This is a genomic window from Xanthomonas sp. CFBP 8151 (genome assembly GCF_011761885.1).
GTDB lineage: Bacteria > Pseudomonadota > Gammaproteobacteria > Xanthomonadales > Xanthomonadaceae > Xanthomonas > Xanthomonas arboricola_B.
Genome location: NZ_JAASQZ010000001.1, coordinates 1555005 through 1785690, shown reverse-complemented (window position 1 = coordinate 1785690; position 230686 = coordinate 1555005). Strand labels below are relative to the sequence as shown.

The 230686-nt window shown below is 65.6% G+C and carries 197 protein-coding genes, 7 tRNA genes, 1 other RNA gene and 3 pseudogenes (2 of these 208 only partly in view); 86 read left to right on the top strand and 122 right to left on the bottom strand.

Annotated features, from left to right (window positions below; all coding sequences use genetic code 11):
* The 3 genes from pgl to FHT08_RS07540 form a co-directional block, all read left to right on the top strand.
* Nucleotides 1-658, top strand: the 3' portion of a protein-coding gene (gene pgl, locus FHT08_RS07550) for a 6-phosphogluconolactonase (protein ID WP_104537308.1). The gene continues 62 nt to the left of window position 1, outside the view; 658 of the gene's 720 nt are visible here — the last part of the coding sequence; its start codon lies beyond the left edge, outside the window; it ends in the stop codon at nt 656-658.
* 171 nt (nt 659-829) lie between these two features.
* Nucleotides 830-2746, top strand: coding sequence for a phosphogluconate dehydratase (edd, locus tag FHT08_RS07545; protein WP_166774714.1), 1917 nt, complete (start codon nt 830-832; stop codon nt 2744-2746).
* 52 nt (nt 2747-2798) lie between these two features.
* Nucleotides 2799-3458 (top strand): bifunctional 4-hydroxy-2-oxoglutarate aldolase/2-dehydro-3-deoxy-phosphogluconate aldolase, encoded by a 660-nt coding sequence (locus FHT08_RS07540; RefSeq protein ID WP_016902600.1) that lies wholly within the window; start codon nt 2799-2801, stop codon nt 3456-3458.
* Nucleotides 3459-4379: 921 nt separating this feature from the next.
* Here FHT08_RS07540 and FHT08_RS07535 read toward each other — a convergent pair.
* From FHT08_RS07535 to FHT08_RS07525, 3 genes are read right to left on the bottom strand one after another with little or no spacing between them, the layout of a single operon-like run.
* Complete coding sequence (locus FHT08_RS07535) at nt 4380-7466, bottom strand: efflux RND transporter permease subunit (protein ID WP_104537305.1); 3087 nt, start codon at nt 7464-7466, stop codon at nt 4380-4382.
* On the bottom strand, nt 7463-10975 hold the full coding sequence (locus FHT08_RS07530) for an efflux RND transporter permease subunit (protein ID WP_166774713.1): 3513 nt from the start codon (nt 10973-10975) through the stop codon (nt 7463-7465). The genes FHT08_RS07535 and FHT08_RS07530 overlap by 4 nt, the downstream gene beginning before the upstream one ends.
* The gene (locus tag FHT08_RS07525; protein WP_166774712.1) at nt 10972-12105 is read right to left on the bottom strand and encodes an efflux RND transporter periplasmic adaptor subunit; all 1134 of its coding nucleotides are present in this window, start codon (nt 12103-12105) and stop codon (nt 10972-10974) included. The genes FHT08_RS07530 and FHT08_RS07525 overlap by 4 nt, the downstream gene beginning before the upstream one ends.
* A gap of 204 nt (nt 12106-12309) precedes the next feature.
* On the opposite strand from FHT08_RS07525, the gene FHT08_RS07520 reads away from it, so the two are divergent.
* The 6 genes from FHT08_RS07520 to FHT08_RS07495 all read left to right on the top strand — a co-directional run bounded on the left by FHT08_RS07520 (nt 12310) and on the right by FHT08_RS07495 (nt 14180).
* Entirely contained in the window at nt 12310-12702 is a 393-nt protein-coding gene (locus tag FHT08_RS07520) for a cytochrome c (RefSeq protein ID WP_166774711.1), read from the top strand.
* A gap of 8 nt (nt 12703-12710) precedes the next feature.
* A complete protein-coding gene (locus FHT08_RS07515) occupies nt 12711-13172 on the top strand; it encodes a cytochrome c (protein WP_104604681.1) in 462 nt (153 codons plus the stop codon).
* Between the two features lie 104 nt (nt 13173-13276).
* Nucleotides 13277-13352, top strand: a tRNA-Ala gene (locus tag FHT08_RS07510).
* Nucleotides 13353-13397: 45 nt separating this feature from the next.
* A tRNA-Glu gene (locus tag FHT08_RS07505) sits at nt 13398-13473 on the top strand.
* Nucleotides 13474-13980: 507 nt separating this feature from the next.
* A tRNA-Ala gene (locus tag FHT08_RS07500) sits at nt 13981-14056 on the top strand.
* A 48-nt stretch (nt 14057-14104) separates the two neighbouring features.
* A tRNA-Glu gene (locus tag FHT08_RS07495) sits at nt 14105-14180 on the top strand.
* 206 nt (nt 14181-14386) lie between these two features.
* On the opposite strand, the gene FHT08_RS07490 is transcribed toward FHT08_RS07495, so the two are convergent.
* Both FHT08_RS07490 and FHT08_RS07485 read right to left on the bottom strand, forming a co-directional pair.
* Nucleotides 14387-14563, bottom strand: a complete 177-nt coding sequence (locus tag FHT08_RS07490; protein WP_043909075.1) for a hypothetical protein — start codon at nt 14561-14563, stop codon at nt 14387-14389.
* 300 nt (nt 14564-14863) lie between these two features.
* Nucleotides 14864-14950: transfer RNA gene (locus tag FHT08_RS07485), tRNA-Leu, on the bottom strand.
* Nucleotides 14951-15089: 139 nt separating this feature from the next.
* Here FHT08_RS07485 and FHT08_RS07480 point away from each other — a divergent pair.
* The 3 genes and pseudogenes from FHT08_RS07480 to FHT08_RS07475 all read left to right on the top strand — a co-directional run bounded on the left by FHT08_RS07480 (nt 15090) and on the right by FHT08_RS07475 (nt 19447).
* The gene (locus FHT08_RS07480) at nt 15090-15470 is read left to right on the top strand and encodes a response regulator (protein ID WP_104537243.1); all 381 of its coding nucleotides are present in this window, start codon (nt 15090-15092) and stop codon (nt 15468-15470) included.
* A 203-nt stretch (nt 15471-15673) separates the two neighbouring features.
* Nucleotides 15674-16057: pseudogene (locus FHT08_RS20205) on the top strand (histidine kinase); the annotation flags it as partial.
* Complete coding sequence (locus tag FHT08_RS07475; protein WP_343204137.1) at nt 16046-19447, top strand: PAS domain S-box protein; 3402 nt, start codon at nt 16046-16048, stop codon at nt 19445-19447. The pseudogene FHT08_RS20205 and the gene FHT08_RS07475, both read left to right, overlap by 12 nt.
* Nucleotides 19448-19835: 388 nt before the next feature.
* Here FHT08_RS07475 and FHT08_RS07470 read toward each other — a convergent pair whose 3' ends face one another.
* Entirely contained in the window at nt 19836-22202 is a 2367-nt protein-coding gene (locus FHT08_RS07470) for a Tex family protein (RefSeq protein WP_166774709.1), read from the bottom strand.
* Nucleotides 22203-22452: 250 nt separating this feature from the next.
* Nucleotides 22453-22680 carry a hypothetical protein gene (locus FHT08_RS07465; RefSeq protein WP_016904406.1) on the bottom strand — a complete coding sequence of 76 codons (228 nt, stop codon included), beginning with the start codon at nt 22678-22680 and terminating at the stop codon, nt 22453-22455.
* 192 nt (nt 22681-22872) lie between these two features.
* On the opposite strand from FHT08_RS07465, the gene FHT08_RS07460 reads away from it, so the two are divergent.
* Nucleotides 22873-24084: an FAD-dependent oxidoreductase gene (locus FHT08_RS07460; protein WP_166774708.1), complete on the top strand. Its 1212-nt coding sequence runs from the start codon at nt 22873-22875 to the stop codon at nt 24082-24084.
* Here the strand turns inward: FHT08_RS07460 and FHT08_RS07455 are convergent.
* The 5 genes from FHT08_RS07455 to FHT08_RS07435 all read right to left on the bottom strand — a co-directional run bounded on the left by FHT08_RS07455 (nt 24042) and on the right by FHT08_RS07435 (nt 27770).
* Complete coding sequence (locus tag FHT08_RS07455) at nt 24042-24557, bottom strand: hypothetical protein (protein ID WP_104537238.1); 516 nt, start codon at nt 24555-24557, stop codon at nt 24042-24044. The two genes, FHT08_RS07460 and FHT08_RS07455, sit on opposite strands and share 43 nt — an antisense overlap.
* Nucleotides 24527-24727 (bottom strand): PspC domain-containing protein, encoded by a 201-nt coding sequence (locus tag FHT08_RS07450; RefSeq protein ID WP_104537237.1) that lies wholly within the window; start codon nt 24725-24727, stop codon nt 24527-24529. The genes FHT08_RS07455 and FHT08_RS07450 overlap by 31 nt, the downstream gene beginning before the upstream one ends.
* A 103-nt stretch (nt 24728-24830) precedes the next feature.
* The gene (locus FHT08_RS07445) at nt 24831-25907 is read right to left on the bottom strand and encodes a class III poly(R)-hydroxyalkanoic acid synthase subunit PhaC (RefSeq protein WP_104604689.1); all 1077 of its coding nucleotides are present in this window, start codon (nt 25905-25907) and stop codon (nt 24831-24833) included.
* Nucleotides 25904-27052, bottom strand: coding sequence for a class III poly(R)-hydroxyalkanoic acid synthase subunit PhaE (phaE, locus tag FHT08_RS07440; protein WP_166774792.1), 1149 nt, complete (start codon nt 27050-27052; stop codon nt 25904-25906). The genes FHT08_RS07445 and phaE overlap by 4 nt, the downstream gene beginning before the upstream one ends.
* Before the next feature lie 55 nt (nt 27053-27107).
* Entirely contained in the window at nt 27108-27770 is a 663-nt protein-coding gene (locus FHT08_RS07435; RefSeq protein ID WP_181126269.1) for a CDP-alcohol phosphatidyltransferase family protein, read from the bottom strand.
* An 82-nt stretch (nt 27771-27852) separates the two neighbouring features.
* Here FHT08_RS07435 and FHT08_RS07430 point away from each other — a divergent pair, with 82 nt between their 5' ends.
* Nucleotides 27853-28614 carry a 3-hydroxybutyrate dehydrogenase gene (locus FHT08_RS07430; RefSeq protein WP_104537880.1) on the top strand — a complete coding sequence of 254 codons (762 nt, stop codon included), beginning with the start codon at nt 27853-27855 and terminating at the stop codon, nt 28612-28614.
* Between the two features lie 323 nt (nt 28615-28937).
* Here the strand turns inward: FHT08_RS07430 and FHT08_RS07425 are convergent, their stop codons facing one another.
* From FHT08_RS07425 to FHT08_RS07415, 3 genes are all read right to left on the bottom strand, one after another.
* On the bottom strand, nt 28938-29426 hold the full coding sequence (locus tag FHT08_RS07425; RefSeq protein WP_104537234.1) for an 8-oxo-dGTP diphosphatase: 489 nt from the start codon (nt 29424-29426) through the stop codon (nt 28938-28940).
* Nucleotides 29427-29490: 64 nt separating this feature from the next.
* A complete protein-coding gene (locus tag FHT08_RS07420; RefSeq protein ID WP_104537233.1) occupies nt 29491-30000 on the bottom strand; it encodes a DUF1249 domain-containing protein in 510 nt (169 codons plus the stop codon).
* 198 nt (nt 30001-30198) lie between these two features.
* Nucleotides 30199-31020, bottom strand: coding sequence for a pyruvate, water dikinase regulatory protein (locus FHT08_RS07415; RefSeq protein ID WP_104537232.1), 822 nt, complete (start codon nt 31018-31020; stop codon nt 30199-30201).
* 142 nt (nt 31021-31162) lie between these two features.
* Here FHT08_RS07415 and ppsA point away from each other — a divergent pair, with 142 nt between their 5' ends.
* Together ppsA and FHT08_RS07405 are read left to right on the top strand one after the other, a co-directional pair.
* Nucleotides 31163-33541 (top strand): phosphoenolpyruvate synthase, encoded by a 2379-nt coding sequence (ppsA, locus tag FHT08_RS07410; RefSeq protein WP_104537231.1) that lies wholly within the window; start codon nt 31163-31165, stop codon nt 33539-33541.
* Nucleotides 33541-34506, top strand: a complete 966-nt coding sequence (locus tag FHT08_RS07405; protein ID WP_104537230.1) for a mechanosensitive ion channel domain-containing protein — start codon at nt 33541-33543, stop codon at nt 34504-34506. Before ppsA ends, FHT08_RS07405 begins: the two co-directional genes overlap by 1 nt.
* A gap of 196 nt (nt 34507-34702) precedes the next feature.
* Here the strand turns inward: FHT08_RS07405 and orn are convergent, their stop codons facing one another.
* The 3 genes from orn to mntR form a co-directional block, all read right to left on the bottom strand.
* Nucleotides 34703-35287, bottom strand: coding sequence for an oligoribonuclease (orn, locus tag FHT08_RS07400; RefSeq protein WP_104537879.1), 585 nt, complete (start codon nt 35285-35287; stop codon nt 34703-34705).
* A gap of 70 nt (nt 35288-35357) precedes the next feature.
* Nucleotides 35358-35873, bottom strand: coding sequence for a tRNA adenosine(34) deaminase TadA (gene tadA, locus FHT08_RS07395; RefSeq protein ID WP_166774706.1), 516 nt, complete (start codon nt 35871-35873; stop codon nt 35358-35360).
* Nucleotides 35870-36337 (bottom strand): manganese-binding transcriptional regulator MntR, encoded by a 468-nt coding sequence (gene mntR / locus FHT08_RS07390; protein WP_024939187.1) that lies wholly within the window; start codon nt 36335-36337, stop codon nt 35870-35872. The genes tadA and mntR overlap by 4 nt, the downstream gene beginning before the upstream one ends.
* 145 nt (nt 36338-36482) lie before the next feature.
* Between mntR and FHT08_RS07385 the strand changes: the two genes are divergently transcribed.
* Entirely contained in the window at nt 36483-37829 is a 1347-nt protein-coding gene (locus FHT08_RS07385) for an Nramp family divalent metal transporter (RefSeq protein ID WP_166774705.1), read from the top strand.
* 402 nt (nt 37830-38231) lie between these two features.
* Here the strand turns inward: FHT08_RS07385 and FHT08_RS07380 are convergent, their stop codons facing one another.
* From FHT08_RS07380 to folD, 17 genes are all read right to left on the bottom strand, one after another.
* Nucleotides 38232-40001 carry a hypothetical protein gene (locus tag FHT08_RS07380; RefSeq protein ID WP_166774704.1) on the bottom strand — a complete coding sequence of 590 codons (1770 nt, stop codon included), beginning with the start codon at nt 39999-40001 and terminating at the stop codon, nt 38232-38234.
* A gap of 123 nt (nt 40002-40124) precedes the next feature.
* On the bottom strand, nt 40125-43247 hold the full coding sequence (locus tag FHT08_RS07375; protein WP_166774703.1) for a hypothetical protein: 3123 nt from the start codon (nt 43245-43247) through the stop codon (nt 40125-40127).
* A 123-nt stretch (nt 43248-43370) separates the two neighbouring features.
* Nucleotides 43371-44879, bottom strand: a complete 1509-nt coding sequence (locus FHT08_RS07370) for a hypothetical protein (protein ID WP_343204134.1) — start codon at nt 44877-44879, stop codon at nt 43371-43373.
* 13 nt (nt 44880-44892) lie between these two features.
* Nucleotides 44893-46311 (bottom strand): UvrD-helicase domain-containing protein, encoded by a 1419-nt coding sequence (locus tag FHT08_RS07365; RefSeq protein ID WP_166774702.1) that lies wholly within the window; start codon nt 46309-46311, stop codon nt 44893-44895.
* Nucleotides 46298-48028 (bottom strand): ATP-binding protein, encoded by a 1731-nt coding sequence (locus tag FHT08_RS07360; RefSeq protein WP_166774701.1) that lies wholly within the window; start codon nt 48026-48028, stop codon nt 46298-46300. Before FHT08_RS07360 ends, FHT08_RS07365 begins: the two co-directional genes overlap by 14 nt.
* A 166-nt stretch (nt 48029-48194) precedes the next feature.
* The gene (locus FHT08_RS07355; RefSeq protein WP_166774700.1) at nt 48195-48908 is read right to left on the bottom strand and encodes a TIGR02391 family protein; all 714 of its coding nucleotides are present in this window, start codon (nt 48906-48908) and stop codon (nt 48195-48197) included.
* A 96-nt stretch (nt 48909-49004) separates the two neighbouring features.
* Entirely contained in the window at nt 49005-49910 is a 906-nt protein-coding gene (locus FHT08_RS07350) for a hypothetical protein (protein ID WP_166774699.1), read from the bottom strand.
* An 85-nt stretch (nt 49911-49995) separates the two neighbouring features.
* Entirely contained in the window at nt 49996-52995 is a 3000-nt protein-coding gene (locus FHT08_RS07345) for a DEAD/DEAH box helicase (protein ID WP_166774698.1), read from the bottom strand.
* Between the two features lie 8 nt (nt 52996-53003).
* Nucleotides 53004-53900, bottom strand: a complete 897-nt coding sequence (locus FHT08_RS07340) for a nucleotidyl transferase AbiEii/AbiGii toxin family protein (protein WP_166774697.1) — start codon at nt 53898-53900, stop codon at nt 53004-53006.
* Nucleotides 53900-55000, bottom strand: coding sequence for a hypothetical protein (locus FHT08_RS19975; RefSeq protein WP_166774696.1), 1101 nt, complete (start codon nt 54998-55000; stop codon nt 53900-53902). Before FHT08_RS19975 ends, FHT08_RS07340 begins: the two co-directional genes overlap by 1 nt.
* A gap of 176 nt (nt 55001-55176) precedes the next feature.
* On the bottom strand, nt 55177-55392 hold the full coding sequence (locus FHT08_RS07330) for a DUF2274 domain-containing protein (RefSeq protein ID WP_166774695.1): 216 nt from the start codon (nt 55390-55392) through the stop codon (nt 55177-55179).
* Nucleotides 55389-56681 (bottom strand): TrbI/VirB10 family protein, encoded by a 1293-nt coding sequence (locus tag FHT08_RS07325; RefSeq protein WP_166774694.1) that lies wholly within the window; start codon nt 56679-56681, stop codon nt 55389-55391. Before FHT08_RS07325 ends, FHT08_RS07330 begins: the two co-directional genes overlap by 4 nt.
* Nucleotides 56682-56683: 2 nt before the next feature.
* Nucleotides 56684-57673 (bottom strand): P-type conjugative transfer protein TrbG, encoded by a 990-nt coding sequence (trbG, locus tag FHT08_RS07320; protein ID WP_166774693.1) that lies wholly within the window; start codon nt 57671-57673, stop codon nt 56684-56686.
* Complete coding sequence (gene trbF, locus FHT08_RS20125) at nt 57670-58701, bottom strand: conjugal transfer protein TrbF (RefSeq protein WP_166774692.1); 1032 nt, start codon at nt 58699-58701, stop codon at nt 57670-57672. The genes trbG and trbF overlap by 4 nt, the downstream gene beginning before the upstream one ends.
* 301 nt (nt 58702-59002) lie before the next feature.
* Nucleotides 59003-60568: a glutamine-hydrolyzing GMP synthase gene (gene guaA, locus FHT08_RS07310; RefSeq protein WP_166774691.1), complete on the bottom strand. Its 1566-nt coding sequence runs from the start codon at nt 60566-60568 to the stop codon at nt 59003-59005.
* A 100-nt stretch (nt 60569-60668) separates the two neighbouring features.
* The gene (gene guaB, locus FHT08_RS07305; protein WP_104537180.1) at nt 60669-62126 is read right to left on the bottom strand and encodes an IMP dehydrogenase; all 1458 of its coding nucleotides are present in this window, start codon (nt 62124-62126) and stop codon (nt 60669-60671) included.
* Nucleotides 62127-62216: 90 nt separating this feature from the next.
* Nucleotides 62217-63101 carry a bifunctional methylenetetrahydrofolate dehydrogenase/methenyltetrahydrofolate cyclohydrolase FolD gene (folD, locus tag FHT08_RS07300; RefSeq protein ID WP_166774690.1) on the bottom strand — a complete coding sequence of 295 codons (885 nt, stop codon included), beginning with the start codon at nt 63099-63101 and terminating at the stop codon, nt 62217-62219.
* Nucleotides 63102-63150: 49 nt separating this feature from the next.
* Between folD and FHT08_RS07295 the strand changes: the two genes are divergently transcribed.
* Nucleotides 63151-63471, top strand: coding sequence for a DUF1244 domain-containing protein (locus FHT08_RS07295; protein WP_104537178.1), 321 nt, complete (start codon nt 63151-63153; stop codon nt 63469-63471).
* Here FHT08_RS07295 and FHT08_RS07290 read toward each other — a convergent pair.
* The 9 genes from FHT08_RS07290 to cmk form a co-directional block, all read right to left on the bottom strand.
* On the bottom strand, nt 63453-63623 hold the full coding sequence (locus FHT08_RS07290; RefSeq protein ID WP_166774689.1) for a hypothetical protein: 171 nt from the start codon (nt 63621-63623) through the stop codon (nt 63453-63455). The genes FHT08_RS07295 and FHT08_RS07290 overlap by 19 nt on opposite strands.
* 94 nt (nt 63624-63717) lie before the next feature.
* Nucleotides 63718-64611 carry a UTP--glucose-1-phosphate uridylyltransferase GalU gene (gene galU, locus FHT08_RS07285; RefSeq protein ID WP_104537176.1) on the bottom strand — a complete coding sequence of 298 codons (894 nt, stop codon included), beginning with the start codon at nt 64609-64611 and terminating at the stop codon, nt 63718-63720.
* Complete coding sequence (locus FHT08_RS07280; protein WP_166774688.1) at nt 64611-66518, bottom strand: nucleoside-diphosphate sugar epimerase/dehydratase; 1908 nt, start codon at nt 66516-66518, stop codon at nt 64611-64613. The genes galU and FHT08_RS07280 overlap by 1 nt, the downstream gene beginning before the upstream one ends.
* A 13-nt stretch (nt 66519-66531) precedes the next feature.
* Nucleotides 66532-67509 (bottom strand): glycosyltransferase family 4 protein, encoded by a 978-nt coding sequence (locus FHT08_RS07275; protein WP_166774687.1) that lies wholly within the window; start codon nt 67507-67509, stop codon nt 66532-66534.
* The gene (lapB, locus tag FHT08_RS07270; protein ID WP_104537174.1) at nt 67509-68687 is read right to left on the bottom strand and encodes a lipopolysaccharide assembly protein LapB; all 1179 of its coding nucleotides are present in this window, start codon (nt 68685-68687) and stop codon (nt 67509-67511) included. Before lapB ends, FHT08_RS07275 begins: the two co-directional genes overlap by 1 nt.
* 6 nt (nt 68688-68693) lie before the next feature.
* Complete coding sequence (locus FHT08_RS07265; RefSeq protein WP_104537173.1) at nt 68694-68999, bottom strand: LapA family protein; 306 nt, start codon at nt 68997-68999, stop codon at nt 68694-68696.
* A 65-nt stretch (nt 69000-69064) separates the two neighbouring features.
* Nucleotides 69065-69376, bottom strand: a complete 312-nt coding sequence (locus tag FHT08_RS07260) for an integration host factor subunit beta (RefSeq protein ID WP_104537172.1) — start codon at nt 69374-69376, stop codon at nt 69065-69067.
* 88 nt (nt 69377-69464) lie between these two features.
* Nucleotides 69465-71150: a 30S ribosomal protein S1 gene (gene rpsA, locus FHT08_RS07255; RefSeq protein WP_016903550.1), complete on the bottom strand. Its 1686-nt coding sequence runs from the start codon at nt 71148-71150 to the stop codon at nt 69465-69467.
* A gap of 183 nt (nt 71151-71333) precedes the next feature.
* Nucleotides 71334-72017, bottom strand: a complete 684-nt coding sequence (cmk, locus tag FHT08_RS07250; protein ID WP_104537171.1) for a (d)CMP kinase — start codon at nt 72015-72017, stop codon at nt 71334-71336.
* 172 nt (nt 72018-72189) lie between these two features.
* Between cmk and ykgO the strand changes: the two genes are divergently transcribed.
* The 6 genes and pseudogenes from ykgO (at nt 72190) to FHT08_RS07220 (ending at nt 76504) form a co-directional block, all read left to right on the top strand.
* Nucleotides 72190-72315, top strand: coding sequence for a type B 50S ribosomal protein L36 (gene ykgO / locus FHT08_RS07245; protein WP_005913193.1), 126 nt, complete (start codon nt 72190-72192; stop codon nt 72313-72315).
* Nucleotides 72316-72555: 240 nt separating this feature from the next.
* On the top strand, nt 72556-72885 hold the full coding sequence (locus FHT08_RS07240; RefSeq protein ID WP_166774686.1) for a hypothetical protein: 330 nt from the start codon (nt 72556-72558) through the stop codon (nt 72883-72885).
* Between the two features lie 233 nt (nt 72886-73118).
* Entirely contained in the window at nt 73119-74153 is a 1035-nt protein-coding gene (locus FHT08_RS07235; RefSeq protein WP_166774685.1) for an agmatine deiminase family protein, read from the top strand.
* A gap of 80 nt (nt 74154-74233) precedes the next feature.
* Nucleotides 74234-75118, top strand: a complete 885-nt coding sequence (locus FHT08_RS07230; RefSeq protein WP_104537168.1) for a carbon-nitrogen hydrolase — start codon at nt 74234-74236, stop codon at nt 75116-75118.
* A 52-nt stretch (nt 75119-75170) separates the two neighbouring features.
* Nucleotides 75171-75279, top strand: a pseudogene (locus FHT08_RS07225) (phosphinothricin acetyltransferase); the annotation flags it as partial.
* Between the two features lie 4 nt (nt 75280-75283).
* Nucleotides 75284-76504 carry a TraB/GumN family protein gene (locus tag FHT08_RS07220; protein ID WP_016904716.1) on the top strand — a complete coding sequence of 407 codons (1221 nt, stop codon included), beginning with the start codon at nt 75284-75286 and terminating at the stop codon, nt 76502-76504.
* A gap of 121 nt (nt 76505-76625) precedes the next feature.
* Here FHT08_RS07220 and FHT08_RS07215 read toward each other — a convergent pair whose 3' ends face one another.
* From FHT08_RS07215 to FHT08_RS07170, 10 genes are all read right to left on the bottom strand, one after another.
* Complete coding sequence (locus FHT08_RS07215) at nt 76626-77540, bottom strand: endonuclease/exonuclease/phosphatase family protein (RefSeq protein WP_166774684.1); 915 nt, start codon at nt 77538-77540, stop codon at nt 76626-76628.
* Nucleotides 77541-77599: 59 nt separating this feature from the next.
* Nucleotides 77600-80737: a discoidin domain-containing protein gene (locus FHT08_RS07210; protein WP_166774683.1), complete on the bottom strand. Its 3138-nt coding sequence runs from the start codon at nt 80735-80737 to the stop codon at nt 77600-77602.
* A gap of 26 nt (nt 80738-80763) precedes the next feature.
* On the bottom strand, nt 80764-81600 hold the full coding sequence (locus FHT08_RS07205) for a carbohydrate ABC transporter permease (RefSeq protein ID WP_016904891.1): 837 nt from the start codon (nt 81598-81600) through the stop codon (nt 80764-80766).
* Nucleotides 81597-82481, bottom strand: a complete 885-nt coding sequence (locus FHT08_RS07200) for a sugar ABC transporter permease (RefSeq protein ID WP_104604716.1) — start codon at nt 82479-82481, stop codon at nt 81597-81599. The genes FHT08_RS07205 and FHT08_RS07200 overlap by 4 nt, the downstream gene beginning before the upstream one ends.
* On the bottom strand, nt 82478-83836 hold the full coding sequence (locus FHT08_RS07195) for a sugar ABC transporter substrate-binding protein (RefSeq protein WP_166774682.1): 1359 nt from the start codon (nt 83834-83836) through the stop codon (nt 82478-82480). Before FHT08_RS07195 ends, FHT08_RS07200 begins: the two co-directional genes overlap by 4 nt.
* Nucleotides 83837-83839: 3 nt before the next feature.
* Entirely contained in the window at nt 83840-85459 is a 1620-nt protein-coding gene (locus tag FHT08_RS07190; RefSeq protein WP_053045120.1) for a glucoamylase family protein, read from the bottom strand.
* A gap of 101 nt (nt 85460-85560) precedes the next feature.
* Nucleotides 85561-88548: a TonB-dependent receptor gene (locus tag FHT08_RS07185; RefSeq protein WP_166774681.1), complete on the bottom strand. Its 2988-nt coding sequence runs from the start codon at nt 88546-88548 to the stop codon at nt 85561-85563.
* Between the two features lie 121 nt (nt 88549-88669).
* Complete coding sequence (locus FHT08_RS07180) at nt 88670-89692, bottom strand: LacI family DNA-binding transcriptional regulator (protein WP_166774680.1); 1023 nt, start codon at nt 89690-89692, stop codon at nt 88670-88672.
* A gap of 330 nt (nt 89693-90022) precedes the next feature.
* Nucleotides 90023-90292, bottom strand: coding sequence for a BolA family protein (locus tag FHT08_RS07175; RefSeq protein ID WP_016904540.1), 270 nt, complete (start codon nt 90290-90292; stop codon nt 90023-90025).
* Nucleotides 90289-90588, bottom strand: coding sequence for a YciI family protein (locus FHT08_RS07170; protein ID WP_166774679.1), 300 nt, complete (start codon nt 90586-90588; stop codon nt 90289-90291). The genes FHT08_RS07175 and FHT08_RS07170 overlap by 4 nt, the downstream gene beginning before the upstream one ends.
* A 350-nt stretch (nt 90589-90938) precedes the next feature.
* Between FHT08_RS07170 and FHT08_RS07165 the strand changes: the two genes are divergently transcribed.
* Genes FHT08_RS07165 through FHT08_RS07155 form a run of 3 tightly spaced genes read left to right on the top strand, consistent with a single transcriptional unit; the run spans nt 90939 to nt 94660 of the window.
* Nucleotides 90939-91844 carry a ScpA family protein gene (locus tag FHT08_RS07165; protein WP_104604726.1) on the top strand — a complete coding sequence of 302 codons (906 nt, stop codon included), beginning with the start codon at nt 90939-90941 and terminating at the stop codon, nt 91842-91844.
* Nucleotides 91822-93033, top strand: coding sequence for an SMC-Scp complex subunit ScpB (gene scpB, locus FHT08_RS07160; protein WP_208408841.1), 1212 nt, complete (start codon nt 91822-91824; stop codon nt 93031-93033). The genes FHT08_RS07165 and scpB overlap by 23 nt, the downstream gene beginning before the upstream one ends.
* Nucleotides 93026-94660, top strand: coding sequence for a pseudouridine synthase (locus tag FHT08_RS07155; protein ID WP_104537157.1), 1635 nt, complete (start codon nt 93026-93028; stop codon nt 94658-94660). The genes scpB and FHT08_RS07155 overlap by 8 nt, the downstream gene beginning before the upstream one ends.
* 221 nt (nt 94661-94881) lie before the next feature.
* Here the strand turns inward: FHT08_RS07155 and FHT08_RS07150 are convergent, their stop codons facing one another.
* Complete coding sequence (locus tag FHT08_RS07150; protein WP_010372925.1) at nt 94882-95319, bottom strand: hypothetical protein; 438 nt, start codon at nt 95317-95319, stop codon at nt 94882-94884.
* Nucleotides 95320-95484: 165 nt separating this feature from the next.
* On the opposite strand from FHT08_RS07150, the gene FHT08_RS07145 reads away from it, so the two are divergent.
* Nucleotides 95485-96255 carry a glutaminyl-peptide cyclotransferase gene (locus FHT08_RS07145; RefSeq protein WP_104604730.1) on the top strand — a complete coding sequence of 257 codons (771 nt, stop codon included), beginning with the start codon at nt 95485-95487 and terminating at the stop codon, nt 96253-96255.
* Between the two features lie 94 nt (nt 96256-96349).
* Here FHT08_RS07145 and FHT08_RS07140 read toward each other — a convergent pair whose 3' ends face one another.
* Together FHT08_RS07140 and FHT08_RS07135 are read right to left on the bottom strand one after the other, a co-directional pair.
* On the bottom strand, nt 96350-97150 hold the full coding sequence (locus FHT08_RS07140) for an amidohydrolase (RefSeq protein ID WP_166774677.1): 801 nt from the start codon (nt 97148-97150) through the stop codon (nt 96350-96352).
* Nucleotides 97151-97357: 207 nt separating this feature from the next.
* The gene (locus FHT08_RS07135) at nt 97358-98506 is read right to left on the bottom strand and encodes a pyridoxal phosphate-dependent aminotransferase (RefSeq protein ID WP_166774676.1); all 1149 of its coding nucleotides are present in this window, start codon (nt 98504-98506) and stop codon (nt 97358-97360) included.
* 198 nt (nt 98507-98704) lie between these two features.
* On the opposite strand from FHT08_RS07135, the gene ccmA reads away from it, so the two are divergent.
* The 11 genes from ccmA to FHT08_RS07080 all read left to right on the top strand — a co-directional run bounded on the left by ccmA (nt 98705) and on the right by FHT08_RS07080 (nt 107948).
* Entirely contained in the window at nt 98705-99349 is a 645-nt protein-coding gene (gene ccmA / locus FHT08_RS07130; protein ID WP_104537153.1) for a heme ABC exporter ATP-binding protein CcmA, read from the top strand.
* Entirely contained in the window at nt 99346-100041 is a 696-nt protein-coding gene (gene ccmB, locus FHT08_RS07125) for a heme exporter protein CcmB (protein WP_166774675.1), read from the top strand. Before ccmA ends, ccmB begins: the two co-directional genes overlap by 4 nt.
* A gap of 94 nt (nt 100042-100135) precedes the next feature.
* Complete coding sequence (gene ccmC, locus FHT08_RS07120) at nt 100136-100888, top strand: heme ABC transporter permease CcmC (protein ID WP_166774674.1); 753 nt, start codon at nt 100136-100138, stop codon at nt 100886-100888.
* Complete coding sequence (locus tag FHT08_RS19970) at nt 100885-101055, top strand: heme exporter protein CcmD (protein WP_104604736.1); 171 nt, start codon at nt 100885-100887, stop codon at nt 101053-101055. The genes ccmC and FHT08_RS19970 overlap by 4 nt, the downstream gene beginning before the upstream one ends.
* The gene (gene ccmE / locus FHT08_RS07110; protein ID WP_016904034.1) at nt 101052-101522 is read left to right on the top strand and encodes a cytochrome c maturation protein CcmE; all 471 of its coding nucleotides are present in this window, start codon (nt 101052-101054) and stop codon (nt 101520-101522) included. The genes FHT08_RS19970 and ccmE overlap by 4 nt, the downstream gene beginning before the upstream one ends.
* A gap of 171 nt (nt 101523-101693) precedes the next feature.
* Nucleotides 101694-103631: a heme lyase CcmF/NrfE family subunit gene (locus tag FHT08_RS07105; protein ID WP_166774673.1), complete on the top strand. Its 1938-nt coding sequence runs from the start codon at nt 101694-101696 to the stop codon at nt 103629-103631.
* Complete coding sequence (locus tag FHT08_RS07100) at nt 103624-104226, top strand: DsbE family thiol:disulfide interchange protein (RefSeq protein WP_104604742.1); 603 nt, start codon at nt 103624-103626, stop codon at nt 104224-104226. The genes FHT08_RS07105 and FHT08_RS07100 overlap by 8 nt, the downstream gene beginning before the upstream one ends.
* Nucleotides 104223-104657: a cytochrome c-type biogenesis protein gene (locus FHT08_RS07095; protein WP_166774672.1), complete on the top strand. Its 435-nt coding sequence runs from the start codon at nt 104223-104225 to the stop codon at nt 104655-104657. The genes FHT08_RS07100 and FHT08_RS07095 overlap by 4 nt, the downstream gene beginning before the upstream one ends.
* Nucleotides 104657-105670, top strand: coding sequence for a tetratricopeptide repeat protein (locus tag FHT08_RS07090; RefSeq protein WP_166774671.1), 1014 nt, complete (start codon nt 104657-104659; stop codon nt 105668-105670). Before FHT08_RS07095 ends, FHT08_RS07090 begins: the two co-directional genes overlap by 1 nt.
* Before the next feature lie 659 nt (nt 105671-106329).
* Nucleotides 106330-107532, top strand: a complete 1203-nt coding sequence (locus tag FHT08_RS07085) for a homoserine O-acetyltransferase (RefSeq protein WP_104604744.1) — start codon at nt 106330-106332, stop codon at nt 107530-107532.
* On the top strand, nt 107526-107948 hold the full coding sequence (locus FHT08_RS07080) for a DUF1294 domain-containing protein (protein ID WP_166774670.1): 423 nt from the start codon (nt 107526-107528) through the stop codon (nt 107946-107948). Before FHT08_RS07085 ends, FHT08_RS07080 begins: the two co-directional genes overlap by 7 nt.
* Before the next feature lie 74 nt (nt 107949-108022).
* Here the strand turns inward: FHT08_RS07080 and FHT08_RS07075 are convergent, their stop codons facing one another.
* From FHT08_RS07075 to cydD, 3 genes are all read right to left on the bottom strand, one after another.
* Nucleotides 108023-108784, bottom strand: a complete 762-nt coding sequence (locus FHT08_RS07075; protein ID WP_166774669.1) for a hypothetical protein — start codon at nt 108782-108784, stop codon at nt 108023-108025.
* A gap of 64 nt (nt 108785-108848) precedes the next feature.
* Nucleotides 108849-110525 (bottom strand): thiol reductant ABC exporter subunit CydC, encoded by a 1677-nt coding sequence (gene cydC / locus FHT08_RS07070; protein ID WP_166774668.1) that lies wholly within the window; start codon nt 110523-110525, stop codon nt 108849-108851.
* A complete protein-coding gene (gene cydD, locus FHT08_RS07065; RefSeq protein ID WP_166774790.1) occupies nt 110522-112267 on the bottom strand; it encodes a thiol reductant ABC exporter subunit CydD in 1746 nt (581 codons plus the stop codon). Before cydD ends, cydC begins: the two co-directional genes overlap by 4 nt.
* 148 nt (nt 112268-112415) lie before the next feature.
* Here cydD and FHT08_RS07060 point away from each other — a divergent pair, with 148 nt between their 5' ends.
* From FHT08_RS07060 to FHT08_RS07040, 5 genes are all read left to right on the top strand, one after another.
* The gene (locus FHT08_RS07060; protein ID WP_104537869.1) at nt 112416-114038 is read left to right on the top strand and encodes a cytochrome ubiquinol oxidase subunit I; all 1623 of its coding nucleotides are present in this window, start codon (nt 112416-112418) and stop codon (nt 114036-114038) included.
* Between the two features lie 16 nt (nt 114039-114054).
* Nucleotides 114055-115206 carry a cytochrome d ubiquinol oxidase subunit II gene (gene cydB, locus FHT08_RS07055; protein WP_166774667.1) on the top strand — a complete coding sequence of 384 codons (1152 nt, stop codon included), beginning with the start codon at nt 114055-114057 and terminating at the stop codon, nt 115204-115206.
* Between the two features lie 93 nt (nt 115207-115299).
* Nucleotides 115300-115410, top strand: coding sequence for a cytochrome bd-I oxidase subunit CydX (gene cydX / locus FHT08_RS07050; protein ID WP_104604747.1), 111 nt, complete (start codon nt 115300-115302; stop codon nt 115408-115410).
* A 59-nt stretch (nt 115411-115469) separates the two neighbouring features.
* Nucleotides 115470-115546 (top strand) — tRNA-Pro (locus FHT08_RS07045).
* Between the two features lie 123 nt (nt 115547-115669).
* Nucleotides 115670-116896, top strand: coding sequence for an MFS transporter (locus tag FHT08_RS07040; RefSeq protein ID WP_166774789.1), 1227 nt, complete (start codon nt 115670-115672; stop codon nt 116894-116896).
* On the opposite strand, the gene FHT08_RS07035 is transcribed toward FHT08_RS07040, so the two are convergent.
* The 13 genes from FHT08_RS07035 to FHT08_RS06975 form a co-directional block, all read right to left on the bottom strand.
* Nucleotides 116877-118790 carry a CocE/NonD family hydrolase gene (locus tag FHT08_RS07035; protein WP_166774666.1) on the bottom strand — a complete coding sequence of 638 codons (1914 nt, stop codon included), beginning with the start codon at nt 118788-118790 and terminating at the stop codon, nt 116877-116879. The genes FHT08_RS07040 and FHT08_RS07035 overlap by 20 nt on opposite strands.
* Nucleotides 118791-119004: 214 nt before the next feature.
* Nucleotides 119005-120249: a glutamate-5-semialdehyde dehydrogenase gene (locus FHT08_RS07030; RefSeq protein ID WP_166774665.1), complete on the bottom strand. Its 1245-nt coding sequence runs from the start codon at nt 120247-120249 to the stop codon at nt 119005-119007.
* Between the two features lie 130 nt (nt 120250-120379).
* Entirely contained in the window at nt 120380-121534 is a 1155-nt protein-coding gene (gene proB / locus FHT08_RS07025; protein WP_104537139.1) for a glutamate 5-kinase, read from the bottom strand.
* Between the two features lie 13 nt (nt 121535-121547).
* Nucleotides 121548-121808, bottom strand: a complete 261-nt coding sequence (locus FHT08_RS07020; RefSeq protein ID WP_104537138.1) for a YciI family protein — start codon at nt 121806-121808, stop codon at nt 121548-121550.
* Nucleotides 121808-122161, bottom strand: coding sequence for a cupin domain-containing protein (locus FHT08_RS07015; RefSeq protein ID WP_166774664.1), 354 nt, complete (start codon nt 122159-122161; stop codon nt 121808-121810). The genes FHT08_RS07020 and FHT08_RS07015 overlap by 1 nt, the downstream gene beginning before the upstream one ends.
* Nucleotides 122161-123456 (bottom strand): argininosuccinate lyase, encoded by a 1296-nt coding sequence (locus FHT08_RS07010; RefSeq protein ID WP_166774663.1) that lies wholly within the window; start codon nt 123454-123456, stop codon nt 122161-122163. Before FHT08_RS07010 ends, FHT08_RS07015 begins: the two co-directional genes overlap by 1 nt.
* Nucleotides 123457-123534: 78 nt before the next feature.
* Nucleotides 123535-124485: an N-acetyl-gamma-glutamyl-phosphate reductase gene (gene argC / locus FHT08_RS07005; RefSeq protein WP_166774662.1), complete on the bottom strand. Its 951-nt coding sequence runs from the start codon at nt 124483-124485 to the stop codon at nt 123535-123537.
* Nucleotides 124482-125093 carry a GNAT family N-acetyltransferase gene (locus tag FHT08_RS07000; RefSeq protein WP_166774661.1) on the bottom strand — a complete coding sequence of 204 codons (612 nt, stop codon included), beginning with the start codon at nt 125091-125093 and terminating at the stop codon, nt 124482-124484. Before FHT08_RS07000 ends, argC begins: the two co-directional genes overlap by 4 nt.
* A gap of 5 nt (nt 125094-125098) precedes the next feature.
* Nucleotides 125099-126442 (bottom strand): acetylglutamate kinase, encoded by a 1344-nt coding sequence (locus FHT08_RS06995; protein WP_104604759.1) that lies wholly within the window; start codon nt 126440-126442, stop codon nt 125099-125101.
* A 49-nt stretch (nt 126443-126491) separates the two neighbouring features.
* On the bottom strand, nt 126492-127592 hold the full coding sequence (locus FHT08_RS06990; protein ID WP_104604761.1) for an acetylornithine deacetylase: 1101 nt from the start codon (nt 127590-127592) through the stop codon (nt 126492-126494).
* 277 nt (nt 127593-127869) lie between these two features.
* Nucleotides 127870-129111, bottom strand: a complete 1242-nt coding sequence (locus FHT08_RS06985; RefSeq protein ID WP_208408839.1) for an argininosuccinate synthase — start codon at nt 129109-129111, stop codon at nt 127870-127872.
* Nucleotides 129112-129163: 52 nt separating this feature from the next.
* A complete protein-coding gene (locus FHT08_RS06980) occupies nt 129164-130195 on the bottom strand; it encodes an N-acetylornithine carbamoyltransferase (protein WP_039526969.1) in 1032 nt (343 codons plus the stop codon).
* Nucleotides 130196-130506: 311 nt separating this feature from the next.
* Nucleotides 130507-131004, bottom strand: a complete 498-nt coding sequence (locus FHT08_RS06975; protein WP_166774788.1) for a hypothetical protein — start codon at nt 131002-131004, stop codon at nt 130507-130509.
* A gap of 186 nt (nt 131005-131190) precedes the next feature.
* Between FHT08_RS06975 and cysS the strand changes: the two genes are divergently transcribed.
* The 3 genes from cysS to FHT08_RS06960 all read left to right on the top strand — a co-directional run bounded on the left by cysS (nt 131191) and on the right by FHT08_RS06960 (nt 134520).
* The gene (gene cysS / locus FHT08_RS06970; RefSeq protein WP_166774659.1) at nt 131191-132615 is read left to right on the top strand and encodes a cysteine--tRNA ligase; all 1425 of its coding nucleotides are present in this window, start codon (nt 131191-131193) and stop codon (nt 132613-132615) included.
* A 220-nt stretch (nt 132616-132835) separates the two neighbouring features.
* Nucleotides 132836-133273 (top strand): SufE family protein, encoded by a 438-nt coding sequence (locus FHT08_RS06965; protein WP_104537127.1) that lies wholly within the window; start codon nt 132836-132838, stop codon nt 133271-133273.
* Nucleotides 133270-134520, top strand: coding sequence for an MFS transporter (locus FHT08_RS06960; RefSeq protein ID WP_166774658.1), 1251 nt, complete (start codon nt 133270-133272; stop codon nt 134518-134520). The genes FHT08_RS06965 and FHT08_RS06960 overlap by 4 nt, the downstream gene beginning before the upstream one ends.
* Before the next feature lie 308 nt (nt 134521-134828).
* Here FHT08_RS06960 and dksA read toward each other — a convergent pair whose 3' ends face one another.
* On the bottom strand, nt 134829-135872 hold the full coding sequence (dksA, locus tag FHT08_RS20200) for an RNA polymerase-binding protein DksA (protein WP_166774657.1): 1044 nt from the start codon (nt 135870-135872) through the stop codon (nt 134829-134831).
* 90 nt (nt 135873-135962) lie between these two features.
* Between dksA and yidD the strand changes: the two genes are divergently transcribed.
* From yidD to eutC, 6 genes are all read left to right on the top strand, one after another.
* Nucleotides 135963-136256: a membrane protein insertion efficiency factor YidD gene (gene yidD / locus FHT08_RS06950; RefSeq protein WP_166774656.1), complete on the top strand. Its 294-nt coding sequence runs from the start codon at nt 135963-135965 to the stop codon at nt 136254-136256.
* Complete coding sequence (locus FHT08_RS06945) at nt 136253-137602, top strand: dihydroorotase (protein WP_166774655.1); 1350 nt, start codon at nt 136253-136255, stop codon at nt 137600-137602. Before yidD ends, FHT08_RS06945 begins: the two co-directional genes overlap by 4 nt.
* Complete coding sequence (locus FHT08_RS06940) at nt 137602-138441, top strand: M23 family metallopeptidase (RefSeq protein WP_166774654.1); 840 nt, start codon at nt 137602-137604, stop codon at nt 138439-138441. The genes FHT08_RS06945 and FHT08_RS06940 overlap by 1 nt, the downstream gene beginning before the upstream one ends.
* A 208-nt stretch (nt 138442-138649) precedes the next feature.
* Nucleotides 138650-140014 (top strand): ethanolamine permease, encoded by a 1365-nt coding sequence (eat, locus tag FHT08_RS06935; RefSeq protein WP_166774653.1) that lies wholly within the window; start codon nt 138650-138652, stop codon nt 140012-140014.
* Nucleotides 140011-141420, top strand: coding sequence for an ethanolamine ammonia-lyase subunit EutB (locus FHT08_RS06930; protein ID WP_166774652.1), 1410 nt, complete (start codon nt 140011-140013; stop codon nt 141418-141420). Before eat ends, FHT08_RS06930 begins: the two co-directional genes overlap by 4 nt.
* Nucleotides 141417-142265: an ethanolamine ammonia-lyase subunit EutC gene (gene eutC / locus FHT08_RS06925; RefSeq protein WP_166774651.1), complete on the top strand. Its 849-nt coding sequence runs from the start codon at nt 141417-141419 to the stop codon at nt 142263-142265. The genes FHT08_RS06930 and eutC overlap by 4 nt, the downstream gene beginning before the upstream one ends.
* Nucleotides 142266-142274: 9 nt before the next feature.
* Here eutC and FHT08_RS06920 read toward each other — a convergent pair whose 3' ends face one another.
* From FHT08_RS06920 to efp, 8 genes are all read right to left on the bottom strand, one after another.
* Nucleotides 142275-142565 carry a hypothetical protein gene (locus tag FHT08_RS06920; RefSeq protein ID WP_166774650.1) on the bottom strand — a complete coding sequence of 97 codons (291 nt, stop codon included), beginning with the start codon at nt 142563-142565 and terminating at the stop codon, nt 142275-142277.
* A 176-nt stretch (nt 142566-142741) separates the two neighbouring features.
* Entirely contained in the window at nt 142742-143230 is a 489-nt protein-coding gene (locus tag FHT08_RS06915) for a pyridoxamine 5'-phosphate oxidase family protein (protein WP_104537117.1), read from the bottom strand.
* A 386-nt stretch (nt 143231-143616) separates the two neighbouring features.
* The gene (locus FHT08_RS06910) at nt 143617-144306 is read right to left on the bottom strand and encodes a phytoene/squalene synthase family protein (RefSeq protein WP_166774649.1); all 690 of its coding nucleotides are present in this window, start codon (nt 144304-144306) and stop codon (nt 143617-143619) included.
* A 28-nt stretch (nt 144307-144334) separates the two neighbouring features.
* Nucleotides 144335-145060 carry a phosphoglycolate phosphatase gene (locus FHT08_RS06905; protein WP_104604789.1) on the bottom strand — a complete coding sequence of 242 codons (726 nt, stop codon included), beginning with the start codon at nt 145058-145060 and terminating at the stop codon, nt 144335-144337.
* Nucleotides 145061-145112: 52 nt separating this feature from the next.
* Nucleotides 145113-145832: a bifunctional 2-polyprenyl-6-hydroxyphenol methylase/3-demethylubiquinol 3-O-methyltransferase UbiG gene (gene ubiG / locus FHT08_RS06900; protein WP_104537866.1), complete on the bottom strand. Its 720-nt coding sequence runs from the start codon at nt 145830-145832 to the stop codon at nt 145113-145115.
* A 29-nt stretch (nt 145833-145861) separates the two neighbouring features.
* Nucleotides 145862-147199, bottom strand: coding sequence for a TRZ/ATZ family hydrolase (locus FHT08_RS06895; protein WP_166774648.1), 1338 nt, complete (start codon nt 147197-147199; stop codon nt 145862-145864).
* An 18-nt stretch (nt 147200-147217) separates the two neighbouring features.
* Complete coding sequence (locus FHT08_RS06890) at nt 147218-148066, bottom strand: hypothetical protein (RefSeq protein ID WP_166774647.1); 849 nt, start codon at nt 148064-148066, stop codon at nt 147218-147220.
* Between the two features lie 4 nt (nt 148067-148070).
* The gene (efp, locus tag FHT08_RS06885) at nt 148071-148637 is read right to left on the bottom strand and encodes an elongation factor P (RefSeq protein WP_002802373.1); all 567 of its coding nucleotides are present in this window, start codon (nt 148635-148637) and stop codon (nt 148071-148073) included.
* A 103-nt stretch (nt 148638-148740) separates the two neighbouring features.
* Between efp and epmB the strand changes: the two genes are divergently transcribed.
* Entirely contained in the window at nt 148741-149769 is a 1029-nt protein-coding gene (gene epmB, locus FHT08_RS06880) for an EF-P beta-lysylation protein EpmB (protein ID WP_166774646.1), read from the top strand.
* 99 nt (nt 149770-149868) lie between these two features.
* On the opposite strand, the gene FHT08_RS06875 is transcribed toward epmB, so the two are convergent.
* The 3 genes from FHT08_RS06875 to FHT08_RS06865 are packed head-to-tail and all read right to left on the bottom strand — an operon-like array spanning nt 149869 to nt 153731.
* Nucleotides 149869-151986 (bottom strand): EAL domain-containing protein, encoded by a 2118-nt coding sequence (locus FHT08_RS06875; RefSeq protein ID WP_047125239.1) that lies wholly within the window; start codon nt 151984-151986, stop codon nt 149869-149871.
* Nucleotides 151983-152912: a phosphate/phosphite/phosphonate ABC transporter substrate-binding protein gene (locus FHT08_RS06870; RefSeq protein ID WP_166774645.1), complete on the bottom strand. Its 930-nt coding sequence runs from the start codon at nt 152910-152912 to the stop codon at nt 151983-151985. The genes FHT08_RS06875 and FHT08_RS06870 overlap by 4 nt, the downstream gene beginning before the upstream one ends.
* Nucleotides 152913-152963: 51 nt before the next feature.
* Nucleotides 152964-153731: an RNA methyltransferase gene (locus tag FHT08_RS06865; protein WP_104537112.1), complete on the bottom strand. Its 768-nt coding sequence runs from the start codon at nt 153729-153731 to the stop codon at nt 152964-152966.
* A 116-nt stretch (nt 153732-153847) separates the two neighbouring features.
* Between FHT08_RS06865 and FHT08_RS06860 the strand changes: the two genes are divergently transcribed.
* Entirely contained in the window at nt 153848-154681 is an 834-nt protein-coding gene (locus FHT08_RS06860) for an inositol monophosphatase family protein (RefSeq protein WP_016905058.1), read from the top strand.
* A gap of 211 nt (nt 154682-154892) precedes the next feature.
* On the opposite strand, the gene FHT08_RS06855 is transcribed toward FHT08_RS06860, so the two are convergent.
* Nucleotides 154893-155504, bottom strand: a complete 612-nt coding sequence (locus FHT08_RS06855) for a superoxide dismutase (RefSeq protein ID WP_016904847.1) — start codon at nt 155502-155504, stop codon at nt 154893-154895.
* 257 nt (nt 155505-155761) lie between these two features.
* On the opposite strand from FHT08_RS06855, the gene FHT08_RS06850 reads away from it, so the two are divergent.
* The gene (locus FHT08_RS06850; RefSeq protein ID WP_166774644.1) at nt 155762-156211 is read left to right on the top strand and encodes a ribonuclease; all 450 of its coding nucleotides are present in this window, start codon (nt 155762-155764) and stop codon (nt 156209-156211) included.
* Nucleotides 156208-156633, top strand: a complete 426-nt coding sequence (locus tag FHT08_RS06845; protein ID WP_166774643.1) for a barstar family protein — start codon at nt 156208-156210, stop codon at nt 156631-156633. The genes FHT08_RS06850 and FHT08_RS06845 overlap by 4 nt, the downstream gene beginning before the upstream one ends.
* A 221-nt stretch (nt 156634-156854) precedes the next feature.
* Here FHT08_RS06845 and FHT08_RS06840 read toward each other — a convergent pair whose 3' ends face one another.
* The gene (locus tag FHT08_RS06840; RefSeq protein ID WP_166774642.1) at nt 156855-158747 is read right to left on the bottom strand and encodes an ATP-binding cassette domain-containing protein; all 1893 of its coding nucleotides are present in this window, start codon (nt 158745-158747) and stop codon (nt 156855-156857) included.
* 135 nt (nt 158748-158882) lie between these two features.
* Between FHT08_RS06840 and dbpA the strand changes: the two genes are divergently transcribed.
* Nucleotides 158883-160259 (top strand): ATP-dependent RNA helicase DbpA, encoded by a 1377-nt coding sequence (gene dbpA, locus FHT08_RS06835; RefSeq protein WP_024939307.1) that lies wholly within the window; start codon nt 158883-158885, stop codon nt 160257-160259.
* Nucleotides 160260-160388: 129 nt separating this feature from the next.
* Here the strand turns inward: dbpA and FHT08_RS06830 are convergent, their stop codons facing one another.
* Both FHT08_RS06830 and FHT08_RS06825 read right to left on the bottom strand, forming a co-directional pair.
* Nucleotides 160389-160949, bottom strand: a complete 561-nt coding sequence (locus FHT08_RS06830) for an adenine phosphoribosyltransferase (protein ID WP_104537865.1) — start codon at nt 160947-160949, stop codon at nt 160389-160391.
* Nucleotides 160950-161042: 93 nt separating this feature from the next.
* On the bottom strand, nt 161043-162599 hold the full coding sequence (locus FHT08_RS06825) for a YdiU family protein (protein ID WP_104537108.1): 1557 nt from the start codon (nt 162597-162599) through the stop codon (nt 161043-161045).
* Nucleotides 162600-162768: 169 nt separating this feature from the next.
* Here FHT08_RS06825 and FHT08_RS06820 point away from each other — a divergent pair, with 169 nt between their 5' ends.
* On the top strand, nt 162769-163647 hold the full coding sequence (locus FHT08_RS06820; protein ID WP_166774641.1) for an alpha/beta hydrolase: 879 nt from the start codon (nt 162769-162771) through the stop codon (nt 163645-163647).
* Between the two features lie 140 nt (nt 163648-163787).
* Here the strand turns inward: FHT08_RS06820 and FHT08_RS06815 are convergent, their stop codons facing one another.
* Complete coding sequence (locus tag FHT08_RS06815; protein ID WP_104604909.1) at nt 163788-164486, bottom strand: glutathione S-transferase; 699 nt, start codon at nt 164484-164486, stop codon at nt 163788-163790.
* Nucleotides 164487-164662: 176 nt separating this feature from the next.
* On the bottom strand, nt 164663-164872 hold the full coding sequence (locus tag FHT08_RS06810; RefSeq protein WP_006451993.1) for a cold-shock protein: 210 nt from the start codon (nt 164870-164872) through the stop codon (nt 164663-164665).
* Between the two features lie 267 nt (nt 164873-165139).
* On the opposite strand from FHT08_RS06810, the pseudogene FHT08_RS20195 reads away from it, so the two are divergent.
* From FHT08_RS20195 to FHT08_RS06790, 4 genes and pseudogenes are all read left to right on the top strand, one after another.
* Nucleotides 165140-165220: pseudogene (locus tag FHT08_RS20195) on the top strand (YaiI/YqxD family protein); the annotation flags it as partial.
* Between the two features lie 79 nt (nt 165221-165299).
* Complete coding sequence (locus FHT08_RS06800) at nt 165300-165848, top strand: YaeQ family protein (RefSeq protein WP_024939301.1); 549 nt, start codon at nt 165300-165302, stop codon at nt 165846-165848.
* A complete protein-coding gene (locus tag FHT08_RS06795) occupies nt 165845-167026 on the top strand; it encodes an NAD(P)/FAD-dependent oxidoreductase (RefSeq protein WP_166774640.1) in 1182 nt (393 codons plus the stop codon). The genes FHT08_RS06800 and FHT08_RS06795 overlap by 4 nt, the downstream gene beginning before the upstream one ends.
* Nucleotides 167027-167144: 118 nt before the next feature.
* Complete coding sequence (locus tag FHT08_RS06790) at nt 167145-169214, top strand: EAL domain-containing protein (RefSeq protein WP_104537104.1); 2070 nt, start codon at nt 167145-167147, stop codon at nt 169212-169214.
* A gap of 120 nt (nt 169215-169334) precedes the next feature.
* Here FHT08_RS06790 and htpX read toward each other — a convergent pair whose 3' ends face one another.
* Nucleotides 169335-170213: a protease HtpX gene (gene htpX / locus FHT08_RS06785; protein WP_166774639.1), complete on the bottom strand. Its 879-nt coding sequence runs from the start codon at nt 170211-170213 to the stop codon at nt 169335-169337.
* Nucleotides 170214-170310: 97 nt separating this feature from the next.
* On the opposite strand from htpX, the gene gluQRS reads away from it, so the two are divergent.
* From gluQRS to phaR, 3 genes are all read left to right on the top strand, one after another.
* The gene (gene gluQRS / locus FHT08_RS06780) at nt 170311-171210 is read left to right on the top strand and encodes a tRNA glutamyl-Q(34) synthetase GluQRS (RefSeq protein ID WP_166774638.1); all 900 of its coding nucleotides are present in this window, start codon (nt 170311-170313) and stop codon (nt 171208-171210) included.
* An 84-nt stretch (nt 171211-171294) separates the two neighbouring features.
* Complete coding sequence (locus FHT08_RS06775; protein WP_104604811.1) at nt 171295-172035, top strand: beta-ketoacyl-ACP reductase; 741 nt, start codon at nt 171295-171297, stop codon at nt 172033-172035.
* Nucleotides 172036-172195: 160 nt separating this feature from the next.
* Nucleotides 172196-172762: a polyhydroxyalkanoate synthesis repressor PhaR gene (phaR, locus tag FHT08_RS06770; RefSeq protein WP_166774637.1), complete on the top strand. Its 567-nt coding sequence runs from the start codon at nt 172196-172198 to the stop codon at nt 172760-172762.
* A gap of 46 nt (nt 172763-172808) precedes the next feature.
* Here the strand turns inward: phaR and FHT08_RS06765 are convergent, their stop codons facing one another.
* The 6 genes from FHT08_RS06765 to FHT08_RS06740 all read right to left on the bottom strand — a co-directional run bounded on the left by FHT08_RS06765 (nt 172809) and on the right by FHT08_RS06740 (nt 180450).
* Nucleotides 172809-173774, bottom strand: a complete 966-nt coding sequence (locus FHT08_RS06765) for a TraB/GumN family protein (RefSeq protein ID WP_166774636.1) — start codon at nt 173772-173774, stop codon at nt 172809-172811.
* Between the two features lie 15 nt (nt 173775-173789).
* The gene (locus FHT08_RS06760; protein ID WP_166774635.1) at nt 173790-174728 is read right to left on the bottom strand and encodes a DUF1684 domain-containing protein; all 939 of its coding nucleotides are present in this window, start codon (nt 174726-174728) and stop codon (nt 173790-173792) included.
* Nucleotides 174728-176584: a DNA mismatch repair endonuclease MutL gene (mutL, locus tag FHT08_RS06755; protein ID WP_166774634.1), complete on the bottom strand. Its 1857-nt coding sequence runs from the start codon at nt 176582-176584 to the stop codon at nt 174728-174730. Before mutL ends, FHT08_RS06760 begins: the two co-directional genes overlap by 1 nt.
* Before the next feature lie 137 nt (nt 176585-176721).
* Nucleotides 176722-178395: an N-acetylmuramoyl-L-alanine amidase gene (locus FHT08_RS06750; RefSeq protein ID WP_166774633.1), complete on the bottom strand. Its 1674-nt coding sequence runs from the start codon at nt 178393-178395 to the stop codon at nt 176722-176724.
* Nucleotides 178396-178465: 70 nt separating this feature from the next.
* On the bottom strand, nt 178466-178966 hold the full coding sequence (tsaE, locus tag FHT08_RS06745) for a tRNA (adenosine(37)-N6)-threonylcarbamoyltransferase complex ATPase subunit type 1 TsaE (protein WP_166774632.1): 501 nt from the start codon (nt 178964-178966) through the stop codon (nt 178466-178468).
* Nucleotides 178963-180450: an NAD(P)H-hydrate dehydratase gene (locus FHT08_RS06740; RefSeq protein WP_166774631.1), complete on the bottom strand. Its 1488-nt coding sequence runs from the start codon at nt 180448-180450 to the stop codon at nt 178963-178965. The genes tsaE and FHT08_RS06740 overlap by 4 nt, the downstream gene beginning before the upstream one ends.
* 24 nt (nt 180451-180474) lie before the next feature.
* Here FHT08_RS06740 and queG point away from each other — a divergent pair, with 24 nt between their 5' ends.
* Nucleotides 180475-181542, top strand: a complete 1068-nt coding sequence (gene queG, locus FHT08_RS06735; protein WP_166774630.1) for a tRNA epoxyqueuosine(34) reductase QueG — start codon at nt 180475-180477, stop codon at nt 181540-181542.
* A 53-nt stretch (nt 181543-181595) separates the two neighbouring features.
* The gene (gene xseA / locus FHT08_RS06730; RefSeq protein ID WP_166774629.1) at nt 181596-182936 is read left to right on the top strand and encodes an exodeoxyribonuclease VII large subunit; all 1341 of its coding nucleotides are present in this window, start codon (nt 181596-181598) and stop codon (nt 182934-182936) included.
* Between the two features lie 233 nt (nt 182937-183169).
* Here xseA and FHT08_RS06725 read toward each other — a convergent pair whose 3' ends face one another.
* Together FHT08_RS06725 and FHT08_RS06720 are read right to left on the bottom strand one after the other, a co-directional pair.
* Nucleotides 183170-184417, bottom strand: coding sequence for an AcvB/VirJ family lysyl-phosphatidylglycerol hydrolase (locus FHT08_RS06725; protein ID WP_166774628.1), 1248 nt, complete (start codon nt 184415-184417; stop codon nt 183170-183172).
* 253 nt (nt 184418-184670) lie between these two features.
* The gene (locus FHT08_RS06720; RefSeq protein ID WP_166774627.1) at nt 184671-186533 is read right to left on the bottom strand and encodes a formylglycine-generating enzyme family protein; all 1863 of its coding nucleotides are present in this window, start codon (nt 186531-186533) and stop codon (nt 184671-184673) included.
* A 97-nt stretch (nt 186534-186630) separates the two neighbouring features.
* On the opposite strand from FHT08_RS06720, the gene rnd reads away from it, so the two are divergent.
* From rnd to FHT08_RS06695, 5 genes are all read left to right on the top strand, one after another.
* Nucleotides 186631-187725: a ribonuclease D gene (gene rnd, locus FHT08_RS06715; RefSeq protein ID WP_166774626.1), complete on the top strand. Its 1095-nt coding sequence runs from the start codon at nt 186631-186633 to the stop codon at nt 187723-187725.
* A gap of 452 nt (nt 187726-188177) precedes the next feature.
* On the top strand, nt 188178-188579 hold the full coding sequence (locus FHT08_RS06710) for an H-NS family nucleoid-associated regulatory protein (RefSeq protein ID WP_047125217.1): 402 nt from the start codon (nt 188178-188180) through the stop codon (nt 188577-188579).
* A gap of 75 nt (nt 188580-188654) precedes the next feature.
* A tRNA-Ala gene (locus tag FHT08_RS06705) sits at nt 188655-188730 on the top strand.
* Between the two features lie 172 nt (nt 188731-188902).
* The gene (locus tag FHT08_RS06700) at nt 188903-189079 is read left to right on the top strand and encodes a hypothetical protein (protein WP_166774625.1); all 177 of its coding nucleotides are present in this window, start codon (nt 188903-188905) and stop codon (nt 189077-189079) included.
* Nucleotides 189080-189284: 205 nt separating this feature from the next.
* Nucleotides 189285-190364: a sensor domain-containing diguanylate cyclase gene (locus FHT08_RS06695; protein ID WP_166774624.1), complete on the top strand. Its 1080-nt coding sequence runs from the start codon at nt 189285-189287 to the stop codon at nt 190362-190364.
* Between the two features lie 219 nt (nt 190365-190583).
* Here FHT08_RS06695 and FHT08_RS06690 read toward each other — a convergent pair whose 3' ends face one another.
* Nucleotides 190584-191093 (bottom strand): chemotaxis protein CheW, encoded by a 510-nt coding sequence (locus FHT08_RS06690; protein WP_047125215.1) that lies wholly within the window; start codon nt 191091-191093, stop codon nt 190584-190586.
* Between the two features lie 11 nt (nt 191094-191104).
* On the bottom strand, nt 191105-192763 hold the full coding sequence (locus FHT08_RS06685; RefSeq protein WP_166774623.1) for a methyl-accepting chemotaxis protein: 1659 nt from the start codon (nt 192761-192763) through the stop codon (nt 191105-191107).
* A 301-nt stretch (nt 192764-193064) separates the two neighbouring features.
* Here FHT08_RS06685 and FHT08_RS06680 point away from each other — a divergent pair, with 301 nt between their 5' ends.
* Nucleotides 193065-193685, top strand: a complete 621-nt coding sequence (locus tag FHT08_RS06680) for a DNA-3-methyladenine glycosylase (protein ID WP_166774622.1) — start codon at nt 193065-193067, stop codon at nt 193683-193685.
* On the opposite strand, the gene FHT08_RS06675 is transcribed toward FHT08_RS06680, so the two are convergent.
* Complete coding sequence (locus FHT08_RS06675) at nt 193625-198019, bottom strand: DEAD/DEAH box helicase (protein WP_166774621.1); 4395 nt, start codon at nt 198017-198019, stop codon at nt 193625-193627. The two genes, FHT08_RS06680 and FHT08_RS06675, sit on opposite strands and share 61 nt — an antisense overlap.
* A 312-nt stretch (nt 198020-198331) precedes the next feature.
* Between FHT08_RS06675 and FHT08_RS06670 the strand changes: the two genes are divergently transcribed.
* Complete coding sequence (locus FHT08_RS06670) at nt 198332-198712, top strand: DUF3301 domain-containing protein (protein WP_047125211.1); 381 nt, start codon at nt 198332-198334, stop codon at nt 198710-198712.
* Between the two features lie 206 nt (nt 198713-198918).
* Here FHT08_RS06670 and FHT08_RS06665 read toward each other — a convergent pair whose 3' ends face one another.
* From FHT08_RS06665 to FHT08_RS06635, 7 genes are all read right to left on the bottom strand, one after another.
* Nucleotides 198919-199362: a ClpXP protease specificity-enhancing factor gene (locus tag FHT08_RS06665; protein ID WP_104537093.1), complete on the bottom strand. Its 444-nt coding sequence runs from the start codon at nt 199360-199362 to the stop codon at nt 198919-198921.
* Between the two features lie 78 nt (nt 199363-199440).
* Nucleotides 199441-200076, bottom strand: coding sequence for a glutathione S-transferase N-terminal domain-containing protein (locus FHT08_RS06660; protein ID WP_024939278.1), 636 nt, complete (start codon nt 200074-200076; stop codon nt 199441-199443).
* 525 nt (nt 200077-200601) lie between these two features.
* Nucleotides 200602-201360 carry a cytochrome c1 gene (locus FHT08_RS06655; RefSeq protein ID WP_208408836.1) on the bottom strand — a complete coding sequence of 253 codons (759 nt, stop codon included), beginning with the start codon at nt 201358-201360 and terminating at the stop codon, nt 200602-200604.
* Nucleotides 201353-202612 carry a cytochrome bc complex cytochrome b subunit gene (locus FHT08_RS06650; protein ID WP_024939276.1) on the bottom strand — a complete coding sequence of 420 codons (1260 nt, stop codon included), beginning with the start codon at nt 202610-202612 and terminating at the stop codon, nt 201353-201355. The genes FHT08_RS06655 and FHT08_RS06650 overlap by 8 nt, the downstream gene beginning before the upstream one ends.
* Nucleotides 202612-203256, bottom strand: coding sequence for a ubiquinol-cytochrome c reductase iron-sulfur subunit (petA, locus tag FHT08_RS06645; protein ID WP_104537089.1), 645 nt, complete (start codon nt 203254-203256; stop codon nt 202612-202614). The genes FHT08_RS06650 and petA overlap by 1 nt, the downstream gene beginning before the upstream one ends.
* 376 nt (nt 203257-203632) lie before the next feature.
* A complete protein-coding gene (locus tag FHT08_RS06640) occupies nt 203633-204619 on the bottom strand; it encodes a lytic transglycosylase domain-containing protein (RefSeq protein ID WP_166774620.1) in 987 nt (328 codons plus the stop codon).
* A 49-nt stretch (nt 204620-204668) separates the two neighbouring features.
* Nucleotides 204669-205637 (bottom strand): WYL domain-containing protein, encoded by a 969-nt coding sequence (locus FHT08_RS06635; protein WP_166774619.1) that lies wholly within the window; start codon nt 205635-205637, stop codon nt 204669-204671.
* A 99-nt stretch (nt 205638-205736) separates the two neighbouring features.
* On the opposite strand from FHT08_RS06635, the gene FHT08_RS06630 reads away from it, so the two are divergent.
* The 9 genes from FHT08_RS06630 to FHT08_RS06590 all read left to right on the top strand — a co-directional run bounded on the left by FHT08_RS06630 (nt 205737) and on the right by FHT08_RS06590 (nt 214444).
* Nucleotides 205737-206351, top strand: a complete 615-nt coding sequence (locus FHT08_RS06630) for a glutathione S-transferase family protein (protein ID WP_104537083.1) — start codon at nt 205737-205739, stop codon at nt 206349-206351.
* Between the two features lie 69 nt (nt 206352-206420).
* Nucleotides 206421-207875 carry a tRNA (N6-isopentenyl adenosine(37)-C2)-methylthiotransferase MiaB gene (miaB, locus tag FHT08_RS06625; RefSeq protein ID WP_166774618.1) on the top strand — a complete coding sequence of 485 codons (1455 nt, stop codon included), beginning with the start codon at nt 206421-206423 and terminating at the stop codon, nt 207873-207875.
* 744 nt (nt 207876-208619) lie between these two features.
* A complete protein-coding gene (locus FHT08_RS06620) occupies nt 208620-209609 on the top strand; it encodes a PhoH family protein (protein WP_104604916.1) in 990 nt (329 codons plus the stop codon).
* Nucleotides 209606-210160 carry a hypothetical protein gene (locus FHT08_RS06615; RefSeq protein WP_166774617.1) on the top strand — a complete coding sequence of 185 codons (555 nt, stop codon included), beginning with the start codon at nt 209606-209608 and terminating at the stop codon, nt 210158-210160. The genes FHT08_RS06620 and FHT08_RS06615 overlap by 4 nt, the downstream gene beginning before the upstream one ends.
* A gap of 24 nt (nt 210161-210184) precedes the next feature.
* On the top strand, nt 210185-210670 hold the full coding sequence (ybeY, locus tag FHT08_RS06610) for an rRNA maturation RNase YbeY (RefSeq protein ID WP_104537077.1): 486 nt from the start codon (nt 210185-210187) through the stop codon (nt 210668-210670).
* Nucleotides 210670-211188 (top strand): hypothetical protein, encoded by a 519-nt coding sequence (locus tag FHT08_RS06605; protein WP_104537075.1) that lies wholly within the window; start codon nt 210670-210672, stop codon nt 211186-211188. Before ybeY ends, FHT08_RS06605 begins: the two co-directional genes overlap by 1 nt.
* A gap of 96 nt (nt 211189-211284) precedes the next feature.
* Nucleotides 211285-212163 (top strand): transporter associated domain-containing protein, encoded by an 879-nt coding sequence (locus tag FHT08_RS06600; RefSeq protein ID WP_104537073.1) that lies wholly within the window; start codon nt 211285-211287, stop codon nt 212161-212163.
* A gap of 59 nt (nt 212164-212222) precedes the next feature.
* Nucleotides 212223-213428 carry a DUF4105 domain-containing protein gene (locus tag FHT08_RS06595; RefSeq protein ID WP_343204133.1) on the top strand — a complete coding sequence of 402 codons (1206 nt, stop codon included), beginning with the start codon at nt 212223-212225 and terminating at the stop codon, nt 213426-213428.
* Between the two features lie 14 nt (nt 213429-213442).
* Nucleotides 213443-214444 carry a magnesium and cobalt transport protein CorA gene (locus FHT08_RS06590; protein ID WP_104537069.1) on the top strand — a complete coding sequence of 334 codons (1002 nt, stop codon included), beginning with the start codon at nt 213443-213445 and terminating at the stop codon, nt 214442-214444.
* A 177-nt stretch (nt 214445-214621) separates the two neighbouring features.
* On the opposite strand, the gene FHT08_RS06585 is transcribed toward FHT08_RS06590, so the two are convergent.
* Nucleotides 214622-215986, bottom strand: a complete 1365-nt coding sequence (locus tag FHT08_RS06585) for an NAD-dependent succinate-semialdehyde dehydrogenase (protein ID WP_104537067.1) — start codon at nt 215984-215986, stop codon at nt 214622-214624.
* Between the two features lie 270 nt (nt 215987-216256).
* On the opposite strand from FHT08_RS06585, the gene FHT08_RS06580 reads away from it, so the two are divergent.
* Entirely contained in the window at nt 216257-216679 is a 423-nt protein-coding gene (locus FHT08_RS06580) for a hypothetical protein (protein WP_166774615.1), read from the top strand.
* Between the two features lie 156 nt (nt 216680-216835).
* Here the strand turns inward: FHT08_RS06580 and FHT08_RS06575 are convergent, their stop codons facing one another.
* From FHT08_RS06575 to FHT08_RS06525, 11 genes are all read right to left on the bottom strand, one after another.
* Entirely contained in the window at nt 216836-217684 is an 849-nt protein-coding gene (locus tag FHT08_RS06575; protein ID WP_166774614.1) for an ABC transporter permease subunit, read from the bottom strand.
* Nucleotides 217681-218589 carry an ABC transporter permease subunit gene (locus FHT08_RS06570; RefSeq protein WP_166774613.1) on the bottom strand — a complete coding sequence of 303 codons (909 nt, stop codon included), beginning with the start codon at nt 218587-218589 and terminating at the stop codon, nt 217681-217683. The genes FHT08_RS06575 and FHT08_RS06570 overlap by 4 nt, the downstream gene beginning before the upstream one ends.
* On the bottom strand, nt 218586-219716 hold the full coding sequence (gene potA / locus FHT08_RS06565) for a polyamine ABC transporter ATP-binding protein (RefSeq protein ID WP_104537059.1): 1131 nt from the start codon (nt 219714-219716) through the stop codon (nt 218586-218588). The genes FHT08_RS06570 and potA overlap by 4 nt, the downstream gene beginning before the upstream one ends.
* Nucleotides 219717-219965: 249 nt before the next feature.
* A complete protein-coding gene (locus FHT08_RS06560; protein ID WP_166774612.1) occupies nt 219966-221456 on the bottom strand; it encodes an efflux transporter outer membrane subunit in 1491 nt (496 codons plus the stop codon).
* Nucleotides 221457-221460: 4 nt separating this feature from the next.
* Nucleotides 221461-223047, bottom strand: a complete 1587-nt coding sequence (locus FHT08_RS06555; protein ID WP_166774611.1) for an MDR family MFS transporter — start codon at nt 223045-223047, stop codon at nt 221461-221463.
* Nucleotides 223044-224246, bottom strand: coding sequence for an HlyD family secretion protein (locus FHT08_RS06550; RefSeq protein ID WP_166774610.1), 1203 nt, complete (start codon nt 224244-224246; stop codon nt 223044-223046). Before FHT08_RS06550 ends, FHT08_RS06555 begins: the two co-directional genes overlap by 4 nt.
* A gap of 147 nt (nt 224247-224393) precedes the next feature.
* A non-coding RNA gene (locus FHT08_RS06545) (sX9 sRNA) lies at nt 224394-224466 on the bottom strand.
* Nucleotides 224467-224582: 116 nt separating this feature from the next.
* Nucleotides 224583-225698 carry a polyamine ABC transporter substrate-binding protein gene (locus FHT08_RS06540; protein WP_166774609.1) on the bottom strand — a complete coding sequence of 372 codons (1116 nt, stop codon included), beginning with the start codon at nt 225696-225698 and terminating at the stop codon, nt 224583-224585.
* Nucleotides 225699-225904: 206 nt separating this feature from the next.
* A complete protein-coding gene (locus FHT08_RS06535; protein WP_166774608.1) occupies nt 225905-227281 on the bottom strand; it encodes an aspartate aminotransferase family protein in 1377 nt (458 codons plus the stop codon).
* 201 nt (nt 227282-227482) lie between these two features.
* Complete coding sequence (locus tag FHT08_RS06530; protein ID WP_166774607.1) at nt 227483-228868, bottom strand: glutamine synthetase family protein; 1386 nt, start codon at nt 228866-228868, stop codon at nt 227483-227485.
* A 6-nt stretch (nt 228869-228874) separates the two neighbouring features.
* Complete coding sequence (locus FHT08_RS06525; protein WP_104537047.1) at nt 228875-229630, bottom strand: gamma-glutamyl-gamma-aminobutyrate hydrolase family protein; 756 nt, start codon at nt 229628-229630, stop codon at nt 228875-228877.
* 289 nt (nt 229631-229919) lie between these two features.
* Here FHT08_RS06525 and FHT08_RS06520 point away from each other — a divergent pair, with 289 nt between their 5' ends.
* Nucleotides 229920-230686, top strand: the 5' portion of a protein-coding gene (locus FHT08_RS06520) for a glutamine synthetase family protein (protein WP_166774606.1). It continues 613 nt past the right edge of the window; only the first 767 of its 1380 coding nucleotides appear in the window; the start codon lies at nt 229920-229922; its stop codon lies off the right edge, out of view.

Here is a 230686-nt window from a genome sequence, read left to right as displayed (position 1 = left end):
CGAGGCGGTCGCCAGCGAGATGGCCGACCTGCTGGAACAGGAGATTTCGCGCCGCGGCCAGGCGCGCATGCTGCTGTCCGGCGGCACCACGCCGGCGCCGGTGTACGAATCCCTCGCCCACCGTCCGCTGGATTGGGCGCGGGTGGAAGTGGGCTTGGTCGATGAGCGTTGGCTCTCCCCGCAGGATCAGGACAGCAACGCCTGGCTGGTGAATCACAGTTTTTTGACCCATGCACCCGCCGCGACCTTCATTCCGCTGGTGCGTCCGGGCAAGCAGCTGCCCGAGTGCGTGCACACCGCGAACCTACAGGCCACGCATGCCGAACCCGCGTGTCTGGCGGTGCTGGGCATGGGCGGCGACGGACACACCGCCTCGCTGTTCCCGGGCTCGACCGATCTGAGCAAGGCGCTGTCCAGCCCGCAGCCGTACGCGTCGCTGGATGCCACCGGCTGCCCCGGCTCGAATCAGTGGCCGCTGCGGATCACGCTGACACCGGTCGGGCTGGCCGCCATCCCGACCCGCCTGCTGTTGTTGCGCGGCAAGCAGAAGCTCGACGTGCTGCAGGCTGCATTGGCCGGTGACGATGTCAGCCAGTACCCGATCCGGGTGGCGCTGCAGCAACCTGGCCCGAAATTGCGGGTTCACTGGTGCGCTTGAATGCGAGTCCTTCGCAACAGCCCACACATCCGTGTGCGGGGATTCAAACGTGCGAGTCCCTCGCGATAGCCGATGTTGTGCGAGTCCTTTGCAAGAGCCCGCACATCCGTGTGCGGGTATCAAAAAGAGCGTGCTTACTTTCTTCCCCCCGTTTCTCATAGCCGGTAGCCAATGAGCCTGCATCCGAACATCCAAGCCGTCACCGACCGTATCCGCAAGCGCAGCGCGCCGTCGCGCGCGGCGTATCTTGCCGGTCTCGATGCCGCCCTGCGCGAGGGTCCGTTCCGTAGCCGTCTGAGCTGCGGCAACCTGGCGCATGGTTTCGCCGCGTCCGAGCCGACCGACAAGTCGCGCCTGCGCGGTGCGGCCACACCCAACCTGGGCATCGTCACCGCCTACAACGACATGTTGTCGGCACATCAGCCGTTCGAGCATTACCCGCAGCTGATCCGCGACACCGCGCGTACGCTCGGCGCCACCGCGCAGGTCGCCGGTGGCGTGCCGGCGATGTGCGACGGCGTGACCCAGGGCCGCGCCGGCATGGAGTTGTCGCTGTTCTCGCGCGACAACATCGCCCAGGCCGCGGCGATCGGCCTGAGCCACGACATGTTCGACAGCGTGGTGTACCTGGGCGTGTGCGACAAGATCGTGCCGGGCCTGCTGATCGGCGCGTTGGCGTTCGGGCATCTGCCGGCGCTGTTCATGCCGGCCGGCCCGATGACGCCGGGCATTCCGAACAAGCAGAAGGCCGAAGTGCGCGAGCGCTACGCCGCCGGCGAAGCCACCCGCGCCGAACTGCTGGAAGCCGAGTCGTCCTCGTATCACTCGGCCGGTACCTGCACCTTCTACGGCACCGCCAACTCCAACCAGGTGTTGCTCGAAGCGATGGGCGTGCAGCTGCCCGGCGCCTCGTTTGTCAACCCGGAACTGCAGTTGCGCGATGCGCTGACCCGTGAGGGCACCGCGCGTGCGCTGGCGATCTCCGCGCTGGGCCAGGACTTCCGTCCATTCGGTCGCGTGATCGACGAGCGCGCCATCGTCAATGCCGTGGTGGCGCTGATGGCCACCGGCGGTTCGACCAATCACACCATCCACTGGATTGCGGTGGCGCGTGCGGCCGGCATCGTGCTGACCTGGGACGACATGGATCTGATCTCGCAGACCGTGCCGCTACTGACCCGCATCTACCCCAACGGCGAAGCCGACGTGAACCGCTTCCAGGCCGCAGGCGGCACCGCCTTCGTGTTCCGCGAACTGATGGACGCCGGGCTGATGCACGACGACCTGCCCACCGTGGTCGAAGGCGGCATGCGCGCCTACGCCAACGAGCCGCGCCTGCAGGACGGCAAGGCCGTCTACGTGCCCGGCACTGCGACCACCGCCGACGACAGCGTGGCGCGGCCGGTCAGCGCCGCTTTCGAATCGCAGGGCGGCCTGCGCCTGCTGCGCGGCAACCTGGGCCGTTCGCTGATCAAGTTGTCGGCAGTCAAGCCGCAGCACCGCACGATCCAAGCGCCAGCGGTGGTGATCGATACGCCGCAGGTACTCAACAAGCTGCATGCAGCCGGCGTGCTGCCACACGATTTCGTGGTGGTCCTGCGCTACCAGGGCCCGCGTGCCAACGGCATGCCGGAACTGCATTCGATGGCGCCGTTGCTGGGCCTGTTGCAGAACCAGGGCCGGCGCGTGGCGCTGGTCACCGACGGTCGTCTGTCCGGTGCGTCGGGCAAGTTCCCGGCGGCGATCCATATGACGCCCGAGGCCGCGCGCGGCGGTCCGATCGGGCGCGTGCGCGAAGGCGACATCGTGCGCCTGGACGGCGAAGCCGGCACGCTGGAAGTGCTGGTCTCGGCCGAAGAGTGGGCATCGCGCGAGGTCGCACCCAACACCTCGGTGGCGGGCAACGACTTGGGGCGCAACCTGTTCGCCATCAACCGCCAGGTGGTTGGCCCGGCCGACCAGGGCGCCATCTCGATTTCCTGCGGCCCCACCCGTCCGGACGGCGCGCTGTGGAGCTACGACGCCGAGTACGAACTCGGTGCCGATGCAGCGGCCGCCGCCGCACCGCACGAGTCCAAGGACGCCTGATTCCCCTTTCCTCTGCGCGACCGCCCGGCGGTCGCCGTCTAACGGAGTTGCAATGACGATTGCCCAGACCCAGAACACCGCCGAACAGCTGCTGCGCGACGCCGGCATCCTGCCGGTGGTCACCGTGGACACGCTGGACCAGGCGCGCCGCGTCGCCGATGCGCTGCTCGAAGGCGGCCTGCCCGCGATCGAACTGACCCTGCGCACCCCGGTCGCGATCGAAGCGCTGGCCATGCTCAAGCGCGAGCTGCCCAATATCGTGATCGGCGCCGGCACCGTGCTGAGCGAGCTGCAACTGCGTCAGTCGGTGGATGCCGGTGCCGACTTCCTGGTCACCCCCGGCACGCCGGCGCCGCTGGCGCGCCTGCTTGCCGATGCGCCGATCCCCGCCGTGCCCGGCGCGGCCACGCCGACCGAGCTGCTGACCCTGATGGGCCTGGGCTTCCGCGTCTGCAAGCTGTTCCCGGCCACCGCGGTGGGTGGCTTGCAGATGCTCAAGGGCCTGGCCGGCCCGCTGTCCGAACTCAAGCTCTGCCCCACCGGCGGCATCAGCGAGGCCAACGCGGCCGAGTTCCTGTCGCAGCCGAACGTGCTGTGCATCGGCGGCTCGTGGATGGTGCCCAAGGACTGGCTGGCACAGGGCCAGTGGGACAAGGTCAAGGAAAGCTCGGCCAAGGCGGCGGCGATCGTTCGGCAGGTACGCGCGGGCTGATTTCTGGCCGACGTATCCAGCGGCTCGGAACCCAGGTTGCTGGGAAAGCTGGATAGCTGAGGAAAGCTGATCAGCTGGCGCTTTGGTTTTGAATGCGGAAAGCCCGGTTAGCTGGCGCTTTGCTTTTGGTTGAGGAAAGGCTGCTGGCGGGCGCCTTTGTTTCATGCGCGGGAGCGGTCCGCGGGCGCCGGGGCAGGACACGCCGTGAACCCATTCATGGGGGCTCTTTCGTGTAAGCGCCCCGGCGCCCGCGGACCACTCTTCGACTGTTCCTGTGTTGGCGGAACGGAGAGCAGCCACCGCCGCAGGGCATGCCCGACCTAGCTTTGGTCGTTGCCCCGCCTAATGAGGCAGGGGCCTCTTCGCATCCCTCTTGAAGGCGGCGGATTGAGAGCGCTGGGAACCGTGCACTTCTGAGTAGTTGGCATCTGGGCGGTTTGTCTGGGAGCTACGAAGTCGAAGGTCCAGAAGACGTGCGGCGACCTTGGCAGATGATTGGCATGCACCAAAATCGACCACTGAATCGGCTGCCGTTTTTCGTCGCTCAACGTCGCGGAAACGACTCGCCGAGGCGGCAGCGTGGCCGGGGATTGGCGGAGAGCGGCACAGGGATGTGCCGCGGCGGCGAGTCAGACAGGATGTCTGACCGAGCCGAGGAGCCAGTCCGCGGACACGCTGTCGCCCTCACCGAAGCCAGCGAATGGCAGCCGTGTACTGAGCAGTACCCAGACAACCCGTATCCTCACCTCGCTCCGCGCCCCGGCCCATGCTTGCGGCGCGGTCGCTCCAAGGCACGCGCGTCCATGGCGCGCAAGCCGTGCCTCCTCGCCCCACCGGGAGAGGGGCTTTGCGCCTTGTCACCCAGGGCCTCAGTGCGCTGGTGAATGCCTTAGGCCGGGGAAACTTCAGCAGTGTTGGCGCTCACGATTCCAGCGCGACGCTTGTCGGCGGCGTCTTCGACACGCCACGCGCACGTCGTACCAGCGCGGCTGCGCCGTTGCTCATGTCATCGAGAATTGCGTAGATCGTCGGCAGGAACAGCAGGCTCACCACCGTCGAGAACGCCAGCCCGCCGGCGATCGCGCGGGCCATCGGGAAGTACGGCGGGCCGTCGCTGAACATCGTGGTGCTGGTCAGCGAGATCGGCACCATCGCCAGGATGGCGGTGCCCATCGTCATCATGATCGGCCGCAAGCGCTCGCGCGAGCCTTCCACCAGTGCCTGGGTACGCCCCATGCCACGGCGGCGCAGGTTGTTGATGTGCTCGATCATCACGATGCCGTTGTTCACCACCACGCCCATCAGCACCAGGATGCCGATGAAGGACATGATCCCGAACGAGGTGCCGGTGATCCAGAACAACCAGAACACCCCGAAGATCGAAAACACCACGCCGCTCATGATCGCCGCAGGAAACAGCAGCGACTCGAACACCGCCGCCATCACCACGTAGATCATCACCAGCGCGATCACCAGGTTGAACACCATCTGCCCCATCGCTTCGCCGTCGTTCTGGTAATCGCCGCCGTCGAAGGTATAGCTGTAACCGGCCGGGAAACGCATCGCCTTGAGCGGCTTCTCCATTGCCGCGCGTGCTTCCGGTGCGGTGACCTTGCTGGCCAGATTGGCCTTGATGGTCAGCGTGGTCTGGCGGTTGGTGCGGCCGATCTGGGTGGCGGCCGGGCGAATCTGTACATCCACCAGACTGAGCAACGGCACGCTGCGACCATCCTTGGTACGCACCGTGAAGCTGGCCAAGTCTTCCGGCTTGCTCTGTTCGGCACCGGCAAACCGCACCCACACCGGCACCTCGTTGTCGCCGCGGCGGAACTCGCGCAACGGCGTGCCGCGCAATGCCAGGCCGACGAAGCTCGCCACCTGCTCGGCACTGAATCCGAAGGCTGCCGCACGCTCGCGGTCGACCCGGATCGCCAACTCGCTGGTGCGGTCGCCGGTGTCCACATGCACGTCGCGCAGTTCCTTGCGCTGCGCCAGCAGCGGGATCACATCGTCCGCCAGGGCCTGCAGGGCCTGGGTCGAGTCGCCGACCAACTGCACCTGCACGCCTTGATTGCCGCTACCGCCATCGCCCTGATTGCCGATGCTGTAGTCCGCCCGCGCCGAGCGCGGCAATGCCTTGCGGATCTGTTCCAGCAACGGCGGCAGGTCCTTGACCTTGCTCGCGTCGAAGGTCACCGTGGTGCTGCTGCCTTCCGCTTCGCTGAACCACGAATAGATTTGGGTGATGTGGTACTTGGCGCGATTGGCTTGCAGGTAATGCTCGACCCGCCCCACCTCCTCACCCATCTGCTCATGCGTGTACGAGCCTTTCCACTGATACTGGATGAAGGCCTCGTTGCCGCCGTCGCCGCCGAACATGTCGACCTTGGTCAGTTTCATCGGCACCAGGCTGATTGCACTGACCAACACGATGCCGGCCACGCTCCAGCCGCGATGGGCCAGCGTCCATGTCAGCAGCTTGGCGTAACGGCGCTGCAGCCGTGCGATCACGCCGCGCTCTGAACTCACCATCGGCGGTGTCCTCATGCGCGCCGACAACATCGGAATCAGGCTGATCGCCACCAGCCACGAGGCCAGCAACGAGACCGAAATGGTGATGGCGATCTGCGCCATGAAGATGCTGATGTTGTTGGTCTCGCCGAACAGGTTCGGCACGAATACGATGCAATGGCACAAGGTGCCGGCGCTGAGCGCGATCGCCACGCTGCGCGTGCCGAGCAAGGCTGCCAGCTGTGGCTGACCGGGCATGCGCTCGCGCTCCTGGTAAATGCTTTCCACCACCACCACCGCATTGTCGACCAGCATGCCGACCGCCAGCAGCAGGCCCATCATGGTCAGGATGTTGAGCGTGACGCCGACGAAATACATGAAGCCCAGCGTGATCGCAAAGCAGATCGGAATCGCCAGCGTCACCATCAGCGTCGATGGCCAGTGGCGCAGGAAGAAGAACAGTACCGTGATCGACAACAGCAAGCCCACTGCGCCGGCCTCTGCCAGTTCCGCCAGCGACGAGGTCACTGCCTTGCCCTGGTTGTCGATCACCTTGATCTGCACATCGCGCATCGCAGGTTCGGCGCGAATGTCCTCGACCTCCTTCAACGCCGCCTTGGACACATCCACCAGGTTGGCGCTGCGCTCCTTGTAGATATCCAGCCCGATCGCCGGACGTCCGTCCAGGCGGCGGCCGTAATTCATCCGCGTCGGCTTCAGCCGCACCTGCGCGATGTCGGCCAGCCGCAGCCCCTTGGCATTGAGCACCAGATCGCGCAACTCCTGCAGATCGCGCAATTCGCCGATCGGCTGTACCCGAATGCGCTGGCCGTTGTCGTCGATCTGGCCTGCAGACACCGAGAAATTCAGCTTGCCCAAACGCTCGCTCAAATCATTGAGGCTGAGGTCGTGCGCGGTGAGCCGGTCCGGGGCGATGGCGATCTCCACTTCGTTCGGTGGTGCGCCGGAGATCTCCACCTTGGCCACGCCGGGAATCCGTTCGATGCGTCGCTTGAACTCGCGGTCGAGCATGTCGTACGCGCCGGTCAGATCGGTCTGGCTGGCCAGGCGCACCTTCAGCACCGGTTCGTCGCTGCTGGACCATTTATAGATGTGGAAGCGCTGCAGATCTTCCGGAAAATCGTCGCGGATGGCATCCAGCCGCTCGCGCGCATCCGATGCGGCGATGGCGATGTCGCGATCCCAATCGGAGAACTCGATGAAGATATTGGCGCCATCGGCGGTGGCGGTCGAGCGCATGCGCTTGATGCCGGTCATCGTCGCCAGCGCCTCTTCGGCCGGCCGCACCAGGTTGCGTTCCACCTCGTCCGGGGTGGAGCCGGTGTACGGCAACTGCACGAACAGGAACGGTGCGGAAATGTCCGGCAGCGCTTCCAGCGGCAGCCGGAACGCGGCAATCAGCCCCACCACCACCAGCGAGACGAAGCACATGATGGTGGTGACCGGGCGACGGATGCTGAAGGCGGCAACACTCATAGCGCCTCCAGCCCGTCGGCGTTCCCGGTCGCCTGCGCTCGTTGGCCGGCCATGCGCCGGCCACGCACCAGGTAGTACGCATCGGCGCGGCGATCCAGCAGGTCGTACACCACCGGGATCACCAGCAGGGTCAACAGCGTGGACACCAGCAACCCGCCGATCACGGTGATCGCCATCGGTGCGCGCACTTCGGCACCCTCGCCCATCGCCACCGCCAGCGGCAGGAAGCCGAACAAGGTGCACAGCGTGGTCATCACGATCGGCCGCAGGCGCGAACGCGCGCCTTCGATCAAGGCCTCGCGCTTGGGAACTCCTTCCTCGCGCAGCTGGTTGACCTTGTCGATCAGGATGATCGCGTTCTTGGTCACCAGCCCCACCAGCAGGATCAAGCCGATGAACACCACCACCGACACCGGCTTGCCGGTCATCAGCAAGGCCAGCACCGCGCCGACCATCGCCAGCGGAATGGTGAACAGGATGACGAACGGATGCAGCAGCGATTCGAACTGCGAGGCCATCACCAGATAGACCAGGAAGATCGCCAGACCGAACGCGAACAACAGCGACCTGACCGATTGCGCCAGCTCCTCGCCCTGCCCGCCGATATGCATGCCCACGCCGGCGGCCAGCGGATCGTTGTGCACCATCGACTCGACCTCGCGCACCGCGCCGCCCAGATCCATGTCATGCAGGCTGGCCGAGACGATCGCCACGCGGGTCTGATCGGCGCGATGGATCTCGCTCGGTCCGGTCGTCGCCACGACCTCTGCCACCGCCGCCAGACGCACCGGTCGGCTGCTGCCCGGGTTGACGATCAGCTGCCGGATCGCATCCACACTGGCGCGGTCGCTGTGCTGCGCACGCACCAGCACGTCGATCTTGCGATCGCGAAAGCTGTAGCGCGTGGCCACATCGCCGCGCACTTTCTTGACGATGACATCGGCGATCTGGCGGGTGGTCAGGCCAAGCGCACCGGCACGTTCCTGATCGAAGCGGATCTGGATTTCCGGGAAGCCCTCTTCCACCGTCGACTTGACGTCGGCGTAGTGGCCATTGGCCCGCAGCATTGCCGCCAACTTCTGCCCGGCACGTTCCAGTTCGCCCAGATCCTGCCCGCGCAACTCCACTTCCAGTGGCGTGGAGAAGCTGAACAATGCCGGCCGTGCGAAATCCACCTGGGCCCCCGGATGCCCGGCCATGCTGCTGCGCAGCCGCCTGGTGGCCGCCGCTTCCACTGCAGGGCTACCGCCGCCGGCCATCACTACGGTGAGCTTGCCGATGTTCTCGCCGCTCTCGGTGGGATTGGCATCCAGCCGCGTGCCGCTGCCGCTGACGCCGTACAGCGAGGCGATGCCCGGATCCTTGTCGTGCGCCAGCTGCAATTCGCGCACCAATGCATCGGTCTGCGCCAATGGCGTGCCGGAAGGCAGCTTTACCGTCATTTCGAAGCGGTCCTGCGCCAGTTGCGGAATCAGATCCGCACCCAGCATCGGCACCAGGAACACGGTGCCGATAAACGCGGCAGCCGCCAATCCCAGCACCAGGCCGGGCCGCCGCAATGCCGCCGGCAGCACCGCCAGATAACCACGCTCGGCGCGGGCATATGGCGCCATCGCCAGGTCGCTGGCCTTGCGCATCACCGGCGACACCACCCGCGCGATGCCGCGCCACAGCTTGACCACCGCCCACGCCACACCGAAGACCGCATAGTGCATGCTCGCGCCGGCCCCGCGCCGGCCGGCGGCCACCGGTTTGAGCCAGCGCTGCCGCGGCTGCCACTGCGGCCGGCTTGGCTCGTCCGGGAATGCCATTGGCGGTGCACCCTTGAGCGAACTCAACATCGGGATCAGCGTCATCGACACCACTAGCGAAATCGCGATCGCGATCGCCACGGTCATCGCCTGGTCGCGGAACAACTGCCCGGCGATGCCGTCGACGAACACCAGCGGCAGGAACACCGCGATCGTGGTCAACGTGGACGCCATCACCGCCATGCTGACTTCGCGGGTGCCGGCGATTGCCGCATCCAGCACGCTCAGGCCACGTTCGCGCGCCTTGGCGATGCTTTCCAGCACCACGATCGAATCGTCCACCACCAGCCCGGTGGCCAGCGCCAACCCGCCCAGCGACATCACGTTGAGGCTCAGCCCCAACTGGCCCATGAAGAAGAACGTGGTGATGATCGACACCGGCAACGACAGGCTGATCACGAAGGTGCTCCAGCCATCGCGCAGGAACAGGAAGATGATCAGGATCGCCAGCACGCCGCCGATCACCGCATCCTTCTTGACGTCGCTGATCGCGTGCTCGATGAAGTGCGATTGATCCTCGATGGTGGTGATCTCCACATCGCCCGGCACCGTGGCCTTGAGTTGCTCCAAACGTGTGCGCAGCGCCGCGGCGGTGGACACGGTATTGGCATCGCCTTCCTTGTAGATCGCCAGCTCCACCGCTTCCTTGCCGCCCAGGCGGATGATCGCCTCGCGCTCCTTGTAGCCCTGGCGCACCTGGGCCACATCCTTCAATCGCACCGGCATGCCGCCGGCAATGCTGCTGCTGGCTGCCGACGAGGTGCTCTGCACTTCGGCCGCTGCCGCCAGCGCCGCCTGCGAGCCGGTGGACGCGGCGATCGCATACATCTGCTGCATCGCCGCGTCCGCAGCGCTGCCGCTGCTGCTTTGCGTGGTCACCAACATGTTGCGGATCTCGTCCAGATCCACGAACTGGTTGACCGTGCGCACCAGATACCGCTGCGAGCCTTCTTCCAGGCGGCCGCCGGAGATGTTGACGTTCTCTTCCTTGAGCCGGGTGATCACGTTGTCGATCGGCAGATTGAGCTGGGCGAGTTTCTGCTGATCGATATCGACCTGGATCTCGTCTTCCAGCCCGCCGCCGACCTTGACCGCAGCTACGCCGGCCACCGGCTCGAGCTTCTTCTTCAAATCCTCATCGGCATAGCGACGCAAGCCGGTGAGCTGGCGGATCGCATCGTTGTCGGATGCCGGCGCCTGTTTGGGCGACAGCGCAAGCCGCATGATCGGCTCGGTCGAGGGATTGAAGCGCAGCAATACCGGCGGTTTGGTTTCCAGTGGCAGCGACAGGGCTTCCATCTTGTCGCGCACTTCCAGGCCGGCCTGGTCCATGTTGGTGCCCCAGGCGAACTCCAGCACCACATCGCTTTGCCCGGTGCGCGAGATCGACTTGAGCTTGCGCAGGTTCTTGACCACGCCGACCGCTTCTTCCACCGGCTCGGTCACCAGCGTCTCGATTTCCGCTGGCGCCGCACCGGTGTACTCGGTGCGCACGGTCAGCGTGGGATAGCTCAGATCCGGCAATAGATTGACCTTGAGACTGCGCAGGGCGATCAGCCCGAACAGCAGCATGGTCACGGTGATCATCGCGATGGTCACCCGACGCCGTGTGGCGAAGGCCACCAAGCCACCGCCACCTCCGTGCAAAGGCGCATGCGGGTCGTGCACGGGGCCGTGCGCGTTGCCGTGATCGCTCATGAGCGTTTCCCGTCGCTTCCGGTTGCCGGTGCCGCAGCCGCAACCGGCTTGCGATCGGGCTGGCCGATGACCTGCACCGCCGTGCCATCGCGCAGCGCCACCTTGCCGGCGGTCACCACCTGGTCGCCTTCCTTCAGGCCTTGCCGCACTTCCAGCCACGGCCCTTCGGCATAACCGAGTTTCACCGGTACCCGGCTGGCCTTGCCGTTGCGTACCACGAACACCGCCGGCTCGCCGTCGTCCAGCAGCGCCAGGCGCGGGATCACCAATGCGTCCTTGCGCTGGTCGTAATCGATACGGATGCGCCCGAACATGCCCGGCTGCAGCGCTTCGGCGCCCTGGCCGAACGCACAGATCACCCGGAAGGTGCCGCTGCCCGAATCCACCACCGGCGCGATGCGGTCGACCTTGCCGATGAACTGCTGACCGGGCAAGGCGTCGGCCAGCAGGGTCACCGGCTGGCCGGATTTGAGCGTGGCCAGTTCGCGCTCGGGCACATTGAGCGTGGCTTCCAGCTGCGAATCGTCGACGATGCGGAAGATCGGCGTATTGATCTGCACGAAGTTGCCGGTCTTGATCGAGCGCGAGGCGATCACCCCGGAAATTGGCGCCTGCACGGTGGTGTAGGACAGCTCCAGCGATGCCAGGCGGTGCTGCGCGCGGCTGTTCTCGACATCGAACTTGAGCTGATCGACATCGGCGGCACTGACCAGCTGCTGCCCCACCAACTGGGTGGCACGGCGATAACTGTTCTCCAGTTTGCGCAACTGCGCTTCGCTTTGCGCCACCGCCAGATGCGCGCGGTCCGGATCCAGGCGGACCAGTGCCTGGCCAGCGGCCACCTTCTGCCCCTCTTCCACCATCACAGCCAGTGCCACGCCGGAGGTCTTTGCCACCACCTGCGCTTCGGCACGCGGCTCCAGGGCGGCGGTGCCGGTATAGCTGGCCGCCACTGCACGGCGTGCGGCCTTGGCAGTTTCCACCGGCACCGCATCGACGGTTTTCTTTTCCTCGGCGGCCTTGGCCTCGCCATCTCCCGCCTTGCAGCCGCCCAACAACAGGCTCGTGGTGATCAACAATGCAGCGGCGCAGGTTCCGCTGCGGCCGGGCAGGAAGGAGAGTGGCGACATCGTCGTGTCCTAGTGGATGCGTGAACAGGTGTTGTAGGCAAGTAGACCACCCGAACGATCATGTCGCCAATGCGCCAAAGGTCATGGTCTGTTCAAGTTCGCGTATTCACCCCGTTTGCGCCGCGCCAAATCGCAGGCATACTCGGACCGGTTCCGCCACGCCCCCACGTGCGGACGTTCAATCAGTCTTCCGGATACGAAACCATGCGCCCGCAGCCGCTCGCCGCTTGCCTCGCTCTGGTCGTCTTCCTGCCGTTTGGGGGCGCATCAGCGACACCGTCAGTCACGCCAGCGGCACCCGCCGCCCCCGCGCCCACCCCGGCGGTGGCCACGCCCGCAGCGCCCGCCGGCAACCCGTCCAACGGACGTTTGCTGGCCTATACCTGCCAGGGCTGCCACGGCGTCACCGGCTACAAGAACGCCTATCCCAGTTATCGCGTGCCCAAGATCGGCGGCCAGTCCAGCCAGTATCTGACCCAGGCGCTGACCGAGTACCGCCAGGGCAAACGCAAGCATCCCACCATGCAAGCGCAGGCGCAGAGCTTTTCCGAGCAGGACATCGCCGATATCTCCGCCTACCTGTCCACCCTCAAATAAGCGCCCACATGCCGAACGCCCTGCACGCTCCGCGTCTAGCCATCGCCCTGGTCGCTGCCCTGATGTTGGCGGCCTGCTCCCAATCCCAGGTTGAGTCCCCCGACCATTCCGCCGGCGATGCCGGCCACGCCAGTGGCGAACATGGCTCCGGCTCGTCAGCCGGCCTGCCGAACGGACGCGCCGAGGCTGGCGACAAGCTGGCGCACGCCAAGGGCAAGGCGACCGGTCAGAGCTGCATCGATTGCCATGGTGCCGACGGCAATGCGCCCATCGACCCCAGCTATCCCAAGCTCGGCGGACAGTACGGCGATTATCTTGCGCACGCCTTGCAAGCCTATCGCAGTGGCGATCGTCAGCACCCGCTGATGACGGCCCAAGCCACCGCGCTGAGCGACCAGGACATCGCCGACCTGGCCGCCTATTTCGGTGCACGGCAGACGCAGCTGCGCGACCTGCACGGCGTCAAGTGAGGGGCTGTCGCACAGCGTGCCGCACGCACGCTGCGTCTCATCCGGAATGAAAAAGCACTTGCACGAGCATTAACAGGCCGCTATCATTTCGTTCTCAGTTTCGTGGGGCCATAGCTCAGCTGGGAGAGCGCCTGCATGGCATGCAGGAGGTCGGCGGTTCGATCCCGCCTGGCTCCACCATTCCTGGCTTAGGCCGTCAGGATGGCAACTCAGGTTTTGATACGCGTCCCCATCGTCTAGAGGCCTAGGACACCACCCTTTCACGGTGGACACCGGGGTTCGAATCCCCGTGGGGACGCCAATCATCTGAAAGCCCCGGCACTGCCGGGGCTTTTTTTTGCGTGCTTTTTTCAGCATCGATTGCGTGCGCAGCTATCTGCACGCGGTGCTCGTAGTGTGGCGTGTCATCTGTCGATATCGATGATGCAACAGCTCCACATCAGCGTAGTGCGACCTGGACCTTTGCACCTCACCTGCTGCGGTTGCCGGCACGGCTACGCAGACGGCGGTGCAAGCAAACGCAGGATGCTGCGATGCTGATCGAATGTTGTGCGCAGACTGTTGCACATGACCGACGTGCAAAAGATGCCACGGCGACTGCATCGCCACACCCTACGCAATCAGACACTCGTGCATGCAGACGACATCAAGGTCGGTCAGTCTGCGGGGCGCGCACTCATCGATTCCTCGCGAAGCCACGTCTCACGTTGATCCCCCGCCGCGTGCGAATCGGTCGCGCAAAACTTTTTGCACAGACCACTTCCCAAGCGTCATCGATGTCGCTATGATTGCCGGCTCGCAGCATCGTGGGGCCATAGCTCAGCTGGGAGAGCGCCTGCATGGCATGCAGGAGGTCGGCGGTTCGATCCCGCCTGGCTCCACCAAATTCCCGACATAGGCCGTCTGGAATCTACAACCAGGTTTTGATACGCGTCCCCATCGTCTAGAGGCCTAGGACACCACCCTTTCACGGTGGACACCGGGGTTCGAATCCCCGTGGGGACGCCAATCATCTGAAAGCCTCGGCATTGCCGGGGCTTTTTTTTGCCTGAAATTCAGGCCACTCCACTCCACCGCATGCAGTCGGTGGCGGCACGATACGCGCACGTGTAACTCCATCCACACTCACGCACACGCGTATCGACGGGGGAACGTACGCGCCCGATGAAGCACTTGCACCGCTCGCGAATCGAACGAATTGGCGCAACGACGGATCAGGTCTGGCCGTCATCCAGCGCCTTGCGGCCTTCGTGGGTGAGATCGATATCGCCGTCCTCGGCCTGTGTCGCATAGCCGGCGCGCACCGCCCAGTTGGCCTCTTCGTCGGCGACCGGCGTGGTGTCGTGGATGTCGCGCAAAATGCGCAGTTGCTGCGAAGAATCGAAATCCATGGAAGCCACCTGCTTGAAAGAGTTCTCCAAGGTACGCACCGCGCGTGATGGTTGCGTGCCTGCAAGCACCTGGCGGCAAACCGAACTCGTCTCGCCGGAATTTTTCAGCGGCCACGCATGAGCGGTGCGCCGCAGTGGGACACGCCGCCATGCGAAGAAGGTGACGCTGCCCTGACGGCATGGCTCAGGCGCGGCGATGCAAAAAGCGGCAGGCATTCACCCGCTCCGGCGGCAGCCGAGCGCACAAAAGAAAAGCCCCTCTGGATATGCCAGAAGGGCTCTACTTGTGCTGCTACATCTTGGTGCCGAAGGTGGGACTCGAACCCACACGCTTTTAAGGGCGGCGGATTTTGAATCCGCTGCGTCTACCGATTCCGCCACTTCGGCGTGGCCGCGCAGTATAGCGGCTTGTGTATGAAACGAACAGTGTCAGACCGCGCCTGACGAATTCAGGTGCAAGCGGAGCCATCAGCGCCGCGGTGGAGCGGTGTCGATATACTGACCCACTTAGATGAAGGAGTAAGCAATGTCGGTGTTGCGTGGAGTTCGGGTGCTGGTGGTCGAGAACGACCAGATGAATGCCATGCTGCTCGACCTGCAGCTCGTCCAGGCTGGCGCGGTCGTGCTGGGTCCGGTCGGAGAAGTTGCACAAGCGCTGGCGCTGATCCAGGCCGAGGCGCCGGAGATCGCAGTGCTCGACTACCGGCTCGGCAACGGCGAGACCAGCGAGCCGGTCGCCCGACTGCTGGCGGAGCTCGGGATTCCGTTCGTGCTGGCTACCGGTGTTGCCAGTGGCACCATCCCCCGCGGCTTCGAACGCGGCGTGATCCTGACCAAGCCCTACCTGTCCGACGAACTGATCGGCGCTCTGTCCAGGGCGCGGCAACTGAGCGGTGCCGCCAGCTGAGGGCGACAGCACAGCCGGTGCGTCACCAGCATGCGGGCGCGGCCGACGTTTGACGCTCTCCATTGCCAGCCGCCTCTGCTGGCTGCGCGCCTGCCGCGCTTGACGCAAGCCATTCCCGCGGTCGTGCCGGTTGCCGCCACGCTCGATCGCTGCCCGCTTGCCACTAGAATCGTGCATCCAGGCATGATGGGGTAGGTCACCGAATGGATATCGCCGTGTCGCCGTTTGCCGGCCTGTTGCCGGAAACGTGCGAGACAGCCGGATTGTTGCTGGCGTCGTCCGCGTGCGCCGCCGATCCGCTGCTGCGCGACAGCCAGGCGCTGCGGACGACGCTGTCAGTGTGCCTGCACGCGCAGGTTCCGATGCTGCTGGTCTGGGGCAAGCCGTCGCGCTGCATCTATAACGATGCCTGCATCGCGCTGCTGGGCGAACGCCACCCGGCAGCATTCGGCCAGCCATTGGCAGAGCTTGCAGACAGCGCGGAAGCCGACCGCACCTCTGCCGGGGCGCGTGCGGCATTGACGCTGTCGGCGTGGTCCTGCAGCCCGGTGCTGCATGCCGGCGAACATGTGGGCATGTTGTATGTCGCCAGCACCCCCGCCCCTGCTGCTGGGCCGACCCGTCGCGAGGCCGTGCCCGCGGCGGTTGCCCCCACACTCGATGAGTCATCGGCCTTCATGGCGGTGCTGCGTGGGCCCAGCTACATCGTCGAAAGCGCGAGTCAACGCTTCCACGAGCTGATCGGCCAGCGTCCGTTGCTGGGCCATCCATTACTCGAGGCGATGCCGGAAATCGCCGACAAGGGCTATCTCGAGCTGCTCGATGAGGTGAGACGCAGCGGCCGTCCTGTCATCGGCGAGTCGATGACCGCCCATCTGCAGCGTATGCCCGGCGATGCACTCGATCAGACCTTCGTGGATTTCCTGTATCAGCCGATGCGCGAGCGCGATGGCCGCCTCGATGCAATCCTGGTGCACGGACTCTCCGTCACCCAGCAACGCAGCATGGCAAGTCGCGACAGCTTCCTGCTGATGCTTGAAGACGCGTTGCAAAACGTTTCCGATCCGCGTCAGATCATCGATACCAGTGTGCGATTGCTGGGCGAACATCTGCAGGTCAATCGCTGCGCATTCGGCCTGGCGGCGGCCGACGGCAAAACCATGCACGTGATCAGTGACCATGTGCAGGACATGCCAAGCCTGCAAGGCGATTTTCCGCTGGAAGTGGCGCAAGGCCTGCGCGACGCCTTGTTGGAAAACCGCCCCTGGTTCACTACCGATGCGATGGCGCCCGGTGCACCGGACTATGTGGCGCAGCAGTACCGACGCTCCGGCCTACGCGCGTCGCTGGCGATTCCGCTGCACAAACACGGCCGCCTGGTTGCGGCCATCGGCGTGCATCAGCGCGCACCGCGGCGCTGGTTGCCCACCGAGATCGAAGTGGTCCGCCTGGTTGCGGCGCGCTGCTGGGAGTCCATGCAACGCGCCAAGGCGCAGCAACAACTGGCCGCCAACGAGGCACGGCTGCGCCGACTGGCCGACACACTGCCGCAGATCATCTTCATCGCCGACCCGGAGGGTCAGCCGCATTACTTCAATCGGCGCTGGTACGAATACACCGGACTGGATCCTGCCGACAGCCAGAGCGCTGCGTGGCATCGGGCGCACACCACCGATGGCCTGCAGCACTCCGCGCAGGCCTGGGCGTTGGCCATCGAGGGCGAGCGCGCCTACGAAATGGAGTGCGAACTGCAATGCCACGACGGCCAGCGGCGCTGGCATCTGGCGCGCGCCCTGCCCGTGCGCGGCGACGACGGCAGCATCAGCGAGTGGATCGGTACCTACACCGATATCCATGACCGGCGTGCATTCGAGCAACAGCTGCGCGAAAGCGAAGTGCGCTTCCGTGCCTTGTGCGAGACGGTGCCGGCGATGATCTGGATGGCCGATGCCCAGGGCGACTGCGTGTACTGGAATCCGCGCTGGTATCACTTCACCGGGCAGGCCGAAGACCAGGCGATGGACCAGGGCTGGTGGGATGTGATGCATCCCGACGATGCCGTGCGCGTACGCGACGCATTCGGACAGGCATTGGCGCAGCATGGCGAGTTCCTGGCCGAGTACCGCGTGCGTCGTCATGACGGGCAATACCGTTGGTGCATCGATACCGCATCGCCGCACTTCGCCAGCGACGGACGTTTTCTCGGCCACATCGGTTCGCTGACCGATATCTCCGAACGCAAGCACATCGAAGATGCCACCGCCTCCGACCGCGCCATCCTGAGCCTGATCACCACCGGCGCACCGCTACCGGCAGTGCTTGACGCCATTGCATCGAGCGTGGAAGCGCGTGGCGAGATTGCGCTGTATTGCGCGGTGATGGTGCTGGATGAAGTGCGCAAAACGCTGAGCTTCGGTTCTGCGCCGCATTTTCCGATCGAGTACCGCGGGCATTTCGAGGCCTCGCCGATCGGGCCGAACGGACCGCCCTGCGCGCGCTCGGCCTACCTCGGCCAGCAGGTGATCTGCGAAAACATCCAGGCAGACCCCAACTTCAGCGACCACCATGCGATTTCGGCGGCACTGGGCATCGTCGCCTGCTGCGTGACGCCCATCCTGGACAGCAACGGTCAGGTGCTGGGGACGCTCAACATCTACTACGACCGCGCTCACCTGCCCTCGCTGCGCGAGCAGGCGATGGCGCGCTCTGCCTCGCATCTGGCCGGCATCGTCATCGAACGCACGCACGTGGATGTCAAGCTCAAGCAATCGCTGCAAGCCGAGACCGCCGCACGCAGCCAGGCCGAGCACGCCAGCCGGGTCAAGGACGAGTTTCTGGCCACGCTCAGCCATGAATTGCGCACGCCGCTCAATGCCATCCTGGGCTGGTCGCGGCTGATGCAGTCGGAGCTGTTCGAGCCGGCCAATCTGGGCAAGGGGCTGATCATCATCGAACGCAGCGCACGCGCGCAGACGCAGATCATCGACGACCTGCTCGATATGAGCGCGATCCTGTCCGGCAAAATCCGCCTGCAGGCAGAGCACTTCGATATCGCAGGACTGATGCGCAGCACGGTGGAGTTGATGCAGCCGTCGGCATCGGCGCGCGACATCGCGCTGGAGCTGGATGCGCCCGGCGAAGGCGAGCTGTGGTTCTTCGGCGATGCCGGGCGCCTGCAGCAGGTGCTGTCCAACCTGCTCGGCAATGCACTGAAGTTCACCTCACCCGGAGGAACGGTGCGGGTGGGGCTGGACATCGAGGACGACCGGCTGCGGCTGTGCGTGCAGGACACCGGCATCGGGATCGCGGCCGAATTCCTGCCGCATGTATTCGACCGCTTTCGGCAGGCCGATGCCGGCACCACGCGGCGCGTGGGTGGGCTGGGGCTAGGCTTGTCGATCTCCCGTCAGTTGATCGATCTGCACGGCGGCAGCCTGGGGGCATCCAGTGCGGGCGAAGGCAAGGGCTCGACCTTCACCATCGTGCTGCCGTTCCAGCACGGGGTCAGCGATCTGCGCCCGGCGTCGGCCGAGTCGCTGCAGGTCGGTCCGCTGCCGCGCGATTGCCTCGGACGCCTGGATGGCGTGCGCCTGTTGCTGGTCGACGACGACCAGGATTCGCGCGAGGCGGTGGTGCAGTTCCTGACGCTTGCCGGCGCGCAGGTGCATGCGGCCGGCTCGGTGGAGGCGGCCGAGCAATGCCTTGCGGAGGCACCCTTCGACGTGCTGGTCAGCGATATTGCGATGCCGGCGCGCGACGGCTACGACCTGATCCGCACGGTACGCTCCGGTCGCGCGGACCTGCCCCGGCACATCCCCGCCATCGCTCTGACCGCCTACGTGCGCGAAGAAGACCGCGACCGCGCGGTACTTGCAGGATTCGATGCGCATATGGGCAAGCCGGTGGAGCCACCTGGTCTGGTCGACCTGATCGAGCGCCTGATCTTGCCGACGCGCACGGTACGCAGCGAGGCGTGAGATCGCCTGGAAACGCAGTAAAACAGCGTGGTCAACCGAGTACTGCTTGCAGCACACACACCGACCATCCCGACTGGTCCTTGCCCGCCCACCGTCGCGGGACCTTATGCGGCATGGATGCCGCGCAAGCGCCTACACGGACGTCCTTGCGGCGTGTCCTGCGACGGTGGGCGGGCAAGGGCCCTGCAGCAATGCCTCAGATCAGTCGCTTGACGACTGATCGTATCTGCATAAGCGCACCGCGATGGTCGGAGTGCACGGACCCCGCGGCCAAGTTGTAGATCAGCCTGCCCAAGCGCGATCCAATCGCAGCAGCGGACCCGCCGCCTTGCGAACGGGTCTATCTACACTGCCCAGCCACGCCAGGGCAGCCGCCTGGCACGCTGGCTCAGCTGCGCTTGGCGCGTGCGAACGCCGCGGCCAGCGCGTTGTCGGCCGGCGGCGCAGTGGTACGCGGCTTGCCGTTGCCCTGCGCCGGGCCACGCCCACCGCCACCATCGCGCCGGCCCTGCCCCGGGCCGCCGTTGCCGCGCTGATCGCGCGATTGGGCCGCGCCATCGGCTGGCGGTGGCGTATCGGACAGACGGCAGGTCAGTGCGATGCGTTTGCGCGCCACGTCCACTTCCAGCACCTTGACCTTGACGATGTCGCCGGCCTTGACCACATCGCGCGGATCCTTGACGAAGGTGTCCGACAACGCGGAGATGTGCACCAGACCATCCTGATGCACGCCGATATCGACGAACGCACCGAATGCGGCCACATTGCTGACCACGCCTTCGAGCACCATGCCGGGCGTGAGGTGCTTGATGTCCTCGATACCTTCGGCGAACTGTGCCGCCTTGAACTCGGGGCGCGGATCGCGGCCGGGTTTTTCCAGCTCCTTGAGGATGTCGCGCACGGTCGGTACACCGAACTGTTCGTCGGTGAACAGCTCCGGCTTGAGTCCGCGCAGAAAGCCACCGTCGCCCAGCAAGGCCTTGATCGGCCTGCCGGTGCTGCCGACGATGCGCTCGACCACCGGATAGGCTTCCGGATGCACCGCCGACACATCCAGCGGCTCGTCGCCATCGGCGATGCGCAGGAAACCGGCGCATTGCTCGAAGGTCTTGTCGCCCAGACGCGGCACCTTGAGCAGGTCCTTGCGGCGCTTGAACGGACCGTTGTCGTCGCGATGGCGCACGATGTTCTCCGCCACCGTGCTCGACAGCCCCGACACGCGCGACAGCAGCGCTGCCGACGCGGTATTGACGTACACGCCGACCGCATTGACGCAGTCTTCCACGCGCGCCTCCAGCGCCTTGGCCAACCGATACTGGTCCACATCGTGCTGGTACTGGCCCACACCGATCGCCTTGGGCTCGATCTTGACCAGTTCGGCCAGCGGATCCTGCAGGCGCCTTGCGATCGACACCGCACCGCGCAGCGACACGTCCAGGTTGGGGAACTCCCTGGCGGCGAACTCGGACGCCGAATACACCGACGCACCGGCTTCGCTGACCACGATCTTCTGCAACTTGCTCGCCCCGCACAGCGCGATCGCCTCCCCGGCGAGCTTGTCGGTCTCGCGGCTGGCGGTGCCATTGCCGATCGCGATCAGCTCCACGTTGTGCTGCAGGCACAGCTTCCTGATCGTCTGCAGCGACTGGTCCCATTGCCGCTTGGGCTCATGCGGGTAGATCGTCTCGGTGGCCACCAGCTTGCCGGTGGCATCGACCACGGCGATCTTGCAGCCGGTGCGGATACCGGGGTCGAGCCCCAGCACCACGCGTGGGCCGGCCGGCGCGGCCAGCATCAGGTCCTTGAGGTTGTCGCCGAACACGGCGATCGCCTCGGCCTCGGCCTTCTCGCGCGCCTGGTTGAACAGATCCAGCAGCAGATGCATGTGCAGCTTGGCGCGCCAGGTCAGACGGCAGGCATCCAGCAACCAGCGATCGGCCGGGCGGTTCTGGTTGGAGATGCCGGCATTGCGCGCCACACGGCCCTCGGCGTATTGATGGCCGGCCTCGGCATCGTTGCCCGGCTCCAGATCCAGATACAGGAATTCCTCGCGGCGCGCGCGAAACAGCGCCAACAAGCGGTGCGAGGGAATCTTGGACAGCGACTCGGCATGATCGAAGTAATCGCGGTACTTGGCGCCGGCCTCCTCCTTGCCCTCGGCAACGCGCGCGCGGATCACGCCGTTGTCGTTCAACCAGCTGCGCAGCTCGCCCACCAAGGCGGCATCTTCGCCCCAGCGCTCCATCAGGATGGCGCGTGCGCCCTCCAGCGCCGCCTTGATGTCGGCCACGCCCTTGTCTGCATCAATGTACGGTGCAGCAGCGACTTCCGGCGCCTGGTTCGGGTCGGCCAGCAGGCCGTCGGCCAGCGGCTCCAGGCCGGCCTCGCGCGCAATCTGCGCACGCGTGCGGCGTTTGGGCTTGTAAGGCAGGTACAGGTCTTCCAGCCGCGACTTGGTGTCGGCCGCCACGATCTCCCCGCGCAATTCGTCGTTGAGTTTGCCCTGCTCGCCGATGCTGGACAGGATCGCGGCGCGGCGCTCTTCCAGCTCGCGCAGATAGGTCAGGCGCGTTTCCAGATTGCGGAGCTGAGTATCGTCCAGCCCGCCGGTGACTTCCTTGCGGTAGCGCGCAATGAATGGAACGCTGGCGCCTTCGTCGAGAAGGGCGATGGCGGCACGCGCCTGGGCGGGTTGGGCACCGATCTCGTCGGCGATGGTGCGGGCGATTTGCTGGGCAAGCTGGCTGTCGTGCATGGCGGCGCGGCCGGAGCCGCTTCACTGAAAAAAGCATTTTCGCAGTGCTGGGCCGCTGCGGGAACCCGTTGACAGGATCGCCCTAAGCCTATGCCGACGCGTCTTTCGACATGTACAGACCCAACGGACGGTCGTCAGGCACGCAGGCGTGGATGGTGCGGAGGAATCTGAGTCCAGGAACGGTACATCCGGTACCGGATGCCTGGCACGCCCAGCTGGCAACAGGCGCAGCCCTCTGAGTGGCCGCTCTTTAGCTGGCGCGACCTGCGTAATGGGTCGCCGCGCGCTCGACCAGGATGCTTTCGTGCAGGGATTCCAACGCCATCACACGGATCTTTCCGACGTCCTTCAACGGCACCATGCGCTCGACATAGATCTCCGGGCCGGCGTCGGTCATCGCACGCGACTTGCTGAACCCGTAAGGCACAACGCCTTTGTCGCCATCTTTGCTGCCACCGACGTACAGAACGATCGACATGCCCACACCCTCGTTAACAACTGTGACTACGTTAGTGGCGCGAGCATAACGACCGTGCCGTGAGGAGCTTTCCACGCACGTTAACGCCGGCTGTTTGCGGTTTGGTGACGGCTGGATCCCCTCGCCGGTCTGCACGACCGCTTCACCCCGCCTGCCCGTCCAATTGCGCTCCGCCCGCACCTACGAAACCGCATGGACCTCAAAAGTGGCTACCCGTTCTGGTCGATCCGCAACGGTTTGATGCGCGCCTATCCGCGTCTGGAGCAGGACACCGATTGCGAGGTGGCCATCGTCGGTGGCGGTGTCACCGCCGCCCTGATCGCGCACGAGCTGCTCAAGCACGGGCACGAGGTGGTGGTGGTCGAGCAACGCGAGATCGGCTGGGGCAGCACCTCGGCCAGCACTGCCCTGCTGCAGTACGAAATCGACACGCCGATGATCGATCTGGCCAATCAATACGGCATGCCGGCCGCCGCGCTGGCATACGCCGCGTGCGCGCAAGCCATCCTCGACCTGCAAGGCCTTTGCAATACGCTGGGCGGCTGCGACTTCAGCCGTCAGGACAGTCTCTACTACGCCAGCCGGTCGCGGGATCTCGACGACCTGCGCGGCGAACTGGACATGCGAAAAGCCCACGGTCTTCCGGTCGAATGGATCGGGCGCGCGCCGTTGTGGCAGAACTACGGCGTGCGCTCCGAGGGCGCGATCCTCAGCCGTCTGGCCGCCAGCGTCGACCCCTATCGGCTGTGCTACCGCTTGTTTGCAGAAGGCGAACAATACGGTGCGCGCATCTACGATCGCACCACGATCGCCACCCTCACACCCCACGACCGGCATGTCGAGTTGCGTACCCGGGACGGGGTCGCGCTGCGCGCCCGGCATGTCGTCATGGCCGCAGGCTACGGAAACCAACAGTGGCTGTCGCAGCGCGTGGCACGCAATCGCAGCAGCTACGCATTCGTGACCGATCCCCTGCACGACGGCGAGATGGGCGCGCTCAAGCACACCATGATGTGGGAAACCGCGCGCCCCTATCTCTACCTGCGCAGCACGCCGGATGGACGCGTGGTGGCTGGCGGCGAAGACGACAATATCGATCTCCCCGCACGTCGCGATGCACGTGTCACGAGCAAGCTTAAGACGCTGCTGAAGAAGATCCACCAGACGATGCCGGACATATGCCTGCGTCCGGCATTCGCCTGGGGCGGCACCTTCGCCGAAACCGCCGATGGACTACCGTTCTTCGGCCCACATCCCGAACATGGGCCGCGGGTGTCGTTCGCGATGGCTTACGGCGGCAACGGCATCACCTACAGCGCGATCGGCGCGGGGCTGCTGCGCGCGCAACTGGAAGGCAGGCCTCACCCGTTGTCGGAACTGTTCGGTTTTTCGCGATTACGCTGAAGTCCCCACGGCCACCAGCCGTGGCCATGCATCGCATACGCATCGGCGGCCCGTTCCAGCGGGTTGCGTACATGGATGCCGCCGCACAGGAAATACACCGGCAAGAACAGCGGGCCAAGCAGCATGTACTGGTAGACATGCGCACGCTCGTGGTCGCCCAGGCGCACCGGCGGGTGCCGACAACGCCCGGCGGCATGCGCATACGTGCTGCATTGCAGATCGAGCGAGGCGCCCTTGAGCAGGATCACGTTGCCCAGCGTCATCGCCCCGCCCGGTCCCCATGGCCAGGCATGGAACACCAAGGCGAGTTCCTCACCGGACCAGCGCGGACGCGCGCCAAAGCAGCTTCCCGTGGCACCGATCGCAAGACCGAGCAAGGTGTTGGGCAGCGTCCACAACGCGCCCAGCACCTGCACGGCAGACCACCGGCGCCGGCCGGGCGTCAATCGGCCTGGTTGGGGATCAGCAGCCACAGGATCAGATAGACCAGGATGCCGGGAAACGCGGCCGAAGCGATCGACACGATCACGAACAGGATCCGTAACAGCGTGGAGCTCCAGCCGAACCGGCGCGCGATGCCGCCGATAACGCCGGCGATCATGCGATCGTTGAGGGAACGGGACAATGCGGTGGTCGTGGCCATGGAAGGCTCCTTCGAACGTGATGCCCAGTCTAAAAAGCGCAGCGACAGCGCGTCGTGATGGCTGCGGCTGCTTGTCCCAGGTGCAGCGCAACGCGAAGTCGCATTACGCGTTGCCGCCACGCTCCTGCAACCAGCGGTGGATCGCCACCGGCACCTCGCGCTGCGCACGTCCGGAAACATAGATGCCGATATGCCCGCCGCGGAAACTCAGCTCGGTGTAGTCGTCGCTGCCGACCAAACCGCGCAATGCACGCGAGGCGTCGGGCGGTACCAGATGATCGTGTTCGGCGTAGATGTTGAGCACCGGCATGTCCACCGCCCGCAGATCGACCGCCTCCCCGCCGATGCGCACCTGCCCGCTCACCAGCCCATTGCGCTGATAGAACTGGGTGACGAACTCGCGGAAGGCCTCGCCGGCCAGATCGGGCGAATCAAAGATCCACTTCTCCATGCGCAGGAAATCTTCCAGTGCCTGCTTGTCGTCGAGGATGTCGAGCAAGCCCACGTACTTCTGCAGGTTCAGCCGGAACGGCTTGAGCATCAGGTAACTGGCGTTCATCAGATCCGCCGGCACGTTGCCCATGGTGTCCACGAACAGATCCACATCGACCATGCGCGCCCAGTTGGAGAGCATGTTGTCGGGGGTGTGGAAATCCACCGGCGTCACCATGGTGATCAGGTTGCGTACCTTCGGCCGCTGCAGCGCCGCATAGCACAGCGCAAACGTGCCGCCTTGGCAGATGCCGAGCACATCGACCGCCTCCAGCCCGGACTGCGCGCGCAGGTGATCCACCGCGCCATCGATGTAACGCAGCAGATAGTCCTCCAACGTGAGGTAACGCTCGGAACGGTCCGGGTAGCCCCAATCCAGCACGTAGACGTCCTGGCCGTGGCCCAGCAGGCCCTTGACCAGCGAGCGGTCGGCCTGCAGATCGACCATGTAGGGGCGGTTGACCAGCGCGTAGACGATCAGCAGCGGCGTCCTGGCCACCGGCGCCTGCTCGCCGACAAAGCGGTACAGCACCACCTTGCCGTCGCGCCAGATTTCCTCGCGCTCGGTCACGCCGTAATCCACGTCTTCCACGCCGGGCAGCAGCTTGAGCCCTTCGCGCAGCTTGCGCTGCATCGACAAGGTTTCCTGCATCAGGTCTTCGGCGCTGAATCCCAACGGGCCTTTCATGCCTGCGCTCCACGTGACTTGCGTGCGGCCGGCGTGCCGGCGGATGTGCCGGCGGATGGCCTGGAGGCGGCGCCTTTGGCCGCCTTTGTGTTCTTGGCTGGGGCGGTTTTCGCTGACGGTTTCCTGGCCGACTTGGTCGCCGCTGGCGGCTTGGACGCGGCCTCCGCCCTGGCGGCCGGCGCAACCGGATCAGCCGCCGCCGCGGGCTTGCCGGACGGGCTGGTGGCGGCGCGCAGCATGCGCCGCACCGCACGCTCCAGCTCGGCAATGCGGCGGTGCGCGGCGTCCATCTCCGAACGCGTCGGCATCCCGAAACGCTCGCTCAACTGCTCCACCTCTTCCTGCAGCGCGGCGCGCAAGCGCATATGCGCGTTGGCGAAGCCGCCGTAGACCTCGCGAAACTGATCGGACAAGGCGACATCGGCATACGACTCCTCGGCGGCCTCGATCCACAGGTCGAACAAGGCACGCGCACTGGTCAACTGACTACCGCTGCTTTCGTGCTCGCCCAGCTTGGAGGCAAACCGCCCGAACGCCTGTTCGATGGCCGACTTGAGTTGTTCGCCATAGGCCTGCGACTGCACCTGGTAGTCCTGCTGCGCACGGGCCAGCGTCTGCAGGCGGGCCTGGTGATTGCGGTTCACGCCGAACGCCGGCATGTCCAGCCACGGCGCGTTTTCTTCCCGCCACTTCGCCAAGGCCTGCGCGGCGTCCTGCAGCCACGGGTCGAAGCCGCCCGGGCTGCCGCCACGCAGCGAGCCCAGCGTCCACTGCATCAGCTGCTCACCCTGCCCCTGCACGGCACGCCGCCAGGCCTCGGAGACTTCGTTGGCCGAAGTGTCGCGCCCGGCAAACTGCGCGGCCACCTGCTGCATGGTGCCGAACCAGTCGCCGGCCTGATGACGGAAGCGGTCGATCGCCTCCTGCGCCTGCGGTGCGGCCTGGGTGGGCAGCAGTTGCGACCACCAGTCCATCGCCTTGCGCCAATCCTGCGGTGGCTCGGTGCCCGGCCCCGTCCCGGGAACGGCGCCAGGCTGCGCAGCGTGGCCGGATTGGCCGTGGCGCAAGGCATCTCCCCAGGCGCTCCAGTACTGGCGCGCCTTGTCTTCGAAGTTGCCGTTGTCCGAACCGCTGGTTGCCATGATCCCCTTCCCGTGACTGTCCGCCAGCCATCCTACCGCGTGTGCCCGGCTGTACCGCTCAGGGTTTGGGGATGCGCAGCGTCTTGCTGATCATCAGCGAGCCGGACACCGCAAACAGCAGCACCAACGGATGAAACTGCCACGGTCCGAGCTGCCACTGCCCCCACCACAAGTTCTGGCCGATATGGCCGCTGCTGGCGGCCACCGCCAGCAGGATCACCAGCAGCAGACTGGTGGGAATCGGGGTGCCTTCGAAATACGGCACCTTGTCGGCTGCGCCGGCGATCTCTTCGGCGGTCACGTTGTAGCGCGCCAGCCGGCTGACGCCGCAGCAGACGAAATAGCTCAGCACCAGCCAGTCCCAGCCGCCACGCATGCCGCAGGCATAGCCCAGCGCTGCCGGCGCCACCCCGAACGAGATCACATCGGCCAGCGAATCCAGCTCGCGGCCCAGGGTCGAGGACGCCTTGCGCCAGCGCGCCACGTGCCCGTCCAGCGCATCGAACACGAACGCCAGCGGGATCAGCGCCATGCCCAGCAGCAGGTCGCCGCGATAGCCCTCCTGCAGGAAGCGCATCGACGCAAACACCGCGCCGGTGCCGCAGAAGGCGTTGGCCAGGGTGAACCAGTCCGCGAGTTGGAAATCGCGCAGCATCGAGAAATGGCGTTTCATGCGCAGCCTGAGGTGATCGAGGCGCAAAGGGTAACGCGCGCACGCCATGCAGGCGACCGTTTCGCGCTATCGGCTAGGCTGGCGATCAGCGTGGCCGCTCCGGCCGGGCACGATCGACGACGAGGACGGCATGAAGCGCAGCATCCTGATCACCGGCGCAGGCAGTGGCATCGGCGCCGGCGTCGCCACCGAACTGGCTGCCGACGGCCACCATCTGATTGTCAGCGATATGGACCTGGCGGCAGCCGAACGCACGGCGCAGAGCCTGCGCGACGCCGGTTGCTCGGCCGAAGCGCTGGCGCTGGACGTGACCGATGACCACAGCATCGCGCAGGCCTTGGTGCGGGCAACGCGTGCGCCGCAGGTGCTGGTCAACAACGCCGGGCTGCAGCAGGTTGCCGCGCTGGAAGATTTCCCGATGCAGCGCTGGGCCTTGCTGGTGGACGTGATGCTGACCGGCGCCGCCCGGCTTAGCCGTGCGGTCCTGCCCGGCATGCGCGCGGCCGGCTATGGGCGCATCGTCAACATCGGCAGCATCCACTCGCTGGTCGCCAGCCCTTACAAGAGTGCGTATGTCGCCGCCAAGCACGGCCTGGTCGGCCTGGCCAAGGTCATCGCACTGGAAACCGCCGACTGCGACATCACCGCCAACACGCTATGCCCCAGCTATGTGCGCACTCCGCTGGTGGAGCGCCAGATCGCCGACCAGGCGCGCACGCGCGGCATTGCCGAAGAGGCGGTGATCCACGATGTGATGCTCAAGCCGATGCCCAAGGGCGTCTTCATCGACTACGACGAACTCGCCGGCACGGTCGCGTTCCTGATCTCGCATGCCGCGCGCAACATCACCGGGCAGGCGATCGCCATCGATGGCGGCTGGACTGCGCAATAAGCACGGCTGGCGAAATTTTCACCAGCCGACGTGACCGCCTTGCGCCGTAAGGCGCGCGCGCAGTTGTCCACAGACTTGCGCAGGATTCATCCACAGCGGGTGTGGAGAAATGCACGAAGCAGAATGCAGCCGGCATGCCGCCACAGCGTGCAGCGCCGGCTTGCGCTTGCGCTGGCTAATCCGACCGCGTGCGCATTGCCGGCAGCAGACCGAACGCGATCAGCGACGGGAGGCAAAGCGGAAGTTTGCTACTTCGGTGATCGCGCCAGCCAGCAGCAACAGCCGCGCTCGCCTGGGCGGCGGCGCAGTCCCTCAATCCCCGCTCAGATGCGCGAATACGTCCACGATTGCATGCGCCCGTCGCGATACGGCATCACGCCATGAAACGGACGCGGGTCGCCATCAAAGACCAGAGGCAGGAAATTGCGGTCGCCCTCCCACATCGGCACCTGGTCCATGCGGTCGATTGCCACCCATTCCAGCGTGCCTTCCGGGTTGGAGGCCTGCGGCTCGCCTTTGAAGCTGCGGATCAGGAACACGAAGCCCAGCCAGTCCTCGCCGTGCTTGCCGAAGCCCGGCCAGCTGATGGTGCCGCGCAGTTGCATGTCGCCACACTCCACGCCGGCCTCTTCGCGAATCTCGCGGCGCATGCCGGCCAGCACGTCTTCGTCCGCTTCCACCTTGCCGCCGAGCCCGTTGTACTTGCCCAGGTGCTGATCGCCGGGGCGGGCATTGCGATGGATCATCAATACCTGCGTGCCGTCGGGCGACAACAGGTAACCGAGCGTGGCGACGATGGGGGTGTAGGGCATGGCGGGCGCGCTAGAATCGAGCGCATCAGTATGACCGATGCCGCGCAAACGACGCGACGCAGCCTCAGCCGACGGCGGCGTGCGAGCCGGGGCGCGGTGGCGCGACGTTGTCGGTATCCAAACGCAAGGTGGCCACGCCATGACCGCGCTCGGCCAGATAGTCCAACCACTTGCCCAGGAATGTGTTCATGCGCATGCGGTGGCTGATCAGTTCGGCCGGCGGCGGGAACATGCCCATCACGTCCTGCCAGCGACGGCCGACGTAGCAATGGGTGGTCTCGGCTTGGCGGGCATCGCGGTACAGGCGCACATAGGCCGACGGGTCCGGCTCGCCGGTCACCGGGTCGCACAGGTCGTAGGTCAGCCGCAGCTCGACCGTGTAACGGTGACATTCGATCACGTCCAGACGCAGGTCCAGGCCATCGCCGATCGACGACACATAGGAGCCGGGAGCGAGGTCGGCCGGTGCGAACAGCCGCGTCAGGTGCTGGAAGTTCTCTGCGTACAAGCCCATCAGCCAGCCGAACCGGCTCAACTTGGGGATGCGTTCGAGTTTACTCAGTGCTTGCGCCATGAACCGATCCTACACGCTGCGCTGCCACACGGGCAGCATTGACGACCAGCCATGGGCAGGCCTAACTTGGCGGAGCACTGCTCCGCCCGCTTTGTTTGCCTGAAGCTTGCCAACGGACCGCAGGACCTCACGGCCACCCGGATCCTGAACGCGCCATGCGCGTGTGCAATCCCCAATCCCGCCACACCAATCCCCACCTCAAAACATCTCGCGCTGCAGCCCCAGGGTGGACAACACCTTGCTGGAAATTTCCTCGATCGAGGTATTGGTGGTGCTCAGGGTCGGAATGCGCTCCATCTGGAACATGCGCTCGGCGGTGGACACCTCGCGCCGGCAGGTCTCTGCCGCGCTGTAACGCGAATTGGCGCGCCGCTCCTGGCGGATCTGCTGCAGCCGCTCAGGATCGATGGTCAGGCCGAACAACTTGCTGCGGTAATTTCGCAGGCGCGGCGGCAGACGCTCGCTTTCCAGGTCTTCCTCGGTCAACGGATAGTTGGCGGCGCGGATGCCGTAATGCAAGGCCAGGTAGATGCAGGTCGGCGTCTTGCCGGCACGCGATACCGCCACCAGGATCACGTCGGCCTCGTCGTAACTGAGTGCGATGCCGTCATCGTGGCTCAGCGCGAAATTCATTGCGTTGATGCGGCGGTGGTAGGTCTCGAAGTCCACCATGCCGTGCGCACGCCCTACGCGCGAATGCCGCGGCGCGTTGAGCTCGCGCTCCAACGGTTCGATGAAGGGCGCGAACACATCCAGCATCAAGGCGCCGCTTTCGGCGAGGATCATGCTCAACTGGGGATCGACGCAGGAATTGACCACCACCGGGCGCACCTGGTACCGCTCGCCTGCCGCGCGCACCCGAAGTGCCGCATCGCGTGCTTTTTCTGCATCGTCAATGAACGACATGCGGTCAGTCACGAAGTTGAACCCGCTGAACTGCGTGAGCAGGCTATGCCCAATCGTTTCAGCGGTGATACCGGTTCCATCGGAGACGTAGAACACCGGTCGAATTGTTGACATCAAGACCACCTCTTTGAACTGGTGTCCAAAACTTACGGGTTCATGCTTGTGCAGATTCCGCTGTGCACTGCATCATAGCGGCTTCTTCCTACGGACGCGGCCATCCAGCCCGCTCGGGCGATGGCCATACGGAGCATCGCGCTTGAACGAGAATATCCTGTGGTTGCATGAGCTACGCCTGGCCGACCTGGCCCGCGTAGGCGGTAAGAATTCCTCGCTCGGCGAGATGATCGGCAACCTGGCCGGACTTGGCGTCTCGGTTCCCGGTGGATATGCGACCACTGCCGAAGCTTTCAAGGACTTCATCGCGCATAACGATCTGTCCAAGCGCATCTTCGACAAGCTGGCAACGCTGGACGTCGAAGATGTCACCGCCCTCACCGTGGCCGGCAAGGAGATCCGCGACTGGGTGATCGATGCGCCGCTGCATCCGGAACTGGACCGCGATATCCGCACCGCGTATGCGCAGCTGTGCGCGGAAAACGGTGGGGGCGAGGTGGCCGTGGCGGTGCGTTCTTCCGCAACCGCCGAAGACCTACCCGATGCCTCGTTCGCCGGCCAGCAGGAAACCTTCCTCAATGTGACCGGTGCCGACGATGTCGTGCACAAGGTCAAGGAAGTGTTCGCCAGCCTCTACAACGACCGCGCGATCGCCTACCGCGTGCATCATGGCTTCAAGCACGAAGACGTGTTCCTGTCGGCCGGCGTGCAGTTGATGGTGCGCTCGGGCGTCGGTGCGGCCGGCGTGCTGTTCACGCTGGACACCGAATCGGGCTTCCGCGACGTGGTGTTTGTCACCTCCAGCTTCGGCCTGGGGGAGATGGTCGTGCAGGGCGCGGTCAACCCGGACGAGTTCTACGTCTACAAGCCCACGCTGACCGCAGGCAAGCCGGCGATCCTGCGCCGCTCGCTCGGCAGCAAGGCGATCCGCATGGTGTACTCGGATGTGCCCGGCGAACGCGTGCGCACCGAGGACACCCCGGTGGAACTACGCAGCACCTTCTCGATCAGCGACGAAGATGTGCAAGAGCTTTCCAAGCAGGCGCTGGTGATCGAAAAGCATTACGGCCGCCCGATGGATATCGAGTGGGCCAAGGACGGTGTCAGCGGCAAGCTGTTCATCGTGCAGGCGCGTCCGGAAACCGTGAAGTCGCGCAGCCATGCCACCCAGATCGAGCGGTTCTCGCTGGAAGCCAAGGACGCCAAGATCCTGGTCGAAGGCCGTGCGGTGGGCGCCAAGATCGGCAGCGGTGTGGCACGCGTGGTGCGCTCGCTGGACGACATGAATCGCGTGCAGGCCGGCGACGTGTTGATCGCCGACATGACCGATCCCGATTGGGAGCCGGTGATGAAGCGTGCCTCGGCCATCGTCACCAACCGCGGCGGCCGCACCTGCCACGCGGCGATCATCGCGCGCGAACTCGGCGTACCGGCCGTGGTCGGCTCGGGCAATGCCACCGATGTGATCAGCGATGGCCAGGAAGTGACGGTAAGCTGCGCCGAAGGCGACACCGGCTTCATCTACGATGGTCTGCTGCCATTCGAGCGCACCACCACCGACCTGGGCAACATGCCGCCTGCCCCGCTCAAGATCATGATGAATGTGGCCAACCCGGAGCGTGCGTTCGACTTCGGCCAGCTGCCCAACGCCGGCATCGGCCTGGCGCGTCTGGAAATGATCATCGCCGCGCATATCGGCATCCATCCAAACGCGTTGCTGGAATACGACAAACAGGACGCCGACGTCCGCAAGAAGATCGACGCCAAGACCGCCGGCTACGGCGATCCGGTGAGCTTCTACGTCAATCGCCTGGCCGAAGGCATCGCGACGCTGACCGCCTCGGTGGCGCCGAATACGGTGATCGTGCGCCTGTCGGACTTCAAGTCCAACGAGTACGCCAACCTGATCGGCGGCTCGCGTTACGAGCCACATGAAGAGAACCCGATGATCGGCTTTCGCGGCGCCAGCCGCTATGTCGATCCGTCCTTCACCAAGGCCTTCTCGCTGGAGTGCAAGGCGGTGCTGAAGGTGCGCAACGAGATGGGCCTGGACAACCTTTGGGTGATGATCCCGTTCGTACGCACGCTGGAAGAAGGCCGCAAGGTGATCGAGGTGCTGGAGCAGAACGGACTCAAGCAGGGCGAGAACGGCCTGAAGATCATCATGATGTGCGAACTGCCGTCCAATGCGCTGCTGGCCGACGAATTCCTGGAGATCTTCGACGGCTTCTCGATCGGCTCCAACGATTTGACCCAGCTGACCCTGGGCCTGGACCGCGATTCGTCGATCGTGGCGCACCTGTTCGACGAGCGGAATCCGGCGGTCAAGAAGCTGCTGTCGATGGCGATCAAGTCGGCGCGCGCCAAGGGCAAGTATGTGGGTATCTGTGGCCAGGGTCCTTCGGATCATCCGGAACTGGCCGAGTGGCTGATGCAGGAAGGGATCGAGTCGGTGTCGCTGAATCCTGACACCGTGGTCGACACCTGGCTGCGTCTGGCCAAGTTGAAGAGCGAGAGCTGATGGGCATGTTGGGGGCGGTGTCGGCGGCGGCTGCGGGAGCAGTCGCCGCAAGGCCGGTGGTGGCCAAGGCCACGGAACCGGCGTTCAACTGGGCCAACATCCCGTGGGCGCAATACGCGCTCAACTGGGGGTTGGCCCTGCTGATCCTGGTGGTCGGCATGTGGCTGGCCAAGCAACTCAGCCAGTGGCTGCACCGTGCGCTGACCCGCGCCCGCGTCGAGATCACCCTGACCAACTTCCTGCGCAACGTGTTGTATGCGTTGTTGCTGGTGCTGGTCTTCGTCAGTGCGTTGAGCAAGATCGGCGTGCCGCCGACCTCGCTGATCGCAGTGCTGGGTGCGGCCGGTCTGGCAGTCGGTCTGGCGTTGAAGGATTCGCTGTCCAACATCGCTGCAGGCGTGATGCTGATCGTGCTGCGGCCGATGCGTGATGGTGACCATGTGGTGATTGCCGGCCAGGAAGGCATTGTGGATGAAATCCGGATCTTCCAGACCCGGATCCGCTCGTTCGACGAACGCATGATCACCTTGCCCAACAGCACCATCACCACCTCACCGATCGTCAACTACAGCACCCTGCCCAACCGGCGCCTGGAAGTGACGGTGGGTGTGGGCTACGAAGACGACCTGAAGAAAGCCCAGCAACTACTGCTGCAGATTGCCAAGGACAATCCCAACATCCTGGAGTCGCCGGCGCCGTTTGTGCAGGTCACCAATCTGGGCGAGAGCACGGTCGATCTGATGTTGTTTGCCTATGCGACCAACGGCAATTTCGGCGCAGCCAAGAGCACCACGCTGGAACAGATCCGCAATCAGCTACTCGAAAACGGACTCAATATTCCGTATCCGCAGCGCGACCTGCACGTGTATCACCACGATGCCGACGGCAAGCCCATTTCGGATCTGTTGCTGAAAGGCATCGCCGACGATGGCGATTTGAGCAAGGGACCGCCGTTGGCGCGCTGATGCACTCAATGGCGTGATGGAAAAGCAGAAGGCCGCATCGAACGATGCGGCCTTTTTTTTGGATGCGTTGCCACCGAGTGGCGTCTAGCCTGCGCGGTCGGCGGCCATTGTTGCCTGATGCACGCCTTCGCCTCGTACGCGACTGGACGCCGGCGACACGCCTACGGCGTGCAATGCCGCCGTAACCGACCAGCACTCAACCCTGCACGTCGGCCTGGGAATCGCCGCCCAACGCGCCCATGAACTGACGGTAGTGGCGCAGCTCGTCGATCGAATCGCGCACATCGCTCAAGGCGGTGTGGGCCGAGCTCTTGGCAAAACCGCTGGCCACCGTCGGCGCCCAACGCCGTGCCAGCTCCTTGATGGTGGACACGTCCAGGTTGCGGTAGTGGAAGTAGCGCTCCAGGCGCGACATCTGGCGGTGCAGGAAGCGGCGGTCCTGGCAGATCGAGTTGCCGCACATCGGCGAGGCGCCGGCGCGGATCCACTCGCTCAGGAAGGCTACCGTCTGCGCTTCGGCCTGGGCGTGGGTGACCTGGCTGTCGAGCACGCGCTGCCACAGCCCCGAACGGCGGTGTTGATTGCGGTTCCACTCGTCCATGGCTTCCAGCGTGGCCAGCGGGTGGGCGATGGCCAGTTCCGGCCCTTCGGCAAGCACGTTCAACTGCGCATCGGTCACGATGGTGGCGATCTCGATGATGGAATCGCGATCGGTATCCAGGCCGGTCATTTCCAGATCGATCCAGATCAGTCGGTCGTTGCCTGCAAGGGTGTCTGCCATGTCGCCGTCCTGTGGAGGGCCGTCGCCGGCCGGATGCTGAAGGGCGCGCATCATACCGCGGCCGCGCCGCTCAGGGCGCAAGGGGTGGCTTGCCGCGCTTGGCCCTGAAGTAATTGGTCAGCCGCAGACCCGCCTCGGCGGCCAGTACGCCACCGCTGACCTGCACGCGGTGGTTGTGGCGCGGATCGGCGGGCAGGTCGAACACGCTGCCGCAGGCGCCGGTCTTGGGGTCGCTGGCGGCGAACACCACCCGCGCGATGCGTGCGTGGACCATCGCCATCGCGCACATCGCGCACGGCTCCAGCGTGACATACAGCGTGCAGCCGAGCAGCCGGTGGTTGGCCAGGCGGCGGCCGCCTTCACGCATGGCCATGATCTCGGCATGTGCGCTGGGATCGTGGCTGGCGATATTGAAGTTCCAGCCCTCGCCCAGCACCGTGCCTCCGGCATCGATCAGCAGCGCGCCGACCGGGATCTCGTCAAAGTCGCGTTCGGCACGCTCGGCCAGTTGCAGGGCGCGTTGCATCCACTGTTGGTCGATAAGCGCCTGCGCCGCGTCGACCGCGGTCTCCACCGGCATGCTCACGCGGCGCTGCCGCCCTGGCGATCCAGGAACGCGGCGAATGCCGCCACGGTGGCTTCGCTGACATGGTGCTCGATGCCTTCGGCGTCGCGGCGCGCGGTGGCCTCGTCGATGCCCAGGGCGAGCAGGAAACGTTCGACGATCTGATGGCGCTGCCGGCTGGACGCCGCCAGCGCCTCGCCGGCCGGGGTCAGGAACACCCCGCGGTACGGGCGCTGCACCACCCAGCCGTCGCGCACCAGCCGCTTGAGCATCTTGGCCACGGTCGGCTGCGCCACGCCCAGGCGCGCGGCGATATCGACCTGACGCGCCTCGCCGCCGTCGACCAGCAGGTCGGAGATCAGCTCCACATAGTCCTCGACCAGCTCGGCGCGGCGCGCTTCGCGCACTTGACGGAAGCTCTCCATATGCACCTGTGCGTCGATCAGCGCCGGCGCGGCTGCTTCCAGCTTTTCGCTCTTGCCCACCCTCATCCTCGTCATCACGTCCGGCGCGACTGCCGGGATGCGTAGTTTGAAGCACGCAGCCGATCATTACGATTTAGATTGCCAATGCTCAACAGCATAGCAGTTGCTATATCATCGGTACGAACCTCAGCCAGCCTGCTTCCGCATGTCCGTCGATTTCCATCCTCACGCAGCCTCGCCCCTCCCCTCGCCGGCCGCGGCCATTGGCGGGCTGGGCGATCACCACGCCAGCATCGCCGTGCCCAAGGGCGGCCCCTGGTGGTTCCGGCTGCTGGCGTTTCTGGGTCCGGGCTACATGGTGTCGGTCGGGTACATGGACCCGGGCAACTGGGCCACGGACCTGGCCGGCGGCTCGCAGTTCGGCTATCTGCTGCTGTCGGTGATCCTGCTGTCCAACCTGATGGCGATCGTGCTGCAGAGCCTGTCGGCGCGGCTGGGCATCGCGACCGGGCTGGACCTGGCACAGGCCTGCCAGGCACGTTACCCGCGCGGGGTGAACCGGGCGCTGTGGGGCATCTGCGAACTGGCCATCATCGCCTGCGATCTGGCCGAAGTGATCGGCACCGCCATCGCATTGAAGCTGTTGTTCGGCATTCCGCTGACCATGGGCGCCATCATCACCGCGGTGGATGTGGTGCTGGTGCTGTTGCTGATGAACCGCGGCTTCCGCGCGCTGGAAGCGTTCGTAATCGCACTGCTGTTGATCATCTCCGTGTGCTTCGGCATCCAGATCGCGCTGGCGGCACCGCCGATCGCAGCCGTGCTGGGCGGCTTCATTCCGCGTGCGCAGGTGGTCACCGACCCGCATGCGCTGTATCTGGCGATCGGCATCATCGGTGCGACGGTGATGCCGCATAACCTGTACCTGCATTCGTCGATCGTGCAGACACGTGCGTACCCCCGCACCGATGTGGGTCGCAGGTCGGCACTGCGCTGGGCAGTGACCGACAGCACCGTGGCGTTGATGTTCGCGCTGTTCATCAACGCCTCGATCCTGATCCTGGCGGCGGCGGTGTTCCATGCGCAGGGCCGCACCGACGTGCAGGAAATCGAACAAGCCCATGCCCTGCTCGCGCCGATGCTGGGCATGGGCCTGGCATCGACGTTGTTTGCGGTGGCGCTGCTGGCCTCCGGCATCAATTCCACCGTCACTGCCACGCTGGCCGGGCAGATCGTGATGGAAGGCTTTCTGCAGCTGCGGCTGCCGCCGTGGCTGCGCCGTCTGCTGACGCGCGGCATCGCGATCGTGCCGGTGGTGATCGTGACCGGGCTGTATGGCGAGGCCGGTACCGCGCGGTTGTTGGTACTGAGCCAGGTGGTGCTGTCGATGCAGCTGCCGTTTGCGGTAATCCCGTTGGTGCGCTTCGTGTCGGATCGCGACTTGATGGGTGCACTGGTGGCACCGCCATGGCTGGTGCGCATCGCCTGGGTCATCGCGGCGGTGATCGTCGGCTTGAACCTGAAGCTGCTGTGGGATATCGCGCTGCATTGACGCGATGCAAGGAGCGAGGCCATGTCCGCTGAACTCCGTTCGCCAACCGACGCGCTGCGCGAACGCGAGGCGCTGGTACTGCAGGAGCGTCCGGCTCGTTCAACGTCACCGAAATGCACCACCCCTGCATCAACAGCGCCTTGCGGCGCCGTTGTCGTTCAACTCACTCCCACTCGATCATCAACAAGCCACGCAGACCCGCGTGGCTTAAGGGATTTTCAGTGATCGACATGAGCCTCTACCGTCGCTCTTACCGTCAGAAGCGCAGTTCTTTTGCTGGCGCGGGAGATGGAGCGATTTTTTGCGGGGCGACGACTCTAGGCAACGGCATCATCGATCACGTAGCAAGAATACAGGAGACGGCGAGGCCTTGTCCCCTCCCCTGATTTTTTGCCGGTCAGCCTACACTCGCCTTAACAACTTCTCGATAGCGGCGGCCACTGCTCCCAAGGCGTTGATGACGCCGTCCAACACGAAATCGAGTGCCCGTCCGTAGCCTGCGTTGACGTTAGCTGTATCGAAGCCAAGCCGCCGCAAGGTCGTCAAGCACTGCTCCACTGCCTCGTGCGCATCGGCGATTCTGAGATCGTTGTTCAAGAACAAGGGGGCTATGGCTTCATTGCGATCGTTCCAACCCTCTGGTTCTTTGCCTGAGGCAAAGGCATCGCCCGCCTCCTCGTGAGCATTCAGCCTTTCGATGATGTTCAGAAGAGCCTGCAGCAACCGAACGCTTCCCAGCTCCTTGACAGCTCCCTTCGGACACCCAGTTCGCTCCAACAATGACTTGAGGTGGCCGTTTGGAACGCGCTGCCACACCTCGTGCAAGCCTTTGCAGCGAGCGAGGAACATCTGCTGCGTCATGCTCAGCGGAGCAACCTGGGCCAACCGACCGAGCGCCGGATAGGCCAGCCAACCATTAGCTGCCACCTCTGCACGATCAAAGCCGGTCAGCTCTACTGCTGACTTGTTCAATCCCACGGTTGCACCGAGCGCGGAAAGGCCATCGCCCAATCGTAGAAGCACATCGAGCAGCCGCTGCACCTTGGCGACCACATGCTCTTCTTCCAGATCCACGTGCGCCAAGTCGGCCGGATCGATCGCAAATGATCGAGCATGCACGATTTCGCGATCTGGCTTTGGCTTATACAACTCGCGCATCGGCACTTGAATGAGATTTCTTCCGACTCGCCGGCATTCAGTAAAACTCCACTGCCCCCGGTACGATGGGCTACAGGACCATCTATCCCAGACATGAGCTGGCGTCGAGTCGTAGAAAACACTCTGTTCGTACTTCTCGAGAAACCGATCGTTAAGATAGACCGGGTCGTGTCCCACCAAGGCGTTCGCGCGCGCGTGAGTCATGGGCTCAGCATCGCCAGGCCACTGAATGCCTTCAGCGGTCTGCTCTGGACAGAGATCTGGCATCACCGCCTCGACCGAAGCCCATAGCTGAAGCAGAAGCCTGCCCCTGTGCTCGCGGATGTCCAATTCATGCCAAGCGACCCCTTCGGCGGGCTTGCGAACTACATGAGACTCTCCTCCCATGATTGCGCGGACTTCCGGGACGTCTGGTAGTAAGGCTGAGTAGTAGAAGATCCGCACGCCCCGAGCGACACGCAGCCAAAGGTAGCGACGAAGGTACTCATTCGACATGCGCCAACTGACTGATCTCTTCAAGCTCCAGTGATAGTCACTGGACACCTCTCCCTCTGCCACACCAATCTCTGGGAGGCCCAGGTCGTCGTAGACCAGACGTTGCTGATCATTCCCGACACAACGGGGTGTCAATCCAAGCGTCATCCAGACTTTCTCAGCTAGATTGAAGGTGTAGAAAGAGCCATTACCCCACGCCGCAACAATGTAGTCATACCCCGATATTGACGGAGAAAAATTGGCGGAGCAGCCACGCTTATCACCTGCAGGAACGGAATATTCGACTACACCATTGGCGGCTTCAGATGGAACTTCTATGGGCCCCTCATCCAGCCCGGGAACCACTGCCATTAGCAGATGTAGGTGTTCGGCTTGCTCCCCATGTGGATCGGATTCGTGCATGGAGGCCACCTCCACGACTTGGTCTGGCGACAGGCCGACAGGCTCCAGCAGGCCGCGCAGCCTTGGGGGCAGTACGTGAGCCGGGATGGGAAATGCTGCTAGATAGTCGAACGGCATGATTCTTCTTGGGAGGTCCCGATAGTGGTCAAGAAATAGAAGCTTTGCTGTCGTGGTTCCTCGCCCGCCGGCAACATGACATCACGTCACCGAAGCCCCATCGTTAGGCAACGGCACAACGGGTCATTCATTCCTGTCACTCAAGTCAATCGGCTCAAGAATCTTTGCAGCCGGTACAGACTGACGGGGAAAGTCGTGCCGCAGTTGGCGTGCAAGCTCGCCAACTGCATCACCGCGATCCAACGCATGGTGGACCAGCAAAGAAGCAACCTGCCGCGCCTGCGCCTTTGCGCCAGGCTCACGACTGTTCTCCCGACCGCGAAGCGCGTCACGCCAGCCCAGCTTTGCCCTTTTTACATCGATTTGATCTAGCACCCGAGTTAGGCCACTAGCCTCAACCTGCGCGAGAAGGCGTAGAAACAATAGTCCTTCATTGTAGAAAGTGGGGCTGGGCTGCGACAACGCCTCCGCCAACCCACCGTAGTGCGGTTCGAGTAAAGCGGAAACTAGTGTTGGCTCCGACTGAACCATCCTCGCTAGGACTAATGCTCCCAGTTGCCAATCGACGTGGCCCCAATGGCAGAGCGCAATGCGCTTGCCCGCCGCTATATGACGTAGCGCGCTAGCAGGAGCGATCGCTGCGAGATGTGTCGACATGCTGACGATACGCGGTTCATTGCATGTAACCATCGCTTGGATTGCGAGTCTCGCCGCAGGTACGGCGTACGCGACCCCGAGCAGCATTCTTGCATCGCCAATATTTTCCGCCCAATCTGGGCCTATCGCTTGGTCGATCTCGCCCCAATCGAGTGCTAATACCGTCGCCTCGAACTGCTTTGGCGATGCCCTATGCATGAAGCTAAGAAGCCCTGCGGCTGCCTGGAAGTTTCGTTGCGTGCTGCGAGACAAACTGATTGCGAGATCCTTCGGCGTCCAGCACCCGCAGATCTTTCGCCCTACCTGCCGCATTCGCCGAGAAGGTGCCAACTTGCCTACATAGATGTGAAGCGGATCGTAGAGCCGCAACGCGTTCCACACGATATCGCGCAGTTCGCCGAACGCGTCTTGCGGAGCGGCACGTAGTCGATCGGCGATGGCCGGGATCAGTGCTTCGATCAGCGTGAACCCGAATTCTGGTTCGAAGTAGCAGAAATGCTCGCAAAAATCGGCGACGACCGACAGGTAGGCGTCCTGCGGCCAGGTTGACACGATACGATGGCACGCGTCGTGGTCGACGTGTTCAAGATAGCGGGCCTTCCACACACCATCCCTGCCAGCACCCATCGTCGAAAGCAAATCGGCGATCTCACCAGCATGCAACGGGGCTGCGACACTAATCGCCGTCGCCAATGTGCGTGGATCGGCTAGCGCGACGATGCTTTCGCCAAGTGCCCTATTGGTATTGAGCACATGATTAATCACGCGGCCAATCGCATAGCATGCGCCTTCGGGCGCCGCCTGTATCCACTCTGCAAGAGTTTCCTTGTGATCGGCAATCACGTTCATCTCTTCGGGCAGATAGCCATGCAAGTTGCTGAGTAACCAACAGGCATGCCGAATGCCGAGTGGTTCTGTCGCTACCCAGCAGCGTTCTAGAACGGGAGTAAGCCATGCCGGCTGCACAAGACGACGCCACATACCGTATTCGCCAGCAGACGAAAGTTCGCCAAGCAGCACGCTCAGGCCGCCGAGCGGCATCTCAACGTCGGCGAGCACTGTTCTGAGCATAGTGGCAATCGTCTGGCGCTCTTCGGCTGTCTGACCGTCCAGAATACGTGCAAGGAGGACGCTAGCGAGACGCTGATGTGGACAGCGAAGATCATCGACACTTAGTAAAAATCGTTGCGCTACAAGCCAAGCAATCGCGGCATTGCCATCAGAGTTCGGCAACGCGTCCCCGACTAATTGCAGCAACGCTTCGCGCGAACAGTGCGCATCACGTGCCGCCAACTGGCGAATTGCCGCAGCGGCGAGCACCAAGTCCGCTCTTGCTGCACGCGCAGAACTTGCCAATGCACTCGCTCGCCGCCATCCTCCTCCGAGGATGAAACAAAATTGCCACGGATAGAGCGCTTGCTCTGCAGCCTGCTCAAGGCGCAGATCGAGCAGCTCATCTCCTGGACGATCGCCGACCCGATCATCGGCGCGACGAACAGCGGCAAGCGTCGCTTCGGGGGAAGCCCGCAAACCCTCCGCAATAACCCGGACCGCGCGCTTAGCATCAAGCTGGATGGCGCCCGGAAAGCCGCCCTTGTCTTCGGAAATCGTGTACGCGCTCAACACCCATCGCGATGCGGTGGCCCGCTCTTCCAACTCACTAAGCAATGCGGGGCGAGTCAGATGTGCGTCATCAACGATGTAGAGGGTCGGTTTTGGGCTCTCGTCAAAAGGTGGCACCTTTCCAATCGGGTCAGCTAATCGTAGAACCCGCCAGCCGCGACCATGCATTTGGCGTGCCACTTGAAGGATTGAGATTGATTTCCCAGCTCCAGGCACACCCGCCAGTCGAGCAGATCCGGCGCGCTCCAAGTCAGCAGTCAGCAGAGCTACCTCCGGAAGGGTGGGACAAGCCGCGACATCTGCGGGCCCGAGTGAACGCCCCATCAGTGCAGGCCCAAGATCACGTGCCGTTTCGAACTGAACCTCGGACCACGCAGACGCCTCAATATCGACTGCTGCTGACCGTGGCGCGAACGCAATGAGGCTCCGTCGGATCTGATCGAGTTCGTCGGCTCCCGGTAGCGCACGCAGCGCTGCCATGATTTTTGGCAAATCGCCTGCATGCTCGGGATAGATTTCTTCGACCACTGCCTGATGACTGGACAGCAGCGCTTGAATCGTGTCCCATCCAATAGCAACGACGGGGAATTTCCCTTCCTTCACGCGCTGCTCGGACACGAGTCGAGCATGTTCTTGGATTCGTGCGTCGTTGGGCGCTGTGGTAGCAAACGTCCAATGCCCAAGCGTTGGTTTGAACTTCTCCGCCTTGGCGAGTTCTGCATTGAACTCCAGGATAGTCGCTTTGGCTCCGTAGCCTTCGTTCTTCCCTTTGCACTGCACGCCAAAATTTTTGCCGGGTGTAGCCTCCGGCGTTCCATAGACATCAACACCGTGCTGTTGTTGGCCAGACCGGCCGTTCTTTTGCGCGAGGGGCGTCCTCCACACTGCGGCAAACAGTGCGCGAGTCAAATCTTCGAATTTCTCCCACGACTTTGGCGGGGGAATCTGCTTGTCAATAAAGTCCATTGCACAGGTCACTCTGTTGGTGCTCTGAAGGAAATCGCTGCGTCACTGCAGTCGATTCTTCGACTACATGTTCGTGTAGCTCGGCACCCTACCTTGCCCGCTTACATAGGTTGATATGAGCCCTCAAGCAGTACCTTTCTTCGCTGCCAGTCTTGCCACAAGCAGACGATAGGCAGGCTTCTCATCAACCTTAAACAAATTTGGTTCGTTCTTAAGGAGATCAGCGAGCACCGGGGTCACAGCATCGAACAGAGCTGTCAGTAGCGCTTCACCGACTGCGCGCGGCTCCGCAAGATCCTCTAGCAGCCCTGACATCTCGCCATGCGCGAGCTTGTTGCGCCCTTCGCGATAAACAGTATTGACTGCAGCATCAACGGTGAGCTTCCCATCAGGCGCAGAGTCATCGATCGGTTTGAGGGCTGCCTCGGCGAAGGCGGTCATGTCCTTGGCGCTCCCCCCGGCGCCGGAAAGTCCATCGGCGGCGCAGCCATAGTCCACAACGGCCATGAAGTCGGAAGCCTCGCGACGAGCTTCACCGACCCAGTACAGCGCATTGGCCCAGCGTTCGACGAGATGGAGCGCATGTCCGGTTCGTCGTCCAACGACGTAGTGCTGCAAGATGCACCCGGCGGCATCCAGGAAGGATTGTTCGCCCACCATCTTGGCAGCCAGCGCGCCGGGGCGTCCGCCAAGGCCAGGCATCTGTACGCTCGACCCACGCAATATTCGTCCGTCCAGCGTGGTCGCGAACCGGTCCTCTGCAAAAAGATGCTGCCGGCCGGCTTTCGTAAATCGTCGCGCATCCTCGACCTGGAACCTCAGTCCGATTGCGTCAATCGCAAGTCCCACAACCACCGACGCTTTGAAATGCGACCGCGCATGCTCATGCCCTTCCATCCGGATGGTAGCTACCCAGCTGTAATGGCGCAGCGTACGCAAAACATCCAACGCATGTGATGCACAGCGCTCACCCTCGGCTGCAGCTGATCGAGCGGTCAACTCCTCCATGTCCAGTTCACGAGCCTCGACCTGGCGGATGAGCTCGCGGACCTCCGAGTCCTTGACAAAGGAATCGAGCCATTCCACTCTCGGCAGGAATCGCACCGGCCCCACGGAGAATGCCAGCACGGCCTGATCCGAGTGAAACAGATGGCAAGGGATATGCCGGTCGACGTCGGGACTCGCGCTGGCGGCCAACTGCTGCAGGCGCGCTTGGTAGTCGTCGGCGAGCACCGCATAAAAATCGTCACCGAGCAGCACGTCGTGTTCATTCTGGCCATCCGGTACTGTTGGAAGGCGCGATTGGCAGTCACGAAGCGTGTCCCCGATGGCCTGGAACGAAAGCTTCATGAAGGCCTCCCGATCAATCGTCTGGCGCAAGGCTTCGCGTGATTTCCAGCTTTGCTGTGACAGCAAGTGAGCTGCGTCCACGCCAGCGTGCGTGACCCGATACTGCCCGCCTTGCGACACCGGAATGGCAAGCGGAACCAAGGGGTTCGCGCTGAGGGCATGCCACTGTGCAAAGGTCATCGCCTTCGCCGTGATCACGTCCTCGACGATGGTCTCCATGAGCTTACCCACGGGCGTCTCTTTTGCACCGTCCGAGCTTGCAAACTTGTTCTCTCTTGCCACTTTCCCCTCCTACTTAGCCCAATATGGGGCTGGCGCTACACACAACCAGCTTCATTGATCCGCGGGTCATGGCCACATACAAGTGCTGTGCGCTCATGCCCTCCGTATTGAGCACTACCGCCACTTCTGCCTCCAGCCCTTTGAGCAGCAGCGTGCTGCCGACCGCACGCTTGGGCAACGGGCGGCCCAACAATCGGTTCTCTTCGCGCACGCGCCTCGCAGCCTCCGCAAGCGGGACGTTTCCTGCCGAGGCCCCACGCAGCGCCTTGAGTACGCCGTAAAGAATGGCGGGCCGATGTACTCGCACGTTCGGCATTTCGCGCAACTCCGACAACAGTGTTGCGGCTGCGGCGATGGACGGGCCGCGCTGGAACGCCAAGGCACTGCTCTCCGCTGTGGACGGCGGATTCCTCGCGGTTCCTCGGGCCAACGACTCCAGACGCCGTGTCAGCTCTGCGACACCCACGTTGGTCATGACGCTTTGCGCCAGCGCCAGCAACTGCCCCATGGCCCCAGCAGACGCAACATCGAAACTGTTGCCGAAGGCGATGAGGTCTTGCAAATCGACTGCCTCGACGGTCGAGGCCCCTGGCGTCTGGCTTGCAAAGTTCTGCTGGCTCGAACGGTTACGGCTGTCGGCGATGATCAGCACGCGCCCGTCTGCGGTGGGCGGCAGTGTCCGCGCGGCAGCCAGTCGCTGCGGGTGGTCGTTGGGCGGGATGGTCTGAATCCACGTCACATGTGCTGGTGGTCCGGTGCGCAGATCCACCGACTGACCGGCCACCAACAGGCGGCGAACCTCCAGCAGCCATTGTCCGAGTGCTTCCGCACCAGCATTGCGCCAACGCCATGGCGTGGCTAGTTCCGCCACGACCGGGAAATGCGCGCACACTTGCTGCTCCCAGTTAGCCAAGGCGTTGCCACCGAACCCGAAGATGCCCTGCATCGGATCGCCAAGCACGCAGGTCGGCAGGATCAGCGAGAGAAAGTAGACGAGATAGTGCTGAGGCACCGAACAGTCCTGGTACTCGTCAACAATGAGATGCGCATAGGACGCTTTCAGTACATCGCTGACGTGCCCGGCCTGCAACAGCTTCCAGGCGAATTCGCGGATCGCCGGGTAGTCCCGCGCAGGCGTGGCGAGCCGCAGGATGTCCGGATCATGACCGCTGCGACCCGGAAAGCTCGCAATCAACCGAATGGCCCAGCCGTCGATGGTGCCCAATCGATAAGCACTGTGTGGCACACCGGCACGGTCCAGCCGGCCACGAAGTGCCGCCACGCCAGCGTTCGTGTGCGTGAGAACGAGGATGGGTTTGCGACCTCCGTGAGCGGCCAGGGCGTGGGCAATCAACTGCGTCTTGCCGCACCCGGCCGGTGCCGTAACCGTGCCGCGGGCAATCGCGCGCAGGTCGATTTCACCGGGGCCCATGGGCAGCCCACACAGATACCTGGTCCACCAGTGCCTTGAAGCCTGGATCGCATAGCGGCAAGTCCGGCGCCACGATGGTCCTTGCTACGTCCTCCATCCAGGAGATGGACTTGAACCAACCGGCCTTGCGGATGCGAGCCGCCTGCCCGAGCATGGCTCGGTTTGGCACTGACAGTGCTTGCGTGTTCTGGATTTCATCCCAGACGGCCTGAACGGTCAGTGTGTTGTTAGAGGCGGTGCGCAGATGTTCGTAAATCAGGTCGCCATGCAGGTCGTGGGCATATTTGATCAAGTGCTGGCAGGCCACTGGCGTAAGGCTGCCAAACAGTTCGTCCTCCAATGCGCGGCCTGCGCGGTACGCGACGACCGCGCCACCGGCCTGCAGGAATGCCTGTTCGATGACAGGCGTAGGCTTCTTGTCGTCATCCCGCACCACCATCACCCTGTAGCCTAACGACTGGAAGGCGGCCGCGCGGGAATAGGGCCGGTCGGGCTCGCCACCGCCACAGTCGACCATGGCAATGCCCTGTGCTGCCAGAGACACGCCGCCAAGTTCGACCCGGTGCAAGTCCAGACCACGCAGGAGTCCGATCTCGCTGGCTCCTTCGCACACGATCACGGAGCCAGCCAGAAAGGCCTCGGGATAGAGGCGAATGGTGCTCTGCGTGTCGTTATCGGTGCCTACCATGCGGGCCTCGTGACCGTCGAGACTGCGGCGCAGCACGAAAAGCTGCCCGCCCGACAACTCCCTGAGCGCCACTGGCGAATGCGTGGTGAGGAATGCTTGCAGCGGTGCCGCTTCCTTCGCTCCGAGAGAGCCGAGAAACCGAGCGATGCGGTGCGGCTCTAGGCCGTACTCCAGTTCGTCCGAAAGAACGATCGACGCTTGGCTGGCCGCCTTGCGCTGCAGACCGGCAACCAGCAGGCGTGTGGACCCAACGCCGAGACTGCGAAGCGGGATGCCACCTTCGTTGTGCAGGGAAATGGTCCCGCCGCCGAACGACACGGAATGCGAGTCGAGCAGTGCCCTCGCCTTCGCGCCAATGTGGACGCCGAGTTCCTGCGCGGTCGCGGCGACGATCCCAAGCGCTTCTCCCAATTGCTGCTCGGCCTGGTCGCCAAAGGTGCCGCGCGCATCCCGTGCAGCCTTCACGAGTGCCGCCGAAGCATCAGCGCGTTCCTCCGAGATGCGGTTCAGGACCGAGCCCCGTTGCCAGGCCAAGTTGTAGTCAGCGAGCGCACCGATCCGCGTCGGCGCCAAGGCCAGACGGTCCTTCCACGCGAGTGTCTTCACCAGCCCTTGCTGGGTGGCGCGGTCGGAGATGAGAGTCCAGGATGGCTCCAGGTCGCTGGCGACCGTCAAATTGAGGCAAAGAACCACTTCTGCACCGGCGGACGGCTCGTCTTCGACGACGCCCGTGGCGGCGCGATAGCCGAGCAGAAAGGCACCGAAGCTTTCCAGCGTACTCATGCTGTCATCCAGCGCGCCCAGTGTCAGCGTGATGCTGATTGGAGCGGTAATGTCCAAGCCGAAAAAGTCAGCGTCGGAAATCTGCACATTGCGCCTGGCGCCCAAGCACAGATCGATCGCATCCAGCACCGTGGATTTTCCGCTGTCGCCCGTGCCGATCAGGCAATTGATGCCAGGCGATGGACACCACACCAATTGCTTGATGCCACGGAAATTGGCGATCTCGATCTTTCTTATTCTTGCCATTGGGTCCCCCTGTGATGGTGTGCGGCCTGTTCCGCTTTAGAAATCCCTGATGCAAAAGCACATTGCGAAGCTCGACTCTTTGCGCTACCTGCATTCCTTCATAGACATCGCCTGACTTCCAGTGACTTGCGGTCGGATCGAGAACCACCGATGCAACTGGCGCGCCTCAGGTCTTCGGAGCGTCTTTCGCTTCGTAGATCCGTCGGGCTAGTAGGCTGGCGAAGATCAGATACTGCGCGGCCTTCTCCGGGTCGAGATCATGATTTAGCGAATGCGCCTTGGGATTGCGAATGCCAAGGTAAGTGCCGACCAAAATTTGCATGAACCCCTTCTGGTCATTTCTGCCCGACTCCGTGTCGAGTTCGCTGAGGATCAAGTGCGGCTTTTCCAAGCTCAACACTTGTGTCGCCAGAGCCGCGCCATCGAGATCCAGGCCAGTGCGCTCTCGCATCAAATCAAAGATCGCAACGACGGAGTTCAACACGGCATCGCGGTAGTGTCCGTCCACATAGTGCCGGAAGGCATGCGCGAAGATAACGGGGTGCAGCAGCTCCTCGAAGCCCATGCTCGGCTTGGTACCTGTCGCTTCGCGCACATGCGCTTCCGCCCTCACTTCTACCTGGGGAAGATCGCGCGCAAGGATATCGTTGTAGTCATTGGCGTCGCCAAATCCGATATGCCTGCCAAGATTTCCCATGTCTTGCTCAGGGAACCCTGCACCGGTCCACAGCTTGCGCAGCAGTTGATAGTCGGCTTTCAAATAGCCATTGATCAACTTGGCCCCTGCTTTATCGTCGCTCGCAAGGAAGCCTTGTGCATCGACCGCTTTCTGACGCATTGCCCGAAAGAGGGCATTTACCTCCAAGTACCATTCAAGCATTGCGCCTCTCCCCGGTTGATCTTTTCAATTCCACAAGGCATCGCAAACCCGCATGAGCGATCGCCGTTATCGCGCAACGTGCGGGCTTTTGCACTTTTACTTTTTCCTCAGCATCAGCTGAATCATGGCGAACAGGCGGTGGAACAGATAGTCGACCTGGTCCACATCGATCACCGGCACCTGGCTGATCTCCGAATGCCGAATGAGGTGACTGTTTCCAATGGAGTTCAGTTCTGCCGCTTCTGTCTCCAATCTCTCTCGCAGCGACGGCACGGAGGTAACTGCATCGAGGATGATCTTGACCGAGCGCTTCTTGTCGCTCGGGTCAGCCAGTGACTTGAGCCGCTCCCATGCGTCCCACAACCGCTCCAGCGCTTCACGACGCACCAACGGATTGCGGTCCGAAAACTTGGCTCGGCACTCGTCGAGCATGTTGTCGAGCGTGCGATCTCCCGTATTGAAAAGCGTTCGTTTCAGTTCTTCACCAAGCACCGGCGGGAGCACTCGTTCAATTCGGCCATTGGGCAGCATCTCGAACGCAACCCCGTTGCGCGCGAATATGCGATTAACGGTCATTCGGAAGTCTTCCTGCCCCGCCTCCTGATCGAAAGTCAGGTGGTGATGACTGAAGTAGTCGTGATACTTCCCTGAGATCGGCTTAGCCACTGATGCGTGAACGAACTCGATGAAATCCAAGACGAGCAAGGTGTCCGGCGCGAACGGCTGGCGTTCAGCAAAGTAGCCCTCCCCATCAATGGAGGCTGTCTCCAACGGCCAAGCCAGACCCGGCATTTCTGCGCTTACGGAAGCCGCAAAGGCGACAGCATCGCCGCCGCAAGTGGCTTGCCCATCCGGGCAGCGTTCGGGAAAACGCAGGCCGAATGCGCCGCTATTGATCAACGCCTGTACCGTTGCCACGAGGCCTGCCCAGACCGTGGGAGAAATCACCTGCTCGGTGCGTGCGCGCGGACCGTTCTGACGATCGCTGAAGTAGTCGCTCATCACGTTGACTCCGTTCGCGGCCACGACGCCATGGTGGCGACGTGTCTATCCAATAATTTCATTCCCCTGCGCAGGACCATGGTGTTCATGCTTTTGGCCTCAGCAGCGATGCGCTAGTTGGACCAATGCATGCTTCTAGCCGCTCGCCGCTCAAGTCGTTCACGGCTTCCGGCGTCAAGCATCCGGCGTTGAAGAGCCCGAGGTATTGCCCCCTAGTCAGGGCAAGCGGCAAGTTTGTGAGCGGCAGCGCACCGGCCGGAAGGCCGAATTCGAGTCGTTGCAGAACTTCGTCGAGTCCCGCCAGGAACGTGGGCTGGTCCGGGAAGAGCGCCGACAGGATTTGGTGCGTCGAGCGCAGGTGAAAGCGGGTTGCGTCGGCAATTCCGATGATGTTTCCGTATCCGACAGCGCCTCCGAAGGGCGTGGTCGAGAACCGCTTCTCCAACACGTCGACGGGGGTGCCCTCGATCCAGTCGTACAAGAGCGCCGCGCGCTTGCATCGGCACCAGAACTCAATCTCGTCCCGGCAATATCGCTGCAGTGCCTGCGTCATCGCATGCCCATAACGCTGCGCCACGTCATTGGCGCGCACGCTCTCCGATCGCCCCCGCTTCATGACCGGTGTGTAGATCGCATCCATTTCGTCGAGGACCTGCACCATCGCCAGCACCTGGGTGGGCGATGTTTGTGCGGCGTTCAGTTGTTTCATCAACTCGACCAGCCGCAGGCTCGACTCAAACGACAAAGACGAAGCGCCGCAGGCGCGTCCGAGCAAGGTCAGGTGGATCAACTCGCCCTCGCGCTCGGCCAGCCCGGCCTGCAGCAGGCGCTCGACCAACGCGGTGACTTCATGCTCCACGATCGCGATCCATTGCGGGTTTGCGCGTGATGCAGAGTAGCCGCCGAACGTGTTGACCAGGAGGCCAGGAATTTCGGTGGCTCGCACGCCCCGAACCTGGCTAAGCAAGCGCAATGTCCAGGTTGGCAGGTCGCGCTGCTGGAAGGATGACTTCACGTCTTCAGGCACGCCGAGCACGTACTTCTGGAACAGTTGCGCGCGTTCCATCGGCGTGTCGGCAAGGATGATGGCCTTGCCGGTCTCGTTGTATCCGAGCCGTCCTGCCCGTCCTGCCATGTTCTTGTACTCGGCGACGGTGAATGGGCGGCCGTCCTCACCGACGAACTCGTTCTCGGCCAGGATCACCGTCGATGCCGGCGTGTTGATACCGGCAGCTAGCGTTGTGGTGGCCACCAGCGCATGGATACCGCCGCCAGCGTTGCGATAACCTTTCTCGACGGCTTCGCGCTCCGCGCGCAAGAGGTTGGTGTTGTGGAACGCGGTGCCCCCCGCAAGGCATTCCCGCAGATCCTGCGAGGCGCCGGTCAGATCCTGAGTTGGCAGCACGTCCAGGACGGTCGTCGCAGGACCCAGGCCCAATTCCTTGGACAAGTATTTGGCGCACCCCTGTGCCGGACCACGCATGTTGCGGAAGACCAGCAACTTCTCGCCCTGTGCTACCAGTTGCTGAACCAATGGCACGATCACGTCTTGCGAGCTGGGCTTGTCGCGACGCTGCACGATGCGATGCGCAGGCAACAGGGCTTCGGTCTTGGTGGTGCCGTCCACATCGACGAACTGGAACGTCCCGCGCCGATCGAGCACGCCCTCGACCAGGGGCACAGGCCGCTCGCGGGACATCAATAAGGGCAGGTCGAGCCAGCGATCGAAGCTGTTGAGGTTGCCAATGACCGCCGACAAGATCACCAGTTGCGGCTCGATGCCGCGCTGACGCGCCCGCAGCAGAAGCGCGAAAATCAACTCGACCGTAATGCCTCGATTCGGGTCCGTGATGAATTGGCCCTCGTCAAGCACGACGAGGCCGAGCTGGTTGAGCAGGCGCGGCGAACCGAGCGCCAGATTGAGAAAGGTTTCGTAGGTGAAGAAACCCAGGTCATAGCGACCGCCCAACACGGGGCCAATGCCATCCGTTGCATCACCGCTGCACCGAACGACGCGCAGGCCCGCAGGTCCGTATCGCTTGCTGAACTCCTCGAACTTCTCGTTGACCAGCGCCCGATATGGCAGCAGAAACGCCGCTTTCTTGCCGGCTGTGACCGCCTGAATCGCAGCCAGTTCGCCGATCATGGTCTTACCCGAGCTGGTCGGCGCGACCACCAGCAGCGATCTGCCGGCCAGTACGCCATGTTCGTTGACGGCCTTGAGTTGCAGCGCGTTGAGGCCTCGCGGGAAGTCCGTCGTCCACTGATCGACGATTTCCGGCGGAAAGCCGTGCGCGGAAAATTCCGCAAATGATCCCGACATTTTCTGGACCGCTCTGGCCGGGAACGCAGCGGCGTAGTTGTCACCACGCTTGAGGGCTGGAAACACAAGGCCACCCTGGACGTTGCCCAGGAATACAGGCGTCTGTGTCACGCTGATGCGCTCGGCCTCGACACGCGCCAGCCGGATGATCTCGCCGGCGATTTCCGGGAAGCTGACCAAGTCGCCGACCGCACCCGTCAACGCCTCTATCACGGCATGCGTAAGCAGTCCGTGTCCGGTGCCCGGCTGCTCCCAGGCAGATTCGTTGGTTGCGCAGGCGGCAAGCAGAATGCGCCCTTCGCCGTAAATCCCAGTCAACGCAAATGCGCTTCGCGGGCGCGGTGCAGCCTCCAGTACGCGAGCAGGCGCCTGCCCGCTGAAGCAGCAGTCAAGCACGCACAGCACCGCACGCGCCTTCGTCGCCTTGAAGGCATCGGCCAAGCCCGCCATCGACAGGCCTGTGCTGGAAAGATCGGCTGCGTTGGTATCGAACAGGACCAAGTTTCCATCGGGAGAGCCGTGCCCAGCGAATGTGATGACGACCACGTCGTCCTGGCCCGCGGTCGACAGCGTTCCGAGGATGGCCTGCGACACCTCTGCATGCGTGGCGGCCTCATCGGCAAGCAGTCGGCCAGCCAAGCCTTCGACAGTGTCGGTGAACAGCGCCCACAACGCCGTAGCATCGCGGCGGGCCCCGCCCAGCTCGGGGATCGTCGCGTCGAGGTGTTTGTTGATGCCCACGAAAATTGCTTTGATCGCCACGCCGCCCCCTATCCGATTCGCGCCAAGAGTTGTTCGATTACGTCGCTAGCTTGGCGCTGACGCAACGCCCTCGCCTCGCGTTGCTCGGGCTCGTCACCCTCGCCCAGTTCAAATTTGGCGATGGACACCGGGCCGTCCTTGCGATACCCCTCCGTCTTGTCGTCGTACACAAAGCGACTACGCAGGATCGCCAGGCAAGCCTGAATCACGGCGCCATGCGTGCCATCGCTTTCCTTGCGGAAAGCCTCGGCAACGGCGTCCATGCCATCGGGCGCGTGTTCAATGCAATAGATCAGGTCGTGCGCATCCTTGCGTTCAAACCGTTGGTCGAAGGCGAACGCCTTCAGGCACGTAAAGCTCACCAAGTTGGCGTGCTTGATTTTCTCTGTCGCGACGCCGTTGTCGCCTAACAGTTCCGCTTGGATCTCGGTGACTTGGTAGAGATCGAATACGATGGACGAGTGCGGGATATTCAGCGCCGAGATCGTTCCTTCGGTAGGCAACGGCTGCACCTTGCCGCCGGCGATCTGCGGCGCGTCGGCCAACAGCTCCAACACCATCAAGGCACCGTGTTCGGTGCGGGTCTGCCAACGCCACGAGAGCTTTTGCTTCTTTTCGTTCTCGGCGCGCTCAAAGCCCATCTTCTTGAAGTTGTCCTCCAGCGTGTGGTACGCCTCAGTGTCGGCCAGCATCTGCAAGTCGATCACGATGTCCACGTCCAGCGTGCCGGCGTGCGCAGGTATTAGTGGCGGACGGGCGGCCACTAGGTATCGGGGAGTCAGGCCACCGACCAGGTAGACCGAATCCTTCCATGGACCTAGCCCACGCAACAGCGTCACGAGAACACGCTCGCAGTCGAGGGTGTATTGATCGCTGTAGCCGTCGAGGGTCGCGGGCTTGGTCATCAAAAACCAATCCTGTCTCTGCGCAGATGCTCGGCCATTTCCTTGGCTCGCCCCTCGCCCCCCAGCAAGTCGAGGTAGACCTGAATTGGGCTTGCCAACCAGACATCGCCGACGCGCTCGCGAAATAGCAGGTCGCCCAGTGATTTGGCTTCGATGACCGTCAGATTGGCACCTTCGTTGACGGCCCTTGCACCCAACTCGTCGATGGCGGCGTCGGCTGCGGGCCCGACCAGCAACCGGCAACGAACCTGAGACACGTTGGAAAGGAACGGCGCATAGCGTTGCGCGGCCGCTTCATGGGTGATCGCGTAGCCAACCTGGTGGTACCCGAACACATGGCCTGCATGCTCGACCAATTGATCCGCCTTGAGGGCGGGCACGTAGTAGCGCCGCAGTACGGGGGCGCGCATCGATGCAAGCTGCTTCAGCCAGGCGTCCAGCATCGCGCCAGGCTCTTTGAGATGCCGTTCTTTGCTCGGGCCCTGGCCGCGCGTAGCCAGCCAATCGAAACGTTCCAGTTCCGTCAGCACCTGCGAAGTGGTCGCCGGGGACACCTGCGCTTGTTCGGCTAGTTCCTTGACGCTGAACCAGTCCTGGTGTCGAACCAACAAGGCGTGCAGCACCTGCGCGCGGCGACCCGCAAAGAGCGATCGGACAGATTTAGCCAACGTCTTGGGCGGCGGCCTGTCGATGTAGAGATAGGCACCATGCGCAGGTAAGAACAGGCTGCCGCCGCTGTCGAAATACCCGACGCGCTCGGTTCTGAGTAGGTCCTTGGCTCCCGGAGAGATCGACTCAGCAACCAGCAATGGCAAAGCCTCGTCGGCGCTCTTCCCCATAGACTGGCTGCGGCCATAGTCCCGGAACTGCCAGAGAACTTCGCGCACATCCCTGGGATAGACCGCCTTTTTCGCCTCGATCAGCAGCGTGAACGACCTACCAGCAACATGGAGTTCGATCTGGGCGTCGTGCCGAGGCTCGTCCGGCGATCCAACGGACTCCCAGCGACCCAGATTCGCATGCACTTCCGGCAGCCCCTGGAGTGTTTCCAGGAACTGCTCGATCAGTTGCCACTCGTTCGTCGGGGACTCAAGCACCATGGTTTTGGGTTCTTTACTGCGCAGTGAATATGGCTATTCTACCGAATATTCGGCAAAAGCTCAATATTTACTGCGCAGCGAAGATCATGGCTTCCGCCGCTCCGACGCCTCCGCCAAGGCTGCGACGGCGTCTACTGGCCGAGCGTCCGTGAGAAAGCCCCCCGACTCGATATGCCCTACCCGCCCTGCTTGAATCCCCGATCGCGGGACATGAACGCCTCCAGCATGTAAGGGATGAGGGTCGCCGCGTCGACATTTTCACCATAAGTGCGGCCATGAAGGGCCGCATAGCGGTCGAGGTCTGCCTTCAGCGCGACCGGACACACGAAGGTCAGCTTGACGCTCTCGGTCTTGGGCAACGGGCCCAGTCGCAGCTTGCGCGTCGTGCTCATCGTGAAGTTCCCCGGTTGAAGAACAACGGTTGGTAGGGACGCAGCACAAGGTCGCGGTTGACGATAATGCGCACCGGCAGGCCTGGCCGCTCTGTCAGCGTTGGCTGGATGTTGAGATTGCGCCGGGTTATCTCCTGCCCGGCCTGGTTCACGCTGTCCTGCAGGCTGTCGCGGCCGGCGATGATGACGCGATCGCCGCCCTGGCGGTTCTCCGGCGCGGCCAGCTCGGCACCGACACCCAGTAGCGTCGTCAGTGCGGCGCCAGCGAAGATGCGATCCCAATGCCAATCGACGCCATCCTCCAGGCCGGCGTAGCCGGCCGGATCGGTGCCGGCCAGGTTGTCGAGCGTGAGCGAGGACGTGTCGGGCAGGATGATCCGGTTCCAGACGACTTGAACGCGGCTCTGCCCGTAGCTGACCTGACTGTTGTAGCGGCCGAGGATGCGCGAACCTTGCGGAATCAGCAGGAAGCGCCCGGTGGCCGTGTCATAGACCGGCTCCGTCACTGTGGCGATCACGTCGCCGGGCAAGTCCGACTTGATGCCCGTAACCAGCGCCCCGGCGACCACCGTTCCGGCCATCACCTGATACGGCGATGCGGGCATTTGCAGGTTGCCGGAATTACGGGCTTCCGTGGTTCCGGCTTGCTGGAACGCCTCCTTCTGGTCTTGCCTGTTCTGCACGGCCGTCGGGTCGGCGGGCTGGGCCGCCGTCGAAGCCGGCCCGGCCGCCATCGGGTCGAAGGCCGCATTGGCGGCGAAGCCCGGCGCGGTGGCCACCTGCGACTGCGCCACCGGCGCGGCTTGCTGGGTGCCGGTGCGGAAAAATACCGACGATGCAGCCGCTTCCTCGGCCTCCTTCAAGCGGGCCAGGCGTTCCGTCTCGGCCGGGTCGTGACCGGGTGTGGCGTAGGCGGCCACGGCCGGCTGCTGCGAATTCACGATGGCCGGCCCAAGGTCGCCCGGCAGCGGCGGCCCCAGCTCGGGCACGTCGGGGGGCAAGGTCGGCGGCAGCTTGGAATAGTTGGCCGGAAGCTGGTCGAGTCCTTCGGAGCGTGAAACGCGATCCACGTTGTAAAGCTCGGTCTGCTCGTTGGCCGCGCGCCGCTGCGGTTGCAACGACCACATCAGCGCGCCGAGCACGGCGACCGACAGGCCGCCGGCGAGGATGGCCAGCGTGCGCCGGTTCAGCCGTGTGACCGGACGCGGCTGGGCGCGCAGCGCCACCGCTTCGGGTTCGACCTTGCCCGCCTGCGGCACGGCAACGTCGGGAGTGTCATCCTGGCTCATGGTCAGTTCCTCCGCGTGCCATCCGTGCGCTCGATGCGCACTACGTCGCCCCCGTCCCCGCCCAGGCGCAGTTCAGCCGCACCGAACAGCCGATCGACGATGTAGTACGGCGGGCGGAAGCGGTAGTTCACCAGTTGCCCGTCGCCCTGCGCACCGATGACGAACAGCGGCGGCAGCTCGCCCTGGGCGATGCCCGCGGGGAACTGGATATAGACCTTCTCGCCATCGTCGAAAAGGCGCAGCGGCTTCCACGGCGGATTGCTGCCGCTGATCGCGTAGCGGAAGCGGATGCGCTCAAGCGACAGGCCGGTATCGACCGGCGCGGTCGCCTGCGCGGCCTGCGCCTGGCGCTGCAAGGCCAGCATCCGATCTCTCGGGTAATCCCAGGACACCGAGGCCATCCAGGCGCGTTCGGTCGAAGTCAGTTCCAGCAGGTACGTCCGGCGGCTGGTGGTGATGACCAGGTTCGTCTTCAACTCGGAACGGATCGGCTTGACCAGCACATTGATGCGCAGCTCGTCGCCGCTGCCGCTGGACGTGTCGCCGACGATCCAGCGCACGGTATCGCCGGCGGCAACCGTCACAAGCTCTTCGCCGGGCTGCAAGGAAATGACAGTGACGCGCCCCGGCGCGGCATAGACCTGATACAGCGCGCCATCGGTGAAGGGCCAGACCTGGATCGCATTGACGTAGCCCTCGCGCGACGGTGCGATGCGCGCCTCGGCGTTGGCGCGCGACACCCGCACGGTTTCGTCGGCCGGCTCCGGCGCCGGCGGCGCTTCGTCCACCTCGGGCAGCGGTTTCAACTGCGCCGGCATCGGCAGCACCGTTGGCACCTCCACCACTTCGACCGGCTTGGGCGGTTCAGGTAACGGCTGGGCCTGCACGGGTTCATCGAGCGAAATGGTCGGCGGCGGCTTGCCCTGCGTGGCGCAGCCCGCCAGGACAAGAAGCATCAACGGCAAAGCGTAAAAGCGGAAAGGCAGGTTCATGGCTTGGCTCCTTCGGAAGAATCCAGATCGCGGCTCCACGACAGGCCATTGACGTAGATGCCAAGCGGGTTGCGGCGCAGGCGTTCTTCGGTGCGAGGTGTTTGCTGCACGATGGACACCACTGCCGTCCACCGCTCCAGCCCTGCGGCGGCGCCATTGACGTAGCGGCGCTCCGTCCAGCGCACGTTGAAAGACGTGTCGCTGGCGCGCACGACGCTGCTGATCTGCACCGTCACCGACTCGCGGCCGATGCGGGCGAACGGGTCATTGCTGCGGGCGTAGTCGTTGAGCACGGCCGCGCCCCTGTCTGTGGTGTAGTCGTAGGCGTCCAGCCAGTTCTGCCGCACCACGATGGGGTCGATGGACAGCGATCGAACCAGCGTGATGAAGCGCGCGATGTGGTGCGCCGTCTGCGCGTCGTTGGGCTGGTACGGCGTGACCGCCTCGCCCACGGCGCGTACCTGGCCGGCGTTGTCCACTTCCACGACATAAGGCGTGACGATGGACTGCGCCGAGCGCTGCTTCACGATGTCGCGAATCTGGACGGCCGTGGCCGGCGCCCCACGCTCCTTGACCTTATTGCACAAGGCTCGCAGGTCCTCGGCCTGGATCTCGGTCAGCAGGCGATTGCGGAACACCGGCAGGATGTCCCGGTCGATGATGTGCTTGCGCATGGCGCGGGTGCTGTCGGCCAACCGTGCATTGGCCAGCCATGCTTCCATCGCCGCGCCGAAAGTTTTGATGGCGACCACCCGCCGCTTCTCGCGTTGCTTTTCAAGCGCGGGGGATATGCCTGCCTGAACGGATTTGCGCGCCTCCATGAGCAGTTCGCGCGCCATCGCCAGCGAGATACCACCCGGGCCATAGCGTCCCAGGGTCAGCGTCTCGCGGCGGCCGTGGAGCCGGTAGTCGTAGCGGAAGGTGACGGTACCGCTGGGCGATACCGTCACGTACATCCCGTCTCGGTCAGAAGCCTTATAAATCTTGGACTTAGGCTTCAGATTTCGCAGTGCAGTGTCGGTCAGCATCGAGGTTTTCCTCCGGTTTTTCGACGGCTTTTACCGTCAGGGACCTGGAGGCCTGCTGATGCCCGGAAAGCCGCGTAAAACAAGCTTTCCCGAGAAGATTTTTACCGTCAAAGACGGTAAAAGTCTCAATAGTGAACGAGAGTGTCTTAATCCGGCCTCGATTCTTACCGCCCGCGCCACCGTCAACTTGTTTTGCTAGCCGGTGATAGCCACCGATAGATGCCGTGACGTATTTACCTATTAAATCAATACGTTACGACGATTTTTCGATAGCTGGCGATAGTCTTCGAAGGACGTCAAATCACTCCCACTCGATCGTCGCAGGCGGCTTGCCGGAGATGTCGTAGACCACGCGCGAAACGCCGCGTAGTTCGTTGATGATGCGGTTGCTCACCGTGCCGAGGAAATCGTACGGAAGGTGCGCCCAGTGCGCGGTCATGAAGTCGATGGTCTCCACCGCGCGCAGCGCGATCACCCATTCGTAGGCGCGTGCATCGCCGACCACGCCGACCGACCTGACCGGCAGAAACACCGCGAACGCCTGGCTGGTCTTGTCGTAGAGGTCGGCCTTGCGCAGTTCGTCGATGAAGATCGCATCGGCCTTGGCCAGCAGTTCGGCGTACTCGCGCTTCACTTCGCCCAGGATGCGCACGCCCAGACCGGGGCCCGGGAACGGATGGCGGTACACCATCGTGCGCGGCAGGCCGAGCTCGACACCGAGGCGGCGCACTTCGTCCTTGAACAACTCGCGCAGCGGCTCGACCAGGCCCAGCTTCATGTGCTCGGGCAGGCCACCGACGTTGTGGTGACTCTTGATCACGTGCGCCTTGCCGGTCTTGCTGCCGGCCGACTCGATCACGTCCGGATAGATCGTGCCCTGCGCCAGCCACCTGGCATTGGCCAGCTTGCTGGATTCTTCGTCGAAGATCTCCACGAACAGGTTGCCGATGATCTTGCGCTTGGCTTCCGGGTCGCTCACGCCTTCGAGCTTGGCGAAGTAACGATCGGCCGCGTTGACGCGGATCACCTTCACGCCCATGTGCTCGGCGAACATCGCCATCACCTGGTCGCCTTCCTGCCAGCGCAGCAGGCCGGTATCGACGAACACGCAGGTCAGCTTGTCGCCGATCGCCTTGTGCAACAGCGCGGCGACCACCGACGAATCGACGCCGCCGGACAAACCGAGGATGACGTCGTCATCACCCACCTGCTCGCGTACGCGCGCGATCTGGTCGTCGATGATGTTGGCCGCCGTCCACAGCGTCTGGCAGCCGCAGACATCGACCACGAAGCGGCGCAGCAAGGTCTGGCCCTGCAGCGTGTGGGTGACTTCGGGGTGGAACTGCACGCCGTACCAGCGCTTGTCCTCGTTGGACATCGCCGCCACCGGAATGCGGTCGGTCACCGCGGTGACGGTGAAGCCCGGCGGCACCTGCGACACGTGGTCGCCGTGGCTCATCCACACGTTCAGGCGCGACGCGCCGGCATGATCGGTCAGCCCAGCGAACAAGGCATCGGCGGCCACCACCTCGACTTCGGCATGGCCGAATTCGCGCTGATCCGCCGCTTCCGTAGCGCCACCCAGCTGCGCAGCCAGCGTCTGCATGCCGTAGCAGATACCGAACACCGGCACGCCGCTGTCGAACACTTGTTGCGGCGCAACCGGCGCACCCGGCAAGGTGGTCGACTCGGGACCACCGGACAGGATGATGCCCTTGGCGCCGAAACCGGCGATCTCCGACGGGTCATGATCCCAGGCCCAGATCTCGCAATACACCCCGATCTCGCGAATACGCCGCGCAATCAGCTGGGTGTACTGCGCGCCGAAGTCGAGGATGAGGATCTTGTCGCTATGGATGTTGGTCATTGGCGCCGGGAATCGGGAACGGGGAATCGGGAATGGGCAAAGCGGCGCAGACGCTGGTTCATCGATTCCCGACTCCCGATTCCCCATTCACGCATGGGCATCAGCCCATGCGGTAATTCGGCGGTTCCTTGGTGATCTGCACGTCATGGACATGGCTTTCGCGCTGGCCGGCACCGGTGATGACGACGAACTTCGGCTTGGTGCGCATCTCCTCGATGGTCGCGCAGCCCACGTAACCCATCGTCGCGCGCAGGCCGCCGATCAACTGATGGACGATGCCACCGACCGGGCCGCGATACGGCACGCGCCCTTCGATGCCTTCGGGCACCAGCTTGTCGGCATCGCTGGAATCCTGGAAATAACGGTCCTTGGACCCCTTCTCCATCGCGCCCAGGCTGCCCATGCCGCGGTAGCTCTTGTAGCTACGGCCCTGGAACAGCTCGACCTCGCCGGGCGCTTCCTCGGTGCCGGCGAACAGGCCGCCGACCATTACCGTGGAGGCGCCGGCGACGAGCGCCTTGCCGATGTCGCCGGAGTAGCGGATGCCGCCATCGGCGATCAGCGGGATACGGTCCTGCAACGCCTCGGCGACCATGTCCACCGCGGTGATCTGCGGCACGCCGACACCGGCGACCACGCGCGTGGTGCAGATCGACCCGGGGCCCACGCCGACCTTGACCGCATCGGCGCCGGCGTCCATCAGCGCCAGCGCGGCATCACCGGTGACGATGTTGCCGCCGATCACCTGCAGCTGCGGATACGCCTTCTTGACCCAGGCCACGCGATCGATCACGCCCTGCGAATGGCCATGTGCGGTATCGACGATGACCACGTCCACGCCGGCCGCCGCCAGCAGTTCGATGCGCTGCTCGGTGTCGCCGCCTACGCCGACCGCTGCACCGACCAGCAGGCGCGTGGACCCGTCCTTGGCAGCGTTGGGGTTGTCGGTCTTCTTCTGGATGTCCTTGACCGTGATCAGGCCGCGCAGCTCGAAGCTGTCGTTGACCACCAGGATCTTTTCGATGCGGTTGCGGTGCAGCAGCTCCAGCACTTCCTCGTCACTGGCGCCTTCGCGCACGGTGATCAGGCGATCCTTCTTGGTCATGATGTGGCGGACCGGATCGTCGAGCTTCTTCTCGAAGCGCATGTCGCGGCTGGTGACGATGCCGACCAGTTCGCTGCCATCCACCACCGGCACACCGGAGATGTTGCGCGCACGGGTCAGCTTGAGCACCTCGCCGATGGTCGTGTCCGGGCTCACCGTGAACGGCTCGGTGATCACGCCGGATTCGAACTTCTTGACCCGGGCGACTTCGCCGGCCTGCTGCGCGGGGGTCAGATTCTTGTGGATGATGCCGATGCCGCCCAGCTGGGCCATGGCCACCGCCAGGCGGTGTTCGGTCACTGTGTCCATCGCGGCCGAGAGAATCGGCAGTTTCAGGCGCAGATCGCGGGTCAGCCGGGTTTCCAGGCTGACGTCCTTGGGCAGGACGATCGAATGAGCGGGGACGAGGGAAACGTCGTCGTAGGTGAGAGCTTCAGCCTGGATGCGGAGCATCGGCGGACCCGAGTTTGGGGAAGCGCGGCATTTTACCCTGAAAGCCTTCACGAAGACACAACGCGACTGCAATGCAGCGTTACGCGCGCCTCAGCCAGCCGCGTCGGCCGCTTCCAGCGTGTTCTGCATCAGCGTGGCGACCGTCATCGGCCCGACTCCACCAGGCACCGGCGTGATCCAGGCCGCACGTCGCACCGCCGCGTCGAAACCGACGTCGCCGACCAGGCGGCCATCGTCCAGGCGATTGATGCCGACATCGATCACCACTGCGCCCGGCTTGACCCATTCGCCCGGAATCAGGCCTGGCCGACCCACCGCCACCACCAGGATGTCGGCGTTGCGCACGCTGGCTTCCAGCACCTCGGGCGGGGTGAACTTGTGGCAGCTGGTGACCGTGCAACCGGCGATCAGCAGCTCCAGGCCCATCGGCCGGCCGACGTGATTGCTCACGCCCACGATGGTCGCGTTGCGGCCACGCACCGGCTGATCGGTGTGCCCCAGCAAGGTCACAATGCCACGCGGCGTGCACGGACGCAGGCCGAATTCGCGCAGCGCCAGGTGCCCGACATTCTGCGGATGGAAGCCGTCGACGTCCTTACGCGGATCGATGCGCTGGATCAGGCGGTTGGCATCGGGAATCCCCGGCAACGGTAGCTGGATCAGGATGCCGTGGATCTTGGGGTCGGCATTGAGCTGGTCGATCAGCAGCGCCAGTTCGGCCTCGCTGGTGCCCTGCGGCAAGTCGTAATCGAAGGCTTCGATGCCGACCTTTTCGGCCGCACGCCGCTTGTTGCGCACATACACCGACGAGGCCGGATCACCGCCGACCAGCACCACCGCCAGCCCAGGGCGCGCCTTGCCGGCCGCCAGGCGCGCATCCACGCGCAGCTTCAGCCCGTCGAGCAGTTCCTCGGCGATGCGGCGACCATCGAGAAGGCGGGCCGGAGCAGAGGCAGCTGGCGCGGAAACGGTCATGGGGCGTCAGGTGTAGAGTCGAAGGCCGTCTATTGTCCCCGATTCCGTCATGACCGACACCACCTCGACACCCGATTCCATCGCCACGTCCATCGAAGCGGCCGCATTTCGCCGTCTGTTGCAGCATCTCAACCAGCAGCGCCCGGATGTGCAGAACATCGATCTGATGATCCTGGCCGGCTTCTGCCGCAATTGCCTGGGCGACTGGTACCGCGAAGCCGCCGAAGCGCATGGCCAGCCGATGAGCAAGGAGCAGGCACGCGAAGCGGTGTACGGCATGCCGTTTGCCGACTGGAAACAGCGGCACCAGAAAGACGCCACGCCTGCGCAGCTGGAAGCCTTCGCGGCCGCTCAACGCCGGCACGGCTGAACGCTTTTGTGACCCTGCAGCCAGGCGACATCGCCAGGCTCGGCCAGCTGCCCTAGCACCGCCGTGGAGGTCGGCACGACGCCGGACACGGCGACGAATGCCAGCGGCGGCGTGACGCCGAGCAACACGCCGATGCCGGTCAGCACCAGCACGCGGACCGCGACCTGGAGGGCCCGCAGGCGGAAGATCTCAACGACGAACGACGCCAGATGGCGTCGTTCGTGGATGCAGCCGATGGCCAGACGATCAGCCGCGCGCGTCGGCCTCGGCCAATGCAGTGCGCAGGATTTCCTTGGCCGGCCCGCCGTGCTTCTCGTGCTCGAGCGCGAAATGCACGGTCGCCTCGATCAAGCCGATGTGCGCACCACAATCGAAACGACGGCCTTCGAAGCGATAGGCGTCCACGGTCTGCTGCTGCAGCAGTCCGGCGATCGCATCGGTCAGCTGAATTTCGCCCCCAGCACCGGCACCGGTCTGTTCGAGCAGCTCGAAGATCTTCGGGCTGAGCACATAACGACCGACTACCGCCAGATTGCTCGGTGCCACTTCCGGCTTGGGCTTTTCCACAATGGCGTTGATGCGCCCCTTGCGGCCATCGAACGCATCGGTGGCCACGATGCCGTAACTGGCGGTCTTGTCGTGCGGCACATCCTCGACGGCGATGACGCTGCCGCCCGAGGCCTCGGCCACATCCGCCATCTGGGTCAGCGCACCGTCACCACGGTTCCAGATCAGGTCGTCCGGCAGCAATACCGCAAACGGCTCATCGCCAACCACGGCCTTGGCACATAACACGGCGTGACCCAGGCCAAGCGCCTCGGCCTGGGTCACGAAAATGGCACGCACGCCCTCCGGCAAAGCATGGCGCACCAGCTCCAACTGTTCGAGCTTGCCGGCGCGCTCGAGCTTTTGCTCCAGCTCGTAGGCCTTGTCGAAGTAGTCGGCGATCGAGTGCTTGTAGCGATTGGTCACGAAGATCAGCGTGTCGCAACCAGCCTGGATGGCTTCGTCGACGGCGTACTGGATCAGCGGTTTGTCGATGATTGGCAGCATTTCCTTCGGCACCGTCTTGGTTGCCGGAAGAAAGCGGGTCCCAAGACCTGCGACGGGGAATACGGCCTTGCGAATACGCTTGCTCATTAAAGTCTTCTGACCTCACGTGCGGGGAATGGAACGACCGTATCAGATCGCGCGTCGACTTTCCGTCGAGCAGCCGCAAAATCCGGCATCAGACTGCCCAGCACAGTTTCCATCGCCTTGATGTCATAGCGGTTGACCGCCTCACGCAAGCGCGTCACCAGCTGCAATACCTGCTCGTGCGAGAACTCGCGCACACCGGCTTCCAGAATCTTGGGATGCGCGGTGGGGCGATAGTGCTCGTCGGAATAGAACAGGGTTTCGTGCAGCTTCTCGCCCGGACGCAAGCCGGTATAGAGGATGGCCACATCCTTACCGGGCTGTTTGCCGGCAAGACGGATCATCTGTTCGGCGAGCAGGCGAATCGGCACCGGCTCGCCCATGTCCAATGTATAGATCGCGCCATGCGAGGCGGAGGCCGCAGCCTGCACCACCAGCTGGCAGGCTTCCGGAATGGTCATGAAGTAACGGGTCACATCCGGATGCGTCACCGTGACCGGGCCGCCCTGCCGGATCTGCTCACGGAACAACGGCACCACGCTGCCGGCCGAATCCAGCACGTTGCCGAAGCGCACGGTGATGAAACGCGTCGGCGCATCGCGCGCGTCAAGACTCTGGCAGACCATCTCTGCGTAGCGCTTGCTCGCGCCCAGCACGTTGACCGGCTCGACCGCCTTGTCGGTGGAGATGAAGACGAAGGTCTCGATGCGTGCACGCTGACAGGCGCGCGCCACGTTTTCGGTGGCCAGCACATTGTTGCGTACCGCCTCGCGCAATTGTTCTTCCAGCAACGGCACCTGTTTGTAGGCGGCCGCATGGAACACCGCATCCGGCGGGGCGGTATGCAAGGCATGCGCAACCACGGCCGGGTCGCCGCAATCGCCAAGCACACGCACCACTTCGATATCGGGAAACAACCGACGCAGATCCGAATCGATCGTCAGCAATGCCAGCTCATCGATTTCCAGCAGCACGATACGCCGCGCACCGTGACGGGCGCACTGGCGGCACACTTCCGAACCGATCGAGCCACCCGCGCCGGTCACCATGACCGTCTTGTTGGTCAACCAGTCGCGAATCAGGCGCCAATCCGGCGTGACCGGTTTGCGATTGAGCAGGTCCTCGATCGCGACTTCCTTCAACTCGCCGGGCAACGAGCGCCCTTCCAGCACGTTGATCAGCTTGGGCACCATACGGAACGGCAGCCCGGTGCTTTCGCAGATGGCCACCACGCGCTGCATGCCCGAGGCGTCCAGCGACGGAATCGCGATGACCAGCAGTTTGGCTGCCGTCTCCTTGGCGATGGCTGCGGCCTGGTCCAGGTTGCCCAGCACGTTGAGGCCCTGAATCTTGGCGCCATGCAGATTGTTGGCATCGTCCAGATACCCGACCGGCACGAATGCACCGGTGCGGCGCAGATCACGGACAAGACCCTCGGCAGCGCGACCCGCGCCGAGGATCAACACCCGTTGCGCCGCATCGCCGGAGTGCGCGATCTGGTAATCCTTCCAGGCGCGATACAGCAGCCGCGGGGTACCCAGCAATGCCGACAGGGCAAACGGGTAGACCACCAACACCGACAGCGGCACCCCATCCAGGCGGTCGTAGGACAGCGCCAGCACGATCGCGACCAGACCCAGAAAACTCGACTTGAAGATGTTCCACAAGTCCGGCACCGAGGCGAAGCGCCACAGCCCGCGATACAGGCCCATCTTCCAGAACACCAGGCCTTGTGCCACCAGGACCACGGCGGTGCGCCAATCCCACAACGGCAGATCGGGAGCCTCGCGCAGCATGGAGTAGCGGCCGGCATGCAACAGCTGCCAGCACACCCACACCATCAACAGGTCATGCAGCACCACCGCAGCCTGCGGCAGGGCCTTGGTCAAATGGTCACGCCAGGAAATCATAAACGTCCATTACTCAGCAATTGCGCAGTCCGTCGCGCAGAAAATGCCAGATTGCGGTGGCACCTAGACCCCATACCAAGGCTCCAGAGACCTGCAGCCAATTTGCATCATGACGAATTAACACATACAAGCAGACAGCAGCGACGCTGAAAGCGAAATAAATAGCGCTTACCGGAACGTGCGTCTCAAGCCTGCGTGCCAGCCGCTGATAGAGATGTTGGGCATGCGGCTCCCACCACCGTTGCCCGGCGAGCATGCGAGACAGCAGCGTGAAGCCGGCGTCTACGAGAAACGCGGTCAGCGGCAACCAGCTGATCCACCAACTCACTTGCTCGCTGGCCACCGTCAGCGCCAGCAATGCAGCCAGTACATATCCCAATGCACCACTGCCGCCGTCGCCCAGAAAGATGCGCGCACGCGGAAAGTTGAACGGCAAAAATCCCAGGCAGGATGCAGCGACGGCAAGACCCGCCCACGCCCATGCGGCAGGCACGACCGCAGCAAACGCCAGTGCGGCCAGCGCCGCCTGGCTGCTGGCCAGGCCGTTGATGCCGTCCATGAAGTTCCAGACATTGATCAATATCACCGATGCCATGGCGGTGAGCACGCCATCCCAGAGCTGGCCCGTGTAACGGCTGACCAGCCAACCCAGCATGGCCGACGCCAGCAGATGGATCGCGAACCGCAGCCTGGCCGAGAGCGGACGATGGTCGTCCCACCAACCTACCCCGGCCACCAGCACCAGCCCGGCAGCGAACCAATAGATGACAGAGCCTGCCGCCGGCCAGAACACGCTTGCCGTCAGGCACCCGGACAGCAGCGCGGCAACGATTGCCATGCCACCGCCACGCGGAGTGGCGACCACATGGCTGCGACGTTCGCCCGGATGATCGAGCAGACGCCGATGCAGCGCGTAGCGTCGCAGCAACCAGGTCCCCACTGCCGCGACCGTCAGGTGCAACAGACACCACCACAGCCAGACCTGCGGCATCAGACCACCGCGTAGTTCAACAGCGGCTTGACCGTTCCCCATTCCTTGCAGCTCGGGCACTGCCAGTGGTGCGTCTTCGCGCCGAAGCCGCAGCGGGTGCAGCGGTAGCTCGGGTTGCGCACCAACAACTGGTCGGTGATGTGCTTGAGATCCTGCAAGGTGCCCACCGGGTCGCTGCCTTCGGCCAGGGTCAGGTCGATCAACGCCGACTCGCCGCGGACCGATGGTCGGTCCTTGAGCTGACGGCCCAGGTAAGCCAGCGCAGGGGCCACGCCGTCCTGCGCTTCCATCAGCTGCGTCAATGCCAGCACCGGGGCGATGCCGCGGTAGTGCTCGGTCATCTCCGACAGGAAATTACGCGCACCGGCGATATCGCCGACCCGGCGATAGGCCGCCATCAACGCAGGGATGATTTCAGGCAGGTACTCCGGATCATGCCGGGCGGCGCGTTCGAATGCGCGCACGGCCGCTTCATCGTGTCCACGCTCGGCTTCGATGCGTCCTTCCAGAATGCCGGCGCGTACCGAAGTGCCATCGGCCTGATACGCGCGCGCGATCGCCTGCAACGCTTCGTCGGGCTTGCTCAGGCCACGATAGCGATCGGCCAGCTCGCACTCGAATTGCGCAATCAGCTTGCCCATCGGCTCGCCGGTGACTTCTTCGTAACGGGTGGCGTTGTCGATCGCCTTTTCCCAATCGCGCTCGGCCTGATAGATGCCGATCAGATGACGCAGTGCCTGTGGGGCACGCTGATCCAGTTGCGCCAGTTCGGTGAACACGGTCTCGGCACGATCCAGCAGGCCGGACTTCATATAGTCCTCGCCCAGCGCCAGCAAGGCCTGCACGCGCTGTTGATCGGTCAGGTCGGCACGTTGCACCAGACCCTGGTGCAGCCGGATCGCGCGATCGACTTCACCGCGACGGCGGAACAGATGCCCCAACGCGACCTGGGTCTCGAAGGTCTCCTTGTCCAGTTCGGCGATATGCAGAAATAGTTCGATCGCCTTGTCCGGCTGCTCGTTGAGCAGATAGTTCAGACCGCGAAAGTAGGTGCTGGATAGGCGACTGACCTGGGTATCGCCGTGGCGTTGACCACCGCGGCGGCCAACGATCCAGCCCCCCAACGCTGCCAACGGCACGAACAGGAAGAACCAGATCCACTCGGTCAGAAAGTCCATACGCGCTTACAGTCCATCAAAGGGGCGCGGCTCGACTGCGGCAGGCGCAATGGGCCTGGCGTCGGTGCGACTGACTGCAACAGCCTTGTTGGCCTGGCGCAGTTTGGAATAGAGGGGAATCACCACACTGACCAGCACCATGCCGGCACCGATCAACACGCCGACCAGCAGCGCGACGATGATCGCGATCCCGGAGGTCGTGCGCACACTGGAGAAGAGGAAGTCGAGAGTGACGTCCTGGGAATTGACCGCACCGATGATCAGACCGACCAGCAGGAAGGCCAGCATCACCAGCAAACGAAACACCTTCATGGCCAGACTCCGTCGAAAGAGGCTTAGCTTAACCGAGCCGACATAAACACAGCGGCAGAACGACTTTAGTCAGCCGCATCCAGCAGATCGACCGGGACCACGGAGCTGACACGCTCACGCAATTCCTTGCCGGGCTTGAAATGCGGAACATGCTTGCCAGGCAACGCGACCGACTCGCCGGTCTTCGGATTACGGCCAAGACGTGGCGGGCGGTAATGCAGCGAGAAGCTGCCAAACCCGCGGATTTCGATCCGATCACCATCGGAGAGCGCCTGCCCCATCATTTCCAGCAGCGATTTGACTGCCAGATCCACGTCGTCCGCCTTCAGATGCGCTTGACGTTGCGCCAGGATTTCAATCAATTCGGACTTGGTCATGGGAAGACTTGCTTTTTTCGACTGACACATCGGAATCGGCCCGGGCAAGCCCGGGCCGATCCATCACGCTCTTGCGAGCGCTACGCGCTTACTCGGACTTGTTGCTGTTCAACTGTGCACGCAGCAGCGCGCCCAGCTGAGTCATGCCACCGGATGCGGCCGAAGACTGGTATTCCTCCAGCGTTTCGCGCATTTCGGCATCGTCCTTGGCCTTGATCGACAGCTGCAGGGTGCGGCCCTTGCGGTCCATGCCCACGAACTTGGCTTCAATCTTGTCGCCGACCTTCAGGTGCTGGGTCGCATCGTCCACACGCTCGTTGGCGATGTCGCGTGCAGCAACGTAGCCTTCGATGCCATCGGCCAGGTCGATCGTGGCGCCCTTGGCATCCACTTCACGCACCACGCCCTCGACCTTCGAACCCTTCGGGTTGGAAGCCATGTACTGGCCGAACGGATCCTGCTCCAGCTGCTTGACGCCCAGGCTGATGCGCTCACGCTCCGGATCGACTGCCAGCACAACGGCTTCCAGCGTGTCGCCCTTCTTGTAGTTGCGCACGACATCTTCGCCGGTGGTGTTCCAGCTGATGTCGGACAGGTGGACCAGGCCGTCGATGCCGCCGTCCAGACCGATGAAGATGCCGAAGTCGGTGATCGACTTGATCTGACCGGACACCTTGTCGTTCTTCTTGTGGGTGGCGGCGAAGGTTTCCCACGGATTGGCGGCAACCTGCTTCATGCCCAGCGAGATGCGGCGACGCTCCTCGTCGACATCCAGCACCATCACTTCGACTTCGTCACCAACCTGCACAACCTTGGACGGGTTGACGTTCTTGTTGGTCCAATCCATCTCGGAGACGTGCACCAGACCTTCGACGCCCGGCTCGATCTCGACGAATGCGCCGTAATCGGTGACGTTGGAGACCTTGCCGAACACGCGGCTGTTGGCCGGGTAACGACGTGCGATGTTGTCCCACGGATCTTCACCCAGCTGCTTCAGGCCGAGGCTGACGCGGTTACGCTCGCGATCGAACTTCAGCACGCGCACGTCCAGCTCGTCGCCGACATTGACGACTTCGGACGGATGGCGCACGCGCTTCCAGGCCATGTCGGTGATGTGCAGCAGACCGTCGATACCGCCCAGGTCCACGAACGCGCCGTAATCGGTCAGGTTCTTGACCACGCCCTTCAGGATCGCGCCTTCCTGCAGCTTGTCCATCAGCTGCTCGCGCTCTTCCGAGTGCTCGCTCTCGACCACGGCACGACGCGAGACCACCACGTTGTTGCGCTTGCGGTCCAGCTTGATCAGCTTGAACTCGAGCTCCTTGCCTTCCAGGTAGGCCGGGTCGCGCACCGGGCGCACATCCACCAGCGAACCAGGCAGGAACGCGCGGACATCCTTGATGTCCACGGTGAAACCACCCTTGACCTTGCCGCTGATGCGGCCGGTGATGGTTTCGTTCTTTTCCAACGCCTCTTCCAGCTCGTCCCACACCATTGCGCGCTTGGCCTTCTCGCGCGACAGCACGGTCTCACCGAAGCCGTTCTCGATGGAGTCGAGGGCAACCTTGACCTGGTCGCCGACGCCGACATCGATCTCGCCAGCGTCATTACGGAACTGCTCGATCGGCACGATGCCTTCGGACTTCAGGCCAGCGTTGATCACCACCACGTCGCCGCGCACTTCCACGACGGTACCGGTGACGATCGAGCCCGGCTTCAGTTTCGCCAGATTGGCTTGACTGGCTTCGAACAGTTCAGCAAAAGATTCTGTCATTTGAATTTTACTCAGTTGAACACACGGGCGTTGATCGTCGAGTACGACAGATGCCAAGCGCCCAGCCTGTTGGTCGACTCCGGACAGCGAGTCGGTTAAGTAGTAGTAGAACCGCCACACGGGATGTGCGACGGAGCCTTGGAACGCCTTACGGTCGGCGGGACATGCCCGCTTGCGGAACGCTTACGACGACGTGCGAACGGCTAACAACCCGACCACACGCTGGACGACATCCTCGATCCCCATTCCGCTGGTATCGATCAGCACGGCGTCTTCGGCCGGCCGCAATGGCGCCACCACCCGCTGCGCATCACGGGCATCTCGAGCCATGATCTCGCGCAGCAGGTCGTCAAAGATAACCGAAACACCCTTTTCCATCAACTGTTTATGGCGACGGCCCGCACGTTCTTCAGCACTGGCGGTCAGAAACACCTTGTAGGCAGCATCGGGGAAGATCACCGTACCCATGTCGCGCCCGTCTGCGACCAGGCCGGGCGCCCGCCTGAATGCGCGTTGCCGCTCTTTCAGTGCGCTACGCACCTCAGGGATGGCGGCAATCGCCGAAGCCAGCGCACCGGTCGTCTCAAGGCGCAGTTCGCCGGTGGCATCCACCCCGTTGACCAGTACCCGCAGCCCCGCCTCGCCGGCGTCGTCGAACTCTACCTTGGTGTCGAAGGTGCAGCGCACCAGCGCGGCCGGGTCGGAAACGTCCAGATCGGCCCAGCTCGCCGCCACGCCCACCGCGCGGTACAGCGCACCCGAATCGAGGTAATGCCAGCCCAGCCGTGCGGCCACGATCCGGCTCACGGTGCCCTTGCCGGCGCCGGAGGGACCATCGATGGTGAGAACGGGCGAAAGGTCGGTCATTCAGGTTTCCGGAAGGTCATCAGGCGGTAGTGTAGCGCCGCTGATTGGAATTCGGATGCAACCACTTGAAAGCACGACGAAAAGCCGGTTAGAATTGCCGGCTTAATTCCGGGTGCACCCTCGATTGCGGGCACTCTTCCATCGAATCCAACCGTTTACGCCGAGGTGTGCCATGAAAGTCCTGTCCTCCCTGAAGTCTGCGAAGACCCGTCACCGCGACTGCAAGGTGGTCCGCCGCCGCGGCAAGGTCTTCGTGATCTGCAAGTCGAACCCGCGTTTCAAGGCGCGTCAGCGCTAAGCCTTTGCCGCGCGCGCAAGACCCGAGAAAGCCGCCTCCGGGCGGTTTTTTCTTGGCCGGTGCTTCAGGTCGGTGGTTGCGACATGCCGGCTGCACTGTCTCGGGTCTTGGCCGGCTCCGCGTAACGGTGGAGCTGGCAGGCATCCGGCGCGGCGTTGGGTGACACTGCTCTGCAAGCACGCCCGTCCTGGTTTTTGCTGTAATCACCATCCGAATCTTGTCCACTGGGGAGTAGATGACATGCGCAACCGTTTGTTTGGCCTGCCGTTGATCGCGTTGATGGGGATCAGTGCCGTTGCCTGGGCCGATACGCTACTGGTCGACCGTGCACAGCAAAAGCCTGCCGCTGCCCTGCCCTTGCGCGGCGACAGCATGAGTCAGGTCCAAGGCCGTTACGGCGCGCCGCAGGAAAAGCTGCAGCCGCGCGGTGGCCAGAAGCGCCAGTGGCCGACGATCCATCGCTGGGTGTATCCGGCCTTTACCGTGTATTTCGAAAAGAGCCGGGTGATCGACGTGGTGGCCAATCAGGCCAATGCCAACGAGATCGGGCCCAAACCGCCGATCAGGTGATCGCGGGTTGTTCGGGCTCCAGCGGATGGAGACTGCAACAGTGGCTTGATCCGATGATGCAAAAAGCGATCACCGTGGATCGCCAAGGCGAATCCTTCGAAAGGAGCGATTTGACGTCAATCCCTCGCAAGAGCCGATTTAACGCGAGTCCCTCGCAAGAGCCCGCACGTCCATGTGCGGGGATTGAATTAACGGCCCGGCGTTGCCTGGCATTGATTAGGTAGTTGCAAGTTATGACCGATAGCGTTCGCTTTCCTGCCGAGTGGGAACCTCAGTCCGCCGTGTTGATTGCGTGGCCGCACGCGGGCACCGACTGGGCCGAGCGTCTTGCCGAGGTGGAGGAGACCTATATCGCGCTGGTCGCGGCGATTTCCCGTTTCGAGCCGGTGATCGTGTGCGTGGCCGATGACGATCTGCAGATCTATGCGGAAGCGCGGCTGCGCTCGGCACGGGTGGATATGGCGCGGGTGCGCTTCGTGATTGCGGCTTACAACGACACCTGGCTACGCGATTCCGGCCCGATCACGCTGCGCCAGGATGGCGGTTTCCGCCTGATGGATTTCCGCTTCACCGGCTGGGGCGGCAAGTTCGAGGCCAGCCTGGACGATCAACTGGTCACCTCGCTGGACGCGGCCCGGGTGTTCGTATCCTCGCAGGTGCAGACGGTCGACTTTGCATTGGAAGGCGGTGCAATCGAGACCGATGGTGCGGGCACCTTGCTGACCACCTGGAAATGCCTGCACGAGCGGCATCCGCAGCGCACGCGCGATTCGCTGAGTGCCGATCTTGCCGCGTGGCTGGCGCAGGACCGCGTGCTGTGGCTGGATCACGGCTATCTGGAAGGCGACGACACCGACGCGCATATCGATACGCTGGCGCGCTTCGCCGGCCCGGATGCGATCGTCTACCAGGGCTGCGATGTGGCCAGCGATTCGCATTACACCGAACTGCAGGCGATGGGCACCGAACTGGCTGCATTGCGCAAGGCCGATGGGCAGCCGTATCGCCTGTTCGTATTGCCCTGGGCAGAGCCGATCCTGGATCAAGGCCGGCGCCTGGCCGCCTCCTACGCCAATTTCCTGATCGTCAACGGTGCGGTGCTGATGCCGGCTTACGGCGACAAGGCCGACGCGAGCGCGCAAGCAGTGCTGGCCGAGGCGTTTCCGCAGCACGCTATCGTGCCGGTGCCGTGCCGCCCATTGATCTGGCAGAACGGCAGCCTGCACTGTCTGACCATGCAACTGCCCGCCGGTCTGCTGGCCGCCTGAGTCACTCCTGTTCCGGCCGGCAGGCCGGTGTTACACCATCGCGCGCTACCTTAGTGCGTCACTTAGCCGGACCAATCGCCATGACCCGTCATCTCCTTCCCGTCGCGCTGATCCAGGAGCGCAACCACGGCGACGCCGCGGCCAATCTGGCCATCATCGAATCGCGCGTGGCCGAAGCTGCCGCACAGGGCGCCAGGCTGGTGCTGCTGCAGGAACTGCACAACGGTGCGTATTTCTGCCAGCACGAGTCGGTGGACGAATTCGACCTGGCCGAGCCGATCCCCGGCCCCAGCACCGAGCGGCTGGGAGCGCTGGCCAAGCAACACGGCGTGGTGCTGGTGGCCTCGTTGTTCGAGCGCCGCGCAGCCGGGCTGTATCACAACACCGCCGTGGTGTTCGAAAAGGACGGCCGCCTGCTCGGCAAGTACCGCAAGATGCATATCCCGGACGATCCGGGCTTCTATGAAAAGTTCTATTTCACCCCGGGCGATCTGGGCTTTGCGCCGATCGACACCTCGGTCGGCCGGCTCGGCGTGCTGGTGTGCTGGGACCAGTGGTACCCCGAAGCGGCGCGCCTGATGGCGCTGGCCGGTGCGGAGCTGCTGCTCTACCCCACCGCGATCGGCTGGGATCCGGATGACCAGCAACCCGAGCAGGAGCGCCAGCGCGATGCCTGGGTGCTCAGCCATCGCGGCCATGCGGTCGCCAACGGGGTGCCGGTGCTGTCGTGCAACCGCGTCGGCCATGAGCCCTCGCCGTTGGGCGCGTCGGGTATCCAGTTCTGGGGCAACAGCCATGTGCTGGGGCCGCAGGGCGAGTTCATCGCCGAAGCCGGACAGGACCCGACCGTGCTGGTGTGCGACGTCGACCTGCAGCGCAGCGAACACGTGCGCCGCATCTGGCCGTTCCTGCGCGATCGCCGCATCGATGCGTATGGCGACCTGCTCAAGCGCTACATCGACTGACCGCATGCCTGTCGAGTTGCGCAATGTCCGCGACGCGGACATCCCGGCAATCACGGTCGGAGTGTTCACCGGTATCGGCCGCAAGCATGGTCGCTGGCTGGACGGCGTGCAGATGCAGCGCGCTCGGCTCCGGTGACACCGCCCCTCCTTCTGATGAATGACCCCATGACTGAGCAAACCACCCACGTTCTGGACGATGCGTTGTCCGGCCAGCCGCATCGCATCGTCGAACGCGATGGCGTGCGCTATACGTTGCTAGGTACCGCGCACGTGTCACTGGCCAGCGTGGCCGCAGTGCAGCGGGCGATCGGCAGCGGCCGCTACGACGCGGTGGCGGTGGAGCTGGATGCGCAGCGCCTGCAGGCGCTCAGCGATCCGGATGCCCTCGCCCGTCTGGACCTGGTACAGGTGATTCGTAAGGGCCGGGTGGCCTTGTTCGCGGCCAACCTCGCCCTGGCCGCCTACCAGCGCCGCCTGGCCAAGCAGCTCGGCATCGAGCCGGGCGCAGAGTTGAAGGAAGCGGTGAATCTGGCGCGCGCGCAAGGCCTGCCCGTGCACCTGATCGATCGCGAAGTCGGCCTGACCTTCAAGCGCGCGTCCGGGCGGCTGGGATTCTTCGGCAAGATGAAACTGGCCGGCGGCCTTCTCGGCGGTCTGTTCGCGGCTGACGAGGTGGGCGAAGAAGAAATCGAAAAGCTCAAACAAGGCGACATGCTGGAGGCGAGCTTCGGCGATTTTGCCAGCGAAAGCCCGGAGCTTTACGAGACCGTGATTGCCGAGCGCGACCAGTACATGGCCACGCGCCTGCGCGAGGAAGCCACTACGGATCAGCGCGAGATACTGGCGGTGGTCGGTGCAGGGCATCTGGCCGGTCTTGCGCGCCACCTGGAACAGGACACCGCCGCACCCGGCCCGTTGCGCGAGTCGCTGGAATACGTGCAGCAGCGCAAGCGCATTCCGTGGATCACATTGGGCATCCTGGCGATCATCATCACCGGCATCGGCATCGGGTTCTGGCGCGGCGGTCTGAGCATGGGCGCGGACCTGTTGTTGCAGTGGGCGATGTATACCGGCGGACTGGCGGCGTTGGGTTGCCTGTTGGCCGGTAGCCATCCCTTGAGCATCCTCACTGCGGCGGTCGTGGCGCCCTTCAAGCCGTTCCGTCTGAGCGTGCCGACCGGTGCGTTTGCGGCCCTGGTCGAAGTGCATATGCGCAAGCCGGCCTATGGCGACTTCCTGTCGCTACGCGACGACGCGCAGACCTTGCGCGGCTGGTACCGCAATCGCGTCTCACGCGTGGTGCTGACCTTCCTGCTGACCAACGTGGGCAGCATGGCGGGCGTGTGGCTGGCCGGTGTGCAGATCTTCAATCGCCTGCACGGGTGAGCGTGGCGGCGCTGCAATCTGTTGCTTCTCGTAGGAGCGCACCCGGGCGCGATGGGGCGTTACCGGTAACGCCCCATCGCGCCCGGATGCGCTCCTACGGCATTCGATCGCTTGCGCGCGGCTACGGCGCGGACTGCGCCTGTGGCGCGAGCTGCAGGCGCACCCAGACGCCGTAGTGGTCCGAGGCCCAGCGACCTTCGGCATACGGCGTGTCGAACAGGATGCGCGCTTCGCGGGCCAGCAGGCGGTTCTGCTGAAAGAACACGTGGTCGATCCGCGCCGGCGTGTCGAAGACATGCAGGTTCAAGGTGCTGACGCTGGCGTCGCCGTTGCGGTGCACGCTGCCGTAGCTGTCGCCGTAGCCCTTGCGTAGCGCTTCCAGATCGAGGGCATCGGCGGCGGTGTTGAAGTCGCCGGCAATCACGACCGGTGCCTGATTGCTGTTGGAGGAAATGAAGTCCAGCAAGTCGGCGACCTGACGCGTACGTGTGGCGGTGCCGCGTGCATCGGCACGCTCGTTGAGGTGGGTGACGTAGACATTGATCGGTTGGCCATCGATATCGACCTGCAGATGCGCGGCAACGCGGTAATCGTCCAGCGGCTGCAGCAGGCGCTGATGCCGGGCCAGCACCCTGCGCCGGCTCAGCAACGCGTTGCCGTAGCGCTTGGGCGCGCCGACCGGATCGACCGATGCGAAGGTGTAGTCGTAACCCAGCTTGCGCGCGAGCCAGGCGGCCTGGTTCTCCACGCTGTCGCGGCGTTCGATCACTTCCTGCAGCGCGATCACGTCCGGCGCCAGCTGCTTGAGCTGTTTGGCGATATAGGCGCGACGCGCCGGCCAGTCTTCGCGGTCGTGGTGCAGGTTGAGCGTGACCAGGGTCATCTCGCGCTGCGCCGGGCCCGGCGGCTGCACTGGCTGGGATGCGCGTTCTGCACGATCGGTCTGGTTGACCTGTGCGGGTTGCGCGACCTGCAGGGCGTGGCTGGCCTGCGTGGCGTGTACAGCGCCGGCGCACAGCAGCAGCGCCACCCACACGACCGGCCGACGGGCACCACGCCGCGCCAGCGCTGCCCTGCTCGGTCGAGCTGCGCCATTCATTGCGTAGCGCGCTCGGCCCGCCGCACCGCGCTGGGCACATCGATCTGCACAGTGGCCGGCAGCTGTTGAATCCGCAGTTCGCCGTTGTGCCATTGTGCCGATTCGCCGTTGATGCTGGCCTTGCCTGGAGTGCCCTGGTACGGCCACGGCAACACCACCCCGCCCGGCGGCAGGATCAGGCCGGGCTGCAGTTGCAGCACCAGCTGCTTGTCGGTGCGCTGCAGGGTGTAATTCAGACGCCCGTACGGCGTGCGCAGTTCGGCGATGCCGATGCCTTTGCCCTCGAACCAGCGCGTCGGGGTGCCGGCAGCGATGACCAGGCTGGCGTCGGATTCGCGTCCGTAGGCAAACATGTCCAGCACCGAGCGCACGAAATCCGAGGCGACCCAGGCGTGCGGCAGGTCGCCGACGAAGAACGGCGTGCGCGGCGTGCGCGAGACCACTTCGGCCCATTGGTTCCAGGGTTGCGGCGCACGGTCCTTGAAGAAGAACGCGGTGGCGTCCCAGGCGCGGTCACGCCAGCCCAGGCGCACGAATGCGGCCACGTTGCGCCATTCGTAGGGTGTGTAGTCCTTCCATGCGCGCTTGCCGTCGCGGCGCTCGGAAAACTCCTTCCAGTAGCGTTCGAAGGTATTGGTCAGCAGGTCCTGCGGCAGGCGTTGCTGCTCGCCACCCGGCGCCAGCGCGATGGTGGTGGAGGTCGCATCGAAGTCGCCGAGCTCGGCCGAGCCGGGCAGGAAATCGAGACCGTGCTGGCGCACCGCCGCACCCAGCGAGGCGACCAGGTCGCCACTGAATTCGTCGCGTGCAGTGCTGAAGCGGGCGACCTCGTCGGGCTTGTCGAGCGCGCCGGCCAGCATCGCCGCATCCTTGTAGCCGCGCAGCGCCCAGAAGTTGTCCCAGTACGAATGCACCGGCTTGGCCGAATAACCTTCGTGGCTGATCGACACCGGCATCATTCCGTAGAAGGCCGGGTTGCGCATGAAGTTGTCTTCGGTGCGCTCGCTGGCGCGCAGCTTTTCCATGTAGTCGTAGGCGCCGGTCACGTGCGGCCACATCTTTTCCAGGAACGCCTTATCGCCGGTGTAGCGGTAGTACTCGGCGATGTTGAAGATCAGCTCGCCATGGCTGTCGTTCTCGGGCACCGGGTCGCTGCCGCGGTCGTCCACGCAGCACGGCACCATGCCGTCGGCGAACTGATACGGGGCGAACCAGTCGACGTACTCGCGCACCACGTCTTCGCGGCCAAGCCGCAGCAGGCCTTCGGAAATCATCGCGCCGTCGCGGATCCAGCTGCGCGAATACGAGCGTGTGCCGGGCTGCAACCGCGGGCCGATGCGCGAGATCAGCATGTGCGCCAGCGCCGTGCGCAAGGTGTCGACCACCGGCTTGCCTTCGGCCGGCACGCTGATGCGCACGCGATCAAGCTTGCTGCGCCACTGCTGGGCCACCTGCTGCTGCGCCTTGTCGGCATCGAAGCCGGCCGGCAGTTGCGCGGTGCCGGTCTGCGGAATCACCAGCGCCACCTCGCGCCGTTGGCCAGGCTCCAGCTTCCAGCGATACAGCAGCACGCCCGAGGCCAGGCCGGTATCGTCCTTGACCTGGGTGATCGCCGGCGGGGTGGCGGCAGTGAGATGGCTGACGTCCATGCCGCTGTCGAAAGCGCTGGCAAAACCGGCATCCGGACGCTGTGCGGCGAATACGCGCGGCCTGCCGTTGACGCTGACCTGCGCACCGTCCACCGCCAGTTGTTCGATCCGGCTGACGCCGCCCAGGGTATTGAGGAACTGCGCCGGCGGATTGACCTGGAACGGCCGCACTGCCAACGCCAGGGTGAACTCGCGCGCCTCCTTGCCGGTGTTGTGCAGCTGATAGCGTGCGACCAGTTGCGCCTGCTCCGGGGTGCCCTGCACGAACGCGGTCACGCGCAGGTTCATCAGGTCGTGATGCCAGTCGACGCTGGGAATCGGCAGGTAATCGTCCTGCAGGCTCTGCTCGCTGCTGACGTCGGACCAGTGCAGCAGCTTGCCGCCGCTGACCACGAACGGCTCGATGCTGAAGCCGCCCTTGCCCACTTCCACCGCGCCGTCCTCGCCGATCAGGCCCTGCTCGGTGCCGCCATCCAGACCCAGGATGGTCCAGTACGGCTGCTCGCCGGAGAAACCGCGCGGATAGCTGCCGCGCGGCATCTGTGCGGCAAGCGACTTGATGAAATCGTTCGGGGTCGCCGCAAACGCCAGCGGCTGCAGTTGCACTTCCTTGATGCCGTAGCGCCAGTTGGGGCCGTCCTTGAGATCGAAACGCAGGTAACGCGCCTCGGTGTCCGGCAGTGCCAGCCAATCGGTGCCGCCGGCACCGGCCGTGACGGTGCGCAGGTCGCGCCAGCCGCGCCCGTCGCTGGACGCGCGCACCACGTATTGCGAGGCCTGCAGGCCGGGCACCCACTGCACCACCGCGCCGCCGAATTCGCGCACCTTGCCCAGATCCAACGTGACGGTCTGTTGCTTGACCGCGCCGCTGAGCCAGAAGGTCTCCGGCTTGCCGTCGGCCAGGCGTTGTTCCAGTGCGGGCGCGGTATCGGTGATGGCCTCGGCCTTCAACGGCGAGGTGTCTTCCGGCGGCAGCGGCGTGAGCGTCAGGCGGTCGAAGCACACCGTGCCCTTGCCGCCGACCTTGTTGTAGATGGTGAATTCGACATCCGCGCTGCTGCGCAGCTGCTTGTCCTGACCCGGGCCCCAGGCCTTTTCGATGTTGCGCCTGCGATAGCCGACGGTGGTCCAGTTCTTCGGGAAGTTGAAGCCGGGCCGGTTGATCCACCACACGTTGTCGCCGCTGGCGTCGATCAGCTTGACCTGCAGGTCGTTGGACGGCGACTCGCCGCGCAGCGCAAAGCCGATGCGGTAATTGTCCGGATAGTCGATCGGCAGGCTGCGGCGGATGCCGACATAGCCGGACACGCCGTTGAAGTTGTAGTCCAGGCACAGGGCATGCCCGCCGGAACTGGTGGCCACCGGTCGCAGCGAACCGCTGACCTGGTTAGAGACCACCAGGCGCCAGGCGCTGATGTCGTTGAAGCCGTCGAGCACGCGTTCCTGCGCCTGCGCCGTGACCGCAGACGTGGCAACAGCGGTCATGGCAAGCAATCGCAGGAACATTGGCTTCACCCCTTCACACTCCCCAGCAGAAGACCTTGGATGTAGTAGCGCTGCAGCGCGACGAACAATAGCAGCACCGGAATCACCGTCACCACTGCGCCGGCCATCATCAGCTCCACGTCCATGATGTGCTCGCGCGACAGCGCCGCCAGCGCCACCGGCAAGGTGTACTGTTCCTGGTCGGTCAGCACGATCAGCGGCCACATGAAGTCGTTCCACGAGCCCATGAAGGTGAAGATGGTCAGGGTGACCAGTACCGGCTTGAGCATCGGCAGCACGATCTGGAAGAAGATCCGCATCTCGCTGGCACCGTCGATGCGCGCGGCCTCGATCAGTTCGTCGGGAATGCTGCGCGCATACTGGCGCACCAGGAAGATGCCGAACACCGTCGCCAGCGCCGGCACCACCACCCCGCCGATGTTGTTGACCAGATGCAGCTGCTTCATCAACAGGAACAACGGCAGCATCGCCACCTGCGCCGGGATCACCAGCGCGGCCATCAGGATCTTGAAGATGCGCTCGCGGCCAACGAACTGCAGCTTGGCGAACGCATAGCCGGCCATGGTGTTGATCAGCAGCGAGCCGAGCGTGATCAGCCCGGACACCATCAGGCTGTTGGCGAAGTTGCGCGCCATGCCGGTGCGCGCAAACAGCTCGTGGTAATTGGCGGTGGTGAATGCCGAGGGCAGCATCGGCGGCGGGAAGCGGCTGGCCTCGCCGGTGGGCATGAACGACACCGACAGCATCCACAGCAGCGGCGCCAGGCTGACCAGCGCCAGCAGCAGCAGGCCACCATTGATCAACACGCCGTTCCAGCGCGATTGGCCGACATCACGACTCATATCAAATCTCTCTTGCGGCCGAAGCGCAGCATCACGGTGGTCACCGCCAGGATGATCAAAAACAGCAGGAACGCTACCGCCGACGCTCGGCCCAGGTTCCACCACTTGAAGCCTTCCTCGAACATGAAGTACAGCACGCTCACGGTGCTTTGCAGCGGGTCGCCGCGGGTCATCACGTAGGGCTCGGCGAACAGCTGGAAGTAGCCGGAGATGGTGATCACCCCGACCACCATCAGCACCGGGCCGAGCATCGGCAGGGTGATATGCAGGAACTGCTTCCAGCGCGAGGCGCCATCGATGCGCGCGGCCTCATACAGGTCCTGCGGAATGGCCTGCAGCCCGGCCAGGAAGATCACCATGTTGTAGCCGAAATTCTTCCATACCGCGAACAGCATGATGGTCGGCATCGCCCAGCGCGGGTCGCCCAGCCAGTCGATCGGGGCGATGCCCAGATGGCTCAGGCCGAAGTTCACCAGGCCGTACTTGATGTGGAACAGATAGCGCCAGATCACCGCCACCGCCACCAGCGTGGTCACCACCGGGGCGAACAAGGCGGTACGGAACAGCGCCTTGAAGCGCGAGGCCTTGGCATTGAGCAGCAATGCCGCGCCCAGCGACACCCCGATCGACATCGGCACGCCCAGCAGCACGAAGTACGTGGTGTTCCACAACGACTTCCAGAACAGCGGCGTCTGCAGCAGGTCGATGTAGTTGCCCAGCCCCACGAAGCGCAAATGGCCGCTGTCGGCCAGCGCGTACAGATCGAAATCGGTGACGCTGAGCACCAGCGCGGCGAACACCGGCACGCCGAAGAACATGCCCAGCACCAGGATCGACGGCGCGGCGAACACCCAGCCGGCGACGGAATTACGCCTCATCATGGTGCTGCTCCCTTGTCCGCTGCCGGCACTGGCGCGGCGGCAGATGTCGCCGCAGGCGTTGCAGATTGACCGGCCGGACCGACATGCCCGCCCTCCTGTTCGAAGATCCAGCGACGCTTGGCCAGAATCTCGTCCACGCGTTTATCCAGCTCCTGCACGGCGGCCTCGTGCGATTGACCGCCACGCACCACGCGCTCGGTCACCAGGCGCATTTCCTGCACGATGCGCTCCCACTCCAGCACCTTGGGCGTGGCCTTGACCCGCTCCAGCTGGTCGCCGAAGGCATGCGCCAGTTCGTCGTTGGCCAGCGAGGGCAACTTCCAGGTGCTGCGACGCGGCGGCAGGTCGCCGATGATGGCGTGGAAGCGCGCCTGCACCTGCGGCTGCGACAGGTATTCGATCAGCTTCCAGCTGGCATCCTTGTGCTGCGACGACTTGAAGATCACCAGGCTGGAACCGCCGGCAATCCCCGCGCCCAAGCCGTTGGGTCCCGGCAATGGCGCGGTGCCCCACTTGCCTTCCATGCCCGGCGGCTGGCGCAGCTTGAACTCGCGCACGTTCCAGGGGCCGGACAGATAGAACGCGTAATAGCCGTTGAAGAACTCGTACCAGACATTGGAGACCTGGGTCTCGGAGACCTTCGGCGCCCAGCCTTTCTGATACATGGTGTCGTAGAAGCCCAGCGCCTTGCGGAAGCCCTCGCCGCGGAAGTTGCCGTAGTTGTCGTGGTCGCGCAGCAGGCGGTCGTCCTGCTGCAGCGCGAACGACAGCTGCTGCTCGAACTCGTTGAGCGGCATCAGGATGGCGTAGCGGTCCGGGCCGACCTTGCGCTTGATCGCCGCCATCACCTGTTCCATCTCGGCCCAGGTCTTGGGCATCTCGCTATAGCCGGCCTCGCGCAACAGATCCTTGCGATAGAACAGCAGCCGGGTGTCCACATACCACGGCACGCCATACAGGGTGCCGTCGACCAGATTGGTGTCCCACACGCCGGGGAAATAATCCTGCGGGTCGACGCTCCTGGAACGGGCCACATACGGCTGCATCGGCTCCAGCGTGTCCAGCAGGGCGAACTCCGGCAGCCAGGTGTTACCGAGCTGGCACACGTCCGGCAAGCCATCGGCGGCAAAGGCGGTCAGCAGTTTTTCGTGCGCCGCGGTCATCGGGATGTTCTGCACATCCACGTGGATATCGGGGTTTTGCTTCTCGAAGTCGGTCACCAGCTCGGCGACCACTTCGGCCTCCTTGCCCATGGCCCAGAAGCGCACAGTGGTCTTGCCGGGGTCGGAGCGTTCGCAGCCCGCCACACCCAGACACAGTGCGGCGGAGATCATCAACAGTTTCAAAAGGCGCACGGATTACTCGGGTTTTTGGCGTTGCGAGGGGTCTTGCTGGGCCTGGGCGGCGGCGGCGCGCGACTCGGCCATGCCCAGCGCGCGGGCGGCGGCCTTCTGCTCGTCCTTCTGTGGCGCCGGCTGCGGCTCGCCTTCGGGGGTGAGCCAGCCGCCGGTGAAGCCGGCGCGTTCCAGGCCGGCCCGGATGTAGGGGTTCTTCTTCATCACGGTCCAGACGAATTCGTTCTGGTAGTTGGCGATCATCGCCAGGATCGGGCCCTGGTCGATGGCGATGTAGTCGCTGGCCACCCAGCCACGGTCCGGCACCATGCGCCCGGTCTTGAGCGGGATGTCGTAGTTGAAGCTGGGATTGAACGAGTCCAGAAAGCCGTAGCTGGAATACAGGAAATCACCATAGCGCTTGTGCATTTCCTCGGTGGCCGGGATCACCACTTCCGGGGCGAACACGATCGAGGAAATCGCCGCCGACGGCACGATGGTGCCGTCGTCGAAGTTCTCGCGCAGGCCGGCGCCGCGCGAGGAGTAGTGGCGGAACTGGCGCTGCTCGCCACGGTATTCCTGGCTGGTGTTCTGCGGCCCGTCGCCGGCGGTCAGGCCCCAGACGTTCTCGCCGTAGTCCTTCCACTTCATCGGGTTGTCGATGGCGTAGTCGCGCTGGGCCAGGGTGGCGCGGCGGCTGTTGAGGAAATAGTCGATGCCGCGTTCGCGCATGTACTGGTCCTGGATATCGCGGAAATCGATCCAGACATGGCTGTACTGGTGACCGAACAGCGGGCCGAAGGACAGGTATTCCTGGCCCTGGTAGACGCCCCAGTCGTTGTTGTAGGTGCGGGTCCAGCTGGTCCACGCATCCACATCCACACCGTGGGTCGGCGAGCCGAGCGCGAGGATGTACAGCATCATCGCCTCGTTGTAGCCCATCCAGTCGTGGTCAATGAAGCCGCTCTCGGGGAACCAGCCCATCGAGATCAGCGGCGCGCGCTGCTGCAGCCAGCGCCAGTCCACGCGCTTGTACAGCGCATCGGCGATCTGCCGGATCTCTTTCTCGCGCGGGTCGTCGCCGTCGTAATACGACTGGGTGAACAGCACGCCCATCATCAGCAGCGCGGTGTCCACGCTCGACAGCTCGACCCAGCTGTCGTAACGGTTGCCCTGCTGCATGTCCAGAAAGTGGTAGTAGAAGCCCTTGTACCCGGCCCTACCGGTCCGCTGCGGCCCCATTGGCGCGTCGCGGAAGAATTTGAGTGTGGTCAGGGTGCGGTCGATCGCCTGATTGCGACTGACCCAGCCGTTCTCGATGCCGATCGGGTACGCGGTCAGCGCAAACCCCACCGAGGCGATGCTGGCGAACGGGCGCGACGGAAACCGGTCCGGCGACAGCCCATTGAGTTCGTTGGTGGTATCCCAGAAAAACTGGAAGGTGCGGCGCTCGATGTCCGAGAACAGCGGCGGCAGCGGCGGTTTGACTGGCTTGGGTGGCAGCTGCGCTTCCACCAGGATGATTTTCACCGGTGCCTTCTTTTCGGCCACTTTGGGTTGCTCGGCCTGTTTGCAGGACGCCAGTACCAGCGCACCCAGCAATAGTGGAATGGTCAACCAATACGACGTCCTGCCCCTGTTCATCCGCCCCCCACGTGTGTAATCGATTACATCTCGCACGCCAACCTACCCTATCCAAGCGCCGAGTTCGACCGCCCCGGCATCTGCCGGAGCGGTCGAGCACCTCACCAGTTCAGGCCAAAGGCCAGACGGAAGGTACGCATCGGCGACGCCAGCACACCGGTCGGGGTGCCGTAAGCCGTGTTCAAGTCTCCGAGTGTCCCGGTCTCGCCGTTAAAGTTGGCGTAGTTCACCCAATTGAACACGTTGAGGATATCCGCACGCACGTTGAATTTGACACCGCCACCGGTATCCCATTCTTTATTGGCGGCGATGCTGAACTCCTTGTAGCCCAGCGTACCGTCCGGCTTGAACTGCACGATGTAGCACTGATCGTTGCCGGCCAGGCAGTTCTGCCCGTAACGCGCGGTCTGGCTGGCCAGCGACAGCTTGCCGGACAGTTTGATCTCGTACGGCAGCTCGTAGATGCCGGTGACCACCAGGCGGTTCTTGGCGATGCCGCCGGCCTCGCGCCAGCCGTAGTCTTCGACGCGCTCGCGGTCCAGTGCGTAGTGCTCGCCGAACTGGCGGTTCTCCTTGGCGTCGGAATAGGTGTAGGCCACGGTCAGGCCCCAGCCGGATTCCTCGTCGAACGGCTTTTCCACCTGCAGGGCGAGCTGGTTGTTGCGGGTTTCCACGCCGTTGGTGCCCAGCACGATGGCGCTGTAGCCGTCCGGGCCGTCGGTCGGCGAGCCAGAGGTGGTGCCCGGCTGGAAGAACGACCCATCCGGCAGACGATTGCCGCGCACGAATGCGAAGCCGTCGTGGCTTTCGATGCGGCTCAGGGTCACGTCGGTGAACCAGTCCTGGCCCCACAGCGGCACCATGTTGCGCATGCCGATGCTGAATTGGTCCGAATACGGGGTCTTGATGTTGTTGTCGATCAGGTAGACCTCGCGACCGCCGCCGCCACTGCTGGTCGCCGCCAGTGCGTCGAGACCTTCCTGGGTGTTGTAGGCCGGATTCCATGCCACGCACGGGTCGCCCAGGCAGGCTTGGCTATTCTGGTTGTTGGGGTTGGTGAAGTAATAGCTGTAGGACTTGAACGAGTTGTTGAGCTGCTCGAGCGCCAGGTAGTCGAAGATGTTGCGGTCGTACGCGCGGCCGGCACCACCGTAGATCACGTGGGCCTGATCGCCGAACAGGTCATAGGAAGCACCCAGGCGCGGCTGCCAGGCATTCTTGAATGCCTTGCGGTTGTTGCCGGTGCTGATGAAGTTGTTGATGTCGTAGTTGGCGTTCTGCAGGTTGGTCCAGTTCTGCAGCGCACCGGCGACGTCGGACGGGGTGACGAAGTCCAGGAACGCCGGGGTTTCTTCGTAGTCGTAGCGCACGCCCAGGTTCAGGGTCCAGTGCTCGTTGACCTCCCAGTCGTCCTGCAGATAGATGCCGTACTGCTTGTTTTTGGACACCACCGAACCGCCACCTTCGACCAGCGGCGCACCGAAGCGCACCCGGTACGGCGTTTCGAGATCGCCAAGGATGTTGTAGTAGTACTGCGGATTGGCCGGGTTGAACTGGGTGGAATCCAGATCGATGCTCTTGAACTTCACGCCCATCTTGACGGTGTGCGCGCCGTGCCATTCCAGGCTGTTCAGGGTCAGGTCGTCCTGGAAGGTCCAGCCCTTCTGACCCTTGCGCTGGAAGCTGCTGCCGGCGCCGGCGGACAGCACTTCGTCCTCGATGCCGCGCACCGGCGCATAACTCAGCACATAACCGGTGCCGTTGTTGATCGGCGCCTGGTTCCAGAACGCGCTCTCGTAGCTGAGGTTGGCTTCGTTGAGGAAATTGGCACCGCTGTACTGCCAGCGCAGGTTGGCGCGCTTTTCTTCCTGGCCGTTGATGCTGCCGTGCTCCAGGGTCGAGGTGCCGCCGACGTCGTTGAGCTCGTCTTCCTTGCGGTACTTGCCACTCAGCTCGAACAGGCTGTTGTCGCCGATGGTCCAGTCGATCTTGGCGAAGTACAGGTCTTCCTTGAACGGCGTGCTGTAGGTGGCGACCAGCGGCTGCAACTGCGTGGGTAGCTGATCGACGCGGTCCGAATAGATCGAACCGGGGATCACCACGTTCGGCGTGGTGTATTCCTTGGCTTCATAGGCGACGAAGAAATGCGCCTTGTCCTTCAGGATCGGGCCGCTGAAGGTCGCGCCGTATTGGGTTTCCTCGAAGTCGTCGCGCACGCCGGCGCGCTTTTCCAGCGGGCTCTCCTCGCGCCAGCCGTCATTGCTGGTGTCCCAGAAGAAGCTGCCATGGAAATCGTTGGTACCGGACTTGGACGAGGCCACGATGGCCGCGCCGCTGACCTGGTCGAACTCGGCCTTGTAATTGGAGGTGATGACCTTGTATTCGCCGATCGCCGACTGCGGGAACGGATTGCCGCGGCTGGAATCCTGGCCGCTGACGCCACCGGTCAGCACGTAGTTCTTCTGGCTCACGCCGTCGATGTAGACGTTGGTGCCTTCGGCCGAGGTGGCGCCCGAGCGGACCTTGGTGGTGCCGTTGGCATCGCGGGTGAACTGCACGTTCGGCACGGTGTCGGCCAGTTCCAGGAAGTTGCGCGTGGCACGCGGCAGGTTCTGGATCTGCACGTTGGAGATATAGGTGGCGTTCTCGGAGGTACGGGTTTCCACCAGCACCGGCGGCGCCTTGACCTGCACCGCGTCCAGCGTGGTGGCGTTACCACCGGCGGCCGTGGCCGGTTCGCCGCCGACGCCCAGATTCAGCGTGGCGGTCTGGCCGACCTGCACGGTGACGTTCTGCGAGGTGGTCTGGCCATTGGCGGTGACGTCCAGGCGGTACGAGCCCGGCGGCAGGCCGCCGAGCGAGTAGCCGCCGTTGCTGACCTGCACGGTGCGGGTCAGGCCGGTGGCAAGGTTGGTCGCGGTGACCTGGGCCTGGCTGGCAGGTGCCGAGTCGACGGTGACCTGGCCGCGGATGGTCGCGGCGGCACTCTGCGCGAAGGCCGGTGCTGCGCCCAGCAGCAGGCAACTGGCCAATGCGCAGCTGAGCAGCTTGCGTGCCGGGCTGGCGGAATGGGGGTAGTGGTGGCGCATTGGTCCCTCCAGGGATCGGTACAGATTGTTGTTGTGGCGTTGCGACTTGCAGGAACGACCGCTGCGGGGGGCAGCGGGAGCGGACAGAACGTCCGCGAAAAGGGTCAGCGGGCTGGAAACCTCAGGGGCGGGGCTCGCCGGCGCCGCAGGAAGCGCGGATCACCAGTTCGGGCGTGAGCAGTTGGCGGATGCCGTCATCACGGCCGGGCTGGTCCACCAGCCGCATCAGCCGGGACATTGCCTGCTCGCCCAGGCGCGCGATGCTGACCCGCATCGTGGTCAGCGCCGGGTGGACGAAACGGGCCAATGGAATATCGTCGAAGCCGGCCAGTGCGACGTCGCCGGGCACCGAGACATCGGCCTGGGCAAACGCGTACAGGCAGCCCAACGCGGTCATGTCATTGGCGGCGAACACCGCATCGGGCAGCGGCCCGTCCGCCAGCATCGCCTGCCCGGCGCGGTGGCCGGAGGCCTCGTCGAAGTCGCCGGGCAATTCGATGCCCTGCGCCGTGTGCCCGTGTGCGGCGATCGCATCGCGGAAGCCGCGCAGGCGTTCGCGCGCATCGAAATTGAGCGCCGGCCCGCCGATGAACGCGATGCGTCGATGCCCGGCCGACAGCAGGTGCTCGGTCATCGCCATCGCGCCGGCATGGTCGTCGATGCTCAGCACCGGGTAGGCATCGCCGGGAACGTGCGCGTTGATCAATACCGTGGGCAGCGCCTGCGGCAGGTTATCGGTGAGGAACCCCGGCTGCTCGGCATACGGCGACAGCACCAGCAGACCATCCACCCGCCCGCGCATGGACTGCAATGCCCTGCCCTGCGCCTCCGGGTCGCCGTGGTAACTGGACACCAGCAGATGCTGGCCGGCGGCACGCGCCGCGCCGTCGATCCCGCGGATCAGTTCGGAAAAGAATTCGCCATACAGATCGGGCAGCACCACCCCTAAGGTCTGGGTGCGTCGGCTGCTGAGGCTGCGGGCTGCCGCATGCGGGCTGTAGCGCAGCCGCGCGGCCACGTCCTGCACCAGCTGGCGCACCGGCCCGGCGACGTTGTCATGCCCATTGAGCGCACGCGACACCGTTGCGACGGAGACCTGTGCTTCCCTGGCGACATCTTTGATGGTGACCGCACCCTTGGCCATTCGTGTCGCCCTCCGCGACCGAGTTCCCAAAACTGGCGCGGACTGTAAGCGTTTTCATACAGGGGCGTAAACCCCTGTCTTCACGCTCGTGAAAACGCTTACAGATCAAGCATCTGCAAGTGATGAATGCGTGAAGCAATGTGTTGCGTCGCAACAAATACCGCCCATGGGTCCACGGACGAAGGCCGACGGCGATCACGGTTGGGGGCGGTTTGGTCTGCTGCGCACGGAACGGTCGCCGCCCGTAGGAGCGCACCCGGGCGCGACAGGCCTTACCGATAGCCCCTTCGCGCCCGGGTGCGCTCCTGCGACGGCGGCTTGATTGCCTGGTTACCCGGCCTCGCCGGGCGCGATCGCCTCGATCGACAGCGCGTGGATATCGGTCTGCATCATCTCGCCCACTGCGGCATAGACCGCGCGGTGCCGCGCCAGCGGCGGCTTGCCGGCGAAGGCGGCGCTGACCACGCGCACATTGAAATGCCCACGCCCGTCGCGCGCGCCGGCATGCCCGGCGTGGCGATGGCTGTCGTCCACCACCTCCAGCTCGGTCGGCGCCAGCGCCGCCTGCAGCGCGGTGCGGATCCGCTCGACCCGGCTCATGGCAACACCCGGCGGAACGGACGCACCTCGGTGCGCACGTACACGCCCGCCTCGACGTACGGGTCGGCATCGGCCCAGGCGCGGGCGGCGTCCAGCGCCTCGAATTCGGCGATGACCACGCTGCCGCTGAAACCGGCCGGGCCGGGATCGTCGGCATCGATCGCCGGGCATGGGCCGGCCACCAGCAGGCGCCCTGCCGCCGCCAGCGCCTGCAAACGGGCCAGATGCGCCGGTCGCGCCTGCTGCCGCGCCGCCAGTGCGTCGGCCCGGTCATACCCTTCGATTACGTACCACATAGGCCACCTCGCCCAAGACGTGAAGAACAGCCTCGGGATTCTAGCTGCCTCAGCGCTGGACACCGCCCCCGCGCACGCATTACCCTTGCCACCACTGCACACGCAATCGGACGCAGCGGCCCGTCGGCCCAGGCCCCACGCCTCCTCGACGACCGATTCGCTGCCCACCGCCGACCCGCGTAGACGACCTCCTCGCTGTTCCGTCGCCGCATGCCACGCGGCGCACGTTGTATGTGGATTTGTAGGATCGTGCCGGCACGGGCACGACATTGATCGCAATAACTCAAGGCAAAGCCCTGCAGGCGCGGCTCCGACCGCGGCCGGCGACCGTAACACCCGATGTCGACCTGATGAATTCCGAACTCGCGCACGACGCGAATCCGCCAGCCACGAGCGCGCCGCCACAGCAGCAGGAAATGCCGCTGGCGGTGGTGCATGGGCAACCGGTGCTGCAGATCCCGCAGGATCTGTATATCCCGCCGGACGCGCTGGAAGTCATCCTGGATGCCTTCGAAGGTCCGCTGGACCTGCTGCTGTATCTGATCCGCCGGCAGAATCTGGACATCCTGGATATCCCCGTTGCCGAGATCACCCGGCAGTACGTGGATTACATCAACGTGATGCAGGAGCTGCGCTTCGAACTGGCGGCCGAATATCTGGTGATGGCCGCGATCCTGGCCGAGATCAAGTCGCGCATGCTGTTGCCGCGCCCGCCCAGCCAGGAAGGCGAAGAAAACGATCCACGCGCCGAGTTGGTGCGCCGGCTGCAGGAATACGAACGCTTCAAGCAGGCGGCCGAGGATCTGGATACCCTGCCGCGCATGGGCCGCGACAGCGCGCCGGTGCAGGCGCATCTGCCCGAGCGCGCCGCGGTCAAGCTGCCGCCGCCGGTGGAACTGAAAGAAATGCTGATGGCGCTGTACGACGTGCTCAAACGCGCCGAACTGTTCACCGGCCATGCGATCAAGCGCGAGGCGCTGAGTGTGCGCCAGCGCATGGGCGATGTGCTGAGCCGTCTGGACGATGGCAGGTTCTATCGCTTCGAATCGCTGTTCACCGCCGAAGAAGGCAAGCTCGGCGTGCTGGTCACCTTCCTGGCGCTGCTCGAACTGGCCAAGGAGCAATTGCTGGACATCGTGCAGGAGGCGCCGCTGGCGCCGATCTACGTGAAGTCGCTGGCGCTGGGCAATACCAATGCGCCGCTGCAATTCTCCAGCGAATTCGACGACAGCGATGCCGCCAACGAACCTCTCTGAAGCCGATCACCGAATGGATCAAGCGTTGATCACCCGCATTATCGAAGCTGCCCTGCTGGCGAGCAGCCAGCCGCTGACGCTGGCGCAGCTGCAGGGCGTGTTTCCGGAAGAAGAACCGGCGCCGCCCGGCAGCGTCGAGCGCGCGCTGGAACTGCTGCGCGACGGCTGCGCCAAACGCGGCGTGGAGCTGGTCGAGGTAGCCTCGGGCTTCCGCTTCCAGGTCAAGGCCGACGTGCATGGCTGGGTCGCCCGACTGTGGACCGAGCGCCGCACCAAGTACACCCGCGCCACGCTGGAAACCCTGGCGCTGATCGCCTACCGCCAGCCGATCACCCGCGGCGAGATCGAGCAGGTGCGCGGCGTGGCGGTCAGCAGCAACATCATCCAGGCGCTGGAAGAACGCGAGTGGATCCGCGTGGTCGGCCACCGCGACGTGCCCGGCAAGCCGGCCCTGTTCGGCACCACCAAGGGCTTTCTGGATTACTTCGGGCTCAAGCGATTGGATGAGCTGCCGCCATTGTCTGAGTTGAAGGACATCGCCGAGCTGGAACCGCAGTTGCCGCTGGACCGCGACGGCCAACTGGATGGCGCGGTGCCGGCGTCGGCGGCGATGGATGCGGACGCGGATGCGGCGAAAGCAGGCGGCGCCGATGCAACGACTGACGCGGCGGCGGATGCAGGTGCTGAAGTGGACGCCGACCCGGGCGACGCTGCGCCGGAACACCGCGATGCGCAGGACGTGCTGCCGGCATCGGGCAGCACCACCGACGCAAGCAGCGACAGCGACGACGCAACGCACGTCGATGCCGATCCCGATGCCGAGATGGCTGTTGATGCCGATGTCGATACCGACGATGTCGACATCAGCGACCAGACTGCCGGCACGGACACTGCATTCGACGCTGAAAACGGACACCATGCCGACGCGGTCGATGACCACGCCAGCGCCGATGAATCAAGTAACCAAACACCGCAACACCCCGAGCATGCCTCGGCGCAGGACCTGAACCCGTTGGACCAAGATGACGCCCGTGAGGGCGACCCCGACACCGCGCCGGGAACGCGCGCGGATGCAGTGAACGAAGACGAAGACAACGCCGTCGCGACGACGACCGTGGCTGTTGACGAAGCCGATTCCGACCCAGAGGCCGACCCAGAACGCGTCGGCCGGAGCCAGACACATGAGTGACACCCCCCGCAAGCTGTCGTTGAACAAGCTTTCCCTCAAGCGCGACAGCGCGCCCGAAGCGCCCAAGCTGGAAGAGCGCCTGCACAAGGTGCTGGCCCAGGCCGGCCTGGGGTCGCGCCGCGCGCTCGAACAGCGTATCGCCGATGGCCTGATCAAGGTCAATGGCGCCGTCGCGCAGACCGGCATGTCGGTGCGCAGCGGCGACAAGATCGAGCTGGATGGCCGCAGTTTCGTGGCCAGCGCGCTGACCGAACCGGCGCGCGTACTGATCTACAACAAGCCCGAAGGCGAAGTGACCACGCGCGAAGACCCCGAAGGCCGCCCGACCGTATTCGAGTCGCTGCCGGCATTGAAAGGCTCGCGCTGGATCGCCATCGGCCGCCTGGACATCAACACCACCGGCCTGCTGCTGCTGACCACCGACGGTGAGCTGGCCAACGCGATGATGCATCCCTCCTACGAGGTCGAGCGCGAATACGTGGTGCGCGTACGCGCACCGGAAGGCGAAGACAAGGTCTCCGACGCCATTATCGAGCGTCTGTCGCGCGGCGTGCTGCTGGAGGACGGCGGCGCCAAGTTCGACGAGATCGAACGCATCGGCGGCACCGACTCGCACGACTGGTTCCGCGTGGTGGTCAAGGAAGGCCGCAACCGCGAAGTGCGGCGCCTGTGGGAGTCGCAGGGCTGCCAGGTCAGTCGGCTCAAGCGCAGCCGCTACGGCAAGATCTCGCTGCCGCGCGAGCTGCTGCGCGGGCAGTCGATCGAAGTGGCGCAGGACAAGGTCGACAGCTTGCGCGCCGAACTCAAGCTGGAAGAAGGCGCGCCGTCGGCGCTGACGCTGCAGCCGGTGATCGGCCAGCGCCGCGCCGCAAAGTCCACCGTGCACGTCTCGCGCGATGGCCGCAGCAATGCCTACGTCAACGGCCAGACCTCCGGCGCCGACGAAGGCCGCGAACTGCGCCGCTTCGACAACCTGCGCGAAGATCGCGGCGGCCGTGGCCGTGGCAAGCCGGGCGGTTTCCGCGGCGGCCTCACTGTCAGCGGCGAAGCGGCGGCCAAGCAGTCGCAGCAGCGCCCGTTCAAGCAGCGCGCCCCCGCCAAGGGCGACCGTGGCCTGCCGGACGGCAACCCGGCCGCGTTCCGTAGCTGGTACGTGCCCGATGGCGTGGGCACCGGCCCGAGCGGTCACCGCAATGCCGGCCCCGGCGGCCCCGGCACCGGACAGGCGCGCCCGTATGCGAAGAAGGGTCCGGGCGGCGCGCGCCCAGGTGGCGGCGCGGGCAATGCACGTCCCGGCGCAGGCGGCCCGGGGCGTGGCGGCGCCGGTGGCGGACAGGGCCCGTCGCAGGGCCAAGGCCAGGGGCAGCGCAAGCACCCGTACGGTCATCCGGGCAATGCACCGAGCTTCCCATCCGATCACGCCAACCCGGGCTTCAGCCCGTATGGCGCGGCACGTCCTGCGGCCGGTCGCCCGACCGGCGCACGTGCAGGCGGCCCCGGTGGCAACCGTGGTCCGGGCGGCAATCGCGGCCCCGGCGGTCCGGGCGGCGCGCCGCGTGGACCGGGTGGTCGTCCGCCGGGCGGCGGCAATCGGCGCCCGCCGGGCGGCGGTAATCGCGGGCGCTGAACTGCAGCACGCGCACCAATAAAAAACGGCCCCGTAGAGGGCCGTTTTTTATTGGCGTTTCCGTTCGCGCTCAATATCGCAGGTGCTTGTGACAGCCAATTACTTGCGTCAGCAGCGACAGGCAGGTCGTAGAACACCAGCGCGCAGTCGCACTGTCCAGGCGCTGCGCGCGCAGGCGGGCGTCGACGATTGGCGACGCCTGCGCTGCACTGCGCAGCCTCTTACTTGCGACGCTCGATGACGAAGTTGCCCACGGCAACGCCCAGATCGACGCCCTCGCCGGTGCCGGCCAGGGCCAGCGAAATGTCGCCCTTGGTGACCACCTGCGCCGTGCTGGACTTGACCACGCCGGCATGCGCCTCGGCCGCCGCGTAGGTGCCGAACAGATCATTGAGGCTATAGGCGCCCGAGAAGGTACCGCGGCCACCGACGATCTTGGACTTGCCGACGGTCAGCCCGCCACCCTTGCTGGAAATCTTGACCGGGATCACCGCGCCGTTGTCGCACTTGATGGTGCCGGTGCCGCTGGCGGTCTTGTAGAACACCGACCAGCCCGACAGGTTGAACGACAGTTGGCAGTCGATATTGCCGGCCGCCTGCGCTTGCGGTGCAAGCGTCGCGGCGCCCAGCAGCGCGAGAAGGGAAAGGGACTTGATCATGCGGGCATTCCGGTTGGTGAACGTGGCGCCGAGCCTAGCAGCGCCGATGTGGCAGCCGCGACAACATGCCGGCACCGCGCAGGCGATCGTTCAGCGAGCCATTATGTCGCCGGCCGGCTGCCTGCGCCGCAACAGTCTGCGACGGCGGTATGGGATGATTGCGGTATGCCACGCACCGCTTACAGCCTGCTCTTCGCCGCCCTGTTGCTGCCCGCGCTCGCCCATTGCAGCGAGACGATCCCGACCCAGAGCTATACCGTCGTGCGCACCTATCCGCACGACACCGCCGCCTTCACCGAAGGCCTGTTCTATCTCGACGGGTACCTGTACGAGAGCACCGGTGAACTGGGCCGGTCCGGCGTGCGCCAAGTCGAGCTGGAGACCGGCCGCGTCCTGCAGCAGGCCACGACACCGGCGCCGTTTTTCGGCGAAGGCATCGTGGCCTGGCACGACCGCCTGATCCAGCTGACCTGGCGCAATCAGCGCGGATTTGTCTACGACCTGGCGACGCTGACGCCGCACACGCAGTTCAGCTATTCCGGCGAGGGCTGGGCGCTGACCCGCGACGACACCAGCCTGTACATGAGCGATGGCACCGCCCACATTCGACGGCTGGATCCGCAGACGCTGCAACAGGTCGGCAGCATCAAGGTCACTGCCGGCGGCAAGGCGCTGGACAATCTCAACGAGCTGGAATGGGTCAACGGCGAACTGTTGGCGAACGTCTGGTTGACCACCCGCATCGCGCGCATCGACCCGGCCAGCGGCAAGGTGGTCGCCTGGATCGACCTGAAGGCGCTGGTGCCGGACGCCGACACGCTGACCGACCCCGGCAACGATGTGCTCAACGGCATCGCCTACGACGCCGAGCACGATCGCCTGTTCGTCACCGGCAAGCGGTGGCCCAAGATCTACGAGATCAAGTTGGGTGAGTAGCCGGGATTGGGGATTCGGGATTGGGGATTCGCAACCGCGGGCAAGCAAAGAGCTGTGGCTTGCCTGCTTTGCACCAATCCCTAATCCCTAATCCCTAATCCCCAATCACGAAGGCATCTGCATCCAGCATTGCCGGGAAGCGTGCGCGGTGGTCGGCCAGGGCGGCGGCGCTGAGGGTGGTGGTGACCACCTGCGGCTGCTCGCGGATTTCCACCTGCGGCTGGCCGAGGAAATCGATCACGGCGCTGTCGCCGGCGTAGTGCAGCTGATTGCCATCGACGCCGACGCGGTTGACCGCCGCCACAAAACACAGGTTTTCGATCGCGCGTGCGCGCAGCAGCGTCTTCCATGCATAGGCGCGCGCGGACGGCCAGTTGGCGACGAACAGTTGCAGATCGAAATCCAGCTGGCCCGGCCGCTCGACATCGAAACGATTGCGGCAGAACACCGGAAAGCGCAGGTCGTAGCAGACCTGCGGATTGATCCGCCAGCCCTTCCACTCCACCGTCAGGCGATCGCGCCCGGCCGCGTAGCGCAGATGCTCGTTGCCGAAGCGGAACAGATGGCGCTTGTCGTAATACTGCAGCGCCCCGTCCGGCGTGGCCCACAGCAGCCGGTTGAACACGCCCTGCCCGGTGCGCAGCTGCACGCTGCCGGTGATCGCCGCCCCCAGCCGTACGGCCTGCGCACGCACCCAGGCCACGGTCGGCCCGTCCATGTCCTCGGCCTTGTCGATGGCGTCGTTGGAGAACCCGCTGGTAAAGGTTTCCGGCAGGATCACCAGATCGGTCTGCCCGGCCAACGGTTCCAGCAATGCACCGTAGTACTCGCGATTGCCGGCCGGGTCATGCCAGCGGGTGTCGCCTTGGATCAGGGAAACGCGAAGATCGTGCATTGGAGGCTCGGGAATGGGGAATGGGGAATCGGGAATGGGTAGAGCGGGTGTGGTGGTGTCTGTGCGCTATGTGGGGTGACGAAGTCGGAGGGCAGGAAGAACACCAGCGACGAGCTCACGATTCCCTGTCCCGGGCCGGCAGAAATCGAGAAGGAGTCCAGTAACGCTCTTACGATTCCCCAATCCCGATTCCCCATTCCCAGCACTTCAGAGCTGCTGCAACCGCGCGATCGCCGCATCCAGCGTCGCATCGTTCTTGGCAAAGCATAGCCGCGCCAGTCGTTGCCCTTGCGGCGCGGTTTCGTAGAACGGCGACAGCGGAATCGCGGCTACGCCCTTTTCCACCGTCAGCCACTTCACGAACTCGGTGTCGGGCAGGTCGCTGATCGCCGAATAGTCGACCAGCTGGAAATAGCCGCCGGGCACCGGCAACGGCGTCAGGCGCGTGGTCAGCAACTGTTCGCGGAAACGGTCGCGCTTGGCCTGATAGAACGCGCCGAGTTGTTCGTCGTGTTCGGGTTCGTCGCGGATCATCGCAGCAAACGCATGCTGGGCCGGGCCGAAGCTGGTGAAGGTGTTGTATTGGTGCACCTTGCGGAACTCGGCGCTCAGTGCCGGCGGCGCGATGGCGTAGCCGATTTTCCAGCCGGTGCAGTGATAGGTCTTGCCGAAGCTGGAGATCACGAACGCGCGCTCGCGCAGTTCCGGCCAGCGCAACACCGATTCGTGACGACGGCCGTCGAACACGATGTGCTCGTAAACCTCGTCCGAGAGCAGGAAGATGTCGCTGCCGCGCAGCAGCTCGGTCAAGCGCTGCATGTCATCGGCAGACAGCATCGCGCCGGACGGATTGTGCGGCGAGTTGATCATCAGCAGGCGCGTCTTCGGCGTGATCGCCGCGCGCAGCGCCGGCCAATCGATGGCGAAGGTCTGCGGGTCCAGCGCCACGTGCACCGCGCGTGCGCCGGCCAGGTCGATCGCCGGCTCGTAGCAGTCGTAGGCCGGATCCAGCACGATCACCTCCTCGCCTGCGCGCACCACTGCGTGGATGGCGTCGAAGATCGCCTCGGTGGCGCCACTGGTGACGGTGATCTCGCTGTCGGCATCGACCTGCGCGCCATAGCAGCGCTGCGCCTTGCCGGCGATGGCCTGGCGCAACGCCGCAACGCCGGTCATCGGCGGGTACTGGTTGTGGCCGGCGCGCATGGCGCGCTCGAGCTCTTCGACCAGCCGCGACGGCACCGCGAAATCGGGAAAACCCTGGCCCAGATTCACCGCGCCGTGTTCGGCCGCCAGCTGCGACATGACGGTAAAGATGGTGGTGCCCACCTTGGGCAGCTTGGTCGTGAGGGGCATCGGGCCTGTCCGGGCAACAAACGGGGGGACCGCGAGTGTACGCAAAGCCGCCAGGCGGTTGCGCCCGGGCGATGCAAAACAGCGTTCCCGGACACATCACGCCGCCGAACGCGCCCCCGGCAGCGGGCCATCGTCGCTACAATGCGCGCCCTGCCTCGCCCACCCCATGCCGTCCTGCGACGGGAGCCCGCTGCGCCGATGATCGAACCGCTGCACACTGCGCCACCGCTGCTGGCGGCGCGCGCGCTGGCTTTCAGCCGCAACGAGGAGCCGGTGTTCGGCCCGCTGGATTTCCATGTCGACGCCGGCGAGGCGCTACTGGTGCAAGGCGACAACGGCGCCGGCAAGACCACGCTGCTGCGGGTGCTGGCCGGGCTGCTGCAGGTGGAGCGCGGGCAGATCCAGATCGACGGCAAGACCGCGCGGCGTGGCGACCGCAGCCGCTTCATGGCCTATCTGGGCCATCTGCCGGGGCTGAAGGCCGATCTCAGCACGCTGCAGAACCTGCACTTCCTGTGCGGCCTGCATGGCCGCCGCGCCAAGCAGATGCCCGGCAGCGCGCTGGCCATCGTCGGCCTGGCCGGCTACGAGGATGCATTGGTGCGGCAGCTGTCGGCCGGCCAGCGCAAACGCCTGGCGCTGGCACGGCTGTGGTTGTCGCCGGCCCCGCTGTGGCTGCTGGACGAGCCCTATGCCAACCTGGATCTGGACGGCATCACCCTGGTCAACCGGATGATCTCCGCGCACCTGCGCGGCGGTGGCGCGGCGCTGGTCACCACCCACGGCGCCTACGCGGCGCCGCCGGTGCGCACGCGCATGCTCACGCTGGAGGCGGCGGCATGAGCCTGCACTCGCCACAACCCTCGCTGTGGCAGGCCGCGCGCGCGCTGCTCAGCCGCGACCTGCAGCTGCTGTGGCGCCGTCGCAGCGATGCTTTGCAGCCGGCGCTGTTCGCGCTGCTGATGGTGGTGCTGTTCGCGCTGGGCCTGGGTGGTCGCCCGGACCTGCTGGCGCAGGCCGCACCGGCGGTGCTGTGGCTGTCGGTGCTGCTGGCCGGCCTGCTGGCGCTGGATGCGCTGTTCCGCAGCGATGTGGAAGACGGCTCGATGGAGCAATGGCTGCTGGCGCCGGTGCCGTTGGCGTGGCTGATCGCGGTGCGCGTGCTGCTGCACTGGGCGACCAGCGCGCTGCCGTTGATCGCGGTGACGCCGCTGCTGGGCGAATTGCTGCACCTGCCACATGACCAACTACCGGTGCTGCTGGCATCGTTGGCGCTGGGCACACCGCTTCTGAGTCTGCTTGGCGCCGTGGTTGCGGCACTGACGGTGACGATGAAACGCTCTGGTATTCTCGTGGCGTTGCTGGCGTTGCCGTTGTACGTGCCGGTGCTGGTGTTTGGTGCCGGCAGTGTCGCGGCCAGCGGACAGGGACAGGATGCGGTGGGTGCGTTGTTGTTGCTGGGCGCCGGACTGGCGATCGGCGTGGTGCTGGCGCCGCTGGCTGCGGCTGCCGCGATCCGGATTTCGTTGAGTTGAGCCGTGCGGTCGAAGCGCTGTCGACAAGATGCTCCACGCACTGCGTTGTTGCTGTTTCGAGAGCCAATGCCATTCCAAAGGCTGCTGCCATCGCATGAACGTCGTTGCCCGCTGGTTCCACCAACTCGCCTCGCCTCCGATCTTCGACCGTTTCACTGCGCGCTGGGCGCCGTGGTGCTACGCCCTGGGCGCGGTGTTGCTGGGCGTGGGCATCTGGCAGGCCTTGTTTGCGGTACCGGCCGACTACCAGCAGGGCGATAGCTTCCGCATTCTGTATATCCATGTGCCGAGCGCGTGGATGAGCCTGTTCGTGTTCGGGCTGATGGCGGTGTATGCGGCGATCGCGCTGATCTGGCGCATCAAGATCTGCGAAATCCTGTCGATGGCCTGCGCGCCGATCGGCGCGGCGTTCACCGTGATCACCCTGCTGACCGGCAGCATCTGGGGCAAGCCGATGTGGGGCGCTTGGTGGGATTGGGACCCGCGCCTGACCACCGAGCTGATCCTGCTGTTCCTGTATCTGGGCGTGATCGGCCTGTATCAGGCCATCGACGATCGCCGTCAGGCCGCACGCGCGGCGGCCTTGCTGGCGATCGTCGGCGTGGCGCTGCTGCCGGTGATCCGCTATTCGGTGGTGTGGTGGAACTCGCTGCATCAGGGCCAGAGCATCCGCCTGCTCGGCCCGTCCAGCATCGATGCCAGCATGCTGCTGCCGCTGTGGCTGATGGTGGTCGGCACCAAGTTCTGGTTCGCCGGTTCGCTGCTGACGCGTGCGCGCGCCGACAACCTGCGCCGCGAGGCCGGCAAGGCCTGGATCGTGCGCGATGCGCCGGAGGGCGCGGCATGAGCTACCTGTCCTACGTCATCGCCGCCTACGCGGTGTTCGCGCTGGTGTTGCTGTGGGATCTGATCGCCGGCCGCTGGCAGGTGCGCCGCGCCGTGAGGATGGCGCAGGCGCGGCGTCTGCGCGAGCGCAAGCGCGCGGTGCCCACCGATGCGGAGCTGATCCGGTGAACCCGCAACGGCGCCGCCGGATCTGGCTGGTGATCGCGCTGGTGCTGGCCGGCGGACTGGCGACCACGCTGGTGGCGATGGCCCTGCAGCGCAACGTGGCCTATCTGTACACACCGTCGGAAGTGCTGCGCGGCGACGCCGGCGAACACACGCGCTTCCGGCTCGGCGGCATGGTGGAAAAAGGCTCGTTCCAACGCGCATCCGGTTCGCTGGAAGCGCAGTTCCGCGTCACCGATGGCGATGCACGGTTGCCGGTGCGCTACGGCCGCATCCTGCCGGACCTGTTTCGCGAAGGACAGGCGGTGGTGGCGACCGGGCGCATGCAAAACGGCGTCTTCGTCGCCGAAGATGTGCTGGCGAAACACGACGAGACCTACATGCCGAAGGAAGTGGCCGACAAGATGGGCAGCGCGCACCGCAAGCACGCCGTGCCGGCGGCCGCAGACCAGGCCGGAGCGCTGCGTTGATGGCGCGCGTCAGGACGTTGGTATTCCTGCACGGTGGTGGCTCGGACAGTGGTTGCCTTGCTGACGACGTTGCTGTGCATCGGCGGGCGCGCGCGGTCGCTGCATGGATGACGCTTCTGCCCTGCGCCCGCAAGCCTCGCACCACTGCATGCCTACCGACGCGCCGACCCGATGCTGCCTGAGCTCGGCACGTTCCTGCTGATCCTGGCGTTGCTGGTGGCCTTGGTGCAGGCCGCGCTGCCGTTGGCTGGTGCGCAGCGTGGGCGCAGCAGCTGGATGGCGGTCGCGCGGCCGGCTGCGTTGCTGCAGCTGGGCCTGATCGCAGCGGCCTTCGCACTGCTGACGCATGCCTTTCTGGTGCAGGATTTTTCGGTGCGCTATGTCGCCGAGAATTCCAACAGCCTGCTGCCGGTGATGTACCGCTATTCGGCGGTGTGGGGCGCGCACGAAGGCTCGTTGCTGCTGTGGACGCTGGTACTGGCGCTGTGGACCGGTGCAGTGGCGCTGTGGTCGCGGCAGTTGCCCATGCAGGTGGTGGCGCGCGTGCTCGGGGTGATGGCGCTGGTCAGCATCGGCTTCCTGGCCTTCCTGCTGTTCACCTCCAACCCGTTCGCGCGCGTGTTGCCGGTGCCGCTGGAAGGCGCCGATCTGAATCCGCTGTTGCAGGACCCGGGGCTGATCATCCATCCGCCGATGTTGTACTGCGGCTATGTCGGCTTTGCGGTGCCGTTCGCCTTCGCCATCGCCGCGTTGCTGGAAGGCCGCATGGATGCGCGCTGGCTGCGCTGGACGCGGCCATGGACCAACGTGGCCTGGGCGATGCTCACCGTCGGCATCGCACTCGGCAGCTGGTGGGCGTATTACGAGCTCGGCTGGGGCGGCTGGTGGTTCTGGGACCCGGTGGAAAACGCCAGTTTCATGCCGTGGCTGGTTGGCACCGCGTTGCTGCATTCGCAGGCAGTTACCGAAAAGCGCGGCAGCTTTGCCAGCTGGACCTTGCTGCTGGCGATCGCCGCCTTTTCGCTGTCGCTGCTGGGCACCTTCCTGGTGCGTTCGGGCGTGTTGACCAGCGTACATGCGTTTGCGGCCGATCCGTCGCGCGGCCTGTTCATTCTGGTGTTCCTGCTGGCGGTGGTCGGTGGTTCGCTGCTGCTGTACGCGTTGCGTGCGCCGCGCCTGTCGCTGGTCGACGATCCGCGCCGCGCATTCGCCGGCAGCTCGCGCGAAACCTTGCTGCTGTTGAACAACCTGCTGCTCACCTGCGCCTGCGCGATGGTGTTGCTGGGCACGCTGTATCCGCTGCTGGCCGACGCCCTGGGCCTGGGCAAGCTGTCGGTGGGGCCGCCCTACTTCGGTATGTTGTTCGTGGTGCTGATGGCGCCGCTGGTGGCGCTGTTGCCGTTCGGCCCGCTGACCCGCTGGCAGCGCGAGCAGGCCTCGCGCCCGCTGGCGATGCTCGCGCCGTGGGCGGGCCTGGCGGTTGCCGCAGGCGTGCTGGCCTGGTTCGCCGCGCCGCAGGGCCAGTGGAAGGCGGCACTCGGCGTGGCCGGCGCGGCCTGGGTGCTGCTGGGCACGCTGCGCTTTCTGTGGACGCGGCGCGCGGCCAAGGGCCGCAAGCTCACCGCCGAAATGCTGGGCATGGCGTTGGCGCACCTGGGCGTGGCGGTGTTCCTGGCCGGTGCGTTGCTGGTGGAATCGCTGAGCCTGCAGCGCGAGGTCGCACTGGCGCCCGGGCAGCAGATGCAGATCGGCCGCTACGCGCTGCACTTCGAGAACGTCGAGGAATTGCGCGGGCCCAATTACGTCTCCGACCGTGCCAACCTGCAGGTGTTCAAGGACGATGCGCCGGTCGGCCTGCTGCATGCGGAAAAACGCCGCTACGCCAGCGGCGGGCAGACCTTGACCGAGGCGGCGATCCGTCCTGGCCCGTTCGGCGACCTGTATGTCGCGCTTGGCGAACCCCTGGGCAATCAGGCCTGGGCGGTCCGCGTCCACCTCAAACCGTTCGTCCGCTGGATCTGGCTGGGAGCGCTGCTGATGGCGCTTGGCGGCCTGGTCACCGCGGCCGACCGGCGTTTTCGTCGTTCTCCGGAGATCCAAGATGGTTGAGTCACGTTCACCCCGCCTGCCCACTGCGGTCCTGGTGGGTGCCATTGTGCTGCTGCTCGCACTGGCAGCGCTGTTGGTCTATGCGGTGGTGCGCTCCGGTCAGGACGATCGCGATGCCCTGCCCTCTGCGCTGATCGGCAAGCCGGCGCCGGAGTTTGCGCTGCCGCTGCTGCACGACCCCAGCATCGTGGTGCATGCGCGCGAGCTGCGCGGCGCGCCGTACATCATCAACGTGTGGGGCAGCTGGTGCCCGGCCTGCCGCGAAGAGCACCCGGTACTGAGCCGCTTTGCGCTGACCAAGCGCGTGCGCGTGATCGGCTACAACTGGAAAGACGAGCGCAACGATGCGCTGCGCTGGCTCGAACAGCTGGGCAACCCCTACCTGCTGGTGGTCGCGGATCAGGATGGGCGGACCGCGATCGACTTCGGCATCGCTGCGGCACCGGAGACCTTTCTGGTCGACGGGCGCGGCGTGGTGCGCTGGAAGTACAGCGGCATGCTCACCCAATCCGTCATCGATACGCAGCTGATTCCGGTGCTGAGCAAGATCGAGCGCTCGCCCCGTGCCGCACCGGACCTGCACGCCAAGCAATGATGCGCGCCTGGCTGCTGACGCTGCTGCTGTTGCCCTGGCTGGCCCTGGCCCAGCCGGCCGGCGACCCGGCGCCGCTGCGCTATGCCTCGGCCGAAGAAGAAGCGCGTTTTCATGCGCTCACCGCCGAGCTGCGTTGCGTGCAGTGCCAGAACCAGTCGCTGGCCGATTCCAATGCGCAGATCGCCCAGGACCTGCGTCGCGAAGTGCTGGCGCTGATGCACGAAGGACGCAGCGATGCGCAGATCCGTCAGTTCCTGGTCGCACGTTATGGCGAGTTCGTGCTGTACCGCCCGCGCGTGGAATCGCGGACCTGGCTGTTGTGGTTCGGTCCGCTGCTGGCGTTGTTGCTGGGCGGTGGCGCCGTGGTGCTGCTGGTGCGTCGACGCAGCGTGGCTGCGCCCGCCCTGCCCGCCGATGAGCAGGAGTGGTGATGGTCGGCTTCGTCGTTGCGATGGTGCTGCTGGCCCTGCTCGTCTTCGGTGTGGCGCTGCGGCCGCTGTGGCGCGAAGCGCGCGGACTGACCGCCAGCATCGCGGTATTGCTGCTGGCGGCGAGCGCGGCGCTGTATTGGTTGGTCGGCACGCCGGGCGCGATTCAAGCGCCGGCCAACCGGCCGGCCACGCCACGCTCGCTGGATGAAGCCATCGTGCAACTGCGCGCCGCACTGGCGCGCAATCCCGATCAGGCCGAAGGCTGGGTGTTGCTGGGGCGCTCGCTGTCCAGCCAACAGAAATTCGCCGAGGCGCGCGATGCGTTTGCGCGCGCGGTCGCGCTGCGTCCGGACGAGCCGGACGTGCTGGTGGCTGCCGCGCAGTCGCGCATGCTCGCCGACGACAGCGGGCGTCCGGATCCGCAAGCCATGCGCCTGCTGGAACATGCGCTGGCGGTGCAACCGGACCATCAACGCGCACGCTGGTTCCTGGGTGTGGTGCAGCGCCAGGCCGGTGAGCCGGCTAAGGCCAGCGAGACCTGGACGCCGTTGCTAAGCGTGGTCGATGCCACGACCCGCCCCGGCCTGCTCGAACAGATCAACGCCGCGCGCCAGGAAGCCAGCCTGGCGCCGATCCAGGCATCGGCTGCGCCTGCCGCCGATGCAGCCAGCGGCAAACGCATCCAGGTGCGCGTGACGCTGGATGCCGAGTTCGCCAAACGCACCGGCTTGCCGGGCGACACCAGCGTGTTCGTGATTGCGCGCGCCGCCGATACGCCGATGCCGGTGGCGGTGGAAAGACACGCGCTGCGCGAGCTGCCGTTGACCATCACCCTGGACGACGGCGACAGCCCAATGCCGACGCGCACGCTGTCGTCGCTGGACACCGTGCAGGTGCTGGCACGGCTGTCGCGCAGCGGCAACGCGATGCGCCAGGCCGGCGATGTCGAAAGCGTGCCGGTGATGGTGGAACTGCCCACTGCCGCGCCGGTGGAGCTGGTGATCGGTCGCTGATTGCTCGCCACGTTTCGTTGCGATGCTTGAGGCCAATGGACCAAAAGCGGTTTACAAAACGCTGGCCGCGCCAACACGTTGTCAGCCGCTGTCAGCGTCATCTGGATAGTCCCGAGCCGCGTTGGTCGAGGGCGCGATGCCCTCGCCGCGCCAGAGCGTGAGTCGGTTGCGTTGTTGAACACCATGCACACCGACCATCTCCACTGGTCCTTGCCCGCCCATCGTCGCGGGACCTTGAGCGGCATGGATGCCGCGCCAGAGCCTACACGGATGTACTTGCGGCGTGTCCCGCGATGGTGGGCGGGCAAGGGCCCTGCAGCAAACTCGCAACGTCGAGGGCAAGGACACCGCACCAGACGGTGTGCTGATTGTCTTGCTGAAAACCATGCACACCAACCATCTCCACTGGTCCTTGCCCGCTCACCGTCGCGGGACCTTACGCGGCATGGATGCCGCGTAAGAGCCTACAAGGATGTACTTGCGGCGTGTCCCGCGATGGTGGGCAGGCAAGGGCCCTGCGACCAAGCCGCAGATCCGCCGCTCCCTAGAGTGGCATCACACACAGCTCAAGGGCTCAAACCGACTCCCGATTCCCGATTCCCGATTCCCGATTCCCCATCCTGCACCCCGGCACCTGCCGTGGCAGATAGAATTGCCGCATGACTGAATTCATTCCTCCCGGCACGCTGTTCCACGCGCTGCCCTCGCCGTTTCCGATGAAGCGCGGTGGCGTGCTGCACCAGGCAAGCGTGGCCTACGAGACCTGGGGCACGCTGGCAGCCGATCACAGCAATGCGGTGTTGATCGTTACCGGGCTGTCGCCAAACGCGCATGCCGCGGCAAATCAGTCCAATCCCGAGCCGGGCTGGTGGGAGGCGATGATCGGGCCGGGCAAGCCGATCGATACCGAGCGCTGGTTCGTGGTCTGCGTCAATTCCCTGGGCAGCTGCAAGGGCTCGACCGGCCCGGCATCGATCGACCCCGCCAACGGCACGCCGTATCGCCTGGGCTTCCCGGAATTGTCGATCGAAGATGTCGCCGATGCCGCCGCCGACGTGGTGCGCGCGTTGGGCGTCGAACGACTGGCCTGCCTGATCGGCAACTCGATGGGCGGCATGACCGCACTGGCGTTGTTGCTGCGCCACCCCGGCATCGCGCACAGCCATATCAATATCTCCGGCAGTGCGCAGGCGCTGCCGTTCTCGATCGCGATCCGCTCGCTGCAGCGCGAAGCCATCCGCCTGGATCCGCACTGGAACGGCGGCCATTACGACGACATGCGTTACCCCGACTCGGGCATGCGCATGGCGCGCAAGCTCGGTGTGATCACCTACCGCTCGGCACTGGAATGGGACGGCCGTTTCGGCCGCGTGCGGCTGGATTCGGAGCAGGCCGCCGACGATCCGTTCGGGCTTGAATTCCAGGTCGAAAGTTATCTGGAAGGCCATGCCCGCCGCTTCGTGCGCTTCTTCGATCCCAACTGCTATCTCTATCTGAGCCGCTCGATGGACTGGTTCGATCTGGCCGAGTATGTCGACGACAGGCCGGCCATCGACGCCCATACCGATGGCACGCAAGCCGGCAACGCTGCTGTCGCCGCCAAACCGGACACGGGCGTCTCGACCGACGCCACGGTGCTGGCCGGCCTGGCGCAGATCCGCATCGCGCGCGCCTTGGCGATCGGTGCCAATACCGACATCCTGTTCCCGGTACAGCAACAGGAACAGATTGCCGAAGGCTTGCGCGCCGGCGGTGCCGACGCACACTTCATCGGGCTGGATTCGCCACAAGGCCACGATGCCTTCCTGGTCGACTTCGCGCGCTTCGGGCCGGCCGTGCGCGACTTTCTGGACGCTTGCTGATTTCCAGACCTGCGCAACGGCATCGGGGCCTGCCCCGGCAGCACGGCCTGCCGCGCAAGACGCTGGCGCTGCTGTTTCTGACCGGCATGGCCGCGATGGTGGTTGCAGATCGCCTGCCGGCGCTGCTGGCATTTTGGTATGCGGCTGCAAGCATCCTGGCGATGCTCGCCTACCGGCTCGACAAGAGCGCAGCCCAGCGCGGCCGGCAACGCACGCCGGAAGCGACCCTGCACCTTATCGCGCTGCTCGGCGGCTGGCCGGGCGCGTTGCTGGCGCAGGCGCTGTTCCGGCACAAATCCAACAAGGCGGCCTTCCAGCTGCGGTTCTGGATCACTGTCGTAGTGAACGTCGCCGCCTTGTATTGGATATGCCGCCAACCTGCGCCGATGGCTGCGTTGGACGCACTGCCTGATTGAAAGCAACACACGCGACAAACCATAACCGAGCGTTGCCCACATTCATGAGCATTGCCTCGCTCGGTTGGCCACGACTAGCCCCTGGGCAGAAGCTTTACCGGCGAGTCCACTACCACAGTCTGGTCTGCGGTGTCTCCAAGCGCCTGGAGGCATTCCGGCGACAACGCCTGCCGCGTCAACTCCAACGAGCGCTGGTTGTTGAGATCGCGCGGCGTGGTCGGGCCGCCAGACAAGGTGATATTCGTCTGCATGCGGGTGGACACCGGCACATTGTTCAACTGCTCGGGTTTGAAACGCTGCGCCTTGACCCATTGCGCCGCCATTCCCTCCAACCAGCGCGCCCCGCGTGCGTCGGTCGGACTGCTGATGTGAACCTGCTCGAACGTTGCGCGCCCGTTCGCCAGCACGTTGTAGTCAATTGTCAGCTGCAACGCCGTGGCGGACAGCAGGCCCGGTGGTGGAGCTGATCTGGGCTGGAACTGCACAAGTGTCGGCCGGTAAGGACCATTGCCTGCATTGGCGATCGCCAGATTGACTGCATCTTGTTTCGGCACCAGACATGCTGCGACCTGCACATAAGTGACCGCTGAGACTGGCTTGCCTTGCTCGGTCGGCGGTGCGAATGTCCACGCGCTGACTCGACGCTCAATAGAGTCCCGCAATTTCTCGTGCAGGCCCTTATCGGCCTGCGCCGAAACGATGGAACCGTCGGGGCCGACCTCGACCCTGACCTGTGTCATGAATGCCGAAGGCTTGCCGACCTCGGCCACTGCGGCCTGCGACAGGCAAGCAGCCACACAGAGCACTCCCTTCATCCATCCTTGCATGTGCTGCATCATCGATTCCTGTCGAAGTGGTTACCCGATCCTCGCTGATGGCAGCCGCCCAGGCAAGGCCCATCTAGGCCAACGGCTCCAGCGCACCGGCCCGCAGGCGATAACGCCGCTGCACCACGCCATCGGGGATGCTGTCGTGGGTGATCATCACCAGGCTGCGTTCGCCCAGCGCGGCCGATAGATCCAGCAGCAAGGCGTGTGCGGTATCCACGTCCAGGCCGTCGGTGGGTTCGTCCAGCAGCAGAATCGGCGCGTCGCGCAGCAAGGCGCGCGCCAGCGCCAACCGGCGCGCCTGGCCGGCCGAGAGCGTGGCGCCGTTTTCGCCGACCCAGGTGTCCAGGCCGTTCTGCGCGGTGGCCCAGGCGCGCAGACGCACCTGGTCCAGCGCGTTCCACATGGCCGCATCGCTTGCGCCGGCATCGCCGATGAGCAGGTTGTCGCGCACCGTGCCGGCAAACACCGGGGCATGCTGCGGCAGCCAGGCGATGCGCTGATGCCATTGCGCCTGGGCGAGATGGCGCAGGTCGATACCGGCATAGGTCACCTGCCCGGCCTGCGGGTCCCACAACCGCAGCAGCACGGCAGACAAGGTGCTCTTGCCGCTGCCGCTGTCGCCGCCGATGGCGATGCGCTCGCCAGGTGCCAGGCTCAGATCGAGCGCCTGCAGCACCGGACGCACGCTGCCCGGCCACGCGAAGCTGACCTGATCCAGCTGCAGCGTACCGCTGCGTGGCGCATCCACTGGCTGCGACGGATCGACGACCGATGGCGCCTGATCGACGATCGACTGCAGGCGCCTGGCCGCAACGCGCGCGCTCTGCAGCGCCTGCAAGGCGAGCCCGGCGCCGGCCCAGACTTCCAGCAACGCCATGGTCAGAAACACCAGGCCGGCCGCCATTTCCGCAGCGATCGATCCGCGTTCTGCCGCGTTCAACCCAAGCCACAACATGCCGGCCAGACCGATACCGCCGCAGACCGCATGCAGCAGATTGCCGCCGATCAAGCGACGGCGCTGCAGGCGATCGCCATCGACCACCGCCGCCGCCGTTGCATCCACCTGATGCAGCCAGGCACCTTGTGCCTCCACCGCTGCAAGATCGGCCGCACCTTCCAGGCCCTCGAACGCCTGCGTACGCAAGGCGGTACGTTGCAGGGCGCGCAGCTGTTCGCGCTGCGCACCGCCGCGCGCCACCTGCCACGGCACCACGCCACCGATGACCACGCCAAGCACCACCAGCAGCACGCCAGCCGGCGGATAAATCAGCGCCGCTGCCACCACACCGGCCACCCAGATGCCGAGCAATGCGCTCAACGGTGCCAGCGCGCGCACGCTCACGCCATCGACCTCGCCGGTGTCGGACATCAGCCGCGCCAGCAGATCGCCGGTGCGCGTGGCCGACAACCGGCCCGGCGCAAGCGGCAGCGCGCGGCGGAAGAACCACACGCGCAGATCGCGGGCGATGCGCAGCGTGGCGTCGTGGCCGATCAATTTTTCGCCATAGCGCGAGAAGATGCGCGCGAAGGTCAGCGCGCGAATGCCCGCTGAGGGCGAAAAAAAATTGAAGCCGGTGCCCATGCCCGCGACACCGGCCAAGGCGGCGGCGGTCAGGAAACTGCCCGACACGCCGAGCAGGCCCACGCCTGCCAGCATGGTCACCAGCACCAACACCGCCGACAGCAGCAGGCGCCAGGCATGCCGGCCGAACACATCGCGCAGACGATCGGGCTGTGTGCCGTTCATGACAGCTCCGTTACGACGGTGGCGCCGCGCAGATCGATCACCGTATCGGCCCATCGCATCACCGCAGCGCTGTGCGTGGCCAGCACCACCGCGCGGCCGCGTGCGAACCCACCCAAGGTGCGCAGCAACGCCGCTTCGGTGTCCGGATCGAGAAAGGCGGTGGGTTCGTCCAGCAGCAACAGGTCCGGCTCGCGCAGCAACAGCCGCGCCAGGGCCACCCGCCGCGCTTCACCACCGGACAGCCCGAAGCCGCGTTCGCCGATCTGCGTGTCCAGGCCCGCAGGCAGCTGCGCAGCGAAGCGCATCACCTGTGCGGCGTCGGCCACCGCGTGCAGGCGCGCGGCGCCGGCCTGCGGATCGGCCAGGCGCAGGTTGTCTGAGATGCTGCCGTGAAACAGGTACGGCCGCTGCGTGGCATAGCCGATGCGGGCCCCCGGACGCAGCAGCACGCTGCCGGCCTCCGGCGCAAGCCAGCCGGCCAGGCCCTCCAGCAAGGTGCTCTTGCCGCTGCCGCTGGCACCGATCACCGCCACGCGCTGCCCGGGCTGCAAGGTCAGCGAAAAATCCGCGACCACCGTGTGTGGCGCGCCCGGCGGCCGTAGCGCAAGAGCGCGCGCCTGCAGCAGCGGGCCGTGCGCCTGGGCCGGTTCCAGTGCGCGCAAGAGGGGCGCGGTCGCCGGTAGCGTTGCCGATGGCGGCTCGAATCCTTCCAGCAGGCGCTCGGCTTCGGCCACCGCCGCCAGGGCATTGGCACGGTCGTGGTAGTGCGCGGCCAGCCGCCGCAACGGCGCAAAGAATTCCGGCGCCAGCAGCAGGCAGAACATGCCCACGCCCAGGGTCGGCAAGCCGTGCAGGTCCAGCATGCCCAGATAGGTCAGGCCGAAATACAGCGCCACGATCGCCACGCTCACCGAGGCGAAGAATTCCAGCACCGTGGACGACAGGAAGGCGATGCGCAGTACCTTGAGCGAGCGTTCGCGCACGCCTTCGGCTGCGGCGGCAATGCCGCTCAACTCGGCTTCGCCGCGGCCATACACGCGCAGCAGGCCCAGGCCCTTGAGACGATCGGCAAAGTGCCCGCCCATGCGTGCCAGTTCGCTCAGCTGGTCGCGCCCGGCGGCTTCGGCACCCCAGCCCACCAGCATCATGAAGAACGGAATCAGCGGTGCGGTCAGCAGCAACACCAGGCCCACCACCCAGTCGACCGAAAACACCGCGATCAGGATCAACGGCGGCACCAGCGTCATTTCGGTGCGTGCGAGCTGGTAGCCGACGAAGTAGCCCTCCAGCGCATCGGTGTGCGCCAGGCTCAATTCGCCCAGTTCGCCGCTGCGTTGCCGGCGCAGCCATACCGGCCCGTGCTGCACCAGACGGCGCGCGATGCGGGCACGCAGTTCGCGCTTGGCCACATCGGCCACCTCGCCGGTCAGCGACTGCGCCCAGGCGTTGAGCACCGCGCGCCCTACCAGCGCAGCTACCAGCCCCGCCCCCACGTCGCGCAACTGCGCCAGCGCCAGATGCTGCACCAGCACCGCCTGCAGCAACCACGCGATCGCCGCGGCCTGCGCCAGCAGCAGCACGCCGGCCGCCGCCACCGCCACGCCGGCCAGGCGCCGCGCACGCGTGGCCGGGGCCGCCAGCGCATCCAGCCATTGGCCGCGTTGACGGCGCTGGGCTGGCGTTTCGCTGGCTCGCACGCTGGGCTGGCTCACATCGCTCTCAAGGAAGACATCGTGTTGCAAGCGATTGTAAGTCGCCACTTCCCGCTACGGGCTGCGCATTGTGCCGCACCCGCCCCCCTCGGCATTGATCTGGATCAACGCGCGGGTCGCGGCATGCGCAGATGATCGGCTGCATTCCTTCATCGACACCCAACCAGGCCCATCCGCCATGATCGACTCGACAGTTGTTGAACTGTCGCGGCTGCAGTTCGCAGTCACCGCGATGTACCACTTCATCTTTCCGCCGCTGACCATGGGCCTGTCGTTCCTGCTCGGCATCATGGAGAGCGTCTATGTGATGACCGGCAAGGACATCTGGCGGCGCATGACCATGTTCTGGGGCGTGCTGTTCGGCATCAACTTCGCCATGGGTGTGGGCACCGGCATCGTGATGGAGTTCGAGTTCGGCATGAACTGGTCCTACTACAGCCATTACGTCGGCGACATCTTCGGTGCGCCGCTGGCGATCGAAGGGCTGATGGCGTTCTTTCTGGAAGCGACCTTCCTGGGCCTGTTCTTCCTCGGCTGGAACCGGCTGAGCAAGGTGCAGCATCTGGCCACCACCTGGCTGGTGGCGCTGGGCAGCAACTTCTCGGCACTGTGGATCCTGATCGCCAACGGCTGGATGCAGAATCCGACCGGCGCGGTGTTCAACCCGGACACCATGCGCATGGAAGTGGTCGATTTCATGGCGGTGCTGTTCAACCCGGTGGCGCAGGCCAAGTTCGTGCATACCGTCAGCGCCGGCTACGTGCTCGGTGCGGTGTTCGTGATGTCGATCAGCGCGCTCTATCTGCTGCGCGGCAAGCATGTGGACATGGCGCGGCGCTCGTTCGCGGTGGCTGCCGCGTTCGGCCTGTTGTCCTCGCTGTCGGTGGTGGTGCTCGGCGATGAGAGCGGCTATGCCGCCAACGAGCATCAGAAAATGAAACTGGCGGCGATCGAGGCGATGTGGGAAACCGAAGCCGCGCCGGCCGACTTCACCGCGTTCGGCATTCCCAACCAGCAGACCCATCGCAACGACTACGCGGTCAAGATCCCGTTCCTGATGGGTTTGATCGCCACACGTTCGCTGGACCAGCCGATCCCCGGCATCCTGGAACTGGTCGGCCGTGCCGAGCATCGCATCCGCGGCGGCCAGATCGCCTACGGCGCGCTGGAGCGCATCCGCGCCAACAAGGACGATGCCGAAGCGCGCAAGGTCTTCGATGCGCATTGGCAGGATCTGGGCCATGGCCTGCTGCTCAAGCGCTATCGCGACGATATCGGCAATGCCACTCCGCAGCAGATCGCCCAGGCCGCCATGGACACCGTGCCGCGGGTGCTGCCGCTGTTCTGGACCTTCCGCATCATGGCCGCCATCGGCATCTACCTGATCGCCTTCTTCGCCATCGCGTTCTGGTTTGCCTGCAAGCACAACTTCCAGGAAAAACGCTGGTTTCTGACCCTGGCCCTGTGGAGCCTGCCGCTGCCGTGGATCGCGATCGAGTGCGGTTGGTTCGTGGCCGAGTACGGCCGCCAGCCGTGGGCGGTGGAAGGCGTGCTGCCGACCTTCTATGCCGCGTCGGGACTGGACCTGTACGAAATCGTGTTGACCCTGGTCGGCTTCACCGCGCTGTACACCACGCTGCTGGTGATCGCGATCAAGCTGTCGCTGAAGACGATCCGCAAGGGCCCGGATGCGCTGTTTCCACCGATCCAACGCACCCCGTCGCCACACAGCAGCTCGCCCCACGCGTCCTCACCCGACGCCCCATTGAGCACCGGCGCACTGGCCGGCGGCGCACCGTAAGCCAGGAGAGACAACCATGGATTTCATCTTGCTCGACTACACCACATTGCGCGTGATCTGGTGGCTGTTGCTCGGCGTACTGCTGTCCGGTTACGCGGTGATGGGCGGCTTCGATCTGGGCGTCAGCACCTTGCTGCCGCTGGTCGCCCGCAACGATGCCGAGCGCCGGCTGGTGATCAACACCATCGGCCCTGTCTGGGAAGGCAACCAGGTGTGGCTGATCCTGGGCGGCGGCGCAATCTTCGCCGCGTTCCCGCCGTTGTATGCGGTGAGTTTTTCCGGGTTCTATCTGGCGATGTTCCTGATCCTGTTCGCGCTGATCCTGCGCCCGGTCGGGTTCAAGTTCCGCGGCAAGCTGGTCGACCAGCGCTGGCGCAACACCTGGGATTGGGCGTTGTTCGTCGGCGGCTGCATTCCGGCGCTGATCATGGGCGTGGCGGTCGGCAATGTGCTGCTCGGTGTGCCGTTCCACTTCGATGCCAGCATGCGCACGTTCTACACCGGCAACCTGTTCGGGCTGCTGACGCCGTTCGCGCTGCTCGCCGGTCTGCTCAGCGTGGCGATGTTGATGGCGCACGGCGCGGCGATGCTGGTGCTCAAGACCGATGGACCGGTCGCCGAGCGTGCGGCGCGTTTCGGCAGCATTGCCGCGCTCTGCGCGGTGGCGCTGTTTGCCGCCGCCGGTGCATGGGTGGCGCTGGGTCTGCCGGGTTATGCAGTGACCTCGATCCTGGCCACCGACGCGCCGACCAATCCACTCGGCAAGACCGCCGCTCTCACCGCGGCCGGCGGCTGGCTGCACAACTACAACAGCATGCCGGCCACCTTGATCGCACCGCTGGTTGGCCTGGTCGGGCTGGCGATGAATGCGCTGCTGTTGCGTGTGCGGCGCGGCGGCCTGGCGTTCATCGCCTCGGGTTTCGCCATCGTCGGCATCGTCTTCACCGTCGGCTTTGCGTTGTTCCCGTTCCTGTTGCCCTCGTCCACCGCACCGAGCGCAAGCCTGACGCTGTGGGACGCCTCCAGCAGCCGTCTGACGCTATGGATCATGCTGCTGGCGACCACGCTGTTCATGCCGATCGTGCTGGCCTACACAAGCTGGGTCTATCGCGTGCTCAAGGGCAAGGTCACCGCCGACGAACTTTCGGCCAATCCAAACGCCTACTGAGCTTGCCTGCTGCGCGTTGCGATGCGGATGTGCGTCGCGCTCGCAGCAGGTCTTCAACGTCGCACGTACTTCAACGACTCAAGGAGAACGACAATGTGGTATTTCGCCTGGATCCTCGGCACCGGTCTGGCCGCGCTGGCGGCCGTACTCAACGGCATGTGGTTCGAAGCACGCGAGCCGGAGCGTGATCAACCGCATCGGTAAATTATTTTCGATAGATGCTTGCCGATTTCGCATTCCCTATGTAACATACGCGGCTCCTTCGGGGTGTAGCTCAGTCTGGTAGAGCGCTACGTTCGGGACGTAGAGGTCGCAGGTTCGAATCCTGTCTCCCCGACCAGTTTCAAAACACAAAACCGGCCTCGTGCCGGTTTTGTGTTTTCAGGCGCTGGCGCATGCACGTGCGCAGTGCGGATGGTCCGTCATGTCTGTTGTCATTGCCGCTGCCTCCCCGTCCGCCCGGTTGCGTGGTCGCGGCTTGGTGCTGGCTGCCATTTTGTTGTCCGCCTTCAACTTGCGTACCGCGGTGACGTCGTTGACCCCGCTGCTGGAACGCATTGCCGACGAGTACGCATTCGGCGCGCCCACCATGGGCGCGCTTGGTATGTTGCCGACGGCTGCATTCGCACTGACCGGCGTGGCCACGCCGGCCTTGCTGCGCCGCTTCGGCCTGCTACGCACGGCACTGCTGTCGATGGCATTGGCCACCGTCGGCCTCGTGTTGCGCCCGCTGCTGCCTGGAACTGCCGGACTGCTGCTCGGTTCGCTGGTGGCGCTGGCCGGCATGGGCATGGGCAACGTGGTGTTGCCGCCTCTGGTGAAGCGCTATTTCGGCGATCGCGTCGGTGGGGTCAGCACGCTCTACATCACCGTGTTGCAGGTCGGCACCCTGCTGCCGGCATTGCTGGCGGTACCGGTGGCCGATGCGCTGGGCTGGCGCAGCTCGATGGTGGTGTGGGTGCTGCCGGCACTGCTGGCATTGGCGGCCTGGGCGATGGTGCAGACCAACCACCGCCGTCTCCGTGTGACCGGGCCGGCACCGGTCACGCCGACGCCCGAAGCCAAAGGCCGCGTGGCACGCACCGCCCTGGGCTGGAGCATGGCAGTGACCTTCGGCATGACCTCGCTGGTCACCTATTCGATGTTCACCTGGTTGCCGACGCTGCTGCGCGAAGCCGGCGCCTCGCCCGCGTTCGGCGGCACCATGGTGGCGCTGTTCGCGGCACTGGGCATGGTCGGTGCCTTGACCATGCCGGCGCTGGCAGTCCGCATGCGCAACCCGTTTCCGATCGTGCTGCTGTGCGCGGCCTGCCATCTGGTCGCGTTTGCCGGGCTATGGTGGGCGCCACTGGCCGCGCCGATCCTGTGGGTGACCCTGCTCGGCCTGGGGCCGAGCACGTTCCCGCTGGCATTGGTGCTGGTCAATCAGCGCAGCCGCACTGCGGCCGGCTCGGCGGCCCTGTCCGGGTTCTCGCAGGGCATGGGCTATGCGGTGAGCTGCCTGGGGCCGTTCCTGTTCGGCTGGCTGCACGCGCACTACGGCGGATGGACGTCCCCGTTCGTTTTCCTGGTGATCTGCATCCTGGTGCAGCTGGCCGCCGCCTGGGTGGCCTGCCGCCCGCAGTTGCTGGAAGACGTCTGGGCACCGCCGCCGCGCGGCGCGCGCGCGTTCAACGTACCGGCAGACTGATGTAGCTTGGCTGCTCGGGGGTCACATAGACGCGCTGGGTGGCCTTTTGATAATCGCCGGGCTTGGCGAAGAAGATGTTGTCCACATAGGTCTGCGGATTGCGGTCGTACAGCGGAAACAGGCTGGACTGCACCTGCACCATCACCCGGTGCCCCGGCTGGAAGGTGTGGTTGGCGGTCGGCAGGCCGAACTGGAATGGCAGCGGCTGATTGGGCACCAGCGGCCTGGGCGCGCTGAAACTCTCGCGATAGCGGCCGCGGAAGATCGCCAGCGACACCGGCAGCTCATAGCCGCCCATCTTGGGACTGGACGCCATCTCGTCCGGATACACGTCGATCAATTTCACCACCCAGTCGCTGTCGCTGCCGCTGGTGGAGGCCTGCAGGTGCACTTCCGGTGCGCCGGCGATCTGCAGGGGTTCGGTCAGCGGCTCGGTGACGAAGGTCAGCACGTCCGGGCGGCCGTCGACGAAGCGCTGGTCCTGCACCAGCCAGGTGGTCCACATGCTGCGATCGCCGAAGTCCACCGGCCGCGGCACGAACGGCACCGGCTTGGCCGGGTCGGCCACGTACTCCTCGAAACCGGGCTGCCCCGCTGCCGGCCGCTGGAACGACAGCTTGCCGCCGGCCTGCAGATACAGCGGCTTGCTGGTCGACGCGCAGCCCTTGGCGCAGCTGCGCGGCCAGGCCTGCAGACGATCCCAGTGATTTTCCCCGGTGTTGTAGATGAACACCGGCGGCGTGCTCGCCTTTGGCGCGCCATCGACCAGGTATTGATCGAAGAACGGGCGCAGCACATCGTGACGGAACTGGCGCGCGGTATCGCCGTCGAAATTCAATGCGCCCAGTGCGCTGCCGTCGTAGTTGACCTGGCTGTGCCGCCACGGCCCCATCACCAGGTAGTTGAGCGTATTGCCCTTGTCGCGCGGCTCCATCGCCGCGTAACTATGGATGGCGCCCCACATGTCCTCCTGGTCCCACAGCCCCTGCAACCACATGGTCGGCACCTTGAGCGGGGTGCGCGCCATCACGGTGTCCAGCGCCTGCTCCTGCCAGAACGTATCGTAGGCGGGGTGTTCGGTGAGCTTGTGCCACCACGGCAGCTGCTCCAGGCCGGCGGCCCTGGCGAAATCGCCGGCCGAGCCGGCGCGCAGCAGGTTGCTGTAGTCGTCGTGGCCCTGCCGCGCGATGCCGGTGCCCTTGCCGCGCTGGGTGAGCTGGCCGGTGAAATAGTCGAAGTTGACCTGGCGGAACGCGCCGTAGTTGAACCAGTCGTCGCCCATCCAGCCGTCGATCATCGGGCTCTCCGGCACCGCGACCTTGAGCGCCGGGTGCGGGTTGGTCAACGCCATCACCACGGTGAAGCCTTCGTAGGACGAGCCGATCATGCCGACCTTGCCGTTGGACTCCTTGACGTTTTTCACCAGCCAGTCGATGGTGTCCCAGGCATCGGTGGCATGGTCGACCTCGCTGGGATTGAGAGGACCGCGCAGCGGCCGGGTCATCACGTAATCGCCTTCGGAGCCGTACTTGCCGCGCACGTCCTGGATCACGCGGATATAGCCGCCTTCGACGAACGCGTCATCGCCCTGCGCGAGCAGATCCTTCATATGCGGCGAGGCCATGCGCTCGGTGCGCCCGCTGGCGTTGTACGGCGTGCGTGTCAGCACCATCGGGGCGTTGCGCGCGCCCTTGGGCAGCACGATCACCGTATGCAGCTTGACCCCGTCGCGCATCGGGATCATCACATCGCGTTTGACGTAGTCGTTGGCGGCATCGCTGGCCACGAACGGCTTGCCGGTGATATCCGGCGTCATCGGCGAGGTTTGCGCCAGCGCGCTGCCGGTGGCGGCGGCAATGGCGGTGGCGAGCAGGCAGGCGGCAAAACGGCGCATCGACGACTCCGGAACGTGCGGGGCAGCCGTCGACTGTAGGCAGGGTGCGGCCTGCCGGGGGAGTGTCAAAGGTCGTGGTCGCCGCGCCTGCCCGTGGCTGCATGGAAAGCCGCATCGTCGCCGGAGCCATCCGACCTCGGCGCCGCTCGGGACGGATGAAGCTGCTTTCGGCTGCGCCGGCGGACTTGCGTGCGCCTCGTCGCGTTGTCGCCGATCAGTGCCGTACCTGGCCTTCGCCGCGCACCACGAAACGCTCCACGGTCAGCGCCTCTAGGCCCATCGGGCCATAGGAATGCAGGCGCGTGGTGGAGATGCCGATTTCGGCGCCCAGGCCGAGCTCCCCGCCGTCGGAGAAACGCGAGGACGCGTTGACCATCACCACGGCCGAGCGCAGCGACTGCACGAACTGCTCGCCGTTGGCGGCGTCCTGCGTGGCGATCACCTCGGTGTGGTCGGAGCCGTACTGACGGATATGCGCCAGCGCGGCGTCCAGGTCCGGCACCACACGGATCGCCAGGATCAGGTCGAGGAATTCAGCGGCGTAGTCGTCGTCACTGGCGGCCGCGACATCGGGCAGCAGTGCGCGCGTTGCCGCATCGCCACGCAACTCCACGTGACGTTCGCGCAGGGCCTGCGCGGCCATCGGCAGGAAGCGTGCGGCAATGTCGGCATGCACCAGCAAGGTCTCCAGCGCATTGCAGGCCGACGGCCGGCTGGCCTTGCCATCGACCAACAGCCGCACGGCCAGGTCCACGTTGGCCGATGCATCCACGAACAGATGGCACACGCCCTTGTAATGCTTGATCACCGGCACGCGCGCATGCTCGGCCACGAAGCGGATCAGCCCTTCGCCACCACGCGGGATCGCCAGATCGACAATGTCGCTGAGTTGCAGCAGTTCCAGCATGGTCTCGCGGCGCAGATCCTCGACCAGCGTCAACGCCGCTTCCGGCACGCCGGCCTCGCGCAAGGCGCGCTGCAGGGCACGTGCAATCGCAGTGTTGGAGTGGATCGCTTCCGAGCCGCCACGCAGGATCACGCCATTGCCGGCCTTGATGCACAGCGCTGCCGCATCGGCAGTCACATTCGGGCGCGCTTCGTAGATCATCGCGATCACCCCCAGCGGCACGCGCACCTTCTGCACCACGATGCCATTGGGGCGGACGTCCTGGCGCGTGACCTGCCCAACCGGATCGGGCAACTGCGCAACTTCGCGCAAGGCTGCGGCGATGCCGTCCAGGCGCCTGTCGTTCAGTGCCAGACGGTCCAGCATTGCGGTCCCCACCCCCTTCGCGCGCGCTGCCTCCAGATCGCGCGCATTGGCCGCCAGGATCAGCGCCGCATCCTGTTCCAGTGCGGCCGCCATCGCCTCTAGCAAGGCCTGTTTGGCAGAGGCGGACAGTTGCGACAGCACTTGCGCGGCATCACGGCATTGCAGGGCTAGGGTTTTGATGGTCATTGTGGAATCGGGAGTGGGGAATCGGGAATGGTAAAAGCACGCGCCATCACTTTACTGCGACAGAATCGGCAGCGGGAAAGTTGGCTGGAAACGCTCTTGCGATTCCCCATTCCCGATTCTCAAATCCCCGCTACAAAAGCACCAAATCATCGCGATGCACCACATTCTCGCCATAGCTGTACCCGAGCACGGGCTCGATCTCGCGGGAGTGGCGGCGGGCGATGCGGCGGATATCCACCGCCGAATACTGGCTGACGCCGCGTGCCAGGCAGCGCTCGCCGGTGTCGTCGCACAGGTGGATCTCCACCATGTCGCCACGCCGGAAGTCGCCCTGCGCACCGGCCACACCGCCCGGCAGCAGCGAGGCGCCCTTGTCGGTCAGCGCCGCGGCGGCGCCGGTATCGATCAGGATCGCGCCCGTTTCCACCGGTGCGTGCCGCAGCCAGTACTTGCGGGCGGCGATGCGCGTGCGCGCGGCATGGATACGCGTGCCGTGCAGGCGATCCTGCGCCAGGGCGCGCACCACATCGCCATTGCGGCCGTTGAACAGATAGGTTTCGATGCCGGCCGCGCCGGCCTTTGCGGCGGCTTCCAGCTTGGTGCGCATGCCGCCGGTGCCCACGCTGCTGCCGCTGCCGCCGGCCATCGCCAGCACCTCGGCGGTGAGTTCGGCCACCTCGTCGAGCGGCCGCGCCAGCGGATTGCTGCGCGGGTCGGCGCTGTACAACCCGTCGATATCGGTGGCGATGAACAAGGCATCGGCATCGACCAGGGCGGCGACGATCGCGGCCAGGTTGTCGTTGTCGCCCAGCTTGAGCTCGTCCACCGACACGGTGTCGTTTTCGTTGATCACCGGTAACGCGCCCAGCCGCAACAACTCGCCCAGGGTGGCGCGCGCGTTGAGATAGCGGCGGCGGTTACGCAGGTCGTCGTGGGTGAGCAACACCTGCGCCACCGGGCGCTCGAAAAAGCGCTGCCAGAGCGCGATCAATTGCGCCTGCCCTAGCGCAGCCAGCGCCTGGCGCGCGGCGATCGGTGCGCCTGCCTCGGCGGCTTTCGGCAGGATCGCCCGGCCGGCCGCCACCGCGCCCGACGAGACGATCACCAACTCGCGCCCGGCCATCAGGTTAGCCGAGACGAACTGCGCCAGCCCCAGCGCAAAGCGCGGCGACAGGCCGCCGCCATCGGCGGCGAGCAGGCTGCTGCCAACCTTGAGCACCGCGCGCCGCCACGGCGGCAGCGCCTGCTCGGTAAACGACCCAGCAGTGGCGATGGACGTGCTCATGGCGACAACCTGCTCAGTGCGTGTTCCACTCATGGACGGTCAGCGTGGAGGCAGCGCGCAGCGCCAATGGATCGCGCGCGACGATCTGCCGCGCGTCTTCCAGGCTGGCGACGTTGATCAACACGTACGCGCCGCCGCTGCGATCGCTGAAGCCGCCGGTCAGTTCCAGCTGCCCGGCGGCACGCAAGGCCTGCAGAAACTCCAGATGCGGCTGCACCACATCGGCCGGAAAATCCGGCTTGCGGATCGCCACTACCAGATAGCGCATCGCCATCAGCCGGCCTCCTTGTCGGGTGTTGCCTCGCCACGACCGAACGGCGTGGAAATCACCAGAAAGCGCGCTTCCATCTCGGACAGGTTGTGCATCTGATGGGTGGAACCGGGCGGCACATGCAGGCTCTGCCCCGCGCGCAGCACATGCTGCTCGCCGTCCAGTTGCAGCATCACCTGGCCGGCCAGCACATAGAAGAAATGCCGCGCGCGGCTATGCCGGTGACGCAGTTCGGCTGCGCCGGGCGGCATGCGTTCTTCCAGCACGCTCAGGTTGGGGTCGCGCAACAGGTGCCAACCGTCGCTGGCTTCCCCCCAGGGGTAATGCTCGGCGGTGTCGGTGCTGATCACGGCCATCAGACCAGCGCCTGCCAGCGGGCATGCAACACATCCAGCTGCAGATCAGCGGCGGCGCCTGGCGAGACGCGGGCGGCCAGGCTGCCTTCTGGCGTGCGCCCCTGCCCTGCGGTGTCGGCCGATTCCGCGGCCGCCTTGTAGGCCTCGCGGAACGGCACGCCGGCAACGGCCGCTTCCACCGCCACATCGGTGGCGTACATGCCCGAATCGATCGCCGCACGCAGTTTGTCCGGGCGCCATTCCAGATTGGCCAGCAAGGCCGGCAGCAGTTCCAGCGCTGCCAGCCCGCGCCCGAAGCCGTGCACGATCGCGCCCTTGCTGCTCTGCAGATCGCGGTGATAGCCCGACGGCAGCGACAGCAGCTGTTCGATCTCGGTCCGCGCCGCGGCCACGCTGGCATGGGTGGCGCGCATCAGTTCGATCACGTCGGGGTTGCGCTTGTTCGGCATGATCGAGCTGCCGGTGGTGTATTGCGCCGGCAACGCGACGAAGGCGAACTCGCCGCTGGTGAACAACGACAGATCCCAGGCAATCCGGCGCAGGTCCAGCGTTGCGCCGCCGAGGGCCTCGAGCGCGGCCAGTTCGTACTTGCCACGCGAGAGCTGCGCATAGATCGGCGACACCTGCAGGCGTGCAAAGCCCAGCTCGGCAGTGGTGTGTGCACGGTCCAGCGGCAGGTTGACGCCGTAGCCGGCGGCGGTACCGAGCGGATTGCTGTCCACCAGGCGCAAGGTATCGGCCGCACGCACCGCGTCGTCGATAAAGGCCTCGGCCCAGCCCGCCCACCACATGCCGGCCGAGGACACCACCGCACGCTGGATATGCGTATAGCCCGGCACCGGCAACGCGGCCTCTGCCTGCGCGCGGTCCAGCGCCACCTTGGCGATCTCCGCGCCGAGCTCGGCCACGCGTTGCAGCTTGTCCTTCAACCACAGGCGCGTGGCGACCAGGATCTGGTCGTTACGGCTGCGCCCGGTGTGGATCTTGCGGCCGGCATCGCCCAGCCGTTCGGTCAGGCGCGCCTCGATCGCCGAATGGCAGTCCTCATAGCGTTCGTCCAGCACGAACGTGCCACTGCGGAAGTCGGCCGCCAGCAGGTCGAGCTGTTCGCTCAGTCCGCCCAGTTCCTGCAGCGACAGGATGCCGATGTGCTGCAGTCCCTGCGCATGCGCCTTGCTGGCAGCGATGTCGTACAGGAAGAACTCGCGGTCCAGGATGACGTCGTCGCCGGCCAGGAAGCTCTGGATCTTGGCGTCCACCGCCACGCCGGGTTTTTGCCACAACAGATTGGTCATCGGAAAGCGTCTCGAAATAAGTCGTCCAGTTAAATCCCCGCACAAGGATGTGCGGGCTCTTGCGAGGGACTCGCATCATCAGCCAATCGCAGTCAATTCGTCCCAGCCCAACGCCAGGTTGAGATTCTGCATCGCCTGCGTCGCCGCGCCCTTGAGCAGGTTGTCCAGCGTTGCCACCACCACCACCCGCTTGTTGCCCGGCGCCAGCGTCACGCCACCGATCTGCACCCCGTGCCTGCCGGCGATGCGGCTGACCCACGGCGCTTCATCGACAATCTCGATCAACGGCTCGTCGGCGTAACGCTGCGTGTAGCGCGCCTGGATCTGCTCGCGCGTCAGCGGTTGCTGCAGCCACAGGTTGACGGTCATGGTGATGCCACGGAAATGCGGCGCCACATGCGGCATGAACTCCACCGGCACCCCGAGCTGCGCGGAGACTTCGCGCTCGTGCATGTGGTTGGTCAGCGCATACGGCATCAGGTTATCGGCCAGCAACGCGGGATTGTTCTTGTCCGACGGCGTGGTGCCCGCGCCGGAGTACCCGGACACGCCGAAGCACTGCGGCGGGCCGGCCAGTTGGTCGAGCAAGGGCGCGATCGTCAGCTGCATCGCGGTGGCATAGCAGCCCGGATTGCTGATGCGCTTCTGCCCGGCATAGCTGCCGCGCGTCAGTTCCGGCAGCCCGTAATACCAGGCCGGATCGAAGCGGTAATCGGCCGACAGGTCGATCAACAGGGTCTGCGGCCTGGCCGAATCGATCGCCGCGACGAAGGGCTCGGCCTTGCCGTTGGGCAATGCCAGGATCACCACGTCCGCCGCATTGGCGGCCACCGCATCGGCATCCAGGTTCGCGTAGCGCAGCTCACCGCGATACGCAGCGTTGTGGTCGGCCACGGGTTGCCCCGCCAGCTCGCGCGAGGACACGAACACCAGCTGCAGATGCGGGTGTGCCATCACCAGCTTGATCAATTCCGATCCGGTATGCCCGCGGGCACCGACGATGCCGATGGTCGTTGCTTGAACAGTCATGCGTTTGCTTCCAGGCGGAACTGCAGGTGGCGTTTGACCCCGGCCCATTCCGTATCGATGATGGAGAACACCACGGTGTCGCGCGGCGTGCCGTCAGGGTGGCGGGTGTGATTGCGCAGCACGCCGTCCTGCTTTGCACCGAGCCGCGCAATCGCCGCGCGCGAGGTGTGATTGAACCAGCTGGTCTCGAACACCACGCTCAGGCAGCCCAGCGTGTCGAAGGCGTGCTGCAGCAGCATCCGCTTGGTGTCGGTATTGACGCCGCTGCGCTGCACGTGCGGCGCGTACCAGGTGTAGCCGATCGACAGCTTGGGCACTGTCGCGTCCAGCCCGTAATAGCGCGTGCAGCCGACGACCTCGCCGGCCGCATCGCGCACCACGTAGGGCAGCACCAGCCCGTCGGCCTGCGCAGCCAGGGCTGCGCACACGTAGTCGTCCACCTGCGCCGGTGCCGGCACGCCGGTGTACCACAGCCGCGACAAGGCTCCATTGCCCAGCGCAGCGCGCAGACCATCGGCATGCGCAGCCTGCAACGGTTCCAGTGTTGCGTGTTGCCCGCGCAGCGTGGGCAGCTCGCGCCAAAGCGATGGCAATGCGACGGGCGCCATCGTCCTCAGCCCAGCAGCGTCGGCTGGCGCGTCGCGCAATGCGCCACGCAGTGCTGGATCTGCTCGAAGTTCTCCAGCCCGTACCAGAACACCTTCCACTTCTCCTGCTTGATGCAGCCGTCGGACTCGGCGTAGTAGAAAATGTTGACCTGGTTGTTGTGACGCGAGCGCCAGAACAGTTGCGGGGTTTCCTCGCGCATCACGTTCCACACTGCACGGCCCAGGCCTTCGCCCTGCGCGTCGTCGAGCACGGCGAACTTGTCCAGGTAGATCAGCGCGCTTGCACCCAGCCTGCCCTCGTCGGTGAGGATCACCGCGGCGCGGTAGTTCTCGCTGACATAGGCGCGCAGCAACTTGGTATTGCTGAAGTACTCGGGCACCAGCGTGCGGCCGAAGCTGGATTCGATCAGGGTCCTGAGCCGCGGCAGGTCCAGTTCGTCCCATGAGCTTGCACGCAGCACGCGTTCGCCGCGCCGCACCAGCGTGCCCGAGCCCTTGTGGGTGAACAGCTCCTTGGCCAGATCCGCCGGCCGGGTGATCGACACCGACGACTCCAGCGGCAGGCGATCGAGCAGATCCTTGATCTGTTCGATCTTCACCCGCATGCCGCCGTTGATCCACGGCTGCTGCATCAGATGGTCGAACTCGGTGGACAGGTTGATCGAGTCGATTACCTTGCCATCGGCATCCAGCAGGCCACCGGTGCCGGTGAGGAAGATGATCTTGTACGGCTGCAGCTCCTGCACCAGTTCGTTGGCGGCAAAATCGGCGTTGATGTTGAGGATCTGCCCGCTCGGGGTCTCGCCCAGGCTGGTGATCACCGGGATCGAGCCGGCCTGCAGGCTGGCTTCGATCGGCGCCAGATTGACCGCCTTGACCTCACCGACCAGGCCGTAGGTGTCGCGGTCCAGATACTGCGCTTCGAACACGCCGCCGGTGATCGAGGTCGCACGCGCGCCGTTCTGCTGCAGCGCCTCGACCAGCTTGAGGTTGGAGGCCTGGAACACCTTGCGCACGATCGCCAGCGCTTCCGGCGAGGTGACCCGCAGGCCGTTGACGGTGCGCTTCTCGATGCCGGCCGCCGACAGTTCGGCATCCAGCTGCGGGCCGGCGCCATGCAGCACGATCGGGGTCAGCCCAACTTCCTGCAGAAACGACAGCGACGAAGTCAGCGCGTCCAGGTCGTCGCGCAGCACCGCGCCGCCCACCTTGACCACCGCAAAGCGTTTGGCATCCAGCTGCGAAAAACGCTTCAGGTACTGGCTGATTTCCTTGGCGCTGGCCATGCTCGAAAGCAGGCGCACGATGGTCTGGCGGGTCTGTTTGTGGGGCTGTGCGGAGAGGGACATTGCCGTGATCGAAGAGAGGAAAGGCCGCGCCAGGGCGCGGAACGCGGCTTCAGTTTGAGCCGTTGATGATGCGATGTACCGACTCGGCATAACGCTGCAACTGCGCAAGCGTCACGAACTCATCGGCGGTGTGCGCCTGGGCGATATCGCCGGGGCCATAGACCAGGGCGGTGTAACCGCCAGCCGAAAACAGCGAGGCCTCGGTCCAGAAATCCACCGCATTGCCGATCGGCAGGTCCAGCGCATCGGCCACATCGCGTGCGGCCAGGCGGCGTTCTTCGGCACGCGCGATGTCGCCGGACGGCAGGCTGGGGCCGCGGAAGGTTTCTTCGAACTGCGCTGCGGCCGGCTCGGCAAATCCGGCAAACGTCGCCAGCAAACCGTCCACGTCCATCGACGGCAGCGGACGAAAGCCGAAACGCAGCTCGGCCGCCGGCGCGATCATGTTGGCCTTGATGCCGCCCTCGACCCGACCGATGTTGAAGCGCAGGCCGGTCAGGCCGCCGAAGCGCGCATGCGCCAGCGACTCGACATGCTCCAGCGCCCTGCCCCCCCAGCGCATCGCCTGGTGCAGCGCACTGGCGGATGGATCCTGCTTGCCCGAGGCATGCCCGGCACGCCCGGCAAACCGCATCAGCACCGAGCTGATGCCGCGATGCGCCAGCACTGCCTCGCTCATGGTCGGCTCGGCGACCAGCACCGCCTCATACGGCACGCCACGCGCCAGGAACGCGGCGATGCAGCGCGGGTCGTTGGCTTCCTCGTCGGAGGAAAACAGCAAGGCCGCATCGCCCTGCCCGGCATTGGCTGCCGCCACCAGCGCCGCTGCCGCCCCCTTGATGTCGCAGACGCCCAGGCCGATCACGCGATCGTCGGTACGCCGCATCACGTGCGGGTCGGCACTCCACTGCGGCGAATCCGGCACCGTGTCCAGATGCACGTTGAACAGGTACCTGGGCTTACCGCGCACCGCATACAGGCTCACCGCACCGGCACCGTGGTCGATCACCTCGACCCGGAAACCGGGCAGCTGCGCGCGCAGATAATCGAAGATGCCGCCCTCGGCAGCGATCGCCCGCGGCGGATTGCGGGTGTCGAAGGACACCAGCTGTTCTAGGTGTTCGAGGGTGGAGACGAGTAGATCGGTCATGTCGGTTTGATCAATGGTCCGAAGCGGCGGCTAACCGGAAGTAAGGAAGGTGCGCAAACAGCTCATAAATCTCATCGAAGCCACCCTTCTCCCACCGGGAGAAGGTGCCCCGAAGGGGCGGATGAGGGTACGGGCGAAGCCCAGTGCACTGAGGATCGAGAGCTTCGCTCCGTATCCTCACCCCAACCCGCGCTTGCGGCGCGGGCGCTCCAAGGCACGCGCGCCAGTGGCGCGTAAGCCGTGCCTTCTCGCCCCGGGGGAGAGGGGCTTTAGATCCTCAGCGATTCACCTGCGCGTACAGCGTCGAGCTCATCCCGAACAGCTTGATGAAGCCTTCCGCCTCTTCCACGCCCCAGTCGGCCGACTGCGCATAGGTCGCGCCCTTTGTGTTGAGCAGGTGCGGCGAGCGCACCGCCACCGCATCGACGCGGCCGCCGCGGGTTTCCAGCGTGACCTCGCCGTTGACCTTGGACTGCGACGACTTCAGGAACGCCTCGATGTCGGTCTTGAGCGGATCGTGATAGAAGCCTTCGTACACCAGCTCCACCCACTTGCGCGCCACATCCGGCTTGAAGCGGTTCTGCTGCTTGGTCAGCACCGCATCTTCCAGCGCGCGGTGCGCGGTCAGCAGCGAGATCAGGCCCGGCGCTTCGAACACGATGCGGCCCTTCAACCCGATCACGGTGTCGCCGGTGTAGACGCCACGGCCCACGCCGTAGGGCGCGAACAGCTTGTTGAGCTGGGCCAGGATCTGCTCGCCCGGCAGCGCCTTGCCATTGAGTTCAACGGCCTCGCCTTCGACGAACGTCAGGGTGACGGTCAGCGGCTCGGCCGGCCACTCGCTGCGCGGCGCGCACCAGCCGCGCGCACCCTCGCCCGGCGCTTCCCAACGGTCGATCTCGCCGCCGGACATGGTCAGCCCGAGCAGGTTCTCGTTGATGGTGTAGGCCTGCTGCTTGGCGCGCACGCCGAAGCCGCGCTCTTCCAGATACTTCTGCTCGTAGGCGCGGGTCTGGGTATGCTCCTTCTGGATCTCGCGGATCGGCGCCACGATCTGGTAATCGCCCAGTGCCTTCACTGCCAGGTCGAAACGCACCTGGTCGTTGCCCATGCCGGTGCAACCGTGCGCGATGCTGCGCGTGCCCAGTTCCGCGGCGCGCTTGAGCGCGGCATCGACGATCAGGTAACGGTCGGACACCAGCAACGGATACTGGCCCTGGTAGCCCTCGCCCGCCCACACGAACGGCTTGACGAAGCCCTGCCAGATGGCCGGACCGCCATCGACGGTGACATGGCTGGCGGCACCGAGTTCGGCCGCGCGCTTTTCGATGAAATCACGCTCCTCGGCATCCACCCCGCCGGTATCGGCAAACACGGTGTGCACCGCATAGCCCTGCGCCTGCAGATACGGAATGCAGAAGCTGGTATCCAGGCCACCGGAAAACGCCAGGACGATGTCCTTCTCGCTGCCGGGAATCGGGAGTTGGGAATCGGGAATGGTGGAAGCAGTGCTCATCATTGTTTCCTTGGTACGTAAAAGTGGGGATCAACGTTCTTGCTGTTGCGATTCTCTATTCCCGATTACCGATTCCCGCTTGCGAAGCGAGCGCCGCCATGATCGCCTTCTGCACATGCAGGCGATTCTCGGCTTCGTCGATGGCGATGCAGTTGGGCGAATCCATCACCGCGTCGGTGGCCTTGACGTTGCGACGCAGCGGCAGGCAGTGCGAGAACACGCCGTTGTTGGTCAGCGCCATCTTGCGTTCGTCGACGATGAAGTGCTGGTACTGGTCGCGGATCGGCTTTTCCGGTTCCCAGTTGCCGAAGAACGGCAACGCGCCCCAGCTCTTGGCATACACCACATCGGCGCCGGCGTAGGCGCTGTCGATATCGTGGCTGACCTGCAGCGAGCCGCCGCTTTCGGCCACGTTCTGCGCCGCCCAGTCCATGTAGCGCGGGTCCAGGATGTAGTCCGGCGTCGGGCACAGCAGGGTCACGTCCATGCCCATGCGGGTGGCGATGGTGAGCGCGGAATTGGCCACCGCGGTATTCAACGGCTTGGGGTGATAGGTCCAGGTCAGCACGTACTTCTTGCCGCGCAGATCCTGGGTGCCGAAGTGTTCCTGCAACGCCATCGCGTGCGCCAGCTCCTGGCACGGGTGGGTGATCGTCTCCATGTTGATCACCGGCACCGGCGAATACTTGGCGAAGCTCCTGAGCACCTGGTCCTCGCGGTCCTTGGACCAGTCGACGAACTTCGGGAACGCGCGCACGCCGATCAGATCGACGTAACGGCCGAGCACCCGCGCCACTTCGGCGATGTGCTCTTCGGTGTCGCCGTCCATCACCGTGCCCAGATTGAACTCGATCGGCCAGGCGTCCTTGCCCGGCTGCAACACCACCGCATGCCCGCCCAGCTGGAACGCGCCCAGCTCGAAGCTGGTGCGGGTGCGCATGGACGGGTTGAAGAACACCAGCGCGATCGACTTGCCCTTCAGCTCGCTTCCCAGCTTGTTGCGTTTGAACAACGCGGCCTGGGTCAACAGCGCGTCCAGTTCGGCGCGGCTCCAGTCCTGGGTGTTCAAGAAGTGCTTCAGTGACATCGATCGGTCCTTGTGCTGCGTGCTTCTGCTGCGTGGTCCGCCAGGAGCGGCGGGTGCGCGACATGCGCGTTTCTTGCGGTTGAAACTTTTGTGACGTCAAAACGAAAAAACCCAGCCTGCGGGCTGGGTTTTCAACGGCGGAACAGCAAAACGCTCCGGTTACCCAGCGAAAATGTGGGATTCCGGTCGGCGGGCACGCGAGGTCATGCCGGAGGCCATCCGGGCGGCGCTGGTGTCGTGCTGAAAGGCGTTTGCGTACATAGGGCGCGAATCCTCGCATGCATGCGGGCACAGCGCAACCGCTGCGCGGCTCAGCGCGGCGGCGCGACGATGGCGTCGGGAATGTACGGGGTGACCGACACGCGGATGCGCAGCCGGTTGCCCGGATCTTCCGGCAGCCGCGACCGGTATTTGGTGCCCTTGTAGACGTAGTCCACATCGAAGGCGATCGGCCGCCGGAACTCGCGCGGCACTTCCACCACCCGGCAGTTGCGGCGCGTGCTGGTCGGCGGCACCGCCATCGGCACGGACGCCGGCTCGGGGCGACGGGAGAACATCTCCTTGACCGAATCCACCATCCGGTTGATGCGGCCCTCGTCCTCGACCGGCGCCACTGCCACCGGTGCGACCGGCTCGGCCTCGCATTGCTCTTCGATGCGGGTGGCACGCAAGGTCTGGTAGACCGGCTCGACGTTGAGCACCTGCGCGTAATCCAGCTTCACGTTCTCGATCACTACCACCCGGTTCTTGGGATCGGTTTCTGCCGCGTGTGCTGACGATGCCTGCCAGGCGAACACACACAGCAGCAGGAAGAACGGGAAAGGTCGCATCAGTACCAGGAGGGCGCAGCCAGGCAATACGTAAGTGTATGGAGCTTGCGATCCCTTGGGCTGAACGCAGCCCATCCGGTCACCGGCGCAGCTGCGGTCGTGCAGTTGGTTCGCCACACCGCCGCGACCGGCTAGAATCGCCCGGTTATCCTTTTTCAGATGCCGATGAGCCTGCGCCTGCACAACAACCTGACGCGGCGGGTCGAGCCGTTCGCACCGCTCGATCCGTCCAGCCCCACCCTGTATGTGTGCGGCCCCACCGTCTACAACTACGCGCATATCGGCAACGCCCGCGGCCCGGTCGTGTTCGACGTGCTGGCCGCCTTGCTGCGGCGGCGCTACGGCGCGCTGCGCTACGCGCGCAACATCACCGACGTGGACGACAAGATCAACGCCGCCGCGCGGGCGCAGGGCGTGCCGATCTCGGCCATCACCGACCGCTTCGCCGCGATCTACCGCCAGGACATGGCCGCGCTCGGCGTGCTGCCGCCGGGCATCGAACCGGAAGCCACCGCGCATATCCCGCAGATCGTGGCGATGATCGAGCAGTTGATTGGCAACGGCCATGCCTATGCCGCCGAAGGCCATGTGCTGTTCGCGGTGGCCAGCTTCGCGCACTACGGCAAGCTCTCGCGCCGCGATCCGGACGAGATGCTGGCCGGCGCGCGCGTGGACGTGGCGCCGTACAAGCGCGACCCCGGCGACTTCGTGCTGTGGAAGCCCTCCAGCGACGAGCTGCCCGGCTGGGACTCGCCGTGGGGCCGCGGCCGCCCGGGCTGGCATATCGAATGCTCGGCGATGGCTGCCGCGCACCTGGGCCCGACCATCGACATCCATGCCGGCGGCGTGGACCTGCAGTTCCCGCATCACGAGAACGAGATCGCGCAGAGCGAGTGCGCGCATGGCGGAGCGACCTTCGCGCGGTTCTGGCTGCACAACGGCATGCTCAACTTCAGCGGCGCCAAGATGAGCAAGTCGCTGGGCAATATCGAGACCGTACACGACCTGATCGCCCGGCACCCGCCCGAGGCGCTGCGCTACGCGCTGCTGAGCGCGCATTACCGGCAGCCGCTGGACTGGTCCGACGGCCTGATCGAACAAGCCAAGAACACGCTGGACCGGCTGTACGGCACCGTGCGCGACCTGGCCGCGGCCGAACACGCTGCCGAGATCACCCCTGCGCAGCCGGCCACGATTCCCGACGAGGTGGAAGCCGCGCTCGACGACGACCTCAACACCCCGCTTGCGCTGTCGGTCATCGCCAGCATCGCCTCCGAGGCCCGCGCGCTACGCACCCAACTCGCGCATGGCAGCGACGCATCGGCAGGTGTTGCCGCGCTGTCCGGCCTGAAGTCCCGGCTGCTCGGCGCAGGCCTGGCGCTGGGACTGCTGCAGCAGGACCCGGCCGCCTGGTTCTCGCGCGGCACCGACGCCGGCGACGATGCGCGCATCACCGCGCTGGTCGAAGAACGCAATGCCGCAAAGAAAGCCAGGGATTTCGCCCGCGCCGACGCCATCCGCACGCAGCTGGCCGACGAAGGCATCGTGCTGGAAGACACCCCGCAAGGCGTGCGCTGGAAGCGCGCATGACCTTCTTCCCTTCTCCCTTCGGGAGAAGCTGCCCCGCAGGGGCGGATGAGGGTGCGAGCGCAGCCACATGCACCTTCCTTGAGGTAGGAGCGAAGCCACCCGCATCCAATTCCAGCGAGGCTTCGCCCCTACCCTCACCCCCAACCCCGCTCCCGCAGGGAGAGGGGCACCATTGTGGTGTCGCCGGGCAGCGCGATCACCGACCGATTCTGGATTTTTGATGACCACCACCCCCTTCCCGCTCGAACCCACCGCCGTCCAAGCGCAGGCCGCCATTGCCGAGGAGTTCTCCTTCTTCGGCGACTGGTCCGAGCGCTACCAGTACCTGATCGACCTGGGCCGCAAGCTGCCCGGCTTCCCCGAACAGTGGAAGAGCGAAGAACACCGCCTGCATGGCTGCCAGTCGATGGTGTGGATCGTGCCGGAGGGCAATGCCGAGCGGCTGGACTTCCACGCCGTCAGCGACTCGGCGATCGTCTCCGGGCTGATCTATCTGGCCTTGCGCGTGTACTCCGGGCGCAGCGCGCAGGAGATCCTGGCCACCGAGCCGGACTACATCGCCGGCATCGGGCTGGCCAAGCATCTGTCGCCGACCCGCAGCAATGGCGTGGCGGCAATGCTGGCCTTCATCCGCGACACCGCCCGCGCCCAGCAGTGAGCACCCCGACGCCCTCGCCTGCCGCCTCGCTGCGTACGCTGCTGGCCCACCCCGGCTTCGGCCTGGTGCTGCTGTATCGCGTGGCGGCGATGCTGTCGTACCAGATCGTCGCGGTCACGGTCGGCTGGCATATCTACGAGATCACCCGCAATCCGCTCTCGCTCGGGCTGATCGGCCTGGCGGAGATCCTGCCGTTCTTCTGCATCGCGCCGTTTGCCGGCTATCTGGTCGATCATCTGCCGCGCCGACGGCTGGGCATGGTCGCGGTGCTCGGCCTGGTCGCCACCGCGCTGCTGCTGTTGGCCATCACCCATGGCTGGCTGCCGGTGCAGGGCGTGTGGCCGATCTACGCGGCCATCGCGCTGACCGGTGCAGCGCGCTCGTTCCTGTCGCCGGTCTATAACGCGCTGTTCGCACGTGCGCTGCCGCGCGAGGCCTTCGCCCGCGGCGCCAGCATCGGCAGCGTCACCTTCCAGGCCGGCATGGTGATCGGCCCGGCGCTGGGCGGCGTGCTGGTCGGCTGGGGCGGCAAGGGCCTGGCCTATGGCGTGGCCGCCGGCGTGGCGCTGTTGGCGATCCTGGCACTGGCGCTGTTGCGGGTCAGCGAGCCGGTCAACGCAGGCCCGCGTGCGCCGATCTTCCGCAGCATCGCCGAAGGTGCGCAGTTCGTGCTGTCCAACCAGGTCATGCTGGGCGCGATGGCGCTGGACATGTTCTCGGTGTTGCTGGGCGGCGCGGTGTCGATGCTGCCGGCCTTCATCCACGACATCCTGCACTACGGCCCGGAAGGCCTGGGCATCCTGCGCGGCGCCCCGGCGCTGGGCTCGATCGCGGTCGGGGTGTGGCTGGCCCGGCACCCGCTGCAGCGCAATGCCGGGCGCATCCTGATGTGGTCGGTGGCCGGCTTCGGGCTGTGCACGATCGCCTTCGGCCTGTCGCGGCACTTCTGGCTGTCGGCGGCGATCCTGCTGGTCTACGGCATGTGCGACGGGGTGTCGGTGGTGGTGCGCCAGACCATCCTGCAGCTGGCCACGCCCGATGCGATGCGCGGCCGGGTGTCGTCGATCAACGGCATCTTCATCGGCTCGTCCAACGAGCTGGGTGCGTTCTACGACGGGGTGATGGCACGCCTGGTCGGCCTGGTACCGGCGGTGGTGATCGGCGGCTGCGTGACCCTGGGCGTTGTCGCCACCACCGCGTGGAAGGCGCCCAAGCTGCGCAAGCTGGACCTGCGCGACCTGCAGTGAGGTCCGCAATGATGCAGTGCCGGTTGCCGCTACCACCGGCAGCTGGTTTCGCTTCGGGCACTGCAGCCGTGCCCTCCATCGGACTCGAGATCCCTGCGCGCCAAAGCGATCGCCTGCGCGCGCAGGCGATACGTCACAGCGCACTCCCGCACGTCTGCTCGCGTATCACGCAACCGACGCCCGCCCGACACCCGTCAGGGATGCCGGTGAATGCAGCGCCCATCCCAGATGGCGCGATGCACATAAAAAACCCCGCACAGGGCGGGGTCTTTTCAGTCGATTGATAGCGATTCGACCTTGTCGAACGATCAGTCGCCCTGCTGCTTCTGCAAGTGCTCCCAACGCTCCTGGGCGTCGATGGTGCGCTCGGCGGTCAGACGCGCTTCCAGGCGGTCGATGCCAATCTCTTCGCCGGTGTCCACGCAATAGCCGTAGTCGCCGTCTTCCAGACGCTTGAGCGTGCTGTCGATCTTGCCGATCAGCTTGCGGTGCCGGTCGCGGGTGCGCAGCTCCAGCGAGTTCTCGGTCTCGCGCGTGGCACGCTCGGCTTCGTCGCCGATGTCGCGTACTTCTTCGCGCAGGTTTTCGATGGTCTGCTTGGACTCTTCGACCAGGTCGTTGCGCCAGCTCTGCAGGCGCTGACGGAAGTACTCCTGCTGCAGCTTGCTCATGTACTCTTCATCGGCTGCAGGCTTGTAGCCCTGCGGCAGGATCGGACGACCGGTGGCTTCGTCGGTCTTGTACTCGACCACCTTGTACTTGGTCTTGGGGGTCGGGCTGGACGGCTTGGAAGTCACGGCCACGGCCACCTTGCCGACCGGACGGGTCGCGGCGGGCTTGGCGGGAGCTTCGGTTTTGGTTGGCGTTTTTGCTGAAGATTTCGAAACGGGCACGGGATTCTTAAGTGACGGGGTCGCAGGCTTTGCCGGCTTCGCAGGGACGGCCTTGGCGGCCGGTGCGGGCGCGGGCTTTTCAGCCTTGACCGGGACTGACTTGGCCGCAGTCGACTTGGTAGCCGGCTTCGGTACGGACTTGGGCGCCACCGGCTTGGCGGCCGGTTTGGCGGCAGCCGGAGCTGCCTTGTTCGCCGCCGGCTTGGCAGCACTCTTGGCGACAGGAGATTTTACAGGTTTGGCGGCCACGGGTTTGGACGCTGCGGTCTTGGCGACCGGCGCCGGCTTGGCCACGGTCTTGCCCGCAGCTACCTTCTTGGCAACCGGTTGCTTGGCAGCCGGCGTCGCCTGCTTGGCGGCCGGTTTTGCAGCGACGGGCGCCGCTGCCTTCTTCGCAACGGGTTTGGCGGACTTCTTGGCGGCCTCTACGGCCTTTTTTGCAGGTTTTTTAGCAGCCACGAAACGCTCATCCTTGGTTCCCCCGGGGCCCGGGAAAGCGGGCCTTTATAGCTTACCCCACGGACCCCCGGCAACCACGTATTAATCCAAGTGGCATATCATTGGCAAGTGATCTCACGCCTGCTCATCGCGCTGCTGCGTTTCTACAAGCGGTTCATCAGCCCCTTGCTGGGGCCGCGTTGCCGTTTTGCGCCCAGTTGCTCGGAGTATGCGATGACCGCGATCGGCCGCTTCGGCCCGATGCGCGGTTGCTGGCTGGCCGCGCGCCGGCTCGGCCGCTGCCATCCCTTCCATCCGGGCGGGTTCGACCCTGTCCCCGACGCGCCTGCGTCCGCGTCATCGCCCGCTCCCCCTTCCTGCAGTTGCAAAGGACCTCATCCATGAGCCGAACTCTCATCGTCAACGCCCGCCTGGTCAACGAAGGCAAGGAATTCGACGCCGATCTGCTGATCGAAGCTGGCCGTATCGCCAGGATCGCCGGCAAGATCGCCCCAGCCGCAGGTGACACCGTGGTGGACGCTGCCGGACGCTGGGTGCTGCCGGGCATGATCGACGACCAGGTGCACTTTCGCGAGCCGGGCCTGACCCACAAGGGCGATATCGCGACCGAATCCGGCGCCGCGGTGGCCGGTGGGCTGACCAGCTTCATGGACATGCCCAACACCAATCCGCCGACGCTGAACGCGGCCGCACTGCAGGACAAGTACGACGCGGCGGCCGGGCGTGCCTGGGCCAACTACGGCTTCTACATGGGCGCCAGCAACGACAATCTGGCCGCGATCCAGACGCTGGACCCGAAGACCGCCCCGGGCATCAAGGTGTTCATGGGCGCCTCCACCGGCAACATGCTGGTCGACAACCCCGAGACGCTGGACGCGATCTTCCGCGACGCGCCGACGCCGATCATCACCCACTGCGAAGACACCCCGACCATCGATGCGACGCTGGCGCAGTACAAGGAAACCTATGGCGACGCGTTGACCCCGGAGATGCACCCGGACATCCGCTCGCGGCAGGCCTGCCTGACGTCCTCGCAGCTGGCGGTGTCGCTGGCGCGCAAGCACAACACCCGCCTGCACGTGCTGCATATCTCCACCGCCGATGAGCTGGCGCTGTTCGAGGCCGGCCCGCTGGTGGATGCCGAGGGCAAGCTGCGCAAGCGCATCACCGCCGAGACCTGCATCCATTTTCTGCGCTTCGACCGCAGCGATTACGCGCGGCTGGGCAACCTGATCAAGTGCAACCCCGCGATCAAGGACGCCGACGACCGCCTGGCGCTGATCGAGGCGTTGGCCGAAGACGTCATCGACGTGCTCGCCACCGACCATGCGCCGCATACCTGGGAAGAAAAGCAGAAGCCCTACGCGCAGGCACCCTCCGGCCTGCCGCTGGTGCAGTATGCGCTGGTGGCCGCGCTGGAGCTGGTGCACGAGGGCAAGCTGCCGATCACCCGCATCGTGCAGAAGTTCGCGCATGCGCCGGCGCAGTTGTTCGATGTGGAAGAACGCGGTTTTCTGCGCGAAGGCTATTTCGCCGACCTGGTGATGATCGACAACACCCCGTTCACGGTGAAGCGCGAGCAGGTGCTGTCCAAGTGCGGCTGGTCGCCGTTCGAAGGCACCACGTTCCGCTCGCGCATCGCCGCGACCTGGGTCAACGGTCGGCAGGTGTGGGACGGCGAACAATTGGTCGGCACTGCCGCCGGTCAACGCCTGACCTTCGACCGCTGATGCGCGCAGCCCTGATTGGCGCCTGGCTTGCGCTGGCGCCGTTCTCGCTCGCTGTCGGCAGCGTGGCTGCGCAGTCTGCCGACGCCGCGGAAGCAGTCTTCCCGCAGAGCGCCTCCCAGGGCGCGCTGGTGATCGGCAAGGTGCCGGCGGGCAGCCAGGTGCAGTACGCCGGCCGCAGCTTGCGGGTCAGCGGCTATGGCAGCGTGGTGTTCGGCATCGGCCGCGATGCAACCGGCCCGTTGCAGGTGCAGATCACCCGGCCCGATGGCAGCAAACAGACCGCCAGCATCGCGGTGACGCCGCGCGACTGGCCGGTGGAGCGCGTCAACGGCGTGCCGCCCAAGACGGTCAATCCGCCTGCGGCGATCGCCGAGCGGATCAAGCGCGAGCAGGCGCAGGTCACCGCCGCGCGCGATCGCGACGATGCCCGCACCGATTTCGCCCAGCCCTTCATCTGGCCGGTGCAGGGCCGCATCAGCGGGCGCTTCGGCAATGCGCGCGTCTACAACGGCCAGCCCGGTGCCGGCCACTCGGGCATGGATATCGCCGTGCCCACCGGCACGCCGGTCAAGGCGCCGGCCGCCGGCGTGGTGACCTTTGCCGCACCGGACCTGTATCTGACCGGCGGCACCGTGCTGTTGGACCATGGCTTCGGCGTGAGCTCGAATTTCCTGCACCTGTCGCGCATCGACGTAAAGGTGGGCGACCGGGTGGAGCAAGGCCAGGTGATTGCGGCCGTCGGTGCCACCGGGCGCGCGACCGGGCCGCATCTGCATTGGGGGATGAACTGGTTCGACGTGCGCATCGATCCGCTGCTGGTGCTTGAGCGCAGCAAGTAGCCTGCGCGCGCGGTGTGTCGACGGGGCTGGCGCGCGGCGGCATGTTCCCCGCGACCCACCCGTTGCGCTTGTGTTCGCCGCAAGGCTTTGGGGTATAACCGGAACGGCCGTCGATCGTCGCCATGCACCGGCGGGCAATCGGTCACTGGCGGTCGGTCCAGTGCTTGGCCGCCGGGCCTGCTTCATCTCCCTCCCCCGACCGCAGGAGATGCGCGACATGCGCAACGAGCAGCTCGAACCCACCCTGGGCACCTGGCAACTGTGGGGGATCGCCGTGGGCCTGGTGATCTCCGGCGAGTATTTCGGCTGGAGCTACGGCTGGGGCACTGCCGGCACGCTGGGCTTTCTGGTGACCACGCTGCTGGTCGCGGTGATGTACACCTGCTTCATCTTCAGCTTTACCGAGCTGACCACCGCCATCCCCAATGCGGGTGGGCCGTTCGCCTACAGCCTGCGCGCATTCGGCACCTATGGCGGCATGCTGGCGGGCCTGGCCACGCTGATCGAGTTCGTGTTCGCGCCGCCGGCCATTGCGATGGCGATCGGCGCCTATCTCAACGTGCAGTTCCCGGCCCTGGACCCGCGCATCGCTGCGATCGGCGCGTATGCGATCTTCATGGGCTTGAACATCGTCGGCGTGGCGATCGCCGCCACCTTCGAGCTGATCGTGACCTTGCTGGCGGTGATCGAGCTGCTGGTGTTCATGGGCGTGGTGGCGCCGGGCTTCAGCGTTGCGCGCTTTGCCGCCAATGGCTGGGCCGGTCGCGATGTGTTCGGCCCGGCCGCGATGTCCGGCATCTTCGCCGCGATCCCGTTTGCGATCTGGTTCTTTCTGGCGATCGAGGGCGCGGCGATGGCGGCCGAAGAGGCCAGGGATCCCAAGCGTACGATTCCGCGCGCCTACATCGCCGGCATCCTCACCCTGGTGTTGCTGGCGCTGGGCGTGATGGTGTTTGCGGGCGGGGTCGGCGACTGGCGTCAGCTCTCCAACATCAACGATCCGCTGCCGCAGGCGATGAAGGCGGTGGTCGGCAACAGTTCGACCTGGCTGCACATGCTGGTGTGGATCGGCCTGTTCGGCCTGGTGGCCAGCTTCCACGGCATCATCCTGGGGTATTCGCGGCAGTTCTTTGCGTTGGCGCGTGCCGGGTTCCTGCCGCACGGGCTGGCCAGGCTGTCGCGCTTTCGCACGCCGCATCGCGCGATTCTTGCCGGCGGCGCGATCGGCATCGCGGCGATCTGCAGCGACAGCGTGGTCAAGATCCAGGGCATGTCGCTGACCGCGGCGATGATCACCATGTCGGTATTCGGCGCGATCGTGATGTATGTGATGAGCATGCTCAGCCTGTTCAAGCTGCGCCGCGCCGAACCCGGGCTGGAGCGCAGCTTTCGCGCGCCGGGCTATCCGGTGGTGCCGGCAATCGCGCTGCTGCTGGCGCTGGTGTGTCTGGTGGCGATGGTCTGGTTCAACCCGATCGTGGCGCTGATCTTCGTGGGCCTGCTGCTGTTCGGTGCGCTGTGTTGCGTGCTGAGCTTGCGCAGCCAAGCCACGCCTGCGGCCAGCGCCAGATGAGCGGGTTCGCGTTTACCGCCGGCGGCGAGCGCTTCCAGTTTGCCGATCTGAAGACCCTGCTGGCCAAGGCCACGCCGCCGCGCTCGGGCGACCAACTGGCCGGGCTCGCCGCCGACTCCGGGCTGCAGCGGGTGGCTGCGCAGATGGCGCTGGCGGACCTGCCGCTGCGTCACTTCCTTGATGAGGCGGTGGTGCCGTACGAATCGGACGAAGTCACCCGCCTGATCGTCGACCAGCACGATGCGGCGGCATTTGCCATGGTGGCGCATCTTACCGTCGGTGGCTTTCGTGACTGGCTGTTGAGTGCGCAGGCCGACGAAGCGGCATTGACTGCACTGGCACCGGGACTCACACCGGAAATGGTGGCGGCGGTATCGAAGCTGATGCGCGTGCAGGACCTGATCCTGGTCGCGCAGAAGACGCGCGTGGTCACACGCTTTCGCAATACGCTGGGCCTGCGTGGACGCCTGTCCACGCGCCTGCAGCCCAACCACCCCACCGACGATGCCACCGGCATTGCCGCCAGCGTGCTCGACGGCTTGTTGTACGGCAACGGCGATGCGGTGATCGGCATCAATCCTGCCAGCGACAGCCTGGCCGCCGCCACCGCATTGCTGCGCATGCTCGATGCGGTGATCACCGGCTACAAGATCCCCACGCAGTCCTGCGTGCTGGCGCATATCACCACCACCATCGACGCGATCAACCGCGGCGTGCCGGTGGATCTGGTGTTCCAGTCGATCGCCGGCACCGAAGCGGCCAATGCCAGCTTCGGCATCAATCTGGCGCTGCTGCAGGAAGGCCAGGACGCCGGGCTCTCGTTGCGGCGCGGCAGCGTCGGCGACAACGTGATGTATTTCGAGACCGGCCAGGGCAGTGCGTTGTCGGCCAATGCGCATCATGGCGTCGATCAGCAGACCTGCGAGGTGCGCGCCTACGCCGTGGCGCGGCAGTTCAAGCCGCTGCTGGTGAACACCGTGGTGGGCTTTATCGGCCCGGAATATCTCTACGACGGCAAGCAGATCATCCGTGCCGGGCTGGAGGATCACTTCTGCGGCAAGCTGCTCGGCGTACCGATGGGCTGCGACATCTGCTACACCAATCATGCCGAAGCGGACCAGGACGACATGGACGTGCTGCTGACCCTGCTCGGCACCGCCGGCATCAACTTCATCATGGGCATTCCCGGCTCCGACGATGTGATGCTCAACTACCAGACCACCTCGTTTCACGATGCGCTGTATGCGCGCCAGGCGCTGGGCCTGCGCGCCGCGCCCGAGTTCGAACACTGGCTGGAACAGCAAGGCATCCTGCGCCTGCGCGACGGTCGCTTCGAACTCGGCAGCGAGCTTCCCGCACCGTTCCGGCGTGCGCTGGAGCAATTGAACGCCGGCAGCGTGCAATGAGCGGCCCGACCACTCTTCCGCGCGATGCCTGGGCGCAGCTGCGTCGGCTCACACCGGCGCGTATCGCGCTGGGGCGCGTCGGCACCAGCCTGCCGACCGCCGCGCATTTGGATTTCCAGCTTGCGCATGCGCAGGCGCGCGATGCGGTGCATCTGGCCTTCGATCCGCTACCGCTGCAGGCAGCGCTGCAACAGCGCGGGCAGGACAGCATTCTGCTGCACAGCGCGGCGGTGGACCGGCACACCTATCTGCAACGTCCGGACCTGGGCCGGCGCCTGGGCGAGGATGCGGCCGCGCATCTGCGTGGCCTGACCGCGGTGCACGGCGGCGGGCACGATGTCGCCGTGGTGGTCGCCGACGGACTCTCTGCGTTGGCGGTGCATCGGCACGCAGCGCAGATGCTGGAGCATATCGACACCCTGGCCGCGCGCGAAAGCTGGTCGTTGGCACCGGTGGTATTGATCGCACAAGGCCGCGTCGCCATCGGCGACGAGGTCGGCGAACTGCTCAAGGCGCGCCTGGTGATCGTGTTGATCGGCGAGCGACCAGGCCTGAGCTCGCCCGACAGCGTGGGCCTGTATCTGACCTACGCGCCGCGCGTCGGCCTGACCGACGCCACGCGCAATTGCATCTCCAATATCCGCGCCGAGGGACTGAGCTACGCCGACGCCACGCACAAGCTTGCGTACCTGCTGCGCGAATCGTTCCGACGCAAGCTGTCCGGCGTGCAGCTAAAGGACGAGGCCGAGCGACCGGCGCTACCGTCGGCTGGCCCGTCCGATGCCGCGCCGCGGACATTTTTACTTCCTGAGGGTGTGCGGCCGGACTTTGAACCTGGTTCGTAGCTAGCCCGATTACGTAAGCGCGCCATCCTGCGGGTCGCTGGCCGCATACGTACTGGTTGGCAACTCGTTGTCGTGTGGATGACGCAAGGCATTGCGCACGTCTTCCGGCAGTTGCTCGACATCCAGCATCACCTTGCCGGAATGCACATCGCGCACCACCGTTGCAGGCAGCACGAAGTCGCCGCCGTTTTCGATATTGATGACCAGCTCGGCGCCATCCTTGCGCACCTCGCGGATGGCACCGACGCCGACTTCGCCATCGCGCACAAACACCATCTGGCCGATTTCGATCTGTTGCATCTCGTTTCTCCTAGGGCGGGCGCACAGCGCATGACGCCAGGGCCGCTTTTGAATGCAGTCCAGGCTGGCGGCGCCGATCCGGCCTCACAACCGGATCGGCGCCCGCGCAAGCGACAGCACATGAATGGATAAGACCCGTGCACCATCGCGAAGATCGTGCAGGCGTGCAGCAGGCCTCAACGCAGCGGAACGTCCGCCACCTTGTCCTGGTAATCCTTTTTCGGGTCGACGCCGAACAACACCTTGATGCCGGCCAACAGACTGGAACCATTGAGCCAGATCTGCGCGTGATCGGTGTCCAGACGCAGCAGCGCCAACTTGGGGTCGTCCTTGCCGCCTTCATACCAGGCAGCGACATGCGGGTTCCACAGACGCTCGACCACGGCCGGATCGGTGTCTTCCCGCAACGAGCCGCTGATGCTGGCGAACAGGTCGTGTCCCTTGCTGCTGAAGGCGCCGATGACACGGCGGCCCTGCCCCAGCATGGAAATCAGCGCATTGTCCTTGGAGGTGAAGAACCAGATCGGACCACCGCTATCGCCTTCGATCTGCGCGGTCATCGGGCGTGCATGCCCGTCTTCCACGCCATCCAGACCCAGCATCACGGTGCGATCGGATTTCAGGGCTTTCCAGAATTTGTCCTGCAGCTCTTTGGGATCTGCCATCTCGATGTCTCACATGCGCGTGTCCACGCGGGTGTCCCAGTCTGGAAGTCTGCCTGCCCACGGCATGTGACGACAGGCACTCCTGTCTGCACATGGTGGCAACGAGGCTGGCCGGCTGAGCAATCGCACCCGCTCGGTGTTCCAAGGCGTTGAGCGGCGAGTTGAGCTTCCATGGGCATTGCAACGCGACCACGACCTTGCCGATCTCCTCTTGCTGGACGACGTGGTGCTGGAAGGTGGGTCGAGCTCGCAAGGACGGATTCATGGCGTGTCCCGCGATGGTGGGCGGCAAGGTCCTGCAGCCAAGTCGCAGATCCCCCGCTCTGCGACCGATCGATCCGCGCTGTCCAGGCGTTCGGCACACGACGCCTGAAGCGATCGAGACTTCAGTCTGCGCCGCTGGCAGCGCGCCAGCTATGCCACAGCTGCTGCACGGGCGGTGGGTACGCTGCCTTGCCCGCAAGCTCGCGCTGCAGGCGCAGACGGGCCAGCCGCGACCATACCCGATGCGGCCGCGCCAACGCCGGTTTGCGTGGCCAGGCGCGCAGCAACTGCGTGCGCCATGCGGCGTTGGTCATATCACCGGGCGCGGCACTGTCGCCGGCCACACGTTGGCGTGCGTCCAGCCACTGCACCGCCACCGCAGGGGCATCACCAGGCTGCGTGCGCGCAAATAGCACAGCTTCCACAGCGATCACGGCCTCGGCGAAGGTACGCAATCTCGCCAACGCCTGCTGCAACGAGTGCGGCTGCGCACGGGCGTCCTGCATGGCCGGCAAGGTGTCGGCCAGCTGCGCCCATGGGGCGCGCACCGGCTCCAGCACGCGCCCGAGCGGATGGCGCGAGCGCTGCTGCGACCAGTCGCGCAGCTCCTGCTGCCACCACGCCAGCTTGGCGTCGGCCGGCAACGGGTCGCCGGCGATGTTCATGATGTCTTCCCATTCCTGCAGCAGCGCAAACCAGGCCGCCGTGAGGCGTCGCTGCGGTTCGGGAATGAAGGGTTCGGCAACCGACCATTCCGGCCAGCGGGTGCGCCACTTGTCGAGAAAACTGTCGAGAGCGCTGGATTGGCTCATGGCGGGTCCAGAAAAAGACGAAAGAAGATCAGGTCTGCGGCCACGCCATGGCATCCCACAACGCCTGCGGCTGCGCGACGAGGACGTTGGCCTGCCAGCGCGACGGCGCGTCGTCGTGCAGGCGGTAGCCCCACAACACCGCCACCGACGGCATCGCCGCTGCGCGCGCGGCCAGGATGTCGCGCTCGTCGTCGCCGACGTAGACGCACTGCGCCGGCACAACGCCGATGCGCTCGGCAGCGGCCAACAAGGGCAACGGATGCGGCTTGCGCTCGGCCAACGTATCGCCGCCGATCAGCACCGCGCAGCGCTGCTCCCACCCCAGTTGCGGCAGGATCAGCCGGGCCAGATACTCGGGCTTGTTGGTGACCACGCCCCAGATGCAACCGGCGCGCTCCAGCCGCAGCAGCAGTTCTTCGACACCATCGAACAGCTGCGACTGCGTGCCGATCAAGGCTTCATAACGGCGCAGGAATTCCGGCACCAGCGCATCGCGCTCGACTGCATCGAGTTCCGCAAACGCCACCGCCAGCATCGCGCGCGCGCCCTTGGACACCACCGGACGCAACTGCGCCAACGCGATCGGCGCACGGCCACGCGCATCCAGCATCGCGTTGACGGTCGCCAGCATGTCCGGCGCACTATCCAGCAAGGTGCCATCCAGATCGAACAACACCGCACGCGGAAACGTCGACGATGCAACGGCGTCTTTCCGCTGCGCGGCGTCATCTTGAACTCGGAATGGCTCGGACATCACCAGCGCCGGGCTCTGTTATTGCGATTCCCGAATCCCGATTCCCGATTTGTCACGGCTTCACCGCATAAGCCAAGTAGTTGACCTCCGTCCGCGACGACAGGCGCGCACGATTGCGCCACGGCTCGTACATCATGCCGCTGACGTCTTCCAGCTGCAGTTCGGCGCTGCGCAACCATGCCGCAAGTTCTGCCGGCTTGATGAAATCCTTGTAGTGATGCGTGCCCTTGGGCAGCAACCGTGCGACGTATTCGGCGCCGACCACCGCCAGCGCGAACGCGGCAGGTGTGCGGTTGAGCGTGGACAAGAACAGCTTGCCGCCCGGCTTGAGCAGGCTGGCGCAGGCGCGGATGATCGCGGTCGGGTCCGGCACGTGCTCGAGCATTTCCATGCAGGTCACCGCATCGAAGCTGCCCGGCTGTTCGGCGGCCAGGTCTTCCACCGACTGCACGCGGTAATCCACCTGCACGCCCGATTCCAGGCTGTGCAGGCGCGCCACCTTGACCAGTTCCGGCGCCAGATCGATCGCCGTGACCTGCGCGCCCAGACGCGCCATCGACTCGCTGAGCAGACCACCGCCGCAGCCGACGTCGAGCACGCGCGCGCCGGCCAGGCCCAGCCGTGCGGACACGTAGTCCAGGCGCACCGGATTGAGCGCGTGCAGCGGCTTCTGCGGGCCATCGGCATCCCACCAGCGGTTGGCCAGCGCCGCGAACTTGTCCAGCTCGCTCTGATGGAAGTTGCTGGAATTGGATTGGGTATTCGGGTTCATGCAGAGCTCCGTGATGGGATGCCGCGCGCTCAGGCGCGGACGGTGCGGATGCGCTCGCGCCACTGTCGCGCATTGGCGACCAGGGCAGCGGTGTCCATGTCGATGAGCTCGCGCTGCACCAGCTTGGGCTTGCCGGCGATCCACACATCGGTGACCTGATGACGGCCGGCGGCGTAGATCAGTTGCGACAGCACATGATGCAGCGGCTGGGTCTCCAGTGCGGACAGATCCACGCAGACCAGATCGGCCTGCTTGCCGACTTCGATCGAGCCGATCCTGTCGCCGAAGCCCAACGCGCGCGCGCCGCCCAGCGTGGCCGCGCGCAGCGTGGTGGCCGCGTCCAGTGCGGTGGCATCGTTGGCCACTGCCTTGGCCAGGATCGCCGCCGTGCGGTTCTCGCTGAACATGTCCAGGTCGTTGTTGCTGGCGCAGCCGTCGGTGCCGATCGCCAGATTCACGCCGGCACGTTGCAGCGCGCAGGCCGGGCAAAAGCCCGAAGCGAGCTTGAGGTTGGACTCGGGGCAATGCACCACGCTGACGCCGCGCTCGGCGCATAGGTGGATTTCCGCCTCGGTGAGCTGGGTCATGTGCACGGCGATCAGGCGGTCGTTGACCAGCCCCAGGCGATCCAGCCGCGCCAGCGGGCGCTGCCCGTACTGGGCAACCGAGTCAGCCACTTCCTGCGCGGTTTCGTGCGTGTGCAGATGCACCGGCAGATCCAGCTGGTCGGCGAGCATGCGCACGCGTTCGAAGTTGGCGTCGTTGACCGTGTACGGCGCATGCGGCGCGAAGGCGGTGCTGATCAGCGGATCGTCGCGCCACTGGTCGTGCAGTTCGCCGGCCCGTGCGAAGTATTCGTCGTCCGACGATGCCCAGGCGGTGGGGAAATCGATGATCACCGCGCCGACCAGCGCACGGAAACCGTGCTGCTTGTACACGGCCGCCTGCACATCGGCGAAGAAATAATTTTCGTTGACGCAGGTGGTGCCGCCACGCAGCATTTCGGCAATCGCCAGCGTGGTGCCGTCGGCCACGAATTCCGGCCCGATCACTGCCGCTTCCACCGGCCAGATGTGCTGCTGCAGCCACACCATCAGCGGCAGATCGTCGGCAACGCCGCGCAGCAGCGTCATCGGGTTATGCGTATGCGCATTGACCAGACCCGGGATCAGGGCCGCCTCCGGGCGCGAGACGGTCTGCGTCGGCGCAAACCGCAGGCGCGCCTCGGCGGTCGGCAGGATCGCCACGATGACGCCGTTGTGCACCGCCACCGCGTGATCGTCGAGTACCACCGCATGCGGCTCGATCGGCACGACATAACCGGCTTCGATCAACAGGTCGCAGACTTCGGGAGGGGCATTGGTCATGAGCGGATCCATAAAAGGTTAGTTGTCGAACGGCCAGCGGGGATCGCCACCGGCCACAGGCACATAGCGCTGGCCGTTGTAAAGCAGCACCTGGCGCGCGCGACGGGTGCGCTCGGTATCGGTGTCGCTGCCAGCGGCGCTCTCCACGGTAGACACGTTGGCTGTCAGCACGATGTCCGCATAGCCGGCATGTACCTGCGGCGCCATGCTCACGCTCAGGTTGGCCACTTCGGTGATCACATCGCCCTTGCCCAGACTGCACGGCTCGCCTTTCACACGTTGCCACGCATAGAGATCGCGTTGCAGCACCGGGCGCAGGATGCGCCCCTCGCGCACCAGCAGGGTCAATGCCTGATTGCTGTAAAAATCCGGGCAGCTGGGCCCGCGCGCAGCACTACGCACAATCACGCCGATCGCACGCACGCCCTTGGCCAGATCGTAGCGCGCCGTGTCCAGGCGCAGGCTGTCGGCAGCGAGTTCGAAGGCGGCGTCCTCGCCCATTGCCTGCGCGTAGAACGCCAGCACCTTGCCGCTGGCGGCATCGAGCATGGCCACGCGCAACTCGAGGTCGCGCTCGCCAGGCACGGTCTCCGCGTCGCCGGCAAATGCGATTGCCGCCAGCCGGATCGCCGCATCGTTCGGCCACGGCTTGCAGGTCTGGGCCACCACACGGTCGACCGGCACCGTGGCGGCAGCGCCGCCCACGACGCCGGACGTTGCGATGGCCGCAACGGCGGCCACGCCATCGGCGTCGCACGTGGCGGCAGCCGATTGCGCAAAAGCCGGGCACGCGAGCAGCGCACCCCACAGCCCCAACACGACACTGGCACCGCGTCCCGCTCGATCAGGCCAGTGTCCCGGACGCATCGTCTTACTTGACGCGCGCCGAGTATTCGCCCGAGCGGGTGTCGACCTTGATGATTTCGTCCTGATTGACGAACAGCGGCACGCGCACCACCGCGCCGGTTTCCAACGTCGCCGGCTTGCCGCCGCCGCCGGAGGTATCGCCGCGCACGCCCGGGTCGGTCTCGGTGATCTTCAGCTCGACGAAGTTCGGCGGCTGCACCCAGATCGGCGCGCCGTTCCACAGCGTCACGATGCAGTCTTCCTCGCCCTTGAGCCACTTGTCGGCACCGCCCATGCCTGCCTTGTCGGTCTGCACCTGCTCGAAGGTTTCCGGGTCCATGAAGTGCCAGTACTCGCCATCGCTGTACAGGTAGCGCATGTCGGTATCGACCACGTCGGCCACTTCCACGTCGTCGGTCGCCTTCATGGTCATTTCGACCACGCGGCCGGACTTGATGAAGCGATACTTCATGCGGGTAAAGGCCTGGCCCTTGCCCGGCTTGACGTATTCGGTCTCGGTGATGACCGCCGGCTCGTTGTTGACCAGGATCTTCATGCCGTTCTTGACGTCGTTCATGCCAACAGTGGCCATGGTGCAGCTCCTCGATAAGACCACGACCTGCCACAGGCCGTGGCAGGTCGGATTAGAATGGGGCGCCCGCCGCAACCGGCGGGCATTGGTTTTGTGACCGCACATGATACCCGCAGCCCCCCTCGCCTTGCAGCCATCTCCGCCTCCCACCCTGCAGCCGCCGCGCTGGCAGCAGCAGTGGCGCGACGCCGTGCGCGACCCGCGCGCGCTGCTGGCGCTGCTGGGCCTGGACACGCAGGCGGCCGGGATCAGCGAGGCGGCCGCCGCCCAGTTCCCGCTGCGGGTGCCGCAGGCGTTCGTGGCGCGCATGCGCCGTGGCGACCTGCACGACCCGCTGCTGCGCCAGGTGCTGCCGCTGGACGATGAAATGCGGCCGGTGCCCGGCTTCGGCCTGGATGCGGTCGGCGATGGCGCGGCCAAGACCGCCGACGGTGTGATTCAGAAATACCGCGGCCGCGCGCTGCTGATCGCCACCGGCAGCTGCGCGGTGCACTGCCGCTACTGCTTCCGCCGCCACTTTCCGTATGCCGAGGAAACCGCCGCGCGCGACGGATGGCGCGACGCGGTCGCCACGATCGCGGCCGACCCCGGCATCGACGAAGTGTTGCTGTCCGGCGGCGACCCGCTGTCGCTGGCGACCGGCAAGCTGGCCGAACTCACCGACGCGCTGGCCGCCATCGGCCATATCAAGCGACTGCGCATCCACAGCCGGCTGCCGATCGTGCTGCCCGAGCGTGTCGATGCGCCGCTGCTGGCCTGGCTGCGCAGCCTGCCGTGGTCGGTGGCCTTTGTGGTGCATGCCAACCACGCCAACGAATTCGATACCGCCGTGGACGATGCCATGCGCGCCCTGCGCGAGGCCGGCGCGCAGTTGCTCAACCAGGCCGTGCTGCTGCGCGGCGTCAACGACAGCGTGGACGCGCTGGCGGCCCTGAGCGAACGTAGCTTCGCCGCCGGCGTGCTGCCGTATTACCTGCATCAGCTCGACCGGGTGGCCGGCGTGGCGCATTTCGAAGTGGACGATGCGCGCGCGCGCGCCCTGCACACCGAGCTGGCCACGCGCCTGTCCGGCTATCTGGTGCCGCGCCTGGTGCGCGAAATCCCCGGCGACACCGGCAAACGGCCGCTGTAACCACTCAGCTCTCAGACACATTGAATGGTAGGAGCGCACCCGGGCGCGACGAAGCATGACCGGTAACACCCATCGCGCCCAGGTGCGCTCCTACGCTGCTCAGCCCGCCGCGATCAGCTTCGCCATATCGGCCGGGCTCAGCGGGCGGCTGAACCAATAGCCCTGGCCCAGATCGCAGCCGCGCTCGCGTAGCAGGTTGAACTGCGCTTCCTGCTCGATTCCCTCGGCCACCACCGTGATGCCCAGCGAATGCGCCATGCCGATGATGGCCGTGGTCAGCGCCAGATCGTCCGGGTCGCGCTGCAGATCGGCGACGAAACTCTTGTCGATCTTGACCCCGTCCACCGGCACCTGGCGCAGATGGCTCAACCCGGAGAAACCGGTGCCGAAGTCGTCCAGCCACACCTTCACGCCGGTGCGGTGCAGTTGATCGAGCAGGCTGGCGGCCATCATTTCGTCGCCGATCACGGCCGTCTCGGTCAACTCCAGATGCAGCCGTGCGGCCGGCAGGCCAGACTCGGCCAGACACTCGGCCACGGTGTCGATCAGGTCGCCACTGCGCAGCTGACGGGGCGAGACGTTGACCGAGATGAACAAGCCCTCGCCCACCACCGGCCATTGCGCCGCTTCCAGACACGCCGCGCGCAGCACCTTGGGGCCGATCACCTCGATCAGGCCGCTTTGCTCTGCGATATCGATAAAGGTGGACGGCGCAATCGTGCCCAGCGCCGGGTGCTGCCAGCGCAACAGCACTTCCACCCCCACCAGCACACGGTCGCTGGTGCGATAGATCGGCTGATAGACCAGCCGCAGCTCGTCGCGATCCCAGGCCCCGCGCAGCTCGTGCTCCATGTGCACACGGCGCTCCACTGCATGATCGGCGGCGCGGCTGTAGAAGCGGTGGCAGTTCTTGCCCGCCACCTTGGCCTGGTACATCGCGATGTCGCCGTTCTTCAGCAACACAGTGGCGTTGCTGGCGTCGTCCGGGAACAGCGTGATGCCGATCGAGGTACCCAGGAACACCTCCCGGCCCTGCACATTCAAGGGGCGGCTCAATTCGTGCACCAGCCGGTCTGCGAGCTGGGCGGCAAGCAGGCTGACATCGCCATTTTGCAGCAGGATCACGAACTCATCGCCACCGAAGCGCGCCAGGATCGCGTCGTCGCCGCCCAACGCACCGACCGCGCGACTGATGCGACTGGCGAACTGCAGCAGCGCCTCGTCGCCGGCTTCGTGGCCCAACGTGTCGTTGACGCGCTTGAAGTCGTCGATGTCGGCGAACAGCAGCGCCAGCTTGCTGCCGGTGCTGCGGGCGGTGTTGAGCAGATGGTCCAGGCCTTCGCGGAAACCCAGCCGGTTGGTCAGGCCGGTCAGCGCATCGGTGTAGGCCATGTGGCGCACCTCGCGATCGTGCCGGGCGATGCTCTCGCTCATGCGGCCGAAGGCGGAAATCAACTCGCCGATCTCGTCGTTGCGCGGATGCGGCGGCAATTGCACCGCGTAGTCGCCACGCTCGATCTGGCGCGCGGCCGCAGCCAGCAACCGCACCGGCGCCACCAGGGTACGTTGCACATAGATGGCCAACAGCACCCCCAGCGCCACCAGCGCGGCCAGCAGCACCAGCAACCAGCCCAGATCGCGCTTGCCGATCGCGTTGAGGTTCTGCACCAGGGTCAGGTTGGCGCCGGATTCGATCCTGCGCACCCGCTCGCGCGACATCCCCACCCGCACCCCGCCGATGCGCTGGTCGCCGATCTTGATCGGCACCGTCACGTCCAGCACTTCGGGCGAGGATTGCAATAGCATGGCGCGCGTCGTCTTCGCCCTGGCCGCGAGCGGATCGGTCATGGCCTGGCCATAACGCTGCAGATTGTGCGAGCCATCGTGTACCAGCCGGCCGCGTCGATCGAACACCAGCACGTAGCTCACCACCTGCTGCCGCGAGGCATTGCGCACCAGCGCCCCCACCGCGCCCAGATCGGAGTAGTACAGCGGATTGGCCAGACCGCTCGCCAGTTCGGTGGCCAGGGTCTCTCCACGCGTGCGCAGGCTGCGATCGAACAGCTCGTGCAGAATCTGCGCGCTGAGCCCGCGCACTTCGCGTTGCATCGCGCTCTGGCGCTGCAGCAGCGACGCCAGGATCGCACCGACCAGCAGCAGCGTCAGCGCCATCACCAGCAGAAAGCGTGCCTGCAACCCGAAGCGCACCTGAGTCATTCCACTTGATCCCTGACACGTTGCAGCCCGGCGCTCAGTCCATCCAGGCGCCAGCGATTGACATCATCCAGCGGGTGAAAGGCGGTGGTGCCGAAGAAGCGCTTCAAGGCCGGCCCGGCCTTGGGGTCGGAGGCCGCCTGCAGCAGCACCACGCGCAGCCGCCGCTCTACGGCCGGATCCATGCCGGTACGCACCATCTCCACCGCGCGCGGCACCGGCGCACTGTGATGGACGATGCGGAAGTCGCGCTTGAACACCTGTGGCAGGTGGCGCTCGTCATCCCAGTCGGCGTTGCTGAAAGCGCCCGCATCGACCAGGCGCCGATGCACGAAGGTGGCGATATTCAATTTCGACCCGACCATCAGGTAACCCACCGAGCCCGGCACCTGGCTGTCGTCCGGCGACAGCAGCACATCACAGGCGATGCCATTGCGCACCAGCTCCAGCATCGGCAACAGATAGCCGCTGGTGGAGGAGGTGTTCTGCAATGCCAGGGTGTGGCCGCGCAATTGCCTGAGCGACCGGATCGGGCTGTCGCGGCGCACGAAGAACACCGTGTGGAATTCGCGCAGGCCGGCGCGCTCGGTCATCACCAGCGGGTGCGCACTGCCACGCTGCTGCAGCAGCATCGCCGCACCGGTGGTTTCGCTGACCCAGTCGACGCGCCCACGCCGCAGGTAACTGGACATCTGCCGCGCATCCGGCGCCATCAGGATTTCGCCACGGCGGATACCGACCTCGTGCATGCGCGGCACCACGTAATCCAGCAATGGCTTGAGTTGCGCGTAATGCGTGGCGGGATCGTCGCTGATCCGTCCAAGCACCAATACCGGGGAAGGCGCCGCCGTCGCCGTTGCGGCCAAGCCTGCCCCGGCCAACAGCCCGCAGGCAATCAGACACCATCGTAGACCGCGCAAAACGGACACTCCCCTAGAGCCGCCGACAGCCTAGCCGAATCTTTCGAGATGTGACAGACGTCAGCTTCCGGCGCGCTTCGCCAGCATGGCCATGCGCTGCGCGTCGGACAGAATGCCGCGCAGCAAACGTACCTCCTGCTCGCTCATGTCCGCGCGCAGCAACAGCCGCCGCAGCTTGCGCATCGCCGACTCCGGTGCGCGCCCCTTGTGGAAGTCGATTTCGTCCAGGGTCTGGCCCAACTGGCCGAACATGCCCTCCAGTTGAGCATGGCTGGCCGGGCCGTCGCGCAGCGCGCCGGCCGCCGTGGCGGGTACGGCCTCCGCTTCGCCGGCCGCCAGCTGCGCCCGCCGCACCTCGTACGCCACGACTTGTACCGCCGCCGCCAGGTTGAGCGAGCTGAACGCCGGGTCGGACGGGATATGCAGTGCCGCATGACAGAGCTGTAGCTCGTCGTTGGTCAACCCGGTGCGCTCGCGGCCGAACACGATCGCCACCTCGGCCGGTTCGCCGGCCTTGGCCCAGGCACGGCGCGCGCCCTCGTCCGGCGGCAACTCCTCCAGCGCGACCCGGCGCGCACGCGCGGTGCAGCCGATCACCAGGGTGCAATCGGCCACCGCCTCGGCCAGGGTGGCGAGGATCGGTGCCTCGCCGAGCACGTCTTCGGCACCGGCCGAACGCCGATAGGCGTCTTCGTCGAGCGCACGCTCCGGCGCCACCAGCACCAGGCGCGACACGCCCATCGTCTTCATCGCGCGCGCGGCGGCGCCGATGTTGCCTGGATGCTGGGTGCCGACAAGAACGAAACGGATGCGCTGGCTGACGGACATGAACGGAGATTGGGGAGCGATTCGGTCGTAGATGGTAAACTGCGCGGCCGGCTTTGGTGCCGGACCGCTCTTTTACCTTCGCCATTTTCGATTCTGCCTTCACGGGAGCTTTAACCATGCAGAAACCCGCCGTCACCGTCATGGTCAAAGCCGCCCGCCTCGCCGGCAATGTGCTGTTGCGCGGCATCAACAAGCTCGATGCGCTCAACGTGGTGCAGAAAGGCCGCATGGACTATGCCAGCGAAGTTGATGCCGATGCCGAAAAGGTCATCATCAAGGAACTCAAGCGCGGCTACCCGGAGTACGCCGTGTTCGGCGAAGAAGGCGGCGTGCAAGGTGGCAAGAGTGGCCGCTACACCTGGGTCATCGATCCGCTGGACGGCACCAGCAACTATCTGCGCGGCTTCCCGCATTACTGCGTGTCGATCGCGCTGGTGGAAAACGGCGAGCCCACCGATGCGGTGATCTTCGACCCGCTGCGCAACGAGCTGTTCACCGCCAGCCGCGGCGCCGGCGCAGTGCTCAACGACCGCCGCATCCGCATCGCCGAGCGCAAGGACCTGGAAGGTGCGATGGTCCACACCGGCTTCCCGCCGCGCGAGCGCGCACGCATCAGTGCGCAGCTGAAGTGCGTCGATGCGTTGCTGGTGCAGGCCGAGGATGTGCGTCGTACCGGTTCTGCCGCACTGGACCTGGCCTATGTGGCCTGCGGCCGCGCCGATGCGTATTTCGAGGCCGGCGTCAAAGCCTGGGACATCGCGGCCGGCGTACTGCTGGTACGCGAAGCCGGTGGCCGCGTCTGCGATTACAAGGGCGCCACCCCGCCGCGTATGGACAACATGGGCCCGGAAACGCAGCAGATCGTGGCCGGCAACATCAAGATCAGCGACGCCCTGCAAAAGGTCATCGTCAACACCGGCTACGCCCGCGAGTTCGACGCCAAGTTCTGATCGCTCCCCGAGCACAAGTCCTGGTCGACGCCCGCACAACGTAGGAGCGCACCCGGGCGCGACAGGCTTTCCCGGCGGCAAAACCCCTCGCGACCAGGGTCGCTCCTACGACAGCTCCGCATCTAACGAACAAGGCCGGGATCGCTCCCGGCCTTGTTCGTTGGGTGCCGCTGTCACAGCGCTACGCAGAACCTAGCGCTGATGCAGGACGTCAGGCGATCGCAGCGTGGTAGCGGCGCTCGACTTCTTCCCAGTTCACCGCGTTGTAGAACGCGCCAATGTATTCCGGGCGACGGTTCTGATACTTCAGGTAGTACGCGTGTTCCCACACGTCCAGGCCCAGGATCGGGGTGTTGCCTTCGAACAGCGGACTGTCCTGGTTGGCAGTGCTTTCCACCACCAGCTTCTTGTCCGGGGTCACGCTCAACCAGGCCCAGCCCGAGCCAAAACGGCTGACGGCGGCCTTGGTGAAGGCTTCCTTGAACTTCTCGAAACCGCCAATGTCCTTGTCGATCGCCTTGGCGACCTCGCCCTTGGGCTCACCGCCGCCATTGGGCGACAGCACGGTCCAGAACAGCGAATGGTTGGCGTGGCCGCCACCGTTGTTGCGCACCGGGCCCTGCAGGTTTTCCGGCAGGCTCTTCAGCTTGGACACCAGCTCTTCCACCGGCAGGTCGGCGTACTCAGTCCCTTCCAGCGCCGCGTTGACGTTGTTGATATAGGTCTGATGATGCTTGGTGTGATGGATTTCCATCGTCTGCGCATCGATGTTGGGTTCCAGCGCGTCGTAGGCGTAGGGCAACTGCGGGAGGGTGTAGGCCATGCGTGTCTCCTGGGCTTGCCGCCCGGCGAAGACCGGGCGTTGCGGGGTAGATGGTAGGGACGGCGTCGGCGCTTACCAAGGGTGTTGGCAGGGAAACTTCATCCCATCGCATGCCGCGTCGTATCCGCTGCACACCTTGCACCATGCCCCGGTTACTTGGGCGTGAACCGCCTCGCCACCCGGCGCGTTCAAAGTCGACACAGTCGTGCAGCGGCATACTTGCCCTGCCGTCTCCACACGCTGTTTCCGGACCTGTCATGCGCAAGCCCGCTTTACTGATCGTCGCCATCGTGCTGCTCGTCGCCGGGTTGTGGGGCATGCGTGCGATGCAGACGCCCAAGCCGCACTTCGCGCCACAGCTCAGTGCGCCGATCGCCGCGGCTGCACCGGTCGAACGCTCGCCGCAGCAGCAAGAGCTGCCGGGATTTCTACCGACCGAGGCAATGGCCACGATCGTATTGATCCAACGCGGCGGGCCGTTTCCGCATCAGCAGGACGGCAGCGTCTTCGGCAATCGTGAGCAGCGCTTGCCCGAGCGTCCGCGCGGCTATTACCACGAATACACCGTGGAAACGCCGGGCAGCCCCGATCGCGGCGCGCGCCGTCTCGTCACCGGCGGTACGCCGCCGCAGGCGTGGTATTACAGCGACGATCATTACCAGAGTTTCAGATCATTCCAGGGTCCGGCGGGGGAGCAGGCGCCATGAGCACAGGCGCTTTCGCACTGGATCTGTCCGACCCGCAGCAATCGGGCGTCTATCAAGCCGAGACCGGCGACCTGGACACCATGGCCGCGCTCGCACGCGATGCCGGCCTGCACATCCTGCGCGTGGACCTGGCCAGCTGCAGCGACAAGCACAGGTTGCTGATGCGCCTGGCCACCCAACTGGACTTCCCGGCCAGCTTCGGCCGCAATTGGGACGCGCTCTCCGATGCCTTGCGCGATCTGGCATGGCTGCCGGCGTCGCATGGCTATGCGCTGCTGATCGACGGCGCCGATGCGCTGGCCCGCACTGCACCGAACGACCGCAACACCTTGCTGGATATTCTCGACGAGGCGGCCACCGCCTGGGCCGCGCGCGGGCTGACGTTTGCGGCATTCGTGGCGCCTGCGAGTGCCTGCGACTAGGCGCTGCCTGCGAGACGCACTGCAAGACCACTGGTACACGGCGCGACCATCAGACGCATCACGCAGATGATCGCCGATGAGCTGCGCGTATCCATCCCGCGTTTTACCCTACGCACCGTCCGAACGGCGGTCATCGCGCAGTGGACGTGGTGTGCGCGCTTGCAAGCTGTTCGAGGCACGAATCCACAAGGCCGGCACGCAGTCGCGCACCGGCCCGATCGTCAACTATCCAGCTCGCTCCAGCGCGCGAACGCCGCGTCCAGCTGCGCCTGCGCATCGCCCAATGCGGCGGTATGCGCAGCCATCGCCGCGCTGTCGCGCTGGTAGAAGGCAGGGTCGTTCATCGCCTCGGTCAGTGCCGCGACCCGCTGCTCCAGAGTTTCGATCAACGCCGGCAACTGCTCCAGCTCACGCGCGTCCTTGTAGCTGAGCTTGCGCTTGGGCGCGGCATCGGCCGGCAGCGCAGCCGCCACCGGCGTGGTCGCCGCTGCCGTCGACGATGCCTTGGCGACCGCCATCGCGTTGGGCGCCGGGGTCCGACGCTGACGCAGCGAATCGCTGTACCCGCCGACGTAATCGCCGATCAAGCCCTCGCCTTCCATCACCAACGTCGAGGTCACCACGTTGTCGAGGAAGTCGCGGTCATGGCTGACCAGCAACAAGGTGCCGGTATATTCACCCAGCAGCTCTTCCAGCAGCTCCAGCGTTTCCACGTCCAGATCGTTGGTCGGTTCGTCCATCACCAGCAGGTTGGACGGCTGCGCGAACAGGCGGGCCAGCAGCAGCCGATTGCGCTCGCCACCGGACAGCCTGGTGATCGGCGCACGTGCGCGCTCGGGGGTGAACAAAAAGTCCTGCAGATACGCATGCACATGCTTGCGCTTGCCATTGATCTCGATGAAATCGCGGCCTTCGGCCACGTTCTCGATCGCGCTCCAGTCCTCGCGCAGCGTGGAACGGTACTGATCGAAGTAGGCGATCTGCAGATTGGTGCCGATGCGGATCTCGCCCTGCTGCGCCTGCAGATCGCCCAGCAACAACTTCAGCAAGGTGGTCTTGCCGCTGCCGTTGGGGCCGATCAGCCCGATCCGGTCGCCGCGTTGGATGATGGTCGAAAAATCCTTGACCATCGTGCGCGCGCCGAACGCGAAGCCGACCTCCTTGGCCTCGATCACCTTCTTGCCGGAGGACTCGCCCTGCGAGACTTCCATGCGCACGTTGCCGGTCAGGTCGCGGCGCTGCACACGCTCGTTGCGCATCGATTCCAGGCGCCGTACGCGGCCTTCGTCGCGGGTACGCCGCGCCTTGATGCCCTGACGGATCCAGATTTCCTCCTGCGCCAGCATCTTGTCGAAGCGCGCATTTTCCTGCGCCTGCGCATTGAGCCGCTCTTCACGGCGACGCTCGTAATTGGCCCAGTCGCCCGGCCAGCTGGTGACCTGTCCACGATCGATCTCGACGATGCGGGTGGCCAACGCGCGCAGGAAGCGCCGGTCATGGGTGACGAACAGCACGCTGCCGTTCCAGTTCTTCAGGAACGACTCCAGCCAGTCGATGGCCTCGATGTCCAGATGGTTGGTCGGCTCGTCCAGCAGCAGCACATCCGGCGAGGACACCAGCGAGCGCGCCAGCAGCACGCGCCGCTTCATGCCGCCGGACAGCCGCGCAAACTCCGCATCGCCGTCCAGCTCCAGCTTGGTCAGCGTCTCGCTGACGCGCTGATCCAGCGCCCAGCCCTCGGCTGCATCGATCTTGGCCTGCACCTTGCCGAACGCGTCGGCATCGAACACATCGGCATGGCTGAGCTGATGGAACTCGGCCAGCCAATGACCCAGTTCGCCCAGGCCGTCGGCCACCACGTCGAACACGCTGCCGCCGGTACCCTGCGGCACTTCCTGCTCCAGCCGCGCGATGCGCACGCCCTGTTGCACGCGCACTTCGCCGTCGTCGGGCTTGAGCTCGCCGGCAATCAGTTTCATCAAGGTCGATTTGCCGGCGCCATTACGGCCGATCAGGGCGATACGCTCGCCCGGCTCGATCGTGAGGTCGGTTTTTTCCAGCAACAAGGGGCCGCCGACGCTGTAGTCGACGCTTTGCAGAGTGATTAAAGGCATGCGCTGATTGTACGGGAATCGGGAATGGTGAATCGGGAATGGAAAAGCCTCGCCGTTGCGATTCCCCATTCCCCATTCCCCATTCCCCATTCCCCATTCCCCATTCCCCACTCCCGATTCCCGCTAAAATGCGCCATGAACGAATTCTCCGCGCTGCCGCTGTCGCCGGCCCTGGCCCCCGGCATCGACGCCCTTGGCTACACCGTCCTTACACCCATCCAGGCGCAGAGCCTGCCGCCGATCCTGCAGGGGCTGGACGTCATCGCCCAGGCGCCGACCGGTAGCGGCAAGACCGCCGCCTTCGGGCTGGGGCTACTGCAGAAGCTCGATCCTGCATTGACCCGCGCGCAGGCGCTGGTGCTGTGCCCCACCCGCGAGCTGGCCGATCAGGTCGGCAAGCAGCTGCGCAAGCTGGCCACCGGCATCCCCAACATGAAGCTGGTGGTGCTGACCGGCGGCATGCCGCTCGGCCCGCAACTGGCCTCGCTGGAAGCGCACGACCCGCAGGTGGTGGTCGGCACGCCCGGCCGCATCCAGGAACTGGCCCGCAAGCGCGCCCTGCATCTGGGCGGCGTGCGCACGCTGGTGCTGGACGAGGCCGACCGCATGCTCGACATGGGCTTCGAAGAACCCATCCGCGAGATCGCCAGCCGCTGCGACAAGCACCGCCAGAGCCTGCTGTTCTCGGCCACCTTCCCGGACATCATCCGTACGCTGGCGCGCGAGATCCTCAAGGACCCGGTCGAAATCACCGTCGAAGGCGCCGACAACGCGCCGGAAATCGACCAGCAATTCTTCGAGGTCGACCCGACCTACCGGCAGAAGGCCGTCGCCGGCCTATTGCTGCGCTTCAATCCCGAATCCAGCGTGGTGTTCTGCAATACCCGCAAGGAAGTGGACGAGGTGGCCGGCTCGCTGCAGGAGTTCGGCTTCTCCGCGCTCGCCCTGCACGGCGACATGGAACAGCGCGACCGCGACGAAGTGCTGGTGCGCTTCGTCAACCGCAGCTGCAACGTGCTGGTGGCCAGCGATGTGGCCGCACGCGGGCTGGACGTGGAAGACCTGTCGGCAGTGGTCAATTACGAGCTGCCCACCGATACCGAAACCTACCGCCACCGCATCGGTCGCACCGCACGCGCCGGCAAGCGCGGATTGGCGCTCAGCCTGGTGGCCTCGCGCGAGACCGGCCGCGCGCAGGCGCTGGAAGCCGAACAGGGCCAGCCGCTGAAGTGGTCGCGCGCACCCTTGGCCACCGCCCGCCCGGCGCAGCTGCCGCAGGCGGCCATGACCACGCTGCGCATCGACGGCGGCAAGACCGACAAGCTGCGTGCCGGCGACATTCTGGGTGCGTTGACCGGCGAAGCCGGGCTCTCGGGCGCGGCGATCGGCAAGATCGCGATCTACCCCACCCGCTCCTATGTCGCCATCGCCCGCGCGCAGGTCGCCAAGGCGCTGGCGCATCTGCATGCGGGCAAGATCAAAGGACGCCGGTTCCGGGTCAGCAAGCTGTAATCAACGCGCGGCAGCGACCCTGCCGACCAACCGATCGAGCGGCAGCGATAGCGCCTGCCGCACGCTCCACGAGGATGCGCACGCTTGCGCATTCCTGTTTTCAGAAAGCCTATCGGCAAGGCACCTGGATCAATAGCGCAACGTGGCCAGCAACGGCACGTCGTTGGCCCACTTCTCACGGCCCTGCAGCGCCAGCAGCTCCACCAGCACCGCCGCGCCGACCACTTCCAGCTCCAGCTGTGCGGCCAGACTCAAGGCTGCGCGCAGCGTACCGCCGGTGGCAAGCACGTCGTCGACGATCAACACACGGGCACCGCGTGGCAACGCATCCTCGTGCATCTCGATGCGATCGGTCCCGTATTCCAGCGCGTATTCCTGGACCAGGGTACGCCCGGGCAATTTGCCGGGCTTGCGCACCGGCACGAACCCGGTGCGCAGCTCGCGCGCCAGCGCCGCACCCAGGATGAAACCGCGCGCTTCGATGCCAAGCACCGCATCCAGCGGCGTGGTGCGCCAGGGCTGCGCCATTTCGTCCAGCGCGGAAGCGAAGTCCGGGCCATCGGACAGCAGCGGCGTGATGTCCTTGAAGACGATGCCCGGCTTGGGAAAATCGGCGATGTCGCGGATCCGTTCGGACCATTGATTGGGTCCGGAAGAATTGGTGCCGGCGCAGCGGGTGCAGTCAGTCATGGTGGTGGTGGCGTCAGGGCCGGTGGGGACCACCTATTCTAGGCTGCGCGGACTCACGCCGCTGCGGTCACGACGGACCTGCGTCTGAGCGCGTCAGGAACTGCAGGACAGCATCGAGCAACCTGCTCGGTCGCGCGCCCAGTCCGGCCGCCGCGCGGCAAACGCCTCGCGGCCCGGCTGATCGTCGTACGGGCGACGCATGACCTCCAGCAACGCCTGCACGCCGGACGGATCGCCCTGCTCGGCCAGATCGATCGCCTGCTGCGCCAGATAATTGCGCAGCACGTAGCGCGGGTTGGCCAGGCGCATGCGTTCGCGCCGCTCCTCCGGCGACAGCGTGTCCTGCTGCAGCCGCTCAGCGTAACGCTGCAGCCATTCCTGCAACTGCGCGGCATGCGCGAGGCGCTTGTCCTCGTCATAGAAAGCCTCACGCAACAGATCAGGATCGGGATGCTCCGGCACCAACGCGATCAGGCCGCGGAAGGTCAGCGTCATGTCCATTTCCGCGTTGTGCATCAGCGCGCGCAGCGCATCGATCAACTGCAGATCCTCGTCGCGGCAGTCGGCCAGACCCAACTTGGCAGCGGTGTCGCGCCTGTCGCAGGCCAGGTAGGTATCGCGGAAGCGATCCAGCCCCTGCTGCAACCGCGCCTGGTCGGCGAACAGTGGCGCCAGCGCCTGCGCCAGGCGCCCCAGGTTCCAATAGGCGACCTGGGGCTGGGTGCCGAAGCGATAGCGGCGGCCCTGCGCATCGGTGGTGTTCGGCGTCCAGTCCGGGTCGTAGTCGTCGACCCAGCCATAGGGGCCGTAATCGATGGTCAGGCCCAGAATTGACATGTTGTCGGTGTTCATCACCCCATGCACGAAGCCCACCCGCATCCAGTGCGCCACCATCACCGCGGTGCACTCGCAGACCTGTGCGAACCATGCTGCGTAGAGCTCCTCGCCAGCACCTTCCAGCTGCGGAAAGTCGCGCGCGATGGTGAAGTCCACCCATTGCCGCAGCAGCGCCAGATCGCCGCGCGCACTTGGCAGCTCGAAGTTGCCGAAGCGGATGAACGACGGCGCCACCCGGCACACGATCGCGCCCGGCTCGCGCTGCGGCCGGCCGTCGTAGAACATGTCGCGCATCACCGCATCGCCGGTGGTGACCAGGCTCAGCGCGCGCGTGGTCGGCACGCCCAGGTGATGCATGGCTTCGCTGCACAGGAATTCTCGGATTGACGAGCGCAACACTGCGCGGCCATCGGCACCGCGCGAGTAAGGGGTCGGGCCGGCGCCCTTGAGCTGCAACTCGTAGCGACCGCCATCGATCCCGATCGCCTCGCCCAGCGAAATCGCCCGGCCATCGCCCAACTGGCCGGCCCAATGTCCGAACTGGTGCCCGCCATAATTGACCGCCCACGGCTGCATGCCTGGGTACAGCGCATTGCCGGACAACACCTCGGCAAAGCGCGCACTGCCGATCTCCGCCTCATCCAGCCCCAGCCGTTGGGCGACATCGGCCGAATACGCCAGCAGGCGTGGCGCGGCCACCGGCGTCGGCATCACCGTCGACCACGCAGCGCGCACTTCGCGGCGGCGTGGACCTTGTTCGGAATCACCGGGCAGCTGCTGTCGCAGGCGGTTGTCAAACTGCAGAGTCGTCATGCGTGCCAGCGTAGGCCAGCGACAGTGAACTTCGCATGGGCAACCACGCATCCGGCGTTGCGCACGTACCGTATCTTCGATCAGCTGGCCGCCAGCAAGCGGGCTGGTCCTGCACACGCCGGCGACAGCCACAGCGTTATTCCTCCCCGCCCCTCAAATGACATTGCCCATGCCCTCGCGCGCCTATCGCTGGTTTCGCCCCACCCTCCTGCTGCTCGGCTCGCTGACACTGACCGCCTGCAGCAGCGTGTTCTTCGGCGGCATCAACGCCGCCTCCAGCCGCGACGGCATTGTCGAGCACCGCGACCAGGTGTTCGATCCGGCGCATGGTCTGGCCCTGGACGTCTACCAGCCGCGCGGCGCGGTGGATGCACCGGTGGTGGTGTTCTTCTATGGCGGCACCTGGAAGCGCGGGACGCGCGCCAACTACCGCTGGGTCGGCCGCGCGCTCGCACGCCAGGGCGTGGTGGCGATGGTGGCCGACTATCGCAAGTATCCGCAGGTCGGCCTGCAGGGCTTCATGTCCGACGCTGCCGGCGCCACCGCCTGGGGCTATCGGCATGCGCACGACTACGGCGGGAACCCGGCGCGTCTGGCGGTAATGGGCCACTCCGCCGGCGCGCACATGGCCGCGCTGCTGGGTACCGATGCGCGCTGGCTGCAGACGCAAGGCCTGCAACCCCGGCAGCTGTGCGGGGTGGTGGGATTGGCCGGGCCTTACGACTTCCTGCCGTTGACCGATCCGGAGCTGATCGAGATCTTCGGCGAGGCACCGGCCGCACAACAGCAATCGCAGCCGGTGCACTACGTCGGCGGCGACGAACCGCCGATGCTGCTGCAGCACGGCGATGCCGATCGTGTGGTCGAGCTGCAGAACAGCACCTCGTTGCAGCACGCCCTGCAACGCAAGGGCGGCACGGCCGAGTTGAAGGTCTATCCGGGCATGGGCCATCTCGGCATCGTGCTGGCGCTGCGCAAATCGCCCGAGCGCTCACCCGTGCTGCGCGACACCCTGCAGTTCCTGCGGCAATGTCGGGCGCCCGATTGATTTGTGGCCGCTGCCGGCGAGTCTATGTGGCGCGGGATTGGGGAATCGGGATTTGGGATTGGCCAACCCCTAGCAGCGCACCGGCAAGCGCGGCGACCTGCAGCTTCTGTGGGCACAGACTCGACACGGCGACAGCGGCATCACGCGGCGGGCTTGCGCCCCATCAGCTCGAACGGGCCGCCCTTCTTCAGCGCGGCCTGGTACGCCGGACGCGCTTCGATACGCGCGAGAAACGCACGCAGGCGTGGATAGCTTTCCAGCCCGCCGCCGCGCGCAGCCGCGGCCTGTACCGGAAAGCTCATCTGGATGTCCGCCGCAGTGAAACGCTCACCGGCAAACCATTCGCTCGCCTGCAGCGACTGCTCCATCCAGTCCAGATGCAGTTTGAGCTGCGGACCGACAAAGCCCGACATCGCCTTGTCCACGATGGCACGTGCGATCGGCCTGGCGAAGAACGGCATCGGCGCACTACGAATCCGCCCGAAGATCAGCGTCATCAGCAACGGCGGCATCGCCGAGCCTTCGGCGTAATGCATCCAGTAACGGAACTTCAGGCGCTCGGGCGATTCCAGCGGACGCGGCGGCGGCGACAGCGCGCATTCGGTGTCGTAGCGTTCGGCCAGGAACTCCAGGATCGCGCCGGACTCGGCCACGGTCAGATCGCCGTCGACAACCACCGGCGACTTGCCAAGCGGATGGATCGCACGCAATGCCGCCGGCGCCAGCATGGTCTTGGGATCGCGCTCATGCCGCACGATCTGGTACGGCAGCGCCAGTTCTTCCAGCAGCCACAGCACGCGCTGGGAACGGGAATTGTTGAGATGGTGGACAGTGATCATGAAAGAGGCTGCACGCGGAAACCGCATATGCTACCGGTCGCCGTGTCGTCGCTGTGCTCACCCGAACGGGGCGAACAGCCCGATACCGCCTGTTGCACTGACGCAATCGCGCCCAATAAAAAACGCCGGTCGCTTGCGCGACCGGCGTTTTTGGCAACCTTACGGCTGCAGACGGATTAGACCGCCTGCACCTGGTCAGCCTGCATGCCCTTCTGGCCCTGCACGGCGACGAAGGTTACCTTCTGGCCTTCCTGCAGCGACTTAAAGCCGGTGCCCTGGATGGCACGGAAGTGCACGAACAGGTCCGGGCCGCTTTCCGGGGTAATGAAGCCGAAGCCCTTGGCATCGTTGAACCACTTCACGGTACCGCTCTGACGATCTGACATTTACAAACTCCTGAACTATAGATGGATAAATCGCAGCGTCCGAAAAGCCGGAGCTGAGACTGAGTTGCAGGCGTTGGTAAAGCGGAACGATGAAGCGAGATCTGTAACGATCCGGCTGCATCAGGCCACGATTCACGGTGACCCTTGCAAACACAGTGCGTGCACAGTACTCGTGTTCCCAGCAAAAAGCGACACCTTGCGTCAAATTTTTTACTGTCAGGGCGGATCCGACCACCTGTCAGGCCCTTTCCCTCTCGATTTCAGCACATGAATACGCCTGCCCTGCCGTCCCGCCCGCATATCTGGGTCGATGCCGATGCCTGCCCCGCGGTCATTCGCGACATTCGTTGATGGCGCGGCGCTGACCGCGCCATGCCGGGATTGCAGCGCGGGCGTATCATAAGTGCCCTTTGCAACCGGCATCCTGATGGCCCTTACCGCCACCGTCCGCAGGGCGGAACTCCAGATCAGCGACATGGACCGTGGCTACTACGCCAACCATTCGTTGACCCTGGCCCAGCACCCCTCCGAAACCGACGAGCGCCTGATGGTGCGGCTGCTGGCGTTCGCCCTGTTCGCCGACGACCGCCTGGAATTCGGCCGCGGCCTCAGCAACGAGGACGAACCCGACCTGTGGCGGCGCGACTACACCGGCGACCCGGACCTGTGGATCGACCTCGGCCAGCCGGACGAAAGCCGGGTGCGCAAGGCCTGCAATCGGTCGCGCGAGGCGGTGGTGATTGGCTATGGCGGCCAGGCCACCGAAACCTGGTGGAAGAAGCAGGCCAACGCGCTTAGCCGGCAGCGCAACCTGCGCGTGATCGAGCTGGACTCGCAGGCCACCGAAGCGCTGGGCGCGCTGATCCAGCGCGGCATGCGCTTCGACGTGATCATCCAGGACGGCGAGGTGCAGATGCTGGCCGACCACGGCAGCGTCACCCTGACCCCGATGGTGCGGCAAGCCCCGGCCGAATGAGCATGCGTTGCGACGTGCTGGTCGTCGGTGCCGGCGCGGCCGGACTGATGAGCGCCTTCACTGCGGGCCGGCGCGGCCGCCAGGTGCTGGTGATCGACCATGCCAACAAGGTCGGCAAGAAGATCCTGATGTCCGGGGGCGGCCGCTGCAACTTCACCAATACCGGCACCACGCCTGGCAACTTCCTCTCGGCCAACCGTCACTTCTGCAAGTCCGCCCTCGCCCGCTACAGCCCGCTGGATTTCGTGGAGATGGTCAAGCGCCACGGCATCGCCTATCACGAGAAAGAGCTGGGCCAGCTGTTCTGCGACATCTCGTCCAAGCAGATCGTGCGCATGCTGCTGGACGAGTGCGACGCGGCGGGCGTGCAGGTGCGTACCGACTGCAAGGTGCTATCGGTGCAGCGCGGCAGCGACGGCTTCAGCGTGGAGACCAGCCAGGGACGCGTGCAGGCGCAGTCGCTGATCGTGGCGACCGGCGGGCTGTCGATTCCGAGCATGGGCGCCAGCGGCTTCGGCTATGCGCTGGCCCAGCAGTTCGGCCACGCGCTGTTGCCGACGCGCGCCGGATTGGTGCCGCTGACCCTGAGCGGCAAGCACCAGGAACGGCTGCAGGACCTGTCCGGGCTGGCGCTACCGGTCCAGGCGCAGTGCAACGGGGTCAGCTTCCGCAACTTCATGCTGGTCACCCACCGTGGCGTCAGCGGCCCGGCCATCCTCCAGATCTCCTCGTATTGGCAGCCCGGCGACGACCTGCGCCTGGACCTGCTGCCCGGCCAGGATGCCGCGGCATGGCTACGCGACCAAAAAAAACAGCGTGGCGCCACCGAACTGCGCAACGTGCTGGCCGACGTGCTGCCGCGGCGGTTCGCCCAGCGCCTGTGCGAGGTGTGGTTGCCGGACAAGCCGGTCCGCCAGCTTGACCCACCGCAGCTGCAGGCCGCAGCGGACCTGCTGGCCGCCTTCCCGCTGATCGCCAGTGGAACCGAGGGCTATCGCACCGCCGAAGTCACGCTGGGAGGTGTCGATACCAACCAGGTCTCCAGTGCGAGCATGGAATCGCGGCTGGTGGCCGGCCTGTACTTTGTCGGCGAGGTGCTGGATGTGACCGGATGGTTGGGCGGCTACAACTTTCAATGGGCATGGGCGTCCGGTCATGCCGCCGGAAGCGTCGCATGATCCCGGCATCGACATATGGAAACGTGGCCTGAGTCTCACCCCGGATGCGGCCCTGTCCACAGACATGGACGCAGACGAGTTCCTTCGTGTATTAAAGCCCGTCGCTAGGGAAACGCGCATGCAAAAAGGCAAAGATCTCACCCTCCGCCTGATGATCGTCGACGACAGTGTCGAAGGCGCGGAGGCGATCGTAACTGCGTTGCGCAACGGTGGCATCGCGGTGCGTCCATCGCGGCCGCAGACTCCGGAAGAGCTCGCCAGCATGCTGTCGGGCCAGATCGACCTGGCCCTGCACGGGCAGGCGCTGCAGATTCCGATGAACGCGTTGCAGCAGCAGATCGCCGGCAGCGGCAAGGATATTCCGATCATGCTGCTGGCCGAGCGAATCGAGGAAAACGCGTTGGTCGAGGCCGCCGCGCATGGCATTCGCGCCATCGTGCTGCGTCATCGTCCCGAACACCTGCTGGCGCTGGTGCGCTCGGAATGGGCCGACCTGCAGGCACGCCGTGGCCTGCGCCGCATCGAGGCGCAGATGCGCGAAACCGAGCGGCGCTGCGACGCCCTGATCGCCTCCTCGCGCGATCCGATCGCCTACGTGCACGAAGGCATGCACATCCGCGCCAACGAGGCGTATCTGGAGATGTTTGGCTTCGAGTCGTTCGACGATGTCGAGGGCGTGTCGCTGCTGGACATGATCGCCGCCCAGTACGTCGACGATTTCAAGCAGCTGCTCAAGGCCATGTCAAAGGGCGAGCCGCCGCCGGCGCAGTACAAGGTCGACGCGCGCCGGCTGGAAGGCGACACCTTCCCGGCGACGATGGAGTTCGCCACCGCGACCTACGAAGGCGAGCCGTGCATCCAGGTGGTATTCCGCCGCCGCGAGGAATTCGATCCGGAGCTGGCGCGCGAGGTTGAGGACCTGCGTCAGCGCGACCAGGTCACCGGCCTGCTCAACCGGCCCACGTTCATGGTGGCGCTGGAACAGGCCGTGGCGCGCGCCGGCCGCAGCGAAGGCCAGTCCGGCTTCCTGTTGATCGAGCCCGACCATTACGCGCGCCTGCTGCCGGAGATTGGCCTGGATTCGGCCGACGCGCTGATCGCCGCCCTGGCCGCGCATGTGGCCAGCGTGAGCGATGACAGCGTGGTCGCCGCGCGTTTCGGCGAGCACAGCTTTGCCTTGTTGATGGACGGCAATTACGCGCGTACGCACGCACTGGCGGAGCTGATACGCGACGCCTTTGCGCAACATGTCTTCAGCATCGGCGCGCGCTCGGCCACGGTGACGGTGAGCATCGGCGGGGTGCAGATCGGCGAGAAGATCGCCAGCATCGGCCAGGTGCTCAACCGCGGCACCGAGGCGGTACGCACCACGGCCGAGCTCGGCGGCAATGCGGTCAGCATTTACGACCCGGCAGCAGGCGATCGGGCCGAAGAGGAACGCATCGAACGCTGGGTACAGCAACTGCGCGAGGCCCTGGCCGGCGACGGCTTCCTGCTGCATTACCAGCCGGTGCTTAATCTGCAGGGCGAGCCGCTGGAGCTGTACCAGGCCTTCCTGCGGCTGGAGCGCAACGGCGAGATGATGTCGCCGAACGCCTTCATGGCGATTGCCGAGGAGCACGACCTAATCACCGAGATCGATCGCTGGGTGGTGGCGCGCGCGATCCGCCAGCTCGGCGAACGGCAACGTGCAGGACACAAAACGCACCTGCTGGTACGTATCGGGCCCAATTCGTTCTCCGACCCGCAGATGATCGACATCATCCGCGAGCAGTTGGCTGTCTACGGCGTGCCGGGCGAACGGCTGTGGTTGCAGACGCCGGAATCGAAGGTGTTCACGCATCTGCGCAATGCCCAGCAGTTCCTGGCGGCGGTGTCGGCGATGGGTTGCAAGGTCGGGCTGGAACAGTTCGGCTCGGGCCTGGATTCGTTCCAGCTGCTGGCGCATTTCCAGCCGGCCTTCCTCAAGCTCGATCGCGGGATCACCGGCGAAGTGGCTTCGGCACGCGACAGCCAGGACAAGATCCGCGAGATCACCTCGCGCGCGCAGCCGGCCGGCATCCTCACCGTGGCCGAGTTCGTGGCCGATGCGCAGTCGATGAGCACCTTCTTCAGCGCCGGGGTGGACTATGTGCAAGGCGATTTCGTCGCACCGACCGGGCCGTTGATGAACTACGAGTTCGGCTGAGAGTTGTAGTCATAGCGCATCACTGCCACCTTGCGCCGCCCAACAAAAAACCTGCAAGCCGCGGGTTTTTTGTTGGGCGGCGTGAATCAATGCGCCACGCGTGCATCTGACAAGACCTTCTTACATCGGCGCACCGCTGGCGGCGCGCAGCGCAGCGATGCGCTCGGCCAGCGGCGGGTGGCTCAGGAACAGCCGGCGCAGACCATCGCCGACACCGCCGGAGATGCCGAAGGCCTGCACCTGCGATGGCAAGGTGTTCTGGCCATGGTTGAGCGACAGGCGTTCCAACGCGGCGATCATCTTGCCGCGGCCCGCCAGGTGCGCGCCACCGGCATCGGCGCGGAATTCGCGGCGACGCGAGAACCACATCGCGATCATCGTCGCGAACAGGCCGAACACCATCTCCAGCACGAACACGATGATGTAGTAGGCAAAGCCACGGCCACCGTCGCGGTTGCCCGACATGGCGCTGTCGATGACGCCGCCGACCACCCGCGCCAGCACGATCACGAAAGTATTGAGCACGCCTTGCAACAAAGCCATGGTGACCATGTCGCCATTGGCGACATGTGCGATTTCATGGCCCAGCACCGCCTCGGCTTCGTCCTGGCTCATGTTCTGCAGCAGCCCGGTGGACACGGCCACCAGCGCGTTGTTGCGGTTGGCACCAGTGGCGAAGGCATTGATTTCCGGGCCGTCGTAGATCGCCACTTCCGGCATGCCGATGCCGGCCGCCTCGGCCTGGCGCCGCACTGTCGCCAGCAACCAGCGCTCGGTCGGCGTGCGCGGCTCGGTGATCACCTGCGCACCGGTGCTGCGCTTGGCCATGAACTTGGACAGCAGCAGCGAGATGAACGAGCCGCCGAACCCGAACACGGCCGCCATCACCAGCAGGCCGCTCATCTGCGCGGGATTGACACCCAGTACCGACATCACGATGCCGGCCAGCATCAACACCGCAAAATTGGTCAGCAGGAACAGGAAAATGCGGTTGAACATGGTGCGATGACTCCACGCGAGCAGGATGACCTGCAGCGGATCTGCGGTCGTCAGCGCTTGAAATCAAGCATTCACCTGACCGACGATTCAGCCGATCATGCCAGCCCTCCCCTACCGCGGCCGCTTTGCGCCCTCCCCGACCGGCCCGTTGCACTTCGGCTCCCTGCTGGCGGCGTTTGGCAGCTGGCTGCTCGCGCGGCACGCCGGCGGGCAGTGGTGCGTGCGTGTCGAAGACATCGATCCGCCGCGTGCCGAACCCGGCGCCTCCGAGCGCCAGCTGCGCACGCTGGCCGCCTTCGGCCTGCGCTCGGACCTGCCGGTGCTGTATCAGTCCGAGCGCCATGCGCAGTACGACGCCGCCGTCGCCACCTTGCTGGAGACCGGACTGGCCTTCGAATGCAGCTGCAGCCGGGCCGACCTTGCCGGCATGGGCGGCATCCACCACGCCTGCGTGGCGCCGCTGGGCGCCCGCCGCGCGGTGCGCCTGCGGGTGCCGCCACAGCCGCCGGTCGGTTTCGACGACGCACTGCAGGGTCGCGTGGTGCAGGACGTGCATGCCGAGGTCGGCGACGTGGTGCTGCGCCGCGCCGATGGCTACTGGGCGTACCAGCTGGCGGTGGTGGTCGACGATGCTGCGCAGGCCATCACCGATGTCGTGCGCGGCGCCGACCTGCTCGACTCCACCCCGCGCCAGTTGCTGCTGCAGCGCGCACTGGGCCTGCCGCAACCGCGCTACCTGCACCTGCCGCTGATCCTGGACCACGCCGGCCGCAAGCTGTCCAAGTCGCACGCTGCGCCCGCGCTGGACGACGCCGATCCGCAACCGGCCCTGCACGCCGCCTGGGCGGTGCTGGGACAGCAGCCGGCGGCATTGCCGCGCCATGCGGCGCTGGACACCTTGCTGCAGCATGCGGTGCAGCATTTTACGCCACAGCGGCTGCCCCGGCACCTGCATCTGGACGCGAACGGACGCGCATCGAAGCCCCGGCGTGACTAGAATTGCGCCCCAGCAATGGCGTCGGGCCGGGCAGCGTGCCCGTGCCCTGCCCGCCCCCAGTCTTACCTGTCCATTGGAGTCGTCATGACATCTCGCGTCGTATTGGTCACCGGCGGCACCGGCGGTATCGGCACCGCCATCTGCAAGCGCCTGGCCGACCAGGGCCACCGGGTGGCCAGCAACTTCCGCAATGCCGAAAAGGCACAGGCGTGGCAGCAGCGCATGCAGACCCAGGGCTACGACATCGCCCTGTTCCGCGGCGATGTGGCGTCCTCCGAGCATGCGCGCACCCTGGTCGAGGACGTCCAGTCAGCGCTGGGGCCGATCGAAATACTGGTCAACAACGCCGGCATCACCCGCGATACCACCTTCCATCGCATGACAGCCGAACAATGGCACGACGTCATCAACACCAATCTCAACTCGGTGTTCAACGTTACCCGCCCGGTGATCGAGGGCATGCGCCAGCGCGGCTGGGGACGGGTGATCCAGATCAGTTCGATCAATGGCCTGAAGGGCCAGTACGGACAGGCCAACTACGCTGCCGCCAAGGCCGGCATGCACGGCTTCACCATCTCGCTGGCGCGCGAAAACGCCGCGTTCGGGGTGACCGTCAATACCGTTTCGCCCGGCTATGTGGCCACCGACATGGTGATGGCGGTCCCGGAGGAGGTGCGCGCCAAGATCGTCGCCGACATCCCCACCGGCCGCCTGGGCCGGCCGGAAGAAATCGCCTATGCGGTGGCATTCCTGGTTGCGGAAGAGGCCGCCTGGATCACTGGTTCCAACCTAGATATCAACGGCGGCCACCACATGGGCTGGTGAGGTTTGCTGCAACTTTTCGATGCAGCATAAAAATCCTTGAAAATCATGCTGCGCAACATTCTTTTTTGGTGTCTCCTTAAGAAAATAAGGCCTTGTAGCGGTTGCAAGGGCTGCTGCGGTGCGCCATCCTGCGCGCACTATCGTTGTGAGTGAACGTTCCATGGCCGGACTTCGCATCATCAAGAAGTATCCCAATCGCCGTCTCTATGACACGGAAATTTCCAGCTACATCACCATCGAGGACGTGCGTCAGCTCATCATCGACGGCGAAGAATTCGAGGTACGCGACGCCAAGAGCGGCGAAGACCTCAGTCGCGCGGTCTTGCTGCAGATCATTGCCGACCGCGAACAGGACGGCGAGCCGATGCTGTCGACCCAGTTGCTGAGTCAGATCATCCGTTTCTACGGCGATTCGCTGCAGGGCTTCATGGGCAACTACCTGGAGCGCAGCATGCAGGTATTCCTGGATCAGCAGCAGCAGTTCCGCCAGCAGATGGGCAACCTGCTAGGGCAGACCCCGTGGGCGATGATGAACCAGCTGACCGAGCGCAACCTGGAGTTGTGGCAGGAATTCCAGCGCAACTTCGGTGCCGGCTTCGGTCGTCCGGGCGGCCCTGGTGTGCCGCCGCCGGGTGCCAGCGGCATGGGCAGCGGCCCGATGGGCACCGGCACGCACGGCACTGCCGGTAGCGCCGGCACCACCGGCAAGGCCCGCAACCGCGGGTAACGCAAGCGCGGCGCGTGGAGCGTGAGCCGCTCCACGACCTCGCCAATCAGCGGCCGGCCTGTTCCGCGCAAGCCGAGCAGATCCGCTCCACGTGGTAGCCACGCGCACGCAGGCGCTCCACCACGCCATCGCTTCCCAGCAAGTGCAGCGCACCGACCACCACCAGCGTGGTCCCGCTGCCTCTGCCCAGCCGCTGCTCCAGCCGCGGCACCCAGCGCGCATTGCGCTCGACATTGATGTCCTGATACAGCGCCGGGTAGTGCTGCCGCATCTCTTCGGCCATCTGCGTGGACAGGGTGCGCACATCTCCACTGCGCCAGGCCGCGTGCAGCTGACGCAGCTGATCGTTGGCGCCGGCGTCGTCCAGCGATTCCTCCAGCAGCTGATGCTGCTCGGTGGGCGACATGCCATCGAGCAAGGCAATCTGCTCTTCGGCACGCTCCAGTCCATCGGCCGGCTTGCCATTGATCTGCGCCTGCGCCATCAGATGATGGTCCAGACCGGCGTTCGGGTCCATGCCTTGCCGGCGCATCTCCGTCAGGCTGATCGTCAGCGCCACGAACCAGGGTTCCAGGGGCTGCAAGCTGTCCACCGGCATCCCGTGTTTGCGGGCGTAGGTGGCCAGCGCCTGCCAGGTCTTCGGATCCAGTGCGTCCTGCAGGCGACGCCCGTCGCTGCGCCGCGCCGCCTGCAGCATGCGGCCGGCCAGTTCGGGCGACTGCGCATCGGAGGGCGGCAGTTCGAACACCAGCCGGTCGGCCTTGGCGAAGGCCTGCATCACATCCGGCGACAACGGGTAATCGCTGGGCTTGAGCACATGGAACGAACCCAGCAGATACAGCGTGCCGCCCTTGCCATCGACCTTCCACAACAGCGGCACCGGCGGACCGGCCGGCGCCTCGCTGCCGGCGCGCGCCCAGGTCGGCGCGGCCGCCCCGCTCCATAGCGCCAGAGCAATCACCACACCGCCGCACCAGGCTGCCAGCCGGGTGCGCATGCTTGCCTTCACCATGTCGGCCTCTCCACGTCAGTGCGGCACCTTGTAGGTCTTCTCGCCGGCCGACACCGCCAGGTCGATGCGGTTCTCCGGCGGCGGCAGCGGACATGTCGCAAACGGAGTGAACGCGCACGGCGGGTTGTAGGCACGGTTGAAATCGACGACCACATGCCCGGAGGCGTCGGGCACGTCCAGATCCAGGAAGCGTCCGGCCGGATAGCTGCCGTGTCCGCTGGTGCGATCGGCGAACACCACGAACATCGGCCGCCCGGGTTCGCCGATGGTCTCCAGCCGGTACGCCTTGCCGTTGCGATCGAAGGTGATCGCCCCGGCGTTGGGCTGTTCGCTGCTGATGCCGACGATGTCCACGATCGGGATGGTCTTGCCGACATCGTTGGGCACATAGCGCGCGCTGATGCGCCAGGACGGATCGACCGGCCAGTAGTCCAGACCGGCGAAGTGGCTGCGCGATGGCGCATCGGCATGCTTGACCCGCAGCGCATTGCGGTCGCCCCGGTGGATCAGGCTCAACACGCCCTTGCCATCGTCGAAATGGATGAAGGTCGGCTGCGGGTCGCGATCGGACTGGAAGCGGACCCTGCCGGCCAGCGGCTTGCCGTCGACGGTCAATGCCGCGCCGCGCTCGGGCACGAACCAGACCGTGCCGGCCTCGGTGGCGACCATGCCCATCTTGGGCGGCCCGACCGCCAGCCTGATGCCGCTGTCGGCACTGCTGCCGATGTAATGCGCCTTCAGCGACAGCCAGTGCAGGCCGACCAGGCTGGTCCAGCCATCGGGCGCACGCAACTCGGTCAGGCGCGCTTCGCGCCAGGCCGCATTGTCGGCCAGGAAGGCCTTGTCGAGTGCGGCCGGTGCTGCCGGTGGCGGTGCGTCCTTGCCGCAGCCGGCCAGTGCCGCACACACCAGCATGCCGAGCAGCCAGCGGCTCCCCTTGTGCAGTACAGCCATCAGCGCCCCCTCAGAAACCAGCGATCGATTTCGCCCAGCGTAAACCGTGCCCAGGTCGGTCGGCCATGGTTGCATTGGCCCGAGCGCTCGGTGATTTCCATATCGCGCAGCAGTGCGTTCATTTCCGGCACGGTCAGGCGCCGGTTCGCGCGTACCGCGCCGTGACACGCCATCGTCGAGAGCAGCTCGTCGCGCGCACTGGCAATGCGCCGGCTCTGGCCATGCTCGCGCAGATCGCCGAGCACATCGCGCAACAACGCCTCCGGTTCGGCGTTGGCAAGCAGCGCGGGAATGCTGCGCACATGCAACGACTGCGGGCCGGCGCGGGTGATCTCGAAGCCCAGGCTGGCCAGCGTGTCGGCTTCGCGCTCGGCGGTATCGGCCTCGCGCTCGCCCACCGCCAGCGTCATCGGCACCAGCAGCGGTTGCGCGTGCAGGCCGATGCTGTCGTGCGCGTTCTTGAGCCGCTCGTAGCCGATGCGTTCGTGCGCGGCGTGCATGTCCACCACGATCAGGCCTTCGGCGTTCTCGGCCAGGATGTAGATGCCGTGCAACTGCGCGACGGCATACCCCAGCGGCGGCACGCCACTGTCTGCGGCAGTCGCCGGCAGGCCCATCCCCGCGCCCTCCGGCAGGGCGGCAGACTGCTGCTGCGCGCCACTGGACGGCGGCGCATACAGCGCGCTGTAGGCCGCACGCGCCTCGTCCACACGCAGGCCCAGCGGGGTCTGCGATGGCGTCCAGTGGCCGTAGCCGGCACCAGCGCCACTGCCGCCAGCGTGGCCGGGACGGTTGAACACGCCGCCCGGCGCCGCGCCGGCATCGCTGGCGCCGTCCGTGCCGATGCTGTTGGGCATCGCACCGGCGCGCGTGTGCGCCAGCGCGTCCTGCAAGGTGCGGTAGACGAAGTCGTGGATCAGCCGCGCCTCACGGAAACGCACCTCGTGCTTGGCCGGATGCACGTTGACGTCCACGCGCGCCGGATCCAGTTCCAGGAACAGCACATAGGCCGGCTGGCGGCCATGGAACAGCACATCGCCATAGGCCATCTTGACCGCGTGCGCGACGCTGCGATCGCGCACCGAGCGGCCATTGACGTAGAGATACTGCTGGTCGGTACTGGCGCGCGAGTAATGCGGCTGCGCGACCCAGCCATGCAGCCGCAGGCCGGCGCCGCTGTGATCGACGCGCAGGGCCTGCCGTGCGAAATCCTCGCCCAGCGTTTCGCCCAGCCGCGCATCCGAATACAGATCGCCCGGCTTGTAGCGACGCGACGGTTTGCCGTTGTGCGACACCCGCAATTCCACATCCGGGCGCGCCAACGCCAACGAGCGCAGCCATTCTTCGATATGCCCCAGCTCGGTGCGCTCGGCACGCAGGAACTTGCGCCGCGCCGGCACGTTGAAGAACAGCTCGCGCACTTCGACCGTGGTGCCGGGCGCATGCGCGCGCGGCACCACCTCGCTTAGGCGTCCGCCATCGATCTCCAATGCGGAGCCATGTTCGGCATCGTGGCGGCGCGAGATCAGCGCAAAACGGCTGACCGAGGCGATCGACGGCAGGGCTTCGCCGCGGAATCCGAGCGTTGCCACGGTTTCCAGATCGTCCAGCGATGCGATCTTGCTGGTGGCATGCCGCGACACCGCCAGCGGCAGCTCGTCGGGAGTGATGCCGCCGCCGTTGTCGCGGATGCGGATCAGCCGCACGCCGCCCTCCTCCAGCTCGATATCCACGCGGGTGGCGCCGGCATCGAGCGCGTTTTCGACCAGTTCCTTGACCACGGAGGCAGGCCGCTCGACGACTTCGCCGGCGGCAATCTGGTTGATCAGGATCTCGGGGAGCTGACGGATCGCCATCAGCACAGGCGCTCGCGCTGAGCGCGGACTGCGGAGCGCATTGAGGGTGTAACAGGCAAGACAGACGTCGGCACGGCAATCCGGCGGCGCGCAGGCACCGTCATCAAGGAATCAGTGCGGAATGATAGCCGAGCGGCTCAGCGGCTGCCGCCGGCCACGGTGCCGACACCGGCATCGGCTTCGGCCTGCGCACGTGCGGCAAACAGCGTGCCCGGTGGCGGCTGACGGGTGAAGAAGGTATCGATGCCGTCCAACACCGCCGAGGCGATCTTGCGCTGGTAGGCCGGGTCGATCAGCCGGCGTTCTTCGTCCGGATTGGAAATGAAGGCCGTTTCCACCAGCATCGCCGGCATGTCGGAGGTGCGCAGCACCGCGAAGTTGGCGCGTTCCAGCTGCGGTTTGTGATTGTTGCCGATCCGCTTGAGGCCGCCGAGCACGTGCCCTGCCGCATCTTCGGAGGCCTTCATGTGGCCGCTCTGCGCCAGATCCAGCAGCACATTGGCCAGCGTGCTTTCGGTCTGCTGCAGACGCACGCCGCCGACCAGGTCGGCGGCGTTTTCCTTGTCGGCCAGCCAGCGCGCGCGTTGCGAGGAAGCGCCCTTGGTCGACAGCACATAGACCGAGGAGCCGGTCGCACTGCGGTTCTCGGCAGCGTCGGCGTGGATGGAGATGAAGATGTCGGCCTTGGCGGCGCGTGCCTTCTGCGCGCGCATCGGCAACGGAATGAACACGTCGGTATCGCGCGTCAGGTACGCCTTCATGCCGGGCGTGGCATTGATCTGGCGCGCCAGCTCGCGACCGACCGCCAGGGTGACGTCTTTTTCGCGCTTACCGGTAGGGCCCATGGCGCCGGGATCCTGGCCACCATGGCCCGGATCGATGGCCACGATCAGCGGACGCATGCCCGGTGCCATCTTGATCCGCGAGGATTCACTGGGCAGTACCGGACGCGGCGGCAAATCATCGCTGTCCGCCGCGACGACGCTGCCGGCAGCCGCATTCGGCGTGGCGGCCACGGCATTGCCGCCATTCAAGATGGCAGCAGGCGATGTGCCGTTGCCTGGCATCGCCGAGACGGGCGACACCGCGGCGGTGACGCGATTGGACGTGTTGCCGGCGGTGTTTGCTGGCGCGTTGGTGCCGGTCGTCACCGCGGTCGTGGCGGTGCTTGGACGCGGTGTCGGTACACCGGTGGCGACCGTGGTCGGTACCGGTGCCGGAGTCACGCTGGGCATGGCCGAGGCAGGCACATACGGTGCGGGCGCCGGAGCAGGCGGCACCACCGACGCGCGTTGCGCAGACGCTGCCAACGCAGCAGTTGCGCGGGCAGCCTCGGATTGTGCATTGGCCGGGCGCGGTGGCGGCAGCGCGGCAGGTGCTGTTGTGGTGGTGGCCAGCATGCCGGCAACCGGCGGATCGCCCGGCCACTCGATCACCAGGGTCGATGCGCTGCCCAACGTCTGCATCTGCGGCTTCAACGGCGTCACCGGCGTTGCCAGCTCGAACACCACACGGAAGGTGCCGGGCACCGGTTGCCCGGTACGCACCGACGTCACCAGGCCGGCAGCCGGCGGCAGCTTGAGGCCGCGCACACCCGAGGAATCGGGAAAATCCACCACCAGGCGATTGGGGTTGGCCAGCGACAGGGTCTTGAATCCGCCGCTACCGGCGAGCTGGATCTCGGCACGCGTGCCGGTTGCACCGGTGCTGATGCCGACACCCTTGATCTCGCCGGCCCACGCAGCAAAAACCGCCAGGCTGAGGCTGGCGGTCAGGGCGGAAACGCAAAACTGGCGGAACCCCGGTGTCATGGCGCTGGATTCAATCACCCAAACGTGTGAATTGCAAGGTGATTTCCCTTAATAATCCACAACCTGGCGTTCATTCTTCCTGTGAGCTGGTACAAAGGGACTGCAACTGAGGCAGGCCCGACAGCCGCGCCAGCCAGCCGCGCCCGGTATCGCTGCGCCCCAACAGCGTGACGCTCCGCCCATCGCCGTCGACCGCCAGTTCCACGTCTAGATCCACCGGCGGCAATGCACCTGCGCCGCGTTCCGGCCACTCGACCAGCCACAGGCTCGCGCTGCCCTCGTCGAGCCCGAGAAAATCCAGTTCCCCGGCTTGTCCGATGCGGTACAGATCCAGGTGCCAGGCCTCGTCGCCAGTGCCGAGCGGGTAGCGCTCGACCAGCGTGTAGGTGGGGCTGCGAATCGGCCCGGTGACGCCGAGTGCGCGCAGCAACGCGCGTGCCAGCGTGGACTTGCCTGCGCCGAGATCGCCGTGCAGTTGCACCATCGCACGGGCGGGCCGTACCGCAGCCAGGGCCTGCCCCAGGGTTTCGGTGGCCTGCGCATCGACCAGAATCGCGTTGAGCTGGCTCATGCAGTGGCTCCGGCATTGGCCAAGCGGCGAAGTTCGGGCAGCAGATCGGTCGGCAGCAGGCCGCGCTCGCCCGCGCGTGCGGCCGCATCGCCGGCGCAGGCATGCAGCAAGGCGCCCAGGCTGGCGGCATCGAATGGCGACCACCCCTGTGCCAGCAAGGCCGCGATCACGCCCGTCAGCAGGTCGCCCATGCCGCCGACCGCCATGCCCGGATTACCGGCATCGATGATGCGCGGCACCGCGTGCGGCGCGGCGATCACGCTGCCGGCGCCTTTGAGCACCACCACCGCATCAAAGCGCCTGGCCAATGCGTCTGCAACGGCCAGTCGATCCTGCTGAACTTGCGTGGTCGACAGCCCCAGCAGGCGGCCGGCTTCGCCGGGATGCGGGGTCAAGACGCGCGGGCCGCGCGCCGGCTCCTTGTTGGCGGCCAGCAGATTCAGGCCATCGGCATCGATGACGATGGCGCTGTCCGAGGCCAGCACCGTACGCCACAACTGTTGCGCCCAGGCGTCCTGCCCCAGGCCCGGACCCAGCGCCACCACGTCGGCCGCATCGGCCAATGCGGCGATGTCGTCGTCGGCCTGCACCGGGCGCGCCATCGCTTCCGGGCAGCGCGCCAGCAGCGGCGCGACGTGCTCGGCGCGGGTGGCGACCTGCACCAGCCCTGCCCCGCTGCGCAAGGCCGATTCGGCGGTGAGCATGATCGCTCCGCCGCTGCCGAGGTTGCCACCGACACACAGCACGCGGCCGGACTCGCCCTTGTGCGTATTGCGTCGCCGTGGGCGCAACTGCGCGGCCAGGGCGTTGATGTCCCAGCTGTGCGCGGCCGGCGCCAGCCCGTCGAACGCGGCATCCGGCACGTCCAGCGACGTGGTTGCGCGCGTGCCGGCATGCTCCAGCGCATCGCCGGTATAGAGCCCGACGTGCGGTACGAGGAACTGCAAGGTGGCATCCGCGCGCACCGCGGCACCGAAGGCCACGCCGTGATCGGCATCGATGCCGCTGGGCACATCCAGCGCAAGCACCGGCACACCGGCTACGTTGATGGCGTCGATCAAGGCGGCGGTCTCGGCGTCGGGCGCGCGGTTGAGGCCGATGCCGAACAGCGCATCGACGATCACATCTGCCTGTGCCAGCGGCGACGGAAATAGCTCGATCGCACCGCCCACGCCCAGATAGTCCGTGCAGGCACGTTGTGCCAGCGGCGAGGCCGGGCCGTGCTCGGAGAGATGTACCACCTGCACCTGGCGCCCGGCCCGCTGCGCCAGCCGTGCCAGCACATAACCGTCGCCGCCGTTGTTGCCGGTGCCGCAGACCACCACGATGCGGCGTGCCTGCGGCCAGCGATCCAGCAGATGCTGCCAGGCGGCCTGCCCGGCGCGCTGCATCAAGGTATAGCCGTCGCCGCCGAGCAGCGTGGTGGCCTGCGTGTCCAGGCTGCGTGCGGCGGCGGTGTCGTAAAGATCGAGCGGTGCGTACATGCCGGGAATTCTATACTTGTCGCCATGTCTGCCGTCCTCGCCCGCCCCGACCCCAGCGACGCCGCCGCGCGCATCCGTGCGCTTGCGCGCGAGGCCGGCTTCCAGCGCTGCGGGATCACCGGCATCGAGCTCGGCGAAGACGAGGCGCATCTGCGCAGCTGGCTGGAAGAAGGCCTGTACGGGACCATGCACTGGATGGCCCAGCACGGCGACAAGCGTTCGCGCCCGCAGGAGCTGGTGCCCGGCACCTTGCGCGTGTTGTCGGTGGGTATGGACTACGGCCGCAAGGACGACACTGAGGCCTGGAACACCTTGCACGACGGCCGCCGCGCCTACGTGGCGCGATACGCGCTGGGGCGCGACTATCACAAACTGATGCGCAACCGGCTGCAGAAACTGGCCGAGCGCATCCAGGGCGAAGTCGGCGCGTTCGGCTATCGGGTCTTCGTGGATTCGGCACCGGTGCTGGAGCGCGCACTGGCGCGCAATGCCGGGCTGGGCTGGATCGGCAAACACACCTGCCTGATCGATCGCAACGGCGGGTCGTGGTTCTTCCTGGGCGAGATCTACCTCGATCTGCCACTGCCCATCGACACCCCGGCCACCGCGCATTGCGGCACCTGCACGCGTTGCATCGACATCTGCCCGACCCAGGCCATCATCGCGCCCTACCGGCTGGATGCGCGCCGCTGCATCGCCTATCTCACCATCGAACACGAGGGCGCGATTCCCGAGCAGATGCGCAAGCCGATCGGCAACCGCATCTTCGGTTGCGACGACTGCCAGCTGGCCTGCCCCTGGAACAAGTTCGCCCAGCGCACTGACGAAGCCGATTTCCGCGCCCGCAACGAGCTGGATGTGGCGACGCTGCCGCAGCTGTTTGCCTGGGACGAAGCCGAGTTCCTGCGCCGCACCGAAGGCAGCCCGATCCGTCGCAGCGGCCATCAGCGGTGGCTGCGCAATATCGCGGTGGGCCTGGGCAATGCGCCCGGCACGCCGGAGGTATTGGCGGCACTGGAGGCGCGTCGCCACGACGCGTCGGAGCTGGTACGCGAACATGTGGGCTGGGCGCTGGAGCAACACGGTGGGTAAGTTCGGCCCGATGCACTCACGCATGCGCATCGCCGCTGCGGGATAATGCGGCGATGGCCGACCGCAACGAACAGATCCTCACCCCCAGCCAGCTCAACACGCTGGCACGCGACCTGCTGGAAGGCAGCTTCCCGCTGGTCTGGGTGGAAGCAGAGCTGAGCAGCGTCACGCGCCCGTCCTCGGGCCATCTGTATTTCACGCTCAAGGACGCGCGCGCGCAGATCCGTTGCGCGATGTTCAAGCCCAAGAGCACCTGGCTGAAGTTCCAGCCGCGCGAAGGGCTGCGCGTGCTCGCGCGCGGACGTCTCACCCTGTACGAAGCGCGCGGCGACTACCAGCTGGTACTCGACCACATGGAAGAGGCCGGCGAAGGCGCCTTGCGCCGTGCCTTCGACGAACTGCGTGCGCGCCTGGCCGCCGAGGGCCTGTTCGATGCCGAGCGCAAGCAGCCGTTGCCGGCGCATGTGCGGCGGCTGGCAGTGATCACCTCACCCAGCGGTGCAGCGGTGCGCGACGTGCTCAGCGTCCTGGCGCGCCGCTTTCCGTTGCTGGAAGTGGACCTGCTGCCCTGCCTGGTGCAGGGCGACAGCGCCGCGGCGCAGATCACCTCGTTGCTGCAGCGCGCCGATGTGTCCGGGCGCTACGACGTCATCCTGATCACCCGCGGCGGCGGCTCGCTGGAGGACCTGTGGGCCTTCAACGACGAACGCCTGGCCCGCGCGATTGCCGCCGCGCGCACGCCGGTGGTGTCGGCGGTCGGGCACGAGACCGACTTCAGCCTCAGCGATTTCGTGGCCGACGTGCGCGCGCCCACGCCTTCGGTAGCGGCGGAACTGCTGGTGCCCGATCAGCGCGAGCTGGTCGCCCGCGTGCGGCGCGCGCATGCCCGCATGGCCCAGCTGCAGCAGCACGCGCTGGGCAATGCGATGCAGCGCGCCGACCGGCTTGCCCTGCGCCTGCGTGCACACAGCCCGCAGGCGCGGCTGCAACTGCTGCAACGCCGGCAGCAGGACGCCGGCCGCCAGCTGCGCGCGCGCATGACCCAGGTGCTGGAGCGTCTGCAGGCACGCGTGCAACGGACGCAGGCGCGCCTGCAAGCGCATAACCCGCAACGCGATCTGGCCACGCTGCAGCAACGACTACGAACACTGCATCCGCAGGCAGCGATGCAGCGACGCCTGCAGCACGATCAACTGCGGCTGCGTAGCCTGGCACGCTCGCTGGAAGCGGTCAGCCCGCTCGCCACCGTCGCGCGTGGCTACGCCATCGTGACCCGCACCGCCGATGGCAGCGTGGTGCGCAGCGCTGCCGAGGTCACCGCTGGCGAGCGCCTGCGTGCGCAGCTGGCCGATGGCAGCATCGAGGTGCGGGTCGAACCGGGCAACGACGACTGACAGCGGTAACCACGCTTGCTGCCTGGTTGCCGCAGGCGATCAGCAAGCGCACACGCATCGCAGTGTCGCGATAACGATGAGCTGCAGGGCGGTCGACCGAGCAGCGCCGTGGATTTGCACAGAGGGCGCGCCGATGCGGCGCTATCAGCTTCGCCCAGGCAAACCAAGCTGGATGAGCCCTTCAACCCGCCGCAGACCGCTCCGCGTGCAGATCAGAGGGCATCACCGGCTCTCTAACCATGAGTGGGCGTCTGCGCCGCCTGCTGCCAGCCCTGCATCAGCAGCCCGGCCAGCGCCACAGGATCATGGTCGAAGTGATGCCCGCCCGGACGCGCCACTACCTGCACGCCACGCGCGCGCAGCTCGGGGCACAGCGTGTCCGTTTCCTGATCGCCGTAGATGCATTGCAGGCGATGCGCGTCCAACGACTGGATCGCCGGTTCCACATCGTGCTCGGCATCGTTGTGCCAGCCCAGCCAGCCACCGACACGCACCTTGAAATCGGCTTGATGGGCAAGGCCGAGCAGGCTGACGAACTGCACCGAAGTGCGCTGCTGCGGCGACAGTCCGGGATAGGCAAACGGCAGCACATCGGCGCCGAACGAGTAGCCCACCAGCGCGACGTGGTGGATATGCCAACGCTGCTGATAGGTCGCAATCACCCGATCCAGGTCCGCCCCGACCTGCTGCGGCGTGCGGCTGGCCCAGAAGTAGCGCAGGCTGTTCCAGCCCACCACCGACACGCCCTGCTGCTGCAATTGCGCGGCAATGCCCTTATCGAGTTCGCGCCAGCCGCCGTCGCCGGACAGCATGACCACCATGCGGTCGCTGCCGGGCGCATGCAGTTCGACCAGCGGCAGATCGCCCACGCCCTGCGCATGCGCCATCAGGAAATGGCCCCGGGTGGCCGCAGCGATCTGCAGGGGGCTGGCAGCGTCGACCAGATCGTCGAGGAAGCCTTGATTGGCATCGGGCACGTCGCGCGAGCAGGCCAGGCCGCCATCGCTGGCGTCGCCATCGGCGACAACCGCGCCACCCAGCACGTCGGGCGCGGCCGAGGCCAGTGCCTGCCGCGCCAGCATCGCGCCATCGCCCTGCCCCACCAGGACCGGCGGCAGGAATGCATCGACATGCTCGGCGCGCAGCAACTTCTTGCCCAAGCGTTCGGCATCGTCGGCCAGGGAGCTGCAGGCTGCCTGATGCGCGCGCAACCGTGCGCGATAGCTGGCGGTGTCGACCACCGCGACCAGTGCGCCGTCGTTGCTCAGCATCTCGGCAAGCCGCTGGCCGTCCTGCGCATGGCCGCTGTCGGGCAACAGCACCACCATGGCCTTCGGCGTGCCTTCCGGACGCAGCACCTCCACCGAGCGGTAATGCCCGGCGGTATTTCCGTCCTGCAGATGACGCGCCACGGCATAGCCGCTGCCGCCGATCAGCAGTACCGCGATGACCCAACGAAACACCTTGATTCCCCAGCCCATCACCGCCATCCTCGCAAGCGCTGGCACTTGGACCGCGACCAAGGCGGCCGGTTCCACCGCGATCGCGGGCAGTGTTCGCAGCGGTTAAGCCTGCGCGCCCGGTCTTGCGGCGGGACCAGACCCCGGAACTGCCCGGGTGATCGCGACCGACATGTCACTTCGAGGCGGGCATGCCACCCGGACAGCCCGGCGATCGGTGATCGAGCTCCGTGCAGGCGCAAACCGCGCTTGCGCACTGGCTTACAGCTGCGCTCTAGATCCCGCGTGCCAGGCGGAAGCCGATCCGTGCACTGGTGCTGTCCGAGTCCTGCGACTGCCGCCAGGCCGCACGCGTCTGCTGCGGCGAGTTGGCCCAGCTGCCGCCGCGGATCATGCGCTGACGGCAGCCGGGGTTGAACCAGGCGGCACCGTCGGCCGGCGCGCGACGGTAGCTGGCATGCCAGCAATCGGCCACCCACTCGCTCAGGTTGCCGCCCATGTCGTGCAGCCCCCAGGCATTGGCGCGGAAGCTACCGACCGGTGCCGGTCCCCAGAAGCCGTCGCCGTAGCCGACGAAGCCGTTGTTCCAGTGCCTGCCGCTGCGCGAGACATCGTTGCCGCCGGTGAAGTTGCCCGCATCCAGCGGCGGCGAGCCGGCATTGCCCCAGGGATAGCGTCCAGTGGTGCCGGCGCGCACCGCGTATTCGAACTCGGCCTCGCTGGGCACGTGGTAGTGACGACCGGTCTGTTCCGACAACCAGCTCGCGTAGGCTTCGGCGTCACGGATGCTGACGTGCATCACCGGGCTGTTGGGTGCGGCCTGAGCGCCGTTGTAGTCGGACTGCCAATCCACCCCGCTGCGGCGGATGAAGTTGCCGCTGCGCTCGTCGTACACCACCGAATGCCCGCGCCGGGTGGCACGCGGACGCGCGCCGGTCGCCTCGACGAACTGGCGGAACTCGGCGACCGTCACTTCGGTGATCGACAACGCAAAGCCGCGCGCAAAACGCACGTAATGCGACGGGCGTTCGTTGTCGGAGGCGCCGGGCTCGGCATCGCCTGCGCCCATCTGGAACGCGCCATGCGGCACCACGATCATCTGCGGACCGCGCCCGCCGAGCTTGAGTCCGTCGGTGAACACCTGCCCGGGGCGGAAGCTGCCGTAATGGGTTGCCAGTTCCAGCCGCCGACGCAGATCGCCGGCCACCGCATCGCCCGGATCGGCGATGCGCAGCACCTCGGCCAGTGTTTCGCCGGCCGCCTTGAGGCCGCGGGGCGAGTTGAGATCGTGCAGGCCGGCGTCGTGCAAAGCGGCGATCTGGGCACGCCGCATACGCTCGATGCGCGCCCGTGCATCGGCAATGGTCGGTGCGCGCTCACGCACCTGCCCGGCCATTTGCAACCAGTAGCGTGCGCCGATGAAGTCGCTCGCCCCGGCCGCCTGTTCGGCGCGTGCCAGCAGGCCGCTTTCCACCGCAGCCAGACCCTGGCGCGTGCGCGGGTTGTCCGGATCCAGCTGCGCCGCATCGCGAAAGTTCACCAGCGCCCCGTTGCCGTCCTCGCCCAGGCGGTCGCCACGCAGATCCTCCTCGCCGGCACGGTTGAAGCTCAGCACCCGTTGCGCGGTTTCCACCGCGCGCTGCAGTGCGCGTACCTTCGGATCCTGCGGAGCGAGTGCCAGTGCCACGATGGCCAGCTCACGCGCCTGTTCCAGCGCGCTGTCCTGACGGTCGGTCTGTTCGATCAGCCCCTGGCCACGCTCGATCAATCGGCGCCGCGCCTGCTCCAGCCCGCGACCACTGGCCGCGTCCTTGCCGTCGGTGCGTTGCTGGATCGCCAGATACAGCGGAATCGCGTCGTCCGCGTTGCGATATAGCCGGTCGTCCTTTAATGCCTGGTCGGCGCGCTTGCGCACCTGCGCCAGCGGCGCATCGCCCAGGTCCACTGGCGGCGGCTGCCATTGCGCCACGGTCTCGGCGGATTCTTCGCCACCGATGGACACATTCGGCTTGCTCGGCACCGCAGTAGCGGCAGGTTGCGGCGCAGCGGCAGGCGCTGGCGTCGGTGTACGCGAACAGGCGCACACGCTGAGCGCCAGCAATGCCCACGCCGCGATCCGGTTACCGCACTCACCCACCACCCGCTCCTTCCAGTGCTCTGCCGCACGACAGGCGATCGCGACGTTAGGCTATTCTGCGCGTTCTGCGCAAACCCTCGCTGTCGACGGAAATCACGTGCCTCATTGGATCACCCACCCCTCCGAGCTGAGCGAACGCCTGCAGGCATCGCGTCCGTCCCGCATTGGCCTGGATACCGAATTCATTCGCGAACGCACCTACTGGCCGCAGCTGGCGCTGGTGCAGATGGCCATTGGCGAGGAGATCCTGCTGATCGACCCACTCATCCCGGGCATGAACGAGGCGCTCAAGCAGTGGTTGACCGCCACCGACATCGTCAAGGTGATGCATAGCGCCAGCGAGGATCTGGTCACCTTCAAATGCGCGTGCGGGGTGTTGCCGCGGCCGTTGTTCGACACCCAGATCGCCGCCGCGCTGGCAGGCGTGGGGGGTGGGATGGGCTATCAGAAACTGGTGCAGGAAGTGACCGGCACCTTGCTGACCAAGGGCGAGACGCGCTCGGACTGGATGCGTCGCCCACTGTCGCCGGCGCAGCTGGAATACGCCGCCGACGATGTGCGCTACCTGTTCGCCATCCACGACGAACTGACCCGCCGCCTGACCGAGCAGGATCGCCTGGGCTGGCTGGCCGAAGACGCCGAGCGCCTGCTCGTCACGGTGGAGCACGACGATGGCGAGCGCTGGCCGCATGTGAGCCTGCGCACCGCGCAGTTCCTGGAGCCTGCGGCGCAACGTCGCCTGTTGCGTCTGCTGCGCTGGCGCGACCTGCAGGCGCGCCAGAGCGATCGCCCGCGCAGCTGGATCCTGGACAACGAACTGGCCAGCCAGCTGGCGCGGTTTCCGCCCGCCGATCTGGACGCCTTGCTGCGCCAGTTCGACAAGTTTCCCAAGGCGCCGCGCAAGCTCGCCGCTGCAGTGTGGGAAGCATTGAATACGCCGCTGCCCGACGAGGACCATGCACCGCTGGCGCAGGCCGCCACCGACGGCAACAAGGCCGTGCTCAAGCGCCTGCAGGACGCGGTGGCCCGGCGCAGCCGCGAGCTGGGGTTGCCCGACGGCATCCTGGCCTCGCGCCGGCACCTGGAAACCCTGATCGAGCAACGCAGCTGGCCCGCACCGCTGGGGCAATGGCGCCGCGACGCGCTGGAAGCGCAGCTGACACCGCTGCTGGAAGACGCTACAGCGCAGTGACTCGATGCAACGGTCCAGAGACCGCGCATACACGCGGCCGTCGCGATGCGGGCAAGGCGCGGAGGGCCGTTCGGCGGCTGCGCCGGTCGTGAATCAGACCACACACTCCGGCGGCATCCCCGTCCATCGCCGCCTCTGCCATTGGATACCGCGCCATCGAGACTGGCAGCCCATCAGGGCGTGTCTGGCCATGATGCCAATCAGCATCTGGCCGACGTCGCACGGCTGTGTCATCCCGCCTGGCTTGCTGTTGTATCGTTACGGTCGGGTCGCAGCTTGCGCAAGCATGCTGGTCGGACTCGCCAGAACACTGCGAACGCGCGACCAGACAAGGCCTGGTCACCGCACCTGCGGGCACGCGCACACGCACCGGCCGCCCCCGGGCCACATGCCATAATGACGCATGCCCATCGGGCAACGTCTCCACCTCCCTATTCCGAGGCTATACCTCTGTGAGCAATACCACCTCCAAACTGGATTCCATCGCACAAGCCAAAGCCAAACTGCTGGACGAGCTGCAGAAGCTGGAAGAACAGGAAAAGACCGAGCGCGCCAGCGAGGCATCCTCTGCGCATGCCACCATCGTTTCGCTGCTGGAGCAGTTTGCCGGCCATTTCAACACCAAGCAGCGCAACGATATTTCCGCTTACCTGGGCACCACCACGGCACGCAAGGACGTGGTCAAGAGCGGCCGCAGCGAAGTCAAGCCGAAGTACGAACTGCCGCATACCGGCGAGACCTGGTCCGGCCGCGGCCGCACCCCCAAGGCCTTCGCCGCCTGGGAAGGCTCGGTGTCGTACAAGGAATGGAAGGCCAAGAACCCGGACCTCAAGTTCCCGCTGATCCGCGAGTGAGTGCCGCAGGATCGCGCCCTAGGCCGCCGGTGTGCTTGGCGAATCGCGCGACATGTGGTTAGAATCCAGGCACGTGGGGCGGTAGCTCAGCTGGGAGAGCGTCGCGTTCGCATCGCGAAGGTCGAGGGTTCGATCCCCTTCCGCTCCACCATTGTTTCGACCGTGAAAGCCTCGGAAACGCCATGTTTCCGAGGCTTTTCCGTTTTGGGCCCTGCATCGGGTAGCGTGTCGGCTCGGTGGAGCGCCCGTGCCCCGGACGCCATGCCGCCAGGATCACATCGCGCGCGCTAACGTCCGTTTCATCATCATTCCGGAGGCAAGCCATGAACAACAAGCAGAGCCAGCCCGACAAGGCTGCCGACAAGCAGCACGGCGTTTCAGAGAGCCAGCAGGATCGCAAACAGGATGAGGCCGCCAAGCAGCGCCCTGGACAAGAGGATATGCAGATCCATGACGAACAGACGCGCCGCCCCAAGGGCAACGCTGGCCAGGGCGAATGACCTGCAAGGCGGGCGGTTTTGCGGCGCATCAGAATGGAATCGCTGGCGCCGACCTGCCCTGCCCGGTGTGGCAAGATCGTTGACGGACCTCATCCGCTGGGGTGGATGAGGACTGCGCCAACCAACGCGTGCGAAGGGCTGCGACACACCGTCGCCACGCACACATATCCATCGCCTGACGGCGCCTTGTTTCGGTGGTCTTGCCATGCAGAATCCTGACGCGTCCGCGTTACACCTCTTCCACGCCACGCTCCTGTCGGGTGATGCCGCCGTTGCGGCGCAGTTGCCGGCGAACGAAGACGAACGCTTGGCTGCATTGCATGACTGCCAACTGCTGGACACCGCGCCGGAGCCGGTCTACGACGCATTCACTTCGATCGCAGCGGTGGTGTGCCGTACGCCGATGGCCTTGATTTCGCTGATCGACACGCAGCGCCAGTGGTTCAAGTCGAAGCTGGGCATGCCGCCGAGCGAAACACCGCGCGAGCTGTCGTTCTGTGCGCATGCGATCCTCGAACCCGATCAAGTGATGGAAGTGGGCGACACCCACCTGGATGCGCGCTTCGTGGGTAATGCGCTGGTCACCGGCGAGCCGCAGATCCGCTTTTACGCCGGCGCCCCGCTACTGACCTCCGATGGGATCGCGCTTGGCACGCTGTGTGTGCTGGATCGCACACCCCGGCGCCTGTCTGTGGCCGAACGCGACGCGCTGCAGGCACTGGCACGGCAGGTCGTCGACACCATCGAGCTGCAACGTGCGGCCAAGCTGGTCGAGCTGGACGCGCTGCGCGACGAACTCACCGGCGTGTGGAACCGCGCAGGTCTGGAACAGGCGCTGCAGACACTCGCACACAGCTCGTCCACCGCCGCCACGCCATCGCTCGCCCTGGCGCTGATCGAGCTGGATGGCTTCAAACGGATGACATTGCAGGCTGGCGCCGCTGCAGCGGATACAACGCTAATCCAGGCTGCCAGGATGATCGAAGCGCAGTTGCCGGACGCCGCCACGGTGGCGCGCCTGAGCCGGGATCAGCTGTGTGTCGTGCTACCCGAGGCGACGGCAACCGAGGCGGTTGAGATGCTCGAGGCTGTGCGCAGGGCGATCGAGGCGGCCAGCTGGCCAGCCGGCACACTGACGATCAGCGCAGGGTTGGTCGACGTGCCGGCCGGTGCCTGGCGCGCCAGCAACACGCTGCTGGCGCGCGCACGGCACGCCTTGCAAGGCGCGATCGGCAATGGACGCAACTGCGTGCATCGCTTCAATGGCTGGCATCGGCCGGACTGAATGGTGCATCACGCTCAGCTCTGGCGAGGCCGATCACCAGGGCGTTGAGCGACGCGATCTCCGGCCTCGGCCAGCGCGGTCGATGCCTGTATACGGCTGCGGCCGTTGCGCTTCCGGAGCATGTCCGGCATACCCGCAGCGTGCGTTTGAGTGGCTGACGCGTGCAGCGCAGCCGTCAGGCCGGTGGGCCGTCGCGTTGTCAGCTGCGCTTGGCCAGACTCAGGCCGCCAAGGCATCGGTGTTGCCGGCGATTTCATCCACCTGCAGCACCTGCACCATGTCCAGCAGCACCACGAAGCGCTCGCCCACCTTGCCCATGCCGCGCAGCAGGTCGCGGCGGATATGCGTGCCGAACGAAGGCGCCGCTTCGATGTCCTGATCGGCCAGTTCGATCACTGCGTTGACCGCATCGACCAGCACCCCGATCACCTGCGGCCCCTGTGCCTGCTCGGTGGCCAGAATCACGATGCAACTGCGTTTGCCGATCGCACTGTCGGCGCGTCCCAGCCGCGATTGCAGATCCACCACCGGCACCACCGCGCCGCGCAGATTGATCACGCCGCGCACGCAGGCCGGCATCGATGGTACCGGCGTGGGTGCGCGGTACTGGATGATTTCGCGAATGCCAAGAATGCTGATGGCGAAGGTTTCGGCATTCAGCTGGAAGGTCAGATACTGGGCTGCCGCATCGGCGTCGCCAGGCATCGCTTCGGGGGTCTGTGCGGTCATCGATCGGTCTCTCAGAAGCTGGCGAATTGGCCTTCGTCCGGGCCCTCGGACATCGCGTACGCGGGCGTCGCGGGGCTGCGCCAGACGCGCGGACCGGGCGCCCCTGCCGGGCGTGCAACAGCCACCTTGCCACGCTTGGGCGGCGTGCTTGCAGGCCCCTGCCCGCCCAGGCGGAAGAACGCCATGCTCTGCTGCAGCTGCTCGGCCTGCGCGCTCATTTCCTCGGCGGTAGCGGCCAGTTCCTCCGACGCGCTGGCGTTCTGCTGGGTGGTCTGACTCAGCTGCACCACCGCCGAATTGATCTGGCTCACGCCGGAGGATTGCTCTTCGGAGGCGGCAGAAATTTCCTGTACCAGGTCCGAAGTGCGCTTGATGCTGGGCACGATGGTATCGAGCAAACGGCCGGCGCGATCGGCCAGTTCGACGCTGGAACTGGCCACCTCGCCGATCTCCTGCGCTGCCACCTGACTGCGTTCGGCCAGCTTGCGCACCTCTGCCGCCACCACGGCAAAGCCCTTGCCATGTTCGCCGGCGCGCGCCGCTTCGATCGCCGCATTGAGCGCGAGCAGATTGGTCTGATACGCGATGTCGTCGATGATGCCGATCTTGTGCGCGATCTGTTTCATCGCCTGCGTGGTGGCGACCACGGCCTCGCCGCCTTCGATGGTTTCCTTCGCGGCTTGCGTGGCCATGCCGTCGGTGATGCGGGCATTTTCGGTGTTCTGGCTGATCGATGCGGTCATCTGTTCCAGCGAGGCGCTGGTCTCTTCCACACCTGCGGCCTGTTCGCTGGCGGCCTGCGACAACGACTGCGCAGTGGCGCTGACTTCTTCCGACGCGCTGGCCAGCGTTTCGGCGCTGGTGTTGACCTCGCCCACCACCTGCGACAGCTTCTGCACCATGGTGCGCATCGCCTCCAGCAGCTGAGCGGTCTCATCGCGGCCATGCACGTCGATGCGCATGGTCAGATCGCCTTCGGACAGGCCGTTGGCCACCGCCACTGCGCGGCGGATCGGGCCGGTGACGCTACGGCTGATCACCACGCCAAGAATCGCGCCGAGCAACACGCCGCCGCAGATGATGGCGATCAGCAGCCTCGAGCTGTGCGCATGGATGCTGCCGGCTTCGGCATTTGCCGAGGCGGCGCTGCGCTCGCGCAGGCCACTGAGATCGGTCATCAGGCTGTCGACTTCATCGGAGCTGGCGCGTACCGCACGTGACAGCGCGGCCAGTTCCGGATTGGCGTCGCGCAAGGCTTCACGGTTGGCGGCATCGAGGAAGCGGCCGCGCTCTTCCAGATATTTCTGCCAGGCGCGGTCGAACTGCGCCAGCTTGTTCCTGCCCTCTTCGGTCTGGAAGCTGGGGCGCGCACGCGTCATGTAATCGACCACCTTGGCGGTGTACTTGTCGATGCTCTGCAAATGCGACTGACGTTCTTCGGCGCTGCTGGCCAACAACAGATTGGCGCGTGCGCGGCCGACGTAGATGAGGTTGATATTGGCCTCCTTCACGTTCGACAAGCCGAGCAGCTCGCGCTCGTAAAGCGAAGTCGACAGGTCGCTGATGCGACCGGAGTTGGAGTAGCCCACCCACCCGATGCATGCGCCGATCGCCGAGACGATCAGGAACGCCAAGATCAGCCTGGTTCCGATTCTGAAGTTGCCTAACATTGGGAATTCTCTTGAAGATGGTGCGTGCGCAACCTTCGTTGCAGGGTCGCCCGGTGGCGCGATACGGGTGCCGCACACTGCGATGCGGCTTGTCTAACTAATCGTTAATGGCTATCGGCGACGCCACAACGTGCTTGAGATGCAAACGACGCCTGGAGGCGTATTCACCTCGACGGATATACGCTTTTGTGACCGGTCATGCGCTAGTACGGTCTCGCAGTCGGAAAATCCCTACCCTTAGCTTCGCCGTTGTCCGGTTCAGTCCGCAGCGACATCACGACTGCGCCGTTAGGCTTGGCGTATGTCGCCACAGCCGCTCCCACGCAACTTCTATGCACACGATGCCCGCCAGGTCGCGCCGCGCTTGCTCAACAAGCTATTGGTCAGCGCAGACGGACGCCGCGGCCGCATCACCGAGGTCGAGGCGTATTGCGGCAGCGAAGATCCCGCCGCGCATTCGTTTCGCGGCATGACCCCACGCACGCAGGTGATGTTCGGCGCGCCGGGGCATCTGTATGTGTATTTCATCTACGGCATGCATTGGGCGATCAACGCGGTGTGCGGCGGTGCGCCCGGGCACGCCGTACTGATCCGTGCGCTCGAACCGCTGGCCGGAATCGCCTCCATGCAGGCCGCGCGCAACGCCGCCCCACTTAGAACCTTGACCACCGGTCCCGGTCGCCTGGCCCAGGCATTCGGGGTGAGCGCGACGGACAACGGGCTGGACCTGACCGACGCAAGCGCACGCCTGTGGATCGAGGACGACGGCCTGCCGCCGCCACCCGAGCCGCGGGCAACGCCGCGCATCGGAATCCGCAAGGCGATGGATGCGCCATGGCGCTGGGTCGTTCCCGATAGCCGCTATCTGTCACGCCCGCTTCCGCGTGCGGCCGGCACGCGCGCGGTGCTGCCGGGCGACTGAGCCAGCCATCGCTCCATCGGCGTCTGCTCGGCGGCGCCCGGCCCACGCTGCAGCAGGCGCAAGGCCTGCTCGGCCTGCTCGCTGCTCAGTTCCTGCAGCGGCTGGAAGCGATCTGCCACCCACACCGCCATCGGCAGGCCATCGAGATATGCCACGCGATTGCCTGGCACGCGCGCGACACGCTCACCCGGCAGGACGCTGCCCAACAGATTGCTGGGGTCGCTCGCACTCACGCACACCCACTGCTGCGGCAAGGCTTGCGCACGCACGCGGCGTAGGGCCGCGATCGCATCCGGCAACGCAAACTGCTCGCCGGACAGCCCGGCGATGAAACGCCCGCCACGGATCTCACCGCGCGCTTCCAGGCGTTGATACATGCGCAGCAATTCGCGCCACGGTGGCAACCACGCCGCCTCGCGCTCCAGCAGCCGCCAACAGACCACGCCGTAGCGACGCAACAGGGTGTGCGCCACATGTTCGAGCATGTCCTGGTGGCGCTCGCCGGCTTCGGCCAGCGGCAGTTCCGGCAGCGCGCGCACCGGCGCCCAGCGTCCGGCATCGCGAATGCCCAGCGCACTGGCGCGGCGCCGGTGGCGCGACAGCGCCGAGGGCCGCTTGGAAGCCGGCACCAGCAGTGCGCGCAGCCCGGCATAACTGTCGCAATGCGCGCGCCCGCGCATCACCAGTTCGCTCAGGGCATCTTCCAGTTCGGTGTTCATCAGGCGGGCCGCATCGGCAATCTCGTCGAAGAACAAGGCGCCTTGTTGCTGCAGGACCTCCGACACCCGTTGCGCGCGCGAACCCAATGGCGCGTCGTCGGCATCGCGTGCCAGGCTGCTCCAGCGCTGCGCCTCGCGACGCGGCAGCAACACGATCGGTGTGCCGCGCAGCGCGGCGCCACTGCGGCCACCACCGGGCCGCAGCCGTGCCCACACGGTGCGCCCGGCGGTGCACAGCTCGTCCAGCCAGGCCGGTTGATAATCGCGCACGCGGGCCGGCAGCAGCTCGCTCTCCCACAGCACGGCAGGCGCCTCGAAGCCTTCCAGCTGCCCGACCACGCCGGCCAATGCGTCCGGCCCTGCCACCCGGCTGGCGCTGTCGAGGTGCTGCCATTCGAACAGGAACCGCGCGTAATCGCGTTGCGCCACCGGCTCGATCTCGCGGCGCAACCGTCCCAAGGTGTAGCGATGGATGCGCGCCAACAGATGGCGTTCGCACCACTCTTCCGACGGCGCCTGCGCGCTGAAGTGGCCGGCCATGACATAGCCCTCGCGCTGCATGGCGGCCAGGGCAAGCACGATCTCGGCCTCTGGTAGGCGCAATGCGCCGGCCAGGGCCGGCACCTGCGCCGGACCGACCGCAGACAGGCGACCGCGCAGCAGCTCGCGCACGGCCCACTCGCGCTGCCAGTCGGCAACGCGGCAATCTGCCGGCGCCCGTAGCGGGGGTAGCGCAACGGCGTGCGGATACAGCGGCACAAACCAGTCGATGCGCTCGGCACTGATCCACAGCGCGGGCGCACCGTCGAACGCAAGACAACTGGCACGCCCATCGCCTGCGAGCGCAGCCAGCCAGGCCTGCCATTGCGCGTCGCTCGCTTCGCCGACGGGAAGCACGCCGAGCCCGACCAATGCTTCGTGCATTTCTTCGGCATCGCGCGGCTGCGGCCAGGCCTGCTCGCGCACCGAGGCGATGGCCTCGGGATCGAGCTGCCCCAGGTCGTCGCTGCTCTGCGGGGTGTAGCGACGGCTTTGCACGGCCTGGGTGCGGCGCTCTTCCAGCGGTGCGTCGTCCAGGAATGCATACGGCCGCGCATTCAAGGCTTCGGCCGCCAGCGGCGACGGTGTCGCCAGATCGCGCGCCACCAACGTGATCGCCCCCGATTCCAGCCCACGCAGCACCTGCAGCCAGCCCTGGCTGTCCATGGACTGATGCAGGCAGTCTTCCAGCGTCTGCGCCACCAACGGATGGTCCGGCACCTCGCGCTCGCCGACCAGATTCTCCGCACAGGCGACCTGATCGGGGAACACGGTCGCCAGCAGATCCTCCGATTTCATCCGTTGCAGTTGCGGCGCGACCTTGTTGCCACCGGCAAAGCGCGGCAGCGCCATCGCATTGGTCGCATTCCAGCGCCAGCGCACGCCGAACAGCGGCGCATCCAGCAAGGCCTGGATCAATACCTGCTCGGCCGATGACGAATGCAGATAGCGGGCCACCTCCGCCAGGGCAAAACTATGACTGGTGGACAGCGACAACACGATCGCATCCTCGGTCGCGGCGGCCTGCAGTTCGAAGTTGAAGGTGCGGCAGAAGCGCTTGCGCAACGCCAGCCCCCAGGCGCGGTTGATGCGGCTGCCGTAGGGCGAGTGGATCACCAGCTGGGTGCCGCCGCTGGCATCGAAGAAGCGCTCCATCACCAGGCATTGCTGGGTGGGCATCGCGCCCAGCGCGGTGCAGGCATGGGCGAGATAATCGACCAGCTGGCGTGCCGCTTCCACCGAAAGATCCAGCACGGTGTGCAGCCAGTCGCAGGCGGCCTGATGGGGCGGGCTGTCCAGCCGCGCCGCAATCTCGCCGCGCAGACGCGACACCGCCGCCGACAATTCGTCGCTGCGGCCGGGCGCCTCGCCCAACCAGAACGGGATGTTCGGCGGCGCGCCCTTGGCGTCTTCCACGCGCACCCGCCCGGCATCCACGCGCAGGATGCGGTAGCTGGCATTGCCGAGCTGAAACACGTCGCCGGTAAGACTTTCGACCGCAAAATCCTCGTTCACCGTGCCGATCTTTTCGGCCTGCGGCTCCAGCACCACGCTGTAGTCGCCGGTTTCGGGAATGGTGCCGCCGGAGGTCAGCGCAGTCATGCGTGCGCCGCGGCGCGCATGCAGGCGCCGATGTACCGCATCGCGATGCAGGTAGCCTGCACGCGGCCCGAGCCGTGTGCTGAAGCCGTCGCACAACATGCGCACCACGTCATCGAAGCTCGCGCGGCTCAGCTGCGCGAACGGCCAGGCGCGACGCACCAAGGCGAACAGCGCGTCTTCGTCCCAGTCCTCGCACGCGGCCTCGGCCACGATCTGTTGTGCAAGCACATCGATCGGCGCCAGCGGAATACGCAAGGCGTCCAGCTCACCGCGGCGCACGCTGTCCAGCAAGGCGGCGCATTCGACCAGCTCGTCGCGGGTCTGCGGAAACAAGCGCGCCTTCGGCGTGCCGCCGACCGCATGCCCGGAACGTCCGGCACGCTGCAGGAAGGTGGCGATCGAACGCGGCGAACCGAGCTGGCAGACCAGGTCCACATCGCCGATATCCAGGCCGAGTTCCAGCGATGCGGTGGCCACCAGCACAGTGAGGTCGCCGGCCTTGAGTCGCTGCTCGGCCAGCAGACGCGTTTCGCGCGAGAGGCTGCCGTGGTGCGCGGCGACGCTCTGCTTGCCGAGCAGATCGCCAAGATGGCGTGCAGCGCGCTCGGCCATGCGCCGGGTGTTGACGAACACCAACGTGGTGCGGTGCTGCTGCGCGAGCGTGGCGACATCGGCATACACCTGCAGCCACTGATCGTTGGACATCACCACGCTCAGCGGCGTCGGCGGCAAGGCCAGTGCCAGATCGCGCCTGCGGGTATAGCCGATATCGACGATCTCGCAATGTGGCGGCCGGCCGGCATCGCCCGCCCCGACCAGGAACTGCGCCACGGTCTCGATCGGCTTCTGCGTGGCCGACAGCCCGACGCGCGTGATCGGGCGCTCGGCCAGCCGCTGCAATCGCTCCAGGGTCAGCGCCAGATGACTGCCGCGTTTGTCCGCTGCCACCGCATGGATCTCATCGACGATGACGGTGCGCACATGCCGCAGCGCGTTGCGCCCGGACGCAGAGCCCAGCAGCACGTACAGAGACTCCGGCGTGGTCACCAGGATGTGCGGCGGCGTGCGGCGCGCCTGTGCCCGCTCACGCTGCGGGGTGTCGCCGGTGCGCACCGCCGCGCGCACCGCAACGTCTGGCAAGCCGTTCGCGACCAGGGCCGTGCGGATGCCCTGCAACGGCGCATCCAGATTGAGGTGGATGTCGTTGGACAGCGCCTTCAGCGGCGAGACGTACACCACACGGGTTTCGTCCGGCAACATGCCGCCGCTGGCCAGGCCATCGCGGATCAAGCCATCGATGGCCGCGAAGAACGCAGTCAGCGTCTTGCCCGATCCGGTCGGCGCGGCCACCAGCGTGTGGCGTCCGGCCTGGATCGCAGGCCACGCGGCAATCTGCGCCGGTGTGGGCGCAGCGAAGGTCTGCGCAAACCACGCAGCCACGACAGGATGGAACTGCTTCAGGACAGGATGCATAGGCGATGCCGCAGGCCGCGATGCCAGGCCAGGAGCGGCGTATGGATTCAACGGGGCCAAGTCCAGTGGATGGGGTTGCGCTACGCCCGACACAAGCCAACCGCGGGATTGGCGGTGAATGGTTAAAGCGACTGCCGGCCTGACTGCACAGCGGCCAAGCCGGGCGCATCCGGCGCGCCGGTGGGCGCGCGCGACGTGGTGACAGCCATTGGCGGTACGGCGAGTGGCTGCTGCACGAGCGGCGGAGGCTGGCCGGCGCATCAGCGCACCACTCACCAGCCATCAACGCAACGCTGCGGCCCGGCGTGACGATTGTCGATCGGCCGCAGGCCATGGCACATTGGCGCCATGCCCAGCCTTATTCTCTTCATGATTGCCGGCGCCGCGCTGTACGCGTTCTGGAACTCCTCGCGCGCGGCGGCCGAACGTGCCGATATCCTCGGCCGCAATGCCTGCCGCGCCGCCGATGTGCAATGGCTGGATCAGAGCGTGCATTCCACCAACATCCGCATCTGCCGCAAGCCCAATGGCTGGCTGGGCTTCGAGCGGACCTTCCGGTTCGAGTATTCCCACGATGGCATCGACCGCCATAGCGGCCGCCTGGTGCTGCGCGGCGATCAATTGATCGCCTTCACCGGACCGCAGGTGGCCACGGTGACGCCGTTGAGCCCGGACCATCAGCGCCTGAACTGACCGCGACTGGATCGATGTGTGCGTCTGCAGGCACCTGACCTGCATGCAGTGCCGTGCGACCGGAGGCCAGCGTCGATGCCGCGCATCCACCACGCCGATGCAGCACATGCAACGGCCTGTTGTGGTGGAAAAATGCACGTGCCGTGCACCCGGCGCACCTACACGCCAACACCGGACGGACGCGCAGTACGCGTCCGCTTGTGCAGTTACTTGACCACGCGCAGATGCGGACGCTTGCCCGCGCTCGGCGGATCGTCAGGCGTGGACGCGCTCGGCGGCGGCGGTGCGCCAGGATCCGGCGGCTCGGTACTGGTGCCGGGGATATCGTCCGGCAAGGCCATGCCCTGCCCGGTTTCGCGTGCATACACCGCCAGGACGGCGGCCATCGGCACCATCACCGGATAGCTAACGCCGCCAAAGCGTGCGGTGAACTGCACGCTGTCGTTGTCGACCTGCAGCCCGACCACCGCGCGCTCGGCGATGTTCAGGACCACGCGGCCGTCCTTGATGGCACTGGCAGGCACCTGCACGCCGGGCAGCCCAGCGTCCACCAGAACGTGCGGCGTCATGCCGTTGTCGTTGATCCATTCGACCAAGGCCCGCAGCAGGTACGGGCGATGGCTGGTCATGCGGGGGAAATCTTCGCTCATGACGTCATTTTACCCGCACACGGCCCGCAGCGGCGGCTGCGCGATGGGGCGTCGGTCTGTTGGCATACAGCCGTCGCATCAGCCCGGCAGGTCGCGCAGTTTCTTTTCCTGATCGGTCAGGCTGCGGATGAAGCCGGGATTGCGGAAGATCCGGTTGCCGTAGTCTTCGATCGCCTTGCCATCCTTGGGCAGACCGATCTCCAACGCGTCCAGTCGCCAGATGATCGGCGCCATCGCGCAATCGGCCAGACTCATTTCCGGATTGAGGAAGAACTTGCTGGCTTTGAACAGGGGCACCGACGCGGTCAGCAGTTCTTTCAAACGCTTGCGGCCGGCCTCGGCCTGGGTCTTGTTGCCAAGCTGGATGGCCTGCACCTGTGGCACCCAGTCGTGTTCGATCCGCAGCATTGCCAGACGCAGGCGTGCGCGCGAGAGCGGATCGACCGGCATCAACGGCGGATGCGGATAGCGCTCGTCCAGGTATTCGCTGACCACCGATGCGGCGTACAACACCAGGTCGCGTTCGACCAGGGTCGGAACCGAATGATAGGGATTGAGATCGATCAGATCTTCCGGGGGGTTTTGCGGGTCGACCGGCACCAGGTCGTAGGTCACCCCTTTCGCCGCCAGGACCAGACGGACCCGGTGGCACAACACGTCGTCGTTGGACGAAAACAAAGTCAAGGTATTCCGCATACGCACACTCGTCGCCATTCAAGGCTCTCCGACGACCGGAATCCGCCGGCCGCATCGGCGCGGCCGGCCCAACGCCGACCGTCACCACGGTCCTTCGAGTGTGCAATCACGTCACGCAAAAGCCAAGAGTGATAGGGCTGATTGATGCCCGGACAGACCGGTTGTTGCGTCGAGATGCAGCTTCGGGTCACACGCGCGCGTCGCAGCCGGACGATTGCTGGTGCACGATATCGGGTACGGCTGGTGCCCAATGGCCAGTCCCAACAGATGGCAACGGCATCCGGTTGGCCTCCGAGTACAGGCTGACGCGGCGCTGACGTTTTGACACGCGCTCGCAGCGTCATCGGCTATCTCGAACAGGCTCTGGTGACTGTCTGTCGCACCCCGATGCAGGCACGTCGCCTGAAGTGCAGACCTCGCCGGCCTCTGTGCATAGAGCTGAGCGCAAGGGTTGAGGCCAAGCGATCGCTGCGCCGCAGGCGACACACGGTTCGCATGCCGGGTCGGTGCGCTCTTGCAGCCGATGACCAGCCTGCAGACCGGTCAGTGCACGTCTTTCCAGTATTCCTTCTTCAGCAGATAGGCCATGAAGGTAAGCAAGGCCAGGAACAGGATCACCCACACTCCCATGCTCTGTCGCTTCAGGGCAGCTGGTTCGCCCGCGTACTCGAGGAAGTTGGCGATATCGCGCACCGTCTGATCGAACTCGACCGGTGTCTGTCGCCCTGGCTGACCGAGTTTGAGCGCCTGCACCGGCTTGTCGCCGGTCGCCTTGTCGGGCGGGCCGAACTGCGCCTGCTGCAGGCCTTGCAGCTCCCACAGCGGGTTGGGCATGGAGGCATTCGGAAACAGCTGATTGTTCCAGCCCAGGGGGCGGGTCTGATCCAGATAGAACGATTTGAGATAGGTATAGACCCAGTCGGTGCCACGCACGCGTGCGATCAAGGTCAGATCCGGCGGCGCCTTGCCAAACCACTTGGCTGCGGCATCGTGCGGCATGGTGCCTTCGATGTGCTCGCCGATCTTGGCGCCGGTGAAGTTGAGGTTGGCCATGACCTCCGCTTCGCTCAAGCCCAGATCGCTGGCCATGCGCGAATAGCGCAGATACTTCAGCGAATGGCAGCCGGAGCAGTAGTTCATGAACAACTGCGCGCCACGCTGCAGCGAGGCACGGTCGCTCAGGTCGTTGCCGGCCTGCTGCACCTTCCCGCCTTCGGCTGCCAGCGCCCCTGCGGCCAGGGTCAGCCCGCACAGCAGGGCGACCACGCGCAACGTCCATGACTTCACGTTGGAATTAGTCATGGGTGGTCACTCGCTCGGGCACCGGCTTGGTCTTGTCCAGCCGCGTCCACACCGGCATGGTGATGAAGAAGGCGAAGTACAGGAAGGTCAGCACGCGCCCGACATAGGTTTCGTGTGCGTCGGTGCCAGGACCGGAGCCGATCACGCCCAGCCAGACGAAGCACACCACCAGCACGCCGAGCGCGACCTTGGAGATCCAGCCACGGTAGCGGATCGAGCGCACCTTGGCCCGATCCAGCCACGGCACCAGGAACAGGATCGCGATCGCCGAGAACATCACCAGCACGCCACCGAGCTTGTTGGGGACCACCCGCAACATTGCGTAATACGGCGTGTAGTACCAGACCGGCTTGATGTGCTCCGGGGTCACCAGGCGATTGGCCTCGGTGAAGTTGTCGTGCTCCAGGAACAGGCCGCCGAACGCCGGCGCGAAGAAGATGATGAAGGCTGCGATCAATAGCAAAAAGCCAACCCCGACCAGATCCTTGACCGTGTAGTACGGATGGAACGGGATGCCGTCGGCCGGCTTGTGCGCGTCCCAGCGGTTGCCCTTCGGACCCTTCTTGATCTCCACGCCATCGGGATTGTTGGAGCCCACTTCGTGCAGCGCGCCGATGTGCAGCACGATCAGCAACAACAGCACCAATGGAAGTGCGATCACGTGCAGCGCGAAGAAGCGGTTGAGCGTGGCATCGCCGGGCAGATAGTCGCCCATGATCCATTCGGTCAGCCCGTTGCCGATCACGGGGATGGCACCGAACAGGGAGATGATCACCTTCGCGCCCCAGAACGACATCTGCCCCCACGGCAGCACATAGCCCATGAAGGCTTCGGCCATCAGCACCAGGTAGATCAGCATGCCGAGAATCCACACCAGCTCGCGCGGCTTCTGGTAGCTGCCGTACATCAGCCCGCGGAACATGTGCAGATACACCACGATGAAGAACAGCGAGGCGCCGGTGCTGTGCATGTAGCGGATCAGCCAGCCCCACTCCACGTCGCGCATGATGTATTCGATCGAGGCGAACGCATCGGCGGCGCTGGTCTTGTAGTGCATCGTCAGGAAGATGCCGGTGACGATCTGGTTGACCAGCACCACGATGGCCAGCGAGCCGAAGTAGTACCAAAGGTTGAAGTTCTTCGGCGCGTAGTACTCGCTGACGTGCTTGCGGTACATGGGCATCAGCCCGGGCGCGCGTTCGTTGACCCAATCGAACACACCGTTGGCGGTACGGACCAGGATATTGCTCATCAGGCAGCCCCCGTGCTGTTGGCCGACCTACCGGCACCATCGGGATCGACGCCGATCACCAGGGTGTTGTCGTCCACGTAGTGGTGTGGGGGCACCAGCAGATTGATCGGCGCCGGCACGCCGTCGAAGACGCGGCCGGACATGTCGAAGCGCGACTTGTGGCAGGGGCAGAAATAGCCGCCTTTCCACTGCGGGTCGTAGGGCTCGGGGCGGATTTCGGCGACCATTTCCGGCGAGCAGCCCAGATGCGTGCACAGCCCGACCAGTACCGAGATGTCGGACTTGATCGAGCGGTACTCGGGGTTCTTCAGTACGTAGTCCGGCTGCTGGTCCTTGTTCTCGGACTTGGGATCCTTGAGCCGGTCATCCAGCGAAGGCAGTGCGTCGAGCATCGCCTTGGAGCGCTTGACGATCCAGATGGGCTGGCCGCGCCATTCCAGAACCAGGCGTTGCCCTTCCTGCAAGGCGCTGATGTCGGCGGTCACCGGGGCACCGGCCAACTTGGCGCGTGCGCTGGGATTCCACGACTTCACGAACGGAACCGCGACAAATCCTGCTCCGACCGCACCGACCACGGCCGTTGTCGCGGTCAGGAACCGACGACGCCCGGTATCAGCAGGTGCGTTAACCCCATCGTTGGCCATCCGGCTCTCCGATCTTGATTAGGTAGCGTGAGGCTGCCAACGGCTGGCGGGGGGTCCAGCCGCGATGAATCGACCGCAGTGTAGCGGAACGCTTAATGCACAGACAACGCAATGTACGCAGTCGAACCGTCGCAGTGCAAACACCGGCTGCTTGCGCGTGTCGACCGCATCATGCGCCAGCCTCACCCAGCGCGGACCGCTGTGACGCAGTGCCGACAAAAAGATCGGCGTCAGTTGCAAGCATGCTGCACGCGGGCTGCAGCATCGCGCCGGCGTAGTGGCCGCCTCTGCGGAGTGGTAGCCGCATGCCATCTGCCTCGGCACGTGACTGTCAAAGCAGGCCGCAGCGCGCGCAAATAGGCGCAAGGCACGCAGCTCAGTTGGCAGCGGTTGTCTGCCCACGATAGCGTCCGGCCAGCAGGCCGACGCGTTGGACGTAGCGCTGGGTCTCGCTGTAGGGCGGCACGCCACCATAGCGATCCACCGCGCCCTCGCCCGCGTTGTAGCCGGCAGCGGCGAGCGTGAGATCGCCGTTGAAGCGCTTCAGCAACCACGAAAGATACTGCACGCCACCGCGAATATTTTGCGTTGCATCATAGGCATCGCTGACCCCGAAGCGGCGCGCGGTGCCGGGCATCAACTGCATCAGCCCCTGCGCGCCGGCACGACTCAGTGCCAGCGGGTTGTAGGCCGACTCGGCATGGATGATGGCGCGCACGATCGCTTCCTCGACCCCGAACTCGCGCGCGGCCTCGGTGATTTCCTGCTGATAGGCGTTGGTGTTGAGCCGGATCGCGCCGAAATTGACGCCGGGCTTGGCCGCGCAGGCGTAACAGGTTTCGATGAAGCTGTAATGGATGGTGCGCAGGCCTTCGATGCTGGCGACCTGACGCGGGCGCGCACTGGTGTAGTGACGCACGCCGTCCTTCATATACGAATAGACCTGTCCGCTTACCACCCGGCGCGGATTGACCGCGGTGGCAGGCGCCTGCACGACCGAGGTCTCCGACACCGGCAGCGCGCGCGGCATCACCGCCGAGGCGACCTCGGCGGCGCGACGTGGCGCCTGGCCAACCGGCTGACTGATGATGGTGGCCGGCGCGCCACTGTCGATCGAGGTGCTGGCGCGCGCAGGGCCGGCGGCCATGCCCTGCGCCGGGCGAGCCATGGCCGGTGGCGCGCGGCGTGCGGATCGGTCCGGGGTATAGCTGCTGATGACGCTGCAGGTCGCGCCACTCTGGCGCTTGCTCAGGTAGCTGGTGATCCCGTCGCCGCTGACACACTTGTACAAGGTGCCGGCGCTGACCGGCGCGGCCGACAACGTGACAGCTAACAGCCCCAGCAATCTTGACATCCCCTTCATGCGGCGGAGTGTCCCAGCTTGGCCCGGGCTTGCCAAGTGGCCGCCGCGATTATCCGGCCAGTGGCTCCAGCCGCGTCCGCAACGTGTTCAGCGCCTGGGTCAGGGGCGCGCGCACGGTCTCCGGGGAGATCGCATCGAACGGCAGGTCGAGCAGCAGCAGGTTGGCGGCCAGCGCCGACATGCTCGGCGCGCCCAGGCCCAGCCAGCAATGCGCCGGCCCGTCGGCTTCCAGCGCGCCCAGCCAGGGCGGGATGCGTGCGGCGAGAGCCTCCAGCGTGCCGTGCAGGCGTACCCGGGCCCGGCACGGGAACGGCGACTCGCCGATCGCCTTGCGCAGGAGTTGCAGTGGCTCCTCCGGCAATGCGCGCGCGGCGAACTGCGCGCCGGTCGCATTGGCCCGGTCGATCCGGTCGGCGCGCAAGGTGCGCCAGTCCTGGCGCTCGCAGTCCCAGGCCAGCAGATACCAGCGCCGCCCGTAGTTCACCAGCAAGGCCGGCTCGACGCAGCGCGCGAGCGACGCGCCGGAGTGACGGCGATAGTCAAGCCGCAGCGTGACCCGGTCGCGGCAGGCGCCGGCCAGCTGCGCCAGCAGCGCCGCATCCACTGGGGCACCCGCCTCCTCGGTAACCGGCAGACTGGCGGTGGCCGCATGCGCCGCACTGGCACGCTGGCCGCTGCGTCGCGGCAACAGCGGATCGAGCTTGCGCAGCACCCGCGCCGCCGCCACATCCATGCCGCGTATCGCCGGAGCCGCTGCGCGCAGTGCGATCGCCACCGTCAGCGCCTCGTCCTCTTCAAACAACAGCGGCAGGGCGGCTGCACCCTGCCCCAGCCGGTAGCCGCCACCGGCGCCGGGCACGGCATGCACCGGGTAGCCCAGTTCGCGCAGGCGCTCGATCGCGCGCCGCACGCTGCGCGGATGCAGTTCCAGGCGCTCGGCCAGCGCCACGCCCGACCAACTGCGGCCGCCCTGCAGCAGCGCAAGCAGACGCAACAAGCGGGCAGCGGTCGAGGCCATCGCATTACCGTATTGCGGACGGAAACTGTCCGCAATAGCTGGATAGGATTGCGCTGGCACTTCGTCTCTACGCCTGCCGCATCCACCAAGGAACCTGCAATGCCCGACAACCGCCATATCACCCTGTTTCACAATCCCCGCTCGCGTTCGCGCGGCGTGCTGGTGCTGCTGGAAGAGCTCGGCGCCAGTTACGACCTGCAGATCGTCGATCTGGAAAAAGGCGAGCAACTCGCGCCCGCGTACCTGGCGATCAACCCGATGGGCAAGATTCCCGCAATCCGGCACGGCGACAGCGTGGTCACCGAACAAGGCGCGATCTACCAGTATCTGGCCGAGTTGTATCCGGAGGCCGGTCTGTCGCCGGCACCGGGCGATGCCGATCGCGGCGCCTACCTGCGCTGGCTGGCCTTCTACGGCTCGGCATTCGAGCCGGCGATCATCGACCGTGCGATGAAACGCGAGGCTCCGCCGCGCTCGATGTCGCCCTACGCCGATTGCGACACGGTACTGCAGGTGATCGATGCGCAGCTGGCCAAGGGCGACTATCTCCTGGGCCAGCGCTGCAGCGCGGCCGATGTGCTGTGGGGCGGCGCGCTGGGCTGGATGGTCGATTTCGGCCTGATCGACCCGCCTGCCGGCACCCGTGCCTACATCGCCCGCATGGCCGACCGGCCGGCGTTCGCGCGCGCCGAGGCCACCAACGCCAAGGCCTGACCAAGCGGACGGACCCGGCGCAAGCGGGTAAACTGCGCGGCTATCTTCTACCCGCCTGGAATAAGCGCCATGCCCGGGACATCCGTTTCCGATCAGTCCGCGGCCACCGCCGTGGACGCACCCGCCCTGTTGCCGCTGCCGGTGGCCTGCCCGTCGGCGCCTGCCGTGGTGCGCGGCAAGCTCTACATCAAGACCCACGGGTGCCAGATGAACGAGTACGACTCGGCCAAGATGGCCGACGTGCTCGCCGACTCCGAAGGCCTGGAGCTGACCGACAACCCCGAAGACGCCGACGTGGTGCTGGTCAACACCTGCTCCATCCGCGAGAAGGCGCAGGAAAAGGTGTTCAGCCAGCTCGGCCGCTGGAAGGCGCTGAAGGCCGGCGGCAAGCCGGTGATCATCGGCGTGGGCGGCTGCGTGGCCTCGCAGGAAGGCGAGGCCATCGTCAAGCGCGCGCCCTACGTGGATCTGGTGTTCGGCCCGCAGACCCTGCATCGCCTGCCGGAGCTGATCCGCGCGCGGCGCGAATCGGGCAAGTCGCAGGTGGACATCAGCTTTCCGGAAATCGAGAAGTTCGATCGCCTGCCCGAGCCGCGCGCCGACGGCCCGTCGGCATTCGTGTCGATCATGGAAGGCTGCTCCAAGTACTGCTCGTTCTGCGTGGTGCCCTACACCCGTGGCGAAGAAGTCAGCCGCCCGTTCGAGGACGTGCTGGTGGAGGTGGCGCAACTGGCCGCGCAAGGCGTGCGCGAGATCAACCTGCTCGGCCAGAACGTCAATGCGTATCGCGGCGCGTACGGCGCCGATGCCGGCGAAGCGGCGCAATACGCGGATCTGGGCTTGTTGATCCGCACCATCGCGCAGATCGAGGGCATCGGCCGTATCCGTTTCACCACCTCGCATCCGCTGGAATTTTCCGACTCGCTGGTGGATGCGTACCGCGACGTGCCGCAGCTGGCCAATTATCTGCATCTGCCGGTGCAGGCCGGCAGCGACCGCATCCTGTCGGCGATGAAGCGCGGCTACACCGCGCTGGAATTCAAATCCAAGATCCGCAAGCTACGCGCGGTGCGTCCGGATATTTCGATCAGCTCGGACTTCATCGTTGGCTTTCCCGGCGAGACCGAAGCGGATTTCGAAAAGACCATGAAGTTGATCGAGGACGTGGGCTTCGACCAGAGTTTCTCGTTCGTGTATTCGCGGCGTCCCGGCACGCCGGCCTCGGACCTGCAGGACGACACGCCGGAAGCGGTCAAACAGACGCGGCTTGCGCGTTTGCAGGCGCAGATCAACGCGCATGCCACGCGCATTTCGCAGTCCATGGTCGGCAGCGTGCAACGGGTGCTGGTGGAAGGCCCGTCGCGGCGCGATCCGAACGAATTGACCGGCAAGAGCGAGAACATGCGCCCGGTGAATTTCCCCGGCAACCCACGCCTGATCGGGCACTTTGTCGATGTATTGATCACCGAGGCGATGAGCAATTCGCTGCGTGGTCTTATCCAGGTGGACGACAGCGAAAGCTGATGCTCCATAGGTGCTGCGGCACGTAGCACTACGGCATGCATCACGTCTTGCTGATCACAGGGTGCGCGCCGGTTGGTCACTACTTCCGTAGCGCTGCGGCCGGGCACGCGATGCTGCGTCTGCCTGCCATCGTTGTTGCGTTGCTTTGTGTAGCTGCATGCGTGCAGCACGCTGGCAACTCCGTTGAGGTTATGCACGTCGTGCCTCGCACCTCGATCTTCGGCAAGCACACAGCTTGCGTGCTTGCCGCACTGCATTCGCCGATCGGCGCTCCAGCATCTGCGCGCTACCGAGCCGTGGTCGGTCTCGGTTGACAACGGCGCGCATTACTCGCATACGCCGGGCATGGTCGTGATCGCGCACAGCAACGACACCAACTCCGCTCGACACACAGTACGCAAGGCGAGTGATCAAAATTTCACCAATCGTCTGCAACGCCTTACGGCACAAGGCGTCCGAACACTTACCCACAGGCTTTGCCGAATTCGATCCACACCGCTTGTGGACAACCGCCACCGCAGTGGTGATTTTTTCGCCATGTCCCTGCCGGACCTTGTGCGAGTAGGCGCCACGATTTTTATCCACAGGTTAGTGATACGTGACTCCACAGCGCTTGTGGAAAAACCGCGCGGACCGCCGCGTGCCGGTTGCGGCAACCGGGTGTGTTGGTGGGATCACACGCTGCGCGCTACCCTCGCCTGCCGCCCAACCGACCAGCGCATGCGTGCGCGGTCCGATCCGACCATGAACTCACCTGCACATCGCGACTTCACCCTGGAACCCGACGACACCGAGCGCCTGGCCAATCTGGCCGGCCCGTTCGACGCGCACCTGCGCCAGATCGAACTCAAGCTGGGCGTGGAGATCGCCAACCGCGGCAACATTTTCCGCGTCACCGGCCCGGAGCCGGCGATCACTGCCGCGCAGACGCTGCTGGCCGCGCTGTACGAGGAAGCCGCCGCCACCACCTTCGACAACCACGCGATCCATCTGCGCTTGAACGATGCCAATGTCGAGCACGTGGTCGATCGTTCCTACGTGGCCCAGGACGTGGCGATCAAGGTCAAACGCGGCACCGTGCGTGGCCGCGGCGCCAACCAGGCCAAGTACCTGCACGCGATCGCCACGCACGACATCAATTTCGGCATCGGCCCGGCCGGTACCGGCAAGACCTTTCTGGCCGTGGCCAGCGCGGTGGAGGCCCTGAACGAGTCGCGCGTACAGCGCCTGATCCTGGTGCGCCCGGCAGTGGAAGCCGGCGAGAAGCTGGGCTTTCTGCCAGGCGACCTCAGCCAGAAGGTGGACCCGTACCTGCGCCCGCTCTACGACGCGCTCTACGAAATGCTTGGCGTGGAAAAGGTGGTCAAGCTGCTGGAAAAGAACGTCATCGAGATCGCGCCGCTGGCCTATATGCGCGGCCGTACGCTCAACGATGCCTACGTGATCCTGGACGAAGCGCAGAACACCACCATCGAACAGATGAAGATGTTCCTGACCCGGCTGGGCTTTGGCTCCACCGCGGTGGTCACCGGCGACCTGACCCAGATCGACCTGCCAAAGCACGTCAAGTCCGGCCTGCGCGATGCGATCGAGGTATTGCGCGACGTGGACGGCGCCAGCTTCACCTTCTTCGAAGCACGCGACGTGGTGCGCCACCCGCTGGTGCAGCGCATCGTCACCGCGTATGAAAAGCGCGACCAGCAGGACGCTGCGATCAAGAGCAACGCTGAATGAGGCTATTCCTTGCCAGCTTGACGTTGGCAAGCGGGTTGGTCGCGGCGGCATCGCTCGGGGCCACCGAAGCGCCGCTGTTCCCGGGAGTTCCGGCCGTGGATCGCGATGTGATCACGGCGACACAGGTGGCGCCCCCCTGTGTGTCGCTGGCTGCCGAACAAACCAGCATCAGCATTCCAACCGCGCACTTGGAGAGGCTGGCGGAACAGGCGCGCGGCGATATGCCGGCAGGGAACGATCGCGTACGATTCAGTGCTTGGCAGCAAGGTCGCAGCGCGCGCTGGCTGCTCGATCTACCGGGAACGGTCACGGATGCACGCGGCTGCGAAAGCTCACCGCTTCAGCACGCGCACCGCTCAAGCCAGTCGCTGGTCGGCGGACTCCTGGAAAGCGGTATCGCTGCGGTCTGGCTGCATGACCAGCCAGGATTCGTTTCAAGGTTGCGGGTGCGGGACTACAATCACGGCTGCGGGCGCGGCCCGATCGGCAGTTCGAGCTACCGCGTGGCCAACGGGCCTGCGGTGATACTGCTGATCACCTGCACGCGCTGACCCTCTGCCCAGGAAACTCTCGCCATGACCCGTGGACCTGTCCGCCTCGACGTCGCTGTCAGTTATGCGCTGCCGCGCGCCGGTCTGCCGTCGGCAGTGAGTTTTCGCAAATGGGTGGCGGCCGCGCTGAAGGGCCGCATCCGCGAGGCCGATCTGGCGGTGCGGATTGTCGACGAAAAGGAAGGCTGCTCGCTCAACCACCATTACCGTGGCAAGGATTACGCCACCAATGTGCTGAGCTTTCCGGCCGAGCTGCCCGAAGGCCTGCCCAAAGGCATCAAAATGCCGCTGCTCGGCGATCTGGTGATCTGTGCGCCGGTGGTGGCACGCGAGGCCGCCGAACAAGGCAAGTCGCTGGCCGCGCATTACGCCCATCTGACCGTGCACGGGACCCTGCACCTGCTGGGCTGGGATCACGAGGACGACAAGGAGGCCGACGCGATGGAGCAACTCGAACGCGACATCCTGACCGATCTGGGGATCGACGACCCATATGCGGGAGAGCGCTGATGCGGGCCTGCGTCGCCACCGCGTTGCTGTTGTTGGTCTTCTCCGGCGCCGACGCGCAGACCCCGCCGGCACGCCCCGACCTGCCGGCCCTGATCGAATGCCGCCAGCGCATCGGCGACTTCAACGCGCTGGCGCCGGTGCTTGCCGACCCGCTCAAGGCGGTGGCGCTGGGCTGGACGCCGCTGGACCAGGCCAACCTGTTCATGACCGAGTACACGCTCAACACGCCGATCAGCGTGTTCGGCCACCGCACCACCCACATCGCGTTCTCCGGCGCCAGCGTGATGGCGCTGCTGGATCTGCCCGACCCGCGCCCGCTGGCCAGACAGCTGAACCTGGAACCGGGCGTGGATAACGCCGACAAGGTCATGTACGGCCGCGAGCTGGTCAGCGAAGACACCACCAACCCCAAGACCGGCGAGGCCATGATCGAATCGATCGTGCTCAGCGTTTCCAACGTGAAGTCGCATCCGGGCAAGACCGTGGTCGGTTGTGGCTACAGCCTGGACTTGCCCTGAAGCGCAGCGTCCGCCCGCCCCGTCCACAGCGCCTTGGCGGCTTCCTGTTAGACTGACCGCTATCGCCTGGTTTGCCGGGTGCCGTCCCACGTCACGATGTCCGAAGACGACAGTAGCCAATCCCAAGAAACACCCGAAAAACGCCGTAGCTGGCTCGAGCGCCTGAGCGCTGCCTTCTCTGGCGAACCCCATACCCGCGATGAACTGGTCGCGTTGTTGCGGACCGCCGAACAGGACGGCCTCATCGCCGCAGACACCTTGCGCATGATGGAAGGCGCGATCTCGGTGTCCGAACTCACCGTGGGCGATGTGATGATCTCGCGCTCGCAGATGGTCTCGCTGCCGGTGGAGGCGCGTTTCATCGACCTGATGAAGCAGGTGGTGGAATCCGGCCATTCGCGCTTCCCGGTGCATGGCGAGAACAAGGACGAAGTGCTCGGCATCCTGCTGGCCAAGGACCTGTTGCGCGGCGTGGTCGCCGACAACGGCCCCGGCAACGTGCGCGAACTGCTGCGCCCGGCGGTGCTGATCCCCGAGTCCAAGAAGCTCAACGTCCTGCTCAAGGAATTCCGGCTGTCGCGCAACCACATGGCGATCGTGGTGGACGAATACGGCGGCGTCGCCGGGCTGGTCACCATCGAAGACGTGCTGGAGCAGATCGTCGGCCAGATCGACGACGAGCACGACGATGCCGAAGACGAGAATTCGTTGATCGCCATCCAGGCCGACGGACGCTATGTGGTCGATGCGCTGACGCCGATCGAAGACTTCAACGAGCGCTTTGCTGCCGACTTCCCGGATGACGAGTACGACACCGTGGGCGGCCTGGTCACCGATGCGATCGGGCATCTGCCGGAAACCGGCGAAGAGCTGACGCTGGGACGCTTTGCCTTCCGTGTGGCCAAGGCCGATGCGCGGCGTGTACATGCCTTCCATGTGACCATTCTGCCGCCAGACCCGCAGGACGACGCTTGAACCCTTGGTACCGCGCGACTGCTGCAGCGCCAGACCGCGGCAGCGTCCGACGCTGGGCGGTGTCCTGTATCCTGCTGCTGGCGTTGCTGGTAACGCCTGCCGCCATTGCCCAGGCCGCCACTCAGGCGCCTGCCCAAGCCGCAACGTCGGCACCGCGGGTCGGCGTGGTCACCATGCAACCGGGCGAAGTGTTCTTCGAGCGCTTCGGTCACGATGCCATTGTGGTGGTCGATCCCGTCAGCGGGCAGGCGACCTCGTACAACTTCGGCTTCTTCGACCCAAGCGAGCCGGATTTCGTCCCGCGCTTTGCGCGCGGCGAGATGATGTATTACCTGGTCGCGTTGCCGCTGGACGAGGACCTGCAGCAATACCGCGCGGTCGGCCGCGGCGTCAGCATCCAGTGGCTGGATCTGCCGCCGGACCAGGCTCGCGCGTTGGCTGACGGGCTGGCGATCCGCAGCCAGCCCGAGAACGCGCGCTATCACTACGATTATTTCGTGGCCAACTGCGCCACGATGGTCCGCGACACGCTGGACCGGGCGATGGGTGGCGCGTTGAAATCGCAACTGGCCGGGCGTTCGCGCGGCAATACCTTCCGCAGCGAAGCGGTGCGGCTGGCCTCCCCTGCCCCGTGGATGTGGCTGGGCTTCGATCTGGGCCTGGGGCCGTACGCGGACCGCCCGTTGTCGCGCTGGGAGGAAGCGTTCGTGCCGATGCGTCTGGCCGACAGCCTGACCCAGGTGCACAACAGCGCCGGCCGCCCGCTGGTGCAGTCCACGCAGGTCCTGCTGCCGCATCGCATCGCACCGGAGCCGGCCGAACAGCAACGCCATTGGTGGCCATGGTTGCTGGCCGGGCTGATCGTCGCCGCCGGCGTGCTTGCACTCGGTCGCCGGCAACGCATGCTGGCCGCCTTCGCGCTGCCGTATTGGCTACTGTGCGCGATCGGCGGCGGCTTGCTGGTATATCTGTGGGGCTTCACCGTACATCAGTCGGCCTGGGCCAATCGCAACCTGTTGCTGGTGAACCCGCTATGCGTGCTGCTGTTGATCGGCGGCATCGCAGTGCTGCGCGGGCGCCGGCCCGGGCGCTGGTTCGACGTGCTGCGCTGGGTAGTCGCCGCCGCTGCATTGCTGGCGCTATTGATCCACTGGCTGTCGTTCCAGGCGCAGGGCAACCTGCAATGGGTGTTGCTGCTGCTGCCGATCCACACCGCGCTTGCGATTGCATTGCGGCGGCGTGACTTGTCCGTCCGCACGCGCTGATCCAGGATGCGTCCATGAACCACCACGGCCGCCATCCGGATAACCCCTCCTGCGTCATCACCTGCGCCTGGTACGACGCCGACGGCAAGCGTTACGACATCAGCCTGGAGCAGATCAGCGACGTGCTGCAGCGCCCGGATGGTTTTGTCTGGGTCGGCCTGTACGAGCCGCAGGAATCGGTGCTGCACAAGTTGCAGGATGAGTTCGGCCTGCACGATCTGGCCATCGAGGATGCGCTCAAGGCGCACCAACGCCCCAAGGCAGAGAGCTACGGCAATTCACTGTTCGTGGTGGTCAACACTGCGCAACTTGTCAACGAGCGCATCCGCTACGGCGAAACCCACGCGTTTCTGGGCGCGCGCTTTCTGTTGACGGTGCGTCATGGCGCATCGCTGTCGTATACGCCGGTGCGGCATCGGGTCGAACGCGAACCGGCCATGCTGCGCATGGGCGCCTCGTTCTGTCTGTATGGCGTGCTCGACTTCGTGGTCGACAACTATCTGCCCATCATGGACGAGTTCCGCGACACGCTGGAGGGCCTGGAAAAGGACATCTTCGCCGACGACTACAAGCGCGAAACCGTGGTGCGCCTGTACGAGCTCAAGCGCGAACTCAACAAGATGCGGCTGGTCGTGGCGCCATTGCAGGATGTGCTCTCGCACCTCAAGCGCAACCCCGGCTCGCTGATCCACGACGAAGTCGGCATCTACCTGCGCGACGTGCTCGACCACGCCGTGCGCATCAACGACGCCATCGACACCTTGCGCGAAATGCTGGGCACCGCACTGAGCGTCAACCTGTCGATGGTCACCCTGGCCCAGGGCGAAACCGTCAAACGCTTGGGCGCCTGGGCCGCGTTGCTGGCCGCCCCCACCCTGATCACCAGTTGGTACGGCATGAACTTCACCCACATGCCCGAACTGGACAAGCCTTACGCCTACCCACTGCTGGTAGCCGGCGTGGTCGCCTCGTGCCTGGTGTTGTATCGCCTGTTCAAGCGAGCGCGGTGGTTGTAGGCCGCTTTGCGGCCGGGATTCGGGAGTGGGGATTCGGGATTGGTTGGAGCAGGACGCCTGACGGTGGCGCGTGTGTTGCACGTACCCTCATCCGCCCTTCGGGCACCTTCTCCCGAGGGGAGAAGGAAATGCCCTGGACTTTGCGAATCCCCAATCCCGAATCACCAATCCCAGCACTCAAGCCACATAAATCGTCTTGATATTCATGAACTCGTGGATGCCGTGCTCGGCCAGCTCGCGGCCGAAGCCCGAGCGCTTGATGCCGCCGAACGGTAGCCGCACGTCGCTCTTGACCACCGAATTGACGAAGGCCGCCCCGCACTGCAATTGCTGCGCCACGCGTTCGCCGCGCTTGGCATCGGAGGTCCACACGCTGCCGCCCAGGCCGAAGCTGGTGTCGTTGGCTATGCGTACTGCTTCTGCTTCATCCCGCACGCGAATCACCGACGCAACCGGGCCGAAGAACTCTTCCTCGTAAGCCGGCATGCCTGGGGCGACACGATCGAGAATGGTGGCCGGGTAGCCTGCATGCGAACCGGGCACCGGTTCGCCGCCCAACAGCACCTTGGCGCCCTTTTCCACGCTGTGTTGCACCTGCTTGTGCAACTCGTCGCGCAGATCCGCGCGGGCCATGGGCGCCAGCGTGGTGCCCTCCTGCTGCGGGTCGCCGAGCACGCGCTGGGAGGCGGCGGCCACGAAGCGTTCGATGAATTGATCGGCAATGGCGTCCACCACGATGAAGCGCTTGGCGGCGATGCAGGTCTGCCCGCTGTTATCGAAACGCGACTGCACGGCAGAGGCGACGGTGTGCTCCAGATCGGCGTCTTCCAGCACCACGAACGCGTCGCTGCCGCCGAGTTCCATCACGCACTTCTTCAGCTGATCGCCCGCATTTGCAGCCAGCGAACGTCCGGCGCGTTCGCTGCCGGTCAGCGTCACCGCGGCGATACGCTCGTCACGCAACACATCTGCGGCCTGGTCGTTGTCGATATGCAGCACGTCGAACACGCCGGGTGGAATACCGGCGGCGTCCAGCACGTCCTTCATCGCATCGGCGCAGCGCGGCACGTTGCTGGCGTGTTTGAGCAGCGCGACATTGCCGGCCATCAGACCAGGGGCGAGGAAACGAAATGCCTGCCACAGCGGAAAATTCCACGGCATCACCGCAAACACGCAGCCCAGCGGTTCGTAGCGCACATAGCTGGACTGCGCTTCGGTCGGGATATCGCGCGGTGCCAGGTATTCGGCTGCATGTTCGGCGTAATAGGCGCAGCCCTGCGCGCACTTGTCGACCTCGGCCAGCGCCTCGTGGCGCAGCTTGCCCATCTCGGCGGTCATGATGCGCTGCAGGTCGTCGCGCCGCCGGGTCAGCTCTTCGCCGACCCGGCGCAGCAGCGCGCCGCGCTCGGCCAACGGCAGCGCCGCCCATTGCGGAAATGCCTTGGCGGAAGCAGCCAGACGCGCCTCGATGGCGGCGGCGTCCAGGGTGTGCTGGGTATGTTCGACCTGGCCATTGGCCGGGTTGACGGTGTCGTAGGACATGACGGTCTCCTGTTACAGGCCCGCCATGCTAGTCGCCGGAAAGTTGCAGCCGCGTCACAACCGCTGCAAATCGCTGCAACGCTGTGTTTACCCGCACCGCGACGCAATGCCGCACCTCCATCGCACGGCTAGCGGCTAGCCGGCAGCCGGAACAACGCACCCGCACACGCTGATGAAAGCAGCCCTGCCCTGTCCCGACCGTCCCACCGCACAAAAATGCTCTAGCATTCGGCACTTGGCAGCTTCATCCATTCACGGAAGACCACCACGATGCGCCGGGATCTGATTGTTCTAGTTGTACTTGGCATCGGCGCCGGCCTGCCGGGATGCGCCGTCCTGCAGGACATGCTGCACGGCCCGCGCCCCGGCCCGAACGGATTTGTCACCGTGAGCTGCACCAACACGCTGCCCAATCCCAGCCAACCCTGCGAGGAAGAGGCACTGCGTGCCTGCTCGGATACTGCCATCCGCCAATTCGTCACCGCGCACTCGTCGCCGAACATGGTCACGATCTATCCGAGCAAGCAGAAATCCAGGGACGACGGTAACAATAACGGCAAGAACAGGGACAAGGATCGCGCCGACGAACAACCCAGAGTCGAGCAACAGGGCTACGACATCAGCGCCGAGTATCAGTGCTACCTGACCAAGCCGCAGCCCTGGGACAGCGGGTACACGCCTCCGGCCAGGTAACAACGGCCGAGCCAACTGCCGTGCCCGGCGTCCGCTAGCCGCCGCAGGCATCTGCAAGCGGCTTGCAGCGGTCGTAAATGTCGGCTGCGTGGGCGTTCGCAGCCGTCTGGCCGCCGCTTGTTGCGATGCATTCGCCACCCCCATGTTGGTGCCTGCTCAGGAAGCAGCTTGCAGCGCCAGTTGCGCATCGCGCTGACGGCGTCTTTCGCCGCGCGCCAGCAGCCACCAGCCGATCGCTGCGGCGATCGACACCGCCAGCACCATCAGCGTGGCCAGTGCGTTGACCTTGGGGCTGATGCCCAGCCGCACCGAGGCAAACACCTTGATCGGCAAGGTGGTCGAACTGGGCCCAGCCAGAAAGCTGGCGATCACCACGTCGTCCAGCGACAGCGTGAACGCGAGCAGCCAGCCCGATGCCAATGCGGGGGCGATGATCGGCAAGGTGATCAGCAAGAACACCTTCAGCGGTGTCGCGCCCAGATCCATCGCCGCCTCTTCCAGCGAGCGATCCAGTTCCTGCAGGCGCGAGGAAATCACCACCGTCACGAACGAGACGGTGAAGGTGACATGCGCCGCCCAGATCGCCACCGCGCCACGCGGTGCGATCCCGAGTACACCGCCCATCGAGACCAGCAACAACAGGATCGACAGGCCGATGATCACTTCCGGCATCACCAGCGGCGCGGTGATCAACGCGCCGAACAGGGTCTTGCCGGGGAAACGCCGCATGCGCACCATCGCCAGCGCCGCCATCGTCCCTAGCACCGTCGATGCACAGGCGGTCCAGAACGCGACTTGCAGACTGACCCAGGCCGCCTCCAGCAACTGGCGATCGCGCAGCAATTCGCCATACCAGTGCGTGGAAAAGCCGCCCCACACCATCGCCAGCCGCGAGGCGTTGAACGAGTAGACCATCAGCAACAGGATCGGCAGATACAGAAAGCCGAAGCCCAGCGCGAGGACACTGCCACCCAGCACGCGACCACCGCGCGAGGCGCGCATCATGTCAGCCGCCCTTCCAGCTCGCGCTGCTGATAACGGTGGAAGAGCACGATCGGCGCCAGCAACAGCAGCAACATCACCGTGGCCACCGCAGCGGCCACCGGCCAATCGCGATTGTTGAAGAACTCGCCCCACAGCACGCGGCCGATCATCAAGGTGTCCGGCCCGCCCAGCATTTCCGGAATCACGAATTCGCCCACCGCCGGAATCATCACCAGCATGCAGCCGGCCACGATGCCGTTACGCGACAGTGGCAAGGTGATGCGCACGAACGCCTGCCACGGCCGCGCGCCCAGGTCGTAGGCGGCTTCGAGCAGGCGCCGATCGTGCTTGACCAGGTTGGCATACAACGGCAGCACCATGAACGGCAGATAGCAGTACACGATGCCGATGTAGGCGGCGAGCGGTGTGTACAGCAACTGCAAGGGCTGGCGGATCACCCCCAGCGCCAGCAACGCCTGATTGAGCAAGCCGTTGCCGTCGAGGATGCCGATCCAGGCGTAGACGCGGATCAGGAACGAGGTCCACGATGGCAGCACCACCAGCATCATCGCCACATTACGCGTGGCCAGCGGCAGACGCGCGATCACATAGGCCATCGGGTAGCCGATCAACAGCGCAAACACGGTGGACAGCGCCGCGATCCTGATCGAACTCGCATACGCCGCTACGTATTGGCTGTCGCGCAGCATGACCAGATAATTGCCCAGGTGCAGCTTGAGGCTCACCGCCCCATCGGCGGCAACGGCGAACAGCGGCGTGTACGGCGGCATCGCGGTGGCGCGCTCGGCGAAGGAGATCTTCAGCACGATCAGGAACGGGATGGCGAAGAACACCAGCAGCCACAGAGACGGGGCGGCGATCACGCCCCAGCGCGCGCCCGGCAATGCGCGGATCCGGCGCCTCATGCGGTGAGCACCACGCCATCGTGCTCGCCCCAACTCAGCCATACGCCATCGCCCCAGCTCAGCGCTTCGCTGGCCCAGCGCTGACGATTGGCGAAGTTGGCCATCAGCTTGAAACCGCCGGGCAGGCGCACGTGGTAGACCGAATGGCTGCCGAAATAGGCGATGTCCTCGATCACGCCCTGCGCCTTGTTGCAGGCCTGGGCGGGCTCGTCCTTGCCGATGACGAGCTTTTCCGGGCGCAGCGCGAATGTCACCGCCTGCCCTTCGAAACCGGTGATGCCGTGGCCGATCCGGATGCTGGCGTCGAAGGCGGACGCCTTCAGGCCAACGTAATCCGGCTTGTCCTCGACGATGACTGCGTCGATCAGATTGACCGAGCCGATGAATTCGGCGGCGAACCGGTTGGCCGGTTGCTCGTAGATTTCGTCTGGCGTGCCGACCTGCTGGATCCAACCCTGGTCCATCAACGCGATGCGGGTAGCCATGCTCATGGCCTCTTCCTGATCATGGGTGACCATGACGCAGGTGACGCCGGATGTCTCGATGATGTTGACCAGTTCCAGCTGCATCTGCGCGCGCAGCTTCTTGTCCAGCGCGCCCATCGGTTCGTCCAGCAGCAGCAGCTTGGGCCGCTTGGCCAGCGAGCGCGCCAACGCCACGCGTTGCTGCTGCCCGCCGGACAATTGATGCGGCTTGCGCCGGGCCAGGCTGCCAAGCTGCACCAGCTCCAGCATCTGGCCCACGCGCGCTGCGATCGCCGCCTTGGACAAGGCTTCCTGCCTCAGTCCAAAGGCGATGTTCTGCTCCACGCTCATATGCGGAAACAACGCATACGACTGGAACATCATGTTGATCGGGCGTTCGTACGGCGGCAACGTGTCGATCGGCTGGCCATCGAGCACGATGCGGCCCTTGGTCGGCCGCTCGAAACCGGCCAGGCAGCGCAGCAAGGTGGACTTGCCGCTGCCCGAACCGCCCAGCAGCGCGAAAATCTCGCCCTTGCGGATCTGCAGGCTGACCTCGTCGACCGCGACAACGCCATCGAATTCCTTGCGGACCTCGCTGATGCTCAAGTAGGCGTTGTCGCCACAAGAAAGCGGCGCCGGCGCGGCCTCGGTAACTGCCATGAACCCTCTCGATGGCCAAGCATGGCCCAGCAACGACTGTGCACCTCCAGACGCTGGCACCGCCAGTGCTCGATACGAGATCCAGCACCCGTCCCTTTCAGTTCAAGCGCATCGTCTGCAGCAAACCGGCGACGACCTGCCACATCGGGTGACTACCGGTCGGCACAGGCCCCGCAGCAGCGCAGCGTCTGCAGCAGGAAGACACCCTACCGCGACCGGGGCACAGACGCCCGCCGCGACGGGTACCGATCAGCGTGCCTGCCGCACCGGCGCGCTCCATCCCAGACCCAGGCTCTTCTGCAGCGCAACGTAATTCACCAGCAACTGCACCTGCGCCTGCGCGGCGGCGTCCTGCGCGGACAGTTGCTGGCGTTGCACGTCGAGCAGATCGATCGACGAGGTGGCTCCGGCATCGCGCCGCTGTTGCATCAGCCCGGCCGAACGCGTGGCCGAGGCTTCGGCCTGGCGTGCCACCACCAGCTGCTTGCGCGCCGAGCCGAAGCGCGCCAATGCCGAATTGGCATCCTGCAACGCAGCCAGCACCGCCCCCTCGTACGCCGCCTCGCGGCCGGCGTTGCCGGCCCGTGCCTGCTCCACCTGCGCCTTGGTGCGGCCGAAGTCGAAGATCGACCAGCGCAGCATCGGCACCGCCAGTGTGGTCAAGGCGTCGGAATTGAAATCGCTGGGCGAGCCGGCGACCCAGCTCAGGCCGCCCAACAGGCTCACCTGCGGGAAATACCCGTTCAATGCCTCGCCGATCTGCGCGCTGGAGGCAGCCAGCTCGCGCTCGGCCTTGCGCACATCGGGGCGGCGACGGATCAAGGCGCCGGCATCGTCCACACGTACCTGCGCGGGCAGCATCGGCAACGGCCGCGGCGCGCTCAACTGCGCATCCAGCGCACCAGGCTCGCGCCCCACCATCAGCGCCAGCTGGTCCAGCGCTTCCTGCGACTGCATTTCCAGCGGCAGGCGCTGCGCCTGTTGCTGCTGCACTTGCGTGGCGATCTGTTCGACCTGCAGGTCCGAGGCCGCACCACGTTCGCGGCGCTGCTGGGTCAGGCGCAAGGTCTGCCCGATCTTGTCCAGATTTGCATCGGCAATTGCCAGCCGCGCCTGCAAGCCGCGGTAGTTGAGGTACACCTGCCCCACTTCGGCCGCCAGCTGCACCTGCGCATCGGCCAGCTCGGCTTCCGAGGCCTGCGCCTGTGCCAGGGCGCCTTCGGCGGCGCGACGGCGGCGGCCGAAGACATCCAGCTCCCAGCTGGCATCGAAACCGGCGCTGTAGATCTGGGTCTTTTCCAGATCCAGCGCCTCGCTGCCCTGTGCCGGTGGCTGCCCATTCTGACTGTTCTGCAAGCCGCCCAGCGTATCGACGATGGTCTGCGGCGGCTCGGCATACGCATACATCGCACTGGCGTTGAGCTTGGGCAGGCGCTCGGCACGGCGCTGGCTGGCCAGTGCGCGATTGGCGCGCAACCGCGCCTGCGCCGCACGCAGGTTGGGACTGTCGGCCAGGGCCTGGGTGACCAGCCGGGTGAGGGTCGGATCCTGCAGTTCCTCCCACCAATGATTCAATGGCGCGGCGGCGACCACGTCGGCGCCAGCTGCGCGATGCAACGCCGGCGCCTGCACCGCCGCGTCGGCCACTGTCGGGGGCTTGGTGTAGTTGGGGCCGAGCATGCAGCCGCCGAGCAGGACCACGCTCAGTGTCGCGGCCAGGGACATGCGGATCGGGCGCATGGAATCAGTGCATTGCAAGGTGCGCCCCCTTGGGTAACGGCTTGAGCAAAAAGGCCAGCGGAATCGTGCAGACCACGATCACGCCGAAAATCCAGAACAGATCGCTATAGGTCATCACCAGCGCCTGCTGCTGTACCAGGCGCGCCAGCTGCGCGACCGAGCGAATGGCCGCCTCGCCGCCGGCGCTGCCCTGCATCTGCATGGTCAGGCCGGACAGAAAATCCTGCGCGCGCGAGGAATTTGCAGTGATCGCGCTGCCGATGGTTTCGGTGTGGAAGGTCATGCGGCGCTCCTGAAAGGTGGAGATCAGCGCAAGCCCGACCGAGCCGCCGAGGTTGCGGCCGGCGTTGAACAGGCCTGACGCATCGCCGGCCAATTCGGGCGGTACCGAGGAGATGGCCGCCTGGTTCAACGACATCATCGCCAGCGCCAGGCCGCAGCCCTGCAACAACTGGCCGGCGACGAAATGCGTGCCGACCGTGTCGGCGGTCAGCGACAGATTGACGAAGCACGCCGCGGCAAAACAGATCAGCCCGGCAATCACCAGGATGCGCACGTCCACCACCTCCAGCAGCTTGGGCATCATCGGCATCAGCAGCACGGTCGGCAGCCCGGACAGCAGCAGCACATAGCCGGCCTGCTCGGTGTTGTAGCCGGAGATCACCGCCAGGAACTGCGGGATCATGTACATGACGCCGAACAGGATCATGCCCACCGCCATGATCATGACGAACACCGCGCCGAAGCTGCGATGCAGCAGCAGCGACAGCCGGATCACCGGCGCGCGGCGACGAAATTGCGAAATCACCAATGCGATGAAGCCGCTCAGCGCGATCACGCTCAGCGTGTTGATCTCGCTGGATTCGAACCAGCGCTCGCGCTGGCCTTCTTCCAGCACCACGGTGAGTCCGCCCAGACCGGCGGTCAGACCGTAGATGCCCAGCCAGTCGGCATTGAGCAGGCCGGCCCAATCGCCTTTTTCATGCTTGAGGCCAAGCAGCAGCAAGGCCACCAGGCCCACGCAGATCGGCACGTTGATGAAGAAGGCGTAGTGCCAGCTGACGTTTTCGGTGAGCCAGCCGCCGAGCAGCGGGCCGATCACCGGGCCCATGATCACGGTCATACCGAACAGTGCGGTGCCCATGGTCTGCTGACTGGGCGGCAGGCGCGTGGCGACGATGGTCAGCGCGGTCGGAATCAGCGCGCCACCCGCCAAACCCTGCCCAACGCGGCCGATGATCATCATCGTCAACGAGGTGGACAGTCCGCACACCACCGAAAAGGCGGTGAACATCACTGCGCAGATCAGCAGGAAATTGCGCAGGCCCAGCGTGCGCACGAACCAGCCGGTCAGCGGGATCATGATGATCTCGGCAACCAGATACGCGGTGGAGATCCAGGTGCCTTCCGTGCCGCTGGCGCCGACCTCGCCCTGGATCGTGGGCAGCGCCGCATTGACGATGGAGATGTCCAGCGTCGCCATGAACGAACCGATGGTGCCGGCCAGCACCGCCAGCCATGCGCCCGGCTCGGCCTTCTCGCGCTGCGCGCTGCCGCCGGCACGCTGGCCGGTGGCTGCCGTTGCATTCATCGCGCGCGCTCCTGCGCCTGCACGCGATCGGATTCCTCCTCGGCCCGTTGCTTGGCGTTCTTGGCCGAGCGCGTGTCCACGGTGACCTCAACCGACATGCCCGGCACCAGCACCTTGCGCGCCTCGTCGCCGGCCAGCACGCGGATGCGCACCGGCACGCGCTGCACCACCTTGGTGAAGTTGCCGGTGGCATTTTCCGGCGGCAACAGTGCGAACTGCGAGCCGGTACCGGGCGACAGGCTCTCGACCTTGCCGTGCAGCTTGACGCCCGACAAGGCATCGACCTCGATCTCGGCCGGCTGGCCGGGACGCATCAGGCCGACCTGGGTTTCCTTGAAATTGGCGATCAGGTAAAGCGATTCCTGCGGCACGATGGTCATGGTGCGGGTACCCGCCCCGAGAAACTGACCGACCTGCACCGTCTTGTCGCCGACGCGGCCGTGGATGCGGCTGGTCAACAGGGTGTCTTCCACCGCCACGCGGGCCTGGTCGGCATCGGCGGTGGCTTGCTTGAGGCCGGCCTGGGCCTGTTCCAGCTGCGCGTTGCTGGCCAAAATCTGGCTCTGCGCACCCTTGGCCTGCGCCTGCGCGGCCTCGTGCTGGGCACGTGCGCGTTGCAGTTCGTGCTGCAGACTTTCCTGATGCTCGTGCGTGTCGGCGCCAGAGGCGGCCAACGGGGCGAAGCGCTTCACTTCGGCCTGAGCGAACCTCAGGCTTGCCGCCGCCGAGGTCACCTGGCTGCGTGCCTGCACCAGCGCCGACTCCTGACCGGACACATTGGCGGTGGCCGCGGCGATATCGGCCTGGCGCGCGGCGATCGCGGCTTCGGCCTGCTGCAGGGTCGCCTGATAGGTGCGCCCATCGATCTGCAGCAGCGGTTGGCCGGCTTCCACGATCTGGTTGTCGCCCACCATCACCTTGGTCACGTAGCCGCTGACCCGCGGCGCCACGGCCACCGAATCGGCCTGCAGGTAGGCATTGTTGGTGTCCTGCATGTAGCGGCCCTTGATCAGGTAGTAGGCCAGCCAGATCACCAGCAGCACCAGCACCAGCACCCCGATCACGATCAGCGTCCATTTGACCTTGGGATTCTTCAACGGCGAGGGCTTGGGCGGCTCCTGCTCGTCGTGCGCGCCGGTGGCTTGCGCATCCGTGCCCGAAGGCTGGCCGTCGTTGGACTGCTGGTCGTGGTTGCTCAAGGTGAGGCGTCCTGTGTCGTGGGCGAGGCGCGCGCGACGACGTGCCGCATCAGCGGCCCGGCGAAGGCGGCACAACCATACAATTATTTGAACCGTCCGGTACAGATTGCGTGACGACCGCAGTCAGCGTGCGCTATGACGAAGAGCGGCTGACAACACCTAGCGAGCAGTCGTCAGGGGTGCAGACGGCGCGCTCAGAACCGGAGTACGAGTGGGACATGCCGATCCCGCGCACCGGCCGCGCGCGCCTGGCGGCTGCGCAGTGGTCTTGTTAGGCGCTCTTATGAGCGGGCGCCTGGCAGGCGCCGTACAGGGCTGCAGGAACAACTGCGGCCGTCAGCGGCCGGTCTTGATCTCGGTCCACAGCCGCGTATACAGGCGATCCACCTCGGGCGGATTGATCGCATAGGTGAACATCTTGGCGGTCACCTGCGGCGGCGGGTAGATGGTGGGGTCGTTGCGGATCGCCGCGTCCACCAGCGGCGTGGCGGTGCGCACCGGGTTGGCGTAGTGGATGAAGTTGCTGTTGGCCGCGGCGACATCCGGCTTCAACAGATAATTGATGAAGGCATAGGCGTTGTGGGGATGTCTGGCGTCCTTGGGAATGGCCAGCATGTCAAACCACTGCGGCGCGCCCTCCTTCGGAATCGCATACGCCACCTTGATGCCGTTGCCGGCTTCCACCGCACGGTCGCGCGCCTGGATGACGTCGCCCGACCAGCCCACCGCCAGGCAGGTGTTGCCGTTGGCCAGCGAGGTCACGTACTGGCTGGAATGAAAGTTCTGCACATACGGGCGGATCGTCTTGATCAGCGCGGCGGCCTTCTCGATCTCGGCCGGCACGCTGCTGTGCGGATCCAGGCCCAGATAATTGAGCGCAATGGGAATCAGATCCGAGGGCGTATCCAGCATGGTCACGCCGCAGTCCTGCAATTTGGACAGGTTTTCCGGCTTGAACACCAGATCCCAGCTGTCGGCGACCTCGGTGCTGCCGAAGATGGCCTTGAGCTTGTCCACGTTGTAGCCGATGCCGGTGGTGCCGATCATGTATGGCACGCCATAAACGTTGCCCGGATCCTGCGCGGCGATGCGCCGCATGATGTCCGGGTCCAGATTGGCCAGATTGGGGATCTTGGCCTTGTCCAGCGGCAGGAACACGCCGGCCTGGATCTGCCGGCCGAAGAAGTTGAGCGTGGGCACCACCACATCGTAATCGCTGCCACCGGCGAGCAGCTTGGTTTCCACCATCTCGTCACTGTCGAAGACGTCGTAGGTGACCTGGATGCCGGTGCGTTTTTCGAATGCGGGAATGGTGTCTTCGGCGATGTAGTCCGAATAGTTGTAGACATTGAGCACCTTTGCCTGCGCGTCGGCACTGCCGGGTGCATTGCTGCCACCGCAGGCGGCCAGCAACGTGGTGGACAGCGTCAGGGCAAGCAGTCGCAGCGTCATGCGGGTCTCCAGAGCAGCGCGATCAGGGCGTCCGGGATGCGGCCGGTCGAAGGGCCAGCCTACCCATGGTGGTTGTGTTTGCACAGCGCGGCGTGGCGGAAACCAACCGTATGCACCCGCTGGCCGGCGCGGCAGGTGCCGCAATCGCCTCTGCCGGCCGCACTCGCGAGTACGCGACCGGCAAAGCTTGACGTGCGCCGGCAGGCTTACCCCGCACCGATGCCCAGCGCCTGCGCAGTATCGTCCAGCGCCGCCCAGGCCTTGTCGAACAGCTCATCGACCTGTGCGTGGGTGATGATCAATGGCGGCGACAGCAGCATCGCGTCGTAGGTGGCACGCAGGATCAGCCCGCGCCGCAGCGCGAAATCGCGGCACAGCGCACCGATCCGACCGCGTTCGGGAAAATAGGCCCCGCGCCGGCGTTTGTCCGGCACCAGTTCCAGTGCCCCGACCAGGCCGGCGATACGCGCCTCGCCGACCAGCCGGTGCTCGCCCAGCTCGGCCCAGCGTTGCGCCAGGTACGGCGCGATCCGGGTACGCGCGGTGTCCACGATGCCTTCGTCCTGCAGCAGGCGCAGGTTCTCCAGCGCCACCGCCGCGCAGACCGGATGCCCCGCATAGGTGCCGCCGTGCGCCAGCTCGCCCCCCTGCGCCTTGAGCACGCCGGCCACGCGATCGTTGAACATCGCTGCCGCCAACGGGATATAACCGGAGGTGATGCCCTTGGCCAGCGTCATCACGTCGGGCTGGAAGCCGAAATAATCCGCACCGAACCAGGCACCGGTACGCCCGAACCCGCAGATCACCTCGTCGGCCACCAGCAGCACGTCGTAGCGCCGGCAGATGCGCTCGATTTCCGGCCAGTAGCTGCGCGGCGGGATGTACACCCCGATCGCGCCCATGATCGGTTCACCGATGAAGGCCGCCACGTTCTCTGGGCCGAGTTGCAGAATCTTGTCTTCCAGGCGCTTGGCCGCCAGCAAGCCGTACTCCTCTGGATCCATCTCCCCGCCATCGCCGAAGTGATACGGCGGCGCGATGTGGTAGATATCCGGAATCGGCAGGCCACCCTGCCTGTGCATGCCGCGCATGCCGCCCAGGCTGGCACCGGCCATGGTGGTGCCGTGGTAACCATCATGACGGCCGATGAAGATGCGTTTTTCCGGCTGCCCCTGCACCGCCCAGAAATGCCGCACCAGCCGCAGGATGGTGTCGTTGGCCTCCGACCCGGAGTTGGCGAAGAACGCGTGGTTCAGATCGCCCGGTGTCAGCTCCGCCAGCTTGGCGGCCAGATGGATGGTGGGCTCGGTGGTGCACTGGAAGAAGCTGTTGTAGTACGCCAGCTGTTCCATCTGGCGTGCCGCCGCCTGTGCCAGCTCGGTGCGCCCGTAGCCGACATTCACGCACCACAAGCCGCCGAACGCATCCAGCAACTTGTTGCCCTGCGCGTCCCAGACATACACGCCCTCGCCACGGGTCAGGATGCGCGTGCCCTTTTCGGCCAGTGCCGCGTTGTCGTTGAACGGATGCAGGTGATGGGCGGCATCGAGTTGCTGCAAGGTTTCCAACACAGTGGGGTGCACGGCTTGCTCCGGAAGGTGGCTCACGCCAGTGGCGCGAATGCAGTGGCGTTACGAAAGGCAGCTGGCGCAAAACGCATCGGACGCAAGCAATGCACGTGAGTCTGGACCATGGCCAGACGACCTGCCCTCATCCGCCCTTTGGGCCCCTTCTCCTGAGGGGAGAAGGGAGCGGCGCGGCACGCTGTGCCGAGCGCAGACGCCTCACACATTCAACAACAGGAACTCCCGCTCCCACGAACTGATCACCCGGAAGAACGTTTCGTATTCCTTGCGCTTGACCGAGATGTAGGCGCGCACGAAGCGACGCCCCAGCATTTCCTGCAAGGCCTCGCAGCCCTCCAGCCCATCCAGCGCCTCGCCCAACGAGCGCGGCAGATCGTAGCCCTGCTCCTTGCCGTTGCTGCTGATCGGCGCGGTCGGTTCGAGCTTTTCGCGGATGCCGAGCAAGCCGCAGGCCAGGGTCGCCGCCATCGCCAGGTACGGATTGGCGTCGGAGCCGGCAAAGCGGCTTTCCACCCGCATGTTCTGCGGCACATCGATCGGCACCCGCAGCCCGCAGGTGCGATTGTCGAAGCCCCACAGCACATTGCTCGGCGACACCTCGCCGAACATCAGCCGCCGGTAGGAATTGACGTTGGGTGCCAGGAGCCCCATCGCCATCGGAATGTATTTCTGCAGGCCACCGAGATAGTGCGCAAAGGTGTCGCTGAAGCCGCCTTCGCGTTTGCCGCTGAACACGTTCTTGCCGGTGCCGGCATGCAGCAGGCTCTGATGGATATGCATCGCACTGCCCGGCTCGGTCTCCATCGGCTTGGCCAGAAACGTCGCATACACGCCATGCCGCAGCGCGGCCTCGCGCATGGTGCGCTTGAACAGGAACACCTGATCGGCGCGCGAGAGCGCATCGGCGTGGGTGAAGTTGACCTCCAGCTGCGCGGCGCCGGATTCGTGGATCAGCGTATCCACGTCCAGTTCCATCGCATCGCAGTAGTCGTACATCAGGTCCAGGATCGGGTCGAACTCGTTGACCGCATCGATCGAATACGACTGCCGCGCAGTCTCCGGCCGACCCGAGCGCCCGGCCGGCGGCAACAACGGAAAGTCCGGGTCGGTGTTCTTCTGCACCAGGAAGAATTCCAGCTCCGGCGCCACCACCGGTTGCAGCCTGGCCTCGGCATACGCGTCCAGCACCCGCCGCAGCACATTGCGCGGGGCAAGCTCATGCGGTTGCCCGTCCTTGGTGTAGCAATCGTGGATGACCTGCGCGGTGGGGTCGGCCGCCCACGGCACCATGCGCACGGTGGACGCATCCGGGCGCAGATGCATGTCCGAATCCGATGGCGAGGTCAGCTCGTCGTAATCGTCCGGGACATCGCCGGTGACGGTGGTGGCGAAGATGCCTTCCGGCAGGCGGGTGCCATAGTCGTGCGAGAACTTGTCCGCCGGGATGATCTTGCCCCGTGCGTTGCCGGTGATGTCCGGCACCAGGCATTCGACCTCGGTGATGTGGCGCTCCTTGAGCCAGCGGCGCAGCGCGCTCTCGGGCTGTTTGGGCCTGGAGATGCGCGAACGTGTGCGGATGGACATGCAACCTCACTGACCGCGTCGGGCGGCATACTGGCGACAGGCCTCGCCGAAGGCCTGAAAGATGGCACGGTAAAACGGATGCTGCGTGACACGCCACTCAGGATGCCACTGCACCGCGAGCAGAAAGCCCGGCCCGGAGCCGCGAAAGGCTTCGATCAGGCCATCCGGCGCGGTGGCTTCGATCGCCAAGCCGTCGGCCAAGCGCGCAATGCCCTGCCCGTGCAGCGAGTTCACCGCGACCTGCGCGCTGCCGCTCATGCTTGCCAGCAGGCCGCCGGCATGCAGCTGCACAGGATGCGCCGGGCCGTACTGCGTGTCCAGCGGCGCGGCACGGTCTTCGCGGTGATCAAGCAGACCGGGCACGTCATGCACGCGTTGGTGCAGGCGCCCGCCCAGCGCCACGTTGACCTCCTGCAGCCCGCGGCAGATCGCCAGCACCGGCAGGCCACGCGCAAGTGCCTGCGGAATCAGCCCCAGGCTGGTGGCATCGCGCGCCGGGTCGTGCGGATTGCCCTCCCAGCTCGGCTCGTCGCTGTAGTGATGCGGCTCGACATTGCTCACCGCACCGGTCAGCAACAGGCCATCCAGGCGATCCAGCCAGGCGCGCGCATCCAGCGTGGGTTGCAGGCTCGGCAACAGCACCGGCATTGCGCCGGCCGCGTCCACCACCGCGCGGATGTACTTCTCGCCGGTGGCCAGAAACGGATGCGGCCCTTGCTGGATGCGATCGGTCGGCAACCCGACCAGTGGAACGACAGCCATGCGGATCTCCCGGTTGAACGCTGCTGCATCACGCGCGCGCTCGCCATCAGGCCAAGCGTGGGCAGTGTGCGCGCCACCTATCGGCGCGCTGCTGGCGTCTTGCGCGTCACCTGCATCCCTCCGACCGCGACGACGCGTCAGCGTGTGTTCGCCATGGGTCGATGGGGTGCGTCGAGGATGCCTGCGAACTTACCGTGCGGCCACCAGCATTGCCAGGGGCGACAGGCGCACGCCGCGAAAGATCACCTGTGCTTTGCTAGTCTGAGCGGCGACCTTGCAGGTGGTGCCCATGGCTTCCGAGAACTCCGTCGCGTGCTTGCCCGCCGCCGATGCCGCCACGCTGGCGCGTATCGATGGCTGCGAAGCGGTCGATCTGCTGTTGCCCGACACCAATGGCGTGCTGCGCGGCAAACGTGTGACAGCCGAGGTCCTGGGCAAGGTCTATCGCGATGGCGTGTGCCTGCCGATGTCGCTGATCGCCACCGACATCACCGGCAACACCGTCGAGGAAACCGGGCTGGGCTATGCGATCGGCGATGCCGATCGCGTCTGCCGGCCCATCGCAGGTTCGCTGCGCCCCGTGCCGTGGGCACCGCGGCCGATGGCGCAGCTGCTGCTGGCGATGCATCAGCCGGACGGCGGCGTGTTCGAGGTCGCACCGCGTGCGGTATTGCAGCGCGTGCTGCACGGCTTTGCCGCAGTCGGCCTGACCCCGGTCATTGCAGTGGAACTGGAGTTCTACCTGTTCGATGCGGTACCCGATGCGCAAGGACGCCCGCAGACGCCGCGCGATCCGCAGACCGGTGAGCGCAGCGACAGCACCCAGGTGTATTCGCTGCAGGACCTGGACGACCAGCGTGCGTTTACCGATGCGGTGACTGCCGCCTGCCGCCTGCAAGGCATCCCGGCCGACACCGCCGTGGCCGAATATGCGCCCGGCCAGTTCGAAATCAACCTGCAGCATCGCACCGATGCAGTGGCCGCCTGCGATGAGGCGATCCTGCTCAAGCGCACCATCAAGGCGATCGCGCAACAGCAGGGCAAGCTCGCAAGCTT

Excerpts from the sequence above, each read along its gene's own strand:
- efp (WP_002802373.1), bottom strand. The coding sequence starts at position 148,637 with ATGGCCACTGTTGGCATGAACGACGTCAAGAACGGCATGAAGATCCTG.
- miaB (WP_166774618.1), top strand. The coding sequence starts at position 206,421 with ATGCCCGGGACATCCGTTTCCGATCAGTCCGCGGCCACCGCCGTGGAC.
- FHT08_RS06790 (WP_104537104.1), top strand. The coding sequence starts at position 167,145 with ATGCAAAAAGGCAAAGATCTCACCCTCCGCCTGATGATCGTCGACGAC.
- guaA (WP_166774691.1), bottom strand. The coding sequence starts at position 60,568 with ATGACCAACATCCATAGCGACAAGATCCTCATCCTCGACTTCGGCGCG.
- htpX (WP_166774639.1), bottom strand. The coding sequence starts at position 170,213 with ATGTTCAACCGCATTTTCCTGTTCCTGCTGACCAATTTTGCGGTGTTG.
- FHT08_RS07435 (WP_181126269.1), bottom strand. The coding sequence starts at position 27,770 with ATGGCGTGCGCGCGTTACCCTTTGCGCCTCGATCACCTCAGGCTGCGC.
- tsaE (WP_166774632.1), bottom strand. The coding sequence starts at position 178,966 with ATGAGCCAGCTCAACGCGATTCTGGTCGATGCGCAGGCCACCGAAACC.
- FHT08_RS06795 (WP_166774640.1), top strand. The coding sequence starts at position 165,845 with ATGAGCATGCGTTGCGACGTGCTGGTCGTCGGTGCCGGCGCGGCCGGA.
- FHT08_RS07185 (WP_166774681.1), bottom strand. The coding sequence starts at position 88,548 with ATGCGCCACCACTACCCCCATTCCGCCAGCCCGGCACGCAAGCTGCTC.
- FHT08_RS06840 (WP_166774642.1), bottom strand. The coding sequence starts at position 158,747 with ATGCCTTTAATCACTCTGCAAAGCGTCGACTACAGCGTCGGCGGCCCC.
- FHT08_RS06810 (WP_006451993.1), bottom strand. The coding sequence starts at position 164,872 with ATGTCAGATCGTCAGAGCGGTACCGTGAAGTGGTTCAACGATGCCAAG.
- FHT08_RS06995 (WP_104604759.1), bottom strand. The coding sequence starts at position 126,442 with ATGTCCCTCTCCGCACAGCCCCACAAACAGACCCGCCAGACCATCGTG.
- edd (WP_166774714.1), top strand. The coding sequence starts at position 830 with ATGAGCCTGCATCCGAACATCCAAGCCGTCACCGACCGTATCCGCAAG.
- FHT08_RS06525 (WP_104537047.1), bottom strand. The coding sequence starts at position 229,630 with ATGGCTGTCGTTCCACTGGTCGGGTTGCCGACCGATCGCATCCAGCAA.
- FHT08_RS07525 (WP_166774712.1), bottom strand. The coding sequence starts at position 12,105 with ATGTCGCCACTCTCCTTCCTGCCCGGCCGCAGCGGAACCTGCGCCGCT.
- FHT08_RS06750 (WP_166774633.1), bottom strand. The coding sequence starts at position 178,395 with ATGACACCGGGGTTCCGCCAGTTTTGCGTTTCCGCCCTGACCGCCAGC.
- FHT08_RS06570 (WP_166774613.1), bottom strand. The coding sequence starts at position 218,589 with ATGAGGCGCCGGATCCGCGCATTGCCGGGCGCGCGCTGGGGCGTGATC.
- petA (WP_104537089.1), bottom strand. The coding sequence starts at position 203,256 with ATGGCCAACGATGGGGTTAACGCACCTGCTGATACCGGGCGTCGTCGG.
- FHT08_RS07330 (WP_166774695.1), bottom strand. The coding sequence starts at position 55,392 with ATGAGCACGACGCGCAAGCTGCGACTGGGCCCGTTGCCCAAGACCGAG.
- ykgO (WP_005913193.1), top strand. The coding sequence starts at position 72,190 with ATGAAAGTCCTGTCCTCCCTGAAGTCTGCGAAGACCCGTCACCGCGAC.
- ccmA (WP_104537153.1), top strand. The coding sequence starts at position 98,705 with ATGATCGAACCGCTGCACACTGCGCCACCGCTGCTGGCGGCGCGCGCG.
- FHT08_RS06530 (WP_166774607.1), bottom strand. The coding sequence starts at position 228,868 with ATGTCCATCCGCACACGTTCGCGCATCTCCAGGCCCAAACAGCCCGAG.
- FHT08_RS07170 (WP_166774679.1), bottom strand. The coding sequence starts at position 90,588 with ATGTGGTACGTAATCGAAGGGTATGACCGGGCCGACGCACTGGCGGCG.
- ccmB (WP_166774675.1), top strand. The coding sequence starts at position 99,346 with ATGAGCCTGCACTCGCCACAACCCTCGCTGTGGCAGGCCGCGCGCGCG.
- FHT08_RS07260 (WP_104537172.1), bottom strand. The coding sequence starts at position 69,376 with ATGACCAAGTCCGAATTGATTGAAATCCTGGCGCAACGTCAAGCGCAT.
- FHT08_RS06740 (WP_166774631.1), bottom strand. The coding sequence starts at position 180,450 with ATGTACGCACCGCTCGATCTTTACGACACCGCCGCCGCACGCAGCCTG.
- FHT08_RS07240 (WP_166774686.1), top strand. The coding sequence starts at position 72,556 with ATGCGCAACCGTTTGTTTGGCCTGCCGTTGATCGCGTTGATGGGGATC.
- FHT08_RS07085 (WP_104604744.1), top strand. The coding sequence starts at position 106,330 with ATGACTGAATTCATTCCTCCCGGCACGCTGTTCCACGCGCTGCCCTCG.
- queG (WP_166774630.1), top strand. The coding sequence starts at position 180,475 with ATGTCTGCCGTCCTCGCCCGCCCCGACCCCAGCGACGCCGCCGCGCGC.
- FHT08_RS07380 (WP_166774704.1), bottom strand. The coding sequence starts at position 40,001 with ATGCCGTTCGACTATCTAGCAGCATTTCCCATCCCGGCTCACGTACTG.
- FHT08_RS07035 (WP_166774666.1), bottom strand. The coding sequence starts at position 118,790 with ATGCGCCGTTTTGCCGCCTGCCTGCTCGCCACCGCCATTGCCGCCGCC.
- FHT08_RS07405 (WP_104537230.1), top strand. The coding sequence starts at position 33,541 with ATGGGCATGTTGGGGGCGGTGTCGGCGGCGGCTGCGGGAGCAGTCGCC.
- FHT08_RS07350 (WP_166774699.1), bottom strand. The coding sequence starts at position 49,910 with ATGAGCGACTACTTCAGCGATCGTCAGAACGGTCCGCGCGCACGCACC.
- FHT08_RS07385 (WP_166774705.1), top strand. The coding sequence starts at position 36,483 with ATGTCCGTCGATTTCCATCCTCACGCAGCCTCGCCCCTCCCCTCGCCG.
- orn (WP_104537879.1), bottom strand. The coding sequence starts at position 35,287 with ATGGCAGACACCCTTGCAGGCAACGACCGACTGATCTGGATCGATCTG.
- FHT08_RS06700 (WP_166774625.1), top strand. The coding sequence starts at position 188,903 with ATGAACAACAAGCAGAGCCAGCCCGACAAGGCTGCCGACAAGCAGCAC.
- FHT08_RS06675 (WP_166774621.1), bottom strand. The coding sequence starts at position 198,019 with ATGCATCCTGTCCTGAAGCAGTTCCATCCTGTCGTGGCTGCGTGGTTT.
- FHT08_RS07375 (WP_166774703.1), bottom strand. The coding sequence starts at position 43,247 with ATGGACTTTATTGACAAGCAGATTCCCCCGCCAAAGTCGTGGGAGAAA.
- FHT08_RS06775 (WP_104604811.1), top strand. The coding sequence starts at position 171,295 with ATGACATCTCGCGTCGTATTGGTCACCGGCGGCACCGGCGGTATCGGC.
- FHT08_RS06825 (WP_104537108.1), bottom strand. The coding sequence starts at position 162,599 with ATGACGACTCTGCAGTTTGACAACCGCCTGCGACAGCAGCTGCCCGGT.
- FHT08_RS06635 (WP_166774619.1), bottom strand. The coding sequence starts at position 205,637 with ATGGCCTCGACCGCTGCCCGCTTGTTGCGTCTGCTTGCGCTGCTGCAG.
- FHT08_RS06615 (WP_166774617.1), top strand. The coding sequence starts at position 209,606 with ATGAGGCTATTCCTTGCCAGCTTGACGTTGGCAAGCGGGTTGGTCGCG.
- FHT08_RS07060 (WP_104537869.1), top strand. The coding sequence starts at position 112,416 with ATGATCGACTCGACAGTTGTTGAACTGTCGCGGCTGCAGTTCGCAGTC.
- FHT08_RS06655 (WP_208408836.1), bottom strand. The coding sequence starts at position 201,360 with ATGACTAATTCCAACGTGAAGTCATGGACGTTGCGCGTGGTCGCCCTG.
- cydX (WP_104604747.1), top strand. The coding sequence starts at position 115,300 with ATGTGGTATTTCGCCTGGATCCTCGGCACCGGTCTGGCCGCGCTGGCG.
- FHT08_RS07540 (WP_016902600.1), top strand. The coding sequence starts at position 2,799 with ATGACGATTGCCCAGACCCAGAACACCGCCGAACAGCTGCTGCGCGAC.
- FHT08_RS06865 (WP_104537112.1), bottom strand. The coding sequence starts at position 153,731 with ATGTCCGTCAGCCAGCGCATCCGTTTCGTTCTTGTCGGCACCCAGCAT.
- FHT08_RS07180 (WP_166774680.1), bottom strand. The coding sequence starts at position 89,692 with ATGGCCAAGGGTGCGGTCACCATCAAAGATGTCGCCAGGGAAGCACAG.
- FHT08_RS06630 (WP_104537083.1), top strand. The coding sequence starts at position 205,737 with ATGCCCGACAACCGCCATATCACCCTGTTTCACAATCCCCGCTCGCGT.
- FHT08_RS06965 (WP_104537127.1), top strand. The coding sequence starts at position 132,836 with ATGACCACCACCCCCTTCCCGCTCGAACCCACCGCCGTCCAAGCGCAG.
- FHT08_RS06765 (WP_166774636.1), bottom strand. The coding sequence starts at position 173,774 with ATGGTGAAGGCAAGCATGCGCACCCGGCTGGCAGCCTGGTGCGGCGGT.
- eat (WP_166774653.1), top strand. The coding sequence starts at position 138,650 with ATGCGCGACATGCGCAACGAGCAGCTCGAACCCACCCTGGGCACCTGG.
- cysS (WP_166774659.1), top strand. The coding sequence starts at position 131,191 with ATGAGCCTGCGCCTGCACAACAACCTGACGCGGCGGGTCGAGCCGTTC.
- argC (WP_166774662.1), bottom strand. The coding sequence starts at position 124,485 with ATGACTGTTCAAGCAACGACCATCGGCATCGTCGGTGCCCGCGGGCAT.
- FHT08_RS06680 (WP_166774622.1), top strand. The coding sequence starts at position 193,065 with ATGTCGCCACAGCCGCTCCCACGCAACTTCTATGCACACGATGCCCGC.
- cydB (WP_166774667.1), top strand. The coding sequence starts at position 114,055 with ATGGATTTCATCTTGCTCGACTACACCACATTGCGCGTGATCTGGTGG.
- FHT08_RS07460 (WP_166774708.1), top strand. The coding sequence starts at position 22,873 with ATGGACCTCAAAAGTGGCTACCCGTTCTGGTCGATCCGCAACGGTTTG.
- FHT08_RS07075 (WP_166774669.1), bottom strand. The coding sequence starts at position 108,784 with ATGCAGCACATGCAAGGATGGATGAAGGGAGTGCTCTGTGTGGCTGCT.
- FHT08_RS06620 (WP_104604916.1), top strand. The coding sequence starts at position 208,620 with ATGAACTCACCTGCACATCGCGACTTCACCCTGGAACCCGACGACACC.
- FHT08_RS07415 (WP_104537232.1), bottom strand. The coding sequence starts at position 31,020 with ATGTCAACAATTCGACCGGTGTTCTACGTCTCCGATGGAACCGGTATC.
- FHT08_RS07425 (WP_104537234.1), bottom strand. The coding sequence starts at position 29,426 with ATGCCCTACACCCCCATCGTCGCCACGCTCGGTTACCTGTTGTCGCCC.
- FHT08_RS07265 (WP_104537173.1), bottom strand. The coding sequence starts at position 68,999 with ATGAAGGTGTTTCGTTTGCTGGTGATGCTGGCCTTCCTGCTGGTCGGT.
- FHT08_RS06695 (WP_166774624.1), top strand. The coding sequence starts at position 189,285 with ATGCAGAATCCTGACGCGTCCGCGTTACACCTCTTCCACGCCACGCTC.
- FHT08_RS06540 (WP_166774609.1), bottom strand. The coding sequence starts at position 225,698 with ATGACGCTGCGACTGCTTGCCCTGACGCTGTCCACCACGTTGCTGGCC.
- FHT08_RS06665 (WP_104537093.1), bottom strand. The coding sequence starts at position 199,362 with ATGAGCGAAGATTTCCCCCGCATGACCAGCCATCGCCCGTACCTGCTG.
- FHT08_RS07420 (WP_104537233.1), bottom strand. The coding sequence starts at position 30,000 with ATGGCGCAAGCACTGAGTAAACTCGAACGCATCCCCAAGTTGAGCCGG.
- FHT08_RS07535 (WP_104537305.1), bottom strand. The coding sequence starts at position 7,466 with ATGAGTGTTGCCGCCTTCAGCATCCGTCGCCCGGTCACCACCATCATG.
- FHT08_RS07430 (WP_104537880.1), top strand. The coding sequence starts at position 27,853 with ATGAAGCGCAGCATCCTGATCACCGGCGCAGGCAGTGGCATCGGCGCC.
- FHT08_RS07325 (WP_166774694.1), bottom strand. The coding sequence starts at position 56,681 with ATGAGCCAGGATGACACTCCCGACGTTGCCGTGCCGCAGGCGGGCAAG.
- FHT08_RS07175 (WP_016904540.1), bottom strand. The coding sequence starts at position 90,292 with ATGAGCCGGGTCGAGCGGATCCGCACCGCGCTGCAGGCGGCGCTGGCG.
- FHT08_RS07020 (WP_104537138.1), bottom strand. The coding sequence starts at position 121,808 with ATGGCGATGCGCTATCTGGTAGTGGCGATCCGCAAGCCGGATTTTCCG.
- FHT08_RS06590 (WP_104537069.1), top strand. The coding sequence starts at position 213,443 with ATGAACCACCACGGCCGCCATCCGGATAACCCCTCCTGCGTCATCACC.
- FHT08_RS07140 (WP_166774677.1), bottom strand. The coding sequence starts at position 97,150 with ATGCACGATCTTCGCGTTTCCCTGATCCAAGGCGACACCCGCTGGCAT.
- epmB (WP_166774646.1), top strand. The coding sequence starts at position 148,741 with ATGATACCCGCAGCCCCCCTCGCCTTGCAGCCATCTCCGCCTCCCACC.
- trbF (WP_166774692.1), bottom strand. The coding sequence starts at position 58,701 with ATGCTGACCGACACTGCACTGCGAAATCTGAAGCCTAAGTCCAAGATT.
- FHT08_RS19970 (WP_104604736.1), top strand. The coding sequence starts at position 100,885 with ATGAGCTACCTGTCCTACGTCATCGCCGCCTACGCGGTGTTCGCGCTG.
- FHT08_RS06930 (WP_166774652.1), top strand. The coding sequence starts at position 140,011 with ATGAGCGGGTTCGCGTTTACCGCCGGCGGCGAGCGCTTCCAGTTTGCC.
- scpB (WP_208408841.1), top strand. The coding sequence starts at position 91,822 with ATGCCGCCAACGAACCTCTCTGAAGCCGATCACCGAATGGATCAAGCG.
- FHT08_RS06875 (WP_047125239.1), bottom strand. The coding sequence starts at position 151,986 with ATGACTCAGGTGCGCTTCGGGTTGCAGGCACGCTTTCTGCTGGTGATG.
- FHT08_RS07010 (WP_166774663.1), bottom strand. The coding sequence starts at position 123,456 with ATGACCAATCTGTTGTGGCAAAAACCCGGCGTGGCGGTGGACGCCAAG.
- FHT08_RS07490 (WP_043909075.1), bottom strand. The coding sequence starts at position 14,563 with ATGGATTTCGATTCTTCGCAGCAACTGCGCATTTTGCGCGACATCCAC.
- FHT08_RS06985 (WP_208408839.1), bottom strand. The coding sequence starts at position 129,111 with ATGATGAGCACTGCTTCCACCATTCCCGATTCCCAACTCCCGATTCCC.
- FHT08_RS06555 (WP_166774611.1), bottom strand. The coding sequence starts at position 223,047 with ATGAATGCAACGGCAGCCACCGGCCAGCGTGCCGGCGGCAGCGCGCAG.
- proB (WP_104537139.1), bottom strand. The coding sequence starts at position 121,534 with ATGAGCACGTCCATCGCCACTGCTGGGTCGTTTACCGAGCAGGCGCTG.
- FHT08_RS19975 (WP_166774696.1), bottom strand. The coding sequence starts at position 55,000 with ATGGTGCTTGAGTCCCCGACGAACGAGTGGCAACTGATCGAGCAGTTC.
- FHT08_RS06585 (WP_104537067.1), bottom strand. The coding sequence starts at position 215,986 with ATGTCCTACGACACCGTCAACCCGGCCAATGGCCAGGTCGAACATACC.
- FHT08_RS06580 (WP_166774615.1), top strand. The coding sequence starts at position 216,257 with ATGCGCCGGGATCTGATTGTTCTAGTTGTACTTGGCATCGGCGCCGGC.
- guaB (WP_104537180.1), bottom strand. The coding sequence starts at position 62,126 with ATGCTCCGCATCCAGGCTGAAGCTCTCACCTACGACGACGTTTCCCTC.
- FHT08_RS07235 (WP_166774685.1), top strand. The coding sequence starts at position 73,119 with ATGACCGATAGCGTTCGCTTTCCTGCCGAGTGGGAACCTCAGTCCGCC.
- FHT08_RS06820 (WP_166774641.1), top strand. The coding sequence starts at position 162,769 with ATGCCCTCGCGCGCCTATCGCTGGTTTCGCCCCACCCTCCTGCTGCTC.
- FHT08_RS07515 (WP_104604681.1), top strand. The coding sequence starts at position 12,711 with ATGCCGAACGCCCTGCACGCTCCGCGTCTAGCCATCGCCCTGGTCGCT.
- trbG (WP_166774693.1), bottom strand. The coding sequence starts at position 57,673 with ATGAACCTGCCTTTCCGCTTTTACGCTTTGCCGTTGATGCTTCTTGTC.
- FHT08_RS07520 (WP_166774711.1), top strand. The coding sequence starts at position 12,310 with ATGCGCCCGCAGCCGCTCGCCGCTTGCCTCGCTCTGGTCGTCTTCCTG.
- FHT08_RS06800 (WP_024939301.1), top strand. The coding sequence starts at position 165,300 with ATGGCCCTTACCGCCACCGTCCGCAGGGCGGAACTCCAGATCAGCGAC.
- FHT08_RS06600 (WP_104537073.1), top strand. The coding sequence starts at position 211,285 with ATGTCCGAAGACGACAGTAGCCAATCCCAAGAAACACCCGAAAAACGC.
- FHT08_RS07295 (WP_104537178.1), top strand. The coding sequence starts at position 63,151 with ATGACCGACACCACCTCGACACCCGATTCCATCGCCACGTCCATCGAA.
- FHT08_RS07000 (WP_166774661.1), bottom strand. The coding sequence starts at position 125,093 with ATGGCGCCCGTCGCATTGCCATCGCTTTGGCGCGAGCTGCCCACGCTG.
- FHT08_RS07100 (WP_104604742.1), top strand. The coding sequence starts at position 103,624 with ATGGTTGAGTCACGTTCACCCCGCCTGCCCACTGCGGTCCTGGTGGGT.
- FHT08_RS06855 (WP_016904847.1), bottom strand. The coding sequence starts at position 155,504 with ATGGCCTACACCCTCCCGCAGTTGCCCTACGCCTACGACGCGCTGGAA.
- ubiG (WP_104537866.1), bottom strand. The coding sequence starts at position 145,832 with ATGAACCCGAATACCCAATCCAATTCCAGCAACTTCCATCAGAGCGAG.
- FHT08_RS07200 (WP_104604716.1), bottom strand. The coding sequence starts at position 82,481 with ATGATGAGGCGTAATTCCGTCGCCGGCTGGGTGTTCGCCGCGCCGTCG.
- FHT08_RS07230 (WP_104537168.1), top strand. The coding sequence starts at position 74,234 with ATGACCCGTCATCTCCTTCCCGTCGCGCTGATCCAGGAGCGCAACCAC.
- FHT08_RS07475 (WP_343204137.1), top strand. The coding sequence starts at position 16,046 with ATGTTGTATGTCGCCAGCACCCCCGCCCCTGCTGCTGGGCCGACCCGT.
- FHT08_RS07190 (WP_053045120.1), bottom strand. The coding sequence starts at position 85,459 with ATGAACAGGGGCAGGACGTCGTATTGGTTGACCATTCCACTATTGCTG.
- FHT08_RS07090 (WP_166774671.1), top strand. The coding sequence starts at position 104,657 with ATGGTCGGCTTCGTCGTTGCGATGGTGCTGCTGGCCCTGCTCGTCTTC.
- FHT08_RS07030 (WP_166774665.1), bottom strand. The coding sequence starts at position 120,249 with ATGACCATCAAAACCCTAGCCCTGCAATGCCGTGATGCCGCGCAAGTG.
- FHT08_RS07470 (WP_166774709.1), bottom strand. The coding sequence starts at position 22,202 with ATGCACGACAGCCAGCTTGCCCAGCAAATCGCCCGCACCATCGCCGAC.
- FHT08_RS06725 (WP_166774628.1), bottom strand. The coding sequence starts at position 184,417 with ATGGGCTGGGGAATCAAGGTGTTTCGTTGGGTCATCGCGGTACTGCTG.
- FHT08_RS07145 (WP_104604730.1), top strand. The coding sequence starts at position 95,485 with ATGCCACGCACCGCTTACAGCCTGCTCTTCGCCGCCCTGTTGCTGCCC.
- FHT08_RS06560 (WP_166774612.1), bottom strand. The coding sequence starts at position 221,456 with ATGCGCCCGATCCGCATGTCCCTGGCCGCGACACTGAGCGTGGTCCTG.
- FHT08_RS06905 (WP_104604789.1), bottom strand. The coding sequence starts at position 145,060 with ATGTCCGAGCCATTCCGAGTTCAAGATGACGCCGCGCAGCGGAAAGAC.
- FHT08_RS07530 (WP_166774713.1), bottom strand. The coding sequence starts at position 10,975 with ATGAGCGATCACGGCAACGCGCACGGCCCCGTGCACGACCCGCATGCG.
- FHT08_RS06990 (WP_104604761.1), bottom strand. The coding sequence starts at position 127,592 with ATGACCGATCTACTCGTCTCCACCCTCGAACACCTAGAACAGCTGGTG.
- FHT08_RS06850 (WP_166774644.1), top strand. The coding sequence starts at position 155,762 with ATGCGCAAGCCCGCTTTACTGATCGTCGCCATCGTGCTGCTCGTCGCC.
- FHT08_RS07280 (WP_166774688.1), bottom strand. The coding sequence starts at position 66,518 with ATGATTTCCTGGCGTGACCATTTGACCAAGGCCCTGCCGCAGGCTGCG.
- FHT08_RS06815 (WP_104604909.1), bottom strand. The coding sequence starts at position 164,486 with ATGATCACTGTCCACCATCTCAACAATTCCCGTTCCCAGCGCGTGCTG.
- FHT08_RS06890 (WP_166774647.1), bottom strand. The coding sequence starts at position 148,066 with ATGCGTCCGGGACACTGGCCTGATCGAGCGGGACGCGGTGCCAGTGTC.
- FHT08_RS07220 (WP_016904716.1), top strand. The coding sequence starts at position 75,284 with ATGACTGAGCAAACCACCCACGTTCTGGACGATGCGTTGTCCGGCCAG.
- eutC (WP_166774651.1), top strand. The coding sequence starts at position 141,417 with ATGAGCGGCCCGACCACTCTTCCGCGCGATGCCTGGGCGCAGCTGCGT.
- FHT08_RS07360 (WP_166774701.1), bottom strand. The coding sequence starts at position 48,028 with ATGGCAAGAATAAGAAAGATCGAGATCGCCAATTTCCGTGGCATCAAG.
- phaR (WP_166774637.1), top strand. The coding sequence starts at position 172,196 with ATGGCCGGACTTCGCATCATCAAGAAGTATCCCAATCGCCGTCTCTAT.
- rpsA (WP_016903550.1), bottom strand. The coding sequence starts at position 71,150 with ATGACAGAATCTTTTGCTGAACTGTTCGAAGCCAGTCAAGCCAATCTG.
- FHT08_RS06640 (WP_166774620.1), bottom strand. The coding sequence starts at position 204,619 with ATGAAGGGGATGTCAAGATTGCTGGGGCTGTTAGCTGTCACGTTGTCG.
- FHT08_RS07105 (WP_166774673.1), top strand. The coding sequence starts at position 101,694 with ATGCTGCCTGAGCTCGGCACGTTCCTGCTGATCCTGGCGTTGCTGGTG.
- FHT08_RS06690 (WP_047125215.1), bottom strand. The coding sequence starts at position 191,093 with ATGACCGCACAGACCCCCGAAGCGATGCCTGGCGACGCCGATGCGGCA.
- ybeY (WP_104537077.1), top strand. The coding sequence starts at position 210,185 with ATGACCCGTGGACCTGTCCGCCTCGACGTCGCTGTCAGTTATGCGCTG.
- FHT08_RS07480 (WP_104537243.1), top strand. The coding sequence starts at position 15,090 with ATGTCGGTGTTGCGTGGAGTTCGGGTGCTGGTGGTCGAGAACGACCAG.
- FHT08_RS06830 (WP_104537865.1), bottom strand. The coding sequence starts at position 160,949 with ATGACTGACTGCACCCGCTGCGCCGGCACCAATTCTTCCGGACCCAAT.
- FHT08_RS07135 (WP_166774676.1), bottom strand. The coding sequence starts at position 98,506 with ATGCCCCTCACGACCAAGCTGCCCAAGGTGGGCACCACCATCTTTACC.
- lapB (WP_104537174.1), bottom strand. The coding sequence starts at position 68,687 with ATGGACTTTCTGACCGAGTGGATCTGGTTCTTCCTGTTCGTGCCGTTG.
- FHT08_RS06895 (WP_166774648.1), bottom strand. The coding sequence starts at position 147,199 with ATGACCAATGCCCCTCCCGAAGTCTGCGACCTGTTGATCGAAGCCGGT.
- xseA (WP_166774629.1), top strand. The coding sequence starts at position 181,596 with ATGGCCGACCGCAACGAACAGATCCTCACCCCCAGCCAGCTCAACACG.
- FHT08_RS07155 (WP_104537157.1), top strand. The coding sequence starts at position 93,026 with ATGAGTGACACCCCCCGCAAGCTGTCGTTGAACAAGCTTTCCCTCAAG.
- gluQRS (WP_166774638.1), top strand. The coding sequence starts at position 170,311 with ATGCCAGCCCTCCCCTACCGCGGCCGCTTTGCGCCCTCCCCGACCGGC.
- FHT08_RS07450 (WP_104537237.1), bottom strand. The coding sequence starts at position 24,727 with ATGGCCACGACCACCGCATTGTCCCGTTCCCTCAACGATCGCATGATC.
- potA (WP_104537059.1), bottom strand. The coding sequence starts at position 219,716 with ATGGCAGTTACCGAGGCCGCGCCGGCGCCGCTTTCTTGTGGCGACAAC.
- galU (WP_104537176.1), bottom strand. The coding sequence starts at position 64,611 with ATGAGCAAGCGTATTCGCAAGGCCGTATTCCCCGTCGCAGGTCTTGGG.
- FHT08_RS06605 (WP_104537075.1), top strand. The coding sequence starts at position 210,670 with ATGCGGGCCTGCGTCGCCACCGCGTTGCTGTTGTTGGTCTTCTCCGGC.
- FHT08_RS07205 (WP_016904891.1), bottom strand. The coding sequence starts at position 81,600 with ATGAGTCGTGATGTCGGCCAATCGCGCTGGAACGGCGTGTTGATCAAT.
- cydC (WP_166774668.1), bottom strand. The coding sequence starts at position 110,525 with ATGAACGGCACACAGCCCGATCGTCTGCGCGATGTGTTCGGCCGGCAT.
- FHT08_RS06845 (WP_166774643.1), top strand. The coding sequence starts at position 156,208 with ATGAGCACAGGCGCTTTCGCACTGGATCTGTCCGACCCGCAGCAATCG.
- FHT08_RS07465 (WP_016904406.1), bottom strand. The coding sequence starts at position 22,680 with ATGTCGATCGTTCTGTACGTCGGTGGCAGCAAAGATGGCGACAAAGGC.
- FHT08_RS07165 (WP_104604726.1), top strand. The coding sequence starts at position 90,939 with ATGAATTCCGAACTCGCGCACGACGCGAATCCGCCAGCCACGAGCGCG.
- FHT08_RS06945 (WP_166774655.1), top strand. The coding sequence starts at position 136,253 with ATGAGCCGAACTCTCATCGTCAACGCCCGCCTGGTCAACGAAGGCAAG.
- mutL (WP_166774634.1), bottom strand. The coding sequence starts at position 176,584 with ATGGCGATCCGTCAGCTCCCCGAGATCCTGATCAACCAGATTGCCGCC.
- folD (WP_166774690.1), bottom strand. The coding sequence starts at position 63,101 with ATGACCGTTTCCGCGCCAGCTGCCTCTGCTCCGGCCCGCCTTCTCGAT.
- FHT08_RS06575 (WP_166774614.1), bottom strand. The coding sequence starts at position 217,684 with ATGATGCGCGCCTCGCGCGGTGGTCGCGTGCTGGGTGGCAGTGTCCTC.
- FHT08_RS06685 (WP_166774623.1), bottom strand. The coding sequence starts at position 192,763 with ATGTTAGGCAACTTCAGAATCGGAACCAGGCTGATCTTGGCGTTCCTG.
- FHT08_RS07365 (WP_166774702.1), bottom strand. The coding sequence starts at position 46,311 with ATGGGCCCCGGTGAAATCGACCTGCGCGCGATTGCCCGCGGCACGGTT.
- FHT08_RS06980 (WP_039526969.1), bottom strand. The coding sequence starts at position 130,195 with ATGTCACTGAAGCACTTCTTGAACACCCAGGACTGGAGCCGCGCCGAA.
- FHT08_RS07340 (WP_166774697.1), bottom strand. The coding sequence starts at position 53,900 with ATGACCAAGCCCGCGACCCTCGACGGCTACAGCGATCAATACACCCTC.
- FHT08_RS06860 (WP_016905058.1), top strand. The coding sequence starts at position 153,848 with ATGCAGAAACCCGCCGTCACCGTCATGGTCAAAGCCGCCCGCCTCGCC.
- FHT08_RS06660 (WP_024939278.1), bottom strand. The coding sequence starts at position 200,076 with ATGGCGACGAGTGTGCGTATGCGGAATACCTTGACTTTGTTTTCGTCC.
- FHT08_RS06920 (WP_166774650.1), bottom strand. The coding sequence starts at position 142,565 with ATGCAACAGATCGAAATCGGCCAGATGGTGTTTGTGCGCGATGGCGAA.
- FHT08_RS07445 (WP_104604689.1), bottom strand. The coding sequence starts at position 25,907 with ATGAAAGGCCCGTTGGGATTCAGCGCCGAAGACCTGATGCAGGAAACC.
- FHT08_RS06760 (WP_166774635.1), bottom strand. The coding sequence starts at position 174,728 with ATGGCTGTACTGCACAAGGGGAGCCGCTGGCTGCTCGGCATGCTGGTG.
- FHT08_RS06940 (WP_166774654.1), top strand. The coding sequence starts at position 137,602 with ATGCGCGCAGCCCTGATTGGCGCCTGGCTTGCGCTGGCGCCGTTCTCG.
- FHT08_RS07095 (WP_166774672.1), top strand. The coding sequence starts at position 104,223 with ATGATGCGCGCCTGGCTGCTGACGCTGCTGCTGTTGCCCTGGCTGGCC.
- FHT08_RS06650 (WP_024939276.1), bottom strand. The coding sequence starts at position 202,612 with ATGAGCAATATCCTGGTCCGTACCGCCAACGGTGTGTTCGATTGGGTC.
- ccmC (WP_166774674.1), top strand. The coding sequence starts at position 100,136 with ATGAACGTCGTTGCCCGCTGGTTCCACCAACTCGCCTCGCCTCCGATC.
- FHT08_RS07150 (WP_010372925.1), bottom strand. The coding sequence starts at position 95,319 with ATGATCAAGTCCCTTTCCCTTCTCGCGCTGCTGGGCGCCGCGACGCTT.
- FHT08_RS06910 (WP_166774649.1), bottom strand. The coding sequence starts at position 144,306 with ATGAGCCAATCCAGCGCTCTCGACAGTTTTCTCGACAAGTGGCGCACC.
- FHT08_RS06915 (WP_104537117.1), bottom strand. The coding sequence starts at position 143,230 with ATGGCAGATCCCAAAGAGCTGCAGGACAAATTCTGGAAAGCCCTGAAA.
- cmk (WP_104537171.1), bottom strand. The coding sequence starts at position 72,017 with ATGACCGACCTTTCGCCCGTTCTCACCATCGATGGTCCCTCCGGCGCC.
- FHT08_RS07015 (WP_166774664.1), bottom strand. The coding sequence starts at position 122,161 with ATGGCCGTGATCAGCACCGACACCGCCGAGCATTACCCCTGGGGGGAA.
- FHT08_RS07355 (WP_166774700.1), bottom strand. The coding sequence starts at position 48,908 with ATGCTTGAATGGTACTTGGAGGTAAATGCCCTCTTTCGGGCAATGCGT.
- FHT08_RS07210 (WP_166774683.1), bottom strand. The coding sequence starts at position 80,737 with ATGACCGCTGTTGCCACGTCTGCGGTCACGGCGCAGGCGCAGGAACGC.
- dbpA (WP_024939307.1), top strand. The coding sequence starts at position 158,883 with ATGAACGAATTCTCCGCGCTGCCGCTGTCGCCGGCCCTGGCCCCCGGC.
- FHT08_RS07275 (WP_166774687.1), bottom strand. The coding sequence starts at position 67,509 with ATGCCGCAGGTCTGGCTGTGGTGGTGTCTGTTGCACCTGACGGTCGCG.